Source organism: Amycolatopsis sp. NPDC004625, assembly GCF_040609695.1.
Lineage (GTDB): Bacteria > Actinomycetota > Actinomycetes > Mycobacteriales > Pseudonocardiaceae > Amycolatopsis.
Map to the genome: position 1 here is coordinate 94317 of NZ_JBEXKX010000007.1, position 183169 is coordinate 277485.

The 183169-nt window shown below is 72.5% G+C and carries 184 protein-coding genes, 1 tRNA gene, 1 pseudogene and 1 riboswitch; of the genes and pseudogenes, 94 read left to right on the forward strand and 92 right to left on the reverse strand.

What is annotated here, in order from left to right; genetic code table 11:
* Positions 1–79: 79 nt before the first annotated feature.
* From ABZW17_RS10160 to ABZW17_RS10175, 4 genes are all read right to left on the reverse strand, one after another.
* Positions 80–676 carry a hypothetical protein gene (locus tag ABZW17_RS10160; protein WP_354812043.1) on the reverse strand — a complete coding sequence of 199 codons (597 nt, stop codon included), beginning with the start codon at positions 674–676 and terminating at the stop codon, positions 80–82.
* 112 nt (positions 677–788) lie between these two features.
* Positions 789–1802 (reverse strand): aminotransferase class V-fold PLP-dependent enzyme, encoded by a 1014-nt coding sequence (locus ABZW17_RS10165; RefSeq protein ID WP_354811683.1) that lies wholly within the window; start codon positions 1800–1802, stop codon positions 789–791.
* A gap of 41 nt (positions 1803–1843) precedes the next feature.
* Complete coding sequence (locus tag ABZW17_RS10170; RefSeq protein WP_354811685.1) at positions 1844–2608, reverse strand: isocitrate lyase/phosphoenolpyruvate mutase family protein; 765 nt, start codon at positions 2606–2608, stop codon at positions 1844–1846.
* 109 nt (positions 2609–2717) lie between these two features.
* Positions 2718–3371: a GPP34 family phosphoprotein gene (locus tag ABZW17_RS10175; protein WP_354811687.1), complete on the reverse strand. Its 654-nt coding sequence runs from the start codon at positions 3369–3371 to the stop codon at positions 2718–2720.
* A gap of 229 nt (positions 3372–3600) precedes the next feature.
* Between ABZW17_RS10175 and ABZW17_RS10180 the strand changes: the two genes are divergently transcribed.
* Positions 3601–4836 (forward strand): histidine kinase, encoded by a 1236-nt coding sequence (locus ABZW17_RS10180; RefSeq protein ID WP_354811689.1) that lies wholly within the window; start codon positions 3601–3603, stop codon positions 4834–4836.
* Positions 4811–5461 (forward strand): response regulator transcription factor, encoded by a 651-nt coding sequence (locus ABZW17_RS10185; protein ID WP_354811691.1) that lies wholly within the window; start codon positions 4811–4813, stop codon positions 5459–5461. The genes ABZW17_RS10180 and ABZW17_RS10185 overlap by 26 nt, the downstream gene beginning before the upstream one ends.
* Here the strand turns inward: ABZW17_RS10185 and ABZW17_RS10190 are convergent.
* The 3 genes from ABZW17_RS10190 to ABZW17_RS10200 all read right to left on the reverse strand — a co-directional run bounded on the left by ABZW17_RS10190 (position 5458) and on the right by ABZW17_RS10200 (position 7080).
* Complete coding sequence (locus ABZW17_RS10190; RefSeq protein WP_354811693.1) at positions 5458–6165, reverse strand: M50 family metallopeptidase; 708 nt, start codon at positions 6163–6165, stop codon at positions 5458–5460. The two genes, ABZW17_RS10185 and ABZW17_RS10190, sit on opposite strands and share 4 nt — an antisense overlap.
* Before the next feature lie 81 nt (positions 6166–6246).
* Positions 6247–6618, reverse strand: coding sequence for a helix-turn-helix domain-containing protein (locus ABZW17_RS10195; RefSeq protein ID WP_354811695.1), 372 nt, complete (start codon positions 6616–6618; stop codon positions 6247–6249).
* Positions 6619–6657: 39 nt separating this feature from the next.
* Positions 6658–7080 carry an SRPBCC family protein gene (locus ABZW17_RS10200; protein WP_354811697.1) on the reverse strand — a complete coding sequence of 141 codons (423 nt, stop codon included), beginning with the start codon at positions 7078–7080 and terminating at the stop codon, positions 6658–6660.
* 23 nt (positions 7081–7103) lie between these two features.
* Here ABZW17_RS10200 and ABZW17_RS10205 point away from each other — a divergent pair, with 23 nt between their 5' ends.
* The 12 genes from ABZW17_RS10205 (at position 7104) to ABZW17_RS10260 (ending at position 18221) form a co-directional block, all read left to right on the forward strand.
* On the forward strand, positions 7104–7646 hold the full coding sequence (locus ABZW17_RS10205; protein WP_354811698.1) for a TetR/AcrR family transcriptional regulator: 543 nt from the start codon (positions 7104–7106) through the stop codon (positions 7644–7646).
* A 12-nt stretch (positions 7647–7658) separates the two neighbouring features.
* Positions 7659–9410 carry a CocE/NonD family hydrolase gene (locus ABZW17_RS10210; protein ID WP_354811699.1) on the forward strand — a complete coding sequence of 584 codons (1752 nt, stop codon included), beginning with the start codon at positions 7659–7661 and terminating at the stop codon, positions 9408–9410.
* 69 nt (positions 9411–9479) lie between these two features.
* Positions 9480–9884, forward strand: coding sequence for a hypothetical protein (locus tag ABZW17_RS10215; RefSeq protein ID WP_354811700.1), 405 nt, complete (start codon positions 9480–9482; stop codon positions 9882–9884).
* Positions 9881–10072 carry a hypothetical protein gene (locus ABZW17_RS10220; RefSeq protein WP_354811701.1) on the forward strand — a complete coding sequence of 64 codons (192 nt, stop codon included), beginning with the start codon at positions 9881–9883 and terminating at the stop codon, positions 10070–10072. The genes ABZW17_RS10215 and ABZW17_RS10220 overlap by 4 nt, the downstream gene beginning before the upstream one ends.
* A 44-nt stretch (positions 10073–10116) precedes the next feature.
* The gene (locus tag ABZW17_RS10225) at positions 10117–10803 is read left to right on the forward strand and encodes a response regulator transcription factor (RefSeq protein ID WP_354811702.1); all 687 of its coding nucleotides are present in this window, start codon (positions 10117–10119) and stop codon (positions 10801–10803) included.
* Positions 10800–12176, forward strand: a complete 1377-nt coding sequence (locus ABZW17_RS10230) for a HAMP domain-containing sensor histidine kinase (RefSeq protein WP_354811704.1) — start codon at positions 10800–10802, stop codon at positions 12174–12176. Before ABZW17_RS10225 ends, ABZW17_RS10230 begins: the two co-directional genes overlap by 4 nt.
* 290 nt (positions 12177–12466) lie before the next feature.
* A complete protein-coding gene (locus ABZW17_RS10235) occupies positions 12467–13372 on the forward strand; it encodes a LysR family transcriptional regulator (RefSeq protein WP_354811706.1) in 906 nt (301 codons plus the stop codon).
* A 119-nt stretch (positions 13373–13491) separates the two neighbouring features.
* The gene (locus ABZW17_RS10240) at positions 13492–14628 is read left to right on the forward strand and encodes a CoA transferase (protein ID WP_354811708.1); all 1137 of its coding nucleotides are present in this window, start codon (positions 13492–13494) and stop codon (positions 14626–14628) included.
* A 12-nt stretch (positions 14629–14640) separates the two neighbouring features.
* Positions 14641–15384: a crotonase/enoyl-CoA hydratase family protein gene (locus tag ABZW17_RS10245; RefSeq protein ID WP_354811710.1), complete on the forward strand. Its 744-nt coding sequence runs from the start codon at positions 14641–14643 to the stop codon at positions 15382–15384.
* A complete protein-coding gene (locus ABZW17_RS10250) occupies positions 15381–16127 on the forward strand; it encodes an acetoacetate decarboxylase (protein WP_354811712.1) in 747 nt (248 codons plus the stop codon). The genes ABZW17_RS10245 and ABZW17_RS10250 overlap by 4 nt, the downstream gene beginning before the upstream one ends.
* Positions 16124–17029: a 3-hydroxyacyl-CoA dehydrogenase NAD-binding domain-containing protein gene (locus ABZW17_RS10255; RefSeq protein WP_354811714.1), complete on the forward strand. Its 906-nt coding sequence runs from the start codon at positions 16124–16126 to the stop codon at positions 17027–17029. Before ABZW17_RS10250 ends, ABZW17_RS10255 begins: the two co-directional genes overlap by 4 nt.
* A 1-nt stretch (position 17030) precedes the next feature.
* Positions 17031–18221 (forward strand): acyl-CoA dehydrogenase family protein, encoded by a 1191-nt coding sequence (locus tag ABZW17_RS10260; protein WP_354811716.1) that lies wholly within the window; start codon positions 17031–17033, stop codon positions 18219–18221.
* Positions 18222–18225: 4 nt separating this feature from the next.
* Here the strand turns inward: ABZW17_RS10260 and ABZW17_RS10265 are convergent, their stop codons facing one another.
* Positions 18226–19443 carry an LCP family protein gene (locus tag ABZW17_RS10265; protein WP_354811718.1) on the reverse strand — a complete coding sequence of 406 codons (1218 nt, stop codon included), beginning with the start codon at positions 19441–19443 and terminating at the stop codon, positions 18226–18228.
* A 184-nt stretch (positions 19444–19627) separates the two neighbouring features.
* Positions 19628–20371 carry an SDR family NAD(P)-dependent oxidoreductase gene (locus ABZW17_RS10270; RefSeq protein ID WP_354811720.1) on the reverse strand — a complete coding sequence of 248 codons (744 nt, stop codon included), beginning with the start codon at positions 20369–20371 and terminating at the stop codon, positions 19628–19630.
* A gap of 39 nt (positions 20372–20410) precedes the next feature.
* Between ABZW17_RS10270 and ABZW17_RS10275 the strand changes: the two genes are divergently transcribed.
* Positions 20411–21394 (forward strand): RNA polymerase subunit sigma-70, encoded by a 984-nt coding sequence (locus ABZW17_RS10275; protein WP_354811722.1) that lies wholly within the window; start codon positions 20411–20413, stop codon positions 21392–21394.
* A 157-nt stretch (positions 21395–21551) separates the two neighbouring features.
* On the opposite strand, the gene ABZW17_RS10280 is transcribed toward ABZW17_RS10275, so the two are convergent.
* Positions 21552–21815 carry a WhiB family transcriptional regulator gene (locus ABZW17_RS10280; RefSeq protein ID WP_003056777.1) on the reverse strand — a complete coding sequence of 88 codons (264 nt, stop codon included), beginning with the start codon at positions 21813–21815 and terminating at the stop codon, positions 21552–21554.
* A gap of 485 nt (positions 21816–22300) precedes the next feature.
* On the opposite strand from ABZW17_RS10280, the gene ABZW17_RS10285 reads away from it, so the two are divergent.
* Positions 22301–22789, forward strand: a complete 489-nt coding sequence (locus ABZW17_RS10285) for a sigma-70 family RNA polymerase sigma factor (RefSeq protein WP_354811724.1) — start codon at positions 22301–22303, stop codon at positions 22787–22789.
* Positions 22790–22935: 146 nt separating this feature from the next.
* Positions 22936–23532 carry an RNA polymerase sigma factor ShbA gene (gene shbA, locus ABZW17_RS10290; protein ID WP_354812045.1) on the forward strand — a complete coding sequence of 199 codons (597 nt, stop codon included), beginning with the start codon at positions 22936–22938 and terminating at the stop codon, positions 23530–23532.
* Here the strand turns inward: shbA and ABZW17_RS10295 are convergent.
* Positions 23529–24368, reverse strand: coding sequence for a LysR substrate-binding domain-containing protein (locus ABZW17_RS10295; RefSeq protein ID WP_354811726.1), 840 nt, complete (start codon positions 24366–24368; stop codon positions 23529–23531). The genes shbA and ABZW17_RS10295 overlap by 4 nt on opposite strands.
* 96 nt (positions 24369–24464) lie before the next feature.
* Here ABZW17_RS10295 and ABZW17_RS10300 point away from each other — a divergent pair, with 96 nt between their 5' ends.
* Positions 24465–25433 carry a bile acid:sodium symporter family protein gene (locus ABZW17_RS10300; RefSeq protein ID WP_354811728.1) on the forward strand — a complete coding sequence of 323 codons (969 nt, stop codon included), beginning with the start codon at positions 24465–24467 and terminating at the stop codon, positions 25431–25433.
* Positions 25434–25495: 62 nt separating this feature from the next.
* Positions 25496–26017 (forward strand): dihydrofolate reductase family protein, encoded by a 522-nt coding sequence (locus tag ABZW17_RS10305; RefSeq protein ID WP_354811730.1) that lies wholly within the window; start codon positions 25496–25498, stop codon positions 26015–26017.
* Positions 26018–26157: 140 nt separating this feature from the next.
* Here the strand turns inward: ABZW17_RS10305 and ABZW17_RS10310 are convergent, their stop codons facing one another.
* Positions 26158–26436 carry a hypothetical protein gene (locus tag ABZW17_RS10310; RefSeq protein WP_354811732.1) on the reverse strand — a complete coding sequence of 93 codons (279 nt, stop codon included), beginning with the start codon at positions 26434–26436 and terminating at the stop codon, positions 26158–26160.
* A 185-nt stretch (positions 26437–26621) separates the two neighbouring features.
* Here ABZW17_RS10310 and ABZW17_RS10315 point away from each other — a divergent pair.
* A tRNA-Ile gene (locus tag ABZW17_RS10315) sits at positions 26622–26695 on the forward strand.
* A gap of 163 nt (positions 26696–26858) precedes the next feature.
* On the opposite strand, the gene ABZW17_RS10320 is transcribed toward ABZW17_RS10315, so the two are convergent.
* From ABZW17_RS10320 to ABZW17_RS10330, 3 genes are read right to left on the reverse strand one after another with little or no spacing between them, the layout of a single operon-like run.
* Positions 26859–27458, reverse strand: coding sequence for a dihydrofolate reductase family protein (locus tag ABZW17_RS10320; RefSeq protein ID WP_354811734.1), 600 nt, complete (start codon positions 27456–27458; stop codon positions 26859–26861).
* Positions 27459–27461: 3 nt separating this feature from the next.
* The gene (locus tag ABZW17_RS10325) at positions 27462–28253 is read right to left on the reverse strand and encodes a metalloregulator ArsR/SmtB family transcription factor (protein ID WP_354811736.1); all 792 of its coding nucleotides are present in this window, start codon (positions 28251–28253) and stop codon (positions 27462–27464) included.
* A 33-nt stretch (positions 28254–28286) separates the two neighbouring features.
* Complete coding sequence (locus ABZW17_RS10330; protein WP_354811738.1) at positions 28287–29258, reverse strand: hypothetical protein; 972 nt, start codon at positions 29256–29258, stop codon at positions 28287–28289.
* A 175-nt stretch (positions 29259–29433) separates the two neighbouring features.
* Between ABZW17_RS10330 and ABZW17_RS10335 the strand changes: the two genes are divergently transcribed.
* A complete protein-coding gene (locus tag ABZW17_RS10335; protein WP_354811740.1) occupies positions 29434–30402 on the forward strand; it encodes a hypothetical protein in 969 nt (322 codons plus the stop codon).
* A gap of 222 nt (positions 30403–30624) precedes the next feature.
* Here the strand turns inward: ABZW17_RS10335 and ABZW17_RS10340 are convergent, their stop codons facing one another.
* Together ABZW17_RS10340 and ABZW17_RS10345 are read right to left on the reverse strand one after the other, a co-directional pair.
* Positions 30625–30819, reverse strand: coding sequence for a hypothetical protein (locus ABZW17_RS10340; RefSeq protein WP_354811742.1), 195 nt, complete (start codon positions 30817–30819; stop codon positions 30625–30627).
* Between the two features lie 50 nt (positions 30820–30869).
* Positions 30870–31388 carry a hypothetical protein gene (locus ABZW17_RS10345; RefSeq protein ID WP_354811744.1) on the reverse strand — a complete coding sequence of 173 codons (519 nt, stop codon included), beginning with the start codon at positions 31386–31388 and terminating at the stop codon, positions 30870–30872.
* A 203-nt stretch (positions 31389–31591) separates the two neighbouring features.
* Between ABZW17_RS10345 and ABZW17_RS10350 the strand changes: the two genes are divergently transcribed.
* Complete coding sequence (locus ABZW17_RS10350) at positions 31592–31873, forward strand: isoamylase early set domain-containing protein (protein WP_354811746.1); 282 nt, start codon at positions 31592–31594, stop codon at positions 31871–31873.
* Between the two features lie 4 nt (positions 31874–31877).
* Here the strand turns inward: ABZW17_RS10350 and ABZW17_RS10355 are convergent, their stop codons facing one another.
* Complete coding sequence (locus tag ABZW17_RS10355; RefSeq protein WP_354811748.1) at positions 31878–32570, reverse strand: LysR family transcriptional regulator substrate-binding protein; 693 nt, start codon at positions 32568–32570, stop codon at positions 31878–31880.
* A 42-nt stretch (positions 32571–32612) separates the two neighbouring features.
* Here ABZW17_RS10355 and ABZW17_RS10360 point away from each other — a divergent pair, with 42 nt between their 5' ends.
* Both ABZW17_RS10360 and ABZW17_RS10365 read left to right on the forward strand, forming a co-directional pair.
* Positions 32613–32984 carry a DUF5997 family protein gene (locus ABZW17_RS10360; RefSeq protein ID WP_354811750.1) on the forward strand — a complete coding sequence of 124 codons (372 nt, stop codon included), beginning with the start codon at positions 32613–32615 and terminating at the stop codon, positions 32982–32984.
* Positions 32981–34183 (forward strand): aminotransferase class V-fold PLP-dependent enzyme, encoded by a 1203-nt coding sequence (locus ABZW17_RS10365; RefSeq protein ID WP_354812047.1) that lies wholly within the window; start codon positions 32981–32983, stop codon positions 34181–34183. Before ABZW17_RS10360 ends, ABZW17_RS10365 begins: the two co-directional genes overlap by 4 nt.
* A gap of 35 nt (positions 34184–34218) precedes the next feature.
* Here the strand turns inward: ABZW17_RS10365 and ABZW17_RS10370 are convergent, their stop codons facing one another.
* Positions 34219–35085 carry a TIGR03619 family F420-dependent LLM class oxidoreductase gene (locus tag ABZW17_RS10370; protein ID WP_354811752.1) on the reverse strand — a complete coding sequence of 289 codons (867 nt, stop codon included), beginning with the start codon at positions 35083–35085 and terminating at the stop codon, positions 34219–34221.
* A 289-nt stretch (positions 35086–35374) separates the two neighbouring features.
* Positions 35375–35453: riboswitch (S-adenosyl-L-homocysteine riboswitch) on the forward strand.
* A gap of 14 nt (positions 35454–35467) precedes the next feature.
* On the opposite strand from ABZW17_RS10370, the gene metH reads away from it, so the two are divergent.
* Entirely contained in the window at positions 35468–39088 is a 3621-nt protein-coding gene (gene metH / locus ABZW17_RS10375) for a methionine synthase (protein WP_354811754.1), read from the forward strand.
* A 182-nt stretch (positions 39089–39270) separates the two neighbouring features.
* Here the strand turns inward: metH and ABZW17_RS10380 are convergent, their stop codons facing one another.
* Entirely contained in the window at positions 39271–40674 is a 1404-nt protein-coding gene (locus ABZW17_RS10380; RefSeq protein WP_354811756.1) for a hypothetical protein, read from the reverse strand.
* Between the two features lie 225 nt (positions 40675–40899).
* On the opposite strand from ABZW17_RS10380, the gene cutA reads away from it, so the two are divergent.
* The 7 genes from cutA to ABZW17_RS10415 all read left to right on the forward strand — a co-directional run bounded on the left by cutA (position 40900) and on the right by ABZW17_RS10415 (position 45496).
* The gene (gene cutA / locus ABZW17_RS10385; RefSeq protein WP_354811758.1) at positions 40900–41223 is read left to right on the forward strand and encodes a divalent-cation tolerance protein CutA; all 324 of its coding nucleotides are present in this window, start codon (positions 40900–40902) and stop codon (positions 41221–41223) included.
* A gap of 9 nt (positions 41224–41232) precedes the next feature.
* Positions 41233–41940, forward strand: a complete 708-nt coding sequence (locus ABZW17_RS10390) for an RraA family protein (protein ID WP_354811760.1) — start codon at positions 41233–41235, stop codon at positions 41938–41940.
* Positions 41941–42006: 66 nt separating this feature from the next.
* Entirely contained in the window at positions 42007–42471 is a 465-nt protein-coding gene (locus ABZW17_RS10395) for a DUF6292 family protein (RefSeq protein ID WP_354811762.1), read from the forward strand.
* A 76-nt stretch (positions 42472–42547) separates the two neighbouring features.
* Positions 42548–43195, forward strand: a complete 648-nt coding sequence (locus tag ABZW17_RS10400; RefSeq protein ID WP_354811764.1) for a response regulator transcription factor — start codon at positions 42548–42550, stop codon at positions 43193–43195.
* Between the two features lie 72 nt (positions 43196–43267).
* On the forward strand, positions 43268–43654 hold the full coding sequence (locus ABZW17_RS10405) for an ATP-binding protein (RefSeq protein ID WP_354811766.1): 387 nt from the start codon (positions 43268–43270) through the stop codon (positions 43652–43654).
* A gap of 43 nt (positions 43655–43697) precedes the next feature.
* Entirely contained in the window at positions 43698–45119 is a 1422-nt protein-coding gene (locus tag ABZW17_RS10410; protein WP_354811768.1) for a PAS domain S-box protein, read from the forward strand.
* Positions 45116–45496 carry a response regulator transcription factor gene (locus ABZW17_RS10415; RefSeq protein WP_354811770.1) on the forward strand — a complete coding sequence of 127 codons (381 nt, stop codon included), beginning with the start codon at positions 45116–45118 and terminating at the stop codon, positions 45494–45496. Before ABZW17_RS10410 ends, ABZW17_RS10415 begins: the two co-directional genes overlap by 4 nt.
* A gap of 4 nt (positions 45497–45500) precedes the next feature.
* On the opposite strand, the gene ABZW17_RS10420 is transcribed toward ABZW17_RS10415, so the two are convergent.
* Positions 45501–45893 carry an STAS domain-containing protein gene (locus ABZW17_RS10420; protein WP_354811772.1) on the reverse strand — a complete coding sequence of 131 codons (393 nt, stop codon included), beginning with the start codon at positions 45891–45893 and terminating at the stop codon, positions 45501–45503.
* 237 nt (positions 45894–46130) lie between these two features.
* Here ABZW17_RS10420 and ABZW17_RS10425 point away from each other — a divergent pair, with 237 nt between their 5' ends.
* Positions 46131–46439: a DUF4326 domain-containing protein gene (locus ABZW17_RS10425; RefSeq protein WP_354811774.1), complete on the forward strand. Its 309-nt coding sequence runs from the start codon at positions 46131–46133 to the stop codon at positions 46437–46439.
* 39 nt (positions 46440–46478) lie between these two features.
* Positions 46479–49055 (forward strand): hypothetical protein, encoded by a 2577-nt coding sequence (locus tag ABZW17_RS10430; RefSeq protein WP_354811776.1) that lies wholly within the window; start codon positions 46479–46481, stop codon positions 49053–49055.
* Here the strand turns inward: ABZW17_RS10430 and ABZW17_RS10435 are convergent.
* The gene (locus ABZW17_RS10435) at positions 49052–50497 is read right to left on the reverse strand and encodes a phenylacetate--CoA ligase family protein (protein ID WP_354811778.1); all 1446 of its coding nucleotides are present in this window, start codon (positions 50495–50497) and stop codon (positions 49052–49054) included. The two genes, ABZW17_RS10430 and ABZW17_RS10435, sit on opposite strands and share 4 nt — an antisense overlap.
* 28 nt (positions 50498–50525) lie before the next feature.
* Between ABZW17_RS10435 and ABZW17_RS10440 the strand changes: the two genes are divergently transcribed.
* The 8 genes from ABZW17_RS10440 (at position 50526) to ABZW17_RS10475 (ending at position 59045) form a co-directional block, all read left to right on the forward strand.
* Entirely contained in the window at positions 50526–51014 is a 489-nt protein-coding gene (locus ABZW17_RS10440; RefSeq protein WP_354811780.1) for a MarR family transcriptional regulator, read from the forward strand.
* Between the two features lie 670 nt (positions 51015–51684).
* A complete protein-coding gene (locus ABZW17_RS10445) occupies positions 51685–52353 on the forward strand; it encodes a hypothetical protein (protein ID WP_354811782.1) in 669 nt (222 codons plus the stop codon).
* Positions 52354–52454: 101 nt separating this feature from the next.
* Positions 52455–52760, forward strand: a complete 306-nt coding sequence (locus ABZW17_RS10450) for a DUF1883 domain-containing protein (RefSeq protein WP_354811784.1) — start codon at positions 52455–52457, stop codon at positions 52758–52760.
* 619 nt (positions 52761–53379) lie between these two features.
* Positions 53380–55839 carry a DUF5127 domain-containing protein gene (locus ABZW17_RS10455; RefSeq protein WP_354811786.1) on the forward strand — a complete coding sequence of 820 codons (2460 nt, stop codon included), beginning with the start codon at positions 53380–53382 and terminating at the stop codon, positions 55837–55839.
* A gap of 24 nt (positions 55840–55863) precedes the next feature.
* Positions 55864–57009, forward strand: a complete 1146-nt coding sequence (locus tag ABZW17_RS10460; RefSeq protein WP_354811788.1) for a type III PLP-dependent enzyme — start codon at positions 55864–55866, stop codon at positions 57007–57009.
* Positions 57002–57361, forward strand: coding sequence for an adenosylmethionine decarboxylase (gene speD, locus ABZW17_RS10465; RefSeq protein WP_354811790.1), 360 nt, complete (start codon positions 57002–57004; stop codon positions 57359–57361). Before ABZW17_RS10460 ends, speD begins: the two co-directional genes overlap by 8 nt.
* Positions 57361–58233, forward strand: coding sequence for a spermidine synthase (locus ABZW17_RS10470; protein WP_354811792.1), 873 nt, complete (start codon positions 57361–57363; stop codon positions 58231–58233). Before speD ends, ABZW17_RS10470 begins: the two co-directional genes overlap by 1 nt.
* A gap of 185 nt (positions 58234–58418) precedes the next feature.
* Positions 58419–59045 carry a DUF4360 domain-containing protein gene (locus tag ABZW17_RS10475; protein WP_354811794.1) on the forward strand — a complete coding sequence of 209 codons (627 nt, stop codon included), beginning with the start codon at positions 58419–58421 and terminating at the stop codon, positions 59043–59045.
* 67 nt (positions 59046–59112) lie between these two features.
* On the opposite strand, the gene ABZW17_RS10480 is transcribed toward ABZW17_RS10475, so the two are convergent.
* Positions 59113–59523, reverse strand: coding sequence for a hypothetical protein (locus ABZW17_RS10480; protein ID WP_354811796.1), 411 nt, complete (start codon positions 59521–59523; stop codon positions 59113–59115).
* 269 nt (positions 59524–59792) lie between these two features.
* Positions 59793–60227, reverse strand: coding sequence for a MarR family transcriptional regulator (locus tag ABZW17_RS10485; protein ID WP_354811798.1), 435 nt, complete (start codon positions 60225–60227; stop codon positions 59793–59795).
* A gap of 74 nt (positions 60228–60301) precedes the next feature.
* Here ABZW17_RS10485 and ABZW17_RS10490 point away from each other — a divergent pair, with 74 nt between their 5' ends.
* Positions 60302–62365 (forward strand): MMPL family transporter, encoded by a 2064-nt coding sequence (locus tag ABZW17_RS10490; RefSeq protein WP_354811800.1) that lies wholly within the window; start codon positions 60302–60304, stop codon positions 62363–62365.
* A gap of 3 nt (positions 62366–62368) precedes the next feature.
* Here ABZW17_RS10490 and ABZW17_RS10495 read toward each other — a convergent pair whose 3' ends face one another.
* Positions 62369–62749, reverse strand: a complete 381-nt coding sequence (locus ABZW17_RS10495; protein WP_354811802.1) for a MerR family transcriptional regulator — start codon at positions 62747–62749, stop codon at positions 62369–62371.
* 47 nt (positions 62750–62796) lie between these two features.
* Here ABZW17_RS10495 and ABZW17_RS10500 point away from each other — a divergent pair, with 47 nt between their 5' ends.
* The gene (locus ABZW17_RS10500; protein ID WP_354811804.1) at positions 62797–63591 is read left to right on the forward strand and encodes an MBL fold metallo-hydrolase; all 795 of its coding nucleotides are present in this window, start codon (positions 62797–62799) and stop codon (positions 63589–63591) included.
* Here the strand turns inward: ABZW17_RS10500 and ABZW17_RS10505 are convergent.
* The 7 genes from ABZW17_RS10505 to ABZW17_RS10535 all read right to left on the reverse strand — a co-directional run bounded on the left by ABZW17_RS10505 (position 63588) and on the right by ABZW17_RS10535 (position 69040).
* On the reverse strand, positions 63588–63941 hold the full coding sequence (locus tag ABZW17_RS10505; protein ID WP_354811806.1) for an STAS domain-containing protein: 354 nt from the start codon (positions 63939–63941) through the stop codon (positions 63588–63590). The genes ABZW17_RS10500 and ABZW17_RS10505 overlap by 4 nt on opposite strands.
* Positions 63938–65008 (reverse strand): cobalamin-dependent protein, encoded by a 1071-nt coding sequence (locus ABZW17_RS10510; RefSeq protein ID WP_354811808.1) that lies wholly within the window; start codon positions 65006–65008, stop codon positions 63938–63940. The genes ABZW17_RS10505 and ABZW17_RS10510 overlap by 4 nt, the downstream gene beginning before the upstream one ends.
* The gene (locus ABZW17_RS10515; RefSeq protein WP_354811810.1) at positions 65005–66633 is read right to left on the reverse strand and encodes a PP2C family protein-serine/threonine phosphatase; all 1629 of its coding nucleotides are present in this window, start codon (positions 66631–66633) and stop codon (positions 65005–65007) included. The genes ABZW17_RS10510 and ABZW17_RS10515 overlap by 4 nt, the downstream gene beginning before the upstream one ends.
* A complete protein-coding gene (locus ABZW17_RS10520) occupies positions 66626–67024 on the reverse strand; it encodes an ATP-binding protein (RefSeq protein ID WP_354811812.1) in 399 nt (132 codons plus the stop codon). Before ABZW17_RS10520 ends, ABZW17_RS10515 begins: the two co-directional genes overlap by 8 nt.
* A gap of 92 nt (positions 67025–67116) precedes the next feature.
* A complete protein-coding gene (locus ABZW17_RS10525) occupies positions 67117–67500 on the reverse strand; it encodes an STAS domain-containing protein (protein WP_354811814.1) in 384 nt (127 codons plus the stop codon).
* 100 nt (positions 67501–67600) lie between these two features.
* Positions 67601–68770, reverse strand: a complete 1170-nt coding sequence (locus ABZW17_RS10530; protein WP_354811816.1) for a VanZ family protein — start codon at positions 68768–68770, stop codon at positions 67601–67603.
* A 75-nt stretch (positions 68771–68845) separates the two neighbouring features.
* Positions 68846–69040 carry an antitoxin gene (locus ABZW17_RS10535; protein WP_354811818.1) on the reverse strand — a complete coding sequence of 65 codons (195 nt, stop codon included), beginning with the start codon at positions 69038–69040 and terminating at the stop codon, positions 68846–68848.
* Positions 69041–69356: 316 nt separating this feature from the next.
* Here ABZW17_RS10535 and ABZW17_RS10540 point away from each other — a divergent pair, with 316 nt between their 5' ends.
* From ABZW17_RS10540 to ABZW17_RS10560, 5 genes are all read left to right on the forward strand, one after another.
* Positions 69357–71039, forward strand: coding sequence for a sulfatase (locus ABZW17_RS10540; protein WP_354811820.1), 1683 nt, complete (start codon positions 69357–69359; stop codon positions 71037–71039).
* Positions 71040–71156: 117 nt separating this feature from the next.
* Positions 71157–72395, forward strand: coding sequence for a GGDEF domain-containing protein (locus ABZW17_RS10545; protein WP_354811822.1), 1239 nt, complete (start codon positions 71157–71159; stop codon positions 72393–72395).
* A gap of 153 nt (positions 72396–72548) precedes the next feature.
* Positions 72549–72878: a hypothetical protein gene (locus tag ABZW17_RS10550; protein ID WP_354811824.1), complete on the forward strand. Its 330-nt coding sequence runs from the start codon at positions 72549–72551 to the stop codon at positions 72876–72878.
* Between the two features lie 406 nt (positions 72879–73284).
* A complete protein-coding gene (locus tag ABZW17_RS10555) occupies positions 73285–74412 on the forward strand; it encodes a S1 family peptidase (RefSeq protein WP_354811826.1) in 1128 nt (375 codons plus the stop codon).
* Between the two features lie 99 nt (positions 74413–74511).
* Positions 74512–75063 carry a dihydrofolate reductase family protein gene (locus ABZW17_RS10560; protein ID WP_354811828.1) on the forward strand — a complete coding sequence of 184 codons (552 nt, stop codon included), beginning with the start codon at positions 74512–74514 and terminating at the stop codon, positions 75061–75063.
* A gap of 3 nt (positions 75064–75066) precedes the next feature.
* Here the strand turns inward: ABZW17_RS10560 and ABZW17_RS10565 are convergent, their stop codons facing one another.
* Positions 75067–76341 carry a vanadium-dependent haloperoxidase gene (locus tag ABZW17_RS10565; RefSeq protein ID WP_354811830.1) on the reverse strand — a complete coding sequence of 425 codons (1275 nt, stop codon included), beginning with the start codon at positions 76339–76341 and terminating at the stop codon, positions 75067–75069.
* A 112-nt stretch (positions 76342–76453) separates the two neighbouring features.
* Here ABZW17_RS10565 and ABZW17_RS10570 point away from each other — a divergent pair, with 112 nt between their 5' ends.
* Genes ABZW17_RS10570 through ABZW17_RS10590 form a run of 5 tightly spaced genes read left to right on the forward strand, consistent with a single transcriptional unit; the run spans position 76454 to position 79455 of the window.
* Positions 76454–77035, forward strand: a complete 582-nt coding sequence (locus tag ABZW17_RS10570) for a sigma-70 family RNA polymerase sigma factor (RefSeq protein ID WP_354811832.1) — start codon at positions 76454–76456, stop codon at positions 77033–77035.
* Positions 77032–77718 carry a Rieske (2Fe-2S) protein gene (locus tag ABZW17_RS10575; protein WP_354811834.1) on the forward strand — a complete coding sequence of 229 codons (687 nt, stop codon included), beginning with the start codon at positions 77032–77034 and terminating at the stop codon, positions 77716–77718. Before ABZW17_RS10570 ends, ABZW17_RS10575 begins: the two co-directional genes overlap by 4 nt.
* Positions 77719–77738: 20 nt before the next feature.
* Positions 77739–78155 (forward strand): cupredoxin domain-containing protein, encoded by a 417-nt coding sequence (locus ABZW17_RS10580; protein WP_354811836.1) that lies wholly within the window; start codon positions 77739–77741, stop codon positions 78153–78155.
* Positions 78152–79087, forward strand: a complete 936-nt coding sequence (locus tag ABZW17_RS10585) for a metallophosphoesterase (protein ID WP_354811838.1) — start codon at positions 78152–78154, stop codon at positions 79085–79087. Before ABZW17_RS10580 ends, ABZW17_RS10585 begins: the two co-directional genes overlap by 4 nt.
* Positions 79084–79455, forward strand: coding sequence for a hypothetical protein (locus tag ABZW17_RS10590; RefSeq protein WP_354811840.1), 372 nt, complete (start codon positions 79084–79086; stop codon positions 79453–79455). Before ABZW17_RS10585 ends, ABZW17_RS10590 begins: the two co-directional genes overlap by 4 nt.
* A 6-nt stretch (positions 79456–79461) precedes the next feature.
* On the opposite strand, the gene ABZW17_RS10595 is transcribed toward ABZW17_RS10590, so the two are convergent.
* A complete protein-coding gene (locus tag ABZW17_RS10595) occupies positions 79462–80244 on the reverse strand; it encodes a crotonase/enoyl-CoA hydratase family protein (protein ID WP_354811842.1) in 783 nt (260 codons plus the stop codon).
* 113 nt (positions 80245–80357) lie between these two features.
* Here ABZW17_RS10595 and ABZW17_RS10600 point away from each other — a divergent pair, with 113 nt between their 5' ends.
* From ABZW17_RS10600 to ABZW17_RS10625, 6 genes and pseudogenes are all read left to right on the forward strand, one after another.
* On the forward strand, positions 80358–80720 hold the full coding sequence (locus ABZW17_RS10600; RefSeq protein ID WP_354811844.1) for a GntR family transcriptional regulator: 363 nt from the start codon (positions 80358–80360) through the stop codon (positions 80718–80720).
* Entirely contained in the window at positions 80717–81598 is an 882-nt protein-coding gene (locus ABZW17_RS10605) for an ABC transporter ATP-binding protein (protein ID WP_354811846.1), read from the forward strand. Before ABZW17_RS10600 ends, ABZW17_RS10605 begins: the two co-directional genes overlap by 4 nt.
* Positions 81595–82290 carry a hypothetical protein gene (locus tag ABZW17_RS10610; protein ID WP_354811848.1) on the forward strand — a complete coding sequence of 232 codons (696 nt, stop codon included), beginning with the start codon at positions 81595–81597 and terminating at the stop codon, positions 82288–82290. Before ABZW17_RS10605 ends, ABZW17_RS10610 begins: the two co-directional genes overlap by 4 nt.
* A 114-nt stretch (positions 82291–82404) precedes the next feature.
* Entirely contained in the window at positions 82405–84312 is a 1908-nt protein-coding gene (locus tag ABZW17_RS10615; protein ID WP_354811850.1) for a potassium transporter Kup, read from the forward strand.
* A 40-nt stretch (positions 84313–84352) separates the two neighbouring features.
* A complete protein-coding gene (locus ABZW17_RS10620) occupies positions 84353–84694 on the forward strand; it encodes a Sec-independent protein translocase TatB (RefSeq protein WP_354811852.1) in 342 nt (113 codons plus the stop codon).
* 118 nt (positions 84695–84812) lie between these two features.
* Positions 84813–86144: pseudogene (locus ABZW17_RS10625) on the forward strand (putative peptidoglycan glycosyltransferase FtsW); the annotation flags it as partial.
* Between the two features lie 201 nt (positions 86145–86345).
* Here the strand turns inward: ABZW17_RS10625 and ABZW17_RS10630 are convergent.
* Together ABZW17_RS10630 and ABZW17_RS10635 are read right to left on the reverse strand one after the other, a co-directional pair.
* Positions 86346–86519 (reverse strand): hypothetical protein, encoded by a 174-nt coding sequence (locus ABZW17_RS10630; protein WP_354812053.1) that lies wholly within the window; start codon positions 86517–86519, stop codon positions 86346–86348.
* Positions 86520–86833: 314 nt separating this feature from the next.
* A complete protein-coding gene (locus ABZW17_RS10635) occupies positions 86834–87376 on the reverse strand; it encodes a CGNR zinc finger domain-containing protein (RefSeq protein WP_354811854.1) in 543 nt (180 codons plus the stop codon).
* A gap of 146 nt (positions 87377–87522) precedes the next feature.
* Between ABZW17_RS10635 and ABZW17_RS10640 the strand changes: the two genes are divergently transcribed.
* The 3 genes from ABZW17_RS10640 (at position 87523) to ABZW17_RS10650 (ending at position 90020) form a co-directional block, all read left to right on the forward strand.
* Positions 87523–88197 carry an AzlC family ABC transporter permease gene (locus tag ABZW17_RS10640; protein ID WP_354811856.1) on the forward strand — a complete coding sequence of 225 codons (675 nt, stop codon included), beginning with the start codon at positions 87523–87525 and terminating at the stop codon, positions 88195–88197.
* Positions 88194–88514 carry an AzlD domain-containing protein gene (locus ABZW17_RS10645; protein WP_354811858.1) on the forward strand — a complete coding sequence of 107 codons (321 nt, stop codon included), beginning with the start codon at positions 88194–88196 and terminating at the stop codon, positions 88512–88514. Before ABZW17_RS10640 ends, ABZW17_RS10645 begins: the two co-directional genes overlap by 4 nt.
* 582 nt (positions 88515–89096) lie before the next feature.
* On the forward strand, positions 89097–90020 hold the full coding sequence (locus tag ABZW17_RS10650; RefSeq protein ID WP_354811860.1) for a LysR family transcriptional regulator: 924 nt from the start codon (positions 89097–89099) through the stop codon (positions 90018–90020).
* 142 nt (positions 90021–90162) lie between these two features.
* Here the strand turns inward: ABZW17_RS10650 and ABZW17_RS10655 are convergent, their stop codons facing one another.
* From ABZW17_RS10655 to ABZW17_RS10720, 14 genes are read right to left on the reverse strand one after another with little or no spacing between them, the layout of a single operon-like run.
* A complete protein-coding gene (locus ABZW17_RS10655; protein ID WP_354811862.1) occupies positions 90163–90651 on the reverse strand; it encodes a flavin reductase family protein in 489 nt (162 codons plus the stop codon).
* A 26-nt stretch (positions 90652–90677) separates the two neighbouring features.
* The gene (locus ABZW17_RS10660; RefSeq protein WP_354811864.1) at positions 90678–92189 is read right to left on the reverse strand and encodes an AMP-binding protein; all 1512 of its coding nucleotides are present in this window, start codon (positions 92187–92189) and stop codon (positions 90678–90680) included.
* 5 nt (positions 92190–92194) lie between these two features.
* A complete protein-coding gene (locus ABZW17_RS10665; protein WP_354811866.1) occupies positions 92195–93124 on the reverse strand; it encodes a hypothetical protein in 930 nt (309 codons plus the stop codon).
* Positions 93125–93148: 24 nt separating this feature from the next.
* Entirely contained in the window at positions 93149–93925 is a 777-nt protein-coding gene (locus tag ABZW17_RS10670; protein ID WP_354811868.1) for a 4'-phosphopantetheinyl transferase superfamily protein, read from the reverse strand.
* Entirely contained in the window at positions 93922–95016 is a 1095-nt protein-coding gene (locus tag ABZW17_RS10675; protein ID WP_354811870.1) for an acyl-CoA dehydrogenase family protein, read from the reverse strand. The genes ABZW17_RS10670 and ABZW17_RS10675 overlap by 4 nt, the downstream gene beginning before the upstream one ends.
* Complete coding sequence (locus tag ABZW17_RS10680; RefSeq protein WP_354811872.1) at positions 95009–96160, reverse strand: acyl-CoA dehydrogenase family protein; 1152 nt, start codon at positions 96158–96160, stop codon at positions 95009–95011. Before ABZW17_RS10680 ends, ABZW17_RS10675 begins: the two co-directional genes overlap by 8 nt.
* Complete coding sequence (locus tag ABZW17_RS10685) at positions 96157–96408, reverse strand: phosphopantetheine-binding protein (RefSeq protein WP_354811874.1); 252 nt, start codon at positions 96406–96408, stop codon at positions 96157–96159. Before ABZW17_RS10685 ends, ABZW17_RS10680 begins: the two co-directional genes overlap by 4 nt.
* A gap of 4 nt (positions 96409–96412) precedes the next feature.
* Entirely contained in the window at positions 96413–97678 is a 1266-nt protein-coding gene (locus ABZW17_RS10690) for a type III PLP-dependent enzyme (RefSeq protein ID WP_354811876.1), read from the reverse strand.
* Positions 97662–99164 (reverse strand): class I adenylate-forming enzyme family protein, encoded by a 1503-nt coding sequence (locus ABZW17_RS10695; RefSeq protein ID WP_354811878.1) that lies wholly within the window; start codon positions 99162–99164, stop codon positions 97662–97664. Before ABZW17_RS10695 ends, ABZW17_RS10690 begins: the two co-directional genes overlap by 17 nt.
* The gene (locus ABZW17_RS10700; protein WP_354811880.1) at positions 99161–100264 is read right to left on the reverse strand and encodes an acyl carrier protein; all 1104 of its coding nucleotides are present in this window, start codon (positions 100262–100264) and stop codon (positions 99161–99163) included. Before ABZW17_RS10700 ends, ABZW17_RS10695 begins: the two co-directional genes overlap by 4 nt.
* The gene (locus ABZW17_RS10705) at positions 100254–101606 is read right to left on the reverse strand and encodes a TrpB-like pyridoxal phosphate-dependent enzyme (RefSeq protein ID WP_354811882.1); all 1353 of its coding nucleotides are present in this window, start codon (positions 101604–101606) and stop codon (positions 100254–100256) included. The genes ABZW17_RS10700 and ABZW17_RS10705 overlap by 11 nt, the downstream gene beginning before the upstream one ends.
* A complete protein-coding gene (locus ABZW17_RS10710) occupies positions 101603–101890 on the reverse strand; it encodes an acyl carrier protein (RefSeq protein WP_354811884.1) in 288 nt (95 codons plus the stop codon). The genes ABZW17_RS10705 and ABZW17_RS10710 overlap by 4 nt, the downstream gene beginning before the upstream one ends.
* Positions 101887–102624, reverse strand: coding sequence for an alpha/beta fold hydrolase (locus ABZW17_RS10715; protein WP_354811886.1), 738 nt, complete (start codon positions 102622–102624; stop codon positions 101887–101889). Before ABZW17_RS10715 ends, ABZW17_RS10710 begins: the two co-directional genes overlap by 4 nt.
* Positions 102624–103889, reverse strand: a complete 1266-nt coding sequence (locus ABZW17_RS10720) for a glutamate-5-semialdehyde dehydrogenase (protein WP_354811888.1) — start codon at positions 103887–103889, stop codon at positions 102624–102626. The genes ABZW17_RS10715 and ABZW17_RS10720 overlap by 1 nt, the downstream gene beginning before the upstream one ends.
* 183 nt (positions 103890–104072) lie before the next feature.
* On the opposite strand from ABZW17_RS10720, the gene ABZW17_RS10725 reads away from it, so the two are divergent.
* From ABZW17_RS10725 to ABZW17_RS10740, 4 genes are read left to right on the forward strand one after another with little or no spacing between them, the layout of a single operon-like run.
* Entirely contained in the window at positions 104073–105074 is a 1002-nt protein-coding gene (locus tag ABZW17_RS10725; RefSeq protein WP_354811890.1) for an aldo/keto reductase family protein, read from the forward strand.
* The gene (locus tag ABZW17_RS10730) at positions 105074–106129 is read left to right on the forward strand and encodes a fatty acid desaturase family protein (protein WP_354811892.1); all 1056 of its coding nucleotides are present in this window, start codon (positions 105074–105076) and stop codon (positions 106127–106129) included. Before ABZW17_RS10725 ends, ABZW17_RS10730 begins: the two co-directional genes overlap by 1 nt.
* A complete protein-coding gene (locus tag ABZW17_RS10735) occupies positions 106116–107441 on the forward strand; it encodes a PLP-dependent transferase (protein WP_354811894.1) in 1326 nt (441 codons plus the stop codon). The genes ABZW17_RS10730 and ABZW17_RS10735 overlap by 14 nt, the downstream gene beginning before the upstream one ends.
* Entirely contained in the window at positions 107438–108196 is a 759-nt protein-coding gene (locus tag ABZW17_RS10740) for a gamma-glutamyl-gamma-aminobutyrate hydrolase family protein (RefSeq protein ID WP_354811896.1), read from the forward strand. Before ABZW17_RS10735 ends, ABZW17_RS10740 begins: the two co-directional genes overlap by 4 nt.
* On the opposite strand, the gene ABZW17_RS10745 is transcribed toward ABZW17_RS10740, so the two are convergent.
* Entirely contained in the window at positions 108124–108759 is a 636-nt protein-coding gene (locus ABZW17_RS10745) for a hypothetical protein (RefSeq protein ID WP_354811898.1), read from the reverse strand. The genes ABZW17_RS10740 and ABZW17_RS10745 overlap by 73 nt on opposite strands.
* A 112-nt stretch (positions 108760–108871) precedes the next feature.
* On the opposite strand from ABZW17_RS10745, the gene ABZW17_RS10750 reads away from it, so the two are divergent.
* The gene (locus tag ABZW17_RS10750; RefSeq protein ID WP_354811900.1) at positions 108872–109732 is read left to right on the forward strand and encodes a hypothetical protein; all 861 of its coding nucleotides are present in this window, start codon (positions 108872–108874) and stop codon (positions 109730–109732) included.
* 75 nt (positions 109733–109807) lie between these two features.
* Here the strand turns inward: ABZW17_RS10750 and ABZW17_RS10755 are convergent, their stop codons facing one another.
* A complete protein-coding gene (locus ABZW17_RS10755; RefSeq protein WP_354811902.1) occupies positions 109808–111745 on the reverse strand; it encodes an NPCBM/NEW2 domain-containing protein in 1938 nt (645 codons plus the stop codon).
* Between the two features lie 57 nt (positions 111746–111802).
* Positions 111803–112450 carry a helix-turn-helix domain-containing protein gene (locus ABZW17_RS10760; protein WP_354811904.1) on the reverse strand — a complete coding sequence of 216 codons (648 nt, stop codon included), beginning with the start codon at positions 112448–112450 and terminating at the stop codon, positions 111803–111805.
* A gap of 37 nt (positions 112451–112487) precedes the next feature.
* Between ABZW17_RS10760 and ABZW17_RS10765 the strand changes: the two genes are divergently transcribed.
* Positions 112488–113327, forward strand: a complete 840-nt coding sequence (locus tag ABZW17_RS10765; RefSeq protein WP_354811906.1) for an SDR family NAD(P)-dependent oxidoreductase — start codon at positions 112488–112490, stop codon at positions 113325–113327.
* Positions 113328–113337: 10 nt separating this feature from the next.
* On the opposite strand, the gene ABZW17_RS10770 is transcribed toward ABZW17_RS10765, so the two are convergent.
* The 4 genes from ABZW17_RS10770 to ABZW17_RS10785 all read right to left on the reverse strand — a co-directional run bounded on the left by ABZW17_RS10770 (position 113338) and on the right by ABZW17_RS10785 (position 115401).
* Complete coding sequence (locus ABZW17_RS10770) at positions 113338–113973, reverse strand: Scr1 family TA system antitoxin-like transcriptional regulator (RefSeq protein WP_354811908.1); 636 nt, start codon at positions 113971–113973, stop codon at positions 113338–113340.
* Positions 113970–114341, reverse strand: a complete 372-nt coding sequence (locus tag ABZW17_RS10775) for a hypothetical protein (RefSeq protein ID WP_354811910.1) — start codon at positions 114339–114341, stop codon at positions 113970–113972. Before ABZW17_RS10775 ends, ABZW17_RS10770 begins: the two co-directional genes overlap by 4 nt.
* Before the next feature lie 194 nt (positions 114342–114535).
* A complete protein-coding gene (locus ABZW17_RS10780; RefSeq protein ID WP_354811912.1) occupies positions 114536–115072 on the reverse strand; it encodes a helix-turn-helix domain-containing protein in 537 nt (178 codons plus the stop codon).
* Positions 115069–115401: a hypothetical protein gene (locus ABZW17_RS10785; RefSeq protein WP_354811914.1), complete on the reverse strand. Its 333-nt coding sequence runs from the start codon at positions 115399–115401 to the stop codon at positions 115069–115071. The genes ABZW17_RS10780 and ABZW17_RS10785 overlap by 4 nt, the downstream gene beginning before the upstream one ends.
* 162 nt (positions 115402–115563) lie before the next feature.
* Here ABZW17_RS10785 and ABZW17_RS10790 point away from each other — a divergent pair, with 162 nt between their 5' ends.
* From ABZW17_RS10790 to ABZW17_RS10800, 3 genes are all read left to right on the forward strand, one after another.
* Entirely contained in the window at positions 115564–116424 is an 861-nt protein-coding gene (locus ABZW17_RS10790) for a helix-turn-helix transcriptional regulator (RefSeq protein ID WP_354811916.1), read from the forward strand.
* Between the two features lie 21 nt (positions 116425–116445).
* The gene (locus tag ABZW17_RS10795; RefSeq protein ID WP_354811918.1) at positions 116446–116634 is read left to right on the forward strand and encodes a DUF397 domain-containing protein; all 189 of its coding nucleotides are present in this window, start codon (positions 116446–116448) and stop codon (positions 116632–116634) included.
* A 66-nt stretch (positions 116635–116700) separates the two neighbouring features.
* Complete coding sequence (locus ABZW17_RS10800) at positions 116701–116874, forward strand: DUF397 domain-containing protein (protein ID WP_354811920.1); 174 nt, start codon at positions 116701–116703, stop codon at positions 116872–116874.
* On the opposite strand, the gene ABZW17_RS10805 is transcribed toward ABZW17_RS10800, so the two are convergent.
* Together ABZW17_RS10805 and ABZW17_RS10810 are read right to left on the reverse strand one after the other, a co-directional pair.
* Complete coding sequence (locus ABZW17_RS10805; RefSeq protein ID WP_354811922.1) at positions 116867–117268, reverse strand: YkvA family protein; 402 nt, start codon at positions 117266–117268, stop codon at positions 116867–116869. The genes ABZW17_RS10800 and ABZW17_RS10805 overlap by 8 nt on opposite strands.
* Positions 117265–117414 carry a hypothetical protein gene (locus ABZW17_RS10810; protein ID WP_354811924.1) on the reverse strand — a complete coding sequence of 50 codons (150 nt, stop codon included), beginning with the start codon at positions 117412–117414 and terminating at the stop codon, positions 117265–117267. The genes ABZW17_RS10805 and ABZW17_RS10810 overlap by 4 nt, the downstream gene beginning before the upstream one ends.
* A 366-nt stretch (positions 117415–117780) precedes the next feature.
* Here ABZW17_RS10810 and ABZW17_RS10815 point away from each other — a divergent pair, with 366 nt between their 5' ends.
* Positions 117781–118185: an STAS domain-containing protein gene (locus ABZW17_RS10815; RefSeq protein ID WP_354811926.1), complete on the forward strand. Its 405-nt coding sequence runs from the start codon at positions 117781–117783 to the stop codon at positions 118183–118185.
* Between the two features lie 2 nt (positions 118186–118187).
* Here ABZW17_RS10815 and ABZW17_RS10820 read toward each other — a convergent pair whose 3' ends face one another.
* The 3 genes from ABZW17_RS10820 to ABZW17_RS10830 all read right to left on the reverse strand — a co-directional run bounded on the left by ABZW17_RS10820 (position 118188) and on the right by ABZW17_RS10830 (position 121110).
* A complete protein-coding gene (locus tag ABZW17_RS10820; RefSeq protein WP_354811928.1) occupies positions 118188–118910 on the reverse strand; it encodes a MerR family transcriptional regulator in 723 nt (240 codons plus the stop codon).
* Positions 118911–118932: 22 nt separating this feature from the next.
* The gene (locus ABZW17_RS10825) at positions 118933–120336 is read right to left on the reverse strand and encodes a serine hydrolase domain-containing protein (RefSeq protein ID WP_354811930.1); all 1404 of its coding nucleotides are present in this window, start codon (positions 120334–120336) and stop codon (positions 118933–118935) included.
* Positions 120337–120423: 87 nt separating this feature from the next.
* Positions 120424–121110 (reverse strand): SDR family oxidoreductase, encoded by a 687-nt coding sequence (locus tag ABZW17_RS10830; RefSeq protein WP_354811932.1) that lies wholly within the window; start codon positions 121108–121110, stop codon positions 120424–120426.
* A 77-nt stretch (positions 121111–121187) separates the two neighbouring features.
* On the opposite strand from ABZW17_RS10830, the gene ABZW17_RS10835 reads away from it, so the two are divergent.
* The 4 genes from ABZW17_RS10835 (at position 121188) to ABZW17_RS10850 (ending at position 124550) form a co-directional block, all read left to right on the forward strand.
* Positions 121188–121757: a TetR family transcriptional regulator gene (locus ABZW17_RS10835; protein WP_354811934.1), complete on the forward strand. Its 570-nt coding sequence runs from the start codon at positions 121188–121190 to the stop codon at positions 121755–121757.
* 92 nt (positions 121758–121849) lie between these two features.
* Positions 121850–122575, forward strand: a complete 726-nt coding sequence (locus ABZW17_RS10840; protein ID WP_354811936.1) for a (Fe-S)-binding protein — start codon at positions 121850–121852, stop codon at positions 122573–122575.
* 17 nt (positions 122576–122592) lie between these two features.
* Positions 122593–123978: a lactate utilization protein B gene (locus ABZW17_RS10845; RefSeq protein ID WP_354812049.1), complete on the forward strand. Its 1386-nt coding sequence runs from the start codon at positions 122593–122595 to the stop codon at positions 123976–123978.
* Positions 123975–124550 carry a lactate utilization protein C gene (locus tag ABZW17_RS10850; protein ID WP_354811938.1) on the forward strand — a complete coding sequence of 192 codons (576 nt, stop codon included), beginning with the start codon at positions 123975–123977 and terminating at the stop codon, positions 124548–124550. Before ABZW17_RS10845 ends, ABZW17_RS10850 begins: the two co-directional genes overlap by 4 nt.
* 45 nt (positions 124551–124595) lie before the next feature.
* On the opposite strand, the gene ABZW17_RS10855 is transcribed toward ABZW17_RS10850, so the two are convergent.
* On the reverse strand, positions 124596–127175 hold the full coding sequence (locus tag ABZW17_RS10855) for a tetratricopeptide repeat protein (protein WP_354811940.1): 2580 nt from the start codon (positions 127173–127175) through the stop codon (positions 124596–124598).
* A gap of 54 nt (positions 127176–127229) precedes the next feature.
* Here ABZW17_RS10855 and ABZW17_RS10860 point away from each other — a divergent pair, with 54 nt between their 5' ends.
* Together ABZW17_RS10860 and ABZW17_RS10865 are read left to right on the forward strand one after the other, a co-directional pair.
* The gene (locus tag ABZW17_RS10860; RefSeq protein ID WP_354811942.1) at positions 127230–127574 is read left to right on the forward strand and encodes a hypothetical protein; all 345 of its coding nucleotides are present in this window, start codon (positions 127230–127232) and stop codon (positions 127572–127574) included.
* 346 nt (positions 127575–127920) lie between these two features.
* The gene (locus ABZW17_RS10865) at positions 127921–132765 is read left to right on the forward strand and encodes a tetratricopeptide repeat protein (protein WP_354811944.1); all 4845 of its coding nucleotides are present in this window, start codon (positions 127921–127923) and stop codon (positions 132763–132765) included.
* 2 nt (positions 132766–132767) lie between these two features.
* On the opposite strand, the gene ABZW17_RS10870 is transcribed toward ABZW17_RS10865, so the two are convergent.
* The 4 genes from ABZW17_RS10870 to ABZW17_RS10885 form a co-directional block, all read right to left on the reverse strand.
* Positions 132768–134186, reverse strand: coding sequence for an amidase (locus ABZW17_RS10870; protein ID WP_354811946.1), 1419 nt, complete (start codon positions 134184–134186; stop codon positions 132768–132770).
* A 78-nt stretch (positions 134187–134264) separates the two neighbouring features.
* Positions 134265–135365 (reverse strand): radical SAM protein, encoded by a 1101-nt coding sequence (locus ABZW17_RS10875; protein ID WP_354811948.1) that lies wholly within the window; start codon positions 135363–135365, stop codon positions 134265–134267.
* A 19-nt stretch (positions 135366–135384) separates the two neighbouring features.
* The gene (locus tag ABZW17_RS10880) at positions 135385–137571 is read right to left on the reverse strand and encodes a tetratricopeptide repeat protein (protein ID WP_354811950.1); all 2187 of its coding nucleotides are present in this window, start codon (positions 137569–137571) and stop codon (positions 135385–135387) included.
* A 197-nt stretch (positions 137572–137768) separates the two neighbouring features.
* Positions 137769–138386: a TetR/AcrR family transcriptional regulator gene (locus ABZW17_RS10885; RefSeq protein WP_354811952.1), complete on the reverse strand. Its 618-nt coding sequence runs from the start codon at positions 138384–138386 to the stop codon at positions 137769–137771.
* Positions 138387–138502: 116 nt separating this feature from the next.
* Here ABZW17_RS10885 and ABZW17_RS10890 point away from each other — a divergent pair, with 116 nt between their 5' ends.
* From ABZW17_RS10890 to ABZW17_RS10900, 3 genes are read left to right on the forward strand one after another with little or no spacing between them, the layout of a single operon-like run.
* A complete protein-coding gene (locus tag ABZW17_RS10890; protein WP_354811954.1) occupies positions 138503–140035 on the forward strand; it encodes a long-chain fatty acid--CoA ligase in 1533 nt (510 codons plus the stop codon).
* Between the two features lie 11 nt (positions 140036–140046).
* Complete coding sequence (locus ABZW17_RS10895) at positions 140047–141039, forward strand: LLM class flavin-dependent oxidoreductase (protein WP_354811956.1); 993 nt, start codon at positions 140047–140049, stop codon at positions 141037–141039.
* Positions 141040–141050: 11 nt separating this feature from the next.
* Positions 141051–141806, forward strand: coding sequence for an SDR family oxidoreductase (locus tag ABZW17_RS10900; protein ID WP_354811958.1), 756 nt, complete (start codon positions 141051–141053; stop codon positions 141804–141806).
* 46 nt (positions 141807–141852) lie between these two features.
* On the opposite strand, the gene ABZW17_RS10905 is transcribed toward ABZW17_RS10900, so the two are convergent.
* Positions 141853–142314: a VOC family protein gene (locus ABZW17_RS10905; RefSeq protein ID WP_354811960.1), complete on the reverse strand. Its 462-nt coding sequence runs from the start codon at positions 142312–142314 to the stop codon at positions 141853–141855.
* A gap of 113 nt (positions 142315–142427) precedes the next feature.
* Here ABZW17_RS10905 and ABZW17_RS10910 point away from each other — a divergent pair, with 113 nt between their 5' ends.
* Positions 142428–143414: a WYL domain-containing protein gene (locus tag ABZW17_RS10910; protein WP_354811962.1), complete on the forward strand. Its 987-nt coding sequence runs from the start codon at positions 142428–142430 to the stop codon at positions 143412–143414.
* A 6-nt stretch (positions 143415–143420) separates the two neighbouring features.
* On the opposite strand, the gene ABZW17_RS10915 is transcribed toward ABZW17_RS10910, so the two are convergent.
* A complete protein-coding gene (locus tag ABZW17_RS10915; RefSeq protein ID WP_354811964.1) occupies positions 143421–144878 on the reverse strand; it encodes an FAD-binding oxidoreductase in 1458 nt (485 codons plus the stop codon).
* Between the two features lie 129 nt (positions 144879–145007).
* Here ABZW17_RS10915 and ABZW17_RS10920 point away from each other — a divergent pair, with 129 nt between their 5' ends.
* Positions 145008–146201 (forward strand): cytochrome P450, encoded by a 1194-nt coding sequence (locus ABZW17_RS10920; RefSeq protein ID WP_354811966.1) that lies wholly within the window; start codon positions 145008–145010, stop codon positions 146199–146201.
* Positions 146202–146220: 19 nt separating this feature from the next.
* Here ABZW17_RS10920 and ABZW17_RS10925 read toward each other — a convergent pair whose 3' ends face one another.
* Genes ABZW17_RS10925 through ABZW17_RS10935 form a run of 3 tightly spaced genes read right to left on the reverse strand, consistent with a single transcriptional unit; the run spans position 146221 to position 149586 of the window.
* The gene (locus ABZW17_RS10925) at positions 146221–147519 is read right to left on the reverse strand and encodes an FAD-dependent oxidoreductase (protein ID WP_354811968.1); all 1299 of its coding nucleotides are present in this window, start codon (positions 147517–147519) and stop codon (positions 146221–146223) included.
* Positions 147509–148363, reverse strand: a complete 855-nt coding sequence (locus tag ABZW17_RS10930; protein ID WP_354811970.1) for an alpha/beta hydrolase-fold protein — start codon at positions 148361–148363, stop codon at positions 147509–147511. The genes ABZW17_RS10925 and ABZW17_RS10930 overlap by 11 nt, the downstream gene beginning before the upstream one ends.
* Positions 148360–149586, reverse strand: a complete 1227-nt coding sequence (locus ABZW17_RS10935) for an amidohydrolase family protein (RefSeq protein WP_354811972.1) — start codon at positions 149584–149586, stop codon at positions 148360–148362. The genes ABZW17_RS10930 and ABZW17_RS10935 overlap by 4 nt, the downstream gene beginning before the upstream one ends.
* Before the next feature lie 52 nt (positions 149587–149638).
* Here ABZW17_RS10935 and ABZW17_RS10940 point away from each other — a divergent pair, with 52 nt between their 5' ends.
* Entirely contained in the window at positions 149639–150208 is a 570-nt protein-coding gene (locus ABZW17_RS10940) for a TetR/AcrR family transcriptional regulator (protein ID WP_354811974.1), read from the forward strand.
* 80 nt (positions 150209–150288) lie between these two features.
* Here ABZW17_RS10940 and ABZW17_RS10945 read toward each other — a convergent pair whose 3' ends face one another.
* Positions 150289–151233: a MerR family transcriptional regulator gene (locus tag ABZW17_RS10945; RefSeq protein WP_354811976.1), complete on the reverse strand. Its 945-nt coding sequence runs from the start codon at positions 151231–151233 to the stop codon at positions 150289–150291.
* 136 nt (positions 151234–151369) lie between these two features.
* Positions 151370–152305 (reverse strand): NADP-dependent oxidoreductase, encoded by a 936-nt coding sequence (locus tag ABZW17_RS10950; protein ID WP_354811978.1) that lies wholly within the window; start codon positions 152303–152305, stop codon positions 151370–151372.
* A gap of 99 nt (positions 152306–152404) precedes the next feature.
* On the opposite strand from ABZW17_RS10950, the gene ABZW17_RS10955 reads away from it, so the two are divergent.
* Entirely contained in the window at positions 152405–153007 is a 603-nt protein-coding gene (locus ABZW17_RS10955; protein WP_354811980.1) for a helix-turn-helix domain-containing protein, read from the forward strand.
* 120 nt (positions 153008–153127) lie between these two features.
* On the opposite strand, the gene ABZW17_RS10960 is transcribed toward ABZW17_RS10955, so the two are convergent.
* From ABZW17_RS10960 to ABZW17_RS10970, 3 genes are all read right to left on the reverse strand, one after another.
* Entirely contained in the window at positions 153128–153619 is a 492-nt protein-coding gene (locus tag ABZW17_RS10960; protein ID WP_354811982.1) for a DUF5662 family protein, read from the reverse strand.
* 272 nt (positions 153620–153891) lie between these two features.
* Positions 153892–154734, reverse strand: coding sequence for a hypothetical protein (locus ABZW17_RS10965; protein ID WP_354811984.1), 843 nt, complete (start codon positions 154732–154734; stop codon positions 153892–153894).
* Between the two features lie 643 nt (positions 154735–155377).
* Positions 155378–155755 (reverse strand): VOC family protein, encoded by a 378-nt coding sequence (locus tag ABZW17_RS10970; RefSeq protein ID WP_354811986.1) that lies wholly within the window; start codon positions 155753–155755, stop codon positions 155378–155380.
* Positions 155756–155861: 106 nt separating this feature from the next.
* On the opposite strand from ABZW17_RS10970, the gene ABZW17_RS10975 reads away from it, so the two are divergent.
* Both ABZW17_RS10975 and ABZW17_RS10980 read left to right on the forward strand, forming a co-directional pair.
* On the forward strand, positions 155862–156455 hold the full coding sequence (locus ABZW17_RS10975) for a TetR/AcrR family transcriptional regulator (protein WP_354811988.1): 594 nt from the start codon (positions 155862–155864) through the stop codon (positions 156453–156455).
* A gap of 641 nt (positions 156456–157096) precedes the next feature.
* The gene (locus ABZW17_RS10980) at positions 157097–157600 is read left to right on the forward strand and encodes a DinB family protein (protein WP_354811990.1); all 504 of its coding nucleotides are present in this window, start codon (positions 157097–157099) and stop codon (positions 157598–157600) included.
* A 112-nt stretch (positions 157601–157712) separates the two neighbouring features.
* On the opposite strand, the gene ABZW17_RS10985 is transcribed toward ABZW17_RS10980, so the two are convergent.
* From ABZW17_RS10985 to ABZW17_RS11005, 5 genes are all read right to left on the reverse strand, one after another.
* A complete protein-coding gene (locus tag ABZW17_RS10985; RefSeq protein WP_354811992.1) occupies positions 157713–158492 on the reverse strand; it encodes a hypothetical protein in 780 nt (259 codons plus the stop codon).
* Between the two features lie 737 nt (positions 158493–159229).
* The gene (locus ABZW17_RS10990) at positions 159230–160573 is read right to left on the reverse strand and encodes a HAMP domain-containing sensor histidine kinase (RefSeq protein WP_354811994.1); all 1344 of its coding nucleotides are present in this window, start codon (positions 160571–160573) and stop codon (positions 159230–159232) included.
* Positions 160570–161241: a response regulator transcription factor gene (locus tag ABZW17_RS10995; protein ID WP_354811996.1), complete on the reverse strand. Its 672-nt coding sequence runs from the start codon at positions 161239–161241 to the stop codon at positions 160570–160572. Before ABZW17_RS10995 ends, ABZW17_RS10990 begins: the two co-directional genes overlap by 4 nt.
* A gap of 71 nt (positions 161242–161312) precedes the next feature.
* Complete coding sequence (locus ABZW17_RS11000; protein ID WP_354811998.1) at positions 161313–161972, reverse strand: hypothetical protein; 660 nt, start codon at positions 161970–161972, stop codon at positions 161313–161315.
* 203 nt (positions 161973–162175) lie between these two features.
* Entirely contained in the window at positions 162176–162895 is a 720-nt protein-coding gene (locus ABZW17_RS11005; RefSeq protein WP_354812000.1) for a TetR/AcrR family transcriptional regulator, read from the reverse strand.
* 123 nt (positions 162896–163018) lie between these two features.
* Here ABZW17_RS11005 and ABZW17_RS11010 point away from each other — a divergent pair, with 123 nt between their 5' ends.
* Positions 163019–163735 (forward strand): hypothetical protein, encoded by a 717-nt coding sequence (locus ABZW17_RS11010; protein WP_354812002.1) that lies wholly within the window; start codon positions 163019–163021, stop codon positions 163733–163735.
* Between the two features lie 136 nt (positions 163736–163871).
* On the opposite strand, the gene ABZW17_RS11015 is transcribed toward ABZW17_RS11010, so the two are convergent.
* Entirely contained in the window at positions 163872–164084 is a 213-nt protein-coding gene (locus tag ABZW17_RS11015) for a hypothetical protein (RefSeq protein WP_354812004.1), read from the reverse strand.
* A 101-nt stretch (positions 164085–164185) separates the two neighbouring features.
* The gene (locus ABZW17_RS11020) at positions 164186–165178 is read right to left on the reverse strand and encodes a DUF5937 family protein (RefSeq protein WP_354812006.1); all 993 of its coding nucleotides are present in this window, start codon (positions 165176–165178) and stop codon (positions 164186–164188) included.
* Positions 165179–165257: 79 nt separating this feature from the next.
* Between ABZW17_RS11020 and ABZW17_RS11025 the strand changes: the two genes are divergently transcribed.
* Positions 165258–166475 carry an MFS transporter gene (locus tag ABZW17_RS11025; RefSeq protein WP_354812008.1) on the forward strand — a complete coding sequence of 406 codons (1218 nt, stop codon included), beginning with the start codon at positions 165258–165260 and terminating at the stop codon, positions 166473–166475.
* A 73-nt stretch (positions 166476–166548) separates the two neighbouring features.
* A complete protein-coding gene (locus tag ABZW17_RS11030; protein ID WP_354812010.1) occupies positions 166549–167046 on the forward strand; it encodes an N-acetyltransferase in 498 nt (165 codons plus the stop codon).
* A 91-nt stretch (positions 167047–167137) separates the two neighbouring features.
* On the opposite strand, the gene ABZW17_RS11035 is transcribed toward ABZW17_RS11030, so the two are convergent.
* The 4 genes from ABZW17_RS11035 to ABZW17_RS11050 all read right to left on the reverse strand — a co-directional run bounded on the left by ABZW17_RS11035 (position 167138) and on the right by ABZW17_RS11050 (position 171974).
* Positions 167138–169108, reverse strand: a complete 1971-nt coding sequence (locus ABZW17_RS11035) for a glycosyltransferase (protein WP_354812012.1) — start codon at positions 169106–169108, stop codon at positions 167138–167140.
* Positions 169109–169196: 88 nt separating this feature from the next.
* Complete coding sequence (locus ABZW17_RS11040) at positions 169197–169853, reverse strand: DUF998 domain-containing protein (RefSeq protein WP_354812014.1); 657 nt, start codon at positions 169851–169853, stop codon at positions 169197–169199.
* Between the two features lie 31 nt (positions 169854–169884).
* Positions 169885–171282 (reverse strand): HAMP domain-containing sensor histidine kinase, encoded by a 1398-nt coding sequence (locus ABZW17_RS11045; RefSeq protein WP_354812016.1) that lies wholly within the window; start codon positions 171280–171282, stop codon positions 169885–169887.
* Positions 171279–171974 (reverse strand): response regulator transcription factor, encoded by a 696-nt coding sequence (locus ABZW17_RS11050; RefSeq protein WP_354812018.1) that lies wholly within the window; start codon positions 171972–171974, stop codon positions 171279–171281. The genes ABZW17_RS11045 and ABZW17_RS11050 overlap by 4 nt, the downstream gene beginning before the upstream one ends.
* A gap of 161 nt (positions 171975–172135) precedes the next feature.
* Here ABZW17_RS11050 and ABZW17_RS11055 point away from each other — a divergent pair, with 161 nt between their 5' ends.
* Positions 172136–172591 carry a DUF1707 domain-containing protein gene (locus ABZW17_RS11055; RefSeq protein WP_354812020.1) on the forward strand — a complete coding sequence of 152 codons (456 nt, stop codon included), beginning with the start codon at positions 172136–172138 and terminating at the stop codon, positions 172589–172591.
* Between the two features lie 11 nt (positions 172592–172602).
* Here ABZW17_RS11055 and ABZW17_RS11060 read toward each other — a convergent pair whose 3' ends face one another.
* Both ABZW17_RS11060 and ABZW17_RS11065 read right to left on the reverse strand, forming a co-directional pair.
* A complete protein-coding gene (locus tag ABZW17_RS11060) occupies positions 172603–175635 on the reverse strand; it encodes a LamG-like jellyroll fold domain-containing protein (RefSeq protein ID WP_354812022.1) in 3033 nt (1010 codons plus the stop codon).
* Between the two features lie 81 nt (positions 175636–175716).
* Positions 175717–177723 carry an APC family permease gene (locus tag ABZW17_RS11065; RefSeq protein ID WP_354812024.1) on the reverse strand — a complete coding sequence of 669 codons (2007 nt, stop codon included), beginning with the start codon at positions 177721–177723 and terminating at the stop codon, positions 175717–175719.
* A 232-nt stretch (positions 177724–177955) separates the two neighbouring features.
* Between ABZW17_RS11065 and ABZW17_RS11070 the strand changes: the two genes are divergently transcribed.
* Positions 177956–179512 (forward strand): Na+/H+ antiporter, encoded by a 1557-nt coding sequence (locus ABZW17_RS11070; RefSeq protein ID WP_354812026.1) that lies wholly within the window; start codon positions 177956–177958, stop codon positions 179510–179512.
* A gap of 136 nt (positions 179513–179648) precedes the next feature.
* Here ABZW17_RS11070 and ABZW17_RS11075 read toward each other — a convergent pair whose 3' ends face one another.
* Complete coding sequence (locus ABZW17_RS11075; protein WP_354812028.1) at positions 179649–180575, reverse strand: alpha/beta hydrolase; 927 nt, start codon at positions 180573–180575, stop codon at positions 179649–179651.
* 180 nt (positions 180576–180755) lie between these two features.
* Between ABZW17_RS11075 and ABZW17_RS11080 the strand changes: the two genes are divergently transcribed.
* Complete coding sequence (locus ABZW17_RS11080; protein ID WP_354812030.1) at positions 180756–181607, forward strand: MerR family transcriptional regulator; 852 nt, start codon at positions 180756–180758, stop codon at positions 181605–181607.
* 360 nt (positions 181608–181967) lie between these two features.
* Here the strand turns inward: ABZW17_RS11080 and ABZW17_RS11085 are convergent.
* On the reverse strand, positions 181968–183169 hold a 1202-nt coding region (locus ABZW17_RS11085), incomplete at its 5' end, for a cytochrome b (RefSeq protein WP_354812031.1).

Here is a 183169-nt window from a genome sequence, read left to right on the forward strand (position 1 = left end):
GCCCCCGCTGACCCTCCCCCTCGCTTTTCGTTTGTCTTCCGCTCCGACCACCAGCACGACCCCCACACGACCGGGGTGGTCAGGAGTGGAGGTCGGCGGCGAGGCGGAGGGCGTCGTCGGCGATCTTTTCGATCAGGGCCTTGTCCTTGTGCTTGGCGTAGAAGTCGGCCAGCACGATCGTCGTGTTCGTGCCCTCGACCTTCGACGCGTACGCCGCGTCCTTGCCGCTCACGCTGGGCGTGCCGGTGCCCGCGAACGTCTTGTCCTTGACCAGGTCCGTGACGTTGCCGGTGCCGTCCTTCTCGGTCAGGGCCTTGAGCGCCTGCGCCTTCGACGAGTCCGGCATGCCGACCACGACCACGGACACCAGCGCCTTCGCGCCGCCCGACTCCGTCGTGTACAGCGCGCGGACCAGCGACTGGCACGCGTTGTCCCGGAAGAAGCCCTGGGTGTCCCCGTAGGACTTCGCGGCGCAGTCGTCGGACTTCTCCGGCCCGGCGACCTTGGTGAACTGGAACTGCCCGGTGTTCTGGGCCGGCGGCTGCGCGACCGGCTCGTCGGGCGCCGAGTCGTGCCGGATCAGGAACCAGAGCAACCCGGAGACGACGGCGATCGCGACCAGCCCGGCACCCCTGAGGAGCAGGGACCGGGTGTCGCGCGCCGGCGGCCCCGGCACGGGCGGGCGGGGCTGCGGGGGAACCGCGCCCAGCGGGGCCGTGTCGGACGGGCCTGGGGTGAAATGCGCACCAACCACGGGGACATACGGTAGTTCACCCGCGTTCCGAGGTTCACCCGAACGCGGGTAAAAGGCGTTCGACGTCGTCAACGGTGTTGTAGAGGTGGAAGCCGACGCGCACCCGGCCGCCGCGGACGCTGGAGACGATCCCGGCCTCGGCCACCCGCGCCGGGTCGGCGTCGAGCGACACGATCGGGGTGCCGCGCGGCGGCAGTCCGAGCTTCTCCAGGAGCGTGCCGGCCAGGCCGGTGTTGTGCGCCCGGACCTGGGCGAGGTCGAGGCCGGCGAAGTACTCCAGGGCCGCCGCGGAGCCGACCTGGGCCAGCCAGACGGGCGAGAGGTCGAACGCGCGGGCGTCACCGGCCAGGCGCAGCGGGAGGCCGTAGACCGTGGCCCACGGGTCCTCCCCCGCGTACCAGTTCGCCGCGACCGCGCGGGTGCGCTCCCGCGCGTCCGGCCGCACCGCGAGCCACGCGCTGCCGCGGGGCGAGCAGAGCCACTTGTAGCCGGCGCCGACCACCCAGTCCGCCCAGGCGACCTCCAACGGCAGCCAGCCGGCCGCCTGGGTCGCGTCGAGCAGCACCGCCGCTCCGGCGGCCTCGGCCGCGGCCCGCAGCGCCGGGAGGTCCGCGATCCGGCCGTCGGCGGACTGGACGACGCTCACCGCGACGACGTCGTGGCCCTCGACCCGCGAGGGCAGGTCGTCCAGGGGCACCTCGGTCACGGTGACACCGGGGTTCGCCGCGAACGGGAACGTCACGCTGGTGAAGTCCCCTTCCGCGGCGAGCACGCGGGTGCCGGCCGGCAGCGCCGCGGCGACGTTGGCGACGAGCTGCGAGACCGACGCGCCACTGGCGACCCGCGCGGGTTCGACGCCGAGCAGGCGGGCGAACCCGGCCCGCGCCCGCGTGACGTACTCGTCGAACTCGCCCGGCCGGGTCGCCCCGGTCCGCCACCGTTCCACCGATTCGGCCACCGCGGCGGCCACCGGCGCGGGCGGGACGCCCACGCTGGGCGTGTTCAGGTATCCGGGCGGGGCGGCGAAGTCGGTTCCGAAGGCACGCATGCCTCCAGGCAAGCAGATCCGGCCGGGCCGGTTCACCCGATTTACGGCAGCAGCGCGGTGACGTCGGCGTAGCCCGGCGGGCTCAGGGGCAGGTCACGGCCGTCTCGCACGGCCAGGGCGGTCTCGGCGGCGGCCGCGAGGGCCATCCGGTACGGGAGGGAGCCGAGGCTGACCCGCGCCACGCCCAGCTCCGCCAGCCCGGCCAGGGTGACCTTGCCCGGCAGGAACAGCAGGTTGAGCGGCAGCCCGGCGGCGACGATCCGCTCGACGTCGCCCGGCTCGGCCAGGCCGGGCACGAAGACGCCGTCCGCGCCCGCCGCCGCGTACGCGCGCACCCGGCGTTCGGCTTCGGCGAGCGAGCGGTCGCCCGCCCAGTGCGTGTCGGTGCGGGCGTTGACGAACAGGCCCGGCACGCGGTCCTTCACCGCCGTGACCAGCGCGCACTGGGTTTCGACCGCGGCGAGCGAGCCGTCGGCGCGGCCGTCCTCGAGGTTGACGCCGACCGCGCCGGCGGCCGCCAGTTCCGCCGCGAGGTCGGCGACGGCGGCCGGGTCCGCGCTGAAGCCGTCGGCGATGTCGACGCTGACGAGGGCGTCCAGCCGCGCGAGGCGGCCGGCGAGGGCGACGGTCGCCTCGCGCGTCGACGGTGCGCCGTCCGGTTCGCCCACGGCCGCGGAGACGCCGAGGCTGGTGGTGCCCAGGGCGCGGAAGCCCCGCGCGGCGAGGAAGGCGCCGACGCCGAACTCCCAGGCGTTCGGCAGCAGCAGCGGGGAGCCGGGGACGTGCAGCGCACGGAATTCGTCCATGCCCCGAACCTAGGGCGGCGACACTTCGGCGGACGCCGAACCGCGCGGCCCCGCCCGCGCAGCAGGGTCCCGGCCGTCCGCGGGAGGGGACGCGTGTCGTCCGGTGCGGTCAGCCTCCGCCGCCGCCCGAGCTGGCGGCGACGTAGGCCGAGCGGGCCGCCTGGAGCTCGCGGATCACCTTGCGCAGGGCCGGGACCGCCGCTCCCGCCTGGTCCGTCAGCCCGGCCAGGCGCTCCCGGTTGCGGCGGCGTTCGCCGCGCGGGAGGACCGAGCTCAGCTCGGCCGCCGCCGCCAGGGCCGTCAGAGCCGCGACGTCCGCCGGCACGGGGGTGTCGCTGCGCAGCGCCGAGGCCACCTCGTCGCGCAGGGCGGCCGCGATCGCCGCGTCGCGGACCGCCGGGCGGCGGCGCGGGAACAGCCCCAGCACGCGGGACGTCCGCAGCGTGATCACGCCCGCCGCGTCGAGCTGGGCCTCGAGGGACTGCAGCGTCCCGCGGGCGCCGCGGCGCACCCACGCGCGCCACTTCCGGTGCGGTTCGGCGGCGAGCTCGGCGAGCAGGTCGTCGAGCACCAGGTGCCCCGTGCCACCGGCCCGGCGGGCCACCGGGCGGCCGCCGGCGTCCTCGACCAGCCCGCGCAGCACCAGGTCCGTCAGCGCCGCCGCGCGGACCAGCAGCGCGACGCGGTCGCGGTCCGGCAGCCGGTCGCGCCGGGTGTCGCAGGCCAGCAGGTAGGCCCGGGCGGGCAACGACAGTTCACTCATCCCATTCCCCTCTCGGCAACCGGGACCCGCCGGCGTCGGGCAGGGAAGCGACGCCGGCGGGCACCGTACGCACGGCGGATGCCGGGGACATCCGCCGTCTCCCTCTCACCGCGCCGGCCCAGTCCACCGGTTGCGGGGTCCCCGGCGATACCCGACGAGGAGGGTGATCACGTGCAACTTTGGTTGCGGACCGGGCGCGGCGGCCCCGGGGTGCGGTTACCGTCACCCCGTGACCATCGCCCGGCGGCCGCTGTGGCCGAGCCGCTCCGACGCCGGCTGGCTGATCGCCGCCGCCCTCGCGTTCGCCGGGCTGAACACCCTGTTCCACGTCCTCGGCGACCGGACCACCGGCGCGTGGGGCCCGGCGGCCGGGCTGGTCCTGCAGGTCGGCTGCGACCTCACGCTCGTGCTGCTGTTCCGGTTCCCCGGAGCCGTCTGCGCGGTCGTCACCGCGGCGGCGTTCGCCATGCTGGCGAGCGACACCTTCGCGCCCGGCCTGCTCGTCCCCGAGCACCCGCTCGCGCTGACGACGGTCCCGACGATCGCCCCGGTGATCCTGTCCCAGGCGGCGCGGGTGCTGGACCGGCAAACCGTGCTGTGGGTGGCCGGCGTCCTGGCCGTGATCGCCGCGCGGCCGTGGACGCCGAGCTGGTCGACGACGCCGTTCGGCCTGCTCAGCACCGCGCTGCCGGCCCTGCTCTCGCTGTACTTCGAAGCGCGGCGCCAGCTGCTGCAGTCGCTGCGCGACCGGGCGGAACGCGCCGAGCGCGAGCAGCACCTGCTCGCCGAGCAGGCCCGCGCGGCCGAGCGGCGGCGGCTGGCCGGCGAGATGCACGACGTCGTCACGCACCGGCTCAGCCTGATGGTGCTGCACGCCGGCGCGCTCGGCGTGACGTCACCCGACCCGGCGGCGCGCACGGCGGCCGAGGACATCCGCCGCGAAGGCGCGCTGGCGCTGGACGAACTGCGCGACCTCGTCGGCGTCCTGCGAAACGGCGCCGAGGCCGGCCCGCGGACCCTCAGCCCGGAGGAGCCCGGCGATCCGGCCCGGCTGGTCGAGGAGTCCCGGTCGGTCGGGGTGGCGACGGAACTGGCGGTGGACGGCGATCCGGCGCAGGTCTCGCCGACCGTCGCGCGGACCGCGTACCGGCTGGTGCAGGAGGCGCTGACGAACGTGCGCAAGCACGCGCCGGGCGCGTCGGCGGCAGTCTCCCTGCGCTACCACCCCGGCGGCCTGGACGTCTCGGTGGACAACACGGCGGCGGCGCGCCTGCCCGACCCGGCGCTGGCGGGCAGCGGTTCGGGCGCCGGGCTGGCGGGCCTGCGCCAGCGCGTCGAACTGGTCGGCGGGCGCTTCGACGCGGGCCCGGCACCCGGCGGCGGGTTCCGGGTCGGTGCGATACTGCCCGCCTACGTCCCGACAGCGGAAGGCACGCACTGTGATCCCGGTGCTCGTGGTCGATGACGAGCCGATGGTGTGCGCGCACCTGCGCACGATCCTGGGCTCGGCCGGCGACATCGAGGTCGTCGCGCAGGCGGGCGACGGCGCCGAAGCCGTCGAGGCGGTGGTCCGGCACCGGCCGCGCGTGGTGCTGATGGACCTGCGGATGCCGGGCGTGGACGGGCTGACGGCGATCGCGCGGATCACGGCGATGCCCGACCCGCCGGCGGTGGTCGCCCTGACGACGTTCGACGCGGACACGTACGTGGTCCGGGCGCTGCGCGCGGGCGCGGCGGGGTTCCTGGTGAAGTCGACGCCCCCGGAGGACCTGATCGGCCTGGTCCGGGTGGCGGCGGACGGCCACACGGTGCTTTCGCCGTCGGCGGCCCGCCGGTTGGTGGCGTTGTCTTCGGACAGCCGCGAACGCGGCGAGGACGCCCGCCGGCGCATCACCGAACTCACCGAGCGCGAGCGGGACGTGCTGGCGTGCCTCGGTTCCGGACTGTCCAATGCGGACATCGCGGCGAAGCTGCACCTGGCCGAGGCGACGGTGAAGAGCTACGTCTCGCGCATGCTGGTCAAGCTGGACTGCACGAACCGGACCCAGGCCGGCCTGCTGGCCCACGAAGCGGGGTTGGCGGCCCGCTAGGGGAACAGCAGCGGGGCGGCGTGCCAGATCGCCCAGCCGTTGAGCAGGAACCACCCGCCGATCCACAGCGGCGACGGCATTTTGGTCTGCTTGGCCAGCACGGCGGCGTCGTCGGTGTGGCCGCGGAACCCCTTCAGGCGGCGGTTCGAGACGAGGACCTGCACGCCGCTGAGCTCACTGGTCAGCAGCAGCCACGCTTCGGTGTACGCGATGGCGGTCCGCAGCCAGCCCGGGGCGTAGCGCAGCGCCGAGTACACGACCGCCCCCACCACGACGACCATGATCAAGGTGCGCAGGTCCCGGGCGAGCAGCAGGAGGAACACCATGGCCACGAGGGTCAGCACGAGCACGGCCGAGACGTGCCCGCGGTGCAGGAGGGCGGCCGCTCCCAGCCCGGCCAGCGGCGGCATCGCGTAGCCGGCCGCACCGACCAGGACACTGCCCAGGCCCGCGTGGCCGTGCGAGTACGTGGAGCCGCCTTCGGCGCTGTCGATCTTGACGCGGAGGACACCCCCGCCCACCAGCATCGCCACCAGCGCGTGGCCACCTTCGTGGAAGAGCGTGCCCACCACGTTGGCGTTGCGCAGGAGGCTCCGCCGTCCGTTGGGCGGCGTGACGACCGAGACCAGCGTCACCGCGAAGGCGAACAACGCGGTGACGGCAACGACTCCCCAGCCCGGAGGGGGCACGGTCTCGCTGAGCACCGCGACAGTGTCCCTGCGGAGCGGACGGCGTAACCCGTACTGCGACGGATTGTCCAGGAGCTGTCCATTGGACAGCCCGTGTTACGCGGTCGCGGGCGTGTGCTCCGCGTCGTAGGCGTCCCGCGCCTCCTGGACCGAGGCCATGTGCCGCCGCGCCCAGCGGTCGAGCACGTCCAGGGGCTCCGACAGGTTGCGGCCCAGTGCCGTCAGCTCGTACTCGACCTTCGGCGGGATCGTCGGGTACGCCGTGCGGTCGAGGATGCCGTCGCGGACCAGGCTGCGCAGGGTCTGCGTCAGGACCTTCTGCGAGATGCCGTCGACCCGGCGGCCGATTTCGGTGAACCGCAGCGGGCCGCCGGAAAGCGCGCCGACGATCAGCACCGTCCACTGGTCGCCGATGCGGTCGAGCAGCTGGCGGGTCGGGCAGTTGCGGTCGTACGGATCGGGCCCCACGGCACCCTCCTCACTCTCCCCAGGAGAGTAACACGCCGTTCAGGCGGTGGCAGCCAGTCCCGCGGCCGCCCGCTTGACGAAGGACCCGAGAAACCACCGGTAGAACCAGCCGGTGCCGGGGATCTTCGGCGTGAACGTCGAGTGCCAGTGGATGTCGGTGCCGCCATCCTGCGGGGTGAGGTCGACGTAGGCGACGTAGTCCCGCAGCGGCAGGCCGTGCTCGAGTGCATAGCCGAACCGGCGGCCGGGCTCGAGCGCGACGATCTTCTCGTACGAGCGGACGCCGTTCGTCTTGAACAGCCGGACCGCGCCGAGCCCCTCCGGCTCGTCCGCCCCCTTGCGGACCAGCTCGAACGACCCCAGTGGCGACCACGTCGGCCAGCCGGCGCCGTCGCGCAGCAACGCATAGACGGCGTCGGCCGACGCGGTCGTCCGGACGTGCACCGAAATTCTTTGTACCATTTGGTACGTGTACCATCTGGTACATGATCGGCACAAGCCCCCGCGCGAAGCTGCTCGACGCGGCGATCGACCACATCGCCCGGCACGGCGGCGCGGACCGGAGCCTGCGGGCCCTGGCCGCGGACCTCGGCACCAGCCACCGGATGCTGATCTACCACTTCGGCTCGAAAGAAGGCCTGCTCACGGCGGTGGCCCAGGAGGTCGAAGCCCGGCAGCGCGCGGCGCTCGCCGGCCTCGACCCGGCCGGCGCGGGCCGCAAGTTCTGGCGGCGGCTCACCGGCGAAAGCCTGCGCGCCAACGAAAAGCTGTTCTTCCAGCTCTACGGCCAAGCCCTCGGCGGCACCCCGGGCACGGCGGAGTTCCTCGACGGCGTGGTCGAGGACTGGCTCGGCCCGATCGAGGCCCTGCTCGCCCGCTACGGCATCCCGGAAGTGGACCGGCCGGCCCACGCCCGGCTCGGGCTCGCCGTCGCGCGCGGGCTCCTGCTCGACCTCGTCACCACGGGCGACCGCGAAGCCGTCGACGCCGCCATGGAGCTGTTCTTGGCAAGGTACGAAAACCCGTGATCCACTGACCGGATGCGACTGGCACTGGGGTTCTTGGCCGCACTCTTGACGACTTCGGCGCTCACGCCCGCGGCATCCGCCGCGCCCGCGGAAAGCCGGCCGGTGTATTCCTACGCCGACGCGATCCGCGAGACGGCGTGGGTGGAAACCGGCACGGACAACGACCGCGACGGCCGGCCCGACCGCGTCGCCGCCGACGTCATCCGGCCCGCCACTCGCGTGCGCGTTCCGGCGATCCTCGACGTCAGCCCGTACTACGCGTGCTGCGGCCGGGGCAACGAGACGCAAAAGAAGACCTACGCGCCGGACGGCACCCCGCTGCAGTTCCCGCTGTTCTACGACAACTACTTCGTGCCGCGCGGTTACGCGGTCGTGCTGGCCGACGTCGGCGGGACGAACCGGTCGTCCGGCTGCTTCGACGACGTCGGCTCCGGCAACGCGGTCGTGAACTGGCTCAACGGGCGGGCGAAGGCCTTCGACGCCCCCGACGCCGGCCGGCCGGTGACCGCGGACTGGGCCACCGGGGACGTCGGCGCGATCGGCAAGTCGCAGGACGGCGCCACCGCGATCGGGATGGCCGCCTCGGGTGTCGCCGGGCTGAAGACGATCGTGCCGATCGAAGGCGTCGCGGACAACTACGCCCAGGTCGTCGCGAACGGCGCGCCCCTGGCCACGCCGGAGAACACCGGGTCGGCCTTCACCTACAACGAGCGTGCCGCCGAGCTGTGCAAGCCGTTCGAAGCGGATCTCAAGGCGCGCGCGGGCACGAACGGCGACTACAACGCCTACTGGCGGAGCGTGCACTACGTCCCGCGCGCCGGGCAGGCGAGCGTGCTCGTCGCACAGGGCTTCGGGGACTGGGTCGTCGCCCCGAACCAGTTCTCCGGCTACTGGGACGCGCTGGGCCGGGCCGGCGTCCCGCGCAGGGCGTGGCTGAGCCAGGCCGGCCACACCGACCCCTTCGACCTGCAGCGGGCGCGGTGGGTCGAGACGCTGCACCGCTGGTTCGACCGCTGGCTGCTCGGCCTGCGCAACGGCGTCGGGCGCGAGCCGGCCGTGCACCTCGAAACCGCGCCGGACCGCTGGACCGACGTCCGGAGCTGGCCGCCCGCCACGCTGCCCGCGACCTTGCGCCCTTCGAGCGACGGCACGCTGGGCCTGCGCGGATCCGGCACGGCCACGGTCGTCGACGACCCCGCCGTCACCCGCGAGCAGTGGGCGGCCGGGGTGTCGGCCGCGCGGTTCACCGGCGCTCCCCTGCCGTCGCCGGTGCGGCTCGCCGGGTCGCCGTCGGTGACGGTCACCGCGGCGTCGGACAGGACCGCCGCCCGGATCGGGGTCGCGCTCGTCGACTACGGGCCGGCCGACGTGCGCAACACCGCCGAGTACGGCAGCGGCGTGCGCACCCTGACGACGCGGTCGTGCTGGGGCGCGAGCACCGGCGGCGACAGCGCGTGCTTCCTCGACACCGCCGCCGACGTCGTGTCCGTCGACCACCGGATCGTCGCGGCCGGCTGGGCCGACCTCGGGCACCACGCGTCGCTGCGGCACGGCGAGCCGCTCGTCCCGGGCCGGGCGTACACGATGACGTTCGACCTGACCGCGCTCGACCACGTCGTGCCGGCGGGGCACCGGCTCGGGCTGCTCCTCGGCGGCACCGACGGGCTGCTGTTCGACCCGGCGCTGCCGGCCTTCGGCGACACGCTGACGTTCGACCTCGCGCGGACGTCGGTCGCCGTCGGCCTTACAAAGCCCGAACACTAGGCGGACGCCCTCCGAACACCGCCCGGCCAGAGTTCTCCTCGTACCCCCGAACGGATACGAGGAGAAACGATGCGAGGAACCACCTGGACGCGGCTGGCGCTGGCGGGCGGCGCGAGCGCGGCCTGCCTGCTGGTGGCGGCGCCGCTGGCCTCGGCCCAGACCACGTCGCCGGCGCCGGTCGCGCCGATCACGCTCAGCCCCGAGGAGTCCCAGCAGGTCTGCTCGGACTGGGTGCCGAAGCTGCAGAAGAAGGCCGACAACCTGGAGAAACGGATCAAGGGCGGCGCCGAGGTCAAGGGCTCGGTCGCCAACCTCAAGGCGCGGGCGGCCGACCAGCGGTCGGCCGGGCACGCCGACCGCGCCGACCAGCTCGACCAGCGCGCCACCAAGCGGCAGGGCCGCATCGGCGAGCTGGACGCGGCCAAGCAGAAGCTCGACGCGTTCGCGTCCGCGCACTGCAAGCCGGCCAAGTGAGGGGCGCGAGGGTCGCGGCGGCGGTCGGGGCCGCCGCGCTCGTCGCGCTCGGCTGCTCGGCCTGCCGCGACAACCTGATGGGGTCACCCGCCCCTTCGACGTCGTCCTCGGTGCCGGCCGAGCTGAGCGGGATCGATTCGACGCTGAACGGCATCGAGTCCGACATGAACAGCGATGGCTCGCCGTGACCGGCTAGCGTTTCCCCGCACAGACGGCGGCGACGGGAGCAGGCATGGGGTCACCGGGGCGCGGCCTCGTCCTCGTGGTCGAGGACGAGGCCGCGATCGCCGAGCTGGCGACGCTCTACCTCAAGCGCGACGGCTTCGGCGTGCACGTCGAGGCCGACGGCGGCCGGGCGCTGGACGCCGTCCGGCGGCTCAAGCCGGTGGCGATCGTGCTCGACATCGGACTGTCCGGAATGGACGGCATCGAGATCTGCAAGGCGCTGCGCGCGGCCGGGGACTGGACGCCGGTGCTGTTCGTCACCGCCCGCGACGACGAGCTCGACCGGCTGCTGGGCCTGGAGATCGGCGCGGACGACTACCTGACCAAGCCGTTCAGCCCGCGTGAGCTCGCCGCCCGGGTGCGGACGGTGCTGCGCCGCGCTTCCGGCGTGGCCCCGGCCGCGGAGACGTTCGCCGTGGGCGACGCGCGCGTCGACGTCCTGTCCCGGCGGGCGTGGGCGGGCGAGGCCGAGGTTTCCCTGACGTCGACGGAGTTCGACCTGCTGACGCACCTGCTCCGGCACCCGGGGCAGGTGCTTTCGCGCGACCAGCTGCTCAGCGCCGTGTGGGGCTACGCCGCGGCGGCGGGGACGCGCACGGTCGACGTCCACGTGGCACAGCTGCGAGCGAAACTCGGGCCGTCGAGCCCGATCCGGACGGTGCGGGGCATCGGGTACGCGGCGGACCCGGCATGAGGGGCACCTTGGCCGGCCGGATCACGCTGGTGTGCCTGGCCGTCGCGGGCGTCGCGGTGATCGTGGCCGGGCTGGTCGCGGCCCGGCTGATCCGGACCACGGCGGACAACGCGCTGCAGTCGTCGCTGGCCGCGCAGGCCGACGTCGTCGCATCGCAGCTGGACGAAACGGGCATCGGCAACCGGCTGGGCGTCGGCAAGGTGGCCGACGTCGTGCGCGGGCAGGGCATCTCGGTGGTGGTCCGACGCGCGGGCGGGCAGCCGCTCGGCGACGGCGTCGCCGTGCAGGCCGCGGTCAAGGCCGGGCTCGGGACGAACGGATCCCGGCGCGTCGCGGTGGCGGGCGCGCAGTACCTGGTCGAGACGCGGGCGGTCGGCGCGCGCGGGGCGGCGTTCGCGCTGGTCCTGCCCACGCAGAACGCGCAGGCGACGCAACGGGCGCTGGTGCGCAACATCGCGCTGGCGCTGGGGATCGGGCTGGTGGTGGCGGCGTTCGCGGGCTTCGTCTCCGGGCGGCTGCTGGGCCGTCCGCTGCGCCGGGCCGCGCTGGCCGCGGGCTCGCTGCGGGCGGGCCGGCGGGACGTGCGGGTGCCGGTGCAGGGGCCGCGCGAGGTGGCGGAGGTGGCCGGGTCGCTGAACTCGCTGGCCGACGCGCTGGCCGTGAGCGAGGCGCGGCAGCGGGAGTTCCTGCTGTCGGTGTCCCACGAGCTGCGGACGCCGCTGACCGCGGTGACCGGCTTCGCCGAGGCGATCGCGGACGGCGTCGCCTCCGGCGACGACGCGGTGCGCGCGGGGCAGACGATCCAGCGCGAGGCGGGACGGCTTTCGCGGCTGGTCGAGGACCTGCTGGAGCTGGCCCGGCTGGGGGCCGACGAGTTCCGGCTGGACGTCGCTTCGCTGGACCTGGGCGCGCTGGTCCGCGACTGCGCGGAGGTGTGGCGGCTGCGGTGCCTGGCCCAGGACGTCCGGCTGGCCGTCTCGGCGCCCGCCTCGCCGGTCCTGGTGCTCGCGGACGCGCGCCGGCTGCGTCAGGTGGTCGACGGCCTGGCGGAGAACGCCCTGCGCGTCACGCCCGCCGGCGCACCGATGGTGTTCGCGCTCACGGTCTCCGGTTCGTCGGCGTCCCTGGCGGTCCGCGACGGCGGCCCGGGCCTGGCCCCGGAGGACTACCCGGTGGCGTTCGAGCGCGGCGTCCTCAACGCGAAGTACCGCGACCGCCGCCCGGTCGGCTCCGGCATCGGCCTGGCCCTGGTCCACGGCCTGGTCACCCGCATGGGCGGCACGCTGACCGCCGGCCCGGCCCCCGAAGGCGGCGCCGCCTTCACCCTCACGTTCCCCCTCACCCCCGTCACAGTCCCCCTCCCCCACCCCTGACGCCCCGCCAATCACGAGTGATGCCCGCCTGGTCACGTGTGATGCCCCTCCGGACACGCGAACCGACCCTCCAGGTACGCCGGCCGACCCTCCAGGTACGCCGGCCGACCGTCCAGGTACGCGAACACGCCGGTCCGGCACGCGGGACTCACGTGATTGGACGGGCATCTCGTGTGACTGGACGGGCATCTCGTGTGATTGGAGGGGCATCTCGCGTACCTGGGCGGTCGGTTCGCGTACCTGGGCGGTCGGTTCGCGTGCCTGGACGGTCGGGTCGTTAGGGTCGGGGGATGGAGATGCTGCACCTGCGCTACTTCGTTGCGGTCGCCGAGGAACTGAACTTCTCCGCGGCCGCGCGGAAGCTGCACATGGCCGCGTCTCCGCTCAGCCAGCGGATCAAGGACCTCGAACACGAGCTCGGGCAGCAGCTGTTCGACCGCAGCACCCACCACGTCACCCTCACCGACGCCGGGGCCGCGCTGCTGCCCCTCGCGCGGGACGTCCTCGAGCAGGTCGGCGCCATTCCGTGGAAGCTGCGGGAGGCGACCACGCCGCAGCGCAGCACCGTCTTCCTCGGCATGCCCGCCGGGGTGCACCCCGACCTGCGGGAACGCGTCAAAACCCTCGCCGAGCAGGTACGCGGCACGTACGAGCTCAAGCGCTGGCCCGGCACCACCGCCGACCTCGTGCAGGGCGTGCACGACGGCAAGCTCGCGCTCACCCTCGCCCGGCTGCCGGTCACCGATCCCGCGCTGGAGCAGCTGCCCGTGATGACCGAACGGCTCGGGGCCGTCGTGCCGGCCGAGCTGTTCGCCGGGCGGGACTCCGTTTCCCTCGCCGAGCTGACCGAATTCCCGTACGTCGCCTCACCAGGGGAAATCGTCCCCGCCTATTTCGACCAACTCGACCACCAACTCAGCGAACTCGGCGTGAAGAAACGCATCCGGCTGACCAACACCGGCTACGGCGGGACGTCGGAAATCATTTCCAGCGGCGAGGCTTTCTCCATTTCCATGCTCGACGACAAGAGCCCGATGCACGGCTACCGGCTCGACAACGTCACCGTGCTGCCGTTCACCGATTTCCGCCCCCAGCTGGAAACCGGCCTGCTCTGGCGGCGCGACCGCACCGACGGCGACCTGCGCGAACTCGTCGAGGCCGCGAAAGAGATCTTCGCCGAGCCGCTCAGCAGCTGAAACAATGGTATGACCACCGGAGTCATACCATTGTTCGCATCATGATCATTCCCTTTCACGCCGGACGCGCCTACGTTCGTAAGTAGAGCGAAACAAGCAAGGCGCGAAAGGACGGAACCATGACGACCGGACCGCTTGACGGCGTGCGCGTGATCGACCTCTCCACCGTGGTGATGGGCCCGTACGCGGCCCAGATCCTCGGCGACCTGGGCGCCGACGTGATCAAGATCGAGTCCCCCGCGGACACCGTGCGGGTGGGCCAGTACCGCACCACGCCGGGCATGACCGCGCTGAACCTCAACGTCAACCGGAACAAGCGCAGCGTGGCCCTCAACCTCAAGGACGAGACCGAGCGCGAGCAGGCCCTCAAGCTGATCGACACCGCCGACGTGCTGATCACCAACATGCGCCCCGGTGCGCTGAGCCGCCTCGGCCTGAACTACGCCGACGTCGCCGAGCGCAACCCGCGCCTGGTCTACGCCCATGCGCAGGGCTTCCGCAGCAACTCCCCGCAGGCCGGCAACGCCGCCTACGACGAGACCGTGCAGGCCTCCTCCGGCCTGGTCGACGTGGCCAACCGGGCCCTGGGCGAGCCGGTCTACCTGCCGACGATCATCGGCGACAAGGTCTCGTCGCTGACCATCGCCTACAGCGTGCTCGCCGCCCTGGTCCACCGCGACAAGACCGGGCAGGGCCAGCAGATCGAGATCCCGATGACCGACACGCTGCTCGCGTTCAACCTGGTCGAACACCTCGCCGGGCACACCTACGAGCCGGCCGAGGGCCCCACCGGGTTCGCGCTGTCGATGACGAAGGGCCACGCCGCGGTCCGCACCAAGGACGGCCTCGCCTGCGTCATCCCGTACAACCCGAAGAACTTCCGCGACTTCTTCGCCGCCGCCGAGCGCCCCGACCTCGCCGAGGACCCGCGCGTGAACGGCGACGCCATCGACCGCGCCGACAACGAGTGGCTGAGCGCGCGGATCGCCGAGTGCGCCCCGGCGCTGACCACCGAGGAGTGGGCCGAGGTCTGCGCGAAGCACAGCATCCCGATGGCGCCGGTGCTCGAACTGGACCGCGCCCACGAGGACCCGTACGTCCGCGACGGCCACCTGCTGGACACCGTCGAGCACCCGAGCGAGGGTGCCATCCGCACGGTCGGCATCCCGGTGAAGTTCTCCGCGACGCCCGGCTCGATCCGCCGCCTGGCCCCGCTGGCCGGCCAGGACACCGCCGAAGTCCTCGCGGAACTCTGAAAGAAGCAGATCATGACCGAAGTACGCACCGAGCGGATCGGCAGCACCCTGCTGATCACGATCGACCGGCCGCAGGCCCGCAACGCGGTCAACGCCGCCGTCGCGACCCAGCTGGCCGCCGCCCTCGACGACCTCGAGAGCGACCCCACCCTCCGCGCCGGCGTCCTGACCGGCGCCGACAACACCTTCAGCGCCGGGATGGACCTCAAGGCCGCGCTGAAAGGCGAGTCGCCGGAAATCCCGGGCCGCGGGTTCGGCGGCCTGACCGAGGCCGAGCTGGCCAAGCCGCTGATCGCCGCGGTCGAAGGGTTCGCGATGGGTGGCGGGTTCGAACTCGCCCTCGGCTGCGACCTGATCGTCGCCGCGGAAGACGCCCGGTTCGGCCTGCCCGAGGTCAAGCGCGGCCTGATCGCCGCGGGCGGCGGCGTCATCCGGCTGCCCCAGCGGATCCCGCACCACCTCGCGATGGAGTTCCTGCTCACCGGCGAGCCCGTCACCGGCCGCCGCGCCGGGGAGCTGGGCCTGGTCAACCGCGTCACGCCGAGCGGTGACGCCGCCGCGGTCGCGCTCCAGCTCGCCGAGAAGCTGGCGGAGAACGCGCCGCTCGCGCTCGCCGCCGTCAAGAAGATCGTGCGGGCCGCGGATCCCCGGGCCGCGCAACGCGAAGAAATCCAGCAGCTGATGCAGTCGAAGGACGTCCGCGAGGGCATGACCGCCTTCGCCGAACGCCGCGCTCCGAAGTGGACAGGCGAATGAAGATCGAAGAAGTCCGGCGGCACGTGACCACCCCGCTGACCGCCCCGGCGTTCGCGCCCGTGGTCCCGCGGTTCACCGACCGCGAGTACCTGAACATCGTCTACCGCACCGACGCCGACACCCTGCGCGCGGTCGTCCCCGAGCCGTTGCGGATCGAAGAACCGTTGGTGCGCTTCGAAGTCATGAAGATGGGCGACGTCTCCGGCTACGGCCCGTACACCGAGTCCGGCCAGGCGATCGAGGTCAGCTTCGACGGCGAACGCGGCGAGTACCTGCACGCGATGTACCTCGACAACTTCCCGGCGACGGCGTCCGGGCGCGAAGTCAGCGCCTACCCCAAGACCGTCGGGTCGCCGAAACTCTATGTCGACAACGGCGTTCTCGTGGGCACCCTGGACTACGGAACGCTGCGGGTGGCCACCGCGACCATGGGCTACAAGCACCACGAGCTGGACACGCGCGAGGCCGAACGCCAGATCACCGTCCCGACGTTCATGCTCAAGACCATCCCCGGCTACGACGGCGCCCCGCGCGTCCAGGAACTGGTCCGCACCGAGATCACCGACGTCGTGGTCAAGCAGGCCCACACCGGCCCGGCGCGACTGCAGCTGTTCCAGCACGTCCTGGCCCCGCTGGCCGATCTGCCGGTGCTGGAGGTCGTCTCCGCGAGCCACATCCTCACCGACCTGACGCTCGCTCCGGTCAAGCCGGTCTTCGACTACCTGAAGGGAGCGCAGTCATGAAGAACGCGGCAGTCATCGGTGCCGGCACCATCGGCCTGTCCTGGACGGCGCTGTTCGCCCACCACGGCCTGACCGTCCGGGTCACCGACCCCCGGCCCGACCTCGCCGAGGCCGTCTCGCAGGCGCTGGCCCGGTTCGCCCCGCACCTCGGCACCACCGCCGACGAGCTGGCGAGCCGCGTGCACGTCGCCGGGAACGTCACCGACGCGGTCCGGGACGCGGATGTCGTGCAGGAGAACGGTCCCGAGAACGTCGAGTTCAAAAAGGACCTTTTCGAGCGGCTCGTCGCCGAAGCACCGCAGCACGCGCTGCTGCTGAGTTCGTCCAGCGCCATCCCGTCGACGGCGTTCACCGGCGGGATCGACGGCCGCCGGGTCCTCATCGGACACCCGTTCAACCCGCCGCACCTGATCCCGCTCGTCGAGGTCGTCCCCGGCGAGCAGACCAGCGAGGAGTCGGTGACGCAGGCGGTCGAGTTCTATACCGCCCTCGGCCGGACGCCGGTCGTGGAGCGCAAGGAGATGCCGGGGTTCGTCGGCAACCGCCTGCAGAACGCGCTGAGCCGCGAGGCGATCTACCTCGTCGAGCAGGGCGTCGTGACGCCGGAGGACCTGGACCGGGTGATCACGAACTCGCTCGGCATCCGCTGGGCCACCGTCGGGCCGTTCCTCGGCTCGCACCTGGGCGGCGGCCCCGGCGGCTACCGGCACATGGCCGAGCACATCGGCAAGTCCATGAAACAGATGTGGGCCGGGCTGGGCACCCCCAGCCAGAGCCCCGAAGAACAGGAACGGCTGATCGAAGCCGTCGAACAGGCTTACGGCTCCTCCACGTACTCGGACCTCGCCGAGACGCGCGACCGCAAGCAGCTGGCCGTCCTGACCGCATTGGAGGAGAACTGAAATGGAACCGCTGAAGGACAAGCTCACCGCCGACTTCTACGACTTCGAGGCCCTGTTGCCGGACGAGGAGCGCAAGCTGCTCGTGCAGGCGCGGGAGTTCATGCGCAACGACGTCAAGCCGCTGGTCAACGAGAACTGGGAAGCCGGGACGTTCCCGAAGGAACTCATCGGGATGTTCCGCGGCTCCGGCCTCGCCGGGCTGCCCTACGAGGGCTACGGCGAGCACAAGGCGGCGGTCAGCCACCTGCTCACCGGCATGATGGCGATGGAGATGAGCCGCACCGACGCTTCGGTCGCGACCTTCTTCGGTGTCCACAACGGACTCGCGATGTACTCCATCTACAGTGGAGGGAGCCAGGAACAGCGCGACCGCTGGCTGCCCGAAATGGCCGCGATGGACAAGATCGGCGCGTTCGCGATGACCGAACCGCTCGGTGGTTCCGACGTCGCGGGCGGCATGCGCACCACCGCCAAGCGCGACGGCGACAGCTGGATCCTCAACGGCGCCAAGAAGTGGATCGGCAACGCGACCTTCGCCGACTACGTCGTGGTGTGGGCGCGCGACCTCGACGACAACCACGTCAAGGGCTTCGTCGTCGAGAAGGGCACGCCGGGCTTCGTGGCGGAGAAGATCCAGGGCAAGACCGCCTTCCGGATCGTCGAAAACGCCGAAATCACCCTGACCGACGTCCGCGTGCCGGAGGCGAACCGCCTGCAGGGCATCAACTCCTTCCGCGACGTCGCCGAGATCCTGCGCGCCACCCGCGGCGGCGTGGCCTGGCAGGCACTGGGCGTGATGGTCGGCGCCTACGAGCTCGCGCTCGACTACGCCAAGCAGCGGCAGCAGTTCGGCCGCCCGATCGCCCGCTTCCAGCTGGTGCAGGACCTGCTCGTGAAGAGCCTCGGCAACATCACCGCCTCCTGGGGCATGCTGGTGCAGCTGGCCCGCCTGCAGGACGCGGGGGTCTTCCAGGACGAGCACTCGTCGCTGGCGAAGGCGTTCGTCACGTCGCGGATGCGCGAGGTCGTCGCCTGGAGCCGCGAGATCTTCGGCGGCAACGGGATCGTGCTGGACTACGACGTCGCCCGCTTCTTCGCCGACGCCGAGGCGATCTACTCCTTCGAGGGCACGCGCGAGATGAACACCCTGATCGTCGGCAAGGCGATCACCGGGCAGAGCGCGTTCGTCTGAGAACTCAGTTCACGCAGCCGGCGGCCGTACTGGTCGCCGGCTGCTTCGTGTCCGTGGCGCCCCGGCCCGGCGTCGGCGTCGTGGTGCCGGTGGCCGCGACCGGCTTGACGCCGCCGGTCGTGTCGTCGCCCGAGGCCTGGGCCGCCGGCGTGCTGATCGCCGTGCGGACGAACTGCTGGACCTGGGCCGGGTCGACCTTCACCGCGTCGCCGTCGTACGGCGTCGGCAGCGACAGGCTCTGCACCGGGATGGTGGCGAACGCGATCGCGCCCGAGGTCATCCCCCGCAGCTGCTGCGCGAAGCTCAGGACGTCCCAGCCCCGGTCCAGCACGACCGAGCCCTGCACCGCGCCGACCAGCGAACTCAGCTTCGACGGGTCGGTGAACGTGCCCGCGCTCAGCACCTTCTTCGCCATCCCGGACAGGAACGCCTGCTGCCGCGCGATGCGGTCGAGGTCGCCGTTGGCCAGCCCGTGGCGCTGCCGGACGAAGGCGAGCGCCTGCGCGCCGGACAGCGTCTGCGGGCCGGCCGGGAAGTCCGCGCCGGAGTAGCTGTCGTGCACCGGCGCCTTGAGGCAGACCTCGACGCCGCCGACGGCCTGCGAAAGCGCGTCGAAGCCGGCGAGGTTGATCGCCGCGTAGTGGTTGATCGTCAGCCCGGTGAACTTCTCCACGGTCTGGATCGCCGTCTTGGCGCCGGCCGCGTTCGCCGCCACCTCCAGCTGCGGGCCGGACAGCCCCTGCGCGCGCAATCCGGACATCGAGGCGTTCTTGCCGCGGCTGTACGCCGAATTGATCTTGTGCTTGCCGTACCCGCCCGCGATGTCCACATAGGAGTCACGCGGGATCGAGATCGCGGTGGCCGCGGCGCCGCCCGCCGGGATGTGCACCACGATCATGGTGTCGGTGGTGTCGCCGCCGTCGTCGCCGCTTCCGGCGTGCAGCGCGTCGAGCACGTTCTGCGGCAACGGGTTGCCGTAGGTGTCGGTTCGCGCGTCGATCCCGACGAGCAGGATGTTCTGGGCGACCTTGAGCGGTTCGCCGGGTGGGGTGTCATCGTTGTCGACCTGCGCGGCGGGCGGGATGACGTCGGCGGTGACGATGCCGGCGTCCAGGGAGCTCAGCTGCGTCCACAGGTAGCCGGTGGCGCCGAGCACCACCGTCGAGACGACGCCGAGCGCGACCCGGCCGCCGATGCGGCGCCCCCGCGACGACAACAGCACGACACTTCCCCTTGCTTCCTCCGGTGTTCCCCCCTTCGAGGATCACCGCGTTAGCTGGGAATCAGCTGAGAAAGTTGTCGGAATGCTGTGACGCTGCCCGAACGGCCGAGCGCGACCGCCGGTTTTGCCACGCACCGTACCGAAGTGCGCACGGGAAAGTGCTGTGGCACCGGCCACAATGGCCTCAGCGCGGCATCCGGCGCCAGACCGTGCGCGGCAGCAGGCGCATCGCGAAGAAGACCGGACGGAGTACCCCGGGCACCCAGACGACCCCGCGGCCGCGGCGCAACGCCGAGACCGTCGCTTCGGCCACCTGGTCCGGGGTGCTGGAGAACGGCGCCGGCGTCATGCCTTCGGTCATCCGGCCGATGACGAAGCCGGGCCGGACGAGCAGCAGCTGCACGCCGGAACCGTGCAGCGCGTCGGCGAGGCCGCTCGCGAAGCCGTCGAGCCCGGCCTTGGCCGAGCCGTAGACGTAGTTCGCGCGGCGCACGCGCACCCCGGCCACCGACGAGAACACGACGAGCCGGCCGTGCCCCTGCGCGCGCAGCAGGTTCGCGGCGTGGGTCAGCACGCCGACCTGGGCCACGTAGTCGGTGTGCACGATCGCGGCGGCGTGCGCGGCGTCCTGCTCCGCCCGAGCTTGGTCGCCGAGGATGCCGAAGGCGAGCACGACGGTTTCGAGCGGCCCGTGCTCGGCCGCGACCTTGTCCAGGAACGTGGCGTGCGCGCCGAGGTCGTCGGCGTCGAACTCGGCGGTGTCCACCGTTTCGGCACCGGCGGCGCGCAGGTCGGCGACCTCCCCGGTCAGATCCGTGCCCGGCCGCGCGGCCAGCACGAACCGCCGCACGTCCCCGCTGACCAGGCGTTTCGCCACGGCCAGCCCGATCTCGCTGCGTCCGCCCAGCACCAGCACCGTTCCGCTCATCGTCGCAGTCTGGCAGCCCCGGTGCGCTAGCGTGCCGGGGTGGGTCACGACTTCGAGGCGCTTGTCGAACGGCACCGCCGCGAGATCCAGGTGCACTGCTACCGGATGCTCGGGTCGCTGGCCGACGCCGAAGACCTCACCCAGGAGACGTTCCTGCGCGCGTGGAAGGCCCAGGACGCGTTCGAAGGCCGGGCGAGCGTGCGGACGTGGCTCTACCGGATCGCCACGAACGCCTGCCTGGACGTCCTCGCCCGCCGTCCGCGGCGCGTGCTGCCCGACCAGCTCGGCCCGGCCGGCGAGCCGGGCGGCCCGGTCACCGCCGCCGACCTGCCGTGGCTCGAGCCCTATCCGGACCGGCTGCTCGACGGCGCGGGCCCGGACGACGCCGTGGTCGAGCGGGAGACCGTCGAGCTGGCCTACCTCGCCGCCGTCCAGTACCTGCCGCCGCGGCAGCGGGCCACGCTGATCCTGCGGGACGTGCTCGGGTGGCCGGCGAAGGAAACGGCGTCGCTGCTGGAGACCAGCGTCGCCTCGGCGAACAGCGCGCTCCAGCGGGCCCGGGCGACGTTGCGTGAGCGGTTGCCCGCGCGGCGTACCGAATGGACGGCGGGCGACCCGACGGCCGAGGAAGCTGCGCTGCTGAAGCGGTTCATCACGGCGTACCAGGACGGCGATCCGGCCGCGGTGGCCCGGCTGCTGCGCGAGGACGCCCAGGCGATCATGCCGCCGTTGCCGTTGTGGTTCGACAACCGCGCGTCGATCGTCCGGGCGCTGGCGTTGTCGATGGATCCCGCGTCGCCGCACTGCATCGGGCGGTTCCGGATGCGGCCGGTCCGCGCCAACCGCCAGCCCGCCGTGGCGAGCTACCTGCGTCGCCCGGGAGAGCACGATCACCGCTGGTTCGGGATCACCCTCCTCACGATCGAAGACGGGCTGATCACGGCGATGGCCGCGTTCGAGTCGGCCACGGCCGCCGCGTGGGACCTGCCGGAGACGTGGCACGAGCCCGCCGGGCCGGCGTGAAAGATGCACCGAATCGCATGCCTGTGAACACGGAAAAAGCCCGGGTGGGTGATCCACGGGGAATCACCCACCCGGGCGCGCACACGACCGGAACGAATTTTCTTCCGGATTCTGTGTTTGTGCTCGAGGCTGCCGGGAAGCGGTCACCGGCCGCACGTCAGGCCGCTCGGTGCCGCTGTGGTGCGGTGCGCACCAGCCGCCGGCGTTCGTCCGCGGTGGTGCCGCCGAAGACGCCGTGGTCCAGGCCGTTGTCGAGCGCGTAGCCGAGGCATTCGGCGCGAACCGGGCAGCGCGCGCACACGGCCTTCGCCTGTGCGGTCTGCCGGGCGCCGGGGCCGACTTCGGAGATCGGGAAGAACAGTTCCGGGTCCTCGTCCTTGCAGGCCGCGAGTTCCGCCCAGCCCGTCATCGTGGCTTCCATTTCCTTCGTTCACCTCCTAACTCTTACTGCTTCCCATTGTTGGGGCGCGTCAACCGACTTAACTTCGGCGGACGCGCGAGCGTATCCGCCTGGGTCAAGGGGGTTTTGGCTTCGGTCCCCGGCTCACCCTCCGGGCAACCAAGACTGCAACACATGAGAGTACGCCCTTCTTCCCGGGATCTCGATGTCGATCACGTCACCCGATCGGCGACGCCCGGGCCCGGGCGCTCCTCCGCCGACCGGCTGCGGATCCCCTGGTTTTGCGTTGTCCGGCACGGGTTTCCGGTCGAGCGGTGATCAAACACGGCGAGGGCACCCGGGTGCGCGTGGCCGGAATCCACCGTTCGCGGACGGCGGGTCTGTCACGACGCGTCACCGGTGCAACGCGGTCCATTACTCCTACCGAGCAGTCTTGATCGGATCGTTACACGTGGGCGGCACCTCAGCGCACCTGTCCTTGTGAGGCGAGGGGTGGTGAGGGGTCCGTGCACGGTCACGACGAGTTCGACGCGTTCTTCCGCGCCGACTTCCCGCAGCTCGTCGCCTTCCTCTGCAAGGCCGGGTTCGAAGCGGAGACGGCACGGGACGTCGCCGCCGAGGCGATGCTGCACGCGCTGGAGGCGTGGCCGACCCTCGAGGACCCGCGGGCCTGGGTCCGCCGGGTCGCCGGGCGGCTGCTCGACGCCCCGGGCGGCGGCCGGGCGGACTGGACCCCGGCGGGCGACCCGCAGGACGACGAGGAGCTGGCCGGGCTGGTCGAGCAGCACGCCGGGCTCATCGACCTGCTCGCCTCCCTCCCCGGCCGGCAGCGGATGGTGCTGGCGTGGTCGCTCGACGGGTTCACGCCGGCCGAAATCGCGGACGCGCTCCGGATCGCCCCCGCGACCGTCCGTTCCACCCTCCGCCACGTGCGGGAACGACTCCGGCGACACCGGGCCGCACGGCACGGTGACCAGCGGGACAGGGAAAGGTGAGCGAAATGCCGGCAACCGAGTACGGGGATCGCGCGATCACCGAGCTGCTGCGGGCGTCCAACGCCGCGCTGCACGACTCGCTGCGCGCCGGCCTCGACGTCGAGGGCACCCTGCTGCGGGTGCGCAGCCGGGCGCTCGTCCGGGAGATCGCCGCGGCCGCGCCGCCCGAGGCGTTCCCGTCGCACTGGCGGCGGCACGACGAGCCGGTCGCCGCCGCGATCGCCGGTGACTACGCCGCGACCGCCCGCCTGCTCGCCACCATCCGGCCGCTGGTGGTGCGCTACTGCCGGGCGCGCGTCGGCCGCCACGAGCGGTCGTTCGCTTCGGCCGACGACGTCGCCCAGGAGGTCTGCCTGGCCGTGCTCACCGCGCTGCCGTCCTACCACGACCAGGGCCGCCCGTTCCTGGCCTTCGTCTACGGCATCGCCCAGCACAAGGTCGCCGACGCCCACCGCGCGGCGGCCCGCAACCGCGCCGACCCGGTGCCCGAGGTGCCCGACGGCGTCAGCGAATCCGCCGGCCCGGAGCAGCGGGCGCTGCGGTTCGAACTGAACGAGCGGCTGGCCCGGCTGCTGGACGTGCTGCCGGCGAAGCAGCGGGAGATCGTGGTGCTGCGGGTGGTGGTCGGTCTGTCGGCGGAGGAGACGGCGGCGGCCGTGGGCTCGACCCCGGGCGCGGTCCGCGTCGCCCAGCACCGCGCGCTGGGCCGCCTGCGCCGGCTGCTCACCGGCGAAGAGGACTAGGGGTCGCGCCGGACGCGTTCGAGGACGAACTCCGCCAGCGCCGCCGCCGGCCCTTCCACCGCCTCGCGGGCGAGGAGCATGAACTCGATGTCGCCCGGTTCGGGCAGGCCGTCGAGCTCGATCAGGTCGGCCGGGACCAGGCTGCGCGCGTGCAGGGTGACGCCCAGCCCGGCCGCCGCCGCGGCGCGCAGGCCGGTGAGGCTCGACGTCTGGCACGCCGCGCGCCACTCGAGGCCCGCGCGTTCGAGGACCTCCACCGCCAGCTGCCGCGTGATCGACGGCATCGGGTACTGCACCAGCGGCACCGGCTGCCCCGGTTCCAGCACGGTGGCGGCCGACCCGATCCAGACCAGCGGCTCCCGCCACAGCAGCCGGCCGTGGTGCGCGCCCGGCCGGCGTTTGCCCAGCACCAGGTCGAGCTGGCCGGCGCGCAGCCGCTGGGCGAGGACGTCCGACAGCTCGACGGTCAGCTCGACGTCGACCAGCGGGTGACTGCGGCGCAGCCGGTGCAGGATCTCGGGCAGCTCGCCGAGCGCGAAGTCCTCGGACACGCCGAACCGCACGCGGCCGCGCAGCTCGGCGCCGCGGAAGTGCCGCTGCGCGCGTTCTTCGGTGTCGACGACCGTCTGCGCGAACCCGAGCATCGCCTGCCCGCGCGCGGTCAGCTCGACGGTGTGGGTGTCGCGGGCGAACAGCAGCCCGCCCGCGTCGCGCTCGAGCCGCCGGACGTGCTGGCTGACGGTCGGCTGGCCGACCCCGAGCCGCCGCGCGGCCGCGGTGAAGCTGCGCGTCTCGGCGACGGCGAGGAACGAACGGCACAGGCGCGGGTCCAGCACGGCGGCACTCTATCGCGATTCGCGATGACAGTCAGTCCGGTCATCGGGGTTCACAATGAGCGGGCGGTGGCCGAAACTGGGAGGGGAAGGAGATCCATGCCCCGCCTCGACCCGTTCGTCCTCGCCATCCTCGCCACCGTCGGCGTCGCCACCCTGCTGCCCGCGTCCGGCGCGGTGGCCGGCGGCTTCGGCGCCGCCACCACCCTCGCCGTCGGCCTGCTGTTCTTCCTGTACGGCGCCCGGCTGTCCACCCAGGAGGCCCTGGACGGGCTCCGGCACTGGCGGCTGCACGCGGTGGTGCTCGCCGCGACGTTCGTCCTGTTCCCGCTGCTCGGCCTGGCGCTGTTCCTGCTCCCCGCGTCGGTGCTGCCGCCGCAGCTGGCTGCGGGCGTGCTGTTCCTGGCCGTGCTGCCCTCGACCGTGCAGTCGTCGATCGCGTTCACCTCGATCGCCCGCGGCAACGTCGCGGCGGCCATCTGCAGCGCGTCCCTGTCCAACCTGGCCGGCATCGTGCTGACCCCGCTGCTGGTGGCCCTGCTGCTGGCCGGCGACGGCGCGGGCGTCGACGGCTCGGCGGTGCTCGGGATCGTGCTGCAGCTGCTGGCACCGTTCGTGGCCGGCCAGCTGGCGCGGCGCTGGATCGGCGGCTGGATCAAGCGTCACTCCGCGCCGCTGAAGCTGGTCGACCGCGGTTCGATCCTGCTGGTGGTCTACACGGCGTTCAGCGCGGGCATGACCGAAGGCATCTGGCACCGGCTCGACGTCGGGCACCTGCTCGTGCTCGTTTTGGTGTGCGGCGCGCTGCTCGCGGCGGTCCTGGCCGCGACCGGCTGGGGCGCCCGCCTGCTCGGGTTCGCCCGCGCCGACCGGATCACCATCGTGTTCTGCGGATCGAAGAAGAGCCTGGCCAGCGGCCTGCCGATGGCGACCGTCCTGTTCGGGCACGCGCAGGTGGGGCTGATCGTGCTGCCGCTGATGCTGTTCCACCAGATCCAGCTGATCGTCTGCGCCACGCTGGCGCGCCGCTACGCCGCGGCTTCGACGCCGGAGCTCGTCCCGGCCTGACCGATGAGTTTTCCGGGCGCGCCGCGTCGGTACGGGAAAACCCCGCACCGGAAGGCAGGCCCATGGCCAGGTTCCTGTACCACGTCACGATGTCCCTCGACGGCTTCATCGCAGCCCCCGGCGACGACATGTCGTGGCTCGGCGGCCTGTCCACGGGGCCGAACCCGGCGGCCGAGCGCGTGCTCGGCGAAGTCGGCGCGGTGCTGATGGGCCACCACACCTACGCCCCGGCGACAACGGCCGAAGGCAAGGTGTACGGCGGCCGCTGGCACGGCCCGATCTTCGTGGTCACCCGCGACGCGGCACCGGCACCGGGGTTCACGCTCGTCCCCGCCTTCACGGAGGCGGTGGCGGCAGCCTCGGAGGCGGCGGGCGGGGACTACGTCGCGGTGCTGGGTGCCACGACGGCCCGGCGGTGCCTCGAAGCGGGGATGCTCGACGAGGTCCTGGTCCACGTGGCACCGATCCTGCTCGGCGACGGTGTCCGCCTCTTCGAGCACCCCGGTGGTACGCGGGTCCGGCTGGATCCCGTGGAGCTGAGCCACGCCGGGACGATCGCGAACGTCCGGTACCGGGTGGCGTGATCCGATGTGGACGGTCGCGGTCGGCGCCCTTGGATCCGTCCACTGTGTCCGCTGTACGCCGCCAGCCCCGTTCCGCCCAGCGACCGACGGGGCAACTGAGCGGAATCCGCAGCAAAACCCTTGCTCACCAAGGATTTCCGTCACCGCGGCCGGGGCGAAGGCTTCTTCCGCAGCTCCTCCGCGAAAATCGCGTCCACCCGCGAAGCCGCCCGGCGCAAACCGCGGACCGCGGACGCGATCAGCAACGCCAGCGCCACCGTGAACAGCAGCACCAGGCCGATGGTCGCGGGGTTCGCCACGAGAACCTCCCGGTACTGGTGCGCGAGGTAGCCCAGGCCGGCCCCGGCGGTGAACGCGTCCAGCAACGCCAGCCGGGCCGCCCGGTCGCGGGACGAGCCGGCCCGCAGCGCAGAGGCCATCACTTCCACCCGCCAATCCGGTCAGCGGTGACGCCCTTGCAACCTAGACGAGCGTGCGCCGGTCGGCGGGCACTTCAACCTGTTTGGCCTACCGGATCTGCCCGGATGGCCGCTGTGATAACTTGGAGCGAACTGAGTGTCTTGTGCACATGCAAATCCTCGTGTCGCCTGCGCGCCGAGGACGGGGGGCGGTAGCTCAGTTGGTTAGAGCAGGGGACTCATAATCCCTTGGCCGCGGGTTCGAGCCCCGCCCGCCCCACGAGGCCGCGAGCCCTGTTCGCGTGCCTTCGGCACGCTCCCGGTGCCCGCAGTGTCTTCCCGGGGGATAACCCCCGGACCCCCAGTGGCGCAACGCGGCTCGCCTGGCGCCCGTCCCCCGCGCAAAGCGGCTCGTGTCGCGTCGGCGCAAAGCGGGCGCGGGGTCAGGGGGTTCGGTCGTAGACCACTGCCGTTTCGCCCAGGGCGCCGGTTTCGTGGTGGGTCAGCTGCCACTTCGAGGGCGGGAGGCCGTCTTCGAACAGGCGGGGGCCGCCGCCCGTGATCTCCGGGCAGATCAGCAACGACAGGCGGTCCAGGAGGTTCGCCTCCAGCAAGGGCCTGATGATGCTTGCGCTGCTGTTCACCAGGATGTCACCCTCGCCTTCGGACTTCAGCGCCGCCACCACCTCGGCCACCGGGGCGTTGACCAAGCGCGTGCGATCCCACGGGGCCACCGTCAACGTGCGGGAGAACACCACCTTTTCCACGTCCACCAGCCACTTCGCGTAGCCGCGGTCGCGGGGGTCCGCGTTCTCGTCGGCCGCCACGGTCGGCCAGAAACCCAGGAAACCCTCCGCGTTCCCGCGGCCCAGCACCGCCGTCGTCGCGCCCTCCCAGATCCTCGTCAGGTAGCGCCGCGCGACCTCGGTGGTCGCGTACGACACGATTGCGCCCATGTCGGCGGGTCCCGCCGGGCCGTGGTAACGGCCGTCCAGCGTCAGGCTCAGGTTGGCCGTTACGCGGCGGCCGGTTGACTTCGTCATGGTTCAGGCCTTTCTCTTCGCGAGTACTTCGGTCAGGTGGTCGAGGACCTGGTGCCAGCCCGGTTCGATGCCGGCGATGAACGGCACCGCCTCGACGGTTGTCGCCGTGATGCCCAGCTCGAGACGCAGCCGGGTGCCGCCGGCCGCCGGTTCGAGGTGCAGGTCGTAGTGGCCGGTGAACGACGCCGGGCCGGTCACCGCCAGGTCGAACACCAGGTGCCCCGGCTCCTCCGCGACGAGCACCCGGCCTTCCGAGGGGTACTCGGCGTCGGCGTCGCGGTAGCGGAGGACGACCCGGCCGCCCGGGTGTGGCTCCAGGACGCAGGCGGTGACCGTCATCGACGGCGGCACCCACCAGGACGCCAGCAGCTCCGGCTCGGCCCAATGCCGCCAGACCACGTCGGGCGGCTCGGGCAGCAGGCGTTCGAACGCGAACGATCGCCCGTCCGCCCAGCGGTCGCGGTCCGCGGCCGCCGCCTCCCGGTCGATCGCCGCGCGGTAGCGCGCGACGACGTCCCGCTCCCCCGCGTGCCCTTCGGTGGCCTCGGCCAGCTCGCGCAGCCGGCCCGCGAGCGCCGCCAGCGGCTGCGCTTCGAGCGCGTGCACCCGCCGCTGGCCGAGCGGGAAGACGGTGACGAGCCCGGCCCGGGCCAGGGTCTGCAGGTGCTTGCTGGTCTGCGGCTGCCGCAACCCGGTCAGCTCGGCCAGTTCCCCCACCGAGCGGGGACGTTCGGCGAGCAGTTCGACGATGCGCCAGCGGGCAGCGTCCCCGAGAGCGGCTGCGATCCCTTCCATGGGACCCAGTATTCACACAGCAGAATATTCACGTCAAGGAATATCTTGCCCGGGCAGCCAGCGGAGGCCGTAGGCGTACCCGAGCTGCGGCGCGCTGAACTCCTGGGCCACTTCGCACGCGCCGTCGAGCGGCAGGCCCGGTCCCGGCTGGGGCGGGTCGGCGAGCACCGAGGGCGGCACCCGGTCCAGCCGCCACACCACTCGCGGCGGCCGCCGCGGGTCGAAGCGGACCCGCACGGTGAACGACTCGCACGTCACCAGCGGCACGAACACGTACGACGGCCGCGTCGGCCGGCCGTCCTGGAGGCGGAACACCAGCGAGTACGTGTGGCTGTCGCCGCGGGACAGCGGCCGCGGCAGGTCGAGCAGCCAGCGGAAGTGCCGCTGGCCCTCCCGGTGCCCGGCGCTGATCCGGGCGCCGTGCTGGGCGTCCGCGGCGACGACGCGCTCGCCGTCGCGGTCGTCGTAGGTGCGGGGCACGGTGAACTGCGCGGAGATCCGGCCGAGGTCGTCGGTGGTCGCGACGATCAGGCGTTCCTCGGTCACCTCCGGCTCCGGGGTGTCGAGCCGCACGAGCACCTTGAGCCGCTTGACGAACCAGCCGCGGTCCGGATCGGGGACGCCGTCGCCGGGCCGCGTGCCGGCCTCGATCTCCGCGGCGAGGCGGGCGAACGAGCGGTCGATCCGCCGCCGCGCCGTGCGTTCCGAAACGCTCAGGCGTTCGGCGAGGACGCCGATCCGGTCGCTGAGCAGGGCGTGCTGCGCGCCGGGCGCGATGGCCAGCGCGACGTTCACCGCCAGCCGGTCGTCGTCCGGGAAATCGGCGATGGCGGCCGAAATGGCTTCGCGCAGAACGCGCCGCGCGTCCCGGTCGCTCGTCGTCCGGTGGATTTCGCACCAGCCGGAGACGAGCGGCCCGAGCCGGCTGCGCAGCCGTTCGGCTTCCAATCCCCAGCCGCGCCGCAACGTGGTGAGTTCCCGGAGCAGCCCGTCCTTGTTCGCCATGGGATTTCCATTGTGGCACGCGGCCTTCGCGGCGATCGGCGGCGCTCGCTGCGCCGATCAGGTGATTCGGGGAGTGGCCCGCGATTGGCCAGTCCGCCGTCGATTCGACCCGCCCGTGGCCTTTTCCCATTCTCCGGCTGGCCGACCATTTTCCCGTCGACATCGGGGAGGAAGGTTGCTCGGCACTGTGCACCCGGCCGACGTCGCCGGGGTCCGGCGGCTGGCCCGCGACGGCCTGCTCGCCGGCTCGGCGGCGGCCGCCGCGCCCGGCGCGCTCGCCCGGCTGCGCGGCGGGGTCTACAGCGTGGCCTGGCCGCTCGTCTTCACGCGGATCACCCGGCCGCTGGAGCACCGGCGCCGGCACGCGGACTGCGCCCGCGGGCTCGCGTGGCTGCGGCCCGACTGCCTCGACCGCTTCCACGACGACGTGGAAGCGGTGGTGGACCACGCCCTGCGCCGCGCGACGGACCCGATCGAGAACCTGGAGGGCTGGCTGGCCACCCGCCTCAACCCGGCGACGGTCGACGCCCACCGGCGCCGGCGCGGCGAAATCGGGGCGCTGCAACGACCGCGTCTCCCGTCCTGGCTGGGCGACGCCCTCGGCGGCGACCCCTGGCTGTGCGACCTGGCGGTGCAGATCCTGATCTGGGTGGGGGTGCCGGCGACGGCCGGAGCGGAACTCTGGCCCCTGGACGGCTGGGCGGCCCGCCGGACCGAGCTGACCGGCGAGCCGGTGGCGGACCGCGAAACCCTCGACGGCGAGGTGCGGCGGGTCCTGGCGGCGATGCGTACCCGCGAGAAGTGGCACGCGGAGCACGTGGAGCGCCCGCTGGGCCACAAGCAGGCCCCGGTGGCCCCGATGCCGGCGGAGCTCCCGGCCCTGGAGCTGGTGGGCCGCGACGAGCTGGCCGACGCCCGGCTGGCGGAACTGGCGGAAGAGGCGTTGGCGGCGATCGAGGTCCGCCTCAACCGCGGCGAACCGGCGGCCACGGCGGTCACGACGGTGCTCCGGCTGGTGTTCGGCGGAATGGCCGAGGAGGAGTCCGGCGAGCCGGCCCGCGACGAGTGGCTGGTGGCGGCCCTGGCGGATCCGGTGCGGCTGGACGGGATCGTGGCAACGGCGCTGGCGATTCTGGGCCGCTGACCAGGGACTTGACCGGGGACGGCGACGCACGCCGGCCGGCCGCACGCGGCGGTACCGGCCGCTCCGGCGAGAACCGGCACGCATGGCCGGCCTCACCGCCCGACCACGCTCACCGGCCCGAACCCCGTCCCGCGCAACCGCGCTCACCGGACCGGACCCCGCCCCGCGCAACCGCACTCACCGGACCGGACCCCGCCCCGCGCGTCCCGAGCCGAGGCGTGATCACCTCGCCGGGTCCCGGCCGGCCTCACCCACCCGGCGGCAGCGGGCCTCGAACGCCGCGGCCAGGGTCTCTCCCGGGCAGCCCGCCGCCCTCGCCCGGGCGGCCGCCGCCGTCAGTTCGGCCAGCAGGACCTCCCGCACCGCCAGCCGTGCGGTGTCCGAGAGTCTCGAGGACGGGGCCGCTGCTTCGGTCACCCTCGGCCTCCTTCCGCTCGCCGGCCCAGACTTCACCTGACGGACAACGCTCAGCGCCACCACGGCGGGGGTGGCACCGGCAGCCGCAGGGGGCAGCCGCCCGTGTGGCGACCCGTCCAGCAGTCCGCCAGCCAGCGGGTCAGCGCCACCGGGCCCAGGAGGCTGTCCTCCCAGACCGGGGTCAGCGCGCCCGCCCGGCGCAGGACCGCTTCGGCCGTCACGCAGAACGACACCACCGCCGCGACCGCCGCGTCGGCCCGCTCGGCCGGCCAGGCGACCGCGGCTCCCGGCAGCCGGGCCGGGATGGCCAGGCCGGTGGCCACCGTGCAGTTGCGCGCCAGCAGCACGGCGAGATCGAACTCGACCGCTTCGGCGTGACGCTGTCTTGCTCGCCAGCGCGGCGAAGCCGCGGCCGCGTACAGCCCGGCCAACCGGGCGGCGGCCAGCCCGTCCCACACCGTCAGGATCACCGCTCGCGTATCGGCCGGATGGACCTCGGCGAGCTCGTGGGTGACAGCGCAGAGCCAGGCACACGGGTCCTTGACTTGACGATCAGCGGCGACAGTCACGGCAGTCAGTTTCCCACCGAGGCGCCCGCCCAACACGAAATGATCATGGTTCGGCCCAGGACCACCCGGTCAGTGGCGAACCGTTGAGCGGCGCCGTAACCCGATCGGGCACTGGGCGTGACCAAATCGTCACAGGTGTGCCATCATGTCGGCGCTCAGTGCCGAGCACGTCCTCCCGCCCGTTCCCGCGAAAGGCCCCACGAGTGATCAAGATCAGCAAGAGCCGGGCCGGCACCCAGCGCGTCACCTTCAGCCTCCCGGCCGGCGCGCCGGCCGGACGGGTGAGCGTCGTCGGCTCGTTCAACGACTGGACCCCGGGCCGCCACCACCTCACCCCGCGGTCCAACGGCCGCCGCTCGGCGTCGATCGACGTGCCGCCGGGGACCGTGCTCCAGTTCCGCTACCTCGGGGAGGACGGCCACTGGTTCGACGACCCCGACCTGCCCGACCGCGCCGACGGCAACTGCGTCTGCACGACACCCTGACGGCTCAGGCCCGCCGGCGCCGCTTCCCCGCGCCGCCACCGCGCCGGACCGGCTTCGCGGCGGCGGGCTTGCGCTCCGGGCGCTTGCGTTCCGCCGGCGCCGGTGGCCGCCCGCGCGTGCTGTTCACCGTGCGGCCGCGGACGATCCCGATGAACTGCTCCATCAGGTCCGACGTCTCCTCCTCCAGCCACGACAGCGCGACGCTCGACTGCGGCGCGTCCGTGAGCGTCCGGTAGGTGAGGTCCCGGCGGTGGTGCAGCCGGGCGAGCGACTGCGGGACGACGAGCACCCCGACACCGGCCGCGACCAGCTCGATCGCGTCCGCCGTCGTCTCCGGCCGCGAGACCGCCGGCCGGCCGGGCAGCGCCTCCCACTCCAGCGTGTCGTCGAGGGCGTGCAGCACGACGTCCTCGGCCAAGTCCGCTGTGGACACTTCGTCCGCCGCCGCGACCAGGTGGTCCTTGGGCACCACGACCACCGTCGTCTCGGTGTAGAGCGGGATCGCGTGCAGGCCGTCGCGGTCGATCGGGGACCGCAGGAGGGCCGCGTCGGCGTCGCGGGCGCGCAGCAGGCCGGTCGCGTCCGCGGCGGCGACCGGGACGAGGGTCAGCGGGACCTCCGGCACCCGCTCGGCCCAGGTCCGCACCCACTTGGCGGGCGTCGCTCCCGGGACGTACGCGAGCTTGAAAGAGGTCACCGGGTCAGGTTACCGGGAGTGACGCTGGCTACCCTGGACGGCATGACGTCGCACAAGACCACCCAGACGATGAAGCCCGCGACGGCGGCGAAGAAGCTGGGTGTGTACCTCGAAGCCACCCCCGCGGAGTTCCGGGAGGGCGTCGTGACGCGCGACGAGCTGAACGCGCTGCAGGCCGACCCGCCGGAGTGGCTGCGCGAGCTGCGCCGCACCGGCCCGCACCCGCGCCCGGTGGTGGCGGCGAAGCTGGGCGTCTCGATCGGCGGCCTGACCCGCGGCGGGATCACCGAGCCGCTGACCACCGAGCAGATCGACGAGCTGAAGGCGCAGAGCCCGGACTGGCTGGTGCGCGAGCGCGCCACGCAGGCCGAGGTGCGGAAGGAAACGGTGCGGGTCAAGGAGAAGGACCGCTGACCGCCGCCGACCTCTCGCCCGAGGCCGCGGACCGCCTCGACGCCGGAGACGAGCTCGCCGCCTTCCGCGAGCGGTTCGTGCCCATCGGCGATCCGGACGTCGTGGCCTACCTCGACGGGAACTCCCTGGGCCGCCCGCTGCGCGCCACCGCCGACCGGCTGCAGGAGCTCGTCGCGCACGAGTGGGGTGGCCGGCTCATCCGGTCGTGGGAAGAGCGCTGGCTGACGCTGCCCGAGGAAATCGGCGACGAGCTCGGGCGCGTCGCGCTCGGGGCCGCCCCCGGCCAGACGATCGTCGCCGATTCGACCTCCGTGTGCCTCTACAAGACGCTCCGGGCCGCCGTCGCGCTGCGGCCCGGGCGCGACGAGCTCGTCACCGACACCGCGAACTTCCCCACCGACCGCTTCCTGGTCGAGAGCGTCGCCGCCGAACTCGGCCTCACCGTCCGGTGGGTCGAAGACGACGACGTCGCCGCGGCGGTCGGGCCGCGGACCGCCGTCGTCACGCTGTCCCATGTGGACTACCGGTCGGCGGCGATCACCGACCTGGCCGCCGTGACGGCCCTGGTGCACGAGCGCGGCGGCCTGGTCGTCTGGGACCTCTGCCACAGCGTCGGTTCGATCCCGGTCGAGCTCGATGCCGCCGAAGCCGACTTCGCCGTCGGCTGCACGTACAAGTTCCTCAACGCCGGGCCCGGCGCGCCCGCGTTCCTCTACGCCAACGCGCGCCACCACGAGGCGTTCGGCCAGCCCGTCACCGGCTGGATGGGCGCGGCCGACACCTTCGGGATGGCCGCGCAGTACGTGCCCGCGCCCGGAATCCGGCGCGCGCTGTCCGGTACGCCGCCGGTGCTCGGCATGGTGGGCGTCCAGGAAGGCGTCGCGCTGCTGGCCGAAGCGGGGATCGACCGGGTGCGGGCCAAGGCCGTGGCGCTGGGCCGGTGGGTGCTCGCCCTCGCCGACGCGTGGCTCGTCCCGCTCGGCTTCACCGTCGCTTCGCCGCGCGAAGACGACCGCCGCGGCGGTCACGTCACCCTCCGGCACCCGGACGCCGAGCGGCTGTCGCGGGTCCTCATCGACAACGGCGTGCTCATCGACTTCCGCCGGCCCGACGGGATCCGGATCGGGCTGAGCCCGCTCACCACCGGCTTCGCCGAGGTCCGGCGGGCGATGGACCGCATCCGCGAGCTCGCCGGCTGACCCTCCCCCGGCCCTCGTGAGTGGTAAGGCGGGTTCTAACCCGCCTTACCACTCACGACACCCAGGCCGAGCTTTCCGGCCAGCCGGCCGATCCACGCTTCCACTTCGTCGGGCGCGCGGTCGGGGAGGCCGAAGATCGTCTCGGTGACACCCAGGGAATCCAGGTGCGCCAGGCGTTGCGGGTCGGGGCGTTCGCCGAGCGCGCAGATCCGCGGGGCACCTTCCCGGCCTTCGGCGTGCCAGATCTCCTTCAGCAGCGCCACGTGCCCGTCGAGGTCGGTGTCGGCCGGCGTGGTGATCCAGCCGTCGGCGTGGCGCGCGATCCAGCGGAACGTCTTCTCGGTCGGGCCCGCGCCGAGCAGCACGGGAACGTGCGCCTGGGCCGGCTTCGGCCACGCCCAGCTCGGCCCGAAGGAGACGAACTCCCCGTCGTAGGCGGCTTCTTCTTCGGTCCACAGTGCCCGCATCGCCTCGAGGTACTCGCGCAGCGCGGTCCGGCGCCGGTTCCCGGGCACGCCGTGGTCGGTCAGCTCGTCGACGTTCCACCCGAAGCCGGTCCCGAGCGTGACGCGGCCGCCGGAGAGGTGGTCGAGGCTGGCGATGGTCTTGGCGAGGGTGATGGGGTCGCTTTCGACCGGCAGGGCGACGGCGGTGGAGAGCCGGATCCGCTCGGTGACCGCGGCGGCCGTGGCCAGCGCGACCCACGGGTCGAGCGTCCGGCTGTAGCGGTCGTCGGGCAGGGACGCGTCGCCGGTCCGCGGGTGCGGCGACTCGCGTCTGACCGGGATGTGGGTGTGTTCGGGGACGTAGAACGTCGTGAAACCCGCAGCCTCGGCGGCGCGCGCCGCGGAAGCCGGGGTGATGCCCCGGTCGCTGGTGAACAGCACGATTCCGTAGTCCACCCGGGGAGCGTATTAGAACGTGTTTCAGTTTTCAAGGCGGCGCTCGGGCCCGCCGACTGCGGAGCGTAACGTCGAGCGGCGCTGGAGCGACACTGGATGTGGCTCTCGTGCGCAGGCTGGAAGCAGCGCCCCGCCGCCGGCCCCGGCATGGTGGACGGGTCCGGGAACGATCGCGACGCGGAGGCAGGGTGGCTCGGGTGATCCATTGTGGACAGACGGCGTCCCATACCGTGGACGCGCCGCCGGGGCGGGATGGCGTGCGGGGGCCGGGTTCCGATACCGTGGACCACAGGCCGAGAGGCGCTGCAACGGACCGTGGGGTCCGCCACGCTCGGCCGGGACTGACCACCCAAGGGCGCCTCCCGACCGAGGGAGGCTGCCGGTGAACACGCCCGAAGCAAGGTTGCGCGAACTGCTCGACCAGCGGGTCGCCGTGCTCGACGGTGCCTGGGGCACCATGCTGCAGGGCGCCGGGCTCACCCCGGCCGACTACCGCGGCGACCGCTTCGGCGAGCACACCCACGACGTCACCGGCGACCCCGACCTGCTCAACCTGACCCGCCCGGACGTCATCCTCGACGTCCACCGCCGGTACCTGGCCGCGGGCGCGGACATCACCACGACGAACACCTTCACCGCCACCAGCATCGGCCAGGCCGACTACGGCCTGCAGGCGCACGTCCACGAGATGAACGTCCGCGGCGCGCAGATCGCCCGCCAGGCCGCCGACGAAGCCGGCGGCCGGTTCGTCGCCGGGTCCATCGGCCCGCTGAACGTCACGCTCAGCCTGTCGCCGAAGGTCGACGACCCGGCGTACCGGGCCGTCACGTTCGAGCAGGTCAAGGCGGCCTACGCGGAGCAGATCGCCGGCCTCGCCGAAGGGGGCGTCGACCTGCTGCTGGTCGAGACGATCTTCGACACGCTGAACTGCAAGGCCGCGATCGCCGCCGCCCGCGAGGTCGCGCCCGAGCTGCCGCTGTGGATCTCGGTGACGATCGTCGACCTGAGCGGCCGGACGCTGTCCGGGCAGACCGTCGAGGCGTTCTGGAGCTCCATCGAGCACGCGAAACCGCTGGTCGTGGGGGTGAACTGCTCGCTGGGCGCCGAAGAGATGCGCCCGCACGTCGAGGAGCTCGCGCGGATCGCCGACGCCTACGTCGCCTGCCACCCCAACGCCGGCCTGCCGAACGCGTTCGGCGGCTACGACGAGACCCCCGAGCAGACCGCCGGCCTGATCGGCGGCTTCGCCCGCGAGGGCCTGGTCAACCTGGTCGGCGGCTGCTGCGGCACGAGCCCGGCGCACATCGCGAAGATCGCCGAAGCCGCGAAGGGGCTCACCCCGCGCGAGGTGCCCGCGCCGCGCACGCACACGCGCTTCAGCGGGCTCGAGCCGTTCGGCATCGGCGCCGACACCGGGTTCGTGATGATCGGCGAGCGCACCAACGTCACCGGCTCCAAGCGGTTCCGGCGGCTCATCGAATCCGGCGACCACCAGGGCGCGGTCGACGTGGCGCTGGAGCAGGTCCGCGGCGGGGCCAACCTGCTCGACGTCAACATGGACGCCGACCTGCTGGAGTCCGAGGAGGCGATGACGACGTTCCTCAACCTCATCGCCACCGAGCCCGAGGTGGCCCGGATCCCGGTGATGGTCGACAGCTCGAAGTGGACCGTGCTCGAAGCCGGCCTGCGCTGCCTGCAGGGCAAGGGCGTGGTCAACTCGATCAGCCTCAAGGAGGGCGAGGAGCCGTTCCTGGCCCAGGCCCGCACCATCCGGAACTACGGCGCCGGCGTCGTCGTGATGGCCTTCGACGAGCAGGGCCAGGCCGACACCGCCGACCGCAAGGTCGAGATCTGCGGCCGTGCGTACGACATCCTCACGCAGAAGGCCGGTTTCGCGGGCGAGGACATCATCTTCGACCCGAACGTGCTCGCCGTCGCCACCGGCATCGCCGAGCACAACGGCTACGCGAAGGCGTTCATCGACGCGCTGCCCCGGATCAAGGAGCGCTGCCCGGGCGTCCACATCAGCGGCGGCATCTCGAACCTGTCGTTCTCCTTCCGCGGCAACGACGTCGTCCGCGAGGCGATGCACTCGGCGTTCCTGTTCCACGCCGTGCAGGTCGGCCTGGACATGGGCATCGTCAACGCCGGCCAGCTCGCCGTCTACCAGGACATCCCGAAGGACCTCCTCGAACTGGTCGAGGACGTGCTCTTCGACCGCCGCGAGGACGCGACCGACCGGCTGGTGGCCTTCGCCGAGAACGTCAAGGGCAGCGGCACCAAGCGCGTCGTCGACCTCTCCTGGCGCGAAGGCACGGTCGGCGAACGGCTGTCCCACGCGCTGGTGCACGGCATCGTCGACTTCATCGAGGACGACACCGAAGAAGCGCGGCAGCAGCTGCCCCGGCCCCTCGACGTCATCGAGGGCCCGCTGATGGACGGCATGAAGATCGTCGGCGACCTGTTCGGCTCGGGCAAGATGTTCCTGCCGCAGGTGGTCAAGAGCGCGCGCGTGATGAAGCGGTCCGTCGCCTACCTCGAGCCGTTCATGGAGGCGGAGAAGGAGAAGGCGCGTCAGGAGGGCCGGCTGACCTCGGCCGGCGGCCAGGGCAAGATCGTGCTCGCCACAGTGAAGGGCGACGTCCACGACATCGGCAAGAACATCGTCGGCGTGGTGCTCGGCTGCAACAACTACGAGGTGATCGACCTCGGCGTGATGGTGCCGGCCGGCAAGATCCTCGACACCGCGGTCACCGAGGGCGCCGACGCCGTCGGGCTGTCCGGGCTGATCACGCCGTCGCTGGACGAGATGGTCGCCGTCGCCACCGAGATGCAGCGGCGCGGGCTCAAGATGCCGCTGCTCATCGGCGGCGCGACGACGTCCAAGCAGCACACCGCGGTCAAGATCGCCCCGGCCTACGACAACGCGACGGTGCACGTCCTCGACGCCTCGCGCGTGGTCGGCGTCGTGTCCGACCTGCTCGACCCGGACCGTTCGATCGCACTGGCCGAGAAGAACCGGGCCGACCAGGAGGTGCTGCGCGAGCAGCACGCGAGCAAGCAGCGTCGCCCGATGCTCAGCCTCGAGCAGGCCCGCGCGAACCCCGAGAAGGTGGCCTTCGACGGCCTGCCGACCCCGGCGTTCACCGGGCTGCGCGTGGTCGAGCCGGGCATCGCGGAACTGCGGGAGATGATCGACTGGCAGTTCCTGTTCCTGGCCTGGGAGCTGAAGGGCAAGTACCCGGCCATCCTGGAGCAGCCGGTCGCGCGCGAGCTGTTCGACGACGCGAACACGCTGCTCGACCAGATCATCGCCGACGGCAGCTTCACCGCGAAGGGCGCGTACGCGTTCTGGCCCGCGCACAGCGAAGGCGACGACATCCTGCTCGAAGGCGACTACGAGCACGTCAGGTTCCCGATGCTGCGGCAGCAGACGGCCAAGCCGGAGGACCGCGCGAACCGCTGCCTGGCCGACTACATCGCCCCGATCGGCGACCACCTCGGCGGCTTCGCGGTGAGCATCCACGGCGCCGAGACGCTGGCCGCGCGCTACGAGGCCGAGCAGGACGACTACCGGGCGATCATGGTCAAGGCCCTGGCCGACCGGCTCGCCGAGGCGTTCGCCGAGCACATCCACCTGCGCGCCCGCCGCGACTGGTTCGAGCCGGACGCGCAGCCGGAGCTGGCGGACCTGCACGCGGAGCGGTTCCGCGGCATCCGCCCGGCGCTCGGCTACCCGGCCAGCCCCGACCACAGCCAGAAGCGCGAGCTGTTCGAGCTGCTGGAAGCGGACGAGCTGGGGATGGCGCTGACCGAGTCGTTCGCGATGACGCCGGCGGCGAGCGTGTCCGGGCTGATCTTCGCCCACCCGGACTCCCGCTACTTCACCGTCGGCCGGCTCGGGCGCGACCAGGTCGAGGACTACGCGCGCCGCAAGGGCGTCGAGGTCGCCGAGGTCGAGCAGTGGCTGCGGCCGAACCTGGCCTACGACCCCGGGGCGTAGTCCGGCAGCTCGACGTCCGTGGCGAACCTGTCGGTCGCCTTGAGCAGCAGGCCGAGCAGGTACCGGGACTCGAACGGCCAGTTCCGGAGGGTGATCCGCAGCGGTGTCGGCGGCGCGAGGAACGGGCCCGCGCGAGCAAACCGCCACCGTCGCGGCGGACACCGTCCTGCCCCGGTGTCCCGCTACTCGACGGCGCCGTTCTGGCTCAGCAGCGTCTGGTACCAGCTGTCGTACGGGTGGTTCGTCGCCGGGTAGTTCGCGAGCGGGGTGGTGGCCTCGCTCGCTGAGTCGAAGTCCCAGCCGCGGACCAGCTTGCCCGCCTGCCGGGCCGCCGTGATGAACGCCGGCTCCGTTGCCGGTGCCCCGTAGAACAGCGCGCCCTGCTGGAGCTCCGCGCTGTCGCCCTGCTGGAACTCGTCGAAGGCGACCTGGCGGTAGCGGATCCGGTCGCCGGCGAGCCGGTCGGTGTCGGCGCGCAGGGTCTGCGCCGAGGTCGGGCCGTCCGCGCCGGTCCACACCGACACCGTGCGGCCGGCGCTGCTCGACGTCGCCTTCGCGAACCGTGCGTCCGAGGTCTTGGCGTTGCCCGTCCACGACACCGTGGTGCCCGCGAGCGCCCCGGACCAGGTCCAGTTCTGGCTGGTGTTCTGGCTCTTGTGGATCTCCCGCAGGTGCGTCGCGTCGGTGAAGGCGACCGTCGGCAGCACACCGTCGTCGTACTGGTGGGACGCCTGCCAGGTGATTTCGCCGTCCGCGCCGAGCTTGCCGACGTGGTACCAGAGCGTGGACGCGCCCTGCGACTGGTGCACCTCGACGAGGTCACCGTTGTCGTTGAGCGCGACGGCGGGCGTCTGCCCGCTGTCGTACTTGCCGTGGCGCAGCCAGGTGACCCGGCCGTCGGCGCCGTACGTGCCGGTCCAGTACCAGAGCGCGCCCGCCCCGGAGTCGTGCACCTCGACGACCTGGCCGCGGCCGTTCAGCGCGACCGCCGGGTGGTAGCCGACGTCCCGCTTGTACTCGGTGCGCGACCCGCCGTCGCCGGACAGCAGCGGCAGCACGCGCCCGCGCAGCGCGTCGACGTCCGGTGCCGCCGGGTAGTCCTGCGCGCGCAGCAGCCGCGCGCCGAACACCGACTCCAGCTCCTGGTTGAGCGCGGTCAGGTTGCCCGCCGCGTAGGAGGGGTTGTCGGTCAGGTCGTCCTTGAGGTCGAGCATGACGACGACCGGCGCGGCGGCCGGGTGCTGCGCCGACCAGGTGTTCACCACGGCCAGCCAGTCGCGGAGGTTGTTCGACGCCGGGTTGCCGCCGCTGTGGTCCACGAGGTTGCCGGGCGAATCGTGCCCGACGGCGTAGTCGTGCGAAGTGGCGTAGCCGTTGTCGTGCACGTCGAGTTCCAGGAACCGCACACCGTGGTCGAGCTGGTAGGCGAGGGAATTCTTGGCGCCGTCGACGTTGCCCGAGTAACTGTTGTGGGTCGCGCGGAACACCGACGCGGTGAACGGCTGGCTCGCGGCGTACGCCGGGGCGGGGGTCAGGACCGCGGCGGTCACCAGTGCGGAGACGGCCAGCGCGGGCAAGCGGGTCATCCTCGGATCCTCACTTCGGGAACGGGCGTGCCCCATCCTGGCCGTCCCGGGAGGTCCTGTCCTGAATTTCGCGGAAACGGTTGATCACGGTGTCCGCGGAATGGAGGGAAAATGATCACGGAATCGCAGTGAACTGGTGTTCGGGCGCCGGCCGACGCCGACGTGAGCGCGTGGTCCCGCCGCGAACCCCGCGCCCACCCGTCACCCGCCGCGTAATCTCGCCCCATGGCGGTGGAACACGTGGTCGTGACGTCCACGACGGACTCGGAAGCGGCGGCGCTCGACCTGGCCGCCCGGGTGGTCGAAGCCCGGCTGGGGGCCTGTGCCCAGGTCGTCGGGCCGATCACCAGCGTCTACCGGTGGGACGGCGCGGTGCGGACCGGCCGGGAATGGCGGGTGGAGATCAAGACGACCGCCGGCCGGGTGGCGGAGCTGACCGGGCGGCTGCGGCAGCTGCACGGCTACGACCTGCCGGAGGTGATCGCCACCCCGATCGTCGGCGGCAGTGCGGAGTACCTGGCGTGGCTGGAAACCGAGACCGCTGGCTAGATTCGGCGCATGGAGCATGAAGCACTCAGGCCGCGATTCGCGACGCTGACCACCGCCCACCTGGCCGACGCCTGCATCCGGGCCGGGCTGCCGGTGCGCTGCGCCCCGGCGGGGACGCGGGCGGTCGTGCCCGGCACCCGGTTGTTCGGCCCGGCGGTCCCGGCCCGGCACGTCGGCAGCGTCGACGTCTTCCTGGAAGCGTTCGAGGACGCCGCCGAGGGCGGGGTGCTCGTGGTCGACAACGGCGGCCGGCTCGACGAAAGCTGCGTCGGCGACCTCGTCGTCCTCGAGGCGCGCGCCGCCGGGCTGGCCGGGGTGGTGATCTGGGGCCTGCACCGCGACACCGCGGACATCCGGGCCATCGGGCTGCCGGTGTTCAGCCTGGGCTCGCTGCCCACCGGGCCGCTCAGCCTGGGCCCGCGCGTCGACGGCGGCCTGGCCGAAGCGGTCGTCGGCAGCTGGCGGATCGGGCCGGCGGACCTCGTGCTGGGCGACGACGACGGCGTCCTCTTCGTCCCGCTCGCCCGGGCGGGTGAACTGTTCACGCTCGCCGAGGGGATCCGCGACACCGAACGCCGGCAGGCCGACCGGATCCGCGGCGGCGAACCGTTGCGTCAGCAGGTGCGGTTCGGTGCGTTCCTGGCGGCCCGGGAAACGAATCCGGCCTTGACGTTCCGTGCGCACCTGCGGGCCGTGGGCGGCGCTATCGAGGAATAGCCACGAAAGTGTGATCGTCGCCCGATCGGGTACTCCTGTCGTGCAGCGGGCGCGGGAGGCGGAACCATGAACACACTCATCGGCTTCGGCCGGGACATCGAATACCACTTCGCGCGGGGACTGCGTGCCTACCTCGGCCGCGTCGCGCGGGCGGCCGGCGTCGGCTTCGAGTCGTGTTCGCTCGACCTCGACGTGCCCGCCTCCGGGTACGTGGCCCTCGACCGCACGCTCCCGGACCGGCCGGGCCACGACCTGGCGCTGATCTGGGACGAGGTGCACGGCTGGTCGGCGGTGGTCGAGCCCGCGGGCGGGGGAGCGGCGGAGGTGCTCGCCTACCTCGGCGGCCCGGAGGTGCTGCCCCCGCCGCGCGCGGTGGCCCGCTTCCTCGAGGTGCTGCGGGTCGCCGGCCCGCCGGCCGGGTCGTTCCGGCCGCCGGTGTTGCGGGCGGCCGGCCACCACGAGGACCTCGTCGACCGGCTGCCGGTCACCGGGCCCGAGGGCCTGCTGCGGCCGGGCTCCCCGGTCTGGTGATCGCCTCGCCCGGGCGACGGCGGCCGGCCGGGCCCCTAGGATGGGCGGGCAGCCACCGCCGGAGTGAGGGAACACCGTGAGCAGCGCCGACGATGCCCGTCCCGTCCGGGTCCTGCTCGTGGAGGACCACGACATGGTCGCCGAGGCGCTGCAGCAGGCCCTCGACCGCGCCGACGGGATCACCGTGGTCGGCCGGTCGCGGTCGCGGGCGGAGGCCGTCGCCGACGCGCGCCGGCACGCCCCGGACGTCGTGCTGCTGGACCGGCGCCTCGCCGACGGCGACGCGCTCGACGTCGTTGCGCAGCTCGGCTCCGGCGGGGCGCGGGTGCTGGTGCTGACCGGCGACGCCACGCCGGCGGTCGCCGTGCAGGTGGCCAAGGCGGGCGGGGCCGGCCTGCTGCTCAAGTCCTCCCAGCTCGGCGTGCTGGAGACCGCCGTGCGGGACGTCGCCGCCGGTGGCGTGGTCTTCGACCCGGAGCTGCTGCCCGGCGTCTTCGACCGGCTCACCGGCCGGGCACCGGCCGGCGGCCCGGCGCTGACCGCGCGGGAGCGCGAAACCCTCGACCTGCTGGCCGAGGGCGCGACCACCGAGGAGATCGGCCGGCGGCTGGGCGTCTCGCGCAACACCACGCGCAACCACGTGCAGCGGGTGCTGGAGAAGCTTGGGGCGCGGTCGAAGCTCGAAGCCGTCGCGGTGGCCCGCCGGGAGGGCCTCATCGGCTGATGCAGCTGCACCAGGCGGGCAGGGGCGTTTGCCTCTCGCGCTCTGCCGGCGGCTTCGGCCACGCTTGACGTCGTGAACACCCCCGCCCCGCTCACCGCGGAGTGCGTGCTGACCGACCTGGCCGCCGCCCGCCGCTTCACCCGGCTCACCCTGCTGGCCTGGGCCGCCGGGGTCGCCGTCGACGACGCGCTGCTGGTCGTCACCGAACTCGCCACGAACGCCCTGCGCCACGGGACGGGCGTCCCGGTGCTGCGGCTGAGCGTGGACGGCGTGGACGTGCGCGTCGAGGTCTTCGACGACAGCCCGGCCCCGCCGGTGCGGCGCCCCGCGGGGCCCGACGGCGGCTGGGGGCTCGCCCTCGTCGACCGCCTGTCCACCGTGCGGGGAACCGCGCCGAACGGCCGCGGGAAGGTGGTCTGGTGCGTCCTGCCCGTCCCGACCGCCGAATTCGCGGGCTGAGCACCGCCGTGCCCGGCCGGCCGCGATCCGGCAGAGTTGCCGCATGGACGACGACCGGTTCCGGCTGCTGGTGCAGGGCGTGCTCGACTACGGGATCTTCATGCTGGACACCGGGGGCCGGGTCGCCAGCTGGAACGCGGGGGCCGAGCGGATCACCGGGTACGCGGCCGGGGAGATCGCCGGGCAGCACTTCTCGGTGTTCTACCCGGCGGAGGACGTGGCGGCCGGGGAGCCGGCGCGGCAGCTGGAGACCGCCGTCGCGGAGGGCCGGCTGGAGGACGAGGGGTGGCGGCTGCGCGACGACGGCACCCGGTTCTGGGCCGACGTGGTGATCACCGCGCTCTACGACGAGCGGGGCGAGCTGCGCGGATTCGGCACGGTGACGCGGGACGTGACCGAGCGCCGCGCGGCCGAAGCCGCGTTGCGGGAGAGCGAAGAGCGGTTCCGCCTGCTCGTGCAGAGCGTCCAGGACTACGCCATCTTCATGCTGGACACCACGGGGTGCATCGCGAGCTGGAACACCGGCGCCGAGCGGATCAAGGGGTACGCGGCGGCGGAAATCATCGGGCAGCACTTCTCGGTGTTCTACCCCGCCGAAGACGTGGCGGCCGGGAAACCGGCGCGGGAACTGGAAATCGCCGTCGCCGAGGGCCGGCTGGAGGACGAGGGGTGGCGGTTGCGCAAGGACGGCACCCGGTTCTGGGCCAACGTCGTCATCACCGCGCTCTACGACGAGCAGGGCCGCCTGCACGGCTTCGGGAAGGTCACCCGGGACATGACCGAGCGCCGCAACGCCGAGCAGGCGCTGCGCGAACGCCGCCGGCTGGTCGGGCACCTCGTCGAGGCCCAGGAGGTGGAACGGCGCCGGATCGCCTGGGACGTGCACGACGAGTCGATCCAGTCCATGGTGGCCGTCGGCATGCGCCTGCAGCTGCTCGCCTCCCGGCTGCCGGAGCCGCACGCGAGCGCCGTCGGCGGCCTCGACGAGTCGGTGAGCGCCGCGATCGCCCGGTTGCGCGGCCTGGTGTCCCGGCTGCGCCCCCCGGAGCTCGACCGGCACGGCCTGGTGGAGGCGGTGTCGGCCTACGTCGACGAGGTCGCGGGCCGCTGGGGCCTGGCGCACTCGGTGCGCGACGACCTCACGGCCGAGCCGTCCCCGGAAGCGGCGATCACGGTGTACCGGATCTGCCAGGAAGCGCTCAGCAACGTCCACCGGCACGCGCGGGCCACCCGGGTCGCCGTCACTCTGTCCACAGTGGACAACGGCACCCTGGTGCGGATCACCGACGACGGCGTCGGCACGGCCGGCGGCGACGCCGGTGACGGCCACTTCGGGCTGGTCGAGATGCACGAACGCGCCGAAGCGGCGCACGGCTGGCTTTCGGTGCGCAGCACACCCGGCGAGGGCACGGCCGTCGAGTTCTGGCTGCCCCTGCTGCCCGACGTGCCGGAGCTCGAACCGTGACCGAACTGCGCGTGCTGATCTCCGACGACGACGTGATGATCCGCGACGTCCTGCGCGAAGTGCTGGACTCCGAGGCCGACATCGCCGTGGTGGCGGTGGCCGGCGACGCCGACGAAGCGATCCGGCTCGCCGAGCGGCACCGGCCCGCGGTCGCCGTCCTCGACGTCCGGATGCCGGGCGGTGGCGGCGCGCGGGCGGCGCGCGAGATCGCCCGGCTCAGCCCGGGCACCGCGATCCTGGCCTTTTCCGCCTACGCCGACCGCGCCTCGATCGCCGGGCTGGCCGCGGCCGGCGTCACCGAGTACCTGGTGAAGGGCGCACCGAACACGGCGATCGTGGAAGCCGTCCGGCGGCTGGGCCGCCGCACGGCCGGGTGAGCGCTCAGCGGACCGGCCGGACGTTCACGACGCTGTCGAAGTCCGTCGGGATCAGCGTGAACAGCCGCCGCACGGCGCGGGACCGCCCGGCGTCCACGGTGAGGCGGGCGCCGGCGGCGTCGGCGAGCAGCCGGGCGCGCAGCAGCGAGTTCAGCCCGGCGACCGAGAAGAACGTGACGCCGGAGAGGTCGATGACGAGCTCGTCGAACCGGCCGGGGAGCCGGGCCTGCAGGACCGCGTCCAGGCGGCGGGCGGTGCCGAGGTCGAGTTCGCCGGTCACCTCGGCGACGACGGTGCCGGGCGCGGGCTCGAGCACGCGAACCGTCATCTCGCCGCCGGCGGTGAGCCAGCCGGGAACGGTGCGGACCTGGTCGGCCGGGCGGGGGTGAGGAACCATCGCGGCACACCCTTTCGTCGGACAGCGGGGGCGGACCGGACGTTCGGGGGCGGAATGCCGCACGGGGGCAGCCTGCCGGCCCGGGCGCGGAAACGTCCGGCAGCGGCTGACGGCTCAACCGTGAACCCTCAGCATAGTGCATCTGCACTAGGTGAACCACCGCGCGTGTCCGCGGATCAGCCGGGTGGCGGATTGCGCCGCCGGGGAGTTGCCTTGCGGAGAGTGAAGGAGGGGCGCATGCCGACCACCGTCGTCAACCTGAAGGGGCACCGGGACGACCCGGAGTACGCCGACGTCGTCTACGTCGGGCGGGCCCTGCACCGCGGAGGCTGGCACCTGGCCGGCTCGAAGCTCGCCAGCCCCTTCCGCCCGGGGCCGGACGGCTCGCGCGAAGAGGTCGTCGCCCGGTACCGGGCGTACCTGCTGGCCCGGCCGGACCTGCTCGCGCTGCTGCCGGAGCTGCGCGGCCGCCGGCTCGGCTGCTGGTGCGTGCCCGAGCCGTGCCATGCGCAGGTCATCGCCGAGCTGGCGGATCACGGGCCGTAACGAACCGCACCCCCTGCGCGAGTAACCTGACACGAGGGGGTGGTCGATGTGCGCGCGCGCCGGCTCGGCGGCTTCGACCAGGCCGAGCTGCCCGAAGCTCACCGGATCCGGTGGTGGTTCGCGGCGGTGACGGCCGGGCTCGTCGCGGCCGGCTTCGCCGTCGTTCCCTACCTGCCGTTCTTCCAGAACCTGACCTTCGTGAAGGACCCGAAGGTCACCAGCGTCATCACCTGGACCGTGCTCCAGACGTCCGTCGTGATCATCTCCGCCGTGCTGACGCTGTACTTCGTCGGCAAGGCGCGGCTGGAGACCGCCGCCTACCGGGCCAACCAGATCGACATCCGGGTGTTCGTCGACGAACGGGCCGAAGGCAGCCACGACCGCGAGATCGACTCCGCCGTCGAGCTGACCGCCACCTTCAAACGCTTCCTCAACGACTCGCGCCTCTACACCCCGACCCCGGTCCCCGGCGCCGGGAGCTCGTACGACTTCATCCAGATCGTCGAGCACGCCGGCGACTCCGCCGACGGCTGGTGGAAGGCGGCGACCAAGCTGATCCGGCTCGCCCAGCCGCCGGCCGCGTTCACCGTCACCGGCACCGTCCGGCCCGGCAACACCCCCGGCCGCTACCAGCTCATCCTCGAACTCGTCCGCGTTCCGCGGTTCGCCGCCAGCCCGCTGGTGATCGAGGACGAGAACTGGCCGCGCGTGCTGCACCGCGCCGCGAACGCGGTGGCCGCGCTGGTCATCCCGCGCAGCGCGTACGTCCGCTCGAACATCCACTGGGCCGCCTGGCGCGGCGCGAAGATCCCGTACGAGCTCTTCGACGCCTACCAGCGCGCCAACCACTTCATCACCTACCGCCGCTACGACGAAGCCCTGGCCGAGTACTACCGCGCGGTCAGCCTCGACCCGGCGAACGTCTACATCAGACTCGAGATCGCCGCCCTGCAGGAACAGCTCGACCTGCACCTCGACGCGCTCGCCACCTACGACGACGTCATCACGGTGTGCAGCCGCGGCCACCCCGCCCTCGCGCGGTGGTGGATCGGCCCCGACTTCGCGCGCCAGCGCCGCCGTGACGCCCGTGGCCGCGAAGTCGCCCTGCTCATCGCCCGCTACCGGCACGCGCTCGTCCTCGGCCACGGCGACTCCGTGGCCGGTTCGTGGTGGGTGCGGCGCACCACCGCGGGCGTCCCCGGCGACGCGCGGGCGCTGCGGCGCGCCGAACTGCGGGCGGCGGTGGAGCTGCGGTTCCGCCGGTACGTCGACCTCGACGTCCGGACGCGGCCGGAGCGGCTCCCGCGGGAGCAGCGGCTCGAACTGCACCGGCGCGTCCTGCGCGTGCCGGTCGAGGAACTCCTCGTGCAATCGGCGACCCCGGCGCAGCTGGCCGAGTACAACCAGCGCGCGGCGGAGATGCGGTCGTACTTCTGCGCGCTGTCGCAGTACGAAATCGAGCGGCTCGTCGCGGACTACCGCCGGTTCGGCCGGCGCTGGCGGCGCAGCTGGCGGCAGCTGACCAACCGGGCGCTGGACCTTTCCCTGGTCTGGGCGGTGCTGCGGCGGGCGATGGCGGACGTCGAGCCGGAGACCGGGGCCGTCCCCGCGCCCCGGCCCGCCTACCCCGCCAGCCGGGTGCGGCTGGCCGACGTCTGCCCGGACCGCAGCTGGCCGCCGGACCCGAAGGCGCTCGACGACACCGTCGAAGCCGCCGGGCCCCGCCGGTCGTGGGAGGAGTGCTACAACGCGGCGAGCGTGTACGCCGTCGCGATGCTCGAAGTCGGCCCGCGCGGCGAACGCGACCTGCGCGACCGCGCCCGCAACCCCCGGCTCGAGGGCGACGCGCGCGACGAGGTGGCCCGCCGGGCGGTGCGCGAGCTCTACCACGCGGCGACGATCAGCCACAGCGGCCGGCTGCCCGAGCGCCGCTCGTGGGTGATGGGGGAGGACCCCGACCTGGCCGCCCTGCGCGGCCACGAGCTGTTCCGCGTCTTCGAGATGGTGACGTTCTCGCCGGACCGCGCCGCCCCGCTGCGCCCGCAGCGCGCCCACGTCTGGGAGCAGGTCAGCTATGTGCGGCTGCTCGTCGCCGAGATCGCGGCCTGCCGGGCGCACTTCTGGCGCGCCCGCGCGCTCGACACCGGGGCCGCGCCGGACGCCCGCACCCTGGCCCGCTGGCGCGCGGGCGACCGCGACGCCTGGCGCAAGCTGGCGCGGCTGGCCGAGGGCAAACAGGACTGGTACACGCGTTACCAGGCCATCTGCGCGTTCCGCGAGTGGTCGGCCGAGTGCGGCTACCCGGGCTCGATCTCCGGGTTCCCGTTGTACTGCGAGGAAAGCCTGCACGCCCAGCTGCGCGGAGCGGCGGGCCCGCGCGCGAAGACCGGCTTCGACCCGAACATCGTCGTCCGCGAGTACGTGCGCCTCTGCGACCGCCGGCTGGACCACCTGGTCACCGACATCGGCGAGCTCGCCGAGCAGTCCACGATCGAGGACTTCGCGGGCTGCGCGGACCTGTGGACGTCCCTGGCCTCGTGGTTCGACGACGACATCGCCGACGGCTCGTCCGCCGACGAACGCCGTGAGCGGTTCCGGAAGCTGGCCCGGCCCTAGTGCGGCCGCGTGTAGCGGTGCTTCACGCCCACCGGGAAGTACTCGGGATCCCCGGCCGGGCGCAGGACGACGTCGGGCAGCTGCCGCTCCGGCGGGACGTAGTGCGCGAACTCGCTGTTGAGCCGCACCAGCTGCGCGCGCACGGCCGCCGCGATCCCGGCGGCGTCGGCGGTCGCGCCCGGCGCCGTTTCGACGGTGATCCGCAGCCGCCGGTCGCGGTCGGCGTCCTCGACCGCCTCGATGACGAACTTGCCGGTCACGGTGTCGCTGATGCCGGGCTGCTCCAGGCCGACGGTGACGTTCTCCGGGTAGACGTTCGCGCCGAAGAACGACACCGTGAACAGGGTGCGGCCGAACACGTACACGAACGGCAGCTCCGGGCCGGGCGGCGGCGTGAACCCGTGGCGGGCGCAGAAACCGAGCAGCTCGGCGTGCGGCAGGACCCCGCCGTCGTCGGCGATGTGGTAGCGGATCAGCGGGATCCCGCCGTCGGCGGTGAAGACGAGCGTGCCCTCGTGCACCTCGAAGAACCGGCTGGCCGGGTCGTACTGCACCAGCGTCGGCAGCCGCGCGTCGCCGAAGACCTCCCGCGCGAGGTCCGGGCGGCCGGCGAGGAACCGGCGGATGCCCGCCGACACCGGGGTTTCGGTGCCGAGCACCCCCGCGTCGGCCGTGCCGTACAGCGACGCGATGTCGCGGACCGGGTCGGCGATCCCGGCCCGCCGGGCGACCAGGTCACGCCACTGCTCGCTGAACACTTCGCCGGCCAGCACCAGTTTGACCGCGTACGCGGGCCAGTCGACGCCCTCGGCGAGCCCGGTGTCGACGACGTCCTTGACGAACGGCGGGTAGCCGAGCAGCACGACCTGCTCGAAGTGCGGTGCGAGCTCGGGCAGCACCCGCAGGATTTCCGCTTTGTTGTTGCCCGGCGCGACGACGGTGATCGGGCAGCCCTTGGCGGCGAGGTGGCGCACGCACGCGGTGGTGAACAGGCCGCCCACCCAGGTGCCGAGCGGGAAGCAGACGACGGCGAGCGTGCGCCGCCGTCCCGCGCCGAAGGCGTCCACCAGCACCTGCTCGAACCGCCGGGCCACGTGCAGTTCGTCCTCGAGCGACCGCGGCCAGACGGTGGGGTGGCCGCTGGAACCGGAGGAGACGGCGATCATGTCGAGTTCGTCGAAGCGGCCATCGCGGCACAGCTCGGGCAGCGGGTACTTCCGGTGGTAGGACGCCTTGCCGGTGAGCGGGAGCTGCCGGAAGCCGGCCATCGTCGTGACACCGCCCGGGTCGATCCCGTGCTCCCGGAGGAACTTCCGGTAGGCGGGCACGGTTTCCGCGGTGCGGTGGAACAGGTCCAGGACGTGATCGGGTTCCGGGGGCCGGGGCGGACCGAAGAAGGTGTCGAGCGCCTGCCGCACGCGGGTCTGCCGGCCGAGGTCCATGATCGGAGCATAGCGGCGCGCGCGTGCCATGATGGGCGCCGTGAGCACCTCCGCGGAGCAGCAGCCCGCCGGCCCGCCGCTGACCCTGTACCTGGTCAAACGGCTCGAGCTGGTGATCAGGGCGCTGCTCGACGACGCCCTGCGGCCGCTCGGGCTCACGACGCTGCAGTACACCGCCCTGACGGTGCTCGAGGCCAGCGGCGCGTTGTCTTCGGCGCAGCTGGCCCGCCGGTCGTTCCTGCGGCCGCAGACCATGCACGAAATGGTGCTGACGCTGGAAAAACGCGGGCTGATCGCCCGGACCCCGAAGCCGGACAACAAACGCGTCCTGCTGGCCGGCCTGACGGACACGGGCCGCGACCTGCTGGCCGGCTGCGCACCGGCGGTGGCGGAACTGGAGCACGCGCTGCTGGCGGAAATGAGCCCGGGCCAGCGGACGACGTTCCGCGAGGGCCTGCAGCACGGCGTGACGGCGCTGGGCGCGTTGTCGGGTCAGCGACGTGCGCAGGAGGCCTGACGGCGGCGGAGGCACCGGCGAGCGGACGTCCGGTGGAGCGGCCTCACCCGAGTGGGCCCTTAACCGGGGTGGCCGGGTGGGGGAACGCTAGGCCGGACGAGTGGAAGCGCCGAGCGGCCCGTAGCAGGGGTGTCGCCGGCGACGTTGAGGGGTAAAGACCCAGTCCCGCATCCTGTGGAGGTTCACCGAAGTGTCCAGGGCCAGCAAGGAGGGCGACGCAGCAGTCGCCGCCCGGCGGTTGCTGGTGCTGGCGGGGGCGGTGGCGGGCCTGTGGCTGGTCTCGTGGTTGGTGTGCGGAGCCGCCGACGCGGCCACGCAGGGTGACTCGGCGCTGGGTTCGACGCCGGATGCGATCACGGCTTCGGCTCGTTCCGCAGCACCGCAGGATCTCGTGGCGCGTGCGGCCGCGAATGCGGTGTCGCCGGTGGCTGGGGCTGTTGTGGCGCCGGTGGCTCGCGGCGCCGGTGCGGTTGTCGAGCCGGTCGCGCGAGCGGCCGCCAAGACCGTGGCGCCCGTGAGCGGGAGCGTGGGTGCGGTGGTGACACCAGTCGCGCGTGCGGCCGCGAGCGTGGCATCGCCCGTGACTGCGCCTGTTGTGGCGCCGTTGGCTCGCGGCGCCGGTGCGATCGTCGAGCCCGTCGCACGTGCCGCCGCCAAGACCGTGGCGCCCGTGACCGGGACCGTGGGCGCGGTGGTGGCCGACCTCAGTCCCGTCGTCGCGCCCGTGGTTCGAAGCGTCGGCCCTCTCGCCGAGCCGGTCTCGCAGATCGTGCGTTCCGTCGAACCACTGGCGCAGGTGGTCGCCCCGATCGCCAAGTCCGTCCTCGACCCCGTGGTGCAGGCCGTCGAACCCGTCACCCGCCCGGTCGCCGGTGTCGTGCAGCCCGTGACCGCACCCGTCCTCGGCGCCCCTCCGCCCGCGCGCACCAGCCGGCTTCCGCTCGTGGTCAGCCGGGCCGTGGGGCCCGTTCTCGCGCCGGTTTCCCCGGTCGTCGTCGGCCTGGCCGTCGACGAGCCCGTGAGCGCGGCCCACCCCGCGGCGAGGCCCCAGGCGGAGTCCGCGCACCCGGTCCGGCCGGGCCGCGTCTGCACCGGCGAAGCCGCTCCGCACCGAAGCACCGTCCACGCCGACCTGCGGCCCCGCCGCGACGCTCCCGGGGACACCCCGGTGCCGGTGCGTCCCGCGCCGTCCGATGTCGCGTCCGGGACCGGGTCCACGATTCCGCCCGCGTTCCTGGCCACCGGCCACGGAATCCACGTTCTCCCGGCGGCCACGCGGGTACACGGGGTCTTCGTGCCGCTGTGGCGGCCGTGCGAACCCGGTACCGGCCCCGGCTAGCCCCTCCCGATCTGCCGTCCGTCGTGTGCTCCGCGGCGCGTTCCGCGCTGCCCGCGACCGCAGAACCGGAACCGAAACTTCACGCGTGGAAGAGGGACGAAATGGAACCGAGCGTGTTCGACCTCGGGAAAGTGCGAAGAGACGCGGTGGTCACCGTCCGCCTGGACGCGATGGCCAACGTCAGGCTGCTGACGGCGGTCAACTTCCAGGCCTACCGGCGCCGGCAGTACTACCGGATGCACGGCGGGGTGGCCACCGCGCCGATGTTCAAGATCCACATCCCGGCCAACGCCCACTGGTTCCTGGTGATCGACGTCGAGGGCCTCGAGGCCCGGCCCTTGCGCCCGAGGGTGAGCGTCGAACCGGAAGCAGCGGTCGCGTCCCGCGGACGCACCGGCCCCCGGTGACCACCGGCGGCCCCGGCCCGCGGCCGGGGCCGCCGCGACGGTCCACAGTGGCCGGTGGTTTCCGGCGGCGAGGCACGGGCGGGTGAGGGCTGCGCCGGTTCGGGTCGCGCGAGGAGCGTGGCCGGCCTTGCTTCGGGCGCACGGACCGCTGCAACCGACCACTCGCACCACGATCGCCCGGCGAAGGAGGCAATACCGCGGCGGCCGAAGCGGCCGCTGCCGCCGGATCCCGCGGCATGGCTCTGCCTCGGCCGCGCCGCCGCTCGCCCGCCCGGCGGCGCCGCACCCCGCTGTCCGGTCGCGCTGCCGCTCGTCCGGTCGCGCTGCCGCTCGCCTGGCCGCGCTGCCGCTCGCCCAGCCGCGCCGCCGCTCGCCCTGCCGACGGCGCCGCACCACTCGCCGGTCCCACGCCACCACCCGCACCGGACCTGCGCCTCCCGTGGTCCGCCCTCACCCCAACCCCGACCTTCGGCGGATTTACAACGTTGTACCAACGATGTAAAACCAACCCTGCGCCGTTCGCCGCTCGCCGTGGAAGGGGCCACCGATGTCCTCCCGAGAACGCGATCACCTCACCCGACGATCCCTGCTCCAGCTCGCCGGAGCCTCCGCTGCCGCCGTGGCTGCCGCTCTCTGGCTGCCCGGGACCGCGTCGGCCGGGACCTTCAGCCCGATCCGGCCGCCCGCCACTCCGCTGATCGTCCGCTCGCCCTACCTGTCCACCTGGCAGGCCGCCGATAACCTCGCCGGGACCTGGTCGAGCTTCTGGACCGGGCACATCACCGCCCTCTGCGGCCTCGCGCGCATCGACGGGACCGCCTACCTGTTCGCCGGCGCGCCCGGCAGCCCGGCCGCCACGCCGATGACGCAGGTCAGCCTGCAGGTCACCGGCACCCGCTCGACTTACGTCCTCACCGGCGGCGGCGTGAACCTCACCGTCACCTTCTTCTCGCCCGTCGACCCCGCCAACCTGCAGCGCCAGTGCGTGCCGTTCGGGTACGTCACCCTCCAAGCCGCCAGCGCCGACGGCCGGGCGCACACCGTCGACCTGCACTTCGACACCTCCGCGGAGTGGGTGCACGGCAACACCGCCACCCCCGTCACCTGGACCCAGCAGCAGTCCAACGGCTACACCCTCCTCAGCTGCACCCCGGCCACCCCCGGCGTCCTGCAGGAAAGCGGCGACCAGGCCAGCTGGGGCTCGCTCGTCCTTGCCGCACCCACGTCCGGGACCACCTGGCAGATCGGGCAGGACACCGTCGTGCGCGCCGCCTCGGCGGGCCAGGGCACCCTGAACAACACCGGCGACACCGCGCAGCCGCGCGCCATCAACGACCGCTGGCCCGTGCTCGCCTTCAACAAGAACCTCGGCACCGTCCCGGCCGGCGGCACCTCCGTCCCCTTCACGCTCGCGATCGGGCACGTCCGCACCCCCGCCGTCCGCTACCTCGGCACCGAACTGCGGCCCTGGTGGACGCACTACTGGGGCAGCTGGCCGGACATGGCGGTCTGGTTCGCCAACGACTACGCCGCCGCGCTGGCCGCCGCCACCGCGATCGACCAGCGGCTGCACGACGACGCCGTCGCCGCAGCCGGGGGCGGCAACACCGGCGAGCACTACGCCGGGATCTGCGCGCTCGCGCTGCGCCAGGCCTTCGGCGGGACCGAACTGGTCGACCGGGGCGGCTCGCCGTGGGTGTTCCTCAAGGAGATCTCCTCCAACGGCAACATGTCCACAGTGGACGTCAGCTATCCGGCGTTCCCCGCCTACCTCTACCTTTCGCCCGGTTACCTCAGGCTGCTGCTGGAGCCGCTGCTCGACTACGCCGAGCGCGGCGGCTGGCCGATGCAGTACGCCGAGCACGACCTCGGCACCCACTACCCGGACGCCACCGGGCACAACGACGGCAACGAGGAGAGCATGCCGGTCGAGGAATCGGCCAACCTGCTGATCATGGCCGCCGCCCTGGTGCAGCGGCTGCCCCAGGCCGACGCCGCCGCCTTCGCGACCACCCACTACCGGATCCTGCGGCAGTGGGCCGAATACCTGATCGCGAACACCCTCGACCCCGGCTTCCAGAACCAGACCGACGACTTCACCGGCTTCATCGCCCACAGCGCGAACCTGGCGCTGAAGGGCATCATCGGCGTCGGCGCGATGGGGATCATCGCCGCCGCGACCGGGAACGCGGCCGACGTCCAGCGGTACCGCTCGACGTCCCGCAGCTACGTCAGCCAGTGGGTGACGCTCGCCGAGGACGGCCAGCACCTGCGCCTCGCCTACGACCAGCCCGGCACGTGGAGCCTCAAGTACAACGGGTTCGCCGACCGCGTGCTCGGCCTCGACCTCGTCCCGCTCGGCGTCGCGGCGCAGGAGGCCGCCTGGTACCAGGCCCGGGCCGGCGCGCACGGCGTCCTGCTCGACCCGCGCAACAACTACACGAAGGCCGACTGGGAACTGTGGACCGCGGCCTGGCTCACCGACCAGCCGAACATCCGCACCACCCTGGTCGAGGGCGTCTACAGCTACGCGAACACGACGCCGCAGCGGGTGCCGTTCAGCGACTGGTACGTGGTCGCCGACGCCACCCAGCGCGGTTTCCAGGCCCGCCCGGTCGCCGGCGGCTACCTCGCGCTGCTCACCCGCCCGGCCGCGTCGGCGACGGTGTGGCGGAAGCTGCAGAACCAGCGCTCGGGCAAGGTCCTCGCCGTGTCGGAGATGTCGCTGGCCGACATGGCCGAGGTCACCCAGTGGACGGACAACGGCACCGCCGACCACCTGTGGGCCGTGGTCGACAACGGCGACGGCACCGTCCGGATCGTCAACCGCAACAGCGGCAAGGTCCTCGCCGTGCACGACCAGAGCCTCGACAACGGCGCCCACGTGCAGCAGTACCGCGACAACGGCACCCCCGACCACAACTGGCGGATCGTCGACGCCGGCGGCGGCTGGTCGAAGCTCGTCAACGTCCGCAGCGGCAAGGTCATGGCGGTCGACCAGCAGTCCACGGCGGACGGTGCCCAGGTGACGCAGTGGGACGACAACGGGACGCCGGACCACCTGTGGCGGTTCGCCTGATGACCGTTTGCGACACTGGCGCCCGTGTGCGCCGACTTCACCCGGATCCGCCGGTTCCTCGCCGAGCGGGAGCCGCCGACGCCGTGCCTGGTCGTCGACACCGACGTCGTCGCGGCCCGGGCGCGGGAGTTCCGGGCGGCGTTCCCGGACGCGCTGATCCGGTACGCGGTCAAGGCCAACCCGGCTCCGCCGGTGCTCGACGCGCTGGTGGCGGCCGGGATCGGCTTCGACGTCGCCGGGCCGGCCGAGGTCGGGCTGTGCCTCGGCCGCGGCGCCGACCCGGCCGACCTCGCGTACGGCAACCCGATCAAGAAACCGTGCGACATCGCCTTCGCGTTCGGGCGCGGCGTCCGGGAGTTCACCTCGGACGCCGCGGCCGACGTCGACCACCTCGGCCGGCACGCGCCGGGCTCGGCCGTGTCGATCCGCGTCGTGCTCGACACGCCGGACTCGGCGACGCCGTTCGGCCGGAAGTTCGGCTGCGCCCCGGCCGAGGCTCTCGACCTGGTGCGGCGCGCGGCCGCGCGGGGGCTGCGGCCCGGCCTCGCCTTCCACGTCGGCTCGCAGCAGCCGGACGTCACCGCGTGGGAGACCGGCATCGCGACGGCGGCGAAGCTCTTCGCCGAGGCCGCGGCGGAGGGCGTCGCGATGACGCGGCTCAACCTCGGGGGCGGGTTCGCGACCACCCACCGCACCGCCGTCCCGCCGCTGGCCGCCTACGCGGCGACGATCGAGGCCGCCCTCGGCGCGTACTTCCCGGCGGCCCGGCCGGAGCTGCTGCTGGAGCCCGGCCGGGTGCTCGTCGCGGACGCCGGCCTGCTGCGGACCGAGGTCGTGCTGGTCGCGCCGCGGGACGGGCGGCGCTGGGTGTACCTCGACATCGGCCGCTACAACGGGCTCGCCGAGGCCGAGAACGAAGCGATCGCCTACCGCTTCGAACCGGTGGACGCGGCCGGCCCGGCCGGCCCGGTGGTGCTCGCCGGGCCCACCTGCGACGGCGACGACGTGCTGTACCAGCGGACGCCGTACGAACTGCCCCTTTCGCTGCGCACCGGCGACCGGCTCGACCTGCCGGGCACCGGCGCCTACACCGCGAGCTACGCGTCGGTCGGGTTCAACGGGATCGAGCCGCTGCGCACGTACTGCATCGGGCGGTGGGGCGATGCCTGACATCGGCCGCTTCACCGGACGGCACGTGCTCGCCGAGCTGCACGGTGTCGACCCCGTCCTGCTCGACGACCCGGACCGGCTCGGGGAACTGCTGCGGGCCGCGGTGACGGAGGCGGGCGCGACCGTCCTCGACGTCGTGGCGCAGCGGTTCGCGCCCCAGGGCGCCACGGTGATCGCGCTGCTGGCCGAGTCGCACGCGTCCGTCCACACCTACCCGGAGCACGGGTCGCTCTTCGCCGACGTGTTCACCTGCGGCGACCGCGCCGATCCCGAGCACGCCCTGCGGCTGCTGGCCAAGGCGCTGCACGCCGCGCCGGTCCACCTGTCGGTCCTCCACCGGGGAGAACGCTGATGCCCCTGATCCACGAACCGGTCGGCGACGGCCTCACCCGCGTCTGGGAGGTCGGCGACGTGCGGTTCCACGCGCGCACGCCGTACCAGGAGGTGCTGATCGGCACGACCGCGCAGGGGGTTTCGCTGTTCTGCGACGACGAACGCCAGAGCACCGAGGCGAGCCAGCTGGTGTACCACGAAGCGCTGATGGTGCCCGCCCTGCTGCTGGCCGAGCGGGTGCGGCGGGTGCTCGTCATCGGGTCGAGCGAAGGGGTCGCCTGCGAGCTGGCGGTCGCCGCCGGGGCGTCGCTGGTCGACCACGTCGACATCGACGAGCAAGCCGTCCGCGCCTGCGCCGGGCACCTGCCCTACGGCTACACCCCGGCGGACCTCGCCCGGGCCGAGGGCGGGGCCGGGCCGGTCCGGGTGTCCTATGCGGACGGCTGGGCGTTCCTGGCCGCGGCGGCGGACCGGGGCGACACCTACGACGTGGTCGTGATCGACCTGCCGGACGAGAACGCCGACCCGGCCGCGCAGCACAACCGCCTGTACGGCACGGACTTCCTCGCCCGCTGCGCGCGGCTGCTGGCGCCCGGCGGCGTGGTGACCTGCCAGGCGGGCTGCCCGACGCTGTGGCGCAACGAGACGCTGCGCGCGTCGTGGCGGCGGTTCCGCGAGGTGTTCGGCACGGTGCTGTACTTCGGCTCGGACGAGCACGAGTGGGCCTTCCTGACCGGCCGTGCCGACCGGGTGGCCGAACCGGGCGCGCTGGTGGCGCGGCGGTTCGCGGAGCGGGGGAGCCCGGCGGCGACGCTGGACGCCGAAGCGCTGCTCGCCGGGGCCACCCCGCCGTATTCCCTCCGGCACGGCGCTGGTCCGGACCAGTCTTGACCTTCGATTCCCCGAATATCGCACCCCGCGAAAGGGGAAATAGCGGGAAATGGATTTCCCGTGCACTCACGCCGAGTCGTGTTACTCCGTTCAGTGGCCGTCGAAAAGGTTGCGATCGCGCTACGATCCTCTCCGCGCGCGATCATCATGACCACTTGGCACCGTGGCCCGTTTGGAGGAGCGTCATGCTCGGTATGTCGGTCGTTGCCGCATTGATTCTGTCCGCCTTCGTCGCCCCCGTCGCTTCCGGGGCCGACTCGGTTCCGTCCGAAAAGATCACGCTCGACATCAAGACCATCAACGGGTCCGGCTGCCCGGCGGGCACGGCCACCGCCTCGGCCGACGTCGCGTCGGACAACACGGCGTTCACGGTGCACTACACGAACTTCACCGCGAAGGCCGGTGGTGGCGTCTCGGCCCTCGAAGGCCGCAAGAACTGCCAGATCAACGTGCTCGTCCATGTGCCGCAGGGGTTCACGTACGCGATCGCCGAGGCGGACTACCGGGGCTACGCGCACATCGAGAGCGGCGCGAGCGCGCTCGAACAAGCCAACTACTACTTCACCGGGACGGCGCCGACCGCTCGCGTGCGGCACACCTTCCCCGGCCCGTTCAACGGCGTGTGGCGGGCCGCCGACGTGACCGACGTCGACGAACTCGTGTTCGCGCCGTGCGGGGAGAGCCGCAACCTGAACATCAATGCGGAACTGCGGGCCGACGCCGGCACTTCTTCGGCGGGCAGTTTCATCGAAATGGATTCCGAACACGCGAGCGTGGACACGATTTACCACTTCGCATGGAAGACCTGCTGAATCCGGTCGCCATTTCGGGTCGGCCCGCTCACCGGAACCCCAGCCGGTGAGCGGGCCGTAACGGTGTTCAAACGTGGGTGACCAGCAGGGTCACGCCCGCTTCGCCGCCGCAGTCGACGAACACCGGCCCGACACCGTTGCCGATATGGGCGGCCAGGTTCGCCTTGGCGACGAACCGGTCCGGGCCGGTTTCGAGGATGCGGATGTTCTCCAGGACCGGGTGCTCGGGAAACCCGCCCAGCACGGACTTCAGCCCGGTGCCGCCGCCGCAGTTCCCGGTGATGGTCACTTCCTGGCCGCGGTGGGTGGTGGGGTTCGGGCTGACCTGCACGGTCGCCCGGGCCCCCTTCGGTGGTTGCTGCACGCTCGTCTTCCCCTCGGTGGATCCCGGATCCGCCGACGCGCCGCCGGTGATCCCGATGCCGGCCGCCACGACCAGCACGGCCACCCCGGCGGCCGCTTTCCTGGTGCCACGCATGGTTTCTCTCCTCCCTGGAACCCGGACTCCGGACGCCGGATCCGTGGAGTCAGTCGCCGGTGCGCCGGCCGAGGTTCTCGGGGGGGAAGAATGAGACGTGGCTCACAGGTCAAGGGTCAGCCGTGCACGGGTGGGTGCTCGGTTTCGGCGGTGGGCACCAGGCGGCATCGTCGTTCGAACCGCTCCATCAGGACGGTAGCGATCAGGAGGGCCACTGGGGTGCTCACCGCGATCCACATGTAGGAAGAGCTACCCAGCCCCGGCCGCGGTCAATCGCCCGCCGACAGCCGGGTGATCAGATCGAGCAGGCCGGCGCGGAAGGCGTCGTCGTCGCCGAGGCCGCCGAGCAGGGCGGGTTCGGCGCGCACGGCCTCCTCGTGGACCGCCCGGCCGCGCTCGGTCAGCCGGGTGAGCTGGCGGCGGCCGTCGGCCGGGTCCGCCGTCCGGGTGATGAACCCCGCCCGGGCCAGGCGGTCCAGGGTGCGGCTCATCGTCTGGTCGGTGACCTGGCAGCGCTGGGCCAGCGTCCGCTGGGGGAGCGGCCCGTCGCGCAGGGTGTGCAGGGCGATCAGGCCCGCGTGGGTGAGCCCCATGCCGTCGAGCACGGCCACCCAGCGTTGTTCCACCAGCCGGGCGGCGGCGGCCAGCAGCCGCCCCGTGGGCCAGGTGCTCCAGTCGGGTTCGGGGGCTGTGCTCACCGTCACTCCGGGTCGTCGTGCAGAATGTTCAGCTTGCTGAACAATTGGGCGTGTTCGCGCTCGAAAGGACCTTAGCGACCATGAACGAGACCCCGCGCCGCCTCCGGTGGCTGATCCCCGCGCTCCTGGTGGTGGCCTGGCTCGCGCTGGGCGGCTTCGGCGGCCCGTTCGCCGGGAAGCTCTCCGAGGTCGCGAAGAACGACAACGCCGCCTTCCTGCCGCGCTCGGCCGAAGCCACCGAGGTGTCCGACGAGCAGAAGGCGTTCACCCCGCGCCAGGTGCTGCCCGCGACGGTCGTCGCCGAGCGCACCAGCGGCCTGACCGCCGAAGACCGGCGGTTCCTCGACACCAAGGCGCAGGAACTGGGCCGCGTGCCCGGCGTCGCCGGCCCGCTCGGCAAGCCGCAGCAGGCCCCGCGGGACGACCAGGCCGTGCAGCTGTCCGTGCCGGTGTTCGCCGACGGCAACCCGGCCGACGTCGTCAAGGAGGTCCGGGCCCACCTCGAGGGCGCCCCGCCCGGGCTGACCGTGCTCGTCACCGGGCCGGCCGGGCAGATCGCCGACCTGGTGAAGGCGTTCGGCGGCATCGACGGCATCCTGCTGCTCGTCGCCGGCGGTGTCGTCGCGCTGATCCTCGTCGTGGTCTACCGCAGCCCGCTGCTGCCGTTCCTGGTGCTGCTGTCGGCGGTGTTCGCGCTGGGGCTGGCCAGCCTCGTCGTCTACCTGCTGGCCAAGAACGACGTCCTCGCGCTCAACGGCCAGAGCCAGGGCATCCTCTCGATCCTGGTCTTCGGCGCGGCGACCGACTACGCGCTGCTGCTGGTGGCGCGGTTCCGCGAGCAGCTGCGCGACACGCCGAGCCGGTTCGACGCCCTGAAGCTGGCCTGGCGCGCGACGCTCGAACCGATCGCGGCGTCGGCGGGCACGGTCGTGCTCGGCGTGCTGTGCCTGCTGTTCAGCGACCTCAACTCGAACAAGGGCCTCGGCCCGGTCGCGGCCATCGGCATCGGCGCCGCGCTGCTGGCGTCCACCACGTTCCTGCCCGCGGCCCTGGCGCTGTGCGGGCGCGGCGCGTTCTGGCCGTTCAAGCCGGCGCTGGGCTCGCCGCACCCGGAGACCGCGGGGATCTGGGGCCGCGTGGCGCGCCTGGTCGGCCGCCGCCCGCGGGCGGTCTGGGTGGTGACGGCGCTGGTGCTCGGCGTCGGCGTCGCGTTCCTGCCGCAGCTGAAGGCGTCCGGCACCGCGCAGTCCGACGTCTTCCTGACCCAGGTCGAATCGGGGACGGGGCAGGAGATCCTCGGCCGGCACTTCCCCGGCGGCCTCGGCGCGCCCGCGATCACGATCGCCGACGCCGGCGCGCTGCCCGCCGTGCTGAAGGCGTCCACAATGGACGGAGTGGCGCAGTCGATCCCGTTGCCGGGCCCCGACGGCCGCCCGAAGGTGGTCGGCGGCCGGGTGCAGATCCTGTCGGTGCTGACCGACCCGGCGGACTCGGAAGCGGCGGTCACCACGGTGGCCAGGCTGCGCGACGCGGTGCACGCGGTCCCCGGCGCGAACGCGAAGGTGGGCGGCCCGACCGCGATCCAGCTGGACACGCAGCAGACGTCGAAGCACGACCGCGCGCTGATCATCCCGATCGTGCTGCTGGTGATCTTCCTGGTGCTGGCCCTGCTGCTGCGCTCTTTGCTGGCGCCCCTGCTGCTCATCGCCACGGTGGTCCTGTCGTTCGCCGCGACGATGGGCGTGTCGGCGCTGGTGTTCAACCACCTCCTGGACTTCCCGGGCGCGGACCCGGTGGTGCCGATGTTCGGGTTCGTCTTCCTGGTGGCGCTGGGCATCGACTACAACATCTTCCTGATGACCCGGGTCCGCGAGGAGGCGCTGACGCGGGGAACGCGCGAAGGCACGCTGCGCGGGCTGTCCCTGACCGGCGGCGTGATCACCTCGGCCGGCGTCGTGCTCGCGGCGACGTTCTCGGCGCTGGCGGTGATCCCGATCCTGTTCCTGGCGCAGATCGCGTTCATCGTCGCGTTCGGCGTGCTGCTCGACACGCTGCTGGTGCGGTCCCTGCTGGTCCCGGCCCTGACGGTCGACGTCGGGCGGCGCATCTGGTGGCCGTCGAAGCTGGCGCGGGGGGAGCGGTAGGGACTACCGGTCGATCGCCGCCTTGAAGTCCGGGCACTCGACCAGGGGTGCGTGGGTGCAGGCCGCCGCGTGGCGCAGGCTGGCGCGCATGCGCGTCAGCCGCGCGATGGTCTCCTCCAGCTCGGCCGCCTTCTGCGCCATCCGCTCGCGCAGGGCCGCGTCGCTCGGCGTCGCCACCAGGAACCGGGCGATCTCGGCGATCGTGAAGCCCGCTCCGCGGGCGCACGCCACCAGGTCCAGCCGCGGCAGGACGTCCGGGTGGTACGTGCGCCGGAGGCCGTTGCGGCCCGCCGGCTCGATCAGGCCGCGCTTTTCGTAGAACCGCAGCGCCGAGGGGGCCAGGCCGGCCTTCTCGGCGACTTCGGCGATGTCGAGCAGGGTCATGACCGCCTCCTTGACTTGAAGCGTAGTTCAAGTCGGACGATGGCCGCATGAAAATCCACCACCTCAACTGCGGGTCCGTGCGGCCGATCGACGCGCCCGGCCTGCCCACCGCACCCGCCGTCAACCACTGCCTGCTCGCCGAGACCGACCACGACGGGCTCGTCCTCGTCGAAACCGGTCTCGGCCTCGACGACGTCCGCGACCCGGCCGCCACCCTGGGCGGCGACTGGGTCGCGATGGCCCGGCCGCGGCTCGCCGAGGCCGAGACCGCCGTCCGGCAGATCGCCGGGCTCGGCTTCGACCCGGCCGACGTGCGGCACGTCGTCGTCACCCACCTCGACGTCGACCACTGCGGCGGGCTGCCCGACTTCCCGGCCGCCCGGGTCCACCTCCTCACCGCGGAACTCGACGCGGCGCTGGCCGAGGCGCCGAGCTTCCGGTACCGGCCCGCGCACTGGGCGCACGGCCCGAAGTGGGAAACCTACGACGCACCGGCGGGCGACGACTGGTTCGGCTTCGCATCGGCGCCCCTGACCGGCCTGGCGGCGGACATCCGCCTGGTGCCCCTGGGCGGCCACACGGCGGGCCACGCCGGCGTCGCGGTCCACGACGGCACCCGCTGGCTCCTGCACTGCGGCGACGCCTACTACTACCACCGCGAGCTCGCCGCCGACCCGGAACCGCACCCGGTGCTCGACGTGGTCCAGACCCGTTCGGAGCTCCACCACGACCTGCGGCTGGGCACCCAGGCCCGGCTACGCGAGCTGGTCCGGCGGCACGGGGACGAGGTGACGGTGTTCAGCGCCCACGACCCGTGGGAGCTGGCGGAGCTGCAGGCCTAGGAGTCGCGGCGTGCGCGGGTGTCCGCGGTCTCGCCCGTCAGGTACCTCGCCGTGCCGGTCAGGATGAGCAGGCGGTCGAGGGCCGGCCGGCGGTTGTCCAGGTGCAGGCGGGCGCCCGCGGCCGTCACCACCCGGTACACCTGCAGCAGCTCCGAGAGCCCGGACGAGTCGCAGAAGCCGATCGCGCCGCAGTCCAGGTGGACCTCGCGGACGCTCGCGTGGCCGGCCAGCCGCTCCGTGACCAGGCGCGTCAGCAGCCCGGCCGTCGCGAACTCGAGGTCGCCCGCGATCGTCACGTGGGCCGTGGTGTCCTCCGGCGTGCTCCACGTGCACGTCAGGGCGGTGGTCATGCCGGGAGCTCCGATCCGGCGGCCTGTCCCGCCAATTCCGTGCGTGCGGTGCGGAGCAGGCCGGTGGCCCGCGGGAAGTCCCGCAGCTGGGCCTCGAGCAGCTCGAGAGCGGGTACCAGGGAAGCCGCGGGAACGCCGCGCGCGGTGAGGATTCCGGCCGTCCAGGTCAGGAATCCGGTGAACAGCTCGGAGTCGCCGACGTAGAGGGCCGTGGCCAGGAACTCGACGATGTGTGCGACGTCCTCGGCGGCGTATTGGCGCTGCAGATCGGTGTAGGACCGCACCGCCGGGATCCGCTCTTCCAGGCCGGCCAGCACCGCCTTCACCAGCCGGCCCGAACTGCGCGTGACCAGCGTGTACTCCTGGTCGGCCAGGTGCGGCAGGTCGTCGAGCGGCTGGTGGGCCGTGTGCGGCCGGGGGAGGGGCCGGGCCAGCCGGTCGGCGGCCGCCCGCGCGTCCGGGGCCCACGCCTCGGCGCCCAGCAGCCGGGCGTAGCGGCCGTCGTGCCCGAAGGCGGCGCCGCCCGCGATGACCGGGGTCGCCGCCGCCTGGCACGCGGTGATCGTCGCGTGGGCCGTCGGCAGGCGGGTCGCGATCGAGCCGGACAGCGCCACCGCGTCCGGGCCGGTCCGGTGCAGGTGGGCCACCAGGTGCGGGGCCGGCACCTGCGCGCCGAGGTAGTCGACCTGGAACCCGCGCAGGCGCAGCACCTCCGACAGCAGCCGGGCCGGCATCGCGTGCCATTCGCCGTCGACGCAGGCCACGGTGATCCGGCCCAGGTGCGGCTCGGGGCGGCGCAGCACGTAACCGAAGGTGGCGATGACGCGGTCGTTGATCGCGGTCGCCGCGTGCTCCTGCGCGACGGTGAGCCGGTTCGCGGCCCACTCCCGCCCGACCCGCCGCTGCACCGCGCCGATCACGTCGAGCAGCACGCTCTCCGGGTCGGTCCCGTCGCCGAGGGCCTGGATCACGACGTCGCCCGCGGTGTACTCGTCGCCGGTCGTGACGGCGGCCCAGAGCCGTTCGGCGTGTCCGGCCACCCCGGTGCTCCGGGTGACGGTGCTCATGCGGTGTACCTCCCGCGCCCGTGGCCGCCGACCGCGGCCAGGTGCTGCCCGCGCGGCGCGGTGATCGCCAGCACGGCCATGTCGTCGTGGGTGCCGCGCCCGATCCACTGCGAGGCGAGCATCTGGACGCGCTCGACGACGGCGTCGGCCGGCATGTTCGCGCACTCGGCCAGAGCCTGCTCGAGCCGGTCTTCGCCGAACATGGCGTCGCCGAGCGGGCCGCCCTTCGCCTCGATGATCCCGTCGGTGTAGAGCAGGCAGGTCTCCCCGGGCTGCAGGGTGACGTCCGCGCTCACCGACTCGATCTCCGGCAGCACGCCGATCAGGCTGCCCTGGCTCTCGGCCTCTTCGACCCGGCCGTCGGTCCGCACGATCAGGGGCGGCGGGTGCCCGGCGCAGGTCACCCGCAGCCGGACGTTCGCGCCTTCGCGCCGCGCGGAGGCCAGCACCAGGGTGACGTACCGGGCGTCGGCGTTGTCGCCGAGCGTGCGGTTCAGCAGGTCCAGCAGCCGGTGGTGGTCGCCGGCCATCGGCAGCAGGGCCCGCAGCGTGGTGCGGATCTTCCCGGTCAGCACGGCCGCGTCGAGGCCCTTGCCGCAGACGTCGCCGAGCACGGCCAGTGACTCGTCGCCGTCGGCGGTGATCGCCGAGTGGACGTCGTAGAAGTCGCCGCCGATCCGCTCGCCGTCGCGGGCCGGGCGGTACCGGCCGGCGAACTCGACGCCGCCGAGCTGCTCGAGGGTGGGCGGGAGCAGTTCGCGCATCAGCGTGTCGGTGATCGACGCCTGCAGCGCGAACACCCGGGCCGCCGACATCGCCGCTCCCGCCCGCGCCGCGAACAGCCGGGCGAAGAGCTCCTCGGAATCGGTGAACGACCCCCGGTCGCCGCGGCGCAGCAGCACCAGCGCGCCGGCCGGGACGCCGTGGCCGGGCAGCGGCGTCACGACGATCGAGCCGACCGGCCCGAAGCCCTCCGGCAGCACCCAGGACGGCGCCGCGTCCGGGTCGAGCCAGCGCGAGGGCACCGGGGGGAAACCCTGCAGCGCCTCGCCCAGGCCGGGCAGCTCGTCCGGGTCGATCTCCAGCCGGGCCCGGGCCGGCTCGCCGCCGCGCACGCACGAGACGGCCGGGAAGGTGCTGCTGGTGGTCGGGGCCAGGACGAGCGCCGCGTCGGCGAGGTGCTGGGCGGCCAGCCGGGCGGCGACCTCCATGCAGCGGTCGAGGTTGAGCGAGCCCAGCAGGGCCGCGGAGGCGTCGCTGAGGAACGTGGTCCGCTCCTGCTCGCGGGCCAGCGCGTCACGGGCCGAGCGGGTGTCGGTCTCGTCGAGCAGCCACCACGTCACGGCGTCGCCGTGCGGGATCGGGTGAGCCGCGAAGCACCGCTCGCCGATCTCGCCGCGGACGACCCCGGCCGAACCGGTTTCGTGGGCGCTGACCAGCCAGTCCGCGACCGTGCCCGCGACCGGGCGGCCCGCCGCGGCGGCGGGGAAGAGCCGGCGGGCGGCGTCGTTGAGGGACCGGATCACCCCGGCGTCGTCGGCCACCAGGGCGGCGACGGGCGCGGTGGTCCAGCCCCGGGTGCCGTCGGCCGCGACGGCGGGCGCGGTGCGCGCCGGGTCAGCCACGGGCCCCGGCCGGGTCCGGGTCGGTGGCCAGCTCGGCCCACAGCGTCTTGCCGCTGGGCCGGCGCAGCTGCCCCCAGGCGGCGGCGCAGCGTTCGACCAGCAGGAGCCCGCGCCCGCCGTGGTCGGACGGCGTCCGGCGCCGGGCCGGCTCGCCGCCGCTGTCGTCGACCTCGATGCGCAGCTTGGCGGCGCCGGGCAGCAGCCGCACGTGGTAGGGCGCGCGGCCGTGGCGCAGGGCGTTCGACGTCAGCTCGTCGACCACCATGACCGCGGTGCTGACGAAGGTCGCCGGGAACCCGCGCAGGACCGTGCGGACCCAGTGGCGGACCCGCGCCAGTTCGGCGAGCTCGGGGGAGATGCCGAGTTCGTGCCGGACAGATCGGAGTTTCACGTCCGCCTCCTTCGCCGTGCCTGACCCCCCGGGGAGGCCCTCCCCTTCTTCATGCCCGGAACCGGGGCCGCCGACACGGGTGTCCGAGGTCGTCATGCCGCACCCCAGGAGGTTTCGACCGATTCGAGCGCGGGGTGCACCGGCATGACGTCGCCGAGACCGAGCAGGGTGATGGGCCGGGAGACGGCCGGCTCGGCCGTCACGACGGCGAACCGGCCGCCCGCCGCGTGCAGCCGCCGGGCCAGCCGGAGCAGGACCTGCAGGCAGCTGGAGTCGCAGTACCGGACTTCGGTCATGTCGGCGACGACCCGCGTGACGCCGTCGTCCGGCGTGAGCAGGTCCGCGAGCCGGGGTGAAACCGCGAAGTCGAACTCACCGCGCAGGGTGTAGACGCTGAAGTCGCCGGTCTCGTGCGCTTCGAGTGACCAGCCGTCACCGGAGAACCGCTGCCGGGGCCGCGCTGCGTCGGTGGTCATGGTCAAGCTCCAGGATGGGGATCGGGAGGCGGGCTGGCGGCTCAACCCGTTCCGGACGCAATCTACCAGCGCTGTCGACCCCGGGCAGCACGGTGTCCCGTCACCGTCCTTTAAGGACTTCCTCCGGCCGGGCGGGTTCGGGCGCCGGCTCGGGGTCGGCGGCCGGCGGCACGACGGCGGTGTTGACGGTGCGGGTCAGCCGTTCGTAGGGCGCCCGGTGCTCGTCGTCCAGCAGCACGGCCAGCGGCGTCCACACCCCGACCACGAACACCGACGCGGCCAGCGCGACCGGGAGCAGCAGCCGCTCGGGGTGGGTGCCGAGGTCCCAGTGGTCCAGGTCCAGCAGCAGCCAGGTGAGCCACAGCGGCGAGAGCAGGACGCCGTTGCGGACCAGCAGCGCGACCGGCCCGGCCCGGCGGCCGCCCCGGCGCGTCACCCGCAGCAGCATGGCCCGCTTGCCGGGTGTCGACCCGGTCACGGCGGGCAGCACCACGAACCAGACGAGGGCGAGGATGACCACCGGCGTGTCGCGGTGGCGCAGGTCCTCGCCGAACAGCGTCAGCAGGCCGAAGAGGAACCCGAGCAGCGCGGCGAACCCGAGCAGGTCGGTGGCCAGCGCGAACAGCCGCCGGGTGAAGGTGACCTTCGCCGCGTACCGGCGCCGGTCGTGCTCCGGTGCCGGCGACGGGAGCAGCCGGCCGAGCGGCCCGGCCAGCAGCCAGCCCACGACGACCCCGGCGGTGTTGAGGATCAGGTCGTCGACGCTGAACAGGCGGTACGGGCACGGGTAGACGAACCAGAGGCCGGTCAGCTGCGTCAGCTCGAAGAACAGCGACACGCCGAAGCCGACCAGGGTGGCGGGCAGCAGCCGCATCCGCTGCGCGTACCGCACGTAGAACCCGAGCGGGGCCAGCATCACGACGTTGAGCGCGGTGGTCCAGACCGCCGGGTTGTGCAGCAGGGCGCCGGGGCTCCAGTGGCCGCGGGCCCGCTGGGACACCACTTCGACGAAGTAGAACGGCCGCAGCTGCGGAGAACTGGCGTAGGTGTGCCCGGCGCAGTAGGCGGGATCGGCCGGCAGCGGCAGGACCGTCTGCATCGCGATGGCCAGCAGGTAGAAGAGGAAGGTGTAGAAGACGAACGTCGGCCAGCCGCCGGCCCGCCCGCGGCGCCGGTAGCTGACGAAGGCGGCCGGCAGCATGACGGCCAGCACGAGGAGCGGGAAGAGCAGCAGGGCGGTGCGGACGGGAACGAGGTAGGTGGCGACCACGGAGCCGGTGGTACCCAGCCGCGGCGGGGGTGAAGCGTGGTTCCCCCGGACGGCTGGGCGATCACCGGCGGCCGGTCACTGCGGGGGCGCGTCCTGCTGGCCGCCGCCCTGCTTGTGCAGGAACTCCTTCGCCTTGTCGGAGCCCTGGTCGATCTTGTCGGCGTGGTCGCCGAACCGCTGCTTGGCGGCGTCGGCCGCCTTGTCGATGCCCTGGTCGGCCTGGTCGGGGTGGTTCCCGAGCGCTTCCTTCGCCTTGTCGAACAGATTCATCGGTTCGCCTCCCGGTGCGGAATCGATCTTCGGACCTCCCGAGGAGAACACCGGTGGCCGGGGCGTGCAACGGTCGCTCACCTGTCCCGGGGGTTCTCGGCGTTTTCGCGGGTGAAAGGTGCGGGGACGGGGTTTGCGCCGGGTGCCCGCGGGTAACGGCGGCTCTTTTCGGTGTTGCCGCGAATGCGCGGATCGTCCCCGCACACCGCCGGCCGCGTGAACCGCCGGGCGCCCCGGCCCGTATACCGGGTGAGGATCGCCGGCCCCGCCGCACGGGCCGGGCGGTCGCCGCCGCGAACCACTACGTGAGGCCCGCATGCTCCGACTCACCGGCCCGGTCACCCCGGCCGCGCCCCTGACCGACTTCGGCCTGCCCCGCACCGCGCGGCGGCACGCCGTCGCGAGCCGGGTGCTCACCGGGCTCGCCGCGCTGCTCGTGCTGTTCGCACTCCTCGCGCCGGACGATCTCACCTCCTTCTCCGCCGAGGCCCTCGTGCGCGTGCCCGTCGAGGGGTTGCTCGTCGCCGCGCTCGTGCTGGTCCTGCCGCCGCGGCCCCGGCGCGTGCTCGCCGTCGCCTTCGGCCTCGTGCTCGGGCTGCTCGTCGTGCTGAAGGCGCTCGACACCGGCTTCTACGCCACCCTCGAGAAGCCGTTCGACCCCGTCTACGACTGGAGCTTTTTCCAAGCCGGCGTCGAGTTCCTCGCCGGGCAGGTCGGGGACGCCGCGGCCGTCGCCGCGCTCGCCGGGGCGGGGCTGCTCGCCGTGGCCGTCGTCGTGCTCATGGTGCTCGCCACGCTGCGGCTGAGCCGGGTCGCCGCCGGGCGGCGGACCGGGGCGACCCGGGTCGTGGCCGTGCTCGGGGTGATCTGGATCGTCTGCTCGGTCTTCGGCGTGGAAGTCGCGCCGGGCCAGCCCGTCGCCGCGCAGAGCGCCGCGGCGCTGGCCTACGGCGACCTCCGTCAGGTCGGCGCCGACCTGCGGGATCAGCGGCCGTTCGGCGAGGTGGCCGCGGAAGACGCGTTCCGGGGCACCCCGGGCGCGCAGCTGCTGAACGGGTTGCGCGGCAAGAACGTCGTGCTCACCTTCGTCGAAAGCTACGGCCGGATCGCCCTCGACGACCCGGGTTTCGCCCCGAAGATCGGCGCCACGCTCGACGCGGGCACCGCCGAACTGCGCGCGGCGGGCATCGGCGCCCGCAGCGCCTTCCTCTCGTCTTCGACGTTCGGCGGCGGCAGCTGGCTGGCGCACTCGACCGTGCAGTCCGGGATGTGGATCGACAACCAGCAGCGCTACAACGACCTGCTCGCCAGCGACCGGCTGACCCTCGGCGGGGCCTTCCAGCGGGCGGGCTGGCGGACCGTCTGGGACGTGCCCGCGCACACCAAGGACTGGCCGGAGGGGCAGCGGTTCTACCACCCGGACGCCTACTACGACGCCCACCACGTCGGCTACCGGGGCCCCGGGTTCGCCTACGCCACCATGCCCGACCAGTTCACGATGTCGACGCTGCAGCGCACCGAGCTCGCGAAGGCGTCGCCGCAGCGGCCGGTGATGGCCGAGGTCGACCTCGTCTCCAGCCACGCGCCGTGGTCGCCGCGGCCCTGGCCGGTCGACTGGAACCAGGTCGGGGACGGCTCGGTCTTCGGGCCGATGCCCGCCGCCGGCGAAGCACCGGAGTCGGTCTGGAAGGACCCCGCGAAAATCCGCGACGCCTACCGGGATGCCACCGACTACTCCCTGAAAACGCTGATTTCGTTCGTGCAGCACTACGGCGGTGACGATCTCGTACTGGTCTTCCTCGGCGACCACCAGCCGCCGGTGGTCACCCCGCAGGGCGCGGTGCACGACGTGCCGATCACCATCGTGGCCAAGGATCCACGGGTGCTGGACCGGATTTCGGGCTGGGGCTGGACGGACGGCCTGCACCCGGCCGCGCAGGCGCCGGTCTGGAAGATGGACTCCTTCCGCGACCGGTTCCTCACCGCGTTCGCGCACTGACCGTCCACTTCGGACACAGCGGCGGCCCCGCTCCGGGCTTCCGCCCGCCGCCCGGTGCGCCTATCGTGGGGGTGCCGGGCGGGGGAGCCCGGCCGATCCACGAACACGGGAGGGTAAGTGGATCCGCAGGGGGACTTCACGGCCGTGCACCCGTCAGGAGGCACCCGGCTGCGCACCGCGCCGCCCGGCGTCCTGCCGTACTACCTGGCGGTGGAGGCCGCGGCGGTCATCTTGCCGTTCCTCGTGCCGTCGACCGCGCCGACGGCCCGGGAATGGCTGTTCTTCGCGATCCTGCTGGGCTCGGCCCTGGCGCAGGCGGAGCTGTCGGCCCAGGCCGAGCGGATGCAGCGGTTCCTGGCGCGCAACCCGCACGTCAGCCTGAGCTCGGTCTGGATCTTCGCCGCCGCGCTGGTGATGCCGCCCGGGCTCGCCGCCGTGCTGACGGTGCTGATCTACGCCCACGCCTGGGCGCGGACGGCGGACGTGCCCGGCGTGCGGCCCTACCGCGTGACGTGCTCGGTGGCGACGTGCGTGGTGACCGCGTTCGCCGCGTGGGCCGTCGCCGGCCTGTTCGGCACCGGTGCGGGCGCGCCGGGAGTCGCCGCGGCGTTCGCCGCCGGCCTGACGTTCTTCCTGGTCAACACGGTGCTGGTGATGATCGGGTTCAAGCTCCACGACCCGTCCCGGCCGTGGCTGTCGCTCGCCGGGTCCGTGCCGGAGAACGTGCTCGACGCGGCCACGCTGTGCTTCGGGGCGGTCGCCGCGGTCCTGCTCACCGCGCGGCCGTGGCTGGTGCCGCTGCTGGTCCTGCCGCTGGTGCTGCTGCGCCGCGGTGAGCTCGGGCGGCAGCTCGCGCTGCGGACCCGCGACCACACGACCGGGCTGCTGACCATCGCGGAGTGGCGGGCGCGGGCGGAGGCCGAGCTGGAACGGGCGCGGCGCACCGGCGGCGCGTGCGGGATCCTGATGATCGACCTGGACCACTTCAAGCGCGTCAACGACACCCACGGCCACCTGGCCGGCGACGACGTCCTGCGCGCGGTCGCCCGGGCGGTCCGCGGCGAGGTGCGGATCTACGACGCGGTCGGCCGCTTCGGCGGCGAGGAGTTCGTGGTGCTGCTGCCGGGCATCGGGCAGGCCCACTCGGCGGCGGTCGCCGAACGGATCCGCGACGCGGTCGCGGGCCTGGCCGTCGAGACGGCCGACGGGCGCCGGATCGACGGGTTGTCGGTGTCGATCGGGGTGGCGGTGCACCCGGCGGCGGGCAGCGGGGTGGACCAGGTGCTCGGCGCCGCGGACAAGGCCGTGTACGAGGCGAAGCACACCGGGCGGAACCGGGTTTGCGTGCGCCGGTGAGGAATTCCCCTCCGGCCGGGGGCGCGGGCTAGCCCGGATGGAGCAGTGCCGTGACTGTCCGCTGCACGCGGATTCACTGGCCCGATGAATTGCCGGTAATTCTCGCGCACTTCTACGCTCATCGAGTCGGGTCTCCGTATCGAGGAGTGGGTCATGCGCAGGAAATGGGCCGTTTTATCGATCGCCGTGCTTTCCTTGGTGGGTCTTTCGGCCGCGCCCGCGGCCGCGTCCGGCGGGGACTTCGCGCCACCCGGCTGTTTCGGCGAGCGCTACGGGATCCTCTTCGGACAGGGCGTCTCGGTCAGCTGCTTTCCCGGTGCGGGCTACGGATACCGGGTGATCGCGCACTGCACGACGGGCAGCGCGTTCTGGTTCGTGGTCGGCCGGCCGGTGCCGTACGGATTCGGTCCCGCGGTCGCCGAATGCGAGGGCTCACTGCTCGCACCCGTCGAACTGGTCGCCTACCAGGTCGACGAAATCTGATTTCGGCCCGGAACCGCCCGGCCGCCGTTCCCCGGCGACCGGGCGGTGCCGTGCGCGATTTCGCGCCCGGCAATGGCGCGGGGAGGCCGGGGACGGACGGGCACGTCGGGTGCCCGGCAGACTCCCGTCCGGCTCGCCGCGCGCGGGCCCGTGGTGTACTTGGTTCAGACCTTTGGCAACGCGGCCGGGAAGGGGCGGCGGCACGGCGCGGGTGAGCCGGGTGCGGCCCGCGCTCCTGTCGTGCGCGAGAAACCGTTGCGTATCAAGGTGTTAAGTCAATTCCTCCACAATGGACGGCCGATCCGGAGTTCCGGACAGAAGACCGGACAAACCTGGACCGGCGGGGTTCGGGACCGCACACTCGGCGGACGGTGTGTTTCTTTCCCCCGGCCTTGGAGGAGTTCCCATGCGTCGAAGAATCGCCCTCGCCCTCGGCGGCGCCGCCGTCCTCACGGCTTCCCTCGCCTCCGCCGCCCTCAGCCCCGCCGCCGCGCAGGCGTCACCGGGGTTGATCGCCGCCATGCAGCGGGACTTCGGGCTGACCGCCGCCCAGGCGTCGACCCGGCTGACCCAGGAAATGAGCGCCTCCAGGGTGCTGCCGGACGCGCAACGCGCCGCCGGCGGGGCCTTCGGTGGTGCCTGGTTCGACCCCGCGCTCGGCAAGCTCGTCGTCGGCGTCACCGACCCCGCCGCGGCCGCCGCCGTCCGGCAGGCCGGTGCCGAACCCACCGCCGCCCGGATCAGCGCCGCGAAGCTCGACGCCGTGAAGGCCGCGATCGACACCTCCGCCAAGGCCGCCCCGGCGCCGGCGGCCGTCAGCGGCTGGCGCGCCGACCCGCGGGCCGGCAGCGTCGTGGTCACCCTGCGGCCGGGTGCGCACGGCGCCGACGTCGACGCCTTCCTCGCGAAAGCCCGCCAGGCCGGCCCGGTCACGGTGGCGACCGCGCCGGCCGCCGAGCCGTTCTCGGCCGGCACCGTCGGCGGCGATCCGTACTACATCAACGGGAACGTCCGCTGTTCGATCGGCTTCTCCGTGCAGGGCGGGTTCGTCAGCGCCGGGCACTGCGGCGGCGCCGGCAGCTCGGTCGCCGGCTGGGACGGCTCGTGGATGGGCACCTTCGCCGGCTCTTCCTTCCCCGGCAACGACTATTCGTTCATCCGCATCGGCGGCGGCTGGTGGACCGCGCCGGTCGTGCTCGGCTGGGGCACGGTGAGCGACGCGCTCGTGCGCGGGTCCTGGGTCGCGCCGGTCGGCACCTCGGTGTGCCGCTCGGGCTCGACCACGCACTGGCACTGCGGTGTCGTCGAAGGCCAGAACGAGACGGTCAACTACTCGCAGGGTGCGGTCTACCAGATGACCCGCACGAACGTCTGCGCGGAACCCGGCGACTCCGGCGGCTCGTTCATCACCGGTGACCAGGCCCAGGGCGTCACCTCCGGCGGGTGGGGCAACTGCGGCTCCGGCGGGGAGACCTGGTTCCAGCCGGTGAACGAGATCCTGCAGACCTACGGCCTCTCGCTCGTCACGGCGTGAGCTCCGCCGGCGGCGGTGCGATGAATCCGGCGCCCGCCGCCGGTAGGTACCGGTGTTCCCCGCGCCACCGCGGCGCGGGCGGAGACACCGGGAGCGGACATGAGCGTGATCGTGGTCGAATTCATCACCCTGGACGGCGTCGTGGACGACCCCGACGGGTCCGGCGGCACGGCCGGCGGCGGCTGGGCGTTCCGGCACGGGCCGGAGTCGGTCGGCGGGGACAAGTTCCGGCTCGGGTCCCTGCTGGAGACCGGGACGCTGCTTCTCGGCCGGACCACCTGGGAGCTGTTCGCGAAGCTGTGGCCCGGCCGGACGGGCGAATTCGCCGACCGGCTCAACGCGGCGGCGAAACTGGTCGCCTCGCGGACCCTCACCGACGTCGGCGCCTGGCAGAACTCGTCGTTGCTGCACGGCGATCTCGCCGAGGCCGTGGCGCGGGAGGAGCGGGACGTCATCGTCATCGGCTCGATCGGGATCGCGCAGGCGCTCGCCCGCCGCGACCTGGTCGACGAGTACCGCCTGCTCGTCTTCCCCAGCGTGGCGGGCGAAGGACGGCGGCTGTTCGACGGCGTGGCCGCCGACCTGCGGCTCGTGTCGAGCACGCAGGTCGGGGCCGCGGTGCTGAGCACCTACCGGACGCGCCCGGCGTGAGCGTCACGACCGGAGGACGAACGCCGCCACGTCGTGGCCGAGCTGCCGGCCGGCGTCGTGGTCGAGCCGGGTGTGGACGCCGGCCACGATCCGGCTGAGGCCGGCCTCGTCCGCGGCGGCCTGGAACGTCGGGAACCGGCGGAGCACGCCCGGCAGCGCCTCGGAACCGACCTCCAGGGGCCACCGCGGCCCGTACTCCTGGCGCAGGACCAGCGCTCCCGCCTGGGAGATGACGCTGTGCGCGCCGGGGTACGCCGGGTCGGCCGGGGTGGTGGCGAGCCTCGACCAGTCCGGGACGGCGCCGGTGGCCGGGTTCCCGTCGTCGGCGGCGAGCCGGATCGCGGTCACCGGCCGCCAGATCCGGTAGTGGTACTTGGCGTCGTAGAAGGCGATCACGGCGTCGGCGAAGGCCAGGTTGAGCCGCGCGAACACCCGCGCCGCGACGAGCAGGCCGCTGCGCGAACCGCCGACGACGGACTGCGCGATCTCGTTCCAGTAGTTCCAGATCGGCGCGGCCCAGAACCGTGCCTGCGTGGTCTCGTCGGCGGTGCGGGTGGTGCTGGTGTCGCGCCCGGCCGCGGCCACCTCGGCAAGGGCACGCGCGTAGCGCTCGCCGCTCAGCGCCGGGTACGGCCCGGGTCGGTACTGCCCGGCCCGGTCGAGCACGAACGGCGTCACGGCGGCCCAGTGGGTGAACGCGGCCGCGGCGAACGCGGGGGGCGTCGGCCGGTACTGCCCGGGCGTGGTGCCCGGCGGCAGGGCCGGCGGGGTCGCGGCCGAGCCGTCGTTCGCGCGCAGGCCCAGCAGCAGCCGGGCGACCAGCCGCCCGGCCCGGACACCGGCGTCCCGCGCGGCCGGGGGCCGCACCCCGGCGAGCTGTCCGGCCAGCAGGCTCGCGAGGCCGTCGGCCCGGGCGGGGTAGAGGGCGGCGAGCACGTCGTGGGCGGCCTGCGCCGCGGCCGCTTCCGGCGCCGCCCGGTCCGGGACGGCGACGGTGAACAGGTAGGGCCGCCCGGTGCCGGTCGTCGCGACGACGGCGTCGTGGATCGCCGCGTGCAGCAGGGCGAAGCTGCGGGTGGCGTGCACGGTCGCCGGCTGCAGCCCGGCGGTGCGCACGATGGCCAGCAGCTCCCGGTTCCAGGCGAGCACGACGTCCGCGCCGCCCGGCCGCCCGGGAGGCGCGGCCGCGGCGGGCCCGGGCAGGCCGGTGGTGGCGAGCACGGCGGCGGCCGCCCCGCCGGTGACGAGCAAGCTCCGGCGCGACATCGATGTGGTCATTTCGCTTCCCCTGGGTCGTCGGAGGGTTCGCCTGCCGATACGGTCCCGGGTTACGTGTAACCCGGGACCGTATCCCTCAATGGCGGGAAGAGTCGTGGGGAGAAGGCGGGCGGTGCCGGTGGCACAGCGGTTCCGGCGCAGGCGCGCCGAACAGGACGAAGCGGGCGCGGCGCCGCGCCCGCGGCTGCACGCGGTCGGGGCGGACGTCTACCCGGACTGGGAGGCGGTCTACCGCGACAACGTCGACCGCGTGTACCGGCTGATGTTCTCGAAGGTCGGCAACCGGCCGGACGCCGAAGACCTGACCACCGAGGTCTTCCTGACCGCGTTGCGGCCGCTGCGCGTCTCGGCGAGCGTGGGCGAGGTGCGCGCGTACCTGCTGGCCACCGCGCGGACCGTGCTGGCCGGGCACTGGCGGCGCACGCTCGGCCGGGAGATCACCGCGCTGGACGAGGAGCGCGACGTCGCCGCGTTCGAAGCCGGTACGCCCGACCCGGGCACACTGGCCCGCGCCGAAGCGATCCTCGCGCTGCTGCCGGAGCGGTACGGGCGGATCCTGCGGTTGCGCTTCTTGCAGGCTTGTTCGCTGAAGGAAGCGGCGGAGCAGCTGGGCACCACCGTCGGCAACGCGAAGGTGCTGCAGCACCGGGCGCTGCGCCAGGCGGCCCAGCTGGCGGAAGGGATGGAGACGTGAGCACTCGAGGCGTCCGCCGGTTCGTCAAGGACCTCCTGCGGCGGCGACGGCCGCGCCCGTTCGAGGCCGGTCCGGGCGACGAGGCCGAACTGCGGACCGCGGTGCTCCTGCGCGCGGCCCGGCCCGGCGGCGGCGCGGCGAGCGAGGAGTTCGTCGCCGGGCTGCACCGGCGGCTCGCCCAGGAGCTCGGGGAACCGGCGCCCGCGCGGGGCGGCAACCGCCGCCGGTTCATCCAGGTGTCCTCGGCCGCCGCGGTGGCGGCCGCCGCGGGCGCGGGCGTCGAACACCTGGTGACGTCGGGGGCCGAACCCGCCGCGGCGCCACCACCCCCGGAGGAAACGACGCTGCGGCCGGAAAACGGCCGGTGGCGGGCCGTGGTCGCGGCGCACGACCTGCCCGAGGGCGGCGTGCTGCCGTTCGACTTCGGGGCGGTGGCCGGGTTCGTGCACCGCTCCGGCGGGCAGCTGCGGGCGGTTTCGGCGACCTGCACGCACCTCGGGTGCCGGCTGAACCTCGACGCGCCGGCCCGGCGGCTGAACTGCCCGTGCCACCGGACGTCGTTCGCCGTCGACGGTGGGGTGCTCATGCACCAGCTGCCGGTGACGCCGCCGCCGCTGCCGCACCTGGTGGTGCGCGAAGCCGGGGGAGTGGTCGAGGTGCTGGTGCCGCCCGAAGGGGCGTAACCCCCGCGCGTATCCCTGGTATGAGGATTTCCGTTGGGGCGAAACACTTCCTGCTCGTGACCGCGGCGGCGCTGGCGCTCACGGCCTGCGCCGCGTCACCGCCGGCCGCGGCGCCACCGCCGCCGATGCCCGGCATGAGCAGCATGGCGCCGCCGTCGCCGTCCGCGGCCGAAAACGCCACCACGAACACCGTCGCCATCAAGGACTTCGCGTTCGCGCCCGCGTCGACGACGGTCAAGAAGGGCACCACCGTCACCTGGACCAATGCCGACCAGGACGCGCACACCGTGACCAGCACCGGATCCGGCGGTCCCCTGCGGTCGCCGACCCTCCAAACCGGACAGTCCTATCAGTACACCTTCACCACCCCGGGGACCTTCGAGTACCTGTGCACCATCCACCCGTTCATGACCGCCACCGTGACGGTGACGCCGTGACCGAAGCGCACGACCCCGAAGGCATGACCCGGCGCCAGCTGCTGCGGCACACCGCGTGGTTCGGTGCCGCGGTCGTGCTGACCGTCACCGGCGGCGAGGTGATCAGCCGGATCGCCGCGCCCGGCGAGGCCGCCGCCGTCGACGACCCGAACGCGCTGCGGTTCGTCCAGATCAGCGACAGCCACCTCGGGTTCACCGGCCCGGCCAACACGGCCGTCGAGCAGTCGTTCTCCCGCGCGCTGACGCAGATCAACGGCCTCGGCCACCGGCCCGACTTCGTCATGCACACCGGCGACCTGACCCACCTGTCCACCCCGGCCCAGTTCGACCAGGTCAAGCAGATGCTGGGCACGCTGGACACCGGGCACGTCTCCACCGTGCCCGGCGAGCACGACTCGGTCGACGACGCCGGCCAGAAGTACCGGCAGGCGTTCGGGGCCGGCACCGCGGGCGACGGCTGGTACAGCTTCGACGTCAAGGGCGTCCACTTCATCGCCCTGGTGAACACGCTCAGCCTGGAGAAGCTCGGTCACCTGGGGCCGGACCAGCTGGAGTTCGTCCGCAAGGACGTCGCGAAGCTCGGCTCGGACACGCCCGTGGTGGTGTTCAGCCACATCCCGCTGTTCGCGATGTACCCGGCCTGGGGGTGGGGCACCGACGACGCGGCCCAGGTGCTGTCGTACCTGCGGCGGTTCTCGTCGGTGACCTGCCTCAACGGGCACGTGCACCAGCTGTTCACGAAGACCGAAGGCAATATCACCTTCCACAGCGCGACGACGACGGCGTACCCCCTGCCGCAGCCGGGCACGCGGCCGGCGCCGACCCCGGTGACGCTGCCCGCCGGCAAGCTCGCCGACGCACTGGGCATCCGCGAGGTGGCCTACCGGCCGGGGCAGCCGGGCCTGGCCGTGAAGGACGTGAAGCTGGCATGAACCTCGTCCTCCGGATCGCGACGGCGGTCTGCCTCGCGCTCAGCGGTTTCCTCCACGCGCAGCTGTACGTCGGCGGCTACCGGGTGATCCCGGTGATCGGCCCGGCGTTCCTGCTGCAGGCGGCCGGGTCGATGGCGGTGGCGCTCCTGCTGCTGGCGGGCGGCCCCCTCCTGCTGCGGCTCGCGGCGGCGGCCCTGGCCGCGGGCGCGCTGGCGGGGTTCGCGCTGTCGCGGACGACCGGGTTGTTCGGGTTCTCCGAGCGCGGTTTCCAGCCCGCGCCCCAGGCGTTGCTCAGCGTCCTGGCCGAGGCCGCGGTGCTGGTGCTGGTCGGATTCGTGCTCCACCGGGCCAGGGCGGCGCGGCGCTGACCGTCGTCAAGCGGGGTCTTCGAACTTCCCGTGCCGGCCGGCGCCGGCGGCGAACCGGGCCGCGCCGGAGACGCCTTCGCGCTCGACGATCGGCACCCCGGCCGCGCCTTCGGCGCGCAACGCCTCGGCCAGCGGGAGGTCGAGCCCCGCGTACGTCGAGGCCCGGTCGGCGAGGACGCATTCGAAGGGGAACGCGGCGATCTGCGCGGCGAGCTCCAGCGCGGCGGGCACGGCCTGGCCGGGTTCGACCACGCGGTTGGCCAAGCCGATCTGCAGGGCCTCCCCGGCGTCGACCGGCCGGCCGGTGAGGATCAGGTCGAGGGCGCGGCCCAGGCCGATCACCCGGGGCAGGCGGACCGTGCCGCCGTCGATGAGCGGCACGCCCCACCGGCGGCAGAACACCCCGAACACCGCGTCCCGCTCGACCACCCGCAGGTCGGCGAGCAGCGCCAGTTCCAGCCCGCCCGCGACGGCGTACCCGCTGACGGCCGCGATCAGCGGCTTGCTCAGGGCCAGCCGGGTCGGTCCCATCGGGCCGGCCCCGCTGCCGTCGCGGGTCAGTTCGTTGCGGCGGTCCGGGTCGCCGGTCGCGGTCAGGTCCGCCCCGGCGCAGAAGGTGCCCCCGGCCCCGGCGAGCACGGCCACGCGCTGGCCGGGGTCGGCTTCGAAGGCCAGGAAGGCGTCCCGGAGCTCGGCGGCCATCCGCCCGTCGACGGCGTTGCGCCGGTCCGGGCGGTTCAGCCAGACCACCGTGGTGGGGCCGTCCGTTTCGACACGTACGTCGTCCATGGGTCCTCCGCGGCTCGTCCTGGGAGGGCAACGTATCGCGCCTTGACAGGACCGCGCCGAGCCTCCATGGTTAGTTGCATGAGTAATGAACCGACGAACCGTGGTGCGTCGGCGTGAAGGACGACGGGCGGCCGCTGTTCCTGCAGATCGCCGAGCAGATCGAGAACTCGGTCGTCGACGGGAGCCTGGTCGCGGACACGCAGGTGCCCTCCACCAACGAGCTCGCGGCCTTCCACCGGATCAACCCGGCGACCGCGGCGAAGGGCATCAACCAGCTCGTCGCCGACGGGATCCTCTACAAGAGACGAGGCATCGGCATGTTCGTCGCCACGGACGCCCGCGCGCAGCTGCTGGAGCGGCGGCGCCGGGACTTCACGCGGCAGTTCGTCGCCCCGCTGATGGCGGAGGCGGCCAAGCTCGGCATGGACGCCGAGGAGATCAAGAAGCTGATCGACGTCTGGGAGCCGCAGGGATGAACGTGGTGCGCACCACCGGGCTGACCAAGCGCTACGGCCCGCTCGCCGCGCTCGACGGGGTGAGCGTGGAGCTCGCGGAGAACACGATCCACGGGCTGCTCGGCCGCAACGGCGCCGGCAAGACCACGCTGATGAAGATCCTCACCGGGCAGGCCCGCGAAACCGGCGGCACGGTCGAGGTCTTCGGGCAGCACCCCTACGAGAACGCGGGGGTGCTTTCGCGGACGTGCTTCATCAAGGAGAGCCAGCACTACCCGGAGAAGTTCCGGGTGAAGCACGCGCTGCGGGCCGCGGAACTGCTCTACCCGAACTGGGACGACGGGTACGCCGCGGCCCTGCTGGCCGACTTCGCCGTCCCGGCGGGGCAGCTGCTCGGCAAGCTCTCGCGCGGCCAGCTGTCCGCGGTCGGGGTCACCATCGGGCTGGCCTCGCGCGCGCCGCTGACCCTGTTCGACGAGCCGTACCTCGGCCTGGACGCCGTCGCGCGCCAGCTGTTCTACGACCGGCTGCTCGCCGACTACGCCGGGCACCCGCGCACGATCGTGCTCTCCACGCACCTGATCGACGAGGTCGCCGACCTGATCGAACACGTCGTGCTGCTCGACCGCGGCCGGGTCCTCATCGACGCCGACGCCGAGACGCTGCGCGGGAACGCGGTCGCCGTCACCGGGCCCGCCGACGCCGTCGAGCGCTTCGCCGCCGGGTACGACGAGCTGCACCGCGAACGCCTCGGCGGCTCGCTGCGCGTCACCCTCACCGGCGCCCCGGACCGGCTCGCACCCGGGCTGGACTTCGAGCCGGTCTCGCTGCAGCAGCTGGTCGTCCGCACCACCCAACGCCGCGGTGGCCCGGTCGCCGCCGGGAAGGGAACCCGATGACACGCGTGCGCGACGTCGCCCGGATCCAGCTGGTCAACTGGCCGGCCCTGCTGGCCTACCCGCTGGCCTTCGTGGCCGCGATGCCCCTGCTGGGCCTGGGCATCGACCTCTCCAACGGCGAGACGGCCACCGGCCCGCACGCGGTCTACCTGCTGCCGGCGCTGTGGGGGATGGCCGCGACCGGGCACCTGCAGACGATGACCCAGGTCTTCCCCTTCGCGCTCGGGCTCGGCGTGACCCGCCGCCGGTTCGCCGCGGCCACGGCGCTGGTCGTCACCGCGCAGGCGCTGCTGCTGGGCCTGGTGCTGGTGGCCTTCGGCGCCCTCGAACGGGCCACCGGCGGCTGGGGCCGGGAGGCCCGGCTGTTCGGGCCCGGCGCGGTGCGCGAGGACGGCCCGGTCACGCAGTGGCTCGCCCACGCCGGGCCGATCGTCGCCGTGTCGGCGGTCTGCGTGCTGGCCGGCGTGGTGTTCCAGCGCTGGCGGCAGACCGGGGTGTACCTCGCGGTCCTCGGCAGCGCGGCGATCCTGGGCGGATTCGGTGCCCTGGTGAAGGCCCGGAACTGGTGGCCGTCGATCGGCGCCTTCCTCGGCGGCCAGCCGTCGCTGACCCTGTTCGCGGCCGGCCCGCTGGCGATCGCGCTGGCCGTCGGCGGCGTGGCGTGGCTGGTGCTGCGGCGGGCGACCGCGTAGGAATTTCGTCAAGAAACGCCTTCCCCGGCCCGGCGCGCCACCCGGCGCCCGGTGTCCGGCCACAGTGGACCGGGAGGGTCCGGCGCACCGGCTGCCGGACGGAGGAGGGGGCACGTGGGCCAGGGAACGACCACGCGTGACGTCGTGCGGCTCGGCCTGGTGATCGGCGCGCTCGGCGTGGTGTTCGGCGACATCGGCACCAGCCCGATCTACACGCTGCAGACGGTGTTCAACCCCGCTGACCCGCACCCGGTGCCGGTCAGCACGCAGAACGTCTTCGGCGTGGTGTCCCTGATCTTCTGGTCGGTGATGATCATCGTGACCGTCACCTACGTGCTGCTGGCCATGCGCGCCGACAACGACGGCGAGGGCGGCATCATGGCGCTGATCACGCTGCTGCGCCGGTGGGGCGCGCAGCGCGGCAAGCGGGCGGCCGTCGTGCTGGCCGGGCTGGGCCTCTTCGGCGCGGCGCTGTTCTTCGGCGACAGCATGATCACCCCGGCGATCTCCGTGCTGTCCGCGGTGGAAGGGCTGAAGGTCGTCTCGGACGGCCTCGAAGACTGGGTCGTGCCGATCACCGCGGTGATCATCGTCGGGCTGTTCCTGGTGCAGCGGCGCGGCACGGCCGCGGTCGGCCGGGTGTTCGGGCCGGTGATGATCGCCTGGTTCGTGACGATCGGCGGCTTCGGCGTCGCGGGGATCGCCGGGCACCCGGACATCCTCAAGGCGCTTTCGCCGACGTACGCCATCGGGTTCATGGCCGGCCACTTCGACATCGCGTTCTTCGCGCTGGCCGCGGTGGTGCTGTCGGTGACCGGTGCCGAAGCGCTCTACGCCGACATGGGCCACTTCGGCCGGCGCGCGATCACCCGCGGCTGGCTGCTGCTGGTGCTGCCCGCGTGCGTGCTCAGCTACCTCGGGCAGGGCGCGCTGATCCTCGAGAACCCGGCGAACGTCGGCAGCCCGTTCTTCCTGCTGGTGCCGTCGTGGGCCCGGCTGCCGCTGGTGGTGCTGGCCACGGCGGCGACGGTGATCGCGTCCCAGGCGGTGATCACCGGCGCGTACTCGGTCGCCGCGCAGGCCGCCCAGCTCGGCTACCTGCCGCGGCTGCGGATCGCGCACACGTCGGAGACCGAGCGGGGCCAGATCTACGTCCCGTGGATCAACTGGCTGCTCATGGTGTCGGTGCTGACGCTGGTGTTCGCCTTCCGCAGTTCCGCCGCGCTGGCGTTCGCCTTCGGCATGGCGGTGACCGGCACGATCACCATCACCACGCTGCTGTTCTTCTACATCGCCCGGTCGCGGTGGGGCACCCCGGCGTGGCTGATCGGCCTCGGCGCGACCGTGCTGCTGGTGGTGGACCTGCTGTTCGTCGCGGCCAACCTGACCAAGCTGGTGCACGGGGCGTGGCTGCCGCTGCTGATCGGCCTGACGGCGTTCACCATCATGACGACGTGGCAGCGCGGCCGCCGGATCGTCACCGCCGAGCGCGAACGCCGGGAAGGGTCGCTGCCGGAGTTCGTCGAGGATCTGCGCGGGACCCCGGTGCCGCGGGTCCCCGGGACGGCCGTGTTCCTGAACCGCGGCGGGCGGACGGCGCCATTGGCCCTGCGCGCCAACGCCGAGCACAACCACGTGCGCCACGAGCACGTCGTGATCCTGTCCCTGGAGACCGAGCCGGTGCCGCGGGTGCCGGCGGAGCGGCGGGTGACGGTCGAGGACCTGGGGCACCCGGACGACGGGATCGTCTTCGTCACGGCCCGCTACGGCTACATGGAAACCCCGGACGTCCCGGGCGTCCTGGAGCGGCTCGACCCGGAGCAGACCGAAGGGCGGCTGAACCTGCCGGAGGCGTCGTACTTCCTGTCGAAGATCGAGCTGCAGCGCGGCCCGGAGCCGACGATGGCGGGCTGGCGCAAGCGGCTGTTCATCGCGACGTCGTACATCACCGCGGACGCGGCGGAGTACTTCGGGCTGCCCCGGGACCGCACGGTCATCATGGGTTCGCACATCGAGGTCTGACTCAGCGGCCGCTCAGGGAAGAGCGGGTAGGGTCGCCGGCGTGTTCGGTCTCAGCCTGGAGCACCTGGGCATCCTGCTCGTGGCGGCGTTGTTCGTCCTCGGCCCCGAGCGGCTGCCCGGCGCGGTGAGCGGCGTGGCCCGTGCGGTGCGGCGGGCCCGCGAGTTCGCCGCCGGTGCGCAGCAGCAGCTGGAGGCGGAGCTGGGCCCGGAGTTCGAGCAGGTGCGCAAGCCGCTGCAGGAGCTGCGGGCGCTGCGGGAGTTCGACCCTCGCCGGCTCCTCGACCCCCGGCAGCTCCTCGACGCCGGGCCGGCGCCGGTGAGCGCGCCCGCCGTCCGGCCGCGTCCGGGCGAGCGGCCGCCGGTCGACTTCGAGGCCACCTGAGGCGGTGTCGTCAGTCCGATGAGGACTGTCGCTTGTGGTCGTTCGCGCGTTCTCAGCGTTCTGCCAGCCGGTGGCGGCTAACTTCGGCCTGGTGCGGACTTTCGACGCGGTGCGCGGCCGGCCGGCTTCCTTTCACCTCGTCCTCGCGCTGACCGGGATGCTGACCGGGGTCGGCGTGGTGATGGTGCTGAGCGCGTCGTCGGTCTCCGCCTACGATCCGCGCACCGGCGGCGGCCAGTACGGCCTGTTCGCCAAGCACCTGACCTCCCTCGCCGCGGGCGCGGTCGTCTTCTGGCTCGTGCAGCGGGCGCCCCTCCGGCGGATCCGGGCGCTGAGCGGGGTGGCGATGGCCGTGTCGCTGGGCCTGCTGGTGCTCGTGCTGACCCCGCTCGGTTCGGCCGGGGGCGGGGCGCAGCGCTGGTTCGTCGTCGGCGGGCAGTCGGTGCAGCCGATCGAGTTCGCGAAGCTTTCGCTCGCGCTGTGGGGCGCGCACGTCCTGGTGGCCAAGGCCCGCCTGCTGCACCGCTGGCGGCACCTGGTGGTGCCGGTCGTCCCGGCGGCCCTGCTGATGTTCGCGCTGGTGATGGCCCAGCCCAACCTCAGCGGCACGATCACCCTCGGCCTCGTCACGCTCGCGCTGCTGTGGTTCGCGGGCATCCCCGGCCGGCTGTTCGCGGCCCTGCTGCTCGGCGCGGCCGGCGGCTTCACACTGCTGGCCCTGACCGCGAGCTACCGCCTGGCGCGCGTGCTGTCGTTCTTTTCCCCGGCCGGTTCCTACCAGACGAACCAGGCGCAGTACGCGCTCGCCGACGGCGGCGTGTTCGGCCGGGGCCTCGGCCGCGGCAGCGCGAACTGGGGGTACCTGCCCGGCGTGGAGAACGACTTCATCTTCGCACTGATCGGCGAGGAACTCGGCTTCGTCGGCTGCGTCCTGGTGATCGCGCTCTACGCGGGCGTGGCGGTGGTGGGGACGCGGATCGCCCGCCGCAGCGCCGATCCCTGGGCCCGGCTGGTGGCCGGGACGCTCACCGTGCTGGTGGTCGGGCAGGCGGCGATCAACATCGGGTACGTCGTCGGCCTGCTGCCGGTCACCGGGGTGACGTTGCCGCTCGTGTCCTACGGCGGTTCGTCGCTGCTGGTCACGATGGCGATGTTCGGCCTGCTGGCCAACTTCGCCCGCAACGAGCCCGACGCGGTCAGCGCCGGACCCGGTCCGGCTCGCGCAGCCACGCCAGGAAGCGGACGATCTCGTGAACCGCGTTCCGGTCGTTGACCGGGACGAACCGGCCCGCCGGCAGCATCGCGGCGTAGGCGCGGGCGGCCGTGGCTTCGGTGCCGTCGTGGAGGACGAGCACCGGACAGCGCGGCAGCACCGCGGGGAACTCGGCCGCCCGCGAAAGCCCGGCCACGACGACGGCGTGCACCGGCAGTGCCGCGGCGAGGGTCAGCGCGCGGACCGCACCGGCGCCGCTGCCGAGCAGGACGACCGGGACCGGGGCGCCACGCAGCGCGCCGGCGACTTCGGCGGCTTCGGCGAGCTCGGCGACTTCGGCGGCGGAGGCCACGGCGACGACCCGGTACCCTTCGAAGGCCAGTCGCGCGGAAAGCCCCGGGTGCTCGTGGCCGCCGGGGAGCAGCAGCACTGTGCCGGTCATGCCAGGGCCACCGGTGCCGAGCTTTCGAACCGGTAACCGACACCGCGGACGGTGGTGATCGGGACGGGGATCCGGGCGCGGGCGGCGACGACGGCGGCATCGGCGGCCCGGCCGGGTAGGTCGATCCGGATGTTCACCTGAAGCGCCTCGGCGTGCGGCTGGGTCGGCATGGCCGCGATTCTGGGCGGTGAGGGGCAGCGGTGGACAGTGCTCCCGCCGACCGGAACGACTTGACGCGCCGGCCGGGCACGGCATGGTGGCGACCGGAGCCCGCATCCGTTGCTGCGCTGCCACCTGGCGGCCGGGAGTGGCAGGGTCGGCGTTCGCTCCGGCGGGCGGAAGTGGCGGGGTCGGCGTTCGCTCCGGAGGCCGGAAATGGGCGGCGTCAGCGTTCGCCGCGGTGTCACCACCCGGCGGCCAGGAACCGCGGACTCGCCCTTCCCCGCGGCGTCCCCATCCGGCGGGCCGATGCACCCCGGCCGGACTACGCGGTAGTTCCGGCGGCCTGGCGGGCGCGGTAGGCGCGCATCTTGTGCCGGGCGCCGCAGACCGATGTCTCGCACCAGCGGCTCACCACGTTGGGGGACCGGTCGTAGAACGCCCACCTGCAGTCCTCCGCCGCGCAGGTCTTCAACCGGTGCAGGGAGCCGTCGAGGCTGGTTGTGATCACCGCTGCGAGCACCCGGGTGATCGCCTTGTCCAGGGCGGTGGCGTCGTCGCCGGTGAACTCGACCGTCGCTCCGGCCGCGAGCAGGGGCCGGGTGCCGGTGCGGGCCAGTTCGCCGTTGAGCGCGTTCACTCCGCCCGGGGTGCCGCCCAGCAGGTGCCGCAGCGCCTCGCGGAACCGGCGCATCCGCGCCAGATCCGCCGGTGTCGGCCGGGCCGGGCACGGCAGGCCCTCGGCCGCCGCCCACGTCACCAGGCCCGCCGGGGTGGTCAGGTCGTCCCGGTCCTCCAGCAGCTCGCTGGTGTTGACCAGGCTCTGGACCACCGCGAGGGGGGCAGGTGCGGCCGGACGCGGAGTCATGCCCCCAAGGTTACCAGTATCGCCGTCTGCTGGTTACCGAAAGCGGGAAAACGTGGTTTGGAAAAGAGAATCACGGGTACAGCCCCGAGACCGGGTTACCAACACATGCCTCTGTTGGTAACGTCGAGCTCAAGGAGGTGGACATCGTGACCGAAACCACCGCTGAGCCGGTCCGGACACTGCGTCCGGTGCTGCCGGTAGCCGCCGCCGACCTGGCGGACGGCATGGCGTTCGGTGCGCTCGCGGCCTCGGTCGGGATGGGCGTGCTGGCCCCGGTGGCCATGTCGCTGCTCGTGTTCTCCGGCAGCGCGCAGTACGGCGCCGTCGCCGTCATCGCGCAACACGGCTCGGTCTGGGCCGTGGTCGGCGCGGCGGCCGCGCTCAACGCGCGCTACCTGCTGATGGGCACCACGATCGCCCCCGCGCTGACCGGGTCCGCCTGGTCGCGGGCGGGGACGGCGATGCTGATCACCGACGGCTCGTGGGCGGTCGCCCACCGGGGTGAGGGCCAGTACGATCTCCGGACCCTGCGGCTGGCCGGCGCGTTGTGCCTGTGCGGCTGGACGGCGGGGACCGGGCTGGGCGCCCTCCTCGGCGACGCCATCGGCGACCCGGGCCGCCTCGGGCTGGACGCCGCCTACCCGGTGTTCTTCCTCGGCCTGCTGCGTTCGCACCTCAAGGACGCGCGCGCGTGGGGCCTCGCGGTCCTCGGTGTCGTCACCGCGGCCGCGCTGGTCTTCTGGGCGCCCCCGGGTGTCCCGGTGCTCGTGGCCGGGGCCGCCGGCGGCGTGACGGGGGCGGTTCTGGGGGTGCGGCGATGACGTACCAGTGGATCATCGTGCTGGCCCTCGGCGTCACCGCGCTCACGCTGCGGGTCGTGGTGCCGCTGGCCGCGGGCGGCCGGGAACTGCCGACCTGGCTGCGCACCGCGCTCACCTGTGCGACCCCGGCGCTCATCGCCGGGCTGGTGGTCACGCTGCTCTGGCCGTCCTCGGGCGCGGTGTCGCCGATGCGGACGGTGACCGCGCTGGCGGGCGTCGGCGTCGGGGTTCTCCTGCTGGCGGGAAAGCGGTCGATCCTGACCGCGATGGTCGGCGCCGCCGTCGTGACCGCCCTGCTGCGCCTGGTGTTCGGCTGAATCCGCCGCGCCGGGCCGGAAACGGATCGGAAAACGCAGAACGGAAACCGGTGCTTCGGGAATGGGCACCGGCGACGATGGTCTTTTGGAGTGAAGCACCGTGCGGTATCGACCACGGCCGGTGAAAGGGAAAGCGTTTCCTGCCCGCCCGATGGTCGTAGTTTGTCCGTTCCGAATGAGTGGTAATTCGCAAGAAGTCACCCTTGCGGGTGATGGCCGGCCGGGGTTGACCACCGCAGCTCCGGCCGGGAGTACCGACGGAACACCAGAGTTCATCCGCAGCCGGGAACGAGCTGCGGGTGCCGATCGGGAGAAGGACGTCGTGAACAGTGCCGTGCCGGCCGCGAACAGCCGGCCGCTGGGGGAATGGGTTCCGGGTATCGAGTTGTGCCACGACCGCGGAAAAGCGGTCACCACGGCCGCCCGGAGAGCCCGCCGGTGGACCGCCGTGGCCCCTTCCCGCCGGATCCACGCCGCACGTGCGGAAGCCGTTCCGCGAAAATCCGTCCCGCTCAGTGAAAGGAACACCCGCGCGGGGGCCGGCCCCCGCGCCGCGCGCCCGGCCCGGCGGTGATCGGAGCCGTGGACACCGCCTCCCTCACCACTTTCCTCAGCGTGGCCGAGCAGTCGAGTTTCACCAAGGCCGCGAACGACCTCCGCGTCGCCCAGCCGACGGTCACCGCCCGGATCAAGAAACTGGAACGCGACCTCGCCTGCGACCTGTTCAACCGCACCGGCGCGCTCATCCGGCTGACCACCGCCGGCCAGCGGTTTCGCCGCTACGCCCACAAGATCGTGAAGCTGAGCCGGCTGGCGGAGGAGACCGTGCTCGCGGGCACCACGCCCGGCGACGCGCTGACCGTCGGCGCCGACAGCGGCCTCACCTCCTACCGGCTGGTGCCGATCGTCGAGTACCTGTACCGCCGGCATCCCGAGCTCGCGCTGGAAATCCTTCCCCTGGAGGAGGATCCGTGGAGCCGGATCGGCGATTCCGACGTCGACTGCGCGTTCTTCATCGACGTCTGCGGGTCCTCGCCGAAGGCCGATTCGACGCTGCTGTGCCCGGAGCCGCTCGTCGTGGTGGCCGGCCAGGACGGGCCGCTGGGCCCGGAGCCGGTGCCGACGCTGCGGCTGGCGAGGCAGCCGTTGCTCTGCGCGCACCGCGGCAGCGGTTACCAGCGCCTGTTCGAGCGGACCCTCGAGGGTGCGGGTGACACCCGCGTCCGCGCGCTGTCCTTCGGATCGATCGACGCGGTGAAGCGCGCGCTGACCGCGGGCCTGGGCATCTCCCTGCTGCCCCGGCTCAGCGTCGCGACCGAGCTGGCCGAGGGCCGCCTGGTCGAGGTGCCGTGGACGGCACCGTTCCAGGTCTTCACCCAGATGGCCTGGCACCGCGAGATCCGCACGGACCCGCGGTTTTCGGTCCTGCTCGACGCAGCGGCGCGGGCGACCGCGGAACAGGTGGCGGACGCGGGCACGCGCCCGGCTCGCCGCTCTGCCCTCTGACAGGCAGTACGAAAGCGCCCGGCCCGCCGACCCCGGCGGGCCGGGCGTTTGATGGGGCACGCGCCCGGCTCGCCCTCTGAAGGCATCAAAGGCGCCCGGCCCGCCTCCCGAGGGAGGGCGGGCCGGGCGCCTTGATGCTTCCTCAGGCCCCGAGCGGGTACTGCTCCCGTCCATACAGGACAGTCGGCGTCGCGTTCGTGTCCCGTAGCCAGACCACCTGCCCGACCACGACCGTGTGGTCCAGCAGGGTTGCCGTGTCGCCGACCTCGCAGACCAGCGCCACGCCCGCCGCGGACAGCACCGGGATGCGGCGCTCCGGGCGCCACGGCACCCCGGCGAAGCGCTCGGCCGGGCTGCCGACCGCGAACTTGCGGGTCAGCGCCCGCTGCGCCCACGACAGCGTGTTCACCGCGAAGCGGCCCGTTTCCAGGATCGCCGCGAGCGTCCGGCTTCGGCTGCCCAGCGATACGAGCACGCTCGGCGTGTCGGCCGACAGCGACATCACGGCGTTGGCCGTGCACCCGACGGGGGAGTCGCCGGCGACGGTCGTGAGCACCGTGACGCCGGTCGGCAGCTTCGCGATCGCCTGGCGGAAGCCGTCCTGAGGCACCAGCACCGATGTGGTTTCCATGGTGTTCCCTTCCGGGGCGGCGGCGGTCATCCGCGCTGCCCGATCGCGTCCGCGGTGAGCGCCGAACGGTCGATCTTGCCGTTGACGTTGAGGGGCAGTTCGTCCAGCACGCCGATCCGCCGGGGCACCATGTACCCGGGCAGCCGGGCCGTGACGGCCGCCAGCAGCCGGTCGGGGTCGGGGCCGCCGCCCGTGCACACCGCTTCCAGTTCGGTGGTGCCGCCGCTGCCGGGCAGGGCGAGCACGATCGCGTCGCGCACCCCGTCCTGCTCCCGCAGCACGGCTTCGATTTCGCCCAGCTCGACGCGGTAGCCCTGGACCTTCACCTGCTGGTCCGATCGTCCCAAGTGGACCAGAGCGCCGTCCTGCCAGCACACCCGGTCCCCGGTGCGGTACCACGCGGAGTCGTCGAGCTCGTCGCCCGGGCCGTGCGGCCGCGCGCGTTCGTCGCCCGGGCCGAAGTGGTAGAACCGGCCTTCGTTCGCGGCCGGGTCGAGGTAGCCGGGGAACCGCTGGGGCCCGCGCGCGCAGAGCTCGCCCTCGACGGCCGGGCGCCCCTCGTCGTTGAGCACGACGTGGCCGACGCTCGGGTGGGGGTGCCCGATCGGCACGGTCCCGTTGGCGGTGGCCGGCCAGTCCGCCGGGTCGGCGGGCAGCCGGAACTGCGCGCAGCTGATGGTCAGTTCCGTGGGGCCGTACAGGTTCTCCACGATCCCGCCCGGCGCCGCCCGCTGCCACGCCCCGGCCTGCTGCGTCGTCAGCGGTTCCCCGCAGAACAGGCTCCAGCGCAGCGACGGCATGCTGCCGGGCCGCAGGCTGCGCAGCCGCTGGGCGTAGGACACCATCGACGGCACCGCGAACCAGTGCGTGAGCTCCTTCTCCGCGACGAACCGCACCGGCGCCAGCAGGTCCTCGCGGCTCGGGACGACGAGCGTCGCGCCGCCGCTCCAGGCGGTGAACATGTCGAACACCGACAGGTCGAAGGTCAGGTCGAAGGTCTGGGAGACGCGGCTGCCCGGCGCCATGCCGTACCGCGGCACGACGTGGGCGAGGTAGGCCCCGACGTTGCGGTGCCGGATCGGGACGCCCTTGGGCCGGCCGGTCGAACCCGAGGTGAACAGGATGTAGGCCAGGTCGCCGGGCTCGGACGCGGGCGGCGTGCGCGGGACGCCGGCGGGTTCGGTCATCACCAGCTCCGGCACGCCGAGGCCGGCGGGCTCTTCGGTGAGCACCAGGTCGAGCCCGGCCGCCTCGGCGATCATCCGGTTGCGCTCGCCGGGGAACGCCGGGTTCAGCGGCACGACGGTGCTGCCCAGCCGCTGCCCGGCAAGGTAGCCGGCGTAGGTGAGCACGCTGCGCTCGGCCAGCACGCCGATGCGGGCGGGGACGGCGCCCAGCGCGGCGGCGGCGTCGGCCGCCACGTGCCCGGCGAGGTCGTCCAGTTCGGTGTAGGTGAGGGTGCGGGTCCCGACTTCGAGCGCGGGCGCGCCGGCGTGCTTGGCCGCCGACTCCGCGAACCACTGGTACAGGGTTTCCATCGTTCTCAGGCCTCCTTTTCCGGGCCGGTTTTGCCGTTGGTGCGCAGCAGGTCTTCGAAGGTCCGCCGCAGCAGCCCGCTGCGGGGTTTGCCGCGGGCGGCGGACGCCGCGGCGAACCGGACGACCTTGGGCAGTTCGGTCCAGCTCACCGCGGCCGCGGCGGCTTCGTCCGCGCCGATCTCGCCGTTCGCGGCGAGCACGTCGAGCCGGTAGGTGTAGTGCCGGCTCGCCGCCCACAGGTCGTCGCCGTAGCGGGCGGCGGCGGTCTCGTCCTCGGCCAGCACCCCGCCGACGCGCTCGAGCACCTCGGGCAGGACGCACGTCCAGGCGCCCGGATCCGGCGCGGGCGGGGCGGCGCCGCGGGCCAGCCAGCGGAACAGGTCCGCGTGCACCGGCTCGACGGCGGCGCCGAGCGCGTGCCGGTCGCGGTTGGCGATCTCCGCCGGCCACGGGCTGTGCGGGGCCAGCGCGAGTTCCAGCGCGGTGTCGTCCAGCCAGCCGAGGAAGGGTTCCTGCGCGCCGAGCGGGGTCAGGGCGCAGAAGTGGTCGGCCACCAGCCACCGGTCGTCGCGCCGGCCGAGCAGCAGCAGCCAGTGCGGCGAGTGCGCGGTCTCGTGGGCCGGTGACCAGGGCAGGTGGAAGGTGTCGGCGACGGCCAGCACCCGGCCGGAGCGGGCGAGTTCGGCGTCGAGCTCGCCGGCGGCGCCCGCCCAGGTCGGGGCGCCGCGGTAGCCGAGCGGTTCCCGCGCGCCGGCGTCGTCGACGCGGGTGTGCTGCGCGAACACGAGGTCCCCGCCGTCGCGCCGCACGGCCAGCCGCACGGCGTGCGCCAGGCGCGTCTTCACGCCCGCGTCGTCGGGTTCGAGGTAGGCCACCAGGTTGGTGGTGTAGCAACTGAGCTCCGGGACAACGTCCGGGGCGTTGATGAGGTGCACGTCGGCCTCCGTGGTCGTGGTGGGTCAGCGGGTGGGGAAGGCGCAGCTCAGCGGCACCGCGGACCGGTGACGCAGGCTCAGCCAGGTGAAGCCGCCCCAGTGCCCGGACACCGCGCCGGGCGGGACGTCGATCGCCCACGGCCGCCCGGCCAGCCCGGTGCCGGCGGCCTTGACGCACGCCTCCTGCACGGTCCACACCCAGGCGAACTCCCGCGCCCGCCACGCCCGCGGCAGCGCGGCGACGACCGGGGCGTGCCGGCCGAGGCACCGGCGGACGGTCGAGTCGGACAGCTGCGCCGGCGGAAGCTGGACGTCGATGCCGACATCCCCGTGCGCGCACACGGCCGCGGCGATCCGGTCGCCGTCGTGGGAGACGGTGATGCCGGGCAGGTCCGGTGCCCCGGCCAGCCGCGGCTTCCCGGCCGGCTCGGCGCGCAGGGGCAGCGCGGCGAGGTCGGGCCGGACGCGCCGGAGCAGCCACCGCAGCAGCTGCCGCCCGGCGAGGAATTCACCGCGCCGCCAGGCCGACTGGGTACGGGCGTCGGCGAGGTCCTCGGCGAGGGTGGGGGATCCGGCGAGGTCGGCTCGGGTGGTGGAAGCGATCCAGACGCCGGGCGCGATTTCGGTGCTGTCGGGTGCGGTGGCCGCGGGGTGGGTGGCCTGGCCGCGGTCGGCCGGAACGGTCCACGGGGTGCGGACCACCGCTGTGCTGCTGGGCGAGGTGGCCGCCACCCCGGTGCGGTCTGGTGCCGTGGTCGCGGTGGGAGTTCCGCGCACCACCGCGGCGCCGTCGGTACTCATGAGCGCAGGTCCGTCAGCAGGGCCTCGGCGCCGTCCGCGACAGCGCCGAGCATCAGCTCCGTCACGCCGCCGCCGATGCCGAACACCGCCGCTTCCGCGCGCAGGAGCTGGAAACCGTCGTCGGCGAAGCCGTCCGCGCCCTGCCAGCGTGCGCAGCGGGTCAGCACGTCGTCGGCCGTCAGGCCGACCGCGGCCTTCAGCACCGCCGCGCTCGTCAGGTCGTGCTCCTCCACCACCCGCTCGCCCAGCGCCTCGTACAGCGCGCGCAGTTCGCGCACCCGCACCAGGCAGCCCGCGAACTCCTGGCGGACGGTGTCGTGGTCCCACAACGCGCGTCCGTCGATCTCCCGGCCGCCCAGCGCGGTCCGGGTCCGGGCCAGCACCCGGCTGGTGAGCGCGGTCGCCCACTGGGCGCCGGCCAGCCGTTCCGTGCCCATGTGCCGGGCGAACAGCGCGAGCCCGCGGCCCGGCCGGCCCAGCACGGCCGACGACGGCAGCCGCACGTCCGAGAACTCGACGTGGCCGGTGCCCGCGCCCGCCAGCAGGGTCGTCGCCGCCGCGGTGACCCGCACGCCCGGCGTGTCCGCCGGGACCAGGACCCAGGTGAACGCCGTGAAGTGGCGGCCGGGCCGGTGCCGGGCCAGCACCAGGAAGTACCCGGCCCGGGTCGCCGTCGTCACCCACCGCTTCGCGCCCGACAGCCGGACGACGTCCCCGTCGAGGTCCACCTCCGTGCCCAGCCCGGTGAGGTCGGAGCCGGGCGCCGCGGCGTCCGTGGCCGCCAGCGCGATCTCGGCTTCGCCGTCGGCGACCCGGTCGAACGCCGGGCCGGGCGCGGTGGCCAGGATCGGCAGCGCGCTCGCCGACTGCACCAGCACGCTCAAGGTGACGCCGTTGTCGCCGCGGGCGTCGACCGCGCGCAGGGTGGCGGCGAGCCGCTCCGGGTCGGCGACCAGGCCGGTGGCGGTGCGCCGCCGGTACTGCTCCCGCAGCACCCCGGCCGCGCCGAGGTGGTGCCACACCTCGCCGCCGCCGGCGTCGGGGTCCATTGTGGACAGCAGGTCGCCGTCCAGGAGGGCTGCGTCAGGCAAAACGCACCTCCTGGTCGAGCAGGGTGAGCCGGCCGTCGGCCAGGTGCAGCCGGTCGTTGCTGTAGTTCAGCACCGCCGAGCGCAGGTCCCGCAGCGACTGCTCCAGCCGCGTCGGGGAGTCGCGCAGGTAGCCGTGGCGCATCCCGACGGCGTCGACCAGCTCGTCGACCGCCCGGTAGCACTCCTCGGCCGCGGTGATCTTCACGGCGTTGATCAGCAGCTGCACCTTCGGCGTGCTGAGGTCCTCCGTGGCCTCGACCACCTCGCGGGCGTGCCCGATCAGCGCGTGCACGGTGTCCAGCCGCTGCCGGGCCCGCGAAAGCCGCGTCAGCAGCAGTTCCGAGCTCAGGTCGGTCCGGCCGCGGCTGCCCCGCAGCGAGCGGATGACGCGGGACAGCGCCCCGGCCGCCGTGCCCAGCCAGCAGGACGCCCAGCCCAGGTGGGCCAGCGGGCCGAACACCGTGGTGACGATCGTGTGGAAGTCGCCGTGCCGGCCGACGACCTGGTGGGCGGGCAGGCGCCCGCGCAGCCGCAGGGCACCGCTGTCGCTGGCGCGCATGCCCAGCGGGTCCCAGCCGCCCGCTTCCTCGATCTCCAGCTGGTCGCGGGCGGCGTAGACGAGCGACACCTGGTTGTCCGCCTCGGCGTCCGGGGCGCGCATCGTGATGAGGAACCCGTCGGCGTACCGGCCGCCGGTGACGATCGGGGCGAAGCGGTCGACGAGCAGCTCGCCGTCGCGCCAGGCCGCGGCGGACTCCGCGGTCAGCAGGTGCCCGCCCTTGCCCGCCTCGGTGGTGACCGAGCCGAGGTAGAGCCGGCCCGCGGCGATCTCGGGCAGCAGTTCCGCGCGCAGCCGGCCTTCGGCGTGCGCGAGCACCGCGGCGACCTGCTGGCAGTGCATGGCGAAGACCATCGCCAGCGACATGTCGACCCGGCCCAGCTCGGCGCTGGTCGCCAGCACGTCGGCCAGCGAGCCGCCGAGGCCGCCGTCCTCGGCCGGCACCAGCAGGCCCAGCAGGCCGGTGGCGCGCAGTTCGTCGAGGGCCTGCACCGGGAACGCGGCGGCGGCGTCGGTCTCGCGGACGTGCTCCTCGGCGACCTTGGTGACGCGCCCGGTGAGCTCGGTGAGCGGGGCGGTGGTCACGACGTCACCCCCTCGCGCTCCAGCTGGGCGTGCACCGCGGTCCACAGGGTGGCGCCGGTGGCGAAGGTGGCGTCGGTGATGTCCTCGTCCGGCAGCGAGATGCCGAACACGTCCTCGATCTCGAACAGCACGTTGATCGACTGCATCGAGTCGAGCCCGCGCTCGCGCAGCGAGTCGTCGGGGCCGAGCTCGCGGCCGTTGAGGAACTTGAGGTACGGGGTGAGCAGTTCGGCCATGCGGGGGTCCATCGGTTCACTCCTGTTCGTTGTGGTCGGTGGTCCTGACCAGTTCCACGCGGGAGGTCCGCGCGGGGGCGCCGGGCCGGTCGCCGTCGACGACGACCTCGGCCGGCAGGGGGTGGCCCAGGAAGGCGACGAGGCTGGCGCACAGCCCGTAGGCGCCGACGTTCGGCACCGTCACCAGGTCGCCGGGGCTCAGCGCGGGCAGCTTCGCGGTGCGGTGCCAGGTGTCCAGCGGTGTGCACAGCGGGCCGGCGACGAGCGCGTCCAGCACCGGCGGGCCGGCCGGGCCGAGCACGTGCGGCGAGAGCGGGGGCAGCCGCCGCATCCCCGACATCCCGCCGAGGTGGTTGATGCCGGACTCGAGCACGACGATGTCCTTGCCCTGCGACCGCTTGACGTCGAGCACCGCGGTGACGAGCGTGCCCGCCGTGCCGACCAGGTACCGGCCGGACTCGAACACCACTTCCAGGTCCCGCTCGCGCCAGCCCGGCAGCTTGGCGGCGAGCAGGTCTTCGAGCCCTTCGCGCAGGCCGGGCAGTTCGCCCGCGGTGCCTTCTTTCGCGAAGGGGGCGCCGAATCCGCCGCCGAGGTCGAACGTCCGGAGCCGGACGCCGTGCGGCGCCAGGGCGTCCCGCAGCCGCGCGGCGGTGTCCAGCGCCCGGCCGAACTGCCCGAGCAGGTCGCCGACCGCGGTGAGGTTGGTGCCCATGTACAGGTGCAGCCCGGCCGCCTCGGCGTGCTCGCCCCCGGCGAACCGGGCGGGCTCGGCGAGGATCCAGCCGGTGTCGGCGCCGAACTGCGAGGGCACGCCGGTCATCGCCAGGCCCTGGCCCGGCACCGGCTGGTCGTCGTTGACGCGCAGCAGGTAGCGGGCCCGGACCCCGGCCTCGCCGGCGAGCCGGTCGAGCTGGGCGACGGCGTGCGGGGAGTCCACGGAGAACTCGCGCACCCCGGCCCGCAGCGCGGCCGCGACTTCGGCGTCCCGCTTGGCCGGGCCGGTGTAGAGCACCCGGTCGCCGGCCCAGCCGGCGTCGAGCGCGGCCCGCAGCTCGCCGGAGGAGCAGACCTCCGGCCGGGCGCCGGCCTCGCGCAGGGCACCCAGCACGTCCGGGTGCGGGTTGGCCTTGAGCGAGTACAGCAGCCCGCTGCCGGCGGGCAGGGCGGCGTCGAGGCGCCGGTGGTTGCGGCGGACCTCGGCCAGGTCGTAGACGTAGGCGGGCGTGGGGATCCCGGCGAGGTCCGGGGTCACCGCCGGGCGGTCAGCGAGCGCCTCCACCGGACACCTCCTCCGCCATCGAGGCCAGCGCCTTGCGGTCGACCTTCCCGTTGCCGGTCAGGGGGAGCGCCTCGACCCGCAGGCAGCTCGCCGGGATCTTGAACTCCTCGATCCGGGTGCGCATCCCGTCGAGCACGCCTTCGGCGGCCAGCTCGCCGGTGACGAACAGCCACGCCGGGCGGGTGTCCTTCGGGACCAGCACGGCGGCTTCGCGGACACCGGGTACCCCGCGGGCGGCCGTTTCGACTTCCGTGGCGCTGACGCGGAATCCGCGTTCCTTGTAGATGTCGTCGCGGCGGCCGTCGAAGTAGAGGTAACCCTCCTCGTCGAGCCGGCCGTAGTCGCCGGTGCGCAGTTCCGGAAACAGGCCGGCCACGCGCGGGAACTTCTGCGCGGTCAGCTCCGGGCGGCGCCAGTACCCGGCCATCACGTTCGGGCCGCGCACCACGATTTCGCCGACCTCCCCGGCGGGCAGCCGCTCGCCGGCCTCGTCGATGACGAACACCTCGGTCCCGGGCAGGGCGCGGCCGCTGGAGCCGGGCCGGTCCAGGTCGCCGTCGACCGGCATGATCGTGGCGCGCTTGCACTCGGTCAGCCCGAACATCAGCTGCACCCGCAGCGTCGGGATGGCCGCGCGCAGGGATTCCAGCGTGCCGGTGGGCATCGCCGCGCCGGTGTTGGTGAGCAGCCGCAGCGCCGGGGCGGGCTTCGGACGGCGTCGCAGCAGCGCGCTGAGCGCCTCGGCGACGGCCGGGACGGCGGGCAGCACGGTCGCGTTCGCGCGGACCAGGTTGCGCACCAGCGACGGCCCCACCTCGGTGGGCGCGCCCAGCACCAGGTTCGAGCCCGCCGTGACGGACAGGAACACCTGGTACAGCCCGTAGTCGAAGGACAGCGGCAGCGGGCTGTAGACGACGTCTTCGGTGCGGTACTCCAGCACCGACGCGATCGCCCCGGCGGCGAACAGCAGCTGCTGGTGGGTGCTGACCACGGCCTTGGGCAGCGACGTCGTGCCCGAGGTGTAGATCAGGCACACCGGGTCCACCGGCAGCGGGGGAGCGGGCAGCGTGACGCCGGCTCCGGGGCCGGCGGCGAGGTCCTCGACCGGGGCCGAGGGGACGCCGGCCGCGTCGGCCGAGCGTCGCACGTCCTCGTCGCCGGTCACCACCAGCACCGGCTCGGAGTCGGCCAGCACGTGGTCGAGGCTGCGGCCGCGAACTTGTTCGTGCAGCAGCGAAAACGCCACGCCGGCGCGGGCGGCGCCGAAGACCACGGCGGGCAGCAGCGTGCTCGCCGGGGCGTTGATCAGCAGCCGGTCCCCGCGGCGGGCGCCGCGGGCGGTCAGCGACTCGGCGACGCGCCGGGCGGCGGTGGCGAGCTCGCCGTAGGTGATCGAAGCGTCCCGGCAGGTCAGCGCGGTCCGGTTCGGCCACAGCCGGGCGGCGTGGTCGAGCAGTTCGTGGAGCACCCGGGGGGAGTAGGTCATCGTGATCCTCCTGCGTCCAGGACGGCGCGGCAGAGGCCGTCGACGTGGGTGAGTTTTTCCGGGACCAGGTCCTCGGCGGCGAATTCGACGCCCAGGTCGCTTTCCAGCCGCTCGACGATCTCCATCATGCGGAAGGAGCTGAAGCCGGGGATGTCGCCGAGCGTGCGGTCGCCTTCGGCGGGCCCGGTGCCCAGCACGGTCCGGATCACCGCGGAGACGGACTCGCGCACCTCCGGCGGCACCTCCTCGGAGTCCACTGTGGACTCCGGGGTGACCGTGGTGGCGTCGAACGCGGTGTGGTCCGCGGCGAGGCAGTCGGCGAGCCTGCCGAACACCGAGCGCGGCTCCTCCCGGCCCGCGGCGACCCGGCGGCTCGCCAGGTAGACCTGCTTGGCCAGCGCGTCCCATTCGGCCAGGTGCGCCCGGACCGCCTCGGTGCCGGTGCCCATCGCGGCGGCGTGCAGCCGGCGGCTGCGGGTGAGCAGCCAGGTCTGCAGCGTCAGGCCCCGCAACGCCCGCACCCGGTCCGGGAAGTCGGCGTACGCCGCGACGTACGTCCCGGCGTCGGCCAGCTGCACGAGCGGCGTCCGCTCGGCGGGGCGGTCGGCCGCGGTGATTTCGTACGTCAGCGCGCCTTCGGGCAGCGCTTCGGCGAGCTCCGCGCGGCCGAGGGTCCACCGGCCCGGCCGGGCCGCACCCCACGGGGTGTCGTTGTGGTAGCCGTCGACGACGCTGACGCCGTCGCCGTCCGGCTCGACCAGGAAGCTGTGCTGCAGGTGCTCCTTGCGGTGGTAGGGGACCCAGGGCAGGTGGTAGGCGTCCGCCACCGCGTAGCAGCCGGGGCCGGGTTCGAGTTCGGCCGCGGCGGCGATCCGCGCCCGCCGGGTGACGCGCAGGCCCAGCAGGTCGGCCGATTCGGCCACCTGCGAGTCGACCTGCGGCTCGACGGTGGGCAGCCCGTCCGCGCCCGGCCGGGGCCAGAAGCGCAGGACCCGGCCCAGCGCGAGGTGTGAGCCGTCGCCGTGCAGGCGGTCGGCGAGTTCGGCCAGGTTCACCTGGACGCAGTCGAAGAGGCGGTGGTCCAGCGGTTCAGGCACCATGACCACTCCCCGCGATCGCCAGCCCGGGCACCGGTGCCAGCCGGTCCATCGCCGTCACCAGCGCCTCCTCCACCGGCGGCTCGCTGCTGAGCTCGCCGTCGAGCAGCTGCTGGTAGGCGGCCAGGTCCAGGTAGCCGTGCCCGCTCACGCAGGCGAGGACGCCGCGGGCGGACCCGCCGCCGGCGGCCAGGCGCGCGGCGACGGCCAGCGCGTGCCCGGACTCCGGCGCGGGCAGCACCATCTCCGAGCGGGTGAACGCCTGCCCGGCCTCCAGGGCCTCGACCTGCCCGACGGCCTGGGCGGTGACCTGGTCCCGGTGCCGCATGGCGGAAATCAGCTTCGCCGCGCCGTGGAAGCGCAGGCCCGCCGAGTGCGAGTCGGGGATCGGGTAGGAGCTGCCGATCGTGTACATCGCCTCCATCGGGCTGACGCCGGTGGCGTCGGTCTTGTCGTAGGCGTAGACCCCGCGGGTGAGCTTCGGGGTGGTGCTGGACTCCGCGGCCACCAGCCGCGGGCCCGCCGTCCCGGTCGCGGCGGCCTCGGCGAAGAACGGCAGCGCGATCCCGCCGAAGTTCGAGCCGGCACCCACGCAGCCGACCACACTGTCCACAGTGGCCTCCAGCCCGGCGAGCTGCCCGATGGCCTCCAGCCCGATGACGGACTGGTGCAGGATGCTGTAGGTTTCGCCGCTGCCGATGCAGAACGCGGCGCCTTCGGTGCGCCCGGCGTATTCGACGGCTTCGCCGATGGCCAGGGCGAGGCTGTTCACGCCGCCGCCGGTGCGGGCGGCCACCTCGGTCAGCTCGCTGGGGCTGGCGTGCACGGTGGCGCCGAGGCTGCGCATCAGCGTGCCCCGGTAGGGCTTCTTCTGCAGGCTCGTGCCGACCATGAACACCCGGCAGCGCAGCCCGAACATCGCGCAGGCGGCGGCCAGCGCGGTGCCCCACTGCCCGGCCCCGGTGCCGGTGACCAGCTCCTTCACCCCCGCCTTGGCGTAGTAGTACGCCTGGGCCAGCGCGGTGTTCAGCTTGTGGCTGCCGGAGATGTTGCCGCCTTCGTACTTGACGTAGATCGGCACCCGGGCGCCGACGGCGTCCTCGAACCGGCGCGCCCGCCACAGCGGGGTGGGCCGGAAGCTGCGGTAGGCGTCGAGCACCTCGGCGGGGATGTCCCAGAACTCGCGGTTCTGGGAGGACTGGCGCACCAGCGCGAACGGCAGGTTCACCGACACGCCGGCGTCGGACCCCCTCGCGGGCGCCTCCGGGCTGCGGTCGGGCGGCAGCGGCTCGTCCAGGTGCGGCAGCACGCTGCGCCAGCTCGTGGGCAGGGACACGGTGCTCATCGCGCCTCCTCCGGCTCGCCGGCACCTTCGGCGACGACGTCGACGAGGTCGTCGACGGTCCGGAAGGTGCGCCCGACGAACAGGTCGTCGGGCAGGGTGACGTCGAGGGCGTCTTCGAGGTGCACCAGCATGCCGACGAAGCCGAGTGAGTTGATGCGCAGCAGGTCGCCGTTGAGCGGTTCGTCGCCGGGGATCTCCGCCGGGGTCAGGGAAAGCCGGGATTCGGCGATCACCACGCGTTTGACCGAGTCGGAGACCGTCGGGCGGTCGGGTCCGGTCGTCATCGTTTCCCTCCAAGGGGTTGCGGGGTTCGGTTCGGTTCTCCGGTCAGGAATTCGTCGAGGTGGGCCAGCACGGCCGGAAGCGCTTTCCGGCCGAACACGTCGAAGTGGCCGCAGTCCAGTTCGCGGGTCCGCAGCCGGGCCGACAGCCGGGCCCAGTTCTCGACCTGGGTGCGCCGGTGCGGGCTCGCGCAGGCCATCAGCAGCGCGGGGCCGGGGTGGGTGCGGGTCACCCGGTGCCGCCCGGACGCGGTGACGTGGGCGTGCGCGGTGGCCTCGGCCCACGGCTGGTCGCGGCGGGCGACCCGGGCGTGCACCGACCGCATGATCCGGTCGACGACGTCGCGGCGGGTCGCGCCCGCGAACTCGTCCCGGCGGGTGAAGCTGTCGATCATCACCACCGCGGGGGCCGGGCCGGTCGCGGCGAGCCGCGCACCGAGCTCCCAGGCCAGCACCCCGCCCATGGACCAGCCCACCAGCAGTTCCGGGCGGCGCGGCAGGGTCTCCAGCAGCGGCAGGTACCGCTGCGCCATCACGTCGATCGCGGTGTCGGGCCGCTCGCCGGCGAACAGGCCGCGGGCGCGGATCCCGCTCACCCCGCCGCGGCGGGCCAGCCGGACGGCCAGCGGCGTGTACGGGCTCAGGCCGCCGCCACCGGGGTGCACCAGCACCGCCTGCGGGGCGTGCGGGCGCCGGCTGAGCGGCAGCAGCAGCGGCGGCCGGGCGGGGGCGGTCATCAGCTCGCCTCGCGCAGCCGGCCGTGCGCCTCGACCACCCAGCAGTGGTTCACCAGCGCGGACAGGGTGATCGGCCCGCGGGCGTGCAGCCTGCTGGTGCTGATCGCGATCTCCGAGCCGAGCTCCAGCGTCGGGCCGTCGTTCAGGCGCAGGGATCCGTTGACGACGATGGTGGCCGCGTCCACCCGGCCGGTGAACGCCGCCGTGACCGCCGGATCGGTGGCGGCGATGGCCTCGCTGTGCCCGGAGCCGTACCGCTGGATGAACGCCACCGCCTCGTCGGGCGAGCCGACGGCCACGACACCGATGGTGCTGTCGAGGAACTCCCGGCCGAAGTCGTGCTCGCCCAACGGTTCCACCTGCCACTGCCCGGTCGTTTCGGGCTGCCGGATGCCTTCGCCGACCCGCACGGTCAGCGGCCGCCCGTCGCGGCGGGCGCCTTCGAGCAGGGCGGCGACGAACTCGTCGGCGACCGGCCGGTCGACCAGCGCGATCTCCAGCGACGTGCAGCCGGCCGGGGCGGGCAGCTTGCTGTCCAGCGCGATCGCGACCGCCTGGGCCAGGTCGGCGCTGGAGTGCACGTAGAGGTGGTTGACCCCGCCGCCGCTGGCCAGCACCGGGATGGTGCTCGCCCGGTGGCAGTAGTCGATCAGGGACGGGCTGCCGCGGGGGATGAGCACGTCGATCGCGTCGGGTCGCCGCAGCAGCTCCCGCAGCAGCGCGCGGCTGGGGTCGTCCAGCACGGTGACCAGGCCGGTGGGCAGCCCGGCGTCCGCCAGCGCGGCGGTGACCGCGGCGCCGAGTTCGGCGTTGGTCCGGGCGATTTCCTTGCCCCCGCGCAGGATCACGGCGTTCCCGGCCGCGACGTTGAGCAGGGCGCCCTCGACGGTGACGGTCGGGCGGGCCTCGAAGATCATCAGGACCACGCCCAGTGGCCGCGGTACGCGGTGCCGCACGCCCCAGTCGCCGATCGGCGTGCCCGGCGGGCGGCGGGTGAGCTCGTGCATTTCCCCGGCGACCGTCGAGGTCAGCGTCACCAGGTCGGTCAGGTGGTCGCGGGTCAGCCGGAGCCGGTCGACGAGCACGCCGGGGAGCCCCTGCTCCCGCGCCCGTCCGACGTCGGCGTCGTTCGCCGCGCGGATCCGCGGCCACGCCGCGGCCAGCCGGCGGGCCAGCCCGGTGCAGAACCGGCCGTACGCCTCGTCGCCCAGCGGCGGGGCCGCCACGGTCGCCGCCCGTGCGGCGTCGATGATCTTGTCGGTCATTGTTCTCCCCGTCCGATTTCCCCCGGCAGATACCTCACGCTCTCAGCGGAAAATGATCGTGGCAAATGTGATCATGGCCCGGTTGATGGGCTCATCAACACTTTCTATGACCCCATCGACGGCCCCTTGTTCCGCGATTTCAAACGTTGACTGTCCGGAAATTTCCTTGGAGTGTCTTGAGTCATGGAACATCGTCGATTGGGCCGCAGCGGCCTCTCAGTGAGCAGGATTTCCTACGGGAACTGGATCACCCACGGATCCCAGGTGGCCGAGGAACAGGCGAAGAAATGCGTGGAAGCGGCGCTCGACGCCGGCATCACCACGTTCGACACCGCCGACATGTACGCGAACACCCGCGCCGAAGAAGTGCTGGGCCGCGCGCTGGCCGGCCTTCGCCGGGAGAGCCTGGAGATCTGCACCAAGGTGTACTGGCCGACCGGCCCGGGCGGTCCCAACGACCAGGGCCTGGGCCGCAAGCACGTCATGGAGTCGGCGCACGGTTCCCTGCGCCGCCTCAAGACCGACTACCTCGACCTCTACCAGGCCCACCAGTTCGACCCGACGGTCGAGCTGGAGGAGACCATGCTGGCCTTCGCCGACCTGGTGCGCCAGGGCAAGGTCCTCTACGTCGGGGTTTCGGAGTGGACCGCCGAGCAGATCACCCGCGCCGCCGCGCTGGCCCGCGAGCTGCGCGTGCCGCTGATCTCCAGCCAGACGCAGTATTCGATGCTGTGGCGGGTCATCGAGGCGCAGGTCGTCCCGGCCTGCGAGCGCGAGGGCATGGGCCAGCTCGTCTGGTCGCCGATGGCCCAGGGCGTGCTGACCGGCAAGTACCGGCCGGGCGAGCGGCCGCCGGCCGGGTCCCGCGCCACCGACGGCGAGGGCAGCGGCTACATGGTCCGCTGGCTGCAGGACGACGTGCTGCGCCGCGTGCAGGACCTGCGCCCGGTCGCCGAGCAGCTCGGCCTGACCATGGCGCAGCTGGCCCTGGCCTGGGTGCTGCAGAACCCGAACGTCGCCACCGCGATCACCGGCGCCTCGCGCCCCGAGCAGCTGACGGACAACATCAAGGCGGCCGACGTCGTGCTCGACGCCGCCGTCATGACGAAGATCGACGAGCTGCTGGACGGCGTCAGCCGGTTCGATCCCACCCTGATCGGCGTCCCGCTGACCGCGCTCGTCTGATGCCGGGCACCGAATGGGCCTACGACGGCCGGCGGTACCGGACGCACCGCTTCCCCGCCGGAGTCCGGGCCCGGATGAAACCCCTCAACCGCAGCGACAACTGGCACGCCGGGCTGGCCTGGCTCGAAGACGCCGCCTGGATCGCCGGGTGCGTGACGCTGTGCCTCGCGGTGTCGTGGTGGTTCTACCCGCTGGCGGTGCTGGTCATCGGCGCCCGCCAGCGGGGGCTGTCCACCATCCTGCACGACTGCGCCCACGGCGTCGGCGCGGCCGACCACCGGCTGCGGATGCTGCTCGGCACCGTGCTGACCGCGTACCCGATCTTCCAGCAGCACTACGCCTACAAGGTTTCGCACGTGTTCACCCACCACCCGCGGCTGGGTGATCCGGACCGCGACCCGGACCTGCGGTTCTTCATCGAGCAGGGCGCCTACCGGGCCGCCTCGCCGCGGGCCTACGTCCGCCGGGTGGTGCTGGTGCCGCTGCTCGGCAGCCAGACCTGGGCGTATCTGCGCTACCTGGTCCGCAACCGGTACCGGGTGCTGCGCGGCGGCCGCGTCGAGCAGGTGCCGCAGGTCCGGCGCCGCAAGCGGGCGCTCGACCGGGCCGGGTTCTGGCTGTTCTGGGCGGCCGTGTTCGGCGTGTGCTGGTCGCAGGGCCGGACGGCGGAACTGCTGCTGTTCTGGTTCGTGCCCTACCTGACCAGTTTCCAGATCCTGGGCTGGTACATCGAACTCTCCGAGCACACGCCGCTCGTCCGGGACGCCCGCGTCGACCTCCACATGACGCGCAACCGCAAGAGCCGCGGCTGGGAGAAGTTCCTCACCGGCATCCACAACGACAACTACCACCTGGAGCACCACCTCGACCCGCGCACGCCGTTCTGGAACCTCGGCAAGGCGCGGCGGGTGCGGCTGGCCGATCCGGACTACGCCGCGGTCGACGCCGCGCTGGGCGGGCTGTTCACGCGCGGGCCGCAGGGGCAGCCCAGCGCCGTCAGCGCGATCGTGGAGTCCATGTCGGAACCGAGGGAGCACGCTCATGCCGGGCTTTGACCGACCTGCGCCGAAGCGGTACCGGCACCCGGAGTCCGCGGTGCTGCACGCGGGCGCCGAACTGCGCACCGGGCCGACCCCGCCGGTGATCACGCCGATCTTCCAGACCGCGGCCTACGAACTGCCCGGCACGGCGACCGCGGCGGCCATCTTCGACCTCACCGAGGACGGTCACGCCTACACCCGCCTCAACAACCCGACGTGCGACGTCCTCGAGGCGCGGATCGCCGCGGCCGACGGCGCTCCGGCGGCGCTGGCCGTCGGCTCCGGCCAGGCCGCGACCACCATCGCGCTGCTCAACCTGTGCCGGGCCGGGGACAACATCGTCAGTTCCGACGAGCTCTACGGCGGCACGTGGAACCTGCTGGCCAACACCTTCGCCCGGTTCGGCGTCGAGACCCGGTTCGTCAGCCCGGCGGACCCGAAGAACTTCGCCGCCGCCACCGACGACCGCACCCGCTGCTGGTTCGGCGAAACGCTGCCCAACCCCAAGCTGCGCATCTTCCCGATCGAGGACGTCGCCGGGCTCGCCCACCAGGCCGGGGTGCCGCTGGTGCTGGACAACACGCTGCTGCCGATGGTCTGCCGGCCGCTGGAGTTCGGCGCGGACATCCTGGTGTACTCGGCGACGAAGTACATCGGCGGCCACGGCAGCGCCCTGGGCGGGCTCATCGTGGACGGCGGCACGTTCGACTGGACCCGGCACGCCGCCCGGCACCCGCTGCTGACCGAACCCGACCCCGCGCACGGCGGCGTCGTGTGGACCGAGACCGGCGCCGGGCTCGACAGCGCGCTGGGCCGCAGCCCGTACCTGCTCAAGGCGCGGGAGACGCTGCTGCGCGACCTCGGGTCGTGCCTGAGCCCGTTCAACGCGTTCCTGCTGATCCAGGGCATCGAGACGCTGCCGCTGCGGATGCGCGCGCACGGCGGGAACGCGACCGCGGTGGCCCGGTTCCTCGCCGCGCACCCGGCGGTGGCGTCGGTCCGCCACCCGAGCCTGGCCGGGCAGGAGGAGCTGCTGGAGCGCTACCTCGGCGGCAACGGCGGGCCGCTGGTGCAGTTCGAGCTCACCGGCGGGCAGGCGGCGGGCCGCCGGTTCATCGAGGCGCTGCACCTGTTCGCGCACGTGACGAACATCGGCGACGTCCGGTCCCTGGCGACGCACCCGGCGTCGACCACGCACGCCCAGCTGCCCGAAGCCGACCAGCGCGCGGCGGGCGTCACACCGGGCTCGATCCGCCTGTCGCTGGGCCTGGAGCACGCCGACGACCTGCTGGAGGACCTCGCCCAGGCCTTGGAGCGGGCCCGGTGAGCGCCCGGCCGCTGGTGGCACTGGCCGCGTCGGCCGAACCGGTCGACGACGTCTCGCACATCGCCGTGCGCGAGGTCTACGTCCGGGCCCTGGAACGGATTTCCGGCTGCGCGGTGGCGGTCGTCGGCGGCCCGGCGCCCTATCTGGCCGACCTGATCGGCCGTTTCGACGGCATCGTGTTCGGCGGCCACCAGATCGACGTCCACCCGTCCCGCTACGGCGGTCCGCCCCGGCTCGCCCCGGCGGACCCGGCCCGCGACGAACTCGCGCTCGAAGTGCTGCCCGCGGCGCTGCGGGAGGGCGTGCCGGTGCTGGGGATCTGCCGGGGTTTGCAGGAGTTGAACGTCGCCCTGGGCGGCACGCTGCGGGATTTGCCCGGCGACGAGCACCGCGAGGACGTTTCGCAGCCCAGGGACCGGCAGTACCTGCCCGCGCACGAGGTGCGTCTTCGCGAGGACGGCGTGCTGCGGCGCTTGCTGGGTGCTTCGACGGTCCGGGTCAATTCCCTGCACCACCAGGCAATCGACCGGCTCGCCCCGGCCCTTCGCGTGGAGGCCGTGTCCGGGGACGGCGTGATCGAGGCGGCGTCGGCGGGCTCGTCGTGTCTCGGGGTCCAGTGGCACCCGGAGTGGTACGCGGGCCGCGACCGGGTGTCGACGGCGGTGTTCCGCGAGTTCGGCCGTCAGGCGGGTTTCCGGTCCATGTCGAGCAGGGGCATGAACAGCTGGGCGAGCGGCCCGATGGCGCAGGCGTAGAGCACGGTCCCGATCCCGACGGTGGCCCCGAGCAGGAACCCGATCAGCAGCACGGCGAGCTCGATGCCCCACCGCACGGCCCAGACGGGGTACCCGCGCGCGGCGAGCCCGGTCATGAGCCCATCCCGCGGCCCGGGCCCGGCCTGCGCGCCGAGGTAGCAGCCGGTGGCGAACCCGTTGAGCACGATCCCCCCGACGAGCACGACCCACCGCAGCCAGAGCACTTGCAGCGGCGGCAGGACGGCGAGGGTGAGATCCATCGAGGTCCCGACGAGCAGGACGTTGCAGAGGGTGCCGACGCCGGGTTTCTGCCGCAGCGGAATCCAGAGCAGGAGCACGGCGGCGCCGATGATGTTGGTCCAGACGCCGATGCTGAGGCCGACGGTCCGGGTGAGCCCCTGGGCGAGGGCATCCCAGGGCTCAACACCGAGCCCGGCGGCGACTACGAGGGCGTCGCTGATGCCGTAGAGGGTGAGGCCGGAGAGAAGCTGGGCGGTGCGCCGGACGGGTTTCCCGGGCGGCAGCAGCGGCGACTGCAGCAGATCGGCAACCCGCACGCGCACCCCCGTTCTCCGTGAGTCTACGGGACAAGGCGTGCTGAGAGCGCGTTGGCCGCATGCTGGTGAGCAGCAGTGCCGCTCGGCGTAGGAGCAGAGAACAGGGGAGAATGAACCCATGAGCGAAGACTCTTCGACGGGCGCCACCGGCAGGGTGAATACCAGCGGCGAAGTCGGCCAGGTGTTTCAAGTCGGCAATGTAGGGGCGGTTCATATTTCGCGGCCCGCGCCGGTGAGTGGGGAAATTTCGGACCTGGTTGACGCGATCCGAAGAATCATCGCTGATCTGCGGGAGTCCGACCTGCGTTCGATGGATGCCGGCTACCTGGGCCAACTGCTTGGAGAAGCCGACTACCGGCTCGTGGGCCTGTCCCATCGATTCGACGACCTGCTACGAGAGCGAAACGAGCTGCTGCGGAGACTGGACGAAACCGAGCGGGGCAACCGAGATCGGACCTCGGTGGCCACGATCTACCTCGACGACTCGGCAGGCGCTGAGCAAGTCGAAGAGGCTGTGGTCAGGCTGGTGGAATCTGCTGGTGGCAGCGTTGTTCTACGGCACGACCCGGTCATTGGTTCCTGGTACCGCCGCCTGACGCTGGCTTTCAAGCGAGCCGCGGATTCGGATGCCGGTCGAGAGGTCAAAGCCGCCATAGTGCAAGGTGCTGCCTCACGCGCGATCCATTCGTCCAACGCTCAGAACACTTCGGTGATGCTGCAGAACCTCGGGCCCGTCATCGGTGCGATAAAAGACTATCGAGACGTGGTCATTCGTGTGGAGGCATTGCTCATCGTCAAGGTCGACGGTGTGTTGGTGGTGCATCAACTGACCCCGGCCCAGCAGCTTACCCTTGACCGGAATCCGGATCTGGCGCGGCTGCCGAGCAGTGTCCTTCCGGCTCTGGGTCTCTCGGAGAGAGAACCGAGTTTCGAATCTTCGGTGCCGTTGACGGCGAGTGAGAAACCCGCCATTCAGTGAGGACTCGGCACGCCGCCGAGGCGTTCGGCCACCGCGGTGCCGCCGGCAGGGGATCGGCGGCACCACGAAGACCCCTCAACAGCTGATGTAAGGCGACAACCAGTCACCCCAGTCCCCGGCCGACCCGTCGCTCGCGTCGTCCACCGCGAGCGCCAGCACCTGCACCCCCTTCACCGGCACCGCCAGATGCTGTGCCGCATCCCCGTGCCGCATGTCGCCGGTCGCCTCCAGCTCCACCCCGTCACCCAGAACCCGGAACCCCAACGTCCCGCCCGGCCCGCGGTCGTCGACCCCCACCGTCGCCGTGAACGTCTTGCACTTGCCGCCCAAGTAGTAGCGCACCACCGAGGGGGCGTGCGCGCCGAGGCCGCCGTGGGTGTCCGTCTTGCCGTTGATCGTCAGGGGGTGGCCGTTGTCCGTGCTGTCGCGCTCCACCGGACCCAGGCCGTTCTCGCTGGACATCCACGGCTGCGTGTTCAGCAACCCGTTGGTGGAAGGCTGGTTCGGCGCCAGCAGCAACGGCGCCTCCGCCGACGCCCCCAACGCACGAGCACCGGAAACCGTCGTGTACGAAACGGAAGCCGGCATCTTGAACGGCTGCGTCGCCGTCGAGAGCGGGTGCAGGGTCACGGAAGTCTCCCACGTCGCTCCCGGCTCCACCGTCGCACTCGACGCCTCGGCCGGGCTGTCGAACGCCCACTCCGCGGGCGCGGTCAGCTGCAGGTGCGCGCCCGTCACCGGCGTCGATCCCGCGTTCGTGAACCGGACCGTCGCCGTCAGGGGCTGGGACGGCGGCACGGAATCCGGCAGCTCCACCGTGAGCGACGTCCGCGGGGCCGCCGCAACACCCGCCGGCCACACCCGCAGCACGGTCGCCGCGTGGCGGCCGACGGTTCCGGCCAGGGCGCCCGTCGTCTCGGTCTCCTCGCCCGTCCACAGGTCGCGCACCCGGTAGCCGGGCGCCGCCGGGAGGGCTGCGTCGGTCACCGACGTGGTGATCGGTGCGGCCAGTTCGCCGCGGTTGAACAGCACCAGCACCGCCGAACCGTCGGACATCGGTTTCGTCCACACCTCGGTCCAGCCCGTGTCGCGCACCTTGTGCCCGGCGACGCCCGCCCAGTCCTGGTCGACGGCGATGACGTCCGGGTTGTTCAGCTCGGCCGGCAGGGTCGCGTCCGCCGCCAGCGCCATGTCCGTGACCAGGGGCGCGTTGAGCACCGCCCACAGCCCGAGCTTCGCCTGGCGCTCACCGGTGTCGAGGTAGCTGAAGGTGAACGCGCCCGGCATGTTCCAGCCGCCGGGGCCGTTGTAGCCCTCCAGGCCGTACTGCTTGTCGAGGCTGCCCGCCGAATACCCGAAGTCGAACGGCGGGTTCTTGTACGTCCGCCACACCTGCGCGCCGGCCGCGCGCGCCCACAGCCACGGGCTCAGGGCGCGGTCGGCGTCGTCGACTTCGAGGGTGATCGGCCGGCCGGTGCGGGCGAGGGCGTCCGCCATCTTCCGGACGCGGCCGGGCACGTCGGCGTCGGCGCTGGAACAGGTGTCGTAACGCAGGTAGTCCGCGCCCCAGCCGGCCAAGGTCCGGGCGTCGAGGTCCTCGTGGTCGAGCGAGCCGGGCACCTGGCCGCCGCAGGTGCGCTCGCCGGTGCCGCTGGTGAAGCCGATCTTGAGGCCGCGCGAGTGCACGTAGTCCACCAGCGCCGGGATGCCGGACGGGTACCCGGCGGCGGCGGTGAGCTTGCCGTCGGCGTCGCGCTGCGCCGCCTGCCAGCAGTTGGGCAGCATGACGTGGGTGTAGCCGGCGTCGCGCAACCCGGAATCGGCGAGCTGGTCGGCCGCGGCCTTCACGCGGTCCTCGCCGAACTGGTAGAGGCAGTAGGAACTCCCGGCGCCCCAGGTGATTCCCAGCGGCGGTCTTTCCCCGGGAACCGGGTCGGGTGGCGTGTCGGCCGCGGCCGGAACCGCGGTGGCGGTCAGGAAAAACGCGCAGAGCAGTACCGTGAGCCGTCGCATGGATCCCCCTCCAGGAGCGGACAAGACTCCCAGGATTGCGGGGTGGCCCGGAACTGGTCAAGCCGGGCAAATTTCCCCTGCCGCGGCCCCGCCGCGGGCCAGCCCGGCTTCGGCGAACGCGAGCACCTCGTCGACGAGGGGAGCCAGATCGCTCGTCGCCGGCCGGGCCCGGCCTTCGCGCGTCACGTAGATCTCGCGCAGGCCCGTCACGACGGTGACGGCCGTGAGCCGGGGGAGCAGCGCGTCCGCCGCCAGGCCGATGTCTTCGCCGATCCCCGTGGCCACCAGGACTTCCAGGTCGCGGTAGCCCGCGCGGGCGCGGCCGCGCAGGTCGTCGTCGGCCATCAGCAGGCCCGCGCGCAACGCACGCCGCTGCCAGACGCGCGCGGGATCCAGCTCAGAGTCGCGCTCGTCCAGGGCGTGCATGGTCGCGTGCATCCAGGCGCGGACCGCGTCGAGCGTGCCGCCCGTGCGCTCGCGCAGCCACGCTTCCAAGGACTCCGCCGTGAACGGGTCGTCGGCGAACAGCAGGTCCTCCTTGGCCGGGAAGTGCAGCGTCACCGTGCGCGTCGCGACGTCGGCCTGCGCGGCGATCTGCGCGATCGTCGTCTCCCGGTAGCCCTGGCTCGCGAAGAGGTCGAGGGCCACCTCCTGGATCCGGGACCGGGTCTGGGCCTTCTTGCGCTCACGGCGGCCGTCACTCATGGCCAGCAGCCTAGCATGTGACGCATTAATGCAGTCCATGCTACTGTTAGCTCAGGACGTAGAAAGGAAGGCTGTCGTGAAGAACTGGTTCATCACCGGGACCTCCAAGGGCTTCGGCCGCGAGTGGACCGAAGCGGCCCTCGACCGCGGCGACCGGGTGGCGGCCACCGCGCGGGACGTCGAAAGCCTGCGCCCGCTCGCCGACCGCTACGGCGACGCCGTGCTGCCGCTGCCGCTGGACGTCACCGACCGCGCCGCCGCGGCTGAGGCGGTGCGGCGGGCGGTCGCCGCGTTCGGTTCGCTGGACGTGCTGGTCAACAACGCCGGGTACGGCCACTTCGGGATGGTCGAGGAACTCACCGAGGACGAGGTCCGCGCGCAACTCGAGACGAACTTCTTCGGCGCGCTCTGGCTGACCCAGGCCGCCCTGCCGGTCATGCGCCGCCAAGGCCACGGCCGGATCATCCAGGTCACCAGCGAAGGCGGTGTCCGCGCCTTCCCCGGCATCGGCGCCTACCACGCGTCGAAGTGGGCCGTGGAAGGGCTTTCCGAGTCCCTGCGGCAGGAGGTCGCGGCCTTCGGGATCGACGTGATCTGCCTGGAACCCGGCCCGTACCGGACGGACTTCGGCGGCACCAGCGTCCGGCAGAGCGAGCCGGACCCGGCCTACGACGCGGTGCGCGAGGCGACGCGGATCGCGTGGGACCTCGGCGATCCGCGGGCGACCCGCGCCCCGATGCTGCAGCTCGCGGACACCGACGACCCGCCGCGGCGGATGTTCTTCGGCAAGTCGTTCGCGGCGGTCGAAGCCGAGTACCGCGAACGCCTCGACGGCTGGCGCAGGTGGGAGCCGGTCGCGCTGGCCGCGTTCGGCTGAGGCGCCGGGCTCACCGGATCGGCGTGGCCTCCCGCGCCCGGTCGAGCGCTTTCCGGTGCAGCCGCGCGAAAGTCGCCCGGTAGCGTTCGATCGTGCGCGCGTCGCCCAGGTGGATGCGGGCGTGTTCGTGGTGGACGAGCACCGTCATCGTGCCGGACGCCAGTTCGAGGATCCGGAAGCCGTGGCTCGTGCCCGTGCCGTCCGGCACCACGTGGACCGTGACGTGCGCCGGCCGGGGCAGCTCGCCGGCCGCCCGCCAGGCGGCTTCGCTCACCAGGAGGATGCCCGGCGGCACCGAAGGCGGGATGTCCGGCACCGCGTGCGGGGCCCACTCCCACCCGCGGACCGCGTGCTGCTCGGACACCGACGGCACGCTGACGTCCTCGAGGTACGCCGGCTGGTCGCTCTGCCGGTGCAGGTGCATCAGCTGCCGGTACTCGGCCGGCTTCGCCTGCAGGTAACCGAGGATGTACGCGGCGGCCTCGGCCGGGGGACGGCGGGTGCCCAGTTCCCACGCCGACAGGTCGGCGGCGGACAGGCCCAGCTTGCGGGCCAGGGCGCGCAGGCCCAGGCCCCGCGCGGTGCGCAGGTCGCGCAGGCCGGTGCCCAGCAGGAGCAAGGCCGGGCGCAGGGGCGGTTTCTTCATGCTGTTTCCCGATTCGTGTCGAAGAGGTGCCGTGGGGCCGCGACGATCCCGGCGTCGACGTCGTCCGCGTGCGAGCGGAGCAGGTCGGCCAGGTCCTCGGCCTGGTCGGCGAAGGCGCGTTGCTCGTCCGGGCCCGCCGTGCCGTCGGCGAGCCGGGTGGTGAGCACGGCGATCCGGGTCTGGGTGGCGCGCAGGAGGTCGACGAGGTGGTGCGTGGCGCGGGGCATGGCGGCTCCGGATCGGACAGGACCGTCCGGAATGGACAGTCGGCGCAGCCCGCCGAGGACGCGGCACAGGAGCACGAACTCCGGGTGCTCGGCGAGCCGCAGGTCGGTCGCGGACGGCCACGCGGCTTCGGCCTGCGGCACGCCGGCCACCACCTCGGGACGGGATTCGGCGGGAACGGACGTGACCGAGCGGGTTGACCCGCGTCGGTGACAAGCGGCCGCGAGCGGGCACCCGTTCGCTACCGTCGACGGGCCGGGCCCAGCAGCGCCCGGCGCCGGCGGCTTCCTTCCCGGACGTGGTTTCCCTCCAGTCTCCACGCCGGGGAGGAAGCCGCTCACCGGGGCAGCCCGCGGACGTGGGCGAACGACTCGTCGTAGCATCGCCGGATCACCTCCCCGGGGTCGAGGCCCAGCGCGTGGCCGAGGATCGCGAACGCGACGAGCGGGATCGCCCGGCTGCCGCGTTCCCAGTGCCCGAGGATGGCCGGGCTGTAGCCGATCCCGCCGGCGGTGACCACCTGGGCCCGCGACCAGCCGCGCACCCGCCGTGCCGCCAGCAGTTCCGCGCCGAGGGTGACCCGGAACTGGCGGCTGGACAGCGCGATGACGGTCCCGCGCGGCGAGTGCAGCGTGGCGGGCCCGCCCTGGTGCGGCTGTCCTTTCGGGACGGTGCCGGTCTCCTGGAAGACCCGCACCCAGCGCCGGATCGTTGTCGGCGAGACGTTCGCGCGGGCGGCCGCGTCGGCCTGGGATCGCCCGTCGTACCAGTGCTGGACGGCCGCGGCCCGGACGCGCCGGCCGCGGTCGGCGTCCCGGACGGCGGTGGCGAGGGTGCGGCGCTGCCGGTCCGACAGCCGGGGTCGCAGCGTCATGGCGTGTCCTCGCCGGTCCAGCCCAGCACGGTGAACAGCACCTCGTCGGGCGCGCCGGTGATCGGGCCCCGGATCGGCGCGGTGCCGGGCCTGCCCCAGTCGCCCGGGGCGAACCGGGCGCCGATGGCCTGCATCGGGTCCTTGCCGGCCTCGATGACCACGACGTCCTCGTGCGTGGCCGTGGTCCGCCGGCCGAGCAGTTCGTCCGGTTCGGCCGAGCCGGCCGGGCGCGCCTGCCACGTCCAGCCCCGTTCGCGGGCGACGGTGATGGCGCCGCTCGCCCGCTCCCACGCCGCGGGCACCCGTCCCCACGCATCCGCGCTGTTCATGTGGTCCTCCCCGAGGTGGCTCGTGCTGGCCTCACTGTCAGGCAAAATTGCACGCCATGCAAGCTGTGGTGCCTGTAAATTTACAGAGTCAGTCGATCGGGTGACGGCGCAACTTGACGTGGCTGCCGTAGGCTCGGCGGCGATTTCGAGGAGAGGAGCACCGTGCCCGACGAGGTCAAGGCGAAGACGTCCGGTGTCCGCATGCGGCGGATCGCCCGCACGATCGCGGCCTGGCGGCTGGAGAGCGGTCAGGACCAGGTCGAGGTGGCGAGGGCGGTCGGCTGGTCGAACGCGAAGCAGTCGCGCATCGAGACGGCCAAGCTGCCCATCACCCCGGCCGACGTGATGACGCTGGCCCTGCACTTCGGCCGCCCGCCGGACGAGCGGGACGCCCTGTTCCGCGACGCGCAGACCGCCCACAGTTCCCGCTGGCTGGAGCAGATTTCGGCCGACGCGTTCGCCGCGGACGTGCGCGAGTACGTGGCCCTGGAGTCCGAGGCATCCGAGGTGCGCATCTTCAAGATCGATGTCGTACCCGGCCTGCTGCAGACCGCCGACTACGCCAGGGTGATCGACACGACGGTTGCCTCGGACGGCGGGCTGTCGGAGGAGCGAGTTCAGGCACGCATCCGACGGCAGGCTCGGCTGACGGACGATTCGCCACTGGCAGTCCGGTGCGTGCTGACCGAAGCAGTGCTCCGGATCCAGGTGGGCGGTCGTGAAACCTGGCTCGGGCAGCTGCGCCGGATCGCCGAGCTGATGGAGCTGCCGAACGTCGACATCAGGTTCCTGAAGAGCGAGCGCGGCGCGTACTACGCGATGGGCTATCCCTTCAGCATCTTGAGCTTCGACGACAACGAGCCTGAGATCGGCTACATCGAGCTGCTGCGAACCGGTGTGTACCTCGAGCAGGAAGCCGAAGTTCGCCCGTATGTCGACGCGTTCGGCAGGCTGTGGGAGGCAGCGGAGGATGCGGACGGGTCCCGTGCCCTGCTGCTGGGGATAATCGGAGCGGCCGAGTGAACAAAAGACTGGAGACCCAACGTGGACAACACGCAACTGCCGGAGGCAGTGTGGCGGAAGAGTAGCTACAGCGGCGGGGGCGGCAACGAATGCGTCGAGGTGGCGATTCTCGGCGATGGTGCTGCCGTTCGTGACTCGAAAGACCCGCAGGGCGGGTTCTTCGCCGTGCCGGAGGCCGGTTGGTCGGCGTTCCTGGCGGCCGTGAAGTAGCGAAGTTCGGGCGAGCGCCGGGGCTGGCCGGTGCTCGCCCGCTTCGCCGGGCGAAGGAGACTGAAGGTGGACGAAGCACTGTGGCGGAAGAGCAGCTACAGCGGCCAAGAAGGCAACGAGTGCGTCGAGGTGGCAATCCTCGGCGAGGGCGCCGCCGTCCGTGACTCGAAAGACCCGGGCGGCGGCCACTTCGTCGTCCCGGATGCCGCCTGGACCGCCTTCCTGACCGAGGTCAGCTGATCCCGGTCAGGCGCGCCAGGGCCGCGAACCCGTCGTCGGTGCCGGGCCAGTGGGCGCGCACGGCGTCGAGCCCGGCCCGTCGGACGACGCCGCGCAGCACCGCCGTGACGATGATGGCGTCGTCGGCGTACCCGAGCACCGGAACGAAGTCCGGCACGAGGTCGATGGGCAGCGCGAGGTAGGCCAGCAGCAGCCCGAGCCGCACCCGGACGCCGCGGGGGAGCGTCTTGTCGCCGGCGAGGCGCCGGATGAGCCGCAGGACGTCCGGCAGCAGCCGCAGCGCCTCCCGCAGCAGCCCGCCGCGCGGCCGCACCACGACCAGCGCCACCACCAGCACGAGCCACGCCAGCAGCAGCGCCGCGGCGAGGCCGATGAGCAGGTCCCAGCCGTTCACCGGACGTCCCGGGGAATCCCGGCTTCCTCGACCGCGCCCCGGCCGTGGAACCGCGGCAGGCCGGCTGCTGGTCCCTCGCCTCCGGCGTGGGTGGCGGTGGCGCCGGAAAGCACCGGCCGTTCCTCACCCGGTTCGGTGAAAACCATCGGCAGCACCCCCTGGCGGCGGACCCGCCGGCCGGCGGATCTCCCGCACCCCCGGCGGCCGCGCGGGCAGCAGCACACCGGTTGCGCAGGGGGAGCGTACCGGCCGAGCGCCACCCCGCCACCCGCTGCGCCCCAGCCGGCCGGTGCGGAAGTCCCGTCGCCGGGTCCGGTGATCAGGGGTTGAACAGTGCGCCGGATGGGCAGTAGCTCACCTGCCGGGGTGTCCCGGTTCGGCGTCGCGGCTTTCCCGCCGTGCCGCTGCGGTTGAGACCACCAGCCGCCCACCGGATCCGGCTGCCCGCAGGCGGCCGGCCGCACGGGAGGCGCGGCGGCGCGCGGCCTTCCGTCTCGACGAGGAGGCCTCTGATGCTCGCGACGCCCAGCCCGGTCGAGGTGGCCCACGTTCTCCCGGTGCGCACGCGCGTCACCGTCACCCACGCCGCCGGGCACACCGCTGTCGCGGTGACCGGCGACTTCGACCTGGCCGTCACCGCGTCCCTGCACGACCAGCTGGAGGCGGAGCTGCGCCGGACGCCGGAGGCCCTCGTCCTCGACCTGGCCGGGGTCACCTTCTGTTCCGCCGGGGCGCTGGCGGTGCTGCTGGAGGTCGTCACCACCGCCCACGCCCGCGGCATCCCGTGCGCGATCGTCGCCACCGGCCGCGCGGTGCTGCGCCCGGTCCGGGTGCTGCAGCTCGACCGCGTCCTGCCGCTGCACCGCGACCGCGCCAAGGCCGAGGACTGGCTTTCGCTGCTGCGCCGGCTGCGGTGACGTCAGTCCTGCATCAGCCGGGCGAGCCGATCCCACGCCGGTGACGTCGCCCCGGGCTGGGACTGCCGGGCCAGCCGGGCGATGGCCGGGTTCTGCACGGGCCGCGGCTCGGACCGGCTCCGGTGACCGGCCATCCAGGTCCGCGTGCGGTCCGCGAGCGCCGCGAGCCGGGGGTCGTCCGGCGCCCAGCCGAACGCGGCGTCGTGGTCGAGGTACAGGGCGCGGAACTCGGCGTCACCCTCGATGAGCTCGCGTTTTTCGGTGATCCAGACGGCGGCGTCCTCGGGGGAGGCGGTGTGCATGAGGATCCAGCCGTCGCGTTCCAGCCGGATCTGGCGGTCGCTGGCACCGAGAGCGCGCAGCTCGTCGAGGTGGGCGGCGACCTCCGAGGCGACGAAGAGCCGCTCGCCGCCGCGCAGTTGGGCGAGCTGTTCGCGGGTGCGCCGCAGGCCCTCGATGCGGTCCCGGAGGTCGCCGTCGATCTCGGCGATGGCCTCCGCGAGCTGGTCCGGATCGGCGTCCAGGAGGTCCTTGACGCGCGCCAGCGGGACGCCCGCCGCGGCCAGGGTCCGGATCTTGACCAGGTCGACGGCGTGCTGGGCGGTGTAGCGCCGGTAGCCGGACGAGTCACGGCCGGGCTCGGCGAGCAGGCCGCGCTCGTGGTAGTGGCGGACGGCTTTGACGCTCACCCCGGCGTACTCGGCGAGCCGGCCGATCGTGATCATGGTGCCCATCCTCCCAGGCCGGTCACGTCCGGCGGGTCAGGCGGCCGCCGCCGTTGCGGAAGCGGGCCCGGCCGTCGCGGACGTCGTGGTAGGACACGAGCAGCAGCCGCAGGTAGCCGTCGAACGTCTCCGCCGGGTAGCCGGCCGGGGCGAACAGCCCGGGCCCCACCGGCACGTACCGCTGCGGCGGGGCGGCGGTCGCGCCCCCGGCGAACTGCGTGAAGATGCGCTCCTGGGCGGCGTCGGCGGGCTCGTAGGTCACCCGCTCTTCCAGCCGGCCGCCGACGGCGCCGACGTCGATGCGCAGCTGGTTCGAGCGGTAGGTGCCGACGTAGGGCGTGAGGTCGACGTCGTCGGCGGGCGGCTCGGTGAGCAGCGCGGGAATCCGGACGCCCAGGTGGTCCTTCAGGAGCGTCCGCAGGATCCGGTCGTGCAGCACGATCGCGCCCGGCGTGTTGCCGAAGGCCGTGAAGACGAAGTCGTGCTCGGGCACGACGCACAGGATGGCCACGCCGCCGGGGGAGGCGCCCGACATGGCGAGCACGGTCGTTTCGCCGAACGGGTAGCGCACCCAGCCCAGGCCCATCGGCGGCACGTTCGGGGTGCCCATGTCGTGCCGGACCTGCTGCATCAGCGCGGTCGACCCGGCCGAAAGCACGCGTGTGCCGTCCGGGGAGACGCCGCCGGCGAGGTGGGTGCGCCCGAAGGCGAGCAGGTCGGCGACGGTGCCGATCGGCGTGCCGCCGGCCGGACCCCAGGTGTCGGGCAGGGTGAACAGGGTCGTGGGCCGGGGTTCGCCGGTCTCGGGGTCCGGGAAGTGGCCGATCGCCGTGCTGCGCAGGATGGCCCGCTCGGCCGAGGTGGCGGAATCGCGCATCCCGACCGGTGTGTAGACGTCGCGTTCGAGCAGTTCGGGGAAGGACAGGCCGGTCACCGCCTCCAGCAGGCGGCCGGCGACGATCATGCCGCCGTTGGAGTAGCTGAGCTGCTCGCCGGGCTCGAACAGCGTCCCGCAGCTGCTGCCGAGGCCCTCGACGTAGGTCTTGAGGGCGTCGCGGCCCCGGGCGTCGGGGAAGTACAGGTCGGCGTCGATGCCGTTGGTGTGCGAGATCAGGTGCCGGACGAGGATCTTGTCCGCGGCACCCGGCGTGGCCAGGGCGAATTCCGGCAGGTACGTGACGACGGGCTGGTCGAGGTCGAGGTGGCCGCGTTCGACCTGCTGCAGGACCAGGGTGGTGGTCAGGACCTTGGTGACGGAGCCGAAGAGGAAGCCGGTGTCCTCGCGCATCGGCGCCCCGGTGGTGACGTTGGCGGTGCCGTGCGCGACGACGACCTGGTCGCCGGCGTGGTGGACGCCCGCGACGAACCCGGGGACGTCGTCGGTGAGCTGGTCGCGGATCCGGGCTGCGACGGTGTTTTCGTTCATGACGGCATCGTCGAACCCTGCCCCAGGGGCAGGGTCAAGCCCGGATCCGTCCCGGTGCGGTCAGCGGGTGCGGTCAGCGGGTGAGGGTCAGCGGGTGAGGAAGCCGCCGTCGACGAACAGGTCGTGGCCGTTCATCCCGCCGTTGCGGAGCAGGAAGTCGGTCGCGTCGGCGATCTCGGACATCGTGACCAGGCGGCCGGTCGGCGTGCGCGCGGCCTGGTGCCCGAGGTCGGTGTCGCGCCACCGGGGGCTGTCGCCGACCAGGCCCGGGTGCAGGGCGTTGACCCGGTGCGGCGCGAGCTCGATCGCGAGGGTCTTCACCAGGCCGGTGACGGCGCTGTTGAAGGTGGTGATCACGGTCGAGCCCGGGTAGGGCCGTTCCTTGGCCAGGCCGCCGAAGAGCACGACCGACGCCGTGGGCGTGAAGTGCGCTCTCAGCACCCGGACGGCCTCGGTGTAGCCGACCAGCTTGGTCGTCACGGCCGTGACCGCCGCGGCGACGTCGAAGTCCTGCAGCGTGTTGGGGCGCTGGTGGCTGGCGGTGATCACCAGGTGGTCGAGCGGGGGCACGCCCGCGGCCGAGGCGGCGATGGTCTCCGGGCGGGCGAGGTCCAGGCCGAGGCCGGTCGCGGCCGGGCCGATCTCCTTCGCGACCGCTTCGGCGCGGGCCGCGTCGCGGCCGGCGATCACCACCGCGGCGCCGCGGTCGGCGTGCCGCCGGGCGATGAAGCGGCCGAGCCCGTCGGTGCCGCCGATGATCATCGTGGTGCTCATGGGTCTCTCCGTCCTGGTGACCACTTGGTCATTAACGAGCATAGAGGGCTTGCTGACCGCTTGGTAAATTGACCGGCATGACCCGACGTCCGCACCGCCGTGACCCGGAAGGGCACCGCCAGGCCATCCTGGACGCCGCCCGCAGTTCCTTCGGCGAACGCGGGTTCGCCCGGGCGACGGTCCGGGACATCGCCTCGCGCGCCGGCGTCACCCACGGCCTGGTCCTGCGGCAGTTCGGGTCGAAGGAGCAGCTGTTCCTGGCCGCCGTGCCGGGGCACCGGGAGCTCGACGCGGTGATCGCCGGCGACCCGGGCACGCTGCCCGAGCGCGTCGCGCGCGCGTACGTCGAGCGGATGGAGGCCGGTGCGGCCACCGACCCGCTCGTGGTCCTGCTGCGCAGCATCGCCTCGGACCAGCAGGCGGCGGCGAAGCTGTACGGCGCGATGGAGGAGAGCAGCATCCGGGCCTACCGGGAGGTCGTCGACGGCGAGGACGTCGCCGTCCGCGTCGCGCTGCTCGGGGCGCAGCTCATCGGCGTGACGGTCAACCGGTACATCGCCCGGACCGGGCCGCTCGCCGAGCTGCCCGCGGCCGCCCTCGCCGACCAGCTGACCCGCGTCCTGCGGCACATCCTCTTCGGTTCTTGAAACGTCTTAATTCGGTATTGACCCTACGCTGAGCGGCGTAGTAGCGTCGGCACACCGCGGAGTTGAAACCTTTTAATCCGGAGGGTGCGTGCATGAGAGTCGCCGTGCTCGTCACCTGCATCAACGACACGCTGTTCCCGGACACCGGCAAAGCCGTGTTCCGGCTGCTGCGCCGCCTCGGCGTGGACGCGGACTTCCCGGCGGCGCAGACCTGCTGCGGCCAGCCGATGGTCAACACCGGCTACCTCGACGAGGCCGTGCCGGTGCTCCGCGCGTTCGCCCGGGCGTTCGCCGGGTACGACTACGTCGTGACGCCGTCGGGTTCGTGCGCGGGGTCGGCGCGGCACCAGCACGGCCTCGTCGCACGGCGCGCGGGAGAGCCGAAGCTGGCCGAAACCGGGCCGAAAGTGCTGGAGCTGAGCGAATTCCTCGTCGACGTGCTCGGCGTGACCGACGTCGGCGCGGTGTTCCCGCACCGCGTCACCTACCACCCGACCTGCCACTCGCTGCGCATGCTCGGCGTCGGCGACAAGCCGCTGCGGCTGCTGCGCGCGGTCCGCGGCATCGACCTCGCCGAGCTGCCCGGGGCGGAGGAATGTTGCGGCTTCGGCGGCACCTTCGCCGTGAAGAACGCCGAGACGTCCGCCGCGATGGGCGCCGACAAGGTCCGGCACGTCCGCGAAACCGGGGCGGAAGTGCTCGTCGCGGGCGACAACTCCTGCCTGCTGCACGTCGGCGGCCTGCTTTCGCGGCAGCGGTCCGGCGTGCGCGTGCTGCACCTGGCCGACGTGCTGGCCTCGACCGGGGAGGACGCGTGAGCGCCACGTTCGTCGGCATGCCCGCCTTCCCGGCGGCGGCCCGGGAGGCCCTGGCCGACACCCGGCTGCGGCGCACCCTCGCCCACGCGACCGGCACGATCCGGGCCAAGTGCGCGGCCGTCGTCGGCGAGGTGGCCGAGTGGGAGGAGCTGCGCCTGGCGGGCGCGGCGATCAAGGACACCACGCTGCGCCGCCTCGACGAGCACCTGCTGACCCTCGAAGCGGCGTTGCAGGCCAGGGGAGTGACGGTGCACTGGGCGCGTGACGCCCGGGAAGCGTGCGACGTCGTCGCCGGCATCGCGCGCGCCCACGGCGTCGACGAGGTCGTCAAGGTGAAGTCGATGGCGACGCAGGAGATCGGGCTGAACGAGGCCCTCGCCGAGCACGGCGTCACGGCCTGGGAGACCGACCTCGCCGAGCTCATCGTGCAGCTCGGCGACGACCGGCCGAGCCACATCCTGGTGCCGGCGATCCACCGCGACCGCGCGGAGATCCGGGACCTCTTCCGCCGCGAGATGGCCGGGGCGCCCGAGGACCTGACCGACGACCCGGCCGAGCTGGCCGGCGCGGCCCGGCGGCACCTGCGCGAGAAGTTCCTGCGGGCGAAGATGGCCGTCTCCGGCGCGAACTTCGCCGTCGCCGAAAGCGGCACGCTCGTGGTCGTGGAGTCCGAGGGCAACGGCCGGATGTGCCTGACGCTGCCCGAGGTGCTGGTTTCGGTGGTGGGCATCGAAAAGCTCGTCCCGACGTGGGCCGACCTCGACGTGTTCCTGCAGCTGCTGCCGCGGTCGAGCACGGGGGAGCGGATGAACCCGTACACGTCGACGTGGTCGGGCGTGACGCCGGGCGACGGGCCGCAGGAGATGCACGTGGTGCTGCTGGACAACGGCCGCACGCGCGCGCTCGCGGACGAGGTCGGCCGGCAGGCGCTGCGCTGCATCCGCTGCTCGGCGTGCCTGAACGTCTGCCCGGTGTACGAACGGACCGGCGGCCACGCCTACGGTTCGGTCTACCCGGGCCCGATCGGCGCGATCCTCAACCCGCTGCTCAAGGGCGTCGGCGTCGACGAGCAGACGGACTCGCTGCCGTACGCGTCCAGCTTGTGCGGCGCCTGTTTCGAGGTGTGCCCGGTGCGGATCGACATCCCGGACGTGCTGGTGCATCTGCGGTCCCAGGTGGTCGACGCGCACCGCGGCGGGATCCCGGCACCCGAGGCCGTGGCGATGAAAACGGCGTCCTGGGTACTCTCGGACGCCCGTCGCCTCCGCTGGGTTCACCGCGTGCTGGGCTGGGTGCTGCCCCGCCTCGGCCGTCGGCTGCCGTGGCCGGGTTCACTGTGGACGGACACCCGCGACCTGCCCGCGCCGCCGCGCGAATCGTTCCGGGCCTGGCGGCGGCGATGACGGCCCGCGAGGAGATCCTGGCGTCGGTTCGCGCTGCGTTGCGGACCGCGGACCGGACCGGGATTCCGGTCCCGCGCACCCACCCGGCTGTCGCGGACGTCGTCGAGGTGTTCGCGGCCCGCGTGGCCGACTACCGCGCCGGCCTCACCCGGTGTCCCGCCGCCGAACTGCCGGCGGCGATCCGCACGGCCCTCGGACCGGCGCGGAAAGTCCTGGTCCCACCGGGATTCCCGGTGGACGTCGAGGGCGGCGCGCCACCGGGCACGGACCTGACGGAGTTCGACGCGGTGGTCACCACGGCGGCCCTGGGCATCGCGACGACCGGCACGATCGTCCTGGACCACGGCCCGGGCCAGGGCCGCCGGGCGCTGAGCCTGGTACCGGACGTGCACGTGTGCGTCCTGCGGGCGGACCGGATCGTCCCGGGCGTCCCGCAGGCGGTGGCGGCCCTGGACCCGGCCCGCCCGCAGACGTGGATCAGCGGCCCGAGCGCCACCAGCGACATCGAGCTGACCCGCGTGGAAGGCGTGCACGGACCGCGAACCCTGCACGTCATCGTCATCACGGACTGACCACGGCGGCCACCTTCCGCACGCACCCCGTCGTACGCCCCCGGTTCACCCGGAGGCGAGCGAAGCCGAAACGACCGCACCGGCGAGCGCGGTCCGCACCGCCTTCGCCTCCGGCGCCTTCAGCTCCTCGAACACCGCCAACGCCTCCCGCAGCCGGGCGACGCCGTCGGCGACGTCCGCGCCCCTGAGCGCGTACCGGCCCAGTCCCTCGAGCGCCCGCCCTTCCTGCAGCCGGATCCCGATGGCCCTCGACTGGTCGAGGGCCTGGCGGTAGAACGCACCGGGGTCGCCCGCCTCGGGCCAGGCCAGGGCCAGGCCGCCGAGGTTGTTGAGGTTCTCGGCCTGCCACGCCCGGTCGTCACCGAACAGCACCTGGGCGCGCTGCAGGTACCTCAGCGACAGCCGGAAGTTGCCGCACGCGTGGTGCAGGCGGCCGAGGTTGTTCAGGGCGACCGCCTCGCGGGTCCGGCTGTCCAGGCGGCTGTAGATGAGCTGGGCGCTGCTGTAGCAGCTGTCGGCCTTCCCGTGGTTGCCGAGCTCGAAGTGCATGCGGCCGAGGTTGTTCAGCGCCCGGGCCTCCGTGTACCGGTCGCCGAGCTCCCGGGACAGCGAAAGCACCTGGTCGAAGATGCCGATCGCGCCCGCGAAGTCCCCGCAGACGCCGTAGGTGCAGCCGATGCAGAGCAGGCTCAGCGCCTCGCCGAGCCGGTTGCCGAGTTCGACGTACAGCGCCAGGGCCCGTTCACCGTCCGCCCGGGCGGCGTCGTGGCGCCCGATCCGGAACTGCACGCTCGCGAGGCTGCCGAGCGCGCCGGCGATCCCGAACGGGTTCTCCAGCCTCTCGTAGAGCGCGCGGGCCCGCGTGAGGTACTCGATCGCTTCCGGGTACTCGCAGAGTTCCATGCGGGCGAACCCGATTTCGGTCAGCGCGGCGGCTTCGCCGAGCCGGTCGCCCGACCGGGCGTACAGGTCCCGCGCCCGGAGGAGGTCCTCGACCGCCGCGGGATGGTCGCCGAGCAGGCTCCGCACGCGGCCCAGGTCCGCGCGGGTGGCCGCCTCGTCCGTGAGGTTTCCCGCCGCCTGTTCCGCGGCCAGCACGGCCTGGTCGATCCGGTGGGCGTCGTGCCAGTACCCGTGCTGCTCGAGATAGGGGTGGAGGGCGACCGCGAGCTCGGCGGCCCGGTGCAGGTGGTCGTGGACCGCGGCGTAGGTGATGCACGCCCCGAGCTCGGCGCGTTCCGCGCTCAGCCAGGCGATCGCCTCGCCTTCCGACTCGAACTCGTGGGTCCCCGCCGGCGCCTCGGCGGCGATCTCCGGGCGCGGGCCGCGGGTGGCGACGAACCGCGTCGCCGACCGGACGGCGTAGAGGTAGTAGTCCAGCAGGCGTTCGAAGGCCTTGTCGTCACCGCCTTCGCCGTCCAGGGTCAGGCTGTAGGCCCGGGTCAGGTCGTGCAGGCGGTACCGGCCGGGAGCCACCTCTTCCAGGAGGTGGTTGAGGTACAACGCATCCAGGCGATCCCGGGTCGGTTCCGGTTCTTCGCCGTCGAGCGCCGCGGCCGCGCGCGTCTCGATCCGCGTGCCGGGGTGCAGGCCGAGGCGGCGGAAGAGCCGTTTCTCGTCCGGGCTCAGGTCCCGGTAGGAGAGGTCGAACGCCGCGGCGACGGTCCGGTTGCCCGCGCGCAGCATCGTGATCCGGTTGCGGGAGCACCGGAGGTCGTCGGCCAGCTGCCCGGGCGTCCAGCAGGGGTGGTTCCGCAGGCGGCCGGCGGTGAGCGCGATGGCCAGCGGCAGGTACCCGCACATCGCCATCAGCTCGGCCACGGCCCGGGGATCGTGCCCGCGCGTACCGGTGTAGCGCTCGAACATCGCGGCGGCGTCCGGCGGCGGGAGGGTCGGCAACGAGACCGGGCCGGCGTCGGCGACGGACTCGAGCCGCCGCCGGCTGGTGACCAGCACGAGGCTGCCGGGACTGCCCGGCAGCAGCGGCCGGACCTGCTCGTCGCCGACGGCGTCGTCGAGCAGCAGCAGGATCTTCCGCCCGGCCAGCTTTTCCCGCCACAGCCGCGCGCGATCGTCCAGGCCGGCCGGGATGGCGATCGCGGGGACGCCCCAGAGGAGCAGCAGCGAAGCCAGGGCGTCACCGGGGTCCACGGGCGCCTGCCCGGGGCTGTGGCCGTGCAGTTCGAGGAAGACCTGGCCGTCGGGGAAGTACGGAGCGAGCTGGTAGGCGGCCCGCACCGCGAACGTCGTCTTCCCGATGCCCGGCATGCCGTCGACGACGTGGACGGCCATCCCCAGCGTGCCCTGCCCGGCGGCGGTGGACACGGTCGCGGTGAGCTCGGCCAGCTCCTGGCCCCGGCCGGTGAAGGCCGGCAGGTCACGCGGCAGCGTCGAGCGGCCGCTGACGGAGGGCCGCTGCTCGCCGTCGAGTTCTCCGGAACCCGGCGGATAAGGGTGGTCGGGCAGGCTGATCCAGCCGACGGTCGCCGTCTCCTTGACGGCCACGTGCACGGGCCGGAACGTCGAGGGGTCCACGACCGTGCTGCTGCGCACGACTTCGTCGAAGAACCACGTCGAAACGATCAGCGCGAGCGTTCCCGGCGATTCCGCCAAGGCGGTCTTCAACTGCGGAGCCTCGATCAGGCGAAATGTCTGATTGAGCGCGGGCCCGGTGGCCCCTTGATCGTCATAGGCGACTTCTCCCGCGTGAAGCGCCATTCGCAGCCGGATCCGCTCCTCGGCCCGGTGCGTTTCATTGTGCCGCCGGAGTTCCCCGGCGAGCGCCCCGGAAAGGACTTCGACAAAGGGTCCTTTGAGGATTTGCGCCGGCACGAGCACCAGCGTCCCGTCGCCGGTGCTCTCGTGCTTGCAGTCGAACCACGGCACCCCGGCCTCCTTGAAGGCACGGCGCAACGCGAGATCGAGCCCCTGCCGAACAACCAGCCGGTGCGGCGTCGTCCTGCTTTGCCGCCCGTAACCTTCGATATCCACCGCGAGCACCGTGCGGTGGACTACCAGTCGTGAGTGCTCCATTTCCCCTCACACACACTCGCCCAGGAATCGAGCGTATGGAGGGTCCGACGGGGGCGGCAATCCGGCAGTCGCCGAGCGGCGTCTCGGAGCGGACGAATGGTCTTCCGGGTAAAACCGGCGTAAAAGTGGTCAAGGGGCGGTGAGCCGGCCTCCGGTCGTTTCGCCGGGCCTTGGCAGGAGTCCGCTTTCCCTCCTGCGGCGGGTTCCTGTTCGGCCGGCGCGCAAGGCCGGCACCGTGCGTAACGGCGCGAGCGGAGGATACGACTGTGCTGTGACAGAGGGAGGAGCCACGGTGGCGGGTCAGGTTGTGCCGAGCCCCGGGACGCGGAGTGGCCCGATGCCGAAGGACCCGCGTATCCCCGCCTACCTGGGCCGGGTGCTCACGGACGCCGGCGATGCGTTCGGTACGTGCTTCCAGGTGTCGCCGGGTGTCGTGGTGACGGCGTGGCACGTCCTGGACGATCTCGGTCGCAGTGCCGAGCACGACACCGTCGGCGTCGACGCGCTCAACGGCGCGGGCGAACCCACCGCGGCCGAGGTCATCCGGATCGATCCGCTGCACGATCTGGCCGTGCTGCGGCTGGCGCAGCCGTTGTCCGGGTCGGTGGCCGGGTGGTTCGCGACCGACTGGGCGCCGCTCGACGATCCGGTCGTGGTCACCGGGGTCGTCGAGGTGAACGACCCGGGGCACGAGTACGGGCACCTCGACGCCCCCGGGCGGTGGGCGGGTGGGACGACCCGCGACCGGCAGGTGCCGCTGGGGCGGTTGTCGGCGAAAGACGTCCTGAAGGGGATGAGCGGGGCCCCGGTCCGCCGGATCTCCGACGACCGGGTGGTCGGAGTGGTGTCGGCGCGCTACAACGCGGCGGACGGCTGGCTGCAGCATTCGGTGTGGGTGGCCCGCACCGAAGACGTCGAGAACCTCCTCGCCGGCGTTGTTGCCGTGGCGGTGGAGGGTGCGCCGGACCTGGGCGAAGCGGTGGACCTGGTCCTGTCGGTGACGGGAACCGAGGTCCGGCTGACGGGCGCGGGCACGTCAGCCGCCGCACCGCATCGCGGGGTCAGCCTGGGGCTGGCTGCGGCGCTGGGGGAAGTACGCCGGGCCCGTGCCGGCGCCGCGGGCCGCACGATCGCGCCCGACGCGGAGCGTGCCGAGCCGGCCGGAGCGCTGTCGCTGCGGCGGGCCGGGCAGCTGCTGGCGGAATCGTTCTTGCCCGTGCCGGTCGCGGACGCGCTGGCGCGCATGATGCGGCGCGCCACGGCAGAGCACGTGCCCGTGCGCATCGGTGTCGATGCGCCGGGCTGGCCGGGACTGCCGTGGGAGGCCCTGCCGGACCCGGAGTCGTTGCGGCCGCTGGCCTTGTGCCCGCTGGTCACCGTGTTCCGGCAGGTGCAGGCGCCGAAGGTCCGCAAGATCCCGGGGCCGTTGCGGATCCTGGTCGCGATCTCCGCTCCGGAACGCGGCGGCGGCCCCGAGCTCGACTACGAACGCGAACTCCGCAACGTGGTCGCCGCGGTCCGCGGCGCCCGCGCCGGAGACGCGGACGTGCGGGTGGTGCCGTTCGCGACGACGGCCGCGATCCGCGCCGCGCTGGACGAGGCGCCGGCGCACGTCCTGCACCTGTCGTGTCACGGTGGTCCCGGGGTGCTCGATCTGGAGGACGAGGAGGGATCCGCACGGGCGGTGACCGCGGAACAGCTGGTGGAGGAGGCGATCCCGCCGGGGAGGATGCCGCCGGTGATCTGCCTGGCCGCCTGCTACACCGACGTTCCCGGCGAGGAAGGGGCGCCGTCGCTGGCGGCGAGCCTGGTGGGGCACGGGGCGAGCGTGGCGATCGGGACCGAAACCACGGTGACCGACTGGTACGCCACCGCGCTGTTCGCCCGCGTCTACCAGGAACTCGCCCAGTCCTCGATCCCGGACGTGGTCGCCGCCGTCGCCGACGCCCGCCGGATCGTGCAGCTGCAGCTCGCGACTTCGGACCATCCGCGAGAGAGCAAGCTGGCGGCGCTGGACGAGTGGAGCGTCGTCACCGTCCTGGCCGGCTCCGGCTCGACGCCCGTGTTCGACCCGGCACGACGCGAGCCTTTGCCCGAGCAGGAGAGCAAGTCGGTGGCCGGGTTGTCGTGGCGTGGGCACGGCAACTTCGTCGGCCGCCGCCGCGAGCAGCGGGCGTTACCGGCCGCACTGGCCGGAGCATCGGTCAGTGGCGTCGTCCTGCACGGCATCGGCGGCGTCGGCAAGACGACCTTGGCCGCCGAGCTGCTGCAGCACCTCCGGTTCTCCGTGACCGTCGTCTGCCAGGGCGAACTGTCGGTGGATGTCGTGCTCACCGAGGTGACGAGTGCGCTGCGCCGTCACCTGGCCATGCAGGGCGGCTTCGACCAGCTGCGGCGTGCCGTCGGCTACGCCGGCCAGGTCAGCGAGCCGTGGCAGGACCGGTTCGCCGCCTTGCGTGAGCAGGTGCTCAGCCGAATCCCGGTGCTGCTGGTGCTCGACAACTTCGAGGACAACCTCACCGACCGCCGGCTCGGCGACAACGCCCTCGCGGAGTTGCTGGCCCGCTGGGCGGCGGATCCGGGGGAAAGCCGGTTGCTGATCACTTCCCGCTACGAGTTCGCCCTGCCGCGCGACGCGCACCGGCACCTGCGGTCGTCGCCGGTCGGGCCGATGTCGATGGCCGAGACGTTCAAGCTGATCTGGTCCTTGCCGGCCCTGGACCGGCTGGGCGATGACGACGTCGAAAAGGTGTGGCGGCTGGTCGGCGGGCATCCCCGCAGTCTCGAGTACCTCGATGCCCTCCTCAACCACGGGCACGCCCGCTACCACGACGTCACCGCACGCCTCTCCGAGGCGATCCAGGCCCATCCCGAAGCCCAGGCGGCCGAGACCGCCGACACTCTCGACGCGGCACTGGCGCAGACGGTGACGCTGATCGCCGACGACGTCCTGCTCGACGCGCTTCTGCGGACGCTCGAAGACCACCCCGGCGCCCGTGGACTGCTGCTCGGCGCGTCCGTCTACCGGGAACCGGTCGGCCTTGATGCGCTGCTGTTCCAGCTCGGCGATGTCGACGAGGGTGCTGCACACGAGCCGGACCGCCGGGGTGCGCAGGAGCACATCCTGGCTGTCCTCGAACACCATCGTGTCCCGCCGGCCGGGTTGAACATCAGCGAGCTGCCGCCGGAGGTGCTGGCCCGGATCCAACCTGATCTCGACGAGCTCGCGGCGAGACCGACGCCGCCACGGTCGACGTCCTACGACCTCGGCGACCTCGCCGCGGAGCTGGCGGCAACCAGCCTGCTCACCGTGAACGCCGAGACCGGAACGGTGTTCGTGCACCGCTGGACCGCTTCCGCCCTCGAGCGCTGCTGCCACGACGACGAGCTGCAGCAAGCACACCGCAAAGCAGCGGAATACTGGAACTGGCGTATCAAGGTCTGGCCTCAAGACCGCGACGCGGACCTGCACGACGCGCTGGAAATGCGCCACCACCTCATCGCAGGCGACGAACTCGGGGACGCAGAATCGATCAGTCAGACCATCGCGCTCCGGCTTCAGGTCGTGGGCGCCTGGGACCACGAGCTGGCACTCATCCACCACACACTCGCCGTTCTGGCACGCACGCCTGAACAACAGGCGCCATGGCACCACCAGCTCGGGATCCTCGCCCAGCTCCGGGGCGACTACGCCGAAGCCGAACGCCGTTACGACCAAGCCCTTGCCATCAAGGAAGAGCACGGCGACCGGGCCGGTGTGGCGAACGGCTACCACCAGATCGGCATGATCGCCCAACGCCGGGGCGAGTACGCCGAGGCCGAGCGTCGCTACACGGAATCCCTGGCCATCCGGGAGGAGCTCGGCGACCGGGCCGGCATGGCGACCAGCTACCACCAGCTCGGGATCCTCGCCCAGGTCCGGGGCGACTACGCCGAGGCCGAACGTCGCTACACGGAATCCCTGGCCATCAAGGAGGAACTCGGTAACCGGGCCGGCATGGCCAGCAGCTACGGGCAGCTCGGCATCCTCGCCCAGGACCGGGGTGACTACGCGGAGGCCGAACGTCGCTTCGCAGAATCCCTGGCCATCGACGAAAAGCTCGGCAACCGCGTCGGTATGGCCACCAGTTACCACCAGCTCGGCATGATAGCCCAGGACCGGGGTGAGTACGCCGAGGCCGAACGTCGCTACATCGAATCCCTGGCCATCGAAGAAGAGCTCGGCAACCGCGTCGGCGTGGCCACCAGTTACCACCAGCTCGGCATCCTCGCCCAGGTCCAGGGTGAGTACGCCGAAGCCGAACGTCGCTACACCGAGTCCTTCGCCATCAGGGAGGAAGTCGGCGACCGGGCCGGCTTGGCCAGCAGTCATCACCAGATCGGCAACCTCACGTACCTCCGTGGCGACTATGCGGAAGCCGAACGTCGCTACACCGAGTCCATTGCGATCAGAAATGAAATCGGCGACCGGGTGGGGTTGGCCAGCAGCTACCATCAGCTTGGCATGCTTGCCGAGGTTCGCGGCGACTACGTCGAGGCCGAACGTCGCTACACCGAGTCCGTTGCCATCAGCGAGGAAGTCGGCAACCGCGCCGGCCTGGCCATCAGTTACCACCAGCTCGGCAACCTCATGTACTCCCGTGGCGAGTACGCTGAGGCCGAACGTCGCTACACCGAATCCCTGGCCATCGACGAAAAGCTCGGCAACCGCGTCGGTGTGGCCACCGGTTACCACCAGCTCGGCATGATAGCCCAGCTCCGTGGTGAGTACGCCGAGGCCGAACGTTACTACACTGATTCTCTGGCCATCAAAAGAGAAATCGGCAACCGTGCCGACCTGGCGCACACAGTCAGTCAGCTCGGGATCCTGGCCGAAGAGTCCGGTGATCAAGTCAAGGCTGTCACCCTTCATGCGCACGCCGCATACATGCGTGCCCAGCTACAGCTGTCCGAGAGAGCATTCGACCTTCGGCGACTCCTGGTACTGCGCGACAGCCTGGGTGCACAAAGCTGGAGCGAGGCAATAACGGAGGCCATCGGCAGAGACGCGGCTGAAACAATCGCCACTGCGTTGGAAGACGACGCGCTTCTGGACCACGGCACGGCGTCCGCCGATGGCGTTGATCGGGCGTCACCGGGTGGACAGTCGCGTCCGGAGGCCGGACCCGAAGAGGCCGGATAGTCCTATTCGGGCGGCCGGAATCCGCCGATCTTCTCCTCCAGCAACTCGGCCAGCCGCAACGGGGTCCGGTCCTCGTACATCGGACCGACGATCTGCACCCCGACCGGCAATCCCTCCGCCGACATCCCCACCGGTACCGCCGTCGCCGGCAGTCCCGGCATCGTGGCCAGCCCCGCCCACACCAGCTGGTCGAAATACGGATACCCCACGCCGTCGACGTCGAGGCGGCGTTCCAACGGGTTCGGGTGGTGGTCGTGCGGGAAGGCCACGGTCGGCGTCACCGGGCACACCACCGCGTCGAAGTCGCGGAACACCTGACGCCAGGCGTGGCGGTGGAGTTCGCGGCGGTTGTCCGCCCCGAGCCAGTCGGCGTGGCTGAACGTCAACGCGCGCATCCGCACCGCGTCGAGGCCCTCGCCGCCCGCGTTCGGATCCATCGGGAACTTGGCCACCGTGCCCGAAATCAGCAACTGCATGTACACCGTCGCGGCTTCGGTCAGGTCGGGCAGCGCCGGGCTGTGCCGTTCGACGCGGGCGCCGCCGTCGGTGAGGGCGTCGGCCACGGCGTTCACCGCCGTCCGGACTGCGGCGGCGGTCGGGATGCACGGGTGGTCCTCCAGGACCAGGACCCGGAAGTCGCCGAGTCGCGAGTGGCGGGGCGGGGGGAGCTGCAGGCGGTGGGCCACGCCCAGGGTCAGCGGGTCCGGGCCCGCCATGACGTCGAGCAGGAGGGTGAGGTCGCGGGCCGTGCGGGCCATCGGGCCCACGACCGCCAGGTCGAACTCGGCCGGCAACGCCGGCTCGGTGGGCGGGACCATGCCGCGGCGGGCCGCCAGGCCGAGGGTCGGCTTGTGCGCGTAGACCCCGCAGAAGTGCGCGGGGGTGCGCAGCGAGCCCGCCAGGTCCGAGCCGATGGACAGCGCGCCGAACCCGGACGCCAGGGCCGCCGCCGAGCCACCGGAGGAGCCGCCCGACGTGCGGCCGGGGTGCCACGGGTTGGTCGTCGTGCCGTAGATGTCGTTGAAGCTCTGGATGTCCTGCAGGCCCAGCGGGACATTGGTCTTGCCCAGGATCACCGCGCCCGCCTCCTTCAGGCGCGACACCTGGACGGCGTCCTCGGCCGGCACGTAGTCCCGGTGCGCCGGCAGGCCCCACGTCGTGGGCAGCCCGGCCAGGTCGTACGACTCCTTGACCGTCACCGGGACGCCGAGCAGCGGCCGCTCCTCACCCCGCGCCCGGGCCCGATCGGCCTCACGCGCCGCGGCCCGCGCCCGGTCGAAGTCCCGCACGCAGATCGCGTTGACCACCTCGTCACCGCGCTCGACGCGGGCGATCGCCTCTTCGGTCAGGTCCACGGACGTCACCGCACCACCCCGCAACGCGGCGATGAGTTCTTCGGCCGACTGGTAGCTCCACTCCATGAATCCGACGTTAGCGGTACCCCGCCGAGGGCACGAAATTCCTTCGTCCGCAATGGGATGCGGAAGGATGTCCCGGGGTCACAACGAGGACGTTTGACCCAGACATGCGCAGTTGTTGATCGACCCCAGCAGGTCGGCGTGCTCGCCGGCCGAGATTCGCTGCAGGATGTGCGCTGTTTCGTCGCGCGGTGCTCGGCGCAGGTTGAGCAGCCCGGTGCTGGAGTGGTTGCAGAACTTCAGCTCCCCGCGAGGCGACACGGCGATCCGGCGTACGGTCCCGGCCCCGCCGTCGGCATCGGGGGCCGAGGGCGGTGGCGACCCCATGGTCACCGCCGTGTCCGGTAGCTTGTGCCGCAACCAGGCCAGCGCCTCGGCGAATTCGTCGTTCGAAATGTGCAGCTCGGACTCGTGCAGCAGGCCTTGGCCGGTGGCGTGGAAACAGTTGACCACCACCTTGCGGACGCCGAGTGCGGCAACGACTCCGGCGAGGCCGTCCAGTTCGGCTTCCGCGCTGTTCCGGCCGGTCAGTACCGCGGTCAGGACGACGTCGACCCCGGCTTCCCGGGCCAGCGCGATGGTGCGGATCGCAGCGTGCCAGGACGCGCCGCCGGCCAGTGAATCGTGCACCTCCGGCCGGTGCGAGTGCACCGGGACGGAGATCTGCTGCACCCCCGCGCCGGCCAGCGCGGCGATACGCGCCCGGGTGCCGCTGCGCCCGTTCGTGGTGATCGCCACGGGGAGGCTGCGGCGCCGGAGCAGGGCCACGACGTCCACCAGACCCGGGTACATGAGCGGCTCGCCACCGGAGAGAGTCACGCTCTCCAGTTCGATGTCCGACATCAGGAGATCGACCAGGTCCTCCCACTCCGCGGCGGATATCGGCTGAAGCTCCTCGGCGGTGGAGGCCGCCGGCCGCCAGGGGTTGTAGCAGAACAGGCAGTCCAGGTTGCAGCGCTCCTCGACTTCCAGCCACAGGGCGTAGCCGTGTGAACCATGGTCACGATGCTGCTTGATGCACATCGTGCAGTCCCCGCCGATGGCGTCGTCGAAGGGCGCGGACGGTTCGGGCAGGGCCGCGCGCCAACGATCAAGCCCGGCCGGCGGCGTGCCGGTGCCGAGCGGCAGCCGGCTGATCTGCTCGGCACGGAGGGTTCCGTCTGCTGTTCCGTACTGCGCCATAGCTACTCCCAAGCGGCCGTTAGCTCCCGGACTGTTCGAGTTGTGTCAGCAGTTCAGCGGCGTCCTCGATCTCGGGTGCGTTCAGCACGGTGAATATCTCGACCGCGGACCGCGCCGACTCCCTGGCGTCGACCACCCGGTGCAGGTCCTGCTGGACGGCACCCAGTGCGAGCAGGGATCGCGCCTCACCATGCCGGTCGTTGATCTGCCGGCGAATGCGCAGCGCGGCATCGAAGCTGGTGACCGCCTCGTCGAACCGCCCGAGCCCGGCGTACGCCGTTCCGATGCTGTGGTGCCCGAAAGCCAGACCGTGCCCGCTGTCCAGCTCGGTCCACCTGTCGATCGCGTTGCGGGCGCACTCCAACGCGCTCTCGTATTCACCCATGTTGTTGTAGGCCACAGCCATCGAGTTGTATGTGACGCCTTCGCCCCGAAGGCGGTCCCGAGTGTCGGTCAGCTGCCGGAATGCATCCAGCGCCAGACCGAAATTGACCAGTGCGGGTTCGAATTCCCGGCCGTCGGCCTGGACGTTCGCCAGATTCTGGCGGGCGTAGCCCACTCCGGCGAGATCGGTGATCAGGTCGAATTTCTCCAGAGCGCCCCGGTGGAATTCGATTGCCTCGGCGCGCCGGCGCAGATTGCGGTACGCGGTTCCCTGGCTCGTCAACAGCCACGCCTCCGCGCGCCGGTTCCCGGACAGACCGGCTGCCGCGAGACCGATCTCGTTGCAGGCCAGCCAATCCGTCCAGTACTTCCGGATGTTGAAGAAGCCCCACATCTCCAGCGCGAGGTAGGCGGCGATGTCGTGGTGCCCCGATTCGAGCGCCCCTCGTATCACGGCTCGGAGATTTTCCTTCTCCGTCTCGAACCAGGCGAGCGCCTCGTCGTAGGAGCCGAACTCGACGGCGAGTTCGCGGACCGGCGTGATGGACGTTCCGCCCGGCGCGACCCGCCGGTCGGCTGCGTCGGCGGCGTCGAGGTACCAGTTCAGCAGCCGATCGAGGGCGGCGGCGCGTTCCGCGGCCGGCTCGTCTTCGGCTGCCCGCTCGGCGGCGTACACCCGCAACAAGTCGTGGAACTTGTATCGGCCGCGTTGGTGTTCGGTGAGCAGATGCAGGCTCACCAGGCTGAACAGCAGGGTGCGCGTCTCCGCCGGGTCGAGCTCGGCCAGGGCGCCGATGGCCGGGACGGTCAGGTCGGGACACGGGCTGGTGCCCAGCAGCCGGAAGAGCCGCGCGACCGGTGGCGTCAGCGCCCGGTACGACCAGGAGAACACGGCGCGCACCGCCGTCTGCTCGTCGTCCGCGGGCGACAGGATGTCCAGCCGTCGCGCCTCGGAGGTCAGGTCGCCGACCAGATCCGCGAGCCGCGCGTGCGGCTGTGCGGAGATCCGTTCCGCGACGATGCGCAACGCCAGCGGCAGGAATGCGCACAGCCTGGCGAGTTCGGCCGCCGCGGCGGGCTCGGCTTCGACGCGGTCCGCACCGATGATCTGGCGCAGCAGGTTGTCCGCCTCGCTCGGTGATAGCGTGTCCAGCGTCATTCTGTAAGCTCCATCCCGCACGACCAGGCCAGAAAGAGTGCTTCTGCTCGTGATCAACGCAAGGGCGAACTCCGATCCTGGCAGGAGTGGCCTGATCCGTTCTGAATTGTCGGCGTTGTCCAAGATGACGACCATCCGCCGACTCGTCAGCATGCTTCGGTAAAGCGCGGAGCGATCTTCCAGCTCGGACGGTATGAGCTGGGGAGAAACGCCGAGCGCGCGCAGGAAACTGTCGAGCACCTGGCCGGTGTTCTTCGGGGCCACCGGGCCGTAACCGTGCAGGTCGACGTAAAGCACGCCGTCCGGGAATTCGTCCCTGACCTGGCGGACCCAGTGAACGAGCAGTGCGGTCTTACCGACTCCCGGCGCGCCGGAGACGACGATCGTCGTGGTGACGAGCGGCCCCTCGGCCGTCCGCTGCTCGAGAACCATGCGCAACTGGCTCAGTTCGGCGGCACGTCCGACGAAATGCCGCACCACACCGTGAAGCTGGTGCGGCACCGGGGTCCGCATGACGTCCGGCAGCGAGGTGTGGACGTTGATGCTCCCGTGGACGTGCCCCGCTTGGACGACGTTGTCCGCGGAGCCGGTGTGGTCGTTTCCGGGGTTGTACGCTGGCGGGTTCAAACGGACCTCCAGCGGTCCCGCTTTTGGCCAGGTCATCGCAACAGATCAGAGTACCTTGGCGTCTTCGGGTCGTCAGTCACCCGACAGCGGCTGTCTAGAAATTGTCACCTTCTGCCGTGATCACCGGGGAAGCGGGATCGCCTGGTCAAGATTGAATTCACCGGTGCCCGACGAAGGGAGCGCCTTCCGGAATTCGCGGGCAGGCGCAGTCGAACCCCGGGAATCCGACGGGATCAGGCGACCAGGCGGGGGAACAGCTCCCGGACACCGCGCCGAAGGTCGTCGAGGGCGGACTCCTCGCCGCTGAGGTGGCGGAGCAGGGCCTGCTGGAACAGGCCGTCGAACAACGCGTACGCGTCGGTGGGGGAGCAGGTCGGCTCGCTTGCCGCCAAGGCCGCGTACGCGCTCACGTTGCGCCAGATCATGTCCCGCAGGCTCTCGTCGATCTCGGCCACGTCCTCGCGGAACGCCGGCTCGTACAGGGACTGCGTGCGCAGGTCGTACCACATCCGGTGCATCAGGGGCGCCTCGCCGAGCGCTGCCGCCAGCCCGTCCGCGCAGGCGATCGCCAGCTCGCCCGGGGTGGCCGCGTCGCCGACGCCGCCCTCGTAGCGCTGGACGCAGGCCGCCTTGTAACGGCGGACGCAGTACGTGATCAGCTCCACCTTGTCGGCGAAGTAGTAGTGCAGCAGCCCGTGGGAGTACTTCGTGTGCTCCGCGATCGTGCGCAGGCTCGTGCGGGCGTAGCCGAGGTCGGCCAGGGCCAGGAGCGCCGCGTCGGCCAGTTCCCGGCGGCGGTCCTCGAACTTGTCGGCTGGGGTCCGGCGCCTCACGGCGGGTGCGCTGGTCACGGCTCCGAAGATACCATCCGGCGGTTTTCTGACCAATCGTCCAGGAAAATCTTGACATTCGTCCAAACGGCGGTCATGGTCGTCACCAGCCGCCGGCGAAGTCGGGAGGGACGACGATGTCTCTGTTCTTCTACCTGGAGAAAGGCGCCTCGCTGGACCCCGGGGCGCCCTGCCTGACCCTCGACGGGGTCTCCCGGTCCTACGGCGAAGTCGTCGAGCTCGCCGAGGCCGTCGCCCGCGCCCTGCGCCGCTCCGGCGTCGCCCCCGGGGACAAGGTCGGCATCCTCTCGGGCAACGACCCGACCGCGTTCACCTGCGTCTTCGGCATCTCCCGGGCCGGCGCGGTGTGGTGCCCGATCAACCCGCGCAACGCCGCCGGCGAGAACGCCGAGCTCCTGGACCTGTTCGACTGCACCACCCTGGTCTTCCAGCCCGCCTTCGAGGACCTGGTCCGCAGGATCGCGCCCCAGCTGCCGAAGCTGGCCACGCTCGTCCGCCTCGGGGAAAGCGACGGCTTCGCGCCCGGGTTCGAGACGTGGCTCGACGAAGCGAAGGACGACCCGCCCGCCGTGGCCCCGCAACCGGACGACGTCGTCGCGCTCGTCGGCACCGGCGGTACCACCGGGCGGCCCAAGGGCGTCATGCTCACCGGCCGCAACCTCGAGGTGATGTCGGCGATCACGCTGATGAGCTACCCCTTCGAGGGCCGCCCGGTCTACCTGGCCCTGGCCCCGCTCACCCACGCGGCCGGCGTCCTCTGCTTCCCGGTCCTGGCCCGCGGCGGCGAGGTCGTGATCATGCCCAAGCCCGACGTCGGCCGGTTCCTGGAGCTCGTCGAGCGCCACCGCGTCACCCACACGTTCCTGCCGCCGACGCTCATCTACCTGGTGCTCGGCCACGAAGCCCTGGACACGACGGACCTCTCGTCGCTGCAGTGCTTCTGGTACGGCGCGGCCCCGATGTCGACGGCCCGGCTGACCGAAGCCCTCGACCGCATCGGACCGATGGCCCAGCTCTTCGGCCAGTCCGAGGCGCCGATGATGATCTCGACGATGTCGCCGGCCGAGCACCGCCGGCCCGACGGCAGTGTCCACACCGGACGGCTGGCCTCGGCCGGGCGGCCGTCGCCGCTGGTCACCGTGGCGATCCTCGACGGCGACGGAAACGCCGTCCCGCCAGGGGAACGCGGCGAAATCTGCGTACGCGGCTCGCTGGTGATGGCCGGCTACTACCGCAACCCCGAGGCCACCGCGGAGGCGTCCGCCCACGGCTGGCACCACACCGGCGACATCGGTTTCCTCGACGGCGAAGGGTTCCTCCACATCGTCGACCGCGCCAAGGACATGGTCATCACCGGCGGTTTCAACGTCTACTCCGCCGAAGTCGAACAGGCGGTGCTGGCCCACGAAGCCGTCCGCGACTGCGCCGTGATCGGCCTGCCCGACGACAAGTGGGGCGAGCGCGTCACCGCCGTCGTCCAGCTCCGGCCCGGGGCCCGGCTGGACCCCGGCGAGCTGATCGCGTTCGTCAAGGACCGCATCGGCAGCGTCAAGGCGCCGAAGCAAATCGAAGTCTGGCCGGACCTGCCGCGCTCGACCGTCGGCAAGGTCCTCAAGGCCGAAATCCGCACCACCCTCACCGCCGGCTGAAGGAGACCACCATGAAACTCGCGCTCTACCTGCCGAACTTCCGGGACGAGGTGACCGTGCGGGAACTCGAGGACCTCACCGCCCTCGCCGAAGACCTCGACTTCGACTCCGTCTGGACGCTCGACCGGATCATCGTCCCGGAAACGTCCGACACCCAGGAGATGCAGTACGCCTTCGGCATGATCGAGGGATTCCCCAAGGGCCTCCCGGTCAGCTCGCGCGGCAAGTTCCTCCAGGGCATGCCGCTCATCCCGTGGCTCGCGGCGAAGACGTCGAAGGTGCGGATCGGGATGAGCATCATCGACACGCCCTACCGCTCGCCCGGCGTCCTGGCCGCCGAGCTGGCCACCATCGACCACCTCTCCGGCGGCCGGCTCAACGTCGCCGTCGGCTCCGGCTGGATGCCCGAGGAGTTCGCCGCCGCGAGCGCGTCGCACATCTTCCCCAAGCGGCACAAGCACGTCCGCGAAACCCTGGAGATCATGCAGGGCATCTGGACCACCGACCTGTTCGAGTACCACGGCGAGTTCGCCGACTTCCAGCGCAGCGGGTTCGGCGCGAAGCCGGTGCAGAAGCCGCACCCGCCGATCTTCTTCAGCGGCCTCAAGGACGCGAAACGCTCGGCCGCGCGGATCGCGAAGTACGGGCTCTCCGGCTGGATCGGCATCCAGGACTCACCCGAGGACATCCGGCGCTGGCGCACCGAAATCCAGCGCGAACTCGACGCGCTCGACACCCCGCGGTCGGTCGACGACCTCGAGATCGCCAGCATGATCTGGTTCGTCATCACCGACGAGGACCTGGACCAGAGCCCGCTGGGCAAGGGCACCAACCTGCTCGCCGGCTCGCAGGCGCAGATCACCGACCAGCTCAAACGGTACAAGGAAGCCGGCTTGACGATGCCGTTCCTGTGGCCGCCCTTCCAGGACGTCCCGGTGGCGAAGACACTCGACGACATGAAGCGCCTGAAGGAAGAGATCCTCCCCAAGATCGACGCGATGTGAAAGGGACCAGCATGTCCGAACTCGAAGGAAAGCGCGTCTTCGTCACCGGCTCCGGCGCCGGGATCGGCAAGGCGATCGCGGCGCTGTTCACCGAACGCGGCGCCCGCGTGGTGGTCAGTGACCTCGATTCCCTTTCGGCCAAGCAAGCGGCCGACGAACTCGGCGCGGCCGGTGTCGCCAACTGCGACGTCACCGACGAAACCCAGGTGCAGTCGGCGATCCAGCAGGCCGTCGAGCTCCTCGGCGGTCTCGACGTCCTGGTCAACAACGCCGGGATCGAGGTGTCGTCACCGCTGCTGCAGCAGCCGACGGAAAGCTTCGACAAGATCTTCGCGGTCAACGTGCGCGGCACGTTCGTGACGATGAAGGCGGCGATCCCGCACCTGGTGGAGGCCAAGGGCAACATCGTCAACATCGCCTCGATCGCGGGCATCGGCGGCAGCCCCCTGCTCGGGTCGTACTGCGCGACGAAGGCGGCGGTGATCCAGCTGACCCGGGTGGCGGCGGTCGAGATGCGCCCGGCGGGAGTCCGGGTCAACGCGGTCTGCCCGGGCTTCGCCGACACGGCCATGGTCGAGCGCCTGGTCCCGGACTTCGAGGCGGCCACCCAGGTCCCGTTCGGCGACCTCGTCGCGGCCAAGCAGGGCCGCCTCGGCACGCCGCAGGACATCGCCGAGGTGACGGCGTTCCTGGCGTCGGACCGGGCGAGCTGGATCACCGGCAGCCACTACGTCCTCGACGGCGGGCTGACGGCGTCGCTGGTGTGAGGGCCGGGTGCGGTGGGATGCCGGGGCATCCCACCGCCGGGACGGATCAGCCCCGGTGTCCGGCCGCGACGTCGATGATCCAGGTGACGCCGAAGCGGTCGACCAGCATCCCGAACGCGGGCGCCCACCGCGCGGGCCCGAACTCTTCGACGACGGTCGCGCCCTCGGCCAGGCCCTTCCACACCGGGGTGACCTCGTCGACGGTGGCGCCGCGGACGGACAGGAAGAACGGCTCCTTCGTGACGGTGGTGCCGTTTTCCCGGCGGGTCGTGGCTGCGGTCCTGGCCGGGCCGTCGGTGCCGGGGACGTCGTAGGCCATCACGCTGAAGCCGTTGTCCGCGGTGACCTGGCCGAACACGACCTTGTCCGCGTCGGGCAGGCCGGCGGGCACGCCGAAGTCGGCGTAGGTGACGACGGTGGCGTGGCCGCCGAAGACCGACTGGTAGAACTCCAGCGCCTCGCGGGCCTGGCCGGTGAAGTTGAGGTGGGCGACGGCGGTGAGCGACATGGGGTGCGGTCCTTCACGAGGGGTGATCGGCGCCGGGGAGTTCCGGCGACGAGAGCCACGATGGCAGGAGTAGCGGTCAGGGAACGTCCGCTTCTCGTGGCACCATGAAAGTCATGCCGCTCGCGTCGTCGACGGTGACTTCGGGTCGCCTGCTCTCGCTGCTGTCCCTGCTGCAGGTCCGCCGGGACTGGCCGGGCGCGCTGCTCGCCGGCCGGCTGGGGGTGAGCGAACGGACCGTGCGCCGCGACGTCGACCGGCTGCGCGAGCTCGGCTACCCGGTGCAGGCGGTCAAGGGGCCGGAGGGCGGCTACCGGCTCGAAGCCGGCGGCCGGATGCCGCCGTTGCTGTTCGACGAGGAGCAGGCGGTCGCGCTGGCGGTGGCGCTGCGGGTCGCCGTCGGCACCGGCGCGGGGATCGAGGAGGCCGCCGCCCGGGCGCTGGCCACGGTCCGCCAGGTGATGCCGGCCCGGCTGCGGCAGCGCGTCGACCGGCTGGAGATCACCGCGGCCGGCCGCGCGACCCAGGCGGACACCGCCGTCCTGCTGGCGCTGAGCTCGGCGATCCGGGCCACCGAGGAGGTGCGGTTCGACTACGACTCGCCGTCGCGCCCGCAGGACGCCGCACCCGGGCCGCCGCGCCGGGTGCAGCCGCACCACCTGGTCGTCCGAAGTGGACGGTGGTACCTCGTCGGCTGGGACGCCGGCCGGGCGGACTGGCGGACCTACCGCGTGGACCGGCTGCGGTTGCGGGTCCCCAACGGACCGCGGTTCACCCCGCGGGAGGTGCCGGGCGGCGACGTCGCGACGTTCCTCGCCGCCCGGTTCAAGGGTTCCGGCACCGCCGACGCCTGGCCGTGCCGGGGCGAGGTCGTCCTCGCCCTGCCGGTCGCCGAAGTCGCGCCGTTCGCCGGGGACGGCGTCGCCGAGGAAGCCGCGCCCGGGAAGACCCGGCTGCGGACCGGATCCTGGTCGTGGGCGGCGCTGGCCGCGGGTCTCCTGCGGTTCGGCTGTGACGTCGACGTCGTCGGGCCGCCGGAGTTGCGGACCGCGTTCGCCGAGCTGGCCGGCCGCGCCGCCCGCGCGGCGGAACCCGGCGGCTGAGGCGGTTCAGACCTTGATGGACTGTCCGAACGCGAAGACGTTGTCCGGGTCGTAGGTCCGCGAAACGTCCTTCAGGCGCGCGGCGTTGCCGCCGTAGTAGGCGGTCATCCAGTCCGGCAGCGCGGGGTCGATGTAGTTGACGTAGGCGCCGGTCGCCCCGGCGGCGGCGAGGCGGCCGACCGTCTCGGTCACCGACGCCGTGACCCGGTCGTGGGTGCCGGCCGTCGCCGAGGCGTAGACCTGGACCGTCGCCAGCGCGTCACGGTGCCAGAAGGCCGTGTCGGTCCGGCCGACGGTGGCGACCGCGCCGCCCAGGCTGTCGATCAGCAGGTCCGTTCCGGTGCGCCCGGCCAGGACGGACGTGATCTTCGCGGCTTCGACGGGGGCCGCGATGACGCGTGACGCGCCGACGAACGACTGCCGCTTCTCGCTGCCGGCGTAGTACTTCATCGCGCCGGGGTAGTCCAGGCCGCGGACCGTCCGTTCGGCGGGCGTCGCCCCGCTGTCGGCGAGCAGGGCGTCGATCAGCGGGGTCAGGCCGGACTCCGCGCCGACGTAGCAGCCGCCGACCCGGCAGCCGACGGCCGGGCCGCCCGAGAGCACGAGGTTGGTCCACAGTTCCGGGGGTGCCGAGGCGACCCAGCGCTGCCAGGCGTCGAGCACGGCGCCGGCCGCGGCCGGCGGGAAGCGCAGGCCGAAGACCGTGACGTCGGGCGCCGGGGCGGTGGTGAAGGTGAACTCGGTGACGATGCCGAAGTTGCCGCCGCCACCACCGCGCAGCGCCCAGAACAGGTCCGGTTCGGCGTCCGCCGAGGCGGTCCGCGCCTTGCCGTCGGCGGTGACGATCCGCGCGGACTCCAGGTGGTCGCAGGTCAGGCCGTACTTGCGGGTCAGCACGCCGATCCCGCCGCCCAGGGTGAGCCCGGCGATCCCGACGGTCGGGCACGTCCCGGCGGGCAGGCACCGCCCGGCCCGGCCCAGCGCCGCGTAGACGTCCTTCAGCCGGGCGCCGGCCCCGATCGTGACGCGGTCACCCCGGACGTCGATCTTCGCCAGCCCGGAGACGTCGACGACCAGGCCGTCGTCCGGCGTCGAGTACCCGGCGTAGCTGTGCCCGCCGCTGCGCGCTGCGACCGGAACGCGGCCACCGGCCGCTTCGACGCACGCCACGACGTCCTCCGGCGTGGCGCAGCGGGCCACGGCAGCCGGGCGGCGGCCGTCGAACAGCGGGTTGAACACCTGTTTCGCCGGTTCGAAGCCGTCGTCGCCGGGGCGCAGCAGGGGCCCGTTCAGCCTGGTGCGCAGCCCGGCCCAGTCCGGCGGACCCGGCGTCCCCGTCGCCGTTCCGGGCGAGGCCGGTGCGGGGGCCGGTGCGGGTGCCGGCGCCGGCGAGCACGCCGTGGCGGCCAGCCCGGCGGTGGTGACGCCGGCGAGGCGCAGGAACGACCGTCTCCCGAGGTTCATGCACCGGATGACGTCCCGCGGTGGTCCCGGGTTCATCGGCGTGCGCTGATCGGCTGAACCCCGGTGCGCCCCGGCCACCGGCGGTGCCAGGCTGGTCCGGGGCTCCGTCACGCCGGAAGGAGACGTCCGATGGACGCAGCCGAGCCGTACCCGTTCGGCGAACCCGTGGCCCTGGATCCGCACCCCCGCTTCGCGGACCTCCGGCAGAGCGAAGGGCCGACGCGCGTCACGATGCCCTACGGCGGCGACGCCTGGCTGGTGACCCGGTACGAGCAGACGAAGTTCGTCCTCTCCGACCCCCGCTTCTCGCGCGCGGCGGCGGCCGGCGCCGACGTTCCGCGGGCGCGGCCGGGTTTCGAGCCCGTCGGGAACCTGCTGTGCATGGATCCGCCGGAACACGGGCGCATCCGGTCGCTGGTCGCGAAGGCGTTCACGGTCCGGCGGGTCGAAGCGTTGCGGCCGCGGGTGCAGGAGATCGCCGACGGGCTGCTCGACCGGATGGTCGCCGCCGGCCCGCCCGCCGACTTCGCCGCCGCCGTGGCGTGGGAACTGCCGGTGCAGGTGATCTGCGAGCTGCTCGGCGTCCCGCTCGACGACCGTGCGCTGGTGCGCCGGTGCACGGAGACCATCGTGGCGGTGGGCCGGGACGTCACGCCCGCGGACGTCACCGCCGCGCGTGACCGGCTCGCGGGCTGCCTCACCGGCCTGATCGCCCGGCGCAAGGCCGAACCGGCGGACGACCTGCTGACGGCGCTGGTGGCCGCCCGCGACGACGGCGACCGGCTCTCCGACCGCGAACTGCTCATGCTCGGCATCGCCCTGCTGGCCGGCGGCCACGAATCCACCGCGAGCCAGATCGGCAGCTTCGGCTACCAGCTGCTGTCCGAGCGGCCGCTGTGGCACACGCTGGCCGCCGACCCCGAGCTGGTCCCGGCCGCCGTCGAGGAGCTGTTGCGGTTCGTGCCGCTGGTGACCGTCACCGACCTGGCCCGCATCGCCACCGAAGACCTCGAACTCGGCGGCCGGACGATCCACGCCGGGGACGCCGTCCTCGTCCAGCTGGATGCGGCGAACCGCGACGCGCAGGTGTTCCCGCACGCCGGTGAGCTGGACTTCGGCCGGAAGGTCAACCGCCACCTCGCCTTCGGCTTCGGCGTCCACCACTGCATCGGCGCACCCCTGGCCCGGCTGGAGCTGCGCGTGCTGTTCGGAACCCTGATCCGGCGGCTCCCGACCCTGAACCTGGCCGTCACGGCCGCCGACGTGGAATGGACGACCGGCCGGTTGATGCGGGGAGTCCGGGCGCTGCCGGTCGTGTGGTGAAGCGCGGGGTCGCCCGGGGTCAGCCCATCACGGTGCCCGAGTTTGCGGTGTTCCGGTTGCGCCTGCGGGAAAACGCCCCCAGGTCGATCTCCAGGCCGGTGCGCGGGGCCCGGAACCGGACGGGCACGGCGTCGTGGTCGGCGCCGTTCTCCACCCGGTCGATCAGCTCCCGCATCAGCTGCCCGACGACCGGCGCGTTCTTGAACTGGTTGCCGCTCGTGCCGATCGCGACGTAGAAGCCCTCGAGTTCGGTGCGGTCGTAGATCGGCGTCCAGTCGTCGGCGACGTCGTAGACGCCCACCACACCGCGCGCCCGGTGGGGCACCGCCAAGTCGGGCAACCGCCGCGCGGCCCGTGTCACCTGGGCTTCGAAGACCGCGGCCGTCGGGTGGATGCCGACGGCATCCGGGTCGTCGGTCCACTGCAGCGGATCGCACGCCGGTTCCGTCCCGCCGACGAGCAGGCCCCCTCCTGCTTCTCCGCGGAAATAGATGCCCAGGTCCAGGTCCGCCACGACCGGTCCGCCGTAGCCCGCCCGGACCGGCACGTGCGCGACTTCCTGCCGCAACGGGCGCACCCCGACCGTGAAGCCGGAACCCACGCCGGCCAGCCGGTTCACCGCGCCCGACCACGGACCGGCCGCGTTGACCACGACGGCACAGGGAATCCGGGTGCCGTCCGACAGCCGCACCGACCGCACGCGGCCGCCGGCCTTCTCCACCGCGGTCACCGTGCTGCGGAAGCGGAACCGCGCCCCGCACGCCGAGGCCGCGGCGGCGAGGTTCACGGCGGCGAGGCCCGGGTCCGACACGTACCCGGCGTCCGGGGTGTACACGCCACCGAGCGAGCGTTCGGCGTCCTCCCAGAACCCTTCGTCGTCAAGGCGCTTCGGCGGCCAATAGCGGCCGACGTCGAGACCCGGAACGCGCTCGGCCAAGGTCGCGCTGTCCCATTCCTCGTAGGGAACGCCGATCTCGTCGAACAACGGAAGCCAGGACGCCCGCGGAACCGCGTCGACGTCCAGCATCACCAGCCCGCACTGGCGGAACACGGCGAGGTCGCCGACATCGCACCCGAGGTGCCCGGCCCAGTCGAGCCAGCCGAAGTGCGCCTCCCACGCCGTCGCCACCCCGGCGGCGGTGGAGAAGGCGAACCGCACGATCGCACTCGACGCCGAGGTCGACCCCTGGCCGGCCCCCGGGGCCCGGTCGAGCACGATCACCCGGCGCCCGGCCCGCGCGAGCTCGAGGGCGATCGACGCCCCGATCACGCCCGCCCCGATCACGACCACGTCGGCACTCCGGCGCTCACCGGGCACGGCAGGTCCTGAGGTAGCTGAGGAACGAGGCCTGCAGGCCGGTCACGTGCGTTTCGCGCAGGACCGCGCTGGTGACGGCACCATCGCGGGCGGTCAGGCGGTGCAGGACGGTGGCCGCGTTCTTCGTGAGGCTCTGGTAGACGGCGAGGTTTCCGAGGAGCTCTTGGTCGTTGATGGTCAGGTGGAGCTTCGCGGCGGGCAGGTTGTCTCCCCGTTCGTCGAGCCGCGCGAAGATCTGGCTGCCTTCTCCGACGACGCCGGGACTGCCCGCTCCGACGGTCTCGAAGAGCGTGGTGCCGCTGAGCCAGGCGTAGAGGCTGAAGAGCCCGCCGTAGGAGTAGCCGAAGAGGCCGTGACCGCTCGCGGCGGTGCCGTAGTCGCGTTCGATCCGCGGGTGCAGTTCCGTGGTGAGGAAGTCCAGGAACGCGTCGGCGTGGGTGTCCCGCAGTTCGGCGAGGTAGGCGTCGGCGTCCTCGCGGGTCATCGCGCCCGTCCGGATTCCCGTCTCCACGGCGTCGACGAACTCCGGGGCGATGGGCTCGCCGGGTGGGACGAGGTCCCGGTTGCGCAGCCGTGCCCAGTGCCGGGCGTCCTCGCCCGCGTAGCCGACGCTGACCTGGATGTAGGGCCGGATCTGCTGCATGGGGTCTTTCTGGGTGACGATCAGCGGAGCGGTCATGCCCACGGCCCAGTTGCCGTCGAGCACGTACACCGCGGGCGCTCGGGTCGTGGCGCGGTCGTAGCCCGGTGGCGTGGTGACCCAGACGCCGTAGTCGTGCCCGCCGCCGGACGGCAGCTCGAAGTAGTCGGTGTCGGCGAGGCAGCCCTGCCACATGGTGCTCATCGAAGGTCCTTCACGATTCGGCCGGCCTGCAGAACGAGGACGGCATTGGCGGGATCAGCGAACAACCCGGGGTCTTCGACCGGATTGCCGTTCCACAACACGAGGTCTGCCTGCGCGCCCGGCGTGATGACGCCGACCCGGCCGGACAGGCCGAGGATCTCGGCGTTGGTCCTGGTGGCCGCCACCAGGGCTTCCATCGGTGTTTCGAGGTTCGCGCGCAGCCTGAGCTCTTCGCCCCGGCGGTCCTGGGCCGGGCCGATGAGATCGGAACCCAGCCCGATCCGCACGCCGGCCGCCTTGGCGGCGGCGAGGGCCTCGGTCATCCGCTCGCGAACACCGAGCACCCGATCGCGGGTCGAGGCGTCGAGGCCCGCGCCGGCGGTGTCGTGCAGCAGCTGCTCGACGACGGCGAACGTGGGCACGAGGGCGACCCCGCGCGCGGCCATCAGGGTGGCCGTGGATTCGTCGAGGTCGGTGCCGTGCTCGACGCAGCGGGCCCCGGCCTCGACGGCGTTGCGGATGCCGTCGTTGTTGTGGGCGTGAACCGTCACGTAGGTGCCGCGCGCCGCGGCTTCCTCGACGGCGACGGCGATTTCCCCGACGGTGAACTGGGTGTCGGACAGGCGGTCGTGCGCGCCGACCACTCCGCCGGTCACGCACAGCTTGAGGAAGGAGGCACCGCGGCGGAAGGCCTCGCGCACGTTGCGCCGCAGCTCGTCCGCGTTGCCGGACATCATGGACAGGGCGCACAGGCCGGGCAGGTGGTGGCTGTCCCACAGCTCGGTGGGTTCCCACTCGGCGCCGTAGTAGCCGTGCCCGCCGAGCTGGCACTGCACCGGCCCGCACGACAGGACGCGCGGCCCCCGGACCTTGCCCTTCGCGATCGTGGTGACGAGGCCGCCGTCGACCCCGCCGGTGTCCCGGACGGTGGTGAACCCGGCGTCGAGCGTCGCACCGGCCGTGGCGAAGATGTCCGCCGCCAGTTCGGCGGCGCTGATCCGGAACGAGAACTGCGGCTGGATCGGGCTCGACAGGCCCAGGTGGACGTGCGCGTCGATCAGGCCGGGCGTCATCGTCAGGCCGGTGGCGTCGAGGCGTTCCCCGGGTGCGCCCGAGCCACCGAGCCGGGTGATGACCCCGCCGTCGATGCCGACGTCCACCTCGACCGGGTCACGCCCCGATCCGTCGACGACCGTCGCGCCGACCACCTGACACCGTCCCACGAGTCATCCCTTCCGGCTGGCGCATCTCTTTTCCAATGGATAAACTCCGGAGGTGATCCTGTCAAGCAACGGCGACGCCCGCGAGCGGCTCCTGGCCCGCCTGCTCGACGCCTTCGAGGGCGCCCTTCCCTCCCCGGAGGTGTCGCTGCGCGAGATCGCCACCAGGACGGAGACCAGCCACGCCCTGCTGCGCTACCACTTCGGGTCACTCCCGGGCGTCTTGGCGGCGATGCTCAAGGCCCAGCGATCCCGCGACAACGAGTCCCTCCTGGAGGCCGCCCGCGACGGCACGTTCGACGACCTCGTGCTGGCGATCTGGCGCGCCTACACACGCCCGGAGCAGCTGTCGCGGATCCGCGGGTTCTTCCACGTCGTGGGGCTTGCCGCGTATCGGCCGGAGGAGTTTCGCGAGTTCATCGACTCGCTCGACGACCTGACCAAGGTGCTGGCTTCGCTGGCGGAACGGGAAGGGTTCGAGGCCGGGGAAGCGCTGACCTTGGCCACCGTCACTGTTGCCGCGATGCGGGGGTTGCTTTTGCAGGAGGTTCTGACGCCCGGGGCGCTTTCGGAGGATGCGGTCGCGTTGATCCTGCGGATGGGTAAGGAGCGGTCTGTTCCCTAGGGCCGCTTGGGGTTTGATCGGGTCGTTGTGGCCGCGCCGGCGCGAGAGCCGCTCCGCTCGTCGGCACGTTGGCGCGGGGTTCAGTGGTGGCGGTCGAGGTGGGTGCGCAGGGCCCGGCCGAACCAGGTGAACACCGGTTCCAGGTCCGGAAGCGGCGGCCAGCCGTTGATGGTGGCCACCAGCTGCCAGTACCGCGTGACGCGGGGATCGCCGGCGATCTCGAGCCGTTCGAGGATCCAGTGCTTGAGCTGGTCGTCGTCGGCCTTGCTGAACGTTCCGGCGTAGGACGCGGTGAGGGCGGCGACGATGTCGCCGGCCTGCGGCGAATCCGGTGCGATCCGTTCGGTCAGGGCCCGGCCGACCTCCTCGCGCACGGTTTCGGTGAGGTCGTGGTGCAAGCCGGTGGTGTCACCGCCGGCGCGCTGGGCGGCCTGGTACTCGGCCATCCGCCGCACGGACGTGCGGAAGTCGTTGTCCTGGGTCAGTTCCACGAGCTCCAGCCAGGCTTCGACCTGTCCGGGTGTGGCGTCGTCGGGGAGCTCGGGCATGCTGGAACGCAGCAGCTCCACCATGGCCGGGTTGGCATCGACACCGCCGAAGGTGTCGTCGACGAATTCGTGGACGACGCGGCGCCGTTCGGCGTCGGACAGGTTCACCAGTTTGTGCATCAGGTCCAACTCCCGAGGGGTCGATCGCCGGTTCGCGACCGCGGTCAGCACGGCACGCCGCAGCCGCAGGACCCGGATGTGCGTGTCGAGGGCCGCCGCGTGCGCGGCCGCGACCTCGGCCAGTGAAGTCTCCTCGGCCAGCACGCGCCGGACGGTGGCCAGGTCGATGTCCAGCGCGCGGAGCGTGCGGACCAGTTCCAGCCGGGCCAGGGCGGTCACGTCGTAGAGGCGGTACCCGGCCGGGCTGTGGCAGGTCGCGGGAACGATCCCTTTGTCGGCGTAGAACCGGATCGCCTTGACGGACAGCCCGGTCCGGGCGGCCAGGGCCCCGATCGTGAGGAGGTTCTCGTCGTCCATGACCACAGCGTGGAGTCTCCCCTTGGCGGAGACTCAACTCGAATCCATTACCGGGAACCGTGCCGAGCGAGGCTTTCGGAGGTCCAGGCAGTGTTCCGGGGAACTTCGAGCGCGTGGATCACGAAGGCATCTCGCTTCACCGGGCCTCGGCGATCTGAAGGACGATCTTGCCGCCGGGGTGTCCTGACTGGCTCAGTTCGATGGCTTCGCGCCAGTCGGCGAGGGGGATGGTGCGGGCGAGGGGGATGCCGAAACGGCCCTGGGCGGCGAGCTGGGCGCACATTCCGACGATGTCGTAGCGGTGGCCGAGCGGTCCTTGGGTGAACGCGTCGCGGGCGCCGGACGCGCGTGCCTGGGCGAGGTTGCTGATGGTCAGGACGTGCTGGGGGTCGGTGACCGTGCGGAGGAGGTGCGGGATGGTGGCGTCGTCGGGCGGTGAGACGTCGAGGACGACGTCGACGGGCCCGCCCGCCAGGTCGCGGATCCGCTCGGCCATGCCGACGCCGTAGGGGGTGACCTCGGCTCCGGTGGCGCGCAGGGCTTTCGTGTGGGTGGGGCCGGCGGTGGTGAGCACCCGGGCCCCGATCCGGCGGGCGAGTTGCACGGCGGCGAAGCCGGTGGTGGTGCCGCCGCCGCTGACGAGCAGGGTCGTGCCGGGGGTGATGCCGAGCAGGTCCAGGCCGAGTTGCGCGGTGTCCACGGCCATGGGCAGTGCGGCGGCGGCCGCCGGTGCGAGGGCGGGTGGCCGCGGGAACCAGACGTCGAGCAGCGCCTGGCCGGAGGCCCCCGCGGTGGGTCCGGTGAACGGGACGGGGCCGAACACCGCGTCCCCGGGCTGGACGCCTGTCACGTCGTCGCCGAGGGCGTCGACGGTTCCGGCGGCTTCGAGTCCCACTCCGCGGGGCAGGTCGCCGGGGTAGAGGCCCCGGCACAGGGCCAGGTCGGCGGGATTGATGGTGCAGACCTCCACGGTGACCCGGATCTGCCCGGCAGCCGGCCGGGGCTGCTCGGCTTCCTCGAGCCGCAGGACGTCGAGGGGTTCACCGGTGTGGTGGAAACGCAGGGTACGCATGGTGATCTCCCGGGCTCGGCCAACGATGACAGCAGATGCTGTCGTCACTACGAAGGTAGCACGGTGACGACAGCATCTGCTGTCGCTATGCTCGGGCCCATGGCTCGTTGGGAGGGCAACACGCGTGAGCGGCTCGAGCGCGCTGCGTTGGAGTTGTTCCGTGATCAGGGCTACGACCGCACGACGGTGGCGCAGATCGCCAAGCACGCCGGCTTGACCGAGCGCTCGTTCTACCGCTGGTTCACCGACAAGCGGGAGGTGCTCTTCGCCGGCGACGAGCTGCAGGCCTGTTTGGAGGCGGGCATCGCCGAGGTGCCCGCGGGAACCGGCGCGCTCGCGACGCTGATGGCGGCGTTTGCCGCGGTACCGGAGGTGCTGCGGCCGCGCGAACTGCTGATCGAGCTGCGTGCCGTCATCGTGGCCAACCCGCCCCTGCGGGAACGCAGTCTGATCAAGGAAGCGATGCTTGCGGAAGTGACCGCGGCGGCCCTGCGCCGCAGGGGCCACGACGAGCAGACCGCGCGCCTGGCCACGGCCCTCGGGATGGCGATCCTGGGGGCGGCCACCAGGCGCTGGGTGTCGGGCGACGAGGCCGGCTTCGCCACTCTGCTGGCCGACAGCGCCGCCGACCTCCTTACCGTTGCCGCCGACCTGCCCCTCGCCAATCCTGCGACCGGCCACGCGCCGCGCACGGGGAAGTAACGGGAAGCCAGGAGCACGTCAGTCCGGACGAGCTCGCCGATGTCCGCTCATCGGCATGAGCGGACGTTCGGACGCCGCGTCGATGATTGGGCTGCTGTCGGGCTCGGCGGCCCCTTCGTGTCATGGCGTTGCGTTCCGGTCCGGCTCCGCGGTCAGCCATCCGAAGTGGCGAGCGGTGTTCGCGAGGATGTCCATCAGCTGTGGTGTGATACCGAACCGTTCGCGGTTGATCGTCAGGCTGTCCGCGAGGTCACCGTGCGAGGTGCGTTCGGTGGCCGCCTTCCAGTCCGCCAGCATCTCCAGCAGGTCGACCAGGGTCATGCCGTTGATCCCGTCGGCAAAGTGCTCTGGGTGATGACGGTTGTGGGCGTAATGGTGTCGCAACCCCTCGCCCATCGCGTCGACCAGGGTCCGGTGCTCCACGCTGCCGTAGGTCGTGGCGCGCAGCTGTGGCACGACCTCGTCGTAGACGGCCCGCTCCGGCTCGCGGGTCTTGCTCAGGTCGTGCCGGACCGACCGGTCGAGCAGCTCCTTGATCGGCTCACCCATCAGCTCGGCGACTCGCAGGCTGTGCCGAAGAGTGTCTGGCGTGGAGTCGTACGACATGGTCATGGACCCCCTGATCCGCAACGCCCGTGCCGGCAATTCCACCACGGCCCAGCGCGTCTCCGCGACGCCCAGCGGGACCGCGCCACCGCCCTGCTCACCTCGGTGGCCGAGCTGACCGTGGCCGGCACCTGCCGGGCCTGCTCAGTCGTCGACGGCCGGCTCGTCGGTAAGGGCCTCGATCCGCTGACCTCAACCGTGTTCGGCTCGATCGGATCTCCGGGGCGAGCTCGAACGGGCGCAGCACCCCGGCGACGGTGAACCAGTGCCCGCCCGGCTCAGGGGGTGACGTCGAAGCGGTCGACCAGCATGAACGTGCCGCTGCGTTTGACCGCGCGGATCGTGTGGGGGCCTGGTGGCAGGGCGCACGCGCTGAACACCGCTTGCTGGGCGTGGCGGACGTCGCTCGTGGTGTCGACGGTGCGCTGGAGGACCTCGTCCAGGTAGACGTCCATGCGGCCTTCGTCGGAGAAAGTCTCGCTGAAGAGGGCGATGCCGGTTCCGGTGAAGGAGTAGCCGACCCAGCTGCCGTCCGACTTCGTGAAATGCACGTCGGAGTGGAAGTCGCCGAATTCGCGGTCGCCGCTCACGTTCCACGAGCCGCGGTAGGCGATGCCGTCCGCGTCGTCGTTGAGCGACACCGTTTCCGAGTTGGGGCAGCGCCGGGCGGCGGTGACGACCGGTGGTGGCGCGACGCTCGGCCGGGTCGTCGACGGCGTCGGCGTGGCCGATGTCGCCGTCGAGGGTGCGGTGGTGGTCGGGGGCGGAACGGTGCGCGAAGTCGGTGGCGCCGCGGGCGGGAGCGGCACCGACGACACCGCCGCGTTGCGCGGAGCCGGGCGGGTCATCGTCGCGAGCGACGCGATTCCGGCCGCCACCACGAGTCCCGCGATCGCGACCGCGGCCCAGCGGATGCGCGCGCCCGCGCGTAGCTGGGCGCGGGCGGCTTCCTCGGCCCGGTGTTCGAGGCGCGCTCGGTGCTCGTCGGTGTTCGCCTCCGCGGGCTCCGCACGTGCCACCGGTTGCTCGGCTGTCCTGCTCCGATGGTCGTGCATCCGCGTCCTGCGCAGCAGTTCCTCGACCGTCAGCCGCTGCGCTCTTCGCCGGCCGGCACGCGCCATCCCGGAACCTCCCGAATCCCTGTACCCTCGAGCAGTCCTGCTCGTGGTGCGGAATCCTAGAAATCCCGTCGCGGATTGTAAACCTGACAACAGAAATTGCTTCGTTATCATTTCGAGGCATCCGGATCGCCGGTTCGGCCGTAGCCGGCGGACGCGCGTACCGGCTCGGAAGCTCAGCCGATCGGGTCGGTGCCGCCGTCGATGCGCGGCGGCGGTCCGCAGCGCCACGAAGGCGGCTTCGCTCGCCCGCGATCCACGCTCTGGGGTGCGCGAGCCGACGGCACGATCACCGGGCCGAGACTACGAGCGCGCATGTCGACGCCCTGCCGCAAAGGATGGCATGGGTGAGACCCACCTCTGGCCCGAGAAGATCAAATCCATCTCTGTCGTTCGGCCGGCCGTGCCTTGCGGACCGCATCGACCCGGGAAGCACCGGAGAGCGCGCACGAGCACTCACGGTCGGGCGCCGTAGCACCTGACGCGCCACCGTCACCGTCGGTGCCTTTGGCTGGCCGGGCACGTATGCCCCAGCTTGCTGGAGGCACGCGGTGCCCGTCGTCAGCAGCACGGGAACCGAACCGCGACCAGAGGTGGCGCCGGCGATGAAGACGGTGTTGCCGTCGTCTTCATCTGTCGGTGCCGTTCAGTGTCCGGTGGAGTAGAGGTTGATGAGGTTGCCGTCGGGGTCGCGGAAGAGCATCGACCGGTTTCCCCATGGCTGGTTGGTGGGTTCCTGGACCCAGGCGGTGACCTGGTCGTCCAGGCGGGCGCGTTCGGCGTCGACGTCGTCGACCTCGAATTCGATGATGGCGGATCGGTTCGCGGCGGCCACGGCGGCGTTGTTGTTGAAGCGCGTGACGGCCGCGCTGTCGGCCAGCGCGATGATGCTGCCCTCGGTATGTAGTTCGGCGTAGTCGCCGGGCCCGAAGGGGGTCACCGGCTCGGTGTTGGTGAGCGTGGAGTAGAAGGCGGTCAGGGTGGGCAGGTCGTCGGTGATGAGGCGTATCGAGGCGAGCTTCATGGCGTTCTCCTGGCTGCTTCCGTGGGTGTGGACCGTCCGCTCCCTAGAAACAGTACGGTACAGTAGCGTACTGTTTCTAGGGGGAAAAAGAAGGGGAGATCGCAAGGTGGCCCGATCCGGGGACGTTGTCGACGTTCGAGTTCAGCGGTCCAAGGCGGCGGTGCTCGCCCAGACGTACGAGTTGCTGTCGGCGGGCGGCATCGGCGGTGTCAGCATCGACGAGGTGTCGCGGCGCTCGGGCGTGTCCAAGACCACGATCTACCGGCACTGGCCGTCACGGGCTGCGCTGCTGATCGAGGCGTGCTCGACGATCGGGTCGGCGCCCCCGGTTCCCGACACGGGCAGCTTCGGCGGGGATCTCGTCGCCTTGACCGAGGCGTTGGCCGAGCAGCTGCGGAGCGCCCGCTGGGCGGCGGTCCTGCCCTCCATCGTGGACGCCGCCGAGCGCGAGCCCGAGCTGGCCGGGCTTCATGCGGATCTGCACGCCCGCTTGATGGCTCCCTTCGGTGTGGTGACCGAACGCGCGCGAACTCGCGGTGAACTCGCCGCGGATCGCGGGCCGGCCGACGTCACCGCCGCCGTGGCCGGCCCGCTGTTCTACCGTCGCTGGTTCTCCCGCGAGCCCCTTGACGCCACGTTCGTCGCGCGCGTGGTCGAGGACGCGCTGGGCTATCTCGGCGTCCAGGTTCGTTCGACCTGACGGGCGGGCGCCGATGCCACCAGCCGGCCGACGTCTGTATGGCACGGTCCGCGCGTGCCGATCACCTCGCAGATCGCAGATCGCTGATCCCTTCCGGAGGACGCCCGTGTGGAGGACGACGGCGCGCGGATGAGGTCGTGCTTCTTGGCTGTCAATCTGCGCGCTCATCGGCATGTGCGTGCGTCCGGCCGTGTGCCGTTGAACGCCCGGCAGCATGTGAGGACGTTGCAGCGCTCGACCAGCGGCAGTAGAGTGCGTTCCCGCTGACGAAGGAAACGTCGTTGCCGATGCGGGCCGGTCGGTTCTCACCGCGCGGTGGAACTCAACCAGGGGATACTTCCGTCATCTGTACGAGGCTTGCTCGCTCACGATGACGGCGTCTGCGGGCGTCGGGCGTATGAAGCCGGGCTGGTTTGCGGGTGCAAGCGCCATTGCCTTATGACGCCACCCTGGCCACGACCTCGACGCTGTACTTCACCATCAGTCGCGGGCTCGCTCCAGGCCACTGCCGAACGTGGCCCGGGGCGTGATGAGTGAGTGAGGCTACTTCGCTGGTCTCCGAATACGCTCAAAGCGACCAATTCCGCGGTGCCCGTATCCACCTGTGCAACCTCGCTGACCTCGAGATCCGCGATTGCGAGGTGAACGGCCTGAAGATCGTCGACTGCTATGGCAGGGACGTCTACCTCGGTGGCTACTTCGAGCGCCTCGTCGTCAACGACGTCGATGTAACTGCTTACGTCGAGGCCGAACTCGACCGCCGGCAGCCCGCGCGGGCGCTCGCGCGAGACGCGGCTTCTCCCGAGGACTACCGGGCCGCTCGGGACGCCATCGAGAACTTGTGGAGCGCGACGATTGAGCGGGCGAGGCTGCTGCCCTCGGCCAAGCTGCACGAGCAGGTCGACGGCGAATGGTCGTTTGTGGAGACACAACGGCATCTGCTGTTCGCCTGCGATGCCTGGCTCGGCAACGCCGTGGTCGAGGAGGAAGCGCCCTTCCACTCGTTGGGCCTTCCCGCCGGCGAAGGCCACCGGACGAATCGACGAAGCTCGGCCTCATCCGCGAAGCCACCCCGACACTCGACGAAGTGCTCGTGCCACGGCTCACCCGCATGGCCGCGATGCGCCGTGTCGTGGACGAGCTGACTGCGAACGAGCTCGACCGGGTATGTAGCCAGCCGCGAATGATCGCACGATCATCGACATCAGGGTGCGTCGAGTCGTGCGGGGTCAGTGGCAGAAGCGTGAATGTTTGCGTTTACCGCAGTTCCTCTCTGTTGCCTCGAAGGTCGCCCGGCTCGGTGCGAAATCCTTGCCTGACGACGGAAGGAAGGTCCTGGTCGCTTGCGAGACTGTTCTCGCCCGCTTTCTCGACCACTGCTTGCGCGACGCGAGTTGATCGGATTGTTCCCGCAATCTGATTGGCGCCCTCAGTGAGCGCGGCGGCTCCTAGGATGACGCCCATCCAAGTGATCAGCGTAGGGCGGATCGCGGCCAACTCTGGAAGAGGGGCAGGAAATGTGGCGGTGCAAATAAACAGGACTACGATAGGAACCGAGGCGGCAGCTCGGATTGTATCGAAAAGCAAGAGGCCGAACACGAATGAGGCCAGAGCCGTCCCGCCGACCACGATTGCGAACTTCGTGATCGGATCGATGACGACAAGCCCCGTATTAGTTCCGCCGATGAGAAAACCAAGTAGAAGGCAGAAGCCGAAAAGAGACATTGCACCCGGAAGGGCGATGCTTTCGCGCTCCGGGTGTCTTCTTGACAGTCTCACTAATACGAATCCTGTCAGGGACAGAACTGCCAAGGCTGCCAAGATAACCCATACGCCGATGGAAACAGACGCGGGTTTGCCTTCGGGTAGCAACACGACAACCACCCAGAAAACGACAGCAAGAAGGATGGCGCCGCCCACGGCTCCGTTCAACAGCGCCAACAGGCCAAGTCTGTCAGCGTCGGGCGCGGTGCTGCCGCGGTCGACTGAAGACCGGTCATCCATTGCCGACAAGTAGAGCCCTTTTTCATTGATCATAATTTCACTCCTCCCGGGTGTTCAGGGAAGCGCGACGTGCATTATCGGCGCGTCGGCCACTCTTCTGCATGATCTTGTCTCAGAGGCTCCTTCGTGCTCAAAGTCAGCTCTACCGAAGAGTCGGATTGGATCTACTCTCTGTTACCGCAAGGTCACAAGTGGCGGCGGGTGGGTAATGGAATTGCTCCTGGATGCCGTCAAAGATCATGGGCTGGCGCCTGGAGGCTTATGACTGGACGGAGTGCAGTGCGGTCGCCGCGGCGCTACACCTGGCGCGGAGCCGCGCGGATTCGCCGGCTCAGCTCTTCGCCGACCGAAACCCGAGGTTACCCCTTGGGGTAGGACCCCGTGGTTGCCTCATGGGGCCCGTTCGGCTCTATGCCTCGACGTTGGGTTCGTTTCTTTGGAGCTTGCAAAGATCGTGTGACGTCCGGCAATGGCGACGTCTGGTTGCGGTGAACCGCCACGCCACCCGACTATCACGGCTGTCCCGTCAGTCCGGAATGCTGCCCACGGCGCCGACCTTGTAACGCAAGGTACCAAGGCCACTTGGCGCGACGCCGAGCCTGTGGTCGAGCTGTTGTTGCTGCAGCGAAGTTCTGTCCCTCAGCTCGCGCGCCCATCGGCATGAGCGAGCGCTGGAGACGGTCAGTCCGTGAAATCGGCTGCCCGGCTACTGATTGCCGCCCGTGGCCCATCACTGGCGCCGAGCTCGGCGCGTCCCCGCTCTGATCCGCTCAGTCGGGCACGACCGGCAGCCGGAACCGCATGCGCAGGCCATGCTCCAGCGGTTCGGCGGCGACCTGCCCGCCGTGGGTCTCCACCACCTGGCGCACGATCGCCAGGCCCAGCCCGGAACCGGGCATCGACCGGGCCTGGGTGGAGCGGTAGAACCGGTCGAACACGAACGGCAGGTCGGCTGCGGGGATACCGGGGCCTTCGTCGGTGACCGAGAACTCGCCATCGGCCACGGTGATCGTGATTTCGCCGTCGGGTGGGCTCCACTTCACCGCGTTGTCCACGAGATTGCCGATGGCCCGTTCGATCGCGTCCGGGTCGACGTGCACGAGGCACGGGGTCAGGGTGGACGTGAACCGAGGGGCTGCGGTTCGCGTGGCGGCCTTGGCGATCACGGTCTTCGCCACCAGGTCGAGCCGGGTGTCCTCGGTGTGGGCGGTGTTTTTGCCGTAACGGGCGAGGTCGACCAGGTTGTTGATCAGCGACCGCAGTTCCCGTGCCTGGCCGATCGCGTCCTGCACGAGCGCGGGGGCCTCGGGCGCGCGCAGGCCGTCGCCGTCGGCGAGCAGTTCGAGGTTGGTGGTGAGGCTGGTCAACGGGGTGCGCAGCTCGTGTGAGGCGTCGGCGACCAGGTGCCGCTGTGCCCGCATGGACGCGTCCAAAGCAGATGTCATGGCGGCGAAAGCCTGACCGAGGTGGCCGATCTCGTCACGTCCGGTCAGGTGGTCGACGGGCGCGGTCAGGTCGTGGGTCGCGGTGATGTGCTCGACGGTCCGGGTGAGCTGCTGGACCGGCCGCAGCACCCGGCGCGCCGCCAGCCGCGCGGTCACCGCGGCCACCAGACCGCCCCCGAGGGTCAGCGCGACCAGCAACGCCGCCAGCGAGGCCAGGATGGCGGCCTGGTCGTCCTGCCGCTGGGCGACCCGCATCAGTCCACCCGGCGGCTTGCCCATCCCGGAGGTGAGGAGCCGGTACGCGACGCCGTTGTAGGTCGTGTCCTGGAAGTACGCGGGCTGCGTGCCGTTGGCGACGTCCGCGTCCCGTGGGGTGATCTCGACGAAGGCCCGGTTCGAGCCGGGATACACCGGCCCGCCGACGAACTGGACCAGCATGCTGCCCAGTTCGACCGGCTCGTCGATGGGGATCTTGTCGCCGGACTCGGCGACCTTCTGCTTGAGCTGGCGGGCGAGGGAATCACCCTCGCCGATGCCCTGCTTCAGCGACGCGTCGACCTGGTGACCCATGATCGACCGCACGGCCGGGTAGACCACCAACGACGCCACGGCCAGCGCCAGCAGCACGACAACTCCACCCGCGAGGCCAACCCTGGCGCGCAAGGTCATGGTTCTTCCCGCAGCACGTATCCCAGGCCGCGCACGGTCTGGATCAGCCGGGGCTCACCGGTGGATTCCAGTTTCCCGCGCAGGTAGGAGATGTAGACCCACAACTGGTTAGATGCGGGCCCGAAGTCATAGCCCCACACCGATTCGAAGATCAGCTCGCGGCTCAGCACGCGCTGGGGGTTGCGCAGGAACAACTCCAGCAGCGAGTACTCGGTGCGGGTCAGCTCGATCGCCCGCCCGTTGCGCTGCACCCGGCAGGTGGTGGTGTCCATCTCGATGCCGGCGAACCGCAGCACCTCCTGGACCGCGCCGCTGCGCCGCAGCAGAGCTCGCAGCCGCGCCCGCAGCTCGTCCAGCGCGAACGGCTTGACCAGGTAGTCGTCGGCGCCCGCGTCCAGCCCGGCGACCCGGTCCTCGACCAGGTCGCGCGCGGTGAGCATGAGAATCGGCGTCTGGTCACCACGGCGGCGCAGCCGTCGGCAGATCTCCAGGCCGTTCGGTTCGGGAACCAGCACGTCCAGCACGATCACCTCGGGTCGCGACCGGCCGAGCTCGTCCAGCGCCTGCACGCCGTCGGCCGCGAGGGACACCTGATAGCCGTCCCGGCGCAGCGCATGCTCCAGCGAGCGGCGGACGGCCTCGTCGTCATCGACTACCAGTACGCGCACGCGCCCAGTATGGAGCACCCCACGGTGTCCGGACCGGCCGTCGGCCGGCCCGGACACCCCGGCGGAGAGGATCACTTCCCGCTCGGCGCCCCGCCCTTGGGCTTGTCGCCCTGCTGCTCGGCGAACTCCTCCTTCACCTTGCGCAGCCCGTCCAGCAGCCGCTGCGGGGTGGTCCCCAGGCCCTTGGCGATGGCGATGAACACCGGATCCTTCATGACGTCGTCGCCCTTGCCGCCGACCTTGTCGAGGTCCTTGAACACCTGCCGGGCCCGGTCCTCGCCGATCTTCAGCTCGGCGGCCAGCAGCTTGACCACCTCGGCCGGAACGCCCGCCTCCTTGCCGGGAACGGGTTTGCCGGGGCCGGGTTCCCCGGACAGTGCCTGCAGCACCTTTTCCGCACGGGCAACCGTGATCCCCAGTTCCTTGGCGAACGCGGCGATGGCCGTGGCCTGGTCGGTTCCGTTGACCACAGCGCGTTTCAGGTTGTCCAAGGCGGTGGTCAGCCGCTTGACCGTCACGTGCAAGCTCGCGGCGACCTTGGCGAGCTGCTCGTCGTTCTTCCTGCCTTCGTCCTTCTTCCCACCGTCCTGCTTGCCGTTGTCCTTCTTGCCGTCGGGCTGTGCCGACGACGACGGAGCCGCCGGAGCCGCTGCCGACGCGGCGGCCGCGCCGGTCACGGCCGTCAGGCCGGCCACGATGGCCGCGGCGACGAGTCTGGTCCGAATCCCCATGTGTGTGTCCTCGCTCGATGCACGGCACCGGCCCATCCGGTGCCGCCCCCACCACACCAACCGCACTTCAGCGAGACTTTCACCCGACTTTGGAATCACCTAAGGACGTCGTCGCAGGTTTCCGGCCGCCACGAGCTTTGCGGACGTTGCGTGGGGTCGATGTGGTCAGGGTGTCGCCCCGACAAGACATTCGGGATTCGGCGCTACCGGGCTGACGGTCGTAGCGGTGAGTTCGATCCGCTGCCCGTTGTGCCGGAGGGTTGCTGGGGCATCCGGCTGAGGCCGTCGAGGATGAGGTCGAGCCCGAACTCGAACTCGTCGGCGAAGGTGAATCCCGTCTTCGGCAGTTCGGTGACCACCTCGGCGAGGTAGGGGTAGTCCTCGAGGCCCGACGGCTGCCGGTCCACGACGGCTTTCTGCCGCCGCGCGGCTTCCGCCGGGATGTCGCCGGCGAGGGTTTTCTCCTGGAGGGCGAACCCGTAGACGTAGGCGTCCATCAGGTTGTACGCGTGCACGGCCATGCGGAAGGGAAAGCGCGCGTCACGGCGGAGACAGCGCATCACGGCGTTGTGGTGGTGCAGGTTCGCCGGTCCCGGAGTACCCGTCTCCATCCGGCCGACCGCCCACGGGTGCCGGAGCAAAGCCTGCCGCATCGACGTGGCGCGGTGGTGCATGGCGGTGCGCCAGTCGACGTCGGCGGGGACCTCGACCTCGGCGAAGACCAGGTCGACCATGCCGTCGAGGAGCTCGCGCTTGTCCGCCACGTGCTTGTAGAGCGCCATCGGCACGACGCCGAGCCGGTCGGCCAGCCTGCGCATCGTCAGGGCCTCGAAGCCGCCCCCGTCCGCCAGTTCGACGGCGGCGCGCAGCACTTTGGCGCGGTTGAGCCGTTCCCGGCCGCCGGCCGCGGCGGTGTCCTGCATCGGCGTCCTCCACCTCCTGACCGGCTGCCCCGGTCTTGACAGGTGTACATCGTACGCCTAGCTTGGGCGCGGAAGAGGTGTACGTTGTACACCTCGGTCGCATCCCTCTCGGAGGAGCAAGGCATGAGCGCCACGCCAAGACCCGGCAAGACGAAGCAGTTCCCCACAGCGCCCGGCGAACGGGGCCTTTCGCGGGCCGCCGGAATCGCTGCCGCGATCGCGGGGGCGCTGTTCATCGCGGTCCAGATCGGTCATCCGGCCATGGACGTCCCGGCGGTCACCACCACCGACTGGGCCGTGCGCAGCACCGCGAAGGCGGTTATGGCCGCGCTGGCGCTCGTCGGCATCACCGGCATGTACCTGCGTCAGGTGCGGCAGACGGGAATCCTCGGGTTCCTCGGTTACGTGTTGTTCGCCGCCGGCTACCTGCTCATGTTCAGCATCGAGGTCGTCGCCGCCGCCGTTCTGCCCGCGCTGGCCCCCACGATGCCCGGCTACGTCGCCGATGTCCTCGCTGTCGCCTTCGGTGGCACCGCAAAACAAGGAATCGGCGCCATGCAGACCGTCATCGCGGCCGGCTCCGTCGGTTACCTGGTGGGCGGGTGCCTGTTCGGCATCGCGTTGTTCCGGGCGCGCGTCCTCGCCCGGTGGGCGTCGGCGCTGCTGGCCGCGGGCACCGTCGCCACGGTCGCGCTCGCGGTGCTCCCGGAGTCGTTCAACCGGCCGTTGGCCGTTCCGACGGGAGTGGCGTTGATCGGTTTGGGCATCTCGCTGTGGCGGGCCCGACCGGCCGGCGACAACTCGGCGCTTCCCGCTGTGGAACACGCCGCCGCGCGGTGATCATCGACGCCGGCGCCACCCGCGCGGTGCGGCGGGGATGAGGCAGTATCCCGGTCCCGATGACTCACGCTCGTCGTCATGAGTGGCGTTGAAGGGCAGGCGCCGCATCGTTGCTGGCCGCGCGAGGCAGCTTCGCTCAGTGCTTTTCGTTGACGGGCCGGCCCTGATCGTCAAGCTCAAGAACGTTGGCAAAGACGGCGAAACAGATCTCCATCTGGGACGGCGAGTCCTTGAGCTCGTCCCAGTAGTCGATCCCGTCCAGCATCGGATGGCCGACAGAGCCCCGGGCGACCCATCCGGCAAACCGACGGATCGCCCCTGATGCGCCGGGGCTGAGATGTGTGGACACGCACGGGAACGTACCCGACGCCGTTGGCTGCGAAGTCCTCGATTCGGCCGGAGCGCGTGTCACCTCGACCGGCTCGCGGCCAGTGGGCGGTGTCGGGGCAGTCACCACGGTTCGGAGCGGAGGAGTGCCGTGGCCAGCGGTGTCTGGCGGTAGAGCACTTCGCGGCCGCGCCGGGTGGCGGTGACCAGTCCGGCCTGGCGAAGGACCGTGAGGTGCTCGGAGACCGTTGCCGGAGCGAGGCCGAGGCGGTGGGCCACGCTGCCGGTGGTGCTCGGGACGGCGGTCTCGGCCAGCACCGACGCGCGTCCGGAGCCGAGGAGGCGCCCGACAGCGGGTGATCGGGTGGCCGGTTCCCACAGTTGTGCCGTGCCGAGCATCGGGTAGACCAGCGCGGGAGGGGGGACGGAGGTGTCGTCGGTGGGGCCGATTCCCAGGTTCGGCCACCCGAAGGCCGTGGGCACGAGAACGAGGCCGCGGCCGCGCAGATCCACCGTGCCGGCACGGAAGCCCGTGAGATGCAGCTCGTCGTCCTTCCAGATCGCTCGCCGGTGCAGGTCGGCGAACAGTCTCTCCAGGCCGCCGTCGGCCAGCTGGCGAGCCCGGGTTGCGATGTCGGCGTCGAGCAGGCCCCGGATCCGGTCCCACAGCGGCTCGACCAGCGCCTGCCAGGCCAGGTGCTGCTGGGTGGCCAACGTGTCCCTGGCGATTACGGGGTCGCCGACGAGGATTCGGTGGAGATCGTCGCGCAGGGCGTGGCTGTCGAGGCGGCGAACGTGTTCGGCGAGTTCGGCGGCGACGGTGGCGGGATCGGCAGCCCGGACCTGCGCGAGGTCGTCGTCGATGGTGGTGAGCGGGCTGGTCGGGCTCGGCCAGAGGAAATCCGGTCCGTACCCGTTGCTCGGGGAGGCCGCGTGCAGCAGTCCCAGATCGAGCCGGGCGAGGTCGGGCTGGACATCGCGCAGCCACGGCAGGTACCAGCCGTGGCGGCCCGGCGCCTTGAGCACCAGGAGGGCCGACATCGTTTCCTGCAGCGGGGAGATCGCGAACCGGCACCGGGCCGCGTCCCCGCGTCCGAACTTCAGCACGAGCGTCATTTCGCGAAAACGCTACCCGAGGATTCGGCCCCCACCGAATCCCGGCGACCGCCGGCCCGGTTGCCGCACCCTCACGGTCGTGGCCGAACCATCGCCGACGCCCGCGACCCCGGTGCCCGGGACTCGCCTCCTTGCCGGCAACCCCGCGTTCCGGTCGTTGTGCGCGTCACGAGCGGTGTCGTTCGTCGGTGACGGGATCACCACGACCGCTCTCGTCCTGCTAGTCGCCCCACGAGACGGCCCCACTGGCGTGGGACTGCTGCTGGTGGCGAACGCTTTGCCCCGGCTCGGCGGGCCGCTGGCCGGCGTCCTCGCCGACCGGGTCCCGGCACGCCGGTTGATGGTGCGGTGCGAACTGGCCTCGGCGCTGGTGATCGGGTTGACCGCGAGCACGCTGCCGCCCCTGCCGGTGCTGGCCGCGCTCGTGGCGGCCGCCGGGATCCTGGCGACCATCCGGAACCCGGCCGGTCGCAGCCTGGTCCCCGTCCTGGTCGACGCGGCCGACCGCGCGCCGGCCAATGCCCTCTTCGGCCTGGGCCGAACCCTGACGCTCACCGTCGGTCCGGGCTTGGGAGGTGTGCTGGGAGCAGCTCCCGGGGGCGCCCACACCGCGCTGGCCGTCGACGCGGCCACCTTTCTCGCGTCGGCCCTGCTGCTGCGCGGACTGCCGGCCATCGCGCAGACCCGCGACCCTGGTGCGGCCACGGGAGTGTGGGCCGAAGCGGGCGAAGGAGTGCGGTACGTCGTGGCGGATCGGCAGATCCTGACGCTGGTCCTCGGTCTCTTCCCGCTCGTCGCCTTCGCCGCGGTGGACAACGTCGCGCTGGTCTTCCTCACCGGCGACGTGATCCACGCCGGCCCGGCCGGGTACGGCGTCACAGCCGGTGCGTTCGGCGCCGGAATGGTCCTGGCCTCGCTGGCCTGTTCCCGGCTGGCTCGCGGGCGCAGGCCGCTCGTCCTGCTCGTCCTCGCGGTCGTGGCCACCGGCGCCGGCACGGTCGTCACCGGACTGGCTCCGCTTCTCGCGGTGGTCGTCGCGGCGCAGCTGGTGGCTGGGGCCGGCAACGCCGTGGAGAACATCGCGTACGACACCGTCGTGCAGGACCTCGTGCCCCGCCCGTTCCTCGGCCGGGTGTTCGGCACCATCGGCACCGCCGCCCAGCTGGGCGCGGCTTTCGCCGCCGTGCTGGGCAGTTTCCTCGTCGCCGTGGTCGGTGCCCGCGCCACCTTCGTCCTCGCCGGCACCGGGACATTCCTGGTCCTGCTTCTTCTGGCGCGGTCGCGGCCGGTCGGGTGAGCAGCGGCACGAGTGTGGGTTCCGGGACGAGCGCGCGGCAGCCACGGTGATCGATTGGGTAGCCTCGGCAACTGTGAGCTGGCTGCCCGACGACTTCGTCCACCCCGTCCACACGCCCGTGCCCGGCACCGGGCTTCACCTGCGGCCGATCCGCGAGGCGGACACCGCTCTGGACTACCCCGCGGTGATGGGCTCCCGGGAGCGCTTGTGGGGGATCTTCGGGCCGGCCTGGTCCTGGCCCAGGGAAACGATGACCTACGAGGAGGACCGCCTCGACCTGCTGCGGCACGAGAAGGAAATAGCCGCGCACCAGTCGTTCAACTACGCGCTGCTGGATGACGAGGAGACCGCGATCCTCGGCTGCGTGTACATCGACCCGCCCGAGCGCACCGGTTCCGACGGCGAGGTGTCCTGGTGGGTGGTCGACGACCTCGTCGGCAGCGAAGCGGAGCGCGCGCTCGATGCGCTGGTGCCACAGTGGATCGCCGCGGACTGGCCCTTCGAACGGCCCCGCTTCCTGGGCCGCGACATCACCTGGCAGGACTGGCTCGCGTTGCCGCCGATCTCGTGACATGCGGTTCGCGCCGGGCCGGCCGGCGGTGACCTCCCGGCCGAGCCGACCGGCCCGGAAGCGTGCCGGCTCGCGCCTTACCGCGGATCGACTACGCCGCCTGCTCCACGGCCGCCGGGAGGCCGAGCAGGATTCGGTACTGGGTCTCGAATGCCGCCAGCACACCTCCGATGTCGTGCCGGCCGATGATGGCCCGGGATGCCTCGCCCATGCGGGCTCGCCGGTCCGGATCCGCGGCCAGGTCGGCTATCCAGCGGGAGATCGTCGAGATCGCGCCCGGTTCGAACAGGTAGCCGTTTTCGGTGTGGTGGACCAGGTGGGGGAGGGCCAGTGCGTCGGCCGCGATGATCGGGAGGCCCGCCGCCATCGCTTCCATCGTGGCGAGGCTCTGCAGCTCGGCCGTGCCCGGCATGCAGAACACGTCGGCCTGTGCGTAGCGGTGCACGAGTTCGGCGTCGGACACGAAGCCGTGGAAGGTCGCCCGTACGCCCAGCTCGGCCGCGAGTTCTTCGAGCTCCTGGCGGCGGGTGCCGTCGCCGACGAGGTCCGCGTGGACGTGCGGCAGCGGGGCGAGCGCGCGCAGCAGCTGGCCGACGTTCTTCTCCGCGTCGAGCCGGCCCACGAACAGGACCGACATCGGCCGGTCGAGCGGCCGGGCCGGGGCCGCATAGTGGGCGAGGTCGATGCCGCAGGACACGACCTCGGCCGGCCGGCCGAGGCCGATCCCGGCGAGGACCTCCGCCGCTCGCGGGGTCGGCGTGGTGACGATGCGGGCGTTGCGGTAGACGCGCACGAGGTCCTTCCACGCCCAGCGGGCGAGCGCCTCCTTCACCCGCCGGGGGAACGGCGTGTAGCCGAGGAGGTTGTCCGGCATGAAGTGGTTCGTGGCCATGCCCGGGACAGCGCGCTCGGCGGCCGTTTCGAGCAGGGCGCGGCCGACGCCGAAGTGGGCCTGGACGTGGACGACGTCCGGGCGGACCCGGTCCAGGATTTCGCCGGCGGCCGCCCGGGCGCGGCCGGGGGTGCAGAACCGGTAGTCACCGTGGAACGGGATGGCGTGCGAGGGGATCCGGTGGATCGTGTAGCCGTCGCGCTGCTCGGTGCGGGCCGGGCCGTCGTCGGACGGGCAGGCGACGTGGACGTCGTGGCCGCGGCCGGCGAGCCCGCGGGCCAGGCGCTCGGCGAAGAACGCCGCGCCGTTGATGTCGGGCGGGAACGTGTCGGCGCCGATCAGGACGCGAAGGCCGGTCGGGGGCACGGGATTCTCCTCGGATGTCGATGGAACCTGGGGAACGGCACCGGCGAGCACGCGCACGCCGGCGAGCGCGACGACCGCGGCGACCGCCGCCGCGGGCTGCGGGACCTCGCCGTAGGCCAGCGCGGCCACGGCGACCGCGGTGAGCGGGTCGAGCACCGTCGCCGTGCCGACGACGACGGCGGTGGGACCCGCGGCGTAGGCGCGGTGCAGGAGCACGCCGCCGGCGCCGAGCAGCAGCAGGGCCTGGCCGCTCAGCAGCGCCGCGGTGAGCGGCGGCTGCGACGCGGCCGCGTGCACGACCGACGACCCGAGTCCGAAAAGGACGGCCGCGGCGGCGGCCAGCGCGGCACAGCCGGCCCGGGCGAACCACACCAGTGCCGTCAGCGCGAACCCGGCGACGGCGACGGCTTCGGCGCTCGTCGCGCTGATCACGCCGGTGTGGGACGTCGAAGCCGCGAGGGCCACGAACCCGGCGACGCCCGCCACGACGAGCACGACCGCGGCCACCACCCGCCGGCTGCGGGCCCGCCGTCCGAAGAGGACGGTCAGGACGAGGCTGAACACCCCGAGCGGCTGGACCACCGGGAGCGGGGCCAGGGAGAGGGCGACGAGGTGCAGGAGGCTGCCGCCGGTCGCCAGGCCGGTACCGGCCCACCAGCCGGGAGACCGCAGCAGCCGGGAGAGGGTGCGCAGACCGGGTGTGCCGTCGACGGCGAGACCGGCGACCTCGGCGTGCTGGCGGGTCGCGGCCACGGCGAACAACACGGCGGCGAGGAGGGCGCAGGCGATCGCGAGGACGGTCATCGGGTGGCCTGCCGCGGGGTGGTGGTCCGGGCGTCACTTCGCCGACACACCGGACGGGCCGCGCGCTGCCGGGCGATCGCCGGGCCGGTCATCGGGTGGCCTGCCCGGCTTCGATCGCCGCCACCGCGGAAGGCGGCCGGGCCGCGCGCCGCAGCACGACCGCCATCGTCGCGACGATCGCGAACTCCGCCAGCAGCGCGGCCCGCTCGAACAACCCGGCCGGCAGCCAGCTGACCACCTGGGCCGCGCCGAACCCGCCCGCCGTCACCACGCCGGCGATCGCGCCCCGCCGCAGGACCGGCGCCACCGCGAGCCACCGCGGCTCGGCCCGCAACCGGGTGCTCAGCGTCCACGCCGCGAGCGGCAGGCTGGCGAACAACACCGCTCCGCCCGCGCGGTGGATCTCGCCCGACACCGTCGGCGCCGCCGCGTCGACGTTGCTCCGGAACACCAGCACCACCGCGACTCCCGCCGTCCAGAGCAGGAAGAACGTGCTCACCAGCGGGCCGCGGGGCAGCGCGGCCAGCCGGGCGGCGATCGCCAGGGCCGCCGCGGTGGCGAGCAGCAGCAGAAGCGCCAGGGTGAACAGCGGCCGGCCGCCGCGGTGCCAGGCGTAGTCGCTGACCGGGTCTCGCCAGGGGTCGACGTGGCCGGCCAGCCCGAACGTCAGCCCGGTGATGATCGCCTGCGCGGTCGTCGCCGTGACCAGGGTCAGGGTCGGCGCCAGCGCGGTCCGTGGGGTCACCCCTCAGACGGTGTCGCCCGTCCATGAGAGTTCAGTGAAGATCGCGCTGGGTTTCCTTAAGAAGTGGGAAGACGAGGTCGAACCGCGCGCCCCCGCGGCCGGCGCGGGCGGCCGAGACCCGGCCGCCGTGCTGGGTGACGACCTGCTCGACGATGGCCAGCCCGAGGCCCGAACCCGGCAGTGCCCGGGCGGTGTCGGCCCGGTAGAACCGCTCGAACACGTGCGGCAGGTCCGTCTCGGGCACGCCCGGGCCCTCGTCGTCGACGCGGACGCACACCGTCTCGCTCGCCGCCGACATCGTCACCTGGACCGTTCCGCCCGGCGGCGACCACTTGGCGGCGTTGTCGAGCACGTTGAGCACCGCCCGCTCGACCGCGGCGGGCCGCGCGAGCACGTCGGCCTCGGCCAGCTCGGCGTCGAACGAGACGTTCGGCCACCGCGACCGGGTGCGCTCGACGGCCGCGGTGACGACGTCGGCCAGCGCCAGGCGCTCTTCGGCTTCGGTCGGCCGTTCGCCGGTGGACAGCTCGACCAGCTCGCCGATCAGCGCGGTCAGTTCGACGGCCTGGGTGTCGAGGTCGGTCAGCAGCCGCGAGCGGTCTTCGGCCGAGAGCTGCCGCTCGGGGTTGGCGTCGGCGTGGATCAGCAGCTCGATGTTGGTGCGCAGGCTCGTCAACGGCGTCCGCAGCTCGTGCCCGGCGTCCTCGACCAGCCGCCGCTGCTCGTCGCGGGAGCGGCTCAGCGCGCCGAGCATCGCGTTGAACGACGTCGCCAGCCGTCCGATCTCGCCGGTCGCGGTGACGTCGATCGCCGCCGACAGCTCCTGCGTGCGGGCCACGTTCTCGGCGGCGGAGGTGAGGTCGTCGACCGGCTGGAGGGCCGAGCGGGCGATCGCCCGGCCGACCACCGTGGCGCCCAGCACCCCGGCGGCGGACACCGCGAGCAGCCAGAAACCCAGCCGCCCCAGTGCGTCCTCGACGTCTTCGGAGTCCTGGGCGACCTGGACCGTGCCCCCGCCGGAGCGCGGGGCCGTCCACATCCGGAACCGGCCCCCGTCGCGGTGGATGTTGGCCGCCCGGCTGATGTTGAACAGGCCGTCCGGCGGCGGGGGCGGCAGTTCCGGGATCGCCCCCGCGACGCCGGTGACGACGCCGGCGGCCGAGCTGAACTGGACGGTCAGCCCGTTGTTCCGGTCGGGCCCGGGTTTGGTGGTGGAGCGCAGGGTCGAAAGGGCTTCCGCCGGCGACGCGGCCTTCGCGGCGAGCTGGGCGTAGGACTGCAGCCGGGCGTCGAACTGGTCGTAGAGGTCGGCGCGCGTGATGCCCCAGGAAATCGCCGAGACCGTCACGACGGCGATCGCGACCGCGGCCGCCACCAGGACGCCCAGCCGGGCGCGCAGGGACAGCGTCTTCCAGCGGGGCCGCTTCACAGCGGCTCCTCGCGCAGCACGTAGCCGACGCCGCGCACGGTGTGCAGCAGCCGGGATCCGCCCTCGGCCTCCAGCTTGCGGCGCAGGTAGCTGACGTAGACGTCGAGCCCGTTGGACGCGGCCCCGAAGTCGTAGCCCCACACGTGCTCGAACATGACCGAGCGGGTCAGCACGATCCGCGGGTGGTGCAGGAACGTCTCGAGCATCGCGAACTCGGTGCGGGTCAGGTGCAGGGCGCGGCCGCCGCGGAAGACCTCGCGGGTCGCCGGGTCGAGGGTGACGTCCGCGAAGCGCAGGGCCGCCGGCGCGGGGGGTGCGAGCGGGACGTGGTACTCCGTGCGGCGCAGCAGCGCACGCACCCGGGCCAGCAGTTCCTGCAGCGCGAACGGCTTGACGAGGTAGTCGTCGGCGCCGGCGTCGAGGCCGGCGACCCGGTCGGTCACCGCGGTCCGCGCGGTCAGCATCAGGACCGGCACGGTGTTGCCCTCGGCCCGCAGCACCCGGCACACCTCCAGGCCGCCGAGCACCGGCATCGTGACGTCGAGGAGCACGCCGTCGGGCTGTTCGGCGCGGATCACGGCCAGCCCGGCGGCCCCGTCACCCGCGACGGAGACGGTGTAGCCCTCGAACCGCAGCGTGCGCGACAGCGAATCCTGCACGGCCGTCTCGTCGTCGACGATCACCAAGTGCACCCGGCGTCCCTTCCTCCGGCGTCCGACGACACACGGTAACTGTAGTCGAGGTTTTCGCGGGGGCGCCGAACTCTCATCGAAGATTAACGAACGCCGGCGCCCGGCCACGATTTCCGCGGTTAGCCTCGGGGGAAGTGCTTTCCGGAGCGAAAGAGGAAACGATGAGCGACAACGCGCCGGGTACCACCGTGCCCGAAGGCATCCGCTGCTCGGATGCGGAACGTGAGCGGGTCCGCGCCGCCCTCTACGCGGCGGCCGGGGAAGGCCGGCTGACGATGGACGAGGTCGAAGACCGCCTCGGCCGGCTCGAGGGGTTCCGCTACCGGCACGAACTGGCTTCGGTCACCGCCGATCTGCCCGCGCCGGAAGCGCGCGGCCTCGAGGGGTGGCGGCAGATCCTGGCCGCCACCGGCGCCGCGCTCGCCGCCGAGTTCGCCGTGCTGCGCGGCCGGGCCCCCGAACCGGCGCCCGGCCGCCGCCGGCTGCTGATCCTGCTCACGGTCCTGGCCGGGCTCCTGGTCACCGCGGCGATCGTCGCCGGTGCCGTGCACGGTTTCGGCCCGGACGGGTTCGAAGGCCACGGACCCGGCGCGCTCGGGCACGGCCACGGCGACTGAGCGCCGCGGGGTCACCGGGCCCGGGCTTCGTCCGCGGTCAGGGCCCGGTTCCACACCCGGACGTCGTCGATGCGGCCGGGCCAGAAATCGCTGTGGTGCCCGCCGGAAACCGCGCGGCCGATCGCCAGCGGGCCCGGGGCGGCGTCCCCGGCGGGCTGGTGCCACGTCCGGGCCTGGGCGACGCCGTCGACGTACAGGACGTAGGTTCCGGCGTCGGCGTCGTGCACCCCGGTCAGGTGGTACCAGCGCCCGGGTTGCGGGGCGGCGTCCGACAGGGCGCGGCCCGAGGCGGTCGAGAACGCCAGGCGGTCGTCGGCCGCGGAGTACTGGAGGTAGAAGCCGCTGCTCGGGTCGCCGTCCTGGCTGACCGCCGTCGCCCACGAGCCGGTGCGGTCCAGCCGGACCGAGGCGCTGACCGAGTAGTTCCCGGTGGTGTCCACGACCGGACCGCCGGTGGCCGCGTACTGGCTCGAACCGTCGAGCTGCACCGCCGTTCCGGACGTGCCGGGCACCCACGCGGGGGAGCCGGTCAGGGTGGCGTCGTGCGTTCCCGCGCTGTCGTGGGCGACGGTGCCGCTGCCCTCGTCGAGCGGCCAGGCGCCGACCGGGTCCCGCTGACCGGCCGGGTGCGCCACCTGCAGGCGCTGGAACAGGTGCGTGGTTTCGGTCCCGCCGCCGGGGCCGCGGTAGGACGCCGTCGCGGACAACGCCGCGGCGCTGCCCGGCTCGGCCCCCGGCGGCGCGGTCAGCGTGTAGCTCCAGGTGCCGCTTTGCCCGGGCGGGATCGCGGCGGGCGCGCGGCCGCAGGCCGTGACCGACCACCCGACGGGCACGGCGAGGCTCAGCCGCGGGGAGACGAGCGGGCTGCCGGTGGTGTTCCGCACGGTCACGGTCAGCGGCGTGCTCCGGCCGGCCGTGACGACGCCGTCGGCGTTGGCCGGACCGGCGGTGATCCGGGCGTCCGGGCTCGACGGCGTCCAGGACTGCAGCTCGCCGACGCCGACGAAGGCGCCCGGCGGGTTGGTGAAGACCAGCCGGATCTTGCTGGTGGTCAGCGTGGGGAAGGTGACGCGGTTGACGCCGTTGCCCACCGGGTTCGCCGGTTCGCGGGCCTGGCCGGGGACCTCCTGCCAGGCCGAGCCGGTCCAGTACTCCAGGCGGTAGGCCGCGGCCGGCCTGACGCCGCCGCCGTCGTCGTAGCCGTGCCAGCGGAGGTCGCCGACCGGGGTCGGGACGCCGAAGTCGACGCCGTAGAAGTCGCTCGCGTTCGGTGAGGCGTAGTTGGTCCAGCGGGTGTTTTCGGGCACCTCGGCGTACCAGACCTTGCCGTCGAGGGCGCTCCACGGGTTGTCGTTCGGCCACGTGTACGACGTGATCGGCCGGGGGTAGCCGGTGCGCAGGGGGTTCGCGGCGTCGTTCACGAGGTGGCCGGGCCGGAGGAGCAGCGTGCGGCCGACGTCGATCGTGGTGGCGCGCAGGGTGGCGGAGTGCTGGGCGAGCCGTCCGTCGACGTAGAGCCGCATCCCGGCGCCCTGGCCGTAGTGCGTGCCGTCGCGGTCCCACAGCACGGTGACGGCATGCCCGTGGTAGGGGACGTTTTCGGCGGCGAAGTGGTCCCATGTGGACGGTGTCAGCGGCTGGACGCGCAGGGTGGTGTCGCTCTGCGGGCGAAGGCCGATCAGTCCGGAAAGGACGAGATCGGTGTAGGTGGAGTGGTTGTAGTCTTCGCTGTGGTTCGGCCCGTCGTAGCTCCACGAGTCGCGGTCGGGGTCGTGGGCCTCGGCGACGTAGGGCTTGCCGTTCTTCGTCTGCGTACGGGCGTACGTCGCCAGCGCGGCGGCGTAGTCCTCTTTGGACACCGTGGTCTGGGCCGGGTAGTCGTCGAGGAGGTTCGCCAGGCCGGTCAGGGTCTGCGCGGTGGCGAACGGCCAGCTCGGCCCGTCCCAGCGGCAGCAGGAACCGGCGTCCTTCATGAAGAACGGGCTGCGGCGCTCGGCCGTGGCCGGGCCGTAGGCGCTCGCGAACCCGGCGGGGTCGAGCAGCTGCGACCACGCCGTGCTGTCGGCGGGCTGCGCCGCGCCGAACATCCAGGGCAGGTAACCGATCTGCTCGCGGCTGCCGGAGAGCCGGTGGTCCGGGTTGCCGTCGCGGGCCATCGCGAAGTAGAAGCCGCGTTGCGGGTCCCACAGCCACTTCCGCAGCGCTGCCTTGAGGTTCGAAGCGCGCTGGGCGTACTCGGAGGCGAGCCGGTGATCGCCCGCCGCGTCGGCGATGCGGCTGATCGCGAGGGCGTCGCCGTACTGGTAGGAGTTGAGCGTCGGCCGGTAGCCGGCGCCACCGTGGTAGGGATCGGGTGACTCGTAGGAGGACGCGGAGAACTCCATGGCGTCCCACACCGGGACCGACCAGTACAGGCCGAGACCGGCGTCGAACTGCTTGTCCCATCCACGGTACTGGCGCACGAGGGCCGGCAGCAGTTCGCGCAGGGGGGCGAAGTCGCCGGTCACCTGGGCCTGTCCGTAGGCGGAGGTGGCCAGCCAGACGCTGTACTCGTGCGCCCAGTCGGTGGTGTCGGCGTTGACGTCGTCGGTGGCGGGCTTGGCGCCCGCGCCGGGCCCGGTGAGCCAGAACCGCAGGTAGTCCTGGCCGTAGCCCGGATCCCGCAGCCACCGCCCCTCGGTCAGCTGGTGCCCGGCGGCGGCGTTGATCGCCTGGTAGGGCGCGGCGTACCCGCAGCAGTCGAGGAACTCGGTCGAGATCCAGCCGTCGGCGGGGTTCGTGTAGCGCAGGTGCTCCTTGAAGACGCGCCAGCGGTAGTAGTAGACGCTCTGCATCGTGGCGTCGGGCAGGTCGACGAAGGGGATGTTGGCCTCGTACCAGCCGGGCTCGGCGTACCCGGCCAGGGCGGCCGCGTGGTCGAGGAAGCGGGTTCCGGAGCCGGCGGTGTCCGTGGCCGCTTCGGTGACGCCGGTGAGCCCGACCGGCGCGAGAAGCAGCACCAGGGTGGCCAGCCAGGTGGTTCTCCGGGATGGTCGCCGGCGCATCGGGCCTCCAGGTTTACAACGTTGTAAAACACAGGCTCGACCACTATCGCCCAAAATCCCCCAGAAGGGAACACCCCGCTCTCACCCCGGATGCCGCTGGGCCGTGACACCCCGGCGGGTGTCGCCCGGCAGGGGACGCACGCGCTGGAGATCGCGGCGGTTCGTCGAACTCAGCTGCCACGGCACGCTCGTCACCATCACCCCCGGCTCGAACAGCAACCGGCCCTTCAGCCGCAGCGAGCTCTGGTTGTGCAGGATGTTCTCCCACCAGCGGCCGACGACGTACTCGGGGATGTACACGCTGACCACGTCACGGGGACTGGCGCGGCGGAGGCTCTTCACGTACTGCACGACCGGCCGGGTGATCTCGCGGTACGGCGACTCGAGGACCTTGAGCGGCAGCTTCATCCCGCGCTGCTCCCACTGCTTCTGCAGGTCGCGCGTGTCGGCGTCGTCGACGTCGACGGTGATCGCGGTGAGGGTGTCGGGCCGGGTGGCGCGGGCGAACGCGAGCGCCCGCTGGCTGGGTTTGTGCAAAGTGGACACCAGCACGATCGCGTGGACGCGGCTGGGCAGCAGTTCGAACGCTTCGTCGGGCTGCAGTTCTTCGCGGACGTGGGTGTAGTGCCGGTGGACGGCCCGCATCAGGCCGTAGAGCAGCGGGATCGCGATGACGACGAGGTACGCGCCGTGGGTGAACTTGGTGACCAGCACGACGGCGAGGACGATGGCGGTGAGGGCCGCGCCCAGGGCGTTGATCAGCCGTGAGCGGTGGGCCGCCCGCCGGTCGCGCGGGTCGGTGGTGGCGGCGAGGACCCGGTTCCAGTGCTTGACCATGCCGGCCTGGCAGAGCGTGAACGACGTGAAGACGCCGAGGATGTAGAGCTGGATGAGCCGGGTGGTGGAGCCGTCGAAGGCGAAGATCAGGACGGCGGCGACCAGCGACAGCGCGATGATGCCGTTGGAGAAGGCCAGCCGGTCGCCGCGGGTGTGCAGCTGCCGGGGCAGGTAGCGGTCCCGGGCGAGGATCGAGGCCAGCAGCGGGAACCCGTTGAACGCGGTGTTCGCGGCCAGCACGAGGACGAGGGCGGTGGCGGCCTGCAGCACGTAGAACAGCACGGTGTGGTCGCCGCCGAACACCGCGGCGCCGATCTGGCTGATGACCGTGCGCTGCGGGTCGCTGCGGCAGTCGCCGGCGAACCCGGTCAGGTCGCAGGTGTTCTCCGCGATGTGCACCTTGCTGATCAGGGCCAGCGCGGTGATGCCGCCGAACATCACGACGGCGACGGTGCCCATGGCGGTCATCGTGCGGGCCGCGTTCAGCGCCTTCGGCTTCCGGAACGCCGGCACGCCGTTGGAGATCGCCTCGACCCCGGTCAGCGCGGTGCAGCCGGAGGCGAACGACCGCAGCAGCAGGAAGACCAGGGCGAACCCGGTCAGGCCGACCTGTTCCGGCCGGACGCCGTACCCCGCGCTTTCGGCGACCGGAGGGTGCCCGGTGAGGGCGCGGCCCAGCCCGGCGACGATCAGCAGCAGGACCGACGCGATGAACAGGTACGTCGGCGCGGCGAACGCCCGGCCGGACTCGCGGATGCCCCGCAGGTTCATCGCCATCAGCAGGACGACGAAGCCGATGTTGAGCGCGATCCGGTGGTCGTCGAGCTCCGGGACGGCCGAAATGATGTTGTCCACTCCGGACGCGACCGAGACCGCGACGGTCATGATGTAGTCGACCATCAGGGCACCGGCGACGACCAGCCCGGCACGGCTGCCGAGGTTGCGGGAAGCGACCTCGTAGGAGCCGCCACCGCTGGGGTAGGCCTTCACGACCTGGCGGTAGGAGATCACGACGACGGTGAGCAGCACCGCCACCGCCAGCCCCACCCACGGCGCCAGCGTGAGGTAGGCGAGCCCGCCGAGCGACAGGATCAGCAGGATCTCCTGGGTCGCGTAGGCGACCGAAGACAGCGGATCGCTGGCGAAGATGGGCAGCGCGAGCCACTTCGGCAGCAGCGTTTCGCCGAGGGTGTCGCTCCGGAACGGCCGCCCGAGTACCAGCCGTTTGAGCCATGACGTGGGTGCCGGCACACCCGCAGCGTGCCTCCCGGGACGGGCGACCGGCGTACGGAAAACGTCAAGATACGGGCGCCGGCGTAGGGATTGCGCAAACGTCCCGGGGCTGGTCGTCAGAGTCCCGTCAACGACACTGGCCAGGGGCGGGCGACTTCGGACGGGCCGCGCCCGGGCGCGTCGCGTAGGCTGGCCCCGGCGCGCCGGGAAGTCTGGTCGGCATCCGGATTCGGATCGGGAGGACCGGCTGATGCGCGGGGTCGAAACCGTCTTGTTCCTCGTTGTCGTGGCGACCGTGGTGGCCACCTTCGCGCGACGGCTGCGCGTCCCGGCGCCGTCGCTGCTCGTCGTCGCCGGGGTCGTCGTCGGGCTGGTGCCCGGCGTCCCCGCCGTGGCGGTGACCCCGGACGTGATCAGCCTGGTCGTGCTGCCCCCGCTGCTGTTCGCGGCGGGGGAGGAGCTGCCGTGGCGGGACCTGCGGGCGGTCGGCCGTCCGGTCGCGGTGCTGTCGGTCGGGCTGGTGCTGCTGTCGGCCGCGGCGGTGATCGGGGTCGCGGTCGCGGTGACGCCGTTGCCGGTCGGCATGGCGTTCGTGCTGGGCGCGGTGCTGGCGAGCACCGACCCGGTGGCCGTGACGGCGCTCGCGCGGCGCCTCGCGCTGCCGCCGCGGGTGCAGGCGCTGATCCAGGCCGAGAGCCTGTTCAACGACGCGACCAGCCTGCTGCTGTTCCGGGTGGCGCTGTTCCTGGCCGTCGCCGGCGGGGCCGCGTCCTGGGGCCGGACGCTCTCGGAGTTCGCGGTGCTCGCCGGCGGCGGGGTGGCGGTCGGGGTGCTCACGGCCCTCGGCGCGTTCCTGATCCGGCGGCGCACCGAGGACCCGGTGCTGGAGACGGTGATCTCCTTGGTCACGCCGTATGCGGGGTACGTCGTCGCGGAGTCCGTCGGCGGCTCCGGGGTGACCGCGGTCGTGGTGGCGAGCGTGATCCTCGGGACCCAGGCCGAACGGCTGACGACGGCGCGGATCCGGCTGCAGGTCGGCGCGGTGTACCAGACCGTGGTGTTCCTGCTGGAGAGCGTCGTGTTCGGCCTGATCGGGCTGCAGCTGCCCGCCCTGGTGCGCCGGGTGGCCGGCGGCGGGGCGTGGTGGCTGCTGCAGGCGGTGGCGATCGCGGCGACGCTGCTGCTGGCGCGGCTGCTGCTGGTGTTCGTGCTCTCGGCGCTGCGGCAGCGCCGGGAAGCCGGCCGGGTTTCGTGGCAGGTGCCCGCGGTCGTTTCGTGGGCGGGCGCGCGGGGGGTCGTGCCGCTGGCGGCGGCGCTGTCCCTGCCGGTGGCGACGCTGGACGGCTCCGCACTGCCCGCGCGCGACCTCGTCCTGCTGCTGACCACGGCGGTGATCGTGCTGACGCTCGTGGTCCAGGGCTTCACGCTGGCGCCGCTGGTCCGCCGGGCGGGAATCGCGCTCGACCCGGCCGACCTGCGGACGGAGTACGGCACCGCGCGCCGGAAGCTCACCGAAGCCGGGCTGAGCCACCTGGACCACCTGGCGGAGACCGAGTCCGCGCCGGCGTTCGCCGTCGACCGGCTGCGGGCGAGCCGGCAGGCGCGGCTGGACCACCTACGCGGCGACACCGACGAGGAAGCGACGGACTGGGTGCGCGGCGTCGACTACCGGGCCCTGCGGCGCGAGCTGATCGACGTCGAAGCGGCCGAGCTGGCCCGGCTGTTCGAGGCGGGCGAAATCACCGACGGCACCCGGCGGCGCATCCAGCGGCTGCTGGACCTGGAGTACACGGGCCTGGAGGACTGAACGACTCGGCGCAGCTGCCGGCGCACCTGGTCGCGAATCCGGCCGGGCAGCTTCGGATCCCCTTCGAGGACGCGCAGGGCCGCCAGACCGGCGGCCGAAGGCCCGTCGGGCGGTCCGCGGAACCGGCGCCACGCCTTCACTTCGGACCGGCCTGGATTTCGTCGACGGCCCGGAGCATCGCGGCGCCGAACTCCGCCGGCCGGGCGACCGGGAAGTCGTGGTCGAACGGGACCGCGACGGTGGTGGCGCTGAGCTGGGCGGCGAGCTGGCGTTGCCGGTGCGGTGGGCAGACCGCGTCGGCTTCGGTGACGATCACCGTGGCCGGTGTTCCGTTCAGGGGAGCCAGCCGGCCGCGCAGGTCGTAGCCGGCCACCGCGCGGCCCGTGGCCAGGTGGTGGGACAACGGCACCCGCGCGAGTTCGCGGTGCAGCCACGGCCACCGGGATTCGAAGTCCGGGACGCGCCGGTTCGCACCGAAGTACCGCGCGGCCACCGACGTTCCCGCGCCGAAGCGGGTCAGCGGCCGGCTCGCGGCGAGGGTCCGCCAGAACACGCGGTCGCGCCGGGACTGGGCGTAGTTCAGCGCGCCGGCCGACAGCACCAGCCCGGCGACGCGGTCCGGCCGGGTGACGGCCAGCTGCAGCCCCACCGGGCCGCCGAGGGAGAACCCGCAGACGACGGCTTTCCCGATGCCCAGCGCGTCGAGGACGGCCACGGCGTCCTCGGCCAGATCCGGGATCGTGAAGGTCCGGGCGTCGAGCCGGGTGCGGCCGTGACCGCGCTGGTCGAACCCCGCGAACGGGTACCGGGACGCCAGGTCCGGCAGCAGGCCGAAGAAATTGCTGTCCAGGGACAGGGTCCAGCCGTGGAGCAGCAGGACCGGCAGGCCCGGCCGCGAACCGCCGGACAGGTTGTCGCGGACGAACACACGGCCCCGGCCCGGCAGCGTCAGCATGCGGCCGGCGGGCAGGTCGGGCTGCCACGAAAGGCCCGCCGACGGCCGGACGGGCCGTGCCAGCCCGGTGAGCCGGCGGCGCAGGGAAATCGGGCCATCGTCTGCCACCGGGACCTCCTGCCGGCTCACCCCGTCCTTGCTGACGGTGTGCCAACAAGGCTGGGGCAAGGCCGTCGCCGGTGTCAACCGCGCGAATCTGCGTCGCGGGTGATCGAAGTGTCCGGGCGGCTGTCGGCCGATCTTGGGCGTACCGTGATGCAAAATCCGTGCAAAACCCGAGGAGACCGCATGAGCAGCACTCCCGAACCGCGGTCGCTCAGCTCGAGTGAGGTCGCCCGGGCGCTCGGCGTCTCGCAGGTCACCCTGCGGACGTGGGAACAGCGGTACGGCATCGGCGCCTCGGACCGGGAGGAAAACGGCCGCCGCCGGTACACGGCCGAAGACGTCGAACGGTTGCGGCGGATGCGGGCGCTGCAGGCGCAGGGCACGCGCGCGCGGGAAGCCGCCCGGCTGGTGCTTTCGCGGTCGGCGGCGGAAACCACCGTCGAGCGGCGGCGGAAGCGGATCGCCGAGGCCGCCGAACTGCTCGACGTGGCCACCATGGGCGGCCTGGTCGACGAGGCCCTCACCAGCCTCGGGGTGGCGAAGTCGTGGACCGAGGTCGTCGCGCCGGTCCTGCGCGTGATCGGGGAGCGCTGGGCGAAGGCGGGCGACCGCAACGCGATGGCCGCGGAGTGGGCGCTCGCCGCCGCGGCTTCGGCGGCGTTGGACCGGTTGCGGACGCCGGTGCCCGCCCGGGCCGGCCGGGGGCCCGTGCTGTTCGTCTGCGGGCCGGCGGAACGCCACGAGCTGCCGGTCAAGGTGCTCAGCGCGGCCCTGGGCGACGACGGTGCGCCGTCGATGTTCCTCAGCGGCCTGGTGTCGATCGACGTCCTGCGGGTGGTGGCGGCCCGGCACGCCCCGAGCGCGGTGGTGGTGTGGTCGATGACGTCGCCGTCCGCGGATGTCCGGACCCTGCACACCCTGCACGCCGAGGGGATCCCGGTGCGCCCGGCGGGCCCGGGCTGGCGCGGTCTGCCGACGGTCGGCGAGCCGCTGCCGCCGTCGTTTTCCGGCGCCTTGGCGGCCTTCGGCGGGTGACCGGGCTCGGGGCGCCGCCGAACCGGGCACACGCGACGGCCAGCGGCCCGATGGTGTTCTGCACGAAGGAAAGCAGCACCGCCGGCGCATCACCGGGGAAGCGGACCAGTGCCGCCCAGGCCGAGCCGGCGACGAGGAACACGGCGAGCAGCGCCGCGACGGTGATCGCCGTGCGCCGCAGCCGCTCGTCCCGGGTGTCCACAATGGTCAGTGCCAGCGCCGCGTGGAGGCCGAGGGCCACCGCCGCGCCGAAGGCCGGCCAGCCGAAGGGCAGCCAGGTGAAGCTGTCCGCCGTGGCGGCCGCCGACAGCACGGCCGTGAGGGCGGCACCGGCCCCGGCGAGCCGCGGCCCCACCGCGGTCATCGCCGTCCCCGGTCCAGGGCACGGGTTTCCGCGGGCGGGTCCGGGGTCAGCAGCGAGCCGGGAACGGGCTGCCCGGCCGAGCCCAGCTTGTTCATCTTCTTCGGCACGGGCGCGCCCTGGTACTCGAGCGGGGTGGCGGCGAGCGGCTGGTGGATCTCGATGAACTCCCCGTGCGGCAGCCGCCGGATGATGCCCGTTTCGACGCCGTGCTCCAGCACCTCGCGGTCGGCCCGCTGCAGGCCCAGGCAGATGCGGTAGGTGACGAAGTAGGCCAGCGGCGGCCCGACGAGCAGCCCGATCCGGCCCGCCCACGTCATCGCGTTGAGGGAGACGTCGAACTGGACGGCGAGGATGTCGTTGAAGCTGGACAGGGTGAGCACGAGGAAGAACACGATCGCCATCGCCCCGATGGACGTGCGGACCGGGACGTCCCGGGGTCGCTGCAGCAGGTTGTGGTGCGCGGTGTCCCCGGACAGCTTCCGCTCGATGAACGGGTAGCTCAGCAGGAGCGTCACGAGCACGGCGATGCCGATCGCACCGGCGAAGAACACCGGCGGCACGGTGTGGTCGCCGACGTAGAGCTCCCACGGCGGCCACACGCGCAGCAGCCCGTCGGCCCACCCCATGTACCAGTCGGGCTGGGAACCGGCGGAGACCTGGGAGGGGTTGTAGGGGCCGAAGTTCCACACCGGGTTGATCTGGAACAACCCCGACATCAACGCCAGGACCCCCACGACCAGGGTGAAGAACGCCCCGCCCTTGAGCGCGAAGTACGGCATGATCCGCACCCCGACCACGTTGCTCTCCTTGCGCCGCACCCCCGGGAACTGGGTGTGCTTCTGATACCACACCAGCGCCAGGTGCGCCCCGACCAGCGCCAGCATGATCCCCGGCAGCAACAGGATGTGCAGCGTGTACAACCGCGGGATGATCTGATCACCCGGGAACTCCCCACCGAAGAGCGCCCAGTGGATCCACGTCCCGGCCACCGGCACCGACAGCACGATCCCCGACAGCGTCGCCCGGATCCCGGTACCCGAGAGCAGGTCATCCGGCAGCGAATACCCGAAGAACCCCTCGAAACAGCCCAGGATCAGCAGCAACCCGCCGATCACCCAGTTCGCCTCACGCGGGCGCCGGAACGCACCGGTGAAGAAGATCCGCAGCATGTGCACGGCCATCGACGCCACGAAGATCA

Bases quoted from the DNA above. Each gene is read 5' to 3' on its own strand.
- ABZW17_RS10165 (WP_354811683.1), bottom strand. From the start codon at position 1,802: ATGCGTGCCTTCGGAACCGACTTCGCCGCCCCGCCCGGATACCTGAAC.
- ABZW17_RS10170 (WP_354811685.1), bottom strand. From the start codon at position 2,608: ATGGACGAATTCCGTGCGCTGCACGTCCCCGGCTCCCCGCTGCTGCTG.
- ABZW17_RS10175 (WP_354811687.1), bottom strand. From the start codon at position 3,371: ATGAGTGAACTGTCGTTGCCCGCCCGGGCCTACCTGCTGGCCTGCGAC.
- ABZW17_RS10200 (WP_354811697.1), bottom strand. From the start codon at position 7,080: ATGGTACAAAGAATTTCGGTGCACGTCCGGACGACCGCGTCGGCCGAC.
- ABZW17_RS10205 (WP_354811698.1), top strand. From the start codon at position 7,104: ATGATCGGCACAAGCCCCCGCGCGAAGCTGCTCGACGCGGCGATCGAC.
- ABZW17_RS10210 (WP_354811699.1), top strand. From the start codon at position 7,659: ATGCGACTGGCACTGGGGTTCTTGGCCGCACTCTTGACGACTTCGGCG.
- ABZW17_RS10215 (WP_354811700.1), top strand. From the start codon at position 9,480: ATGCGAGGAACCACCTGGACGCGGCTGGCGCTGGCGGGCGGCGCGAGC.
- ABZW17_RS10225 (WP_354811702.1), top strand. From the start codon at position 10,117: ATGGGGTCACCGGGGCGCGGCCTCGTCCTCGTGGTCGAGGACGAGGCC.
- ABZW17_RS10230 (WP_354811704.1), top strand. From the start codon at position 10,800: ATGAGGGGCACCTTGGCCGGCCGGATCACGCTGGTGTGCCTGGCCGTC.
- ABZW17_RS10235 (WP_354811706.1), top strand. From the start codon at position 12,467: ATGGAGATGCTGCACCTGCGCTACTTCGTTGCGGTCGCCGAGGAACTG.
- ABZW17_RS10240 (WP_354811708.1), top strand. From the start codon at position 13,492: ATGACGACCGGACCGCTTGACGGCGTGCGCGTGATCGACCTCTCCACC.
- ABZW17_RS10245 (WP_354811710.1), top strand. From the start codon at position 14,641: ATGACCGAAGTACGCACCGAGCGGATCGGCAGCACCCTGCTGATCACG.
- ABZW17_RS10250 (WP_354811712.1), top strand. From the start codon at position 15,381: ATGAAGATCGAAGAAGTCCGGCGGCACGTGACCACCCCGCTGACCGCC.
- ABZW17_RS10255 (WP_354811714.1), top strand. From the start codon at position 16,124: ATGAAGAACGCGGCAGTCATCGGTGCCGGCACCATCGGCCTGTCCTGG.
- ABZW17_RS10260 (WP_354811716.1), top strand. From the start codon at position 17,031: ATGGAACCGCTGAAGGACAAGCTCACCGCCGACTTCTACGACTTCGAG.
- ABZW17_RS10270 (WP_354811720.1), bottom strand. From the start codon at position 20,371: ATGAGCGGAACGGTGCTGGTGCTGGGCGGACGCAGCGAGATCGGGCTG.
- ABZW17_RS10280 (WP_003056777.1), bottom strand. From the start codon at position 21,815: ATGGAAGCCACGATGACGGGCTGGGCGGAACTCGCGGCCTGCAAGGAC.
- ABZW17_RS10300 (WP_354811728.1), top strand. From the start codon at position 24,465: ATGCCCCGCCTCGACCCGTTCGTCCTCGCCATCCTCGCCACCGTCGGC.
- ABZW17_RS10305 (WP_354811730.1), top strand. From the start codon at position 25,496: ATGGCCAGGTTCCTGTACCACGTCACGATGTCCCTCGACGGCTTCATC.
- ABZW17_RS10310 (WP_354811732.1), bottom strand. From the start codon at position 26,436: ATGGCCTCTGCGCTGCGGGCCGGCTCGTCCCGCGACCGGGCGGCCCGG.
- ABZW17_RS10320 (WP_354811734.1), bottom strand. From the start codon at position 27,458: ATGACGAAGTCAACCGGCCGCCGCGTAACGGCCAACCTGAGCCTGACG.
- ABZW17_RS10325 (WP_354811736.1), bottom strand. From the start codon at position 28,253: ATGGAAGGGATCGCAGCCGCTCTCGGGGACGCTGCCCGCTGGCGCATC.
- ABZW17_RS10330 (WP_354811738.1), bottom strand. From the start codon at position 29,258: ATGGCGAACAAGGACGGGCTGCTCCGGGAACTCACCACGTTGCGGCGC.
- ABZW17_RS10360 (WP_354811750.1), top strand. From the start codon at position 32,613: ATGACGTCGCACAAGACCACCCAGACGATGAAGCCCGCGACGGCGGCG.
- ABZW17_RS10380 (WP_354811756.1), bottom strand. From the start codon at position 40,674: ATGACCCGCTTGCCCGCGCTGGCCGTCTCCGCACTGGTGACCGCCGCG.
- cutA (WP_354811758.1), top strand. From the start codon at position 40,900: ATGGCGGTGGAACACGTGGTCGTGACGTCCACGACGGACTCGGAAGCG.
- ABZW17_RS10390 (WP_354811760.1), top strand. From the start codon at position 41,233: ATGGAGCATGAAGCACTCAGGCCGCGATTCGCGACGCTGACCACCGCC.
- ABZW17_RS10395 (WP_354811762.1), top strand. From the start codon at position 42,007: ATGAACACACTCATCGGCTTCGGCCGGGACATCGAATACCACTTCGCG.
- ABZW17_RS10410 (WP_354811768.1), top strand. From the start codon at position 43,698: ATGGACGACGACCGGTTCCGGCTGCTGGTGCAGGGCGTGCTCGACTAC.
- ABZW17_RS10420 (WP_354811772.1), bottom strand. From the start codon at position 45,893: ATGGTTCCTCACCCCCGCCCGGCCGACCAGGTCCGCACCGTTCCCGGC.
- ABZW17_RS10425 (WP_354811774.1), top strand. From the start codon at position 46,131: ATGCCGACCACCGTCGTCAACCTGAAGGGGCACCGGGACGACCCGGAG.
- ABZW17_RS10435 (WP_354811778.1), bottom strand. From the start codon at position 50,497: ATGGACCTCGGCCGGCAGACCCGCGTGCGGCAGGCGCTCGACACCTTC.
- ABZW17_RS10440 (WP_354811780.1), top strand. From the start codon at position 50,526: ATGATGGGCGCCGTGAGCACCTCCGCGGAGCAGCAGCCCGCCGGCCCG.
- ABZW17_RS10450 (WP_354811784.1), top strand. From the start codon at position 52,455: ATGGAACCGAGCGTGTTCGACCTCGGGAAAGTGCGAAGAGACGCGGTG.
- speD (WP_354811790.1), top strand. From the start codon at position 57,002: ATGCCTGACATCGGCCGCTTCACCGGACGGCACGTGCTCGCCGAGCTG.
- ABZW17_RS10470 (WP_354811792.1), top strand. From the start codon at position 57,361: ATGCCCCTGATCCACGAACCGGTCGGCGACGGCCTCACCCGCGTCTGG.
- ABZW17_RS10475 (WP_354811794.1), top strand. From the start codon at position 58,419: ATGCTCGGTATGTCGGTCGTTGCCGCATTGATTCTGTCCGCCTTCGTC.
- ABZW17_RS10480 (WP_354811796.1), bottom strand. From the start codon at position 59,523: ATGCGTGGCACCAGGAAAGCGGCCGCCGGGGTGGCCGTGCTGGTCGTG.
- ABZW17_RS10490 (WP_354811800.1), top strand. From the start codon at position 60,302: ATGAACGAGACCCCGCGCCGCCTCCGGTGGCTGATCCCCGCGCTCCTG.
- ABZW17_RS10495 (WP_354811802.1), bottom strand. From the start codon at position 62,749: ATGACCCTGCTCGACATCGCCGAAGTCGCCGAGAAGGCCGGCCTGGCC.
- ABZW17_RS10500 (WP_354811804.1), top strand. From the start codon at position 62,797: ATGAAAATCCACCACCTCAACTGCGGGTCCGTGCGGCCGATCGACGCG.
- ABZW17_RS10505 (WP_354811806.1), bottom strand. From the start codon at position 63,941: ATGACCACCGCCCTGACGTGCACGTGGAGCACGCCGGAGGACACCACG.
- ABZW17_RS10510 (WP_354811808.1), bottom strand. From the start codon at position 65,008: ATGAGCACCGTCACCCGGAGCACCGGGGTGGCCGGACACGCCGAACGG.
- ABZW17_RS10525 (WP_354811814.1), bottom strand. From the start codon at position 67,500: ATGACCACCGACGCAGCGCGGCCCCGGCAGCGGTTCTCCGGTGACGGC.
- ABZW17_RS10535 (WP_354811818.1), bottom strand. From the start codon at position 69,040: ATGAATCTGTTCGACAAGGCGAAGGAAGCGCTCGGGAACCACCCCGAC.
- ABZW17_RS10540 (WP_354811820.1), top strand. From the start codon at position 69,357: ATGCTCCGACTCACCGGCCCGGTCACCCCGGCCGCGCCCCTGACCGAC.
- ABZW17_RS10550 (WP_354811824.1), top strand. From the start codon at position 72,549: ATGCGCAGGAAATGGGCCGTTTTATCGATCGCCGTGCTTTCCTTGGTG.
- ABZW17_RS10555 (WP_354811826.1), top strand. From the start codon at position 73,285: ATGCGTCGAAGAATCGCCCTCGCCCTCGGCGGCGCCGCCGTCCTCACG.
- ABZW17_RS10560 (WP_354811828.1), top strand. From the start codon at position 74,512: ATGAGCGTGATCGTGGTCGAATTCATCACCCTGGACGGCGTCGTGGAC.
- ABZW17_RS10565 (WP_354811830.1), bottom strand. From the start codon at position 76,341: ATGACCACATCGATGTCGCGCCGGAGCTTGCTCGTCACCGGCGGGGCG.
- ABZW17_RS10580 (WP_354811836.1), top strand. From the start codon at position 77,739: ATGAGGATTTCCGTTGGGGCGAAACACTTCCTGCTCGTGACCGCGGCG.
- ABZW17_RS10590 (WP_354811840.1), top strand. From the start codon at position 79,084: ATGAACCTCGTCCTCCGGATCGCGACGGCGGTCTGCCTCGCGCTCAGC.
- ABZW17_RS10595 (WP_354811842.1), bottom strand. From the start codon at position 80,244: ATGGACGACGTACGTGTCGAAACGGACGGCCCCACCACGGTGGTCTGG.
- ABZW17_RS10605 (WP_354811846.1), top strand. From the start codon at position 80,717: ATGAACGTGGTGCGCACCACCGGGCTGACCAAGCGCTACGGCCCGCTC.
- ABZW17_RS10610 (WP_354811848.1), top strand. From the start codon at position 81,595: ATGACACGCGTGCGCGACGTCGCCCGGATCCAGCTGGTCAACTGGCCG.
- ABZW17_RS10630 (WP_354812053.1), bottom strand. From the start codon at position 86,519: ATGCCGACCCAGCCGCACGCCGAGGCGCTTCAGGTGAACATCCGGATC.
- ABZW17_RS10635 (WP_354811854.1), bottom strand. From the start codon at position 87,376: ATGACTCCGCGTCCGGCCGCACCTGCCCCCCTCGCGGTGGTCCAGAGC.
- ABZW17_RS10645 (WP_354811858.1), top strand. From the start codon at position 88,194: ATGACGTACCAGTGGATCATCGTGCTGGCCCTCGGCGTCACCGCGCTC.
- ABZW17_RS10655 (WP_354811862.1), bottom strand. From the start codon at position 90,651: ATGGAAACCACATCGGTGCTGGTGCCTCAGGACGGCTTCCGCCAGGCG.
- ABZW17_RS10660 (WP_354811864.1), bottom strand. From the start codon at position 92,189: ATGGAAACCCTGTACCAGTGGTTCGCGGAGTCGGCGGCCAAGCACGCC.
- ABZW17_RS10670 (WP_354811868.1), bottom strand. From the start codon at position 93,925: ATGAGTACCGACGGCGCCGCGGTGGTGCGCGGAACTCCCACCGCGACC.
- ABZW17_RS10685 (WP_354811874.1), bottom strand. From the start codon at position 96,408: ATGGACCCCCGCATGGCCGAACTGCTCACCCCGTACCTCAAGTTCCTC.
- ABZW17_RS10695 (WP_354811878.1), bottom strand. From the start codon at position 99,164: ATGACCTACTCCCCCCGGGTGCTCCACGAACTGCTCGACCACGCCGCC.
- ABZW17_RS10700 (WP_354811880.1), bottom strand. From the start codon at position 100,264: ATGGTGCCTGAACCGCTGGACCACCGCCTCTTCGACTGCGTCCAGGTG.
- ABZW17_RS10705 (WP_354811882.1), bottom strand. From the start codon at position 101,606: ATGAGCACCGTGTCCCTGCCCACGAGCTGGCGCAGCGTGCTGCCGCAC.
- ABZW17_RS10710 (WP_354811884.1), bottom strand. From the start codon at position 101,890: ATGACGACCGGACCCGACCGCCCGACGGTCTCCGACTCGGTCAAACGC.
- ABZW17_RS10715 (WP_354811886.1), bottom strand. From the start codon at position 102,624: ATGACCGCCCCCGCCCGGCCGCCGCTGCTGCTGCCGCTCAGCCGGCGC.
- ABZW17_RS10720 (WP_354811888.1), bottom strand. From the start codon at position 103,889: ATGACCGACAAGATCATCGACGCCGCACGGGCGGCGACCGTGGCGGCC.
- ABZW17_RS10725 (WP_354811890.1), top strand. From the start codon at position 104,073: ATGGAACATCGTCGATTGGGCCGCAGCGGCCTCTCAGTGAGCAGGATT.
- ABZW17_RS10730 (WP_354811892.1), top strand. From the start codon at position 105,074: ATGCCGGGCACCGAATGGGCCTACGACGGCCGGCGGTACCGGACGCAC.
- ABZW17_RS10735 (WP_354811894.1), top strand. From the start codon at position 106,116: ATGCCGGGCTTTGACCGACCTGCGCCGAAGCGGTACCGGCACCCGGAG.
- ABZW17_RS10750 (WP_354811900.1), top strand. From the start codon at position 108,872: ATGAGCGAAGACTCTTCGACGGGCGCCACCGGCAGGGTGAATACCAGC.
- ABZW17_RS10755 (WP_354811902.1), bottom strand. From the start codon at position 111,745: ATGCGACGGCTCACGGTACTGCTCTGCGCGTTTTTCCTGACCGCCACC.
- ABZW17_RS10760 (WP_354811904.1), bottom strand. From the start codon at position 112,450: ATGAGTGACGGCCGCCGTGAGCGCAAGAAGGCCCAGACCCGGTCCCGG.
- ABZW17_RS10765 (WP_354811906.1), top strand. From the start codon at position 112,488: ATGCTACTGTTAGCTCAGGACGTAGAAAGGAAGGCTGTCGTGAAGAAC.
- ABZW17_RS10770 (WP_354811908.1), bottom strand. From the start codon at position 113,973: ATGAAGAAACCGCCCCTGCGCCCGGCCTTGCTCCTGCTGGGCACCGGC.
- ABZW17_RS10780 (WP_354811912.1), bottom strand. From the start codon at position 115,072: ATGACGCTGCGACCCCGGCTGTCGGACCGGCAGCGCCGCACCCTCGCC.
- ABZW17_RS10785 (WP_354811914.1), bottom strand. From the start codon at position 115,401: ATGAACAGCGCGGATGCGTGGGGACGGGTGCCCGCGGCGTGGGAGCGG.
- ABZW17_RS10810 (WP_354811924.1), bottom strand. From the start codon at position 117,414: ATGGTTTTCACCGAACCGGGTGAGGAACGGCCGGTGCTTTCCGGCGCC.
- ABZW17_RS10815 (WP_354811926.1), top strand. From the start codon at position 117,781: ATGCTCGCGACGCCCAGCCCGGTCGAGGTGGCCCACGTTCTCCCGGTG.
- ABZW17_RS10820 (WP_354811928.1), bottom strand. From the start codon at position 118,910: ATGATCACGATCGGCCGGCTCGCCGAGTACGCCGGGGTGAGCGTCAAA.
- ABZW17_RS10825 (WP_354811930.1), bottom strand. From the start codon at position 120,336: ATGAACGAAAACACCGTCGCAGCCCGGATCCGCGACCAGCTCACCGAC.
- ABZW17_RS10830 (WP_354811932.1), bottom strand. From the start codon at position 121,110: ATGAGCACCACGATGATCATCGGCGGCACCGACGGGCTCGGCCGCTTC.
- ABZW17_RS10835 (WP_354811934.1), top strand. From the start codon at position 121,188: ATGACCCGACGTCCGCACCGCCGTGACCCGGAAGGGCACCGCCAGGCC.
- ABZW17_RS10840 (WP_354811936.1), top strand. From the start codon at position 121,850: ATGAGAGTCGCCGTGCTCGTCACCTGCATCAACGACACGCTGTTCCCG.
- ABZW17_RS10845 (WP_354812049.1), top strand. From the start codon at position 122,593: ATGCCCGCCTTCCCGGCGGCGGCCCGGGAGGCCCTGGCCGACACCCGG.
- ABZW17_RS10850 (WP_354811938.1), top strand. From the start codon at position 123,975: ATGACGGCCCGCGAGGAGATCCTGGCGTCGGTTCGCGCTGCGTTGCGG.
- ABZW17_RS10865 (WP_354811944.1), top strand. From the start codon at position 127,921: ATGCCGAAGGACCCGCGTATCCCCGCCTACCTGGGCCGGGTGCTCACG.
- ABZW17_RS10870 (WP_354811946.1), bottom strand. From the start codon at position 134,186: ATGGAGTGGAGCTACCAGTCGGCCGAAGAACTCATCGCCGCGTTGCGG.
- ABZW17_RS10875 (WP_354811948.1), bottom strand. From the start codon at position 135,365: ATGGCGCAGTACGGAACAGCAGACGGAACCCTCCGTGCCGAGCAGATC.
- ABZW17_RS10880 (WP_354811950.1), bottom strand. From the start codon at position 137,571: ATGACCTGGCCAAAAGCGGGACCGCTGGAGGTCCGTTTGAACCCGCCA.
- ABZW17_RS10890 (WP_354811954.1), top strand. From the start codon at position 138,503: ATGTCTCTGTTCTTCTACCTGGAGAAAGGCGCCTCGCTGGACCCCGGG.
- ABZW17_RS10895 (WP_354811956.1), top strand. From the start codon at position 140,047: ATGAAACTCGCGCTCTACCTGCCGAACTTCCGGGACGAGGTGACCGTG.
- ABZW17_RS10900 (WP_354811958.1), top strand. From the start codon at position 141,051: ATGTCCGAACTCGAAGGAAAGCGCGTCTTCGTCACCGGCTCCGGCGCC.
- ABZW17_RS10905 (WP_354811960.1), bottom strand. From the start codon at position 142,314: ATGTCGCTCACCGCCGTCGCCCACCTCAACTTCACCGGCCAGGCCCGC.
- ABZW17_RS10910 (WP_354811962.1), top strand. From the start codon at position 142,428: ATGCCGCTCGCGTCGTCGACGGTGACTTCGGGTCGCCTGCTCTCGCTG.
- ABZW17_RS10915 (WP_354811964.1), bottom strand. From the start codon at position 144,878: ATGAACCTCGGGAGACGGTCGTTCCTGCGCCTCGCCGGCGTCACCACC.
- ABZW17_RS10920 (WP_354811966.1), top strand. From the start codon at position 145,008: ATGGACGCAGCCGAGCCGTACCCGTTCGGCGAACCCGTGGCCCTGGAT.
- ABZW17_RS10930 (WP_354811970.1), bottom strand. From the start codon at position 148,363: ATGAGCACCATGTGGCAGGGCTGCCTCGCCGACACCGACTACTTCGAG.
- ABZW17_RS10945 (WP_354811976.1), bottom strand. From the start codon at position 151,233: ATGGACGACGAGAACCTCCTCACGATCGGGGCCCTGGCCGCCCGGACC.
- ABZW17_RS10950 (WP_354811978.1), bottom strand. From the start codon at position 152,305: ATGCGTACCCTGCGTTTCCACCACACCGGTGAACCCCTCGACGTCCTG.
- ABZW17_RS10955 (WP_354811980.1), top strand. From the start codon at position 152,405: ATGGCTCGTTGGGAGGGCAACACGCGTGAGCGGCTCGAGCGCGCTGCG.
- ABZW17_RS10960 (WP_354811982.1), bottom strand. From the start codon at position 153,619: ATGACCATGTCGTACGACTCCACGCCAGACACTCTTCGGCACAGCCTG.
- ABZW17_RS10965 (WP_354811984.1), bottom strand. From the start codon at position 154,734: ATGGCGCGTGCCGGCCGGCGAAGAGCGCAGCGGCTGACGGTCGAGGAA.
- ABZW17_RS10970 (WP_354811986.1), bottom strand. From the start codon at position 155,755: ATGAAGCTCGCCTCGATACGCCTCATCACCGACGACCTGCCCACCCTG.
- ABZW17_RS10985 (WP_354811992.1), bottom strand. From the start codon at position 158,492: ATGATCAATGAAAAAGGGCTCTACTTGTCGGCAATGGATGACCGGTCT.
- ABZW17_RS10990 (WP_354811994.1), bottom strand. From the start codon at position 160,573: ATGACCTTGCGCGCCAGGGTTGGCCTCGCGGGTGGAGTTGTCGTGCTG.
- ABZW17_RS11000 (WP_354811998.1), bottom strand. From the start codon at position 161,972: ATGGGGATTCGGACCAGACTCGTCGCCGCGGCCATCGTGGCCGGCCTG.
- ABZW17_RS11005 (WP_354812000.1), bottom strand. From the start codon at position 162,895: ATGCAGGACACCGCCGCGGCCGGCGGCCGGGAACGGCTCAACCGCGCC.
- ABZW17_RS11010 (WP_354812002.1), top strand. From the start codon at position 163,019: ATGAGCGCCACGCCAAGACCCGGCAAGACGAAGCAGTTCCCCACAGCG.
- ABZW17_RS11020 (WP_354812006.1), bottom strand. From the start codon at position 165,178: ATGACGCTCGTGCTGAAGTTCGGACGCGGGGACGCGGCCCGGTGCCGG.
- ABZW17_RS11035 (WP_354812012.1), bottom strand. From the start codon at position 169,108: ATGACCGTCCTCGCGATCGCCTGCGCCCTCCTCGCCGCCGTGTTGTTC.
- ABZW17_RS11055 (WP_354812020.1), top strand. From the start codon at position 172,136: ATGAGCGACAACGCGCCGGGTACCACCGTGCCCGAAGGCATCCGCTGC.
- ABZW17_RS11060 (WP_354812022.1), bottom strand. From the start codon at position 175,635: ATGCGCCGGCGACCATCCCGGAGAACCACCTGGCTGGCCACCCTGGTG.
- ABZW17_RS11070 (WP_354812026.1), top strand. From the start codon at position 177,956: ATGCGCGGGGTCGAAACCGTCTTGTTCCTCGTTGTCGTGGCGACCGTG.
- ABZW17_RS11080 (WP_354812030.1), top strand. From the start codon at position 180,756: ATGAGCAGCACTCCCGAACCGCGGTCGCTCAGCTCGAGTGAGGTCGCC.